At 73.5% G+C, this 204,456-nt stretch carries 182 protein-coding genes, 4 pseudogenes and 1 riboswitch (1 of these 187 cut by a window edge); of the genes and pseudogenes, 81 read left to right on the top strand and 105 right to left on the bottom strand.

Features of this window, described 5'->3' with window-relative positions:
• Positions 1-553: 553 nt before the first annotated feature.
• Positions 554-1,195: a DNA-3-methyladenine glycosylase gene (locus tag AC02VZ_RS04240; protein WP_432053867.1), complete on the bottom strand. Its 642-nt coding sequence runs from the start codon at positions 1,193-1,195 to the stop codon at positions 554-556.
• A 193-nt stretch (positions 1,196-1,388) separates the two neighbouring features.
• Between AC02VZ_RS04240 and AC02VZ_RS04235 the strand changes: the two genes are divergently transcribed.
• The 3 genes from AC02VZ_RS04235 to AC02VZ_RS04225 all read left to right on the top strand — a co-directional run bounded on the left by AC02VZ_RS04235 (position 1,389) and on the right by AC02VZ_RS04225 (position 3,455).
• Positions 1,389-2,171 carry a sporulation protein gene (locus AC02VZ_RS04235; protein ID WP_432053868.1) on the top strand — a complete coding sequence of 261 codons (783 nt, stop codon included), beginning with the start codon at positions 1,389-1,391 and terminating at the stop codon, positions 2,169-2,171.
• A gap of 41 nt (positions 2,172-2,212) precedes the next feature.
• A complete protein-coding gene (locus tag AC02VZ_RS04230; protein ID WP_432053869.1) occupies positions 2,213-2,752 on the top strand; it encodes a YbhB/YbcL family Raf kinase inhibitor-like protein in 540 nt (179 codons plus the stop codon).
• A 196-nt stretch (positions 2,753-2,948) separates the two neighbouring features.
• The gene (locus AC02VZ_RS04225; protein ID WP_432053870.1) at positions 2,949-3,455 is read left to right on the top strand and encodes an HNH endonuclease; all 507 of its coding nucleotides are present in this window, start codon (positions 2,949-2,951) and stop codon (positions 3,453-3,455) included.
• A 122-nt stretch (positions 3,456-3,577) separates the two neighbouring features.
• Here the strand turns inward: AC02VZ_RS04225 and AC02VZ_RS04220 are convergent, their stop codons facing one another.
• The 3 genes from AC02VZ_RS04220 to AC02VZ_RS04210 all read right to left on the bottom strand — a co-directional run bounded on the left by AC02VZ_RS04220 (position 3,578) and on the right by AC02VZ_RS04210 (position 6,021).
• The gene (locus AC02VZ_RS04220) at positions 3,578-4,540 is read right to left on the bottom strand and encodes an SPFH domain-containing protein (protein ID WP_362088805.1); all 963 of its coding nucleotides are present in this window, start codon (positions 4,538-4,540) and stop codon (positions 3,578-3,580) included.
• A 143-nt stretch (positions 4,541-4,683) separates the two neighbouring features.
• Positions 4,684-5,118: an NfeD family protein gene (locus AC02VZ_RS04215; RefSeq protein ID WP_432053871.1), complete on the bottom strand. Its 435-nt coding sequence runs from the start codon at positions 5,116-5,118 to the stop codon at positions 4,684-4,686.
• A gap of 105 nt (positions 5,119-5,223) precedes the next feature.
• Positions 5,224-6,021, bottom strand: coding sequence for an ABC transporter ATP-binding protein (locus tag AC02VZ_RS04210; protein WP_362088807.1), 798 nt, complete (start codon positions 6,019-6,021; stop codon positions 5,224-5,226).
• A 194-nt stretch (positions 6,022-6,215) separates the two neighbouring features.
• Between AC02VZ_RS04210 and AC02VZ_RS04205 the strand changes: the two genes are divergently transcribed.
• Positions 6,216-7,004, top strand: a complete 789-nt coding sequence (locus tag AC02VZ_RS04205) for a hypothetical protein (RefSeq protein ID WP_432053872.1) — start codon at positions 6,216-6,218, stop codon at positions 7,002-7,004.
• A gap of 340 nt (positions 7,005-7,344) precedes the next feature.
• Here the strand turns inward: AC02VZ_RS04205 and AC02VZ_RS04200 are convergent, their stop codons facing one another.
• The 3 genes from AC02VZ_RS04200 to AC02VZ_RS04190 all read right to left on the bottom strand — a co-directional run bounded on the left by AC02VZ_RS04200 (position 7,345) and on the right by AC02VZ_RS04190 (position 9,525).
• Positions 7,345-7,590 (bottom strand): chaplin, encoded by a 246-nt coding sequence (locus AC02VZ_RS04200; RefSeq protein ID WP_476474522.1) that lies wholly within the window; start codon positions 7,588-7,590, stop codon positions 7,345-7,347.
• Positions 7,591-7,745: 155 nt separating this feature from the next.
• Positions 7,746-8,387, bottom strand: coding sequence for a response regulator (locus tag AC02VZ_RS04195; RefSeq protein ID WP_476474521.1), 642 nt, complete (start codon positions 8,385-8,387; stop codon positions 7,746-7,748).
• Positions 8,380-9,525: a GAF domain-containing sensor histidine kinase gene (locus tag AC02VZ_RS04190; protein ID WP_476474520.1), complete on the bottom strand. Its 1,146-nt coding sequence runs from the start codon at positions 9,523-9,525 to the stop codon at positions 8,380-8,382. The genes AC02VZ_RS04195 and AC02VZ_RS04190 overlap by 8 nt, the downstream gene beginning before the upstream one ends.
• Positions 9,526-9,776: 251 nt before the next feature.
• On the opposite strand from AC02VZ_RS04190, the gene AC02VZ_RS04185 reads away from it, so the two are divergent.
• The 3 genes from AC02VZ_RS04185 (at position 9,777) to AC02VZ_RS04175 (ending at position 12,632) form a co-directional block, all read left to right on the top strand.
• Positions 9,777-10,475, top strand: coding sequence for an SDR family NAD(P)-dependent oxidoreductase (locus tag AC02VZ_RS04185; protein ID WP_432053875.1), 699 nt, complete (start codon positions 9,777-9,779; stop codon positions 10,473-10,475).
• The gene (locus AC02VZ_RS04180; RefSeq protein WP_476474519.1) at positions 10,472-11,521 is read left to right on the top strand and encodes an S-adenosylmethionine:tRNA ribosyltransferase-isomerase; all 1,050 of its coding nucleotides are present in this window, start codon (positions 10,472-10,474) and stop codon (positions 11,519-11,521) included. Before AC02VZ_RS04185 ends, AC02VZ_RS04180 begins: the two co-directional genes overlap by 4 nt.
• 376 nt (positions 11,522-11,897) lie before the next feature.
• Complete coding sequence (locus AC02VZ_RS04175) at positions 11,898-12,632, top strand: transglycosylase SLT domain-containing protein (protein ID WP_432053877.1); 735 nt, start codon at positions 11,898-11,900, stop codon at positions 12,630-12,632.
• A gap of 138 nt (positions 12,633-12,770) precedes the next feature.
• Here AC02VZ_RS04175 and AC02VZ_RS04170 read toward each other — a convergent pair whose 3' ends face one another.
• Positions 12,771-15,314, bottom strand: a complete 2,544-nt coding sequence (locus tag AC02VZ_RS04170; protein ID WP_432053878.1) for an ABC transporter ATP-binding protein/permease — start codon at positions 15,312-15,314, stop codon at positions 12,771-12,773.
• Between the two features lie 241 nt (positions 15,315-15,555).
• Here AC02VZ_RS04170 and AC02VZ_RS04165 point away from each other — a divergent pair, with 241 nt between their 5' ends.
• Both AC02VZ_RS04165 and serB read left to right on the top strand, forming a co-directional pair.
• On the top strand, positions 15,556-18,315 hold the full coding sequence (locus AC02VZ_RS04165; RefSeq protein WP_432053879.1) for a streptophobe family protein: 2,760 nt from the start codon (positions 15,556-15,558) through the stop codon (positions 18,313-18,315).
• A 507-nt stretch (positions 18,316-18,822) separates the two neighbouring features.
• Positions 18,823-20,031, top strand: coding sequence for a phosphoserine phosphatase SerB (gene serB, locus AC02VZ_RS04160; RefSeq protein WP_432053880.1), 1,209 nt, complete (start codon positions 18,823-18,825; stop codon positions 20,029-20,031).
• Between the two features lie 192 nt (positions 20,032-20,223).
• Here the strand turns inward: serB and AC02VZ_RS04155 are convergent, their stop codons facing one another.
• From AC02VZ_RS04155 to AC02VZ_RS04140, 4 genes are all read right to left on the bottom strand, one after another.
• Positions 20,224-20,742: a SixA phosphatase family protein gene (locus tag AC02VZ_RS04155; protein ID WP_432053881.1), complete on the bottom strand. Its 519-nt coding sequence runs from the start codon at positions 20,740-20,742 to the stop codon at positions 20,224-20,226.
• A gap of 65 nt (positions 20,743-20,807) precedes the next feature.
• Positions 20,808-21,017 (bottom strand): hypothetical protein, encoded by a 210-nt coding sequence (locus AC02VZ_RS04150; RefSeq protein ID WP_432053882.1) that lies wholly within the window; start codon positions 21,015-21,017, stop codon positions 20,808-20,810.
• A 496-nt stretch (positions 21,018-21,513) separates the two neighbouring features.
• Positions 21,514-21,630, bottom strand: coding sequence for an SGM_5486 family transporter-associated protein (locus AC02VZ_RS04145; RefSeq protein WP_362088819.1), 117 nt, complete (start codon positions 21,628-21,630; stop codon positions 21,514-21,516).
• Positions 21,631-21,665: 35 nt separating this feature from the next.
• Positions 21,666-23,207 carry a CynX/NimT family MFS transporter gene (locus AC02VZ_RS04140; RefSeq protein ID WP_476474518.1) on the bottom strand — a complete coding sequence of 514 codons (1,542 nt, stop codon included), beginning with the start codon at positions 23,205-23,207 and terminating at the stop codon, positions 21,666-21,668.
• An 82-nt stretch (positions 23,208-23,289) separates the two neighbouring features.
• Here AC02VZ_RS04140 and AC02VZ_RS04135 point away from each other — a divergent pair, with 82 nt between their 5' ends.
• Positions 23,290-23,985, top strand: a complete 696-nt coding sequence (locus tag AC02VZ_RS04135; RefSeq protein ID WP_432053884.1) for a FadR/GntR family transcriptional regulator — start codon at positions 23,290-23,292, stop codon at positions 23,983-23,985.
• On the opposite strand, the gene AC02VZ_RS04130 is transcribed toward AC02VZ_RS04135, so the two are convergent.
• From AC02VZ_RS04130 to AC02VZ_RS04110, 5 genes are all read right to left on the bottom strand, one after another.
• The gene (locus AC02VZ_RS04130) at positions 23,960-24,325 is read right to left on the bottom strand and encodes a hypothetical protein (RefSeq protein WP_432053885.1); all 366 of its coding nucleotides are present in this window, start codon (positions 24,323-24,325) and stop codon (positions 23,960-23,962) included. The two genes, AC02VZ_RS04135 and AC02VZ_RS04130, sit on opposite strands and share 26 nt — an antisense overlap.
• A gap of 454 nt (positions 24,326-24,779) precedes the next feature.
• Positions 24,780-25,547 (bottom strand): enoyl-ACP reductase FabI, encoded by a 768-nt coding sequence (gene fabI / locus AC02VZ_RS04125; RefSeq protein WP_432053886.1) that lies wholly within the window; start codon positions 25,545-25,547, stop codon positions 24,780-24,782.
• Between the two features lie 5 nt (positions 25,548-25,552).
• A complete protein-coding gene (gene fabG, locus AC02VZ_RS04120; protein WP_362088824.1) occupies positions 25,553-26,257 on the bottom strand; it encodes a 3-oxoacyl-[acyl-carrier-protein] reductase in 705 nt (234 codons plus the stop codon).
• A 160-nt stretch (positions 26,258-26,417) separates the two neighbouring features.
• A complete protein-coding gene (locus AC02VZ_RS04115; protein WP_432054073.1) occupies positions 26,418-26,804 on the bottom strand; it encodes a type II toxin-antitoxin system VapC family toxin in 387 nt (128 codons plus the stop codon).
• 5 nt (positions 26,805-26,809) lie between these two features.
• Positions 26,810-27,094, bottom strand: a complete 285-nt coding sequence (locus tag AC02VZ_RS04110) for a type II toxin-antitoxin system Phd/YefM family antitoxin (protein WP_019522103.1) — start codon at positions 27,092-27,094, stop codon at positions 26,810-26,812.
• Positions 27,095-27,301: 207 nt separating this feature from the next.
• Here AC02VZ_RS04110 and AC02VZ_RS04105 point away from each other — a divergent pair, with 207 nt between their 5' ends.
• From AC02VZ_RS04105 to tyrS, 3 genes are all read left to right on the top strand, one after another.
• Complete coding sequence (locus AC02VZ_RS04105) at positions 27,302-28,831, top strand: TldD/PmbA family protein (protein WP_432053887.1); 1,530 nt, start codon at positions 27,302-27,304, stop codon at positions 28,829-28,831.
• Between the two features lie 82 nt (positions 28,832-28,913).
• The gene (locus tag AC02VZ_RS04100) at positions 28,914-30,308 is read left to right on the top strand and encodes a metallopeptidase TldD-related protein (protein ID WP_432053888.1); all 1,395 of its coding nucleotides are present in this window, start codon (positions 28,914-28,916) and stop codon (positions 30,306-30,308) included.
• 99 nt (positions 30,309-30,407) lie between these two features.
• Positions 30,408-31,676: a tyrosine--tRNA ligase gene (gene tyrS / locus AC02VZ_RS04095; protein WP_432053889.1), complete on the top strand. Its 1,269-nt coding sequence runs from the start codon at positions 30,408-30,410 to the stop codon at positions 31,674-31,676.
• A gap of 112 nt (positions 31,677-31,788) precedes the next feature.
• Here the strand turns inward: tyrS and AC02VZ_RS04090 are convergent, their stop codons facing one another.
• Positions 31,789-32,073, bottom strand: coding sequence for a GlsB/YeaQ/YmgE family stress response membrane protein (locus AC02VZ_RS04090; protein ID WP_432053890.1), 285 nt, complete (start codon positions 32,071-32,073; stop codon positions 31,789-31,791).
• 245 nt (positions 32,074-32,318) lie between these two features.
• Between AC02VZ_RS04090 and AC02VZ_RS04085 the strand changes: the two genes are divergently transcribed.
• Together AC02VZ_RS04085 and AC02VZ_RS04080 are read left to right on the top strand one after the other, a co-directional pair.
• Positions 32,319-32,708 (top strand): DUF3099 domain-containing protein, encoded by a 390-nt coding sequence (locus AC02VZ_RS04085; RefSeq protein ID WP_432053891.1) that lies wholly within the window; start codon positions 32,319-32,321, stop codon positions 32,706-32,708.
• Positions 32,709-32,967: 259 nt separating this feature from the next.
• The gene (locus AC02VZ_RS04080) at positions 32,968-33,189 is read left to right on the top strand and encodes a hypothetical protein (protein ID WP_432054074.1); all 222 of its coding nucleotides are present in this window, start codon (positions 32,968-32,970) and stop codon (positions 33,187-33,189) included.
• A 34-nt stretch (positions 33,190-33,223) separates the two neighbouring features.
• Here AC02VZ_RS04080 and moaA read toward each other — a convergent pair whose 3' ends face one another.
• The 3 genes from moaA to AC02VZ_RS04065 form a co-directional block, all read right to left on the bottom strand.
• Positions 33,224-34,213, bottom strand: coding sequence for a GTP 3',8-cyclase MoaA (gene moaA, locus AC02VZ_RS04075; RefSeq protein ID WP_432053892.1), 990 nt, complete (start codon positions 34,211-34,213; stop codon positions 33,224-33,226).
• Positions 34,214-34,370: 157 nt separating this feature from the next.
• The gene (locus AC02VZ_RS04070) at positions 34,371-35,999 is read right to left on the bottom strand and encodes a solute symporter family protein (protein WP_476474517.1); all 1,629 of its coding nucleotides are present in this window, start codon (positions 35,997-35,999) and stop codon (positions 34,371-34,373) included.
• Complete coding sequence (locus AC02VZ_RS04065) at positions 35,996-36,352, bottom strand: DUF485 domain-containing protein (protein WP_362088833.1); 357 nt, start codon at positions 36,350-36,352, stop codon at positions 35,996-35,998. The genes AC02VZ_RS04070 and AC02VZ_RS04065 overlap by 4 nt, the downstream gene beginning before the upstream one ends.
• A 490-nt stretch (positions 36,353-36,842) precedes the next feature.
• Here AC02VZ_RS04065 and AC02VZ_RS04060 point away from each other — a divergent pair, with 490 nt between their 5' ends.
• The 11 genes from AC02VZ_RS04060 (at position 36,843) to AC02VZ_RS04010 (ending at position 48,997) form a co-directional block, all read left to right on the top strand.
• Positions 36,843-38,375, top strand: coding sequence for a S8 family serine peptidase (locus AC02VZ_RS04060; protein ID WP_476474516.1), 1,533 nt, complete (start codon positions 36,843-36,845; stop codon positions 38,373-38,375).
• Between the two features lie 193 nt (positions 38,376-38,568).
• A complete protein-coding gene (locus AC02VZ_RS04055; protein WP_476474515.1) occupies positions 38,569-39,951 on the top strand; it encodes a CoA transferase in 1,383 nt (460 codons plus the stop codon).
• A gap of 282 nt (positions 39,952-40,233) precedes the next feature.
• Entirely contained in the window at positions 40,234-41,241 is a 1,008-nt protein-coding gene (locus tag AC02VZ_RS04050; protein ID WP_432053896.1) for a CopD family protein, read from the top strand.
• A 262-nt stretch (positions 41,242-41,503) separates the two neighbouring features.
• Complete coding sequence (locus tag AC02VZ_RS04045) at positions 41,504-42,484, top strand: DEDDh family exonuclease (RefSeq protein WP_476474514.1); 981 nt, start codon at positions 41,504-41,506, stop codon at positions 42,482-42,484.
• 102 nt (positions 42,485-42,586) lie between these two features.
• Complete coding sequence (locus AC02VZ_RS04040) at positions 42,587-42,820, top strand: hypothetical protein (RefSeq protein WP_109379926.1); 234 nt, start codon at positions 42,587-42,589, stop codon at positions 42,818-42,820.
• Between the two features lie 49 nt (positions 42,821-42,869).
• The gene (locus AC02VZ_RS04035; RefSeq protein WP_476474513.1) at positions 42,870-43,670 is read left to right on the top strand and encodes an SURF1 family cytochrome oxidase biogenesis protein; all 801 of its coding nucleotides are present in this window, start codon (positions 42,870-42,872) and stop codon (positions 43,668-43,670) included.
• Between the two features lie 204 nt (positions 43,671-43,874).
• A complete protein-coding gene (locus tag AC02VZ_RS04030; protein ID WP_476474512.1) occupies positions 43,875-45,437 on the top strand; it encodes a sodium:solute symporter family protein in 1,563 nt (520 codons plus the stop codon).
• A complete protein-coding gene (locus AC02VZ_RS04025; RefSeq protein ID WP_476474511.1) occupies positions 45,434-46,054 on the top strand; it encodes a sigma-70 family RNA polymerase sigma factor in 621 nt (206 codons plus the stop codon). Before AC02VZ_RS04030 ends, AC02VZ_RS04025 begins: the two co-directional genes overlap by 4 nt.
• Positions 46,051-46,413, top strand: a complete 363-nt coding sequence (locus AC02VZ_RS04020; protein ID WP_432053901.1) for a hypothetical protein — start codon at positions 46,051-46,053, stop codon at positions 46,411-46,413. The genes AC02VZ_RS04025 and AC02VZ_RS04020 overlap by 4 nt, the downstream gene beginning before the upstream one ends.
• 33 nt (positions 46,414-46,446) lie before the next feature.
• The gene (locus AC02VZ_RS04015) at positions 46,447-48,237 is read left to right on the top strand and encodes a glycoside hydrolase family 15 protein (RefSeq protein WP_476474510.1); all 1,791 of its coding nucleotides are present in this window, start codon (positions 46,447-46,449) and stop codon (positions 48,235-48,237) included.
• 4 nt (positions 48,238-48,241) lie between these two features.
• The gene (locus tag AC02VZ_RS04010) at positions 48,242-48,997 is read left to right on the top strand and encodes an SDR family oxidoreductase (RefSeq protein WP_476474509.1); all 756 of its coding nucleotides are present in this window, start codon (positions 48,242-48,244) and stop codon (positions 48,995-48,997) included.
• Between the two features lie 41 nt (positions 48,998-49,038).
• On the opposite strand, the gene amaP is transcribed toward AC02VZ_RS04010, so the two are convergent.
• The 5 genes from amaP to AC02VZ_RS03985 form a co-directional block, all read right to left on the bottom strand.
• Positions 49,039-49,626, bottom strand: a complete 588-nt coding sequence (gene amaP, locus AC02VZ_RS04005; protein WP_476474508.1) for an alkaline shock response membrane anchor protein AmaP — start codon at positions 49,624-49,626, stop codon at positions 49,039-49,041.
• Complete coding sequence (locus AC02VZ_RS04000) at positions 49,623-50,300, bottom strand: DUF6286 domain-containing protein (protein ID WP_476474507.1); 678 nt, start codon at positions 50,298-50,300, stop codon at positions 49,623-49,625. Before AC02VZ_RS04000 ends, amaP begins: the two co-directional genes overlap by 4 nt.
• Positions 50,297-50,680 (bottom strand): Asp23/Gls24 family envelope stress response protein, encoded by a 384-nt coding sequence (locus AC02VZ_RS03995; protein WP_432053906.1) that lies wholly within the window; start codon positions 50,678-50,680, stop codon positions 50,297-50,299. Before AC02VZ_RS03995 ends, AC02VZ_RS04000 begins: the two co-directional genes overlap by 4 nt.
• Positions 50,681-50,683: 3 nt before the next feature.
• The gene (locus tag AC02VZ_RS03990) at positions 50,684-50,869 is read right to left on the bottom strand and encodes a hypothetical protein (protein ID WP_432053907.1); all 186 of its coding nucleotides are present in this window, start codon (positions 50,867-50,869) and stop codon (positions 50,684-50,686) included.
• 321 nt (positions 50,870-51,190) lie between these two features.
• Positions 51,191-51,685, bottom strand: coding sequence for an Asp23/Gls24 family envelope stress response protein (locus tag AC02VZ_RS03985; protein WP_362088848.1), 495 nt, complete (start codon positions 51,683-51,685; stop codon positions 51,191-51,193).
• Between the two features lie 85 nt (positions 51,686-51,770).
• Here AC02VZ_RS03985 and AC02VZ_RS03980 point away from each other — a divergent pair, with 85 nt between their 5' ends.
• Complete coding sequence (locus AC02VZ_RS03980; protein ID WP_432053908.1) at positions 51,771-52,730, top strand: hypothetical protein; 960 nt, start codon at positions 51,771-51,773, stop codon at positions 52,728-52,730.
• 24 nt (positions 52,731-52,754) lie between these two features.
• Here AC02VZ_RS03980 and AC02VZ_RS03975 read toward each other — a convergent pair whose 3' ends face one another.
• The 3 genes from AC02VZ_RS03975 to AC02VZ_RS03965 all read right to left on the bottom strand — a co-directional run bounded on the left by AC02VZ_RS03975 (position 52,755) and on the right by AC02VZ_RS03965 (position 55,917).
• A complete protein-coding gene (locus AC02VZ_RS03975; RefSeq protein WP_432053909.1) occupies positions 52,755-53,558 on the bottom strand; it encodes an enoyl-CoA hydratase/isomerase family protein in 804 nt (267 codons plus the stop codon).
• A gap of 155 nt (positions 53,559-53,713) precedes the next feature.
• Positions 53,714-53,935: a helix-turn-helix domain-containing protein gene (locus AC02VZ_RS03970; RefSeq protein ID WP_030404458.1), complete on the bottom strand. Its 222-nt coding sequence runs from the start codon at positions 53,933-53,935 to the stop codon at positions 53,714-53,716.
• A 383-nt stretch (positions 53,936-54,318) separates the two neighbouring features.
• Positions 54,319-55,917 (bottom strand): ABC-F family ATP-binding cassette domain-containing protein, encoded by a 1,599-nt coding sequence (locus AC02VZ_RS03965; RefSeq protein WP_432053910.1) that lies wholly within the window; start codon positions 55,915-55,917, stop codon positions 54,319-54,321.
• Between the two features lie 277 nt (positions 55,918-56,194).
• On the opposite strand from AC02VZ_RS03965, the gene AC02VZ_RS03960 reads away from it, so the two are divergent.
• Entirely contained in the window at positions 56,195-56,608 is a 414-nt protein-coding gene (locus AC02VZ_RS03960; protein ID WP_432053911.1) for a VOC family protein, read from the top strand.
• Between the two features lie 88 nt (positions 56,609-56,696).
• Here the strand turns inward: AC02VZ_RS03960 and AC02VZ_RS03955 are convergent, their stop codons facing one another.
• From AC02VZ_RS03955 to AC02VZ_RS03945, 3 genes are all read right to left on the bottom strand, one after another.
• Positions 56,697-58,145: a hypothetical protein gene (locus tag AC02VZ_RS03955; protein ID WP_432053912.1), complete on the bottom strand. Its 1,449-nt coding sequence runs from the start codon at positions 58,143-58,145 to the stop codon at positions 56,697-56,699.
• A gap of 202 nt (positions 58,146-58,347) precedes the next feature.
• Positions 58,348-59,487 (bottom strand): alpha/beta hydrolase, encoded by a 1,140-nt coding sequence (locus AC02VZ_RS03950; protein ID WP_476474506.1) that lies wholly within the window; start codon positions 59,485-59,487, stop codon positions 58,348-58,350.
• 204 nt (positions 59,488-59,691) lie between these two features.
• The gene (locus AC02VZ_RS03945; RefSeq protein WP_432053914.1) at positions 59,692-60,408 is read right to left on the bottom strand and encodes a class II aldolase/adducin family protein; all 717 of its coding nucleotides are present in this window, start codon (positions 60,406-60,408) and stop codon (positions 59,692-59,694) included.
• A gap of 223 nt (positions 60,409-60,631) precedes the next feature.
• Between AC02VZ_RS03945 and AC02VZ_RS03940 the strand changes: the two genes are divergently transcribed.
• The 7 genes from AC02VZ_RS03940 to AC02VZ_RS03910 all read left to right on the top strand — a co-directional run bounded on the left by AC02VZ_RS03940 (position 60,632) and on the right by AC02VZ_RS03910 (position 69,294).
• Positions 60,632-61,909, top strand: a complete 1,278-nt coding sequence (locus tag AC02VZ_RS03940; RefSeq protein WP_432053915.1) for an inorganic phosphate transporter — start codon at positions 60,632-60,634, stop codon at positions 61,907-61,909.
• Positions 61,910-61,940: 31 nt separating this feature from the next.
• Positions 61,941-62,162, top strand: a complete 222-nt coding sequence (locus AC02VZ_RS03935) for a hypothetical protein (RefSeq protein WP_432053916.1) — start codon at positions 61,941-61,943, stop codon at positions 62,160-62,162.
• 206 nt (positions 62,163-62,368) lie between these two features.
• Positions 62,369-62,441, top strand: a riboswitch (cobalamin riboswitch).
• Between the two features lie 141 nt (positions 62,442-62,582).
• A complete protein-coding gene (locus AC02VZ_RS03930; RefSeq protein WP_476474505.1) occupies positions 62,583-63,524 on the top strand; it encodes a cobalamin biosynthesis protein in 942 nt (313 codons plus the stop codon).
• A complete protein-coding gene (locus AC02VZ_RS03925; RefSeq protein ID WP_432053918.1) occupies positions 63,521-65,038 on the top strand; it encodes a cobyric acid synthase in 1,518 nt (505 codons plus the stop codon). Before AC02VZ_RS03930 ends, AC02VZ_RS03925 begins: the two co-directional genes overlap by 4 nt.
• 166 nt (positions 65,039-65,204) lie before the next feature.
• The gene (locus AC02VZ_RS03920; RefSeq protein ID WP_476474504.1) at positions 65,205-67,265 is read left to right on the top strand and encodes a putative cobaltochelatase; all 2,061 of its coding nucleotides are present in this window, start codon (positions 65,205-65,207) and stop codon (positions 67,263-67,265) included.
• Entirely contained in the window at positions 67,265-67,864 is a 600-nt protein-coding gene (gene cobO / locus AC02VZ_RS03915; protein ID WP_432053920.1) for a cob(I)yrinic acid a,c-diamide adenosyltransferase, read from the top strand. Before AC02VZ_RS03920 ends, cobO begins: the two co-directional genes overlap by 1 nt.
• Positions 67,858-69,294: a cobyrinate a,c-diamide synthase gene (locus AC02VZ_RS03910; protein WP_476474503.1), complete on the top strand. Its 1,437-nt coding sequence runs from the start codon at positions 67,858-67,860 to the stop codon at positions 69,292-69,294. The genes cobO and AC02VZ_RS03910 overlap by 7 nt, the downstream gene beginning before the upstream one ends.
• Positions 69,295-69,475: 181 nt before the next feature.
• On the opposite strand, the gene AC02VZ_RS03905 is transcribed toward AC02VZ_RS03910, so the two are convergent.
• Positions 69,476-70,204: a ZIP family metal transporter gene (locus AC02VZ_RS03905; protein ID WP_476474502.1), complete on the bottom strand. Its 729-nt coding sequence runs from the start codon at positions 70,202-70,204 to the stop codon at positions 69,476-69,478.
• 93 nt (positions 70,205-70,297) lie between these two features.
• On the opposite strand from AC02VZ_RS03905, the gene cobC reads away from it, so the two are divergent.
• Entirely contained in the window at positions 70,298-71,941 is a 1,644-nt protein-coding gene (cobC, locus tag AC02VZ_RS03900; RefSeq protein WP_476474501.1) for an Rv2231c family pyridoxal phosphate-dependent protein CobC, read from the top strand.
• 452 nt (positions 71,942-72,393) lie between these two features.
• Here cobC and AC02VZ_RS03895 read toward each other — a convergent pair whose 3' ends face one another.
• Positions 72,394-73,374: an SCO1860 family LAETG-anchored protein gene (locus AC02VZ_RS03895; protein WP_432053924.1), complete on the bottom strand. Its 981-nt coding sequence runs from the start codon at positions 73,372-73,374 to the stop codon at positions 72,394-72,396.
• A gap of 349 nt (positions 73,375-73,723) precedes the next feature.
• A complete protein-coding gene (locus AC02VZ_RS03890) occupies positions 73,724-74,821 on the bottom strand; it encodes an amidohydrolase family protein (protein WP_476474500.1) in 1,098 nt (365 codons plus the stop codon).
• 149 nt (positions 74,822-74,970) lie between these two features.
• On the opposite strand from AC02VZ_RS03890, the gene AC02VZ_RS03885 reads away from it, so the two are divergent.
• The 5 genes from AC02VZ_RS03885 (at position 74,971) to thpD (ending at position 79,867) form a co-directional block, all read left to right on the top strand.
• The gene (locus tag AC02VZ_RS03885; RefSeq protein WP_432053926.1) at positions 74,971-76,089 is read left to right on the top strand and encodes a pyridoxal-phosphate-dependent aminotransferase family protein; all 1,119 of its coding nucleotides are present in this window, start codon (positions 74,971-74,973) and stop codon (positions 76,087-76,089) included.
• 427 nt (positions 76,090-76,516) lie between these two features.
• Positions 76,517-77,023, top strand: coding sequence for a diaminobutyrate acetyltransferase (gene ectA, locus AC02VZ_RS03880; RefSeq protein WP_432053927.1), 507 nt, complete (start codon positions 76,517-76,519; stop codon positions 77,021-77,023).
• Between the two features lie 220 nt (positions 77,024-77,243).
• Complete coding sequence (gene ectB / locus AC02VZ_RS03875; RefSeq protein ID WP_432053928.1) at positions 77,244-78,515, top strand: diaminobutyrate--2-oxoglutarate transaminase; 1,272 nt, start codon at positions 77,244-77,246, stop codon at positions 78,513-78,515.
• 37 nt (positions 78,516-78,552) lie between these two features.
• On the top strand, positions 78,553-78,951 hold the full coding sequence (locus AC02VZ_RS03870) for an ectoine synthase (RefSeq protein WP_432053929.1): 399 nt from the start codon (positions 78,553-78,555) through the stop codon (positions 78,949-78,951).
• A gap of 7 nt (positions 78,952-78,958) precedes the next feature.
• The gene (thpD, locus tag AC02VZ_RS03865; protein WP_432053930.1) at positions 78,959-79,867 is read left to right on the top strand and encodes an ectoine hydroxylase; all 909 of its coding nucleotides are present in this window, start codon (positions 78,959-78,961) and stop codon (positions 79,865-79,867) included.
• Between the two features lie 101 nt (positions 79,868-79,968).
• On the opposite strand, the gene AC02VZ_RS03860 is transcribed toward thpD, so the two are convergent.
• The 4 genes and pseudogenes from AC02VZ_RS03860 to AC02VZ_RS03845 form a co-directional block, all read right to left on the bottom strand.
• Positions 79,969-81,021, bottom strand: a complete 1,053-nt coding sequence (locus AC02VZ_RS03860; protein WP_476474499.1) for an aminotransferase class V-fold PLP-dependent enzyme — start codon at positions 81,019-81,021, stop codon at positions 79,969-79,971.
• Positions 81,022-81,307: 286 nt separating this feature from the next.
• A complete protein-coding gene (locus AC02VZ_RS03855) occupies positions 81,308-82,030 on the bottom strand; it encodes a DsbA family oxidoreductase (RefSeq protein ID WP_476474498.1) in 723 nt (240 codons plus the stop codon).
• Positions 82,031-82,210: 180 nt separating this feature from the next.
• A pseudogene (locus AC02VZ_RS03850) lies at positions 82,211-82,711 on the bottom strand (N-acetyltransferase family protein); the annotation flags it as partial.
• Between the two features lie 67 nt (positions 82,712-82,778).
• Entirely contained in the window at positions 82,779-84,308 is a 1,530-nt protein-coding gene (locus AC02VZ_RS03845) for an aldehyde dehydrogenase (NADP(+)) (RefSeq protein WP_476474497.1), read from the bottom strand.
• A 238-nt stretch (positions 84,309-84,546) separates the two neighbouring features.
• Here AC02VZ_RS03845 and AC02VZ_RS03840 point away from each other — a divergent pair, with 238 nt between their 5' ends.
• Positions 84,547-85,020: a GNAT family N-acetyltransferase gene (locus AC02VZ_RS03840; RefSeq protein WP_476474496.1), complete on the top strand. Its 474-nt coding sequence runs from the start codon at positions 84,547-84,549 to the stop codon at positions 85,018-85,020.
• A gap of 564 nt (positions 85,021-85,584) precedes the next feature.
• On the opposite strand, the gene AC02VZ_RS03835 is transcribed toward AC02VZ_RS03840, so the two are convergent.
• Positions 85,585-86,202 (bottom strand): TIGR03086 family metal-binding protein, encoded by a 618-nt coding sequence (locus AC02VZ_RS03835; RefSeq protein ID WP_476474495.1) that lies wholly within the window; start codon positions 86,200-86,202, stop codon positions 85,585-85,587.
• A 418-nt stretch (positions 86,203-86,620) separates the two neighbouring features.
• On the opposite strand from AC02VZ_RS03835, the gene AC02VZ_RS03830 reads away from it, so the two are divergent.
• From AC02VZ_RS03830 to AC02VZ_RS03800, 7 genes and pseudogenes are all read left to right on the top strand, one after another.
• Positions 86,621-87,391, top strand: a complete 771-nt coding sequence (locus AC02VZ_RS03830) for a DeoR/GlpR family DNA-binding transcription regulator (RefSeq protein ID WP_432053936.1) — start codon at positions 86,621-86,623, stop codon at positions 87,389-87,391.
• Positions 87,392-87,522: 131 nt separating this feature from the next.
• Positions 87,523-88,894, top strand: a pseudogene (locus AC02VZ_RS03825) (ABC transporter substrate-binding protein).
• A complete protein-coding gene (locus AC02VZ_RS03820; RefSeq protein WP_432053938.1) occupies positions 88,891-89,838 on the top strand; it encodes a carbohydrate ABC transporter permease in 948 nt (315 codons plus the stop codon). Before AC02VZ_RS03825 ends, AC02VZ_RS03820 begins: the two are co-directional and overlap by 4 nt.
• Complete coding sequence (locus AC02VZ_RS03815) at positions 89,838-90,704, top strand: carbohydrate ABC transporter permease (RefSeq protein ID WP_432053939.1); 867 nt, start codon at positions 89,838-89,840, stop codon at positions 90,702-90,704. The genes AC02VZ_RS03820 and AC02VZ_RS03815 overlap by 1 nt, the downstream gene beginning before the upstream one ends.
• Positions 90,701-91,690, top strand: coding sequence for a zinc-dependent alcohol dehydrogenase family protein (locus AC02VZ_RS03810; RefSeq protein ID WP_476474494.1), 990 nt, complete (start codon positions 90,701-90,703; stop codon positions 91,688-91,690). Before AC02VZ_RS03815 ends, AC02VZ_RS03810 begins: the two co-directional genes overlap by 4 nt.
• Positions 91,691-91,948: 258 nt before the next feature.
• Positions 91,949-92,173: a hypothetical protein gene (locus AC02VZ_RS03805; RefSeq protein WP_432053941.1), complete on the top strand. Its 225-nt coding sequence runs from the start codon at positions 91,949-91,951 to the stop codon at positions 92,171-92,173.
• 84 nt (positions 92,174-92,257) lie between these two features.
• Positions 92,258-93,463 carry a TerD family protein gene (locus AC02VZ_RS03800; protein WP_432054075.1) on the top strand — a complete coding sequence of 402 codons (1,206 nt, stop codon included), beginning with the start codon at positions 92,258-92,260 and terminating at the stop codon, positions 93,461-93,463.
• Positions 93,464-93,598: 135 nt separating this feature from the next.
• On the opposite strand, the gene AC02VZ_RS03795 is transcribed toward AC02VZ_RS03800, so the two are convergent.
• From AC02VZ_RS03795 to AC02VZ_RS03780, 4 genes are all read right to left on the bottom strand, one after another.
• Complete coding sequence (locus AC02VZ_RS03795) at positions 93,599-94,159, bottom strand: TetR/AcrR family transcriptional regulator (RefSeq protein WP_432053942.1); 561 nt, start codon at positions 94,157-94,159, stop codon at positions 93,599-93,601.
• A gap of 82 nt (positions 94,160-94,241) precedes the next feature.
• Positions 94,242-95,258 (bottom strand): 1-aminocyclopropane-1-carboxylate deaminase, encoded by a 1,017-nt coding sequence (locus tag AC02VZ_RS03790; RefSeq protein ID WP_432053943.1) that lies wholly within the window; start codon positions 95,256-95,258, stop codon positions 94,242-94,244.
• 44 nt (positions 95,259-95,302) lie between these two features.
• Entirely contained in the window at positions 95,303-95,953 is a 651-nt protein-coding gene (locus AC02VZ_RS03785; protein ID WP_432053944.1) for a GntR family transcriptional regulator, read from the bottom strand.
• Between the two features lie 771 nt (positions 95,954-96,724).
• Positions 96,725-98,164, bottom strand: a complete 1,440-nt coding sequence (locus AC02VZ_RS03780) for a hypothetical protein (RefSeq protein WP_432053945.1) — start codon at positions 98,162-98,164, stop codon at positions 96,725-96,727.
• 339 nt (positions 98,165-98,503) lie between these two features.
• On the opposite strand from AC02VZ_RS03780, the gene AC02VZ_RS03775 reads away from it, so the two are divergent.
• Positions 98,504-100,333, top strand: a complete 1,830-nt coding sequence (locus tag AC02VZ_RS03775; RefSeq protein WP_432053946.1) for an endonuclease/exonuclease/phosphatase family protein — start codon at positions 98,504-98,506, stop codon at positions 100,331-100,333.
• A 260-nt stretch (positions 100,334-100,593) separates the two neighbouring features.
• On the opposite strand, the gene AC02VZ_RS03770 is transcribed toward AC02VZ_RS03775, so the two are convergent.
• Positions 100,594-100,956, bottom strand: coding sequence for a DUF3618 domain-containing protein (locus AC02VZ_RS03770; protein ID WP_362088890.1), 363 nt, complete (start codon positions 100,954-100,956; stop codon positions 100,594-100,596).
• Positions 100,953-101,369, bottom strand: a complete 417-nt coding sequence (locus AC02VZ_RS03765; protein ID WP_362088891.1) for a phage holin family protein — start codon at positions 101,367-101,369, stop codon at positions 100,953-100,955. Before AC02VZ_RS03765 ends, AC02VZ_RS03770 begins: the two co-directional genes overlap by 4 nt.
• Positions 101,370-101,526: 157 nt before the next feature.
• Here AC02VZ_RS03765 and dapA point away from each other — a divergent pair, with 157 nt between their 5' ends.
• Positions 101,527-102,480 carry a 4-hydroxy-tetrahydrodipicolinate synthase gene (gene dapA, locus AC02VZ_RS03760; protein WP_476474493.1) on the top strand — a complete coding sequence of 318 codons (954 nt, stop codon included), beginning with the start codon at positions 101,527-101,529 and terminating at the stop codon, positions 102,478-102,480.
• A 386-nt stretch (positions 102,481-102,866) separates the two neighbouring features.
• Here dapA and dapD read toward each other — a convergent pair whose 3' ends face one another.
• From dapD to AC02VZ_RS03705, 11 genes are all read right to left on the bottom strand, one after another.
• A complete protein-coding gene (gene dapD / locus AC02VZ_RS03755) occupies positions 102,867-103,862 on the bottom strand; it encodes a 2,3,4,5-tetrahydropyridine-2,6-dicarboxylate N-succinyltransferase (protein ID WP_468109846.1) in 996 nt (331 codons plus the stop codon).
• 73 nt (positions 103,863-103,935) lie between these two features.
• On the bottom strand, positions 103,936-104,508 hold the full coding sequence (locus AC02VZ_RS03750) for a TetR/AcrR family transcriptional regulator (protein ID WP_476474492.1): 573 nt from the start codon (positions 104,506-104,508) through the stop codon (positions 103,936-103,938).
• Complete coding sequence (locus tag AC02VZ_RS03745) at positions 104,508-104,828, bottom strand: DMT family transporter (protein WP_432053950.1); 321 nt, start codon at positions 104,826-104,828, stop codon at positions 104,508-104,510. The genes AC02VZ_RS03750 and AC02VZ_RS03745 overlap by 1 nt, the downstream gene beginning before the upstream one ends.
• Positions 104,829-105,067: 239 nt before the next feature.
• Entirely contained in the window at positions 105,068-105,400 is a 333-nt protein-coding gene (locus tag AC02VZ_RS03740; protein WP_432053951.1) for a metal-sulfur cluster assembly factor, read from the bottom strand.
• Positions 105,397-105,861, bottom strand: coding sequence for a Fe-S cluster assembly sulfur transfer protein SufU (gene sufU / locus AC02VZ_RS03735; RefSeq protein WP_164337499.1), 465 nt, complete (start codon positions 105,859-105,861; stop codon positions 105,397-105,399). Before sufU ends, AC02VZ_RS03740 begins: the two co-directional genes overlap by 4 nt.
• Positions 105,862-105,875: 14 nt before the next feature.
• Positions 105,876-107,132: a cysteine desulfurase gene (locus AC02VZ_RS03730; RefSeq protein ID WP_476474491.1), complete on the bottom strand. Its 1,257-nt coding sequence runs from the start codon at positions 107,130-107,132 to the stop codon at positions 105,876-105,878.
• Entirely contained in the window at positions 107,129-107,893 is a 765-nt protein-coding gene (sufC, locus tag AC02VZ_RS03725) for a Fe-S cluster assembly ATPase SufC (protein ID WP_164347659.1), read from the bottom strand. The genes AC02VZ_RS03730 and sufC overlap by 4 nt, the downstream gene beginning before the upstream one ends.
• 7 nt (positions 107,894-107,900) lie before the next feature.
• Complete coding sequence (locus AC02VZ_RS03720) at positions 107,901-108,218, bottom strand: non-heme iron oxygenase ferredoxin subunit (protein WP_164337496.1); 318 nt, start codon at positions 108,216-108,218, stop codon at positions 107,901-107,903.
• Entirely contained in the window at positions 108,215-109,396 is a 1,182-nt protein-coding gene (sufD, locus tag AC02VZ_RS03715) for a Fe-S cluster assembly protein SufD (protein WP_164337495.1), read from the bottom strand. The genes AC02VZ_RS03720 and sufD overlap by 4 nt, the downstream gene beginning before the upstream one ends.
• A gap of 59 nt (positions 109,397-109,455) precedes the next feature.
• Positions 109,456-110,877, bottom strand: a complete 1,422-nt coding sequence (sufB, locus tag AC02VZ_RS03710; RefSeq protein WP_432053955.1) for a Fe-S cluster assembly protein SufB — start codon at positions 110,875-110,877, stop codon at positions 109,456-109,458.
• Entirely contained in the window at positions 110,874-111,587 is a 714-nt protein-coding gene (locus AC02VZ_RS03705) for a helix-turn-helix transcriptional regulator (protein ID WP_432053956.1), read from the bottom strand. Before AC02VZ_RS03705 ends, sufB begins: the two co-directional genes overlap by 4 nt.
• Positions 111,588-111,882: 295 nt before the next feature.
• Between AC02VZ_RS03705 and AC02VZ_RS03700 the strand changes: the two genes are divergently transcribed.
• From AC02VZ_RS03700 to AC02VZ_RS03690, 3 genes are all read left to right on the top strand, one after another.
• Positions 111,883-112,806 carry an ABC transporter ATP-binding protein gene (locus AC02VZ_RS03700; RefSeq protein ID WP_432053957.1) on the top strand — a complete coding sequence of 308 codons (924 nt, stop codon included), beginning with the start codon at positions 111,883-111,885 and terminating at the stop codon, positions 112,804-112,806.
• A gap of 88 nt (positions 112,807-112,894) precedes the next feature.
• The gene (locus AC02VZ_RS03695; protein ID WP_432053958.1) at positions 112,895-113,665 is read left to right on the top strand and encodes an ABC transporter permease; all 771 of its coding nucleotides are present in this window, start codon (positions 112,895-112,897) and stop codon (positions 113,663-113,665) included.
• Positions 113,666-113,795: 130 nt separating this feature from the next.
• Positions 113,796-114,791, top strand: coding sequence for a COX15/CtaA family protein (locus AC02VZ_RS03690; protein ID WP_432054076.1), 996 nt, complete (start codon positions 113,796-113,798; stop codon positions 114,789-114,791).
• A 162-nt stretch (positions 114,792-114,953) separates the two neighbouring features.
• Here the strand turns inward: AC02VZ_RS03690 and AC02VZ_RS03685 are convergent, their stop codons facing one another.
• From AC02VZ_RS03685 to AC02VZ_RS03675, 3 genes are all read right to left on the bottom strand, one after another.
• Positions 114,954-116,060, bottom strand: a complete 1,107-nt coding sequence (locus tag AC02VZ_RS03685) for an amidohydrolase family protein (protein WP_476474490.1) — start codon at positions 116,058-116,060, stop codon at positions 114,954-114,956.
• An 86-nt stretch (positions 116,061-116,146) separates the two neighbouring features.
• A complete protein-coding gene (locus tag AC02VZ_RS03680; RefSeq protein ID WP_432053959.1) occupies positions 116,147-116,491 on the bottom strand; it encodes a hypothetical protein in 345 nt (114 codons plus the stop codon).
• Positions 116,492-116,588: 97 nt separating this feature from the next.
• Positions 116,589-117,542, bottom strand: coding sequence for a heme o synthase (locus AC02VZ_RS03675; RefSeq protein ID WP_432053960.1), 954 nt, complete (start codon positions 117,540-117,542; stop codon positions 116,589-116,591).
• Positions 117,543-118,012: 470 nt separating this feature from the next.
• Here AC02VZ_RS03675 and tkt point away from each other — a divergent pair, with 470 nt between their 5' ends.
• Genes tkt through pgl form a run of 5 tightly spaced genes read left to right on the top strand, consistent with a single transcriptional unit; the run spans position 118,013 to position 124,635 of the window.
• Positions 118,013-120,100 carry a transketolase gene (gene tkt / locus AC02VZ_RS03670; RefSeq protein WP_476474489.1) on the top strand — a complete coding sequence of 696 codons (2,088 nt, stop codon included), beginning with the start codon at positions 118,013-118,015 and terminating at the stop codon, positions 120,098-120,100.
• Positions 120,101-120,134: 34 nt separating this feature from the next.
• Positions 120,135-121,253 carry a transaldolase gene (tal, locus tag AC02VZ_RS03665; RefSeq protein WP_476474488.1) on the top strand — a complete coding sequence of 373 codons (1,119 nt, stop codon included), beginning with the start codon at positions 120,135-120,137 and terminating at the stop codon, positions 121,251-121,253.
• A 4-nt stretch (positions 121,254-121,257) separates the two neighbouring features.
• Positions 121,258-122,781, top strand: a complete 1,524-nt coding sequence (gene zwf, locus AC02VZ_RS03660; RefSeq protein WP_432053963.1) for a glucose-6-phosphate dehydrogenase — start codon at positions 121,258-121,260, stop codon at positions 122,779-122,781.
• Entirely contained in the window at positions 122,778-123,842 is a 1,065-nt protein-coding gene (gene opcA / locus AC02VZ_RS03655; protein WP_476474487.1) for a glucose-6-phosphate dehydrogenase assembly protein OpcA, read from the top strand. The genes zwf and opcA overlap by 4 nt, the downstream gene beginning before the upstream one ends.
• 7 nt (positions 123,843-123,849) lie before the next feature.
• Entirely contained in the window at positions 123,850-124,635 is a 786-nt protein-coding gene (gene pgl / locus AC02VZ_RS03650) for a 6-phosphogluconolactonase (RefSeq protein WP_476474486.1), read from the top strand.
• 72 nt (positions 124,636-124,707) lie between these two features.
• On the opposite strand, the gene AC02VZ_RS03645 is transcribed toward pgl, so the two are convergent.
• The 5 genes from AC02VZ_RS03645 to AC02VZ_RS03625 all read right to left on the bottom strand — a co-directional run bounded on the left by AC02VZ_RS03645 (position 124,708) and on the right by AC02VZ_RS03625 (position 131,400).
• Positions 124,708-125,547 (bottom strand): carbohydrate ABC transporter permease, encoded by an 840-nt coding sequence (locus AC02VZ_RS03645; protein WP_432053966.1) that lies wholly within the window; start codon positions 125,545-125,547, stop codon positions 124,708-124,710.
• Positions 125,544-126,908, bottom strand: a complete 1,365-nt coding sequence (locus AC02VZ_RS03640; RefSeq protein WP_476474485.1) for an ABC transporter permease — start codon at positions 126,906-126,908, stop codon at positions 125,544-125,546. Before AC02VZ_RS03640 ends, AC02VZ_RS03645 begins: the two co-directional genes overlap by 4 nt.
• A 5-nt stretch (positions 126,909-126,913) precedes the next feature.
• Positions 126,914-128,242, bottom strand: a complete 1,329-nt coding sequence (locus AC02VZ_RS03635) for an ABC transporter substrate-binding protein (RefSeq protein ID WP_476474484.1) — start codon at positions 128,240-128,242, stop codon at positions 126,914-126,916.
• A gap of 63 nt (positions 128,243-128,305) precedes the next feature.
• Positions 128,306-129,928, bottom strand: coding sequence for a glycoside hydrolase family 13 protein (locus AC02VZ_RS03630; protein ID WP_476474483.1), 1,623 nt, complete (start codon positions 129,926-129,928; stop codon positions 128,306-128,308).
• 206 nt (positions 129,929-130,134) lie between these two features.
• On the bottom strand, positions 130,135-131,400 hold the full coding sequence (locus AC02VZ_RS03625; protein ID WP_476474482.1) for an ABC transporter substrate-binding protein: 1,266 nt from the start codon (positions 131,398-131,400) through the stop codon (positions 130,135-130,137).
• Positions 131,401-131,524: 124 nt separating this feature from the next.
• Here AC02VZ_RS03625 and AC02VZ_RS03620 point away from each other — a divergent pair, with 124 nt between their 5' ends.
• Genes AC02VZ_RS03620 through AC02VZ_RS03610 form a run of 3 tightly spaced genes read left to right on the top strand, consistent with a single transcriptional unit; the run spans position 131,525 to position 135,111 of the window.
• Positions 131,525-132,040, top strand: a complete 516-nt coding sequence (locus tag AC02VZ_RS03620) for a PadR family transcriptional regulator (RefSeq protein ID WP_362088918.1) — start codon at positions 131,525-131,527, stop codon at positions 132,038-132,040.
• Positions 132,037-132,786 carry an ABC transporter ATP-binding protein gene (locus AC02VZ_RS03615; protein WP_362088919.1) on the top strand — a complete coding sequence of 250 codons (750 nt, stop codon included), beginning with the start codon at positions 132,037-132,039 and terminating at the stop codon, positions 132,784-132,786. The genes AC02VZ_RS03620 and AC02VZ_RS03615 overlap by 4 nt, the downstream gene beginning before the upstream one ends.
• Before the next feature lie 42 nt (positions 132,787-132,828).
• Positions 132,829-135,111, top strand: a complete 2,283-nt coding sequence (locus tag AC02VZ_RS03610; protein WP_476474481.1) for an FtsX-like permease family protein — start codon at positions 132,829-132,831, stop codon at positions 135,109-135,111.
• A gap of 97 nt (positions 135,112-135,208) precedes the next feature.
• On the opposite strand, the gene pgi is transcribed toward AC02VZ_RS03610, so the two are convergent.
• From pgi to uvrC, 12 genes are all read right to left on the bottom strand, one after another.
• Complete coding sequence (gene pgi / locus AC02VZ_RS03605) at positions 135,209-136,864, bottom strand: glucose-6-phosphate isomerase (RefSeq protein WP_164335267.1); 1,656 nt, start codon at positions 136,862-136,864, stop codon at positions 135,209-135,211.
• Between the two features lie 68 nt (positions 136,865-136,932).
• Complete coding sequence (locus AC02VZ_RS03600) at positions 136,933-138,201, bottom strand: MFS transporter (protein WP_476474480.1); 1,269 nt, start codon at positions 138,199-138,201, stop codon at positions 136,933-136,935.
• Positions 138,202-138,357: 156 nt separating this feature from the next.
• The gene (locus tag AC02VZ_RS03595) at positions 138,358-138,693 is read right to left on the bottom strand and encodes an RNA polymerase-binding protein RbpA (protein WP_078066843.1); all 336 of its coding nucleotides are present in this window, start codon (positions 138,691-138,693) and stop codon (positions 138,358-138,360) included.
• 234 nt (positions 138,694-138,927) lie between these two features.
• Positions 138,928-139,158 carry a preprotein translocase subunit SecG gene (secG, locus tag AC02VZ_RS03590; RefSeq protein ID WP_203609785.1) on the bottom strand — a complete coding sequence of 77 codons (231 nt, stop codon included), beginning with the start codon at positions 139,156-139,158 and terminating at the stop codon, positions 138,928-138,930.
• Between the two features lie 125 nt (positions 139,159-139,283).
• Positions 139,284-140,060, bottom strand: a complete 777-nt coding sequence (tpiA, locus tag AC02VZ_RS03585) for a triose-phosphate isomerase (protein ID WP_476474479.1) — start codon at positions 140,058-140,060, stop codon at positions 139,284-139,286.
• Positions 140,061-140,066: 6 nt separating this feature from the next.
• Complete coding sequence (locus AC02VZ_RS03580; RefSeq protein WP_432053977.1) at positions 140,067-141,278, bottom strand: phosphoglycerate kinase; 1,212 nt, start codon at positions 141,276-141,278, stop codon at positions 140,067-140,069.
• 145 nt (positions 141,279-141,423) lie between these two features.
• Entirely contained in the window at positions 141,424-142,431 is a 1,008-nt protein-coding gene (gap, locus tag AC02VZ_RS03575) for a type I glyceraldehyde-3-phosphate dehydrogenase (protein WP_362088925.1), read from the bottom strand.
• A 222-nt stretch (positions 142,432-142,653) separates the two neighbouring features.
• On the bottom strand, positions 142,654-145,608 hold the full coding sequence (locus AC02VZ_RS03570; RefSeq protein WP_476474478.1) for a M14 family metallopeptidase: 2,955 nt from the start codon (positions 145,606-145,608) through the stop codon (positions 142,654-142,656).
• A 276-nt stretch (positions 145,609-145,884) separates the two neighbouring features.
• Positions 145,885-146,874: a DNA-binding protein WhiA gene (whiA, locus tag AC02VZ_RS03565; protein ID WP_432053979.1), complete on the bottom strand. Its 990-nt coding sequence runs from the start codon at positions 146,872-146,874 to the stop codon at positions 145,885-145,887.
• A complete protein-coding gene (locus tag AC02VZ_RS03560; protein WP_432053980.1) occupies positions 146,865-147,929 on the bottom strand; it encodes a gluconeogenesis factor YvcK family protein in 1,065 nt (354 codons plus the stop codon). The genes whiA and AC02VZ_RS03560 overlap by 10 nt, the downstream gene beginning before the upstream one ends.
• Entirely contained in the window at positions 147,926-149,065 is a 1,140-nt protein-coding gene (gene rapZ, locus AC02VZ_RS03555; RefSeq protein ID WP_476474477.1) for an RNase adapter RapZ, read from the bottom strand. Before rapZ ends, AC02VZ_RS03560 begins: the two co-directional genes overlap by 4 nt.
• A complete protein-coding gene (gene uvrC, locus AC02VZ_RS03550; RefSeq protein ID WP_476474476.1) occupies positions 149,062-151,248 on the bottom strand; it encodes an excinuclease ABC subunit UvrC in 2,187 nt (728 codons plus the stop codon). The genes rapZ and uvrC overlap by 4 nt, the downstream gene beginning before the upstream one ends.
• A gap of 273 nt (positions 151,249-151,521) precedes the next feature.
• On the opposite strand from uvrC, the gene AC02VZ_RS03545 reads away from it, so the two are divergent.
• Together AC02VZ_RS03545 and AC02VZ_RS03540 are read left to right on the top strand one after the other, a co-directional pair.
• Entirely contained in the window at positions 151,522-151,674 is a 153-nt protein-coding gene (locus AC02VZ_RS03545) for a hypothetical protein (protein ID WP_432053983.1), read from the top strand.
• Positions 151,675-152,250: 576 nt separating this feature from the next.
• Complete coding sequence (locus tag AC02VZ_RS03540) at positions 152,251-153,210, top strand: hypothetical protein (RefSeq protein WP_432053984.1); 960 nt, start codon at positions 152,251-152,253, stop codon at positions 153,208-153,210.
• Between the two features lie 158 nt (positions 153,211-153,368).
• Here the strand turns inward: AC02VZ_RS03540 and AC02VZ_RS03535 are convergent, their stop codons facing one another.
• Positions 153,369-153,788: a Rieske (2Fe-2S) protein gene (locus AC02VZ_RS03535; protein WP_432053985.1), complete on the bottom strand. Its 420-nt coding sequence runs from the start codon at positions 153,786-153,788 to the stop codon at positions 153,369-153,371.
• Positions 153,789-154,434: 646 nt separating this feature from the next.
• Here AC02VZ_RS03535 and AC02VZ_RS03530 point away from each other — a divergent pair.
• Both AC02VZ_RS03530 and AC02VZ_RS03525 read left to right on the top strand, forming a co-directional pair.
• Entirely contained in the window at positions 154,435-155,868 is a 1,434-nt protein-coding gene (locus AC02VZ_RS03530; RefSeq protein WP_432053986.1) for a LacI family DNA-binding transcriptional regulator, read from the top strand.
• Complete coding sequence (locus tag AC02VZ_RS03525) at positions 155,865-156,773, top strand: carbohydrate kinase family protein (RefSeq protein WP_432053987.1); 909 nt, start codon at positions 155,865-155,867, stop codon at positions 156,771-156,773. Before AC02VZ_RS03530 ends, AC02VZ_RS03525 begins: the two co-directional genes overlap by 4 nt.
• A 141-nt stretch (positions 156,774-156,914) precedes the next feature.
• Here AC02VZ_RS03525 and uvrA read toward each other — a convergent pair whose 3' ends face one another.
• Complete coding sequence (uvrA, locus tag AC02VZ_RS03520; protein ID WP_432053988.1) at positions 156,915-160,016, bottom strand: excinuclease ABC subunit UvrA; 3,102 nt, start codon at positions 160,014-160,016, stop codon at positions 156,915-156,917.
• Positions 160,017-160,237: 221 nt separating this feature from the next.
• Between uvrA and AC02VZ_RS03515 the strand changes: the two genes are divergently transcribed.
• Entirely contained in the window at positions 160,238-160,924 is a 687-nt protein-coding gene (locus AC02VZ_RS03515; protein ID WP_432053989.1) for a maleylpyruvate isomerase family mycothiol-dependent enzyme, read from the top strand.
• 114 nt (positions 160,925-161,038) lie between these two features.
• Positions 161,039-161,695 carry an MBL fold metallo-hydrolase gene (locus tag AC02VZ_RS03510; RefSeq protein ID WP_432053990.1) on the top strand — a complete coding sequence of 219 codons (657 nt, stop codon included), beginning with the start codon at positions 161,039-161,041 and terminating at the stop codon, positions 161,693-161,695.
• Between the two features lie 418 nt (positions 161,696-162,113).
• Here the strand turns inward: AC02VZ_RS03510 and aroQ are convergent, their stop codons facing one another.
• The 7 genes from aroQ to AC02VZ_RS03475 all read right to left on the bottom strand — a co-directional run bounded on the left by aroQ (position 162,114) and on the right by AC02VZ_RS03475 (position 171,515).
• On the bottom strand, positions 162,114-162,587 hold the full coding sequence (gene aroQ / locus AC02VZ_RS03505) for a type II 3-dehydroquinate dehydratase (protein ID WP_432053991.1): 474 nt from the start codon (positions 162,585-162,587) through the stop codon (positions 162,114-162,116).
• Between the two features lie 281 nt (positions 162,588-162,868).
• The gene (locus AC02VZ_RS03500) at positions 162,869-163,969 is read right to left on the bottom strand and encodes a calcium:cation antiporter (RefSeq protein ID WP_432053992.1); all 1,101 of its coding nucleotides are present in this window, start codon (positions 163,967-163,969) and stop codon (positions 162,869-162,871) included.
• A 279-nt stretch (positions 163,970-164,248) separates the two neighbouring features.
• The gene (locus AC02VZ_RS03495) at positions 164,249-165,259 is read right to left on the bottom strand and encodes a TerC family protein (RefSeq protein ID WP_432053993.1); all 1,011 of its coding nucleotides are present in this window, start codon (positions 165,257-165,259) and stop codon (positions 164,249-164,251) included.
• 298 nt (positions 165,260-165,557) lie between these two features.
• A complete protein-coding gene (locus AC02VZ_RS03490; RefSeq protein WP_432053994.1) occupies positions 165,558-167,558 on the bottom strand; it encodes a TerD family protein in 2,001 nt (666 codons plus the stop codon).
• 68 nt (positions 167,559-167,626) lie between these two features.
• A complete protein-coding gene (locus AC02VZ_RS03485; protein ID WP_362088943.1) occupies positions 167,627-168,205 on the bottom strand; it encodes a TerD family protein in 579 nt (192 codons plus the stop codon).
• Between the two features lie 224 nt (positions 168,206-168,429).
• Positions 168,430-170,571: an excinuclease ABC subunit UvrB gene (uvrB, locus tag AC02VZ_RS03480; protein ID WP_432053995.1), complete on the bottom strand. Its 2,142-nt coding sequence runs from the start codon at positions 170,569-170,571 to the stop codon at positions 168,430-168,432.
• A gap of 83 nt (positions 170,572-170,654) precedes the next feature.
• Positions 170,655-171,515 carry an MHYT domain-containing protein gene (locus tag AC02VZ_RS03475; protein ID WP_432053996.1) on the bottom strand — a complete coding sequence of 287 codons (861 nt, stop codon included), beginning with the start codon at positions 171,513-171,515 and terminating at the stop codon, positions 170,655-170,657.
• Positions 171,516-171,803: 288 nt separating this feature from the next.
• On the opposite strand from AC02VZ_RS03475, the gene AC02VZ_RS03470 reads away from it, so the two are divergent.
• The gene (locus AC02VZ_RS03470) at positions 171,804-172,673 is read left to right on the top strand and encodes a glycerophosphodiester phosphodiesterase (protein ID WP_432053997.1); all 870 of its coding nucleotides are present in this window, start codon (positions 171,804-171,806) and stop codon (positions 172,671-172,673) included.
• Between the two features lie 207 nt (positions 172,674-172,880).
• Positions 172,881-173,444 (top strand): methylated-DNA--[protein]-cysteine S-methyltransferase, encoded by a 564-nt coding sequence (locus AC02VZ_RS03465; RefSeq protein ID WP_432053998.1) that lies wholly within the window; start codon positions 172,881-172,883, stop codon positions 173,442-173,444.
• A gap of 139 nt (positions 173,445-173,583) precedes the next feature.
• Here AC02VZ_RS03465 and AC02VZ_RS03460 read toward each other — a convergent pair whose 3' ends face one another.
• On the bottom strand, positions 173,584-174,012 hold the full coding sequence (locus tag AC02VZ_RS03460) for a VOC family protein (protein WP_432053999.1): 429 nt from the start codon (positions 174,010-174,012) through the stop codon (positions 173,584-173,586).
• Between the two features lie 101 nt (positions 174,013-174,113).
• Between AC02VZ_RS03460 and AC02VZ_RS03455 the strand changes: the two genes are divergently transcribed.
• Together AC02VZ_RS03455 and AC02VZ_RS03450 are read left to right on the top strand one after the other, a co-directional pair.
• Positions 174,114-175,022, top strand: a complete 909-nt coding sequence (locus tag AC02VZ_RS03455) for a pseudouridine-5'-phosphate glycosidase (RefSeq protein WP_476474475.1) — start codon at positions 174,114-174,116, stop codon at positions 175,020-175,022.
• Positions 175,019-176,020: a carbohydrate kinase family protein gene (locus AC02VZ_RS03450; RefSeq protein WP_476474474.1), complete on the top strand. Its 1,002-nt coding sequence runs from the start codon at positions 175,019-175,021 to the stop codon at positions 176,018-176,020. Before AC02VZ_RS03455 ends, AC02VZ_RS03450 begins: the two co-directional genes overlap by 4 nt.
• Before the next feature lie 184 nt (positions 176,021-176,204).
• On the opposite strand, the gene AC02VZ_RS03445 is transcribed toward AC02VZ_RS03450, so the two are convergent.
• The 3 genes from AC02VZ_RS03445 to AC02VZ_RS03435 form a co-directional block, all read right to left on the bottom strand.
• Positions 176,205-177,002: a methyltransferase domain-containing protein gene (locus tag AC02VZ_RS03445; RefSeq protein WP_432054001.1), complete on the bottom strand. Its 798-nt coding sequence runs from the start codon at positions 177,000-177,002 to the stop codon at positions 176,205-176,207.
• 318 nt (positions 177,003-177,320) lie between these two features.
• The gene (locus tag AC02VZ_RS03440) at positions 177,321-177,740 is read right to left on the bottom strand and encodes a CBS domain-containing protein (protein ID WP_362088951.1); all 420 of its coding nucleotides are present in this window, start codon (positions 177,738-177,740) and stop codon (positions 177,321-177,323) included.
• 235 nt (positions 177,741-177,975) lie between these two features.
• A complete protein-coding gene (locus AC02VZ_RS03435) occupies positions 177,976-178,608 on the bottom strand; it encodes a nucleoside/nucleotide kinase family protein (RefSeq protein WP_476474473.1) in 633 nt (210 codons plus the stop codon).
• A gap of 458 nt (positions 178,609-179,066) precedes the next feature.
• On the opposite strand from AC02VZ_RS03435, the gene AC02VZ_RS03430 reads away from it, so the two are divergent.
• Complete coding sequence (locus tag AC02VZ_RS03430; protein WP_476474472.1) at positions 179,067-179,546, top strand: anthrone oxygenase family protein; 480 nt, start codon at positions 179,067-179,069, stop codon at positions 179,544-179,546.
• 218 nt (positions 179,547-179,764) lie between these two features.
• A complete protein-coding gene (locus tag AC02VZ_RS03425) occupies positions 179,765-181,255 on the top strand; it encodes a glutamate synthase subunit beta (RefSeq protein ID WP_476474471.1) in 1,491 nt (496 codons plus the stop codon).
• A gap of 291 nt (positions 181,256-181,546) precedes the next feature.
• Here AC02VZ_RS03425 and AC02VZ_RS03420 read toward each other — a convergent pair whose 3' ends face one another.
• The 3 genes from AC02VZ_RS03420 to AC02VZ_RS03410 all read right to left on the bottom strand — a co-directional run bounded on the left by AC02VZ_RS03420 (position 181,547) and on the right by AC02VZ_RS03410 (position 183,787).
• Positions 181,547-182,350: an SAM-dependent methyltransferase gene (locus AC02VZ_RS03420; protein WP_476474470.1), complete on the bottom strand. Its 804-nt coding sequence runs from the start codon at positions 182,348-182,350 to the stop codon at positions 181,547-181,549.
• Positions 182,351-182,650: 300 nt separating this feature from the next.
• On the bottom strand, positions 182,651-182,926 hold the full coding sequence (locus AC02VZ_RS03415; RefSeq protein WP_362088956.1) for a DUF397 domain-containing protein: 276 nt from the start codon (positions 182,924-182,926) through the stop codon (positions 182,651-182,653).
• Positions 182,927-183,787 carry a helix-turn-helix domain-containing protein gene (locus AC02VZ_RS03410; protein WP_432054006.1) on the bottom strand — a complete coding sequence of 287 codons (861 nt, stop codon included), beginning with the start codon at positions 183,785-183,787 and terminating at the stop codon, positions 182,927-182,929.
• Positions 183,788-183,990: 203 nt separating this feature from the next.
• Here AC02VZ_RS03410 and AC02VZ_RS03405 point away from each other — a divergent pair.
• The 3 genes and pseudogenes from AC02VZ_RS03405 to AC02VZ_RS03395 all read left to right on the top strand — a co-directional run.
• Positions 183,991-184,638, top strand: a pseudogene (locus AC02VZ_RS03405) (ATP-binding protein); the annotation flags it as partial.
• 182 nt (positions 184,639-184,820) lie between these two features.
• Positions 184,821-185,249 carry a hypothetical protein gene (locus AC02VZ_RS03400; RefSeq protein WP_437030807.1) on the top strand — a complete coding sequence of 143 codons (429 nt, stop codon included), beginning with the start codon at positions 184,821-184,823 and terminating at the stop codon, positions 185,247-185,249.
• 812 nt (positions 185,250-186,061) lie between these two features.
• Positions 186,062-188,224, top strand: a complete 2,163-nt coding sequence (locus tag AC02VZ_RS03395) for an ABC transporter ATP-binding protein (RefSeq protein WP_476474541.1) — start codon at positions 186,062-186,064, stop codon at positions 188,222-188,224.
• Positions 188,225-188,429: 205 nt separating this feature from the next.
• Here AC02VZ_RS03395 and AC02VZ_RS03390 read toward each other — a convergent pair whose 3' ends face one another.
• The 7 genes and pseudogenes from AC02VZ_RS03390 to AC02VZ_RS03360 all read right to left on the bottom strand — a co-directional run.
• A complete protein-coding gene (locus tag AC02VZ_RS03390; protein WP_432054008.1) occupies positions 188,430-188,615 on the bottom strand; it encodes a hypothetical protein in 186 nt (61 codons plus the stop codon).
• A gap of 156 nt (positions 188,616-188,771) precedes the next feature.
• Positions 188,772-189,473 (bottom strand): DUF899 domain-containing protein, encoded by a 702-nt coding sequence (locus AC02VZ_RS03385; RefSeq protein ID WP_476474469.1) that lies wholly within the window; start codon positions 189,471-189,473, stop codon positions 188,772-188,774.
• A gap of 184 nt (positions 189,474-189,657) precedes the next feature.
• Positions 189,658-190,428: a nucleotidyltransferase domain-containing protein gene (locus AC02VZ_RS03380; RefSeq protein ID WP_476474468.1), complete on the bottom strand. Its 771-nt coding sequence runs from the start codon at positions 190,426-190,428 to the stop codon at positions 189,658-189,660.
• Positions 190,429-190,476: 48 nt separating this feature from the next.
• Positions 190,477-191,511 (bottom strand): alpha/beta fold hydrolase, encoded by a 1,035-nt coding sequence (locus AC02VZ_RS03375; RefSeq protein WP_476474467.1) that lies wholly within the window; start codon positions 191,509-191,511, stop codon positions 190,477-190,479.
• Between the two features lie 77 nt (positions 191,512-191,588).
• Positions 191,589-192,275 carry a uracil-DNA glycosylase gene (locus AC02VZ_RS03370; RefSeq protein WP_476474540.1) on the bottom strand — a complete coding sequence of 229 codons (687 nt, stop codon included), beginning with the start codon at positions 192,273-192,275 and terminating at the stop codon, positions 191,589-191,591.
• Between the two features lie 257 nt (positions 192,276-192,532).
• A complete protein-coding gene (locus AC02VZ_RS03365) occupies positions 192,533-194,008 on the bottom strand; it encodes an MFS transporter (RefSeq protein WP_476474466.1) in 1,476 nt (491 codons plus the stop codon).
• A 176-nt stretch (positions 194,009-194,184) separates the two neighbouring features.
• Positions 194,185-194,817: pseudogene (locus AC02VZ_RS03360) on the bottom strand (helix-turn-helix domain-containing protein); the annotation flags it as partial.
• A 144-nt stretch (positions 194,818-194,961) separates the two neighbouring features.
• Between AC02VZ_RS03360 and AC02VZ_RS03355 the strand changes: the two are divergent.
• Entirely contained in the window at positions 194,962-195,708 is a 747-nt protein-coding gene (locus AC02VZ_RS03355; protein WP_476474465.1) for an RNA-binding S4 domain-containing protein, read from the top strand.
• Positions 195,709-195,951: 243 nt separating this feature from the next.
• Here the strand turns inward: AC02VZ_RS03355 and AC02VZ_RS03350 are convergent, their stop codons facing one another.
• Positions 195,952-196,443 carry a DoxX family protein gene (locus AC02VZ_RS03350; protein ID WP_476474464.1) on the bottom strand — a complete coding sequence of 164 codons (492 nt, stop codon included), beginning with the start codon at positions 196,441-196,443 and terminating at the stop codon, positions 195,952-195,954.
• Between the two features lie 584 nt (positions 196,444-197,027).
• Between AC02VZ_RS03350 and AC02VZ_RS03345 the strand changes: the two genes are divergently transcribed.
• The gene (locus AC02VZ_RS03345) at positions 197,028-197,291 is read left to right on the top strand and encodes a DUF6343 family protein (RefSeq protein ID WP_432054015.1); all 264 of its coding nucleotides are present in this window, start codon (positions 197,028-197,030) and stop codon (positions 197,289-197,291) included.
• Positions 197,292-197,383: 92 nt separating this feature from the next.
• Here AC02VZ_RS03345 and AC02VZ_RS03340 read toward each other — a convergent pair whose 3' ends face one another.
• From AC02VZ_RS03340 to rpsA, 4 genes are all read right to left on the bottom strand, one after another.
• The gene (locus tag AC02VZ_RS03340) at positions 197,384-197,764 is read right to left on the bottom strand and encodes a tetratricopeptide repeat protein (protein WP_432054016.1); all 381 of its coding nucleotides are present in this window, start codon (positions 197,762-197,764) and stop codon (positions 197,384-197,386) included.
• A gap of 399 nt (positions 197,765-198,163) precedes the next feature.
• Positions 198,164-198,787 carry a dephospho-CoA kinase gene (coaE, locus tag AC02VZ_RS03335; protein ID WP_476474463.1) on the bottom strand — a complete coding sequence of 208 codons (624 nt, stop codon included), beginning with the start codon at positions 198,785-198,787 and terminating at the stop codon, positions 198,164-198,166.
• 88 nt (positions 198,788-198,875) lie between these two features.
• The gene (locus tag AC02VZ_RS03330) at positions 198,876-199,814 is read right to left on the bottom strand and encodes a PAC2 family protein (protein WP_476474462.1); all 939 of its coding nucleotides are present in this window, start codon (positions 199,812-199,814) and stop codon (positions 198,876-198,878) included.
• Between the two features lie 435 nt (positions 199,815-200,249).
• Positions 200,250-201,743 carry a 30S ribosomal protein S1 gene (gene rpsA, locus AC02VZ_RS03325; RefSeq protein ID WP_362088970.1) on the bottom strand — a complete coding sequence of 498 codons (1,494 nt, stop codon included), beginning with the start codon at positions 201,741-201,743 and terminating at the stop codon, positions 200,250-200,252.
• A gap of 333 nt (positions 201,744-202,076) precedes the next feature.
• On the opposite strand from rpsA, the gene AC02VZ_RS03320 reads away from it, so the two are divergent.
• Together AC02VZ_RS03320 and hrpB are read left to right on the top strand one after the other, a co-directional pair.
• On the top strand, positions 202,077-202,949 hold the full coding sequence (locus AC02VZ_RS03320; protein ID WP_476474461.1) for a class I SAM-dependent methyltransferase: 873 nt from the start codon (positions 202,077-202,079) through the stop codon (positions 202,947-202,949).
• Between the two features lie 183 nt (positions 202,950-203,132).
• A protein-coding gene (gene hrpB, locus AC02VZ_RS03315; protein WP_476474460.1) for an ATP-dependent helicase HrpB crosses the window boundary here: on the top strand, positions 203,133-204,456 show its 5' portion. 1,229 nt of this gene lie beyond the right edge of the window; 1,324 of the gene's 2,553 nt are visible here — the first part of the coding sequence; its start codon is at positions 203,133-203,135; its stop codon lies off the right edge, out of view.

Genomic DNA, 204,456 nt, shown 5'->3' with positions numbered 1-204,456 from the left:
GAGCCAGGATCAAACTCTCCGTGAATGTGTACCCGTGATCGGGTCGACACCACGAGAGCGGAACCACCGGAGGAATAATCCGATGGTTCACAGCGTCCTCGCTGTGTTTTTTCAAAGGAACCTCGACCATCCGAAACAAATGTCCCGGCTGGACGGGGCATCAACATATCTGGCGTTGACTTTTGGCACGCTGTTGAGTTCTCAAGGAACGGACGCTTCCTTCGTACTCACCCTCTCGGGCTTTCCTCCGGGCGCTTCCCTTCGGTGTTTCCGACTCTATCAGATCCTTTTCTCGACCTGACCCCCAGTCAGCGGGGTTGCCGTCAGCCGGTGGGCTTTCGCCCGTCGGCCTTTCGACGATCACTACGTTAACCGATATCCCGGCCCGATTCATAATCGGGTCCCGCGGATTCGAATTCGGGCATGGGAACATGACGAATTCGACCCCGCCGAGGGGTGATCGTAGGTAGTGGGGTGGCCGCTTCCGGCTGCAGGCGATCGCCGTACCCGGTTCAAGCGGCCCGGAGTACATTACGCGTCCGGCAGGGCCGAGTCAACTCCGGCGGCGCCTCGGCACGTGGGCGCGGTACGGACTCACGGTCGGGTCGTCCGCGATCCAGTAGCGCCACGGATGCACCGCCCCCTCGCCGGCCACTCCGGTGCGGGGGCCGTTGCGCACCTGGTGGGCCGGGACGGGCTGCCCGCCGAGCACCCTCAGCGGGGTGTCGTGCGGGGCGCAGGCGTCCGTGCCGTCGAAGGAGCGGTCGACCCCGAGTGCCGTGGCGAGACGGGCGGGGCCCTTGGCCAGTTCCTTGTCGTTGCGGGCCGAGAGGCGCCGTGTCCGGGCGAGTTCCGCGCCCTCGACGATCTCCCCCGCGCGCAGCAGGACCCCGCCGGCACGGTCCTCGGGGCCGCAGACCAGGTTCATGCAGAACCACATGCCGTACGTGAAGTAGACGTAGACGTGGCCGGGCGGGCCGAACATCACGGCGTTGCGCGCGGTGCGGCCTCGGTAGGCGTGCGAGCCGGGGTCGTTCTCGCCGTCGTACGCCTCAACCTCGGTCAGGCGCAGGGCGATCGGACCGTCCGGGGTGCTGCGTACGAGGATCCGGCCGAGGAGGTCGGGGGCCACGTCGAGGACGGGGCGGTCGAAGAACTCTCGGGGCAGGGGCGTACGGTCGGGGGTCGCGATCATGCCGTCCGAGGGTACTGGAGGCGGCTCGTGCCGCGGGGTGGTCAGGGGACGCCGTTCTTGTCAGGGTGACGTCCACGGAACCGGTCACGGCCCGATCGCGTTGTTATGGAGCGACGGTCCGCGACGCACGACGGTCCGCGGGACACGGAAGAGCCACGGGCCACACAGGCCGTAGGGCGACAAGGGGAGACACATGGCGTTCAAGAAGCTGCTCGCGAGCCTGGGGGCCGGGGGCGCATCGGTCGAGACGGTGCTGCACGAGGTCAACGTCGTGCCGGGCGGTGTCGTCCAGGGCGAGGTGCGGATCCAGGGCGGCTCGGTGAACCAACAGATCGAGGCGCTGTCGGTCGGGCTGCAGGCCAAGGTCGAGGTGGAGAGCGGCGACCAGGAGTACAAGCAGGACATCGAGTTCACCAAGTCGCGGCTCGGGGGCGCGTTCGAGCTGCAGGCGGGGGCGGTGCACGCGGTGCCGTTCGGTCTGGAGATCCCGTGGGAGACGCCGGTCACGATGATCGACGGTCAGGCCCTGCGCGGGATGAACATCGGAGTGAGCACCGAGCTGGAGATCGCGCGTGCGGTCGACTCCGGTGACCTGGACCCGATCAACGTGCACCCGCTGCCGGCGCAGAAGGCGATCCTGGACGCGTTCATCCAGCTGGGCTTCCGCTTCAAGAGCGCCGACATGGAGCGCGGCCACATCCGCGGGACGCGGCAGAAGCTGCCGTTCTACCAGGAGATCGAGTTCTTCCCGCCGCAGCAGTACCGCGGGCTGAACCAGGTCGAGCTGAGCTTCGTGGCCGACGAGCAGGCCATGGACGTCGTGCTGGAGATGGACAAGAAGCCCGGGCTGTTCAGTGAGGGCAGCGACACCTTCCGTTCCTTCACCGTGGGCCTGAACGACTACCAGGGCACCGATTGGGCCGGGTACCTGAACCAGTGGCTGTCGGAGGTCGGCAGCAAGCGCAACTGGTTCTAGGCTCGGTGGTGACCGAAGGCTGACGATTCAGGAGGTACCGAGTGACCGAGCTCGAGCGGCGGCCGCTGCCCCACGACTTCCATCCGCCCGTGCCGTCCTTCACGGTGACGAGTGAGGACGTCGAGCACGGCGCGACACTGAAGAACGCCCAGGTCCACGCCGCGGGGAACACCTCGCCGCATCTGCGGTGGGAGGGTTTCCCGGAGGGGACCCGGAGCTTCGCGGTGACGTGCTTCGACCCGGACGCGCCGACCGGCAGCGGGTTCTGGCACTGGGTGGTGTTCGACATCCCGGCCTCGGTGACCGAGTTGCCGACGGGGGCGGGCAGCGGGAAGTTCGAGGGTCTGCCCCAGGGCGCGGTCCACGTGCGCAACGACTACGGCAGCCGTGACTTCGGCGGTGCCGCGCCGCCGCCCGGTGACGGCCCGCACCGGTACGTGTTCACGGTGTACGCCGTGGACCAGGAGAAGCTGGGCCCGGACGCGGACGCCACTCCTGCCGCCGTGGGGTTCAACCTGCGTTTCCACACGCTCGCGCGGGCGCACCTGATCGCCGAGTACGAGGTGCCCGCCGGATCCTGACCGGATCTCCGCGTTCACCGAACGTTTGCCCGCCCCTGGTCTTGGAATTGACCAGGGGCGGGCATTTTTCGTCTCGGGAGGTGCCGGATGCCTCCCGCGGAGCAGCGGATATTGCGTTGTCCATCTCGGCGTGCCCGGCCAGAGTTGACCCCAGCCCGCCAGGGGGTGGGCCGGTGCGCACAGGAGGTGGGCTGGTATGCGGGACACGCTGGTGCTGAACGCGAGCTTCGAGCCGCTGTCGACGGTGACGCTGAACCGAGCCGTCGTTCTGGTGCTCCAGGACAAGGCCGTCGTCGAGCAGGCCCACCCCGAACTGCGCATGCGGGGAGCCGCGGTCGACATACCGGCGCCCCGGGTGATCAGGCTCTGCCACTACGTGCGGGTGCCGTTCCGAAGACGGGCGCCCTGGTCCCGGCGGGGCGTGCTGGTGCGGGACCGTCACCGGTGCGCGTACTGCGGGCGGCGGGCGACGACCGTGGACCACGTGGTGCCGCGGTCCCACGGGGGTCAGGACACCTGGCTGAACACGGTGGCGTCGTGCGCGGAGGACAACCACCGCAAGGCGAACCGGACGCCGGAGCAGGCGGGGATGCCGCTGCTGCGTGAGCCGTTCGAGCCGACGCCCGCCGACGCGATGCTGCTGGCGCTGGGGGCCGCCGAGTTCGAGGCGCTCCCGGAGTGGCTGACGCTGGACGCGGCGTAGGCGGGGGCGCGCGACGCCGGGCGGAGGCCGGCGCCCCGGGCCCCCTCCACACACGGGCTCCCCGCACCCTGACCGGTGCGGGGAGCGTCAGGACGGTGGTGCCGGCCGTGGGGGCGGGCGGGTCAGTCGATGGAGGGCTTCTCGCGGCGCTCTTGGGCCGGGACGCTCCCGGTGGAGCCGCCGCCGTTGCCGCTCGTCCCGCCGCCGCCCATGGCGCCGAAGTTGCCGACGGCGCCGGAGAGGCCCTTGAGGGCGTCGCCGATCTCGCTGGGCACGATCCAGAGCTTGTTGGCGTCGCCCTCGGCGATCTTCGGGAGCATCTGGAGGTACTGGTAGGACAGCAGCTTCTGGTCCGGGTCTCCGGCGTGGATGGCCTCGAAGACGGTGCGCACGGCCTGGGCCTCGCCCTCGGCGCGCAGGGCGGCGGCCTTGGCCTCACCCTCGGCGCGCAGGATCTGGGACTGCTTCTCGCCCTCGGCGCGCAGGATCTCGGACTGGCGGACACCCTCAGCCTGGAGGATCGCGGCGCGCTTGTCGCGGTCGGCGCGCATCTGCTTCTCCATCGAGTCCTGGATGGAGGTGGGCGGTTCGATGGCCTTGAGTTCGACGCGGTTGACGCGGATGCCCCACTTGCCGGTGGCCTCGTCGAGGACGCCGCGCAGGGCGGCGTTGATCTCCTCGCGGGAGGTCAGGGTCCGCTCCAGGTCCATGCCGCCGATGATGTTGCGCAGGGTGGTGACGGTGAGCTGCTCGATGGCCTGGATGTAGCTGGCCACCTCGTAGGTCGCGGCCCGCGCGTCGGTCACCTGGTAGTAGATGACGGTGTCGATGTTGACGACCAGGTTGTCCTGGGTGATGACGGGCTGGGGCGGGAAGGGGACGACCTGTTCGCGCAGGTCGATGCGGTTGCGGATGGTGTCGATGAACGGGACGACGATGTTCAGGCCCGCGTTCAGGGTCCGCGTGTAGCGGCCGAAGCGCTCGACGATGGCGGCGCTGGCCTGCGGGATGACCTGGATGGTCTTGATCAGGGCGATGAAGACCAACACCACCAGGATGATCAGGACGATGATGATCGGTTCCATCGACGGTTCCCCGTACCCTTCTTCGCCTCGGCGTCTTCGGCAGGTCGTGTGCCTGGAAAGATCTTGCTGGTCGAGTCTGTCAGACCGCGGAGCAACTCGGGACCGTATCGGGTCAGTTGCGTCGTGTGAGGTCGCGTGACCGGTCACATGACGATGGCCGTGGCTCCCTCGATGTCGACGACGTCCACTTCCTGGCCGACCTCGTAGGCGCGGTCGGCCTCCAGCGCGCGGGCGGACCAGACCTCGCCGGCGAGCTTGATGCGTCCGCCGGAGCGGTCGACGCGTTCCAGGACGACGGCCTGTCTGCCCTTCAGGGCGTCGACGCCCGTGGAGAGCTGGGGCGGGCGTCCGGCACGGTGCCGGTTCGCGATGGGGCGCACCACGGCGATGAGGGCCGTCGAGACGACGGTGAAGACGACGACCTGGGCGACCGCGCCGCCGCCGAAGACGCCGGAGGTCACCGCCGCGGCCACGGCTCCGACCGCGAGCATGCCGAGTTCGGGCATCGCGGTGATCACCAGGGCGATGCCGAGTCCTGCCGCGCCGATCAGCCACCACAACCATGCGTCGATGTCCACATGGTCATGGTAGGACCGCACACCCGTCGCCGACAGGGCGCCGGTTGCCCGAAGTCGGCCGAAAACCGTTCAGGGGCAGAGGTCTTGGCGGACCGGGGGTGCGGTTCAGCCCATCGGGAGGCCCTGGGCGGTCCAGCGGTCGCCGACCTGCTCGACCACGAGGGGGAGCCCGAAGCAGAGGGAGAGGTTGCGGGAGGTGAGTTCGAGCTCCAGGGGGCCGGCGGCGAGCACCTTGCCCTGACGGATCATCAGGACGTGGGTGAAGCCGGGGGCGATCTCCTCGACGTGGTGGGTCACCATGATCATGGACGGGGCGATCGGGTCGCGGGCGAGGCGGCCGAGCCGGCGGACGAGGTCCTCACGGCCGCCGAGGTCGAGGCCGGCGGCGGGTTCGTCGAGGAGCAGCAGCTCGGGGTCGGTCATGAGGGCGCGGGCGATGAGGGTGCGCTTGCGCTCGCCCTCGGAGAGGGTGCCGAACCTGCGGTCGAGGTATTCGGACATGCCGAGGCGGTCGAGGAAGGCGCGGGCGCGCTGCTCGTCGATGTCCTCGTACTCCTCCTGCCAGCCGGCGGTCATGCCGTAGGCGGCGGTGAGCACGGTCTGCAGGACCGTCTGCTTCTTGGGGAGCTTGTCGGCCATGGCGAGGCCGGCCATGCCGATGCGGGGGCGCAGCTCGAAGACGTCCGTGCCGGGCCTGCCGAGGGTCTCGCCGAGGATGGTGGCGGTGCCCTTGCTGGGGTAGAGGTAACTGGACGCGATATTGAGGAGGGTGGTCTTGCCGGCTCCGTTGGGGCCGAGGATGACCCAGCGCTCGCCCTCCTTGACCGACCAGGAGACCTGGTCCACCAGAGCCCGGCCCTCACGGACCACGGATACGTCCTGAAGCTCCAGAACATCGCTCATGAGCGCGTTGTCTCCCCTTGCAGTGTGGCCGGTCTCGGCAGTCGCTTACGCCAGTGGCTCGGTCCGCCGCGCCGATCGGGCGCAGCCCTCCCTGAAATCTACGCCACCGGCCGGGCGGGGCGGTCCCTCGGTCCGGTACTTGGGCCGCGCACGGGCCTGCCGCGGTGGGCCGGGGGCGCGCCTAAGGTGGGGGGATGCTGTCGGAACCACGCTCGGGACGCCTCGCCGCATGGGGAAATGCCCTTCTCGCCGGACTTGTCCCGCCGGATGACGCCGTAGGGGAGATCGTCGGCGAGGACGCCGTGCACCGGGTGGCGGGGCTGCCGGGTGAGTCGGCCCCGGTGGGGCTGACGCTGGCGCTGGGGCGGCTGCGGTCGCTGGGGGCGACCGGCCTGCGGGTCGCGCTGCCGGCGGCGGGGCATCCCCTGGGGCTGAGCGGGCCGCCGGAGTTCAACGCGCGGGCGCTGGAGGCCGGGGAGGCGGTGGTCTGCCACGGGGCCGCGCTGGGTCTGGTGCCGGAGGTCGCCGAGGCGGGGCCGGAGGGTGATGTGCACGTGGAGGTCGTCTGGCACTGTCTCGCGGTGCGGGAGGCGCCGCCCGCCGACGTGCCGTCGCTGGGTGAGGCGGAGCGGGAGCTGGCGGAGGCGTTGCGGGAGGCGACGGAGGTCCTGACGCGGCTGGACGTGGCCGGGTCGGGGCCGGTGGCCGAGGCGGCGATCGACGCGTACCGGGCGCGGGCGGAGCGCGGGCGGGAGGTGCTGGCGCCGGGGTATCCGCCGCGCGCGGTGCGGGTGCTGGAGCTGGCGCAGCGGGTCGGGGCGCTGGTGGCGCTGGCGGGGACCCACGGGCACGGGGGCGCGGTGAGCGCGGCGGAGATGGCGGCGCGCGGTTCGGCGTTGCGGCCGGTGGAGCGGACGGCGCGACGGGCGCAGGTCGCGGCGTACAACGCGGCGGTGGAGGAGCGCGAGCGCGGCGTGCGCTGAGCGGGGCCGGGCCTCGGCCGCCCGCGCGGGGCGTGGAGCGGGAGGTGCGGGCCGCGGCCGGGGGCGCGCGAGCCGTCCGGCAGGGCGCGCGGACCGCGGGCGGGGCGCACGGGTCCCGGGGCCTGCCGGTCGGTGGGCCGCCTCCGGGGCGTGAACCGGTACGCGCCGCACGGCGCGGGCGCGCGCCAGGACGACGGCGCGGGCGCGGGAGCAGCGGCGACGGACGGGGGCACCGGCGCAAGGGCGCCGACGCGCGGGTGTGGGCGGCGTCGGTACGACGGCGGCCGGCCTCCCGGGTGGGGCCGGGAGGCCGGGGGTCACCTCGTCGGTGCGCGGCGCGTCAGTGGTTGACGGCCAGGTTGCCGAAGGCCGGGTTCAGCAGGCCGATGACGTTGACGGTGTTGCCGGAGACGTTGACCGGGACGTCGACCGGGACCTGGATGACGTTGCCCGAGACGACGCCCGGGGAGCCCGCCACGATGCCGTCGGCGTGGGCGCCGTCCGTGGCGGAGGCCATGCCCGTGCCGGCGGCAAGCAGACCGCCGGCGATCATCGTGACGGCCGCTGCCTTCTTCAGGTTCTTCACTTTCCAACCCCTCCTTGCGAGGCCGCGGCAGGCGCCGCAGCACGCACTGAGCAACGCCGGGGGCCGAAGAAGGATGCGCCATCCGGGGGACATTCCCACGACGGTATGAATCTCTCACCGGAAGGGAACCATCCGCCCGGCCGGGGCGTAGCGGGTCAGCCGCTCACTCCGTGCCGCACCGCCCACAGGGCGGCCTGGGTGCGGTCCGCCAGGTCCAGCTTCATGAGGATGTTGGAGACGTGCGTCTTCACCGTCTTCTCGGAGAGCACCAGGGCGCGGGCGATCTCGCGGTTGGAGCGGCCGTCCGCGATCAGCCCCAGCACCTCACGCTCCCGCTCGGTGAGCGAACCCGCCCGTCCGTGTCCCGGCCCGGTGTCCTCCTGCGACAGGAGCGCGCCGGCCACCTCCGCCTGGAGCAGCACGTGCCCGGCGTGCACGGAGCGGATGGCCCCGGCCAGGGCGTCGGGGTCGACGTCCTTGTAGACGTATCCGGCGGCGCCCGCGCGCAGGGCCGGGACCACCGTGCGCTGCTCGGTGAAGCTGGTGACGACCAGCACCCGGGCGGGGTGGTCCAGCTCGCGCAGCCGGCGCAGCGCCTCCACGCCGTCCATGCCGGGCATCTTCACGTCCATGAGGATGACGTCCGGCCGCAGCTCCCCGGCGAGGGCGACCCCCTCGGCGCCGTCCGCCGCCTCCCCGACGACCTCGATGTCGTCCTGCACCTCCAGGAAGGTGCGCAGTCCCCGGCGGACCACCTGGTGGTCGTCGACCAGGAGCACCCTGATTGCGTCAGCCACCGGGGACCTCCATCTCGATCGTGGTGCCCTTGCCGGGCTCGGACGTCACGCCGAGGCTGCCGCCGACGCCGCTCGCCCGGTCCCGCATGGAGACCAGTCCGAGGTGGCGTCCGGCACGGCGGACCAGGCGCGGGTCGAAGCCGCCGCCGTCGTCGGTGACCCGCAGGACGGCGCCGGCGCCCCGCCGCTCCAGGGTGACGTCGACCCGGTCGGCGTCCGCGTGCCGCAGGGCGTTGTGCAGGGCTTCCTGGGCCACCCGCAGCACCGCCTCCTCCTGGGCGGCGGGCAGGGCCCGCACGCCGTGGACGGTGAAGGTGACCCGGGCGGTGTGGGCGCGGTCGAGGACCTGGACCTGGGTGCGGAGGGTGGCGACGAGTCCGTCCTCGTCCAGGGCCGCCGGGCGCAGCTCGACGACGGCGGCGCGCAGTTCGTCGGCGGCCTCGGCGGCGAGGACGGCCACCTGCTGGAGCTCGCCCTTGGCCCGGGAGGGGTCGCGGTCGACGAGGCGGGCGGCGGCCTGGGCGGTCAGGCGCAGGGAGAACAGCTTCTGGCTGACGGCGTCGTGCAGTTCGTGGGCCAGCCGGGAGCGTTCCTCGGCGATGGTCAGCTCGCGGCTGCGTTCGTAGAGGCGGGCGTTGGTGAGGGCGATCGCCGCGTGCTGGGCGAGGATGCCGAGCAGTTCCTCGTCGTCCTCGGTGAAGCCGCAGGTGCCCTCGGGTTTGGGGCAGTTCTTGTTGGCCAGGAAGAGGGCGCCGATGACCTCGTCGCCGTCGCGGACGGGCAGGCCGAGGAAGTCGACCAGGTCGGGGTGGGCGCTGGGCCAGCCCTCGAAGCGGGGGTCCCGGCGCACGTCGGCGAGGCGCTGGGGGGTGGCCTCGCGCAGCATCGCGGCGAGGATGCCGTGCTGGCGCGGGAGGGGGCCGATGGCCTTCCACTGGGCGTCGCTGACGCCGTCGACGACGAACTGGGAGAAGCCGCCGTGGTCGTCGGGCACGCCGAGCGCGGCGTACTGCGCGTCGAGCAGTTCGCGGGCCGAGGCGACGATCGTCTTGAGGACGTCGCGCACCTCCAGGTGCCTGCTCATGGCCAGCAGCGCGGAACTGACCGCGGCGAGGCCGGACCGGGGGCGGTGGCTCATGTCCTCACGGTACCGGCGGGTGCGGGCGCCGCGGATCGGCCCGGTGGCCCCTCCCGCGGGGCCCGGGACCTAGGTCCCGGGGCGGACCCGGGTCCCGTCGCCGGACGGGGCGTAGGGCCGGGGTCCCGGGGTGCGCGGTGCAGGGCGAACGGACCCGGTGGAGTGCGTCCCGCGTCCGAGGCGGGGCGGGCGGCGCCGTCCCTACGTTGTGATCACGCCGTCCGAGCGGCGCACGACGAGAGGGGCACGGCATGCCGGTGGCGATCATCACGGGGGCGTCCAGGGGGCTGGGGCACGCGCTGGCGGGGGCGCTGGCGGAGCGCGGCTGGGACCTGGTGCTCGATGCGCGGGCTCCGGTGCGGCTGGCGGAGGCGGCCCGGCGGGTGTCCGCGCACGGGACGCGGGTGACGGCTCTGCCGGGCGACGTGGCGGACGCGGCCCACCGCGCGGAGCTGGTGGCGGCGGCCCGGCGGCTGGGCGGGCCGGACCTGCTGGTGCACAACGCGAGCGCGCTGGGGGCCGAGCCGCTGGTGACGTTGGAGCGGTTGCCGCTGGGCGGGCTGCGGCGGGCGCTGGAGGTGAACCTGGTGGCGGCGCTGGGGCTGGTGCAGGAGGCGCTGCCGCTGCTGCGGGCGTCCCGGGAGGGCGCGGTGATCACGGTGAGTTCGGACGCCGCCGTCGAGGCGTACCCGGAGTGGGGCGGGTACGGGGCGTCCAAGGCGGGGCTGGACCACCTGGCGGCGGTGCTGGGGGTGGAGGAGCCGGGGCTGCGGGTGTGGGCGGTGGACCCGGGGGACATGGCGACGGACCTGTACGCGGCGGCCGTGCCGGGCGACGACGCGCCGCGGCCGGAGCCGTCCGGGGTGGTGCCCGCCTTCCTGCGGCTGCTGGACGAGCGGCCGGTGAGCGGGCGGTACGCGGCGGCGACGCTCGCGGGGGTCCGGCCGTGACCGTGGCGGTGCGGGTGCCCGAGGAGCTGTCGGCCCGGGTGCCGGCGGAGCAGCGGGGGCCGGGGCTCGGCCGGGACGCCGTGCGGCTGCTGGTGTCCCGGGGCACGCGGGTGACGCACCACGCGTTCGGGGAGCTGGGGCGGCTGCTGCGGGCCGGGGACCTGCTGGTGGTGAACACCTCGCCGACGCTGGCGGCGGCCGTCGACGGGCGGACCGGCGGCGAGCGGGTGGTGGTGCACTTTTCCACGTGCGGTGACGACGGCCGCTGGGCGGTGGAGTTGCGGGAGCCGGACGGGCGGGGCACCACCCGCCCGCGTGGAGCGCGGCGCGCGGGGGCGGGGGTGCGGCTGCCGGGCGGGGCGCGGCTGGTCCTGGAGGCGCCGCTGAGTGCCCGGGGCGACCGGCTGTGGTGGGCGCGGGTGAGCCGGGACGTCCTCGGGCTGCTGCGGGAGTACGGGCGGCCGATCCGGTACGCGTACACGGAGCGGGACCAGCCGCTGTCGGCGTACCGGACGGTGTTCGCGCTGCCGCCGTCGGACGGGGCGGGCAGTGCGGAGATGCCGAGTGCGGGGCGCCCGTTCACGGGGCGGCTGGTGGCGGAGCTGGTGAGCAGGGGGATCAGGTTCGCGCCGGTCACGCTGCACACCGGGGTGGCCTCGGCGGAGGTGCACGAGCCGCCGTACCCGGAGCGGTTCGCGGTGCCGGAGACGTCGGCGTGGCTGGTCAACGCGGTGCGGGCGCGCGGCGGGCGGGTGGTCGCGGTGGGGACGACGGCGGTGCGGGCGCTGGAGTCGGCGGCCGGGGCGGACGGTGTGGTGCGGGCCCGGGCGGGCTGGACGGACCTGGTGGTGACGCCGGCCCGCGGGGTGCGGGTGGTGGACGGGCTGCTGACCGGTCTGCACGAGCCGGAGGCGTCGCACCTGCTGATGCTGGAGGCGGTCGCCGGGCGGGAGGCGGTGGCGCGGGGTTACGAGGAGGCCTTGCGGGCGCGGTACCTGTGGCACGAGTTCGGGGACGTGCACCTGCTGCTGCCGCCGACGCCGTAGTGGAGCGGCGCGGGCACGTCGTGGGGGACGCCCGCGCCAGGCCTCACCCAGTGCATTGCGCCAGCAACTGCGCGTGAGGCGGGAGCGGGTGGGGTGTGAGGCCGGGCATAGGGCGCACATCACGTACGAACAGGAGTAGGAGATACATACCGCCCACGTGAGCGGCCCGTTCAGTCCAGCTTGTACCGATTTACCCCTCCCGGGTCCACTACCCGGCTTCGTACGTCACATCTTTGCCACCCCATTTTGCTGCCGCTAAGAATGGCTGCCGTCGCTCAGCGCCGTGGGTCCTCCCCGCGGCGTTCGTGCCGGAAGCACCACTGTCCCCACCGGACGCCGAGCGACCTCCGCGCTATTCGAAGAGGTCCGACCCCCCATGCCGAAGAACATCCTCACCCGTGGTCACAGTCGCGCCCTGAGCCGCCATCACAAGATCGCCGCCGCCGGTGTCGCCGCCCTCGGCGCCGCCGCGATCGGGATCTCGGCCGTGCCGAGCGACGCGTCGACGACCGTTTCGAGCGAGGCAGCTGCTCCGGCGGCCAAGGTGGCCTACAGCACCGAGCAGATCACCGACGTCAAGGCCAGCGTCACCGACCAGCTCGCGGGCGCCAGCGTGAAGGCCGAGCAGATCGCGGCGAAGAAGAAGGCCGAGGCCCACGCGAAGGCCCAGGCCGCCGCGAAGAAGAAGGCCGCCGCGGCGAAGAAGGCGGAGCAGGCCCGCCAGGCCCAGGAGAGCGCCAGCCGCGCCGCCGAGCGCACGCAGGTGAAGAAGGCCGCCAAGAAGACCTACGCGAACAACCTCGACGGCTGGATCCGCGAGTCCCTCGACATCATGAAGAAGCACGGCATCCCCGGCTCCTACGAGGGCATCCACCGCAACATCATCCGCGAGTCCTCCGGCAACCCGAAGGCGATCAACCTCTGGGACATCAACGCCAAGAACGGCATCCCGTCCAAGGGTCTGCTGCAGGTGATCCCGCCGACGTTTGAGGCCTACCACGTCCCGGGCACCTCGAAGAACATCTACGACCCGGTCGCCAACATCACGGCCGCCTGCAACTACGCGGCGGACCGCTACGGCACCATGGACAACGTCGACAGCGCGTACTGAGGTCGGCGCGGACCTCTGTATCCCGCGTCCGACGCGCACGCACACGCCGAAGGGCGGCACCCTCCTGACCGGGTGCCGCCCTTCGGGCGTCGGGGAGCCGGACCGCGGCGGCTAGGGAAAGCAGCCGGGCCGCGGCGGCTACTTCCGCATGACCTCCGGCTCGTGGCGGCGCAGGAAGCGGGCCACGAAGAACCCGCAGATCACGCCGAGCACGATGAGCGCGCCCATGTCCATCGCCCACGCGCCGACCGTGTGCTCCCACAGCGGGTCGGTGTCGCCGGGCGTCTCCGGCGGGCTGATCCGGTTGAAGTCCAGCGTGGCGCCCGCCGCGGCGACCGCCCAACGGGACGGCATCAGGAACGAGAACTGGTTGACGCCGATCGAGCCGTGCAGCGCGAACAGACAGCCCGTGAACACCACCTGGACGATCGCGAACATCACCAGCAGCGGCATGGTCTTCTCGGCGGTCTTCACCAGCGAGGAGATGATCAGGCCGAACATCATCGAGGTGAAGCCGAGCGCCATGATCGGCAGGGAGAGCTCCAGCAGCGTGAAGCCCCCGAGGACCAGGCCCTCCTCCGGGAGCTCCCGGCTGGAGAAGCCGATCACGCCGACCAGCAGTCCCTGGAACACCGTGATCATGCCGAGGACGAACACCTTGGACATCAGGTACGCCGAGCGGGACAGGCCGGTGGCGCGCTCCCGCTCGTAGATCACCCGTTCCTTGATCAGCTCGCGCACGGAGTTCGCCGCGCCCGCGAAGCAGGCGCCGACCGCCAGGATCAGCAGCACCGTCGTCGCCGTACCGTTCGGGACGATCCGGCCGGTCTGCGGGTTGGGCGGGTTCGGCAGCAGGCCCTTGTCCGCGTCGATGAGCAGGCTGACCGCGCCGAGCACCGCCGGCAGGATCACCATCAGGGCGAGGAAGCCCTTGTCGGAGGCGATCACCGAGACGTAGCGGCGCACCAGGGTGGCGAACTGCGACATCCAGCCCTGCGGCTTCGGCGGCTTCATCGCCTGCATCGCCGGGACCTGTACGGACTGCGGGGCGACCGCGTCGATGTCCGCGGCGTACATCTGGTAGTGCTGCGAACCCTTCCAGCGGCCCGCCCAGTCGTAGTCGCGGTAGTTCTCGAAGGCGGAGAAGACGTCGGCCCAGGTGTCGTAGCCGAAGAAGTTCAGCGCCTCCTCGGGCGGGCCGAAGTAGGCCACCGAGCCGCCCGGCGCCATCACCAGCAGCTTGTCGCAGATCGCCAGCTCGGCCACCGAGTGGGTGACGACCAGCACGGTGCGGCCGTCGTCGGCGAGGCCGCGCAGCAGCTGCATGACGTCGCGGTCCATGCCCGGGTCGAGACCGGACGTCGGCTCGTCCAGGAAGATCAGCGAGGGCTTGGTCAGCAGCTCCAGCGCCACCGACACACGCTTGCGCTGGCCGCCGGACAGGGAGGTGACCTTCTTGTCCTTGTGGATGTCCAGCTTCAGCTCGCGCAGCACCTCGTCGATGCGGGACGCCCGCTCGGCGGCCGTGGTGTCGGCCGGGAAGCGCAGCTTCGCCGCGTACGTGAGGGCCTTCTTGACGCTCAGTTCCTTGTGCAGGATGTCGTCCTGCGGGACCAGACCGATGCGCTGGCGCAGCTCGGCGAACTGCTTGTAGAGGTCGCGGTTGTCGTAGAGGACCTCGCCCTGGTTCGCGGGGCGGTAGCCGGTGAGCGCCTTGAGCAGGGTCGACTTGCCCGAGCCGGAGGGGCCGATGACCGCGATCAGTGACTTCTCCGGCACGCCGAAGGAGACGTCCTTGAGGATCTGCTTGCCGCCGTCGACCGTGACGGTCAGGTGACGGGCGGAGAAGGACACCTCACCGGTGTCGACGAACTCCTCCAGCCGGTCCCCGACGATCCGGAACGTCGAGTGGCCCACGCCGACGATGTCGGTCGGGCCGAGCAGCTGCGAGCCACCCTTGGGGATCGGCACACCGTTGACGTACGTGCCGTTGTGCGAGCCGAGGTCACGGATCTCCATGCGCCCGTCGGGCGTCGCGTGGAACTCGGCGTGGTTGCGGGAGACCTGGAGGTCGGAGACGACGAGGTCGTTCTCCAGGGCGCGGCCGATGCGCATCACGCGGCCGAGGGAGAACTGGTGGAACGTGGTCGGGCTGCGGTCGCCGTAGACCGGTGCGCCCGGTCCGCCGCCGGGGCTCTGCTGCTGCGGGACCCGCGGCGCGGGCTGCTGCGGCGCGCCCTGCTGCGGCTGCGGGTGGCCGGCGTGCGCGGGCGGCTGCTGCGGCGGGGCCTGCTGCTGCCAGCCCGGATGGGCACCCGGAGCCCCCTGGGCCGCGTACGGCTGCTGCTGGGGCTGCGCCTGCTGCGGCGGCGCCTGGTGCGGCGCGGCTGCGACACCGGTCAGCGTCACGCGCGGGCCGTCGGTGGCGTTGCCCAGGTTCAGTGCCGTGTCGGAGCCGACCTCCAGATGGTGGATGCGTTGCCCCTGCACGAACGTGCCGTTGGTGCTGCCGTGGTCCACGATGACCCAACGGTGGCCGTTGAAGCTGATCGTGGCGTGCCGCCAGGAGACCCTGGCGTCGTCGAGCACGACATCGCCCTGCGGATCGCGTCCCAGGGCGTAGGTCCTGGACGGATCGAGCGTCCAGGTACGTCCGTTTGATTCCAGTACGAGTTCCGGCACTCCATGCCCCACTGAGTTGTCCCCCGATTTTCCCCCGTCGCAGGGAGTCTAGGGATGTCGAACATCGGGGGGCACTATTCCAGGGTCGCCCCCCTGACCGAAAGTCGGGCCTTGTCACGAGCCCGCACCAACGTTTTTCGACCCATCACGCCGACGGGGTTGAAATCGGCCCGGAGCGTGGTAATCCAGGCGAGGGGGACATGCGCGGCAACCGTGCCGCGCCGGGGACGGGGGGTTCGCCATGGGGGCTGCCACGCGTGCGGGCACCGCGGGACGGGACGGCGGGCGGGTGCCCTGGATGGACGTCGTGATCTGCGCGGTCACGGCGGTCGGCTGGGCGCTGATCGGGATGGCCGGCACGGCGGCGCTGGGCCTGCACCTGCTGGACGCGGACGCGGCGGGCGCCCTCGGACCCATGACGGCGGCGGTGGTGGCGCTGGGGGCCGGCGGTTCGGTCACGCCGTCCGCCGACGTGTCCGTGTCCGGGCCGACCGACGTGTTCGGATCGGCCGAGTCGTTCGGGCCGGCCGACGTGCTCGGACCGGCCGAGTCGTTCGGGCCGGCCGACGTGTCGGCGTTCGGGCCGGCCGATGTGTCCGCGTTCGGGCTGTCGGGCGCGGAGGCGACCACCGCGGTCGCGATCACGCCACTGGGCGTGAGCCTGGTCGGCGCGCTGCTGCTGGCCCTCGTCCTCCTGCGGTCGCTGCGGTCGGCGGGGAGGGGAGGGACGGTCCCGGTGGCCGAACTGGCCGCCCGGACCGGGGCGGTGGTCGTGCTGTGCGCGGCGATGGCGGGCGGGCTGGTCTGGGCGGGCGACGACGTCATCGTCGTGGACGGCGGCTCGCTGGGGCTCGGCGGTCTGCCCGGCTGGGACGGGGGTGGCGGGATCGACCTGCCGGGCCTGGGCGATCTCGGGGAGGCCGGCGTGCCGGTGCCGGACGGGGCCGGTGACCTCGTCGGGGCGGAGGCCGCGATGGGATACCGCGTCGACGCGGTGCCGACGGTGCTCGGCGCCGCGCTGTGGGCCCTCGGGGTGTCGGCCGTCGCCCTGGCGGCCTCGCGCCGTACGCCCCTGCCGCGCGGGTGGGAAGCGGTGCACCGGACGGTGCGCCCGGCGGTGTCCGCCCTCGTCACCGTGCTGCTGGTGGCGGTGGCGGCGGGGTGCGCGGCGGCCGGCTACGCGGCCGTGGGCGACGACCGGCCGCAGCGGATCGTGGGGGCTGCGCTGCTGGGGGCGCCGAACGGGGTGTGGCTCGGTCTGCCGGTGGGCCTGGGCGTGCCCTGGGACGGGCGGGCTTCGGGAGCGCTGCTCGGGGCGCTGCCGCATCCGCTGGACGAGCTGCTGCGGGACGGGGCCGGGGGGTCCGTCACCCTGGGGAGGCTGGCCGAGCTCGACGAGCGGGTGTGGCTGCTGGGCGTCGCGTCCGCCGTGGCGATGCTGCTGGCGGGCGTGCTGACGGCGGCGCGCACGCCGGCCATGGGAACACCGGCCGCCTTCGCCGGGCACTGCGCCCTGCGCCTGGGCGCGGCCACCGCCGTCGCGCTCCCGGTGCTGGTGCGGCTGACGCGGGCGTCGGTCGACGCCTCGCTGACCGTCCTCGGCTTCGACGCCTTCGACGCCGGGCTGCGGTTGCACGGCGACACGGGCACGGCCCTGCTGCTGGGCGCCGCGTGGGGCGCGGGCGCGGGGGGCGCGGGCGCGCTGCTGGCTCGTGCGGCGGGCACCCGGGCGGCGGCCTCGGCGGCAGGGGGCGGCTTCGGTGGCGCGGGGGGCGGCGCCGGTGCGGGGGCGGGGGCAACGGCGGTGGGTTCCGGGGGCGCGGGCGGTGCGGGAGGTGTGGGAGGCGTGGGCAGTGTGGGAGGCGCGGGAGGCGCGGTCGTCGCCGGGGGGTCGGGGCAGGCGGGGTGGAGGTGGTCCGGGTCGTCCGGACCGGTCGCGTCGTCCGGGTGGCCCCGGGGGTCCGGGGAGTCCGGGAGGTCCGCGGACGGTGCGGGGTATGACGGCGGCTGTGAGGCCGGGGCGGCGGGCGGTGCGTCGGCGGGCCCCGGGGAACAGGGCGGGGCAGTCGGGGGCGGGGCGGGGCTCAGCGGGAAGCGTCGGGAGGGGGCCGGCGGGGAGGGCGGGGGCCGGGCGGGCAGCGGTCGAACCGGCGAGGGCCGGGTGACGTCCGACCGGGCGGGCGAAGACCAGGTGAGTTTCGGCCAAGCCGGCGATGGTCGAGTGCGCTTCGGGCGGGCGGGCGACGGCCGGACGGGCACCGATCGGGGGGATGCGGGACGGGAGGGTCGGGACCGGGAGGTCGGGGTGCGGCGCGGGCCGTACACGCCGGGAACGCCGTACCGACCGCCGAACCCGGACACGAACCCGTATCTGCGGATGCCCGGGGCGGAGGAGCCCGGCGGGCCGAGGGACGCGCGTCCGTCCGACGGGTGGCCCGCACCGGCGGACGGCCGAGCCGAGGCGCAAGGCCGACCGGAGGCCCACCGCTCCGACGTTCCGTCCGGGACGGATGTACATGGGCCCGGAGCCCCGTCCTGGCCGAACGCACACGGCGCCGGGGACCCGACCCGACGGGAGACGCACAGCCCCGAAGCCCCTTTCCTGCCGGATGCACACGGCACCGGGGACCCGACCCGACGGGCTCGGCCGCGGGGTGACGGGGACGCCGGGGCCGAGGGGTTCCGGCCGCCGTCGTGGGTGGCCCGGCCACCGTCCGGGAACCCCCGGCCGCCCGGTGCGGACCCGGCTCCGCCGGAACCCACGGAGCCCGCCCCTCCCGGCGACTCCGGCAATGCCGACGGCTCCGGCGGCTCCGGCGGCTCCGGTGAGGCCGACGTCCACGGGGCGCCCACCGTGATCCGGCCCGTCGAGCCGCCCCGGCGCGGACAGCAGGGCAGCGGCGCCGCACGGAGGCGCTCCCCGCGGCGACCGGACGACGGACCACCCCCTCCGCCACCGCCCCCTCCCCCGGCACCGCGCGCGCCGGGCGGCGGAGGCTGACCCGGGAGCCGAAGCTTGAAGCTGCCCGCTTCCCGGGGGCCTCCGCCCCAGGGTTCTTGCCCGCAGGGCCTCCTGTGGCCGGGTTTCTGCTGCACGGACCCCCGGCGTCCTGGGGGCTTCCGCTCTCCTCATCCCCGACCCGGGAGCCGCCCCTCCCGGCTCCCCGGCCCCCCGCCCCGCGTCCCTCCCCGCCCGCGGACACTGCTGCCGGACGAGCCAGCCGCTCCCCCGTCACCGGCGGCCCGGACGACGGTCCCGGACGGTGGCCTCCACGGCGGTCACGGCCACGGTCCGGCGCTCGGGCCATGCCGCTCCCGTCCTCGTACCGACGGGGTCCTCCCCCGGGCCCCCGGCTCCCCCGAGGCCCCGCCCGCGTCGTCGTTCCGACGTTCGCGCCCGGCTGCCCTTCGGCTGCCCGACGGCCGCCCGTCCCGCCGGTCGTCGGCCTGTCCGTCAGGCGGACCGAGGCGGCGGGGGGCACGGGGTGCCGGATACGGTAAGACCACCATGAGCGCATCGCAGACCACCGACGTACCCACTCTCCTTGTCAAGATCTTCGGCAAGGACAGGCCGGGCATCACGGCCGGCCTCTTCGACACCCTCGCCGCCTACTCGGTCGACGTCGTCGACATCGAGCAGGTCGTCACCCGTGGCCGTATCGTGCTGTGCGCGCTCGTGACCGAGCCGCCCCGGGGCCTGGAGGGACATCTGCGGGCCACCGTGCACAGCTGGGCGGAGTCGATGAAGCTGCAGGCGGAGATCATCTCCGGCATCGGCGACAACCGTCCGCGCGGGCTGGGCCGTTCCCTGGTCACCGTGCTGGGCCATCCCCTCACCTCCGAGGCGGCGGCGTCGATCGCCGCCCGCATCACCGACGCTGGCGGCAACATCGACCGGATCTTCCGCCTCGCCAAGTACCCGGTCACCGCCGTGGAGTTCGCGGTGTCGGGGGTGGAGACCGAGCCGCTGCGCACCGCGCTGGTGACCGAGTCCGCACGGCTCGGGGTCGACGTGGCGGTCGTCGCGGCCGGGCTGCACCGGCGGGCGCAGCGCCTGGTCGTCATGGACGTGGACTCCACGCTCATCCAGGACGAGGTGATCGAGCTGTTCGCCGCCCACGCGGGCTGCGAGGACAAAGTGGCCGACGTGACGTCCGCCGCCATGCGCGGCGAGTTGGACTTCGAGCAGTCCCTGCACGCCCGGGTGGCGCTGCTGGAGGGGCTGGACGCGTCCGTGGTGGACAAGGTGCGCAGCGAGGTCCGGCTGACGCCCGGTGCGCGCACCCTGATCCGCACGCTCAAGCGGCTGGGCTACCAAGTCGGCGTGGTGTCCGGCGGGTTCACCCAGGTCACGGACGACCTCAAGGAACGGCTGGGGCTGGACTTCGCCCATGCGAACACCCTGGAGATCGTCGACGGGAAGCTGACGGGCCGGGTCACCGGGGAGATCGTCGACCGGCCGGGCAAGGCACGGCTGCTGCGTCGGTTCGCGGCGGAAGCGGGGGTGCCGCTCTCCCAGACGGTGGCGATCGGCGACGGCGCCAACGACCTGGACATGCTGAACGCGGCCGGTCTCGGGGTGGCCTTCAACGCCAAGCCGGTGGTGCGCGAGGCGGCCCACACGGCGGTCAACGTGCCCTTCCTGGACACGGTGCTGTATCTGCTGGGCATCACGCGCGAGGAGGTCGAGGCGGCGGACACCATCGACCTCGCCTGAGCGGACCGCCGCCCTCCCCGCGGCACACGGGACAGCCCACCGAGCAGCCCACACGGGACACGGCACGGCCCGGACCCGCGCGCTACGCCGCGTGTCCGGGCCGTGCACCGTGTGTGAGAGGTCCGGCATCGCTTCTCACCGGGTGCGGCACCGCTTCCCGCCGGGCACCGGACGCCCGTCAGGCGGGGGACGTCACTCGCTGGGCGCCCAGTAGTCGACCAGCGTGGCGACGCCCGGCTCCAGGGACTTCCAGGAACCGGTGAAGGACAGCACGGCGAAGGCCGCGGCGGGGTAGCCCCGGCGGTTCATGCGCTCGCGGGCGTCCGCCTCGTCCGAGCCGGCCAGGATGTCGGCGAGGCCCTGGATGCCGGGGTTGTGGCCGACCAGCAGGACGTTCTGCGCGTCGTCGGAGGTCTCGTTCAGCAGGGCGATCAGCTCGCCGGGCGACGCCTCGTAGATCCGCTCCTCGTAGACGGTTTTCGGTCGCTGCGGGAATTCCTGGACCGCCAGCTTCCAGGTTTCCCGGGTGCGGGTCGCGGTGGAGCACAGGGCCAGGTCGAAGGCGATGTCGGAGTCGGCCAGCTTGCGACCGGCGACTGCCGCGTCCATGCGGCCCCGCTCGGCGAGCGGGCGCTCATGGTCGTTGACCGGGGGCCAGTCGGCCTTCGCATGCCGGAAGAGGACAATCCTGCGGGGTTCTGCGACGCTCATGTCACCCAGCTTCGCATGAAACAGGCCACGAGGCGCAGGGAGTTGAAGGCCCTCCCCCGAGGGGCTCACCGGCCCATGAGCTGCTGCGCGCGTTCGACGAGGTGCGCTATCGCGGGTTCGCCGCCCGCCGCGTGGGCCTCGGCGGGGTTCAGGACGAGGGTCAGCAGCGTCACGAAGGCGAGCGCGGGCAGGGCCAGGGCCCACCAGGGCAGCCGGGCGCCGGCGCCGCCGCCCTGCGGGGCGGGACGGGGCCGGGGATGGGTGCGCGCCGTCATGAGGGCCTCCGCTCCGCGAGGAATCCGTTCCGAGGACCGCGTCCCGCGGCCACATCTCGAAGGTACGGACCCGGCGGGCACCAACCCATCAGGTGATCCACCCACTTGACCCTGAGCCTGTCCCCCTAGGGGATACGGGGGCGAGCCCCACCACGCACCGGACGGCCCGGGCCCCCGGGGCGGACGGCACGGCCGAGACGCCGGGGCGAAGGGAGCACCGGGCGGGCAGAAGGGCAGGGGCGGTGGATGTCCTCCCCGGGGCGGCAGAGGCGGTGGACGCCCTCCCCCCGCGGCGGCAGGGCACCCGGGAGGGGCACCCGCGACGACCGGACCGCCTCGGCCTCGGTTCGTCGGGAACGGCCGGGGCGACCGCGCAGGACAGCCCGGCCGACCGCGCGGGACCGGCGGGGCGACCGCCCAGGACAGCTCGAACGTCCGCGCGGGATGGGCCGGCCGACCGCGCGGGCCAGCGGGCCACCGCGCGGGTAGCCGTGCGTCAGGGGGCGAGCAAGCTGGCGACGACGCCGATGACGATGAAGATGGCGAAGAACGAGCCGAAGACCAGGAGGAGCTTCTTCTGGCCGTTCTGCGGGTTCGGGTCGAGGACTGGCATGGGGCCAGTCTCGCATCCCCGGCGCGGGGGCTCGCTCAGCGCGCCGTCTCCTCCTCCACCGTGCGGGGACGGCCGGCCAGGTAGCCGAACACGGTCTGCGGCACCAGCAGGGCGGCCATCAGCCCGATCGGGAGCCCCCAGCCGCCGCTGTGCTGGTAGAGCACGCCGACCAGCAACGGTCCCGGGATGGAGATCAGGTAGCCGGTGCTCTGCGCGAAGGCGGACAGCTGGGCGACGCCGGCGCCGGTCCGGGCGCGCATGCCGACCAGGGTCAGCGCGAGCGGGAAGGCGCAGCCGGCGATGCCCAGCAGCAGCGCCCAGGCCCACGCGCCGGCGGCCGGGGCGAAGTGGAGACCGGCGTACCCGGCGAGACCGCTGGCGCCGAGCACGAGGACGATCGGTCCCTGGTGGGGCAGCCGGGTGGCCAGCCGGGGTATCACGAAGGCCAGCGGCACGCCCATCACCATGGTGACGGCGAGCAGCAGCCCGGCCGTGCCGGCGGGGACACCGGCGTCCCGGAAGATCTGCGGCATCCACCCCATGGTGATGTAGGCGGCGGTGGCCTGGAGCCCGAAGAAGACGGCCAGGGCCCAGGCGGTGGGGCTCCGGGAGATGCGGGGCGGAGCCGCCTCCGCGCGCGGACCGGGCACAGACGCGGGCGCCCCGGGACCGGGCACGGAGGCGGGCGCCTGTCCGGCAGGCGTCTCCCCGGCGGACACCGCCCCGGTAGCCCCGGCCCCCGCCGAAACCGCCCCGCCGGGAGCGGCCCCCGACTCCGCCGCCACCCCGGCAGCTCCCGCCTCCCCCGGCGCGCCCCCGACCGCCCGGCCCCCACCGCGCCCGCCAGAGGTGTCCGCGCCCCCGACCCCCCGGCCCCGGCCGCGCCCGCCGTCGGTGTCCGCGTCGCCGCCCCGCACGAACGCCAGCCAGGGCAGGACGGCCACGGCGGCGAGGGCGGACCAGAGGACGAGCCCCGACCGCCAGTGGCCGCCGAGCAGCTCGGTCGCCGGCACCGTGACGGCGGCGGCGGTCGAGGTGCCGAGGGCGAGGGCCATGGAGTACAGGCCCGTCATGGAGCCGATCCGGTCCGGGAACCAGCGCTTGACGATGACGGGCATCAGGACGTTGCTGACGGCGATGCCCATCAGGGCCAGCGCGGTGCCCGCGAGGAACCCGGCCGTGCCGCCCGCGAAGGGGCGGACGAGCAGACCGGCGGCGATGGCGGCCATGCCGCCGCACACCACCGCACCGGGGCCGAAACGGCGGGCGAGGCGCGGGGCGGTGACGCCGAAGACGGCGAAGCACAGCGGGGGCACGGAGGTCAGCAGTCCGGCCACGCTGCCGCTCATGCCGAGCGCGACGCGGACCTCCTCCAGCAGGGCGCCGAGGCTGGTGATGGCGGGCCGCAGGTTGAGGGCGGCGAGGACGACGGCCACGACCAGCAGGCGGGCGGTCCACCCGTGCGGTCGGGGGGAGGGAGCCGGACCGCGTGTCCGGGATGGCGGTACGGGCCGGGATCCGGCCGGGGTGTCTCCGGTCGTCGTGGACGCGAGCGCCCGGGTCTCTTCGCCAGCCATGGGGCCCATCATAGAATCATGGGATGATTGCCTGTCCACTGTCCGGCCGCCGCCCGGCCGCCCCCGTGTGCGAAGGTGAGCCATGCCCCTGAGCCATCCGCGTCGCGCGGCCCTGTCCGAGCAGGTCATCGCCGCACTGCGCGCGCAGATCACCACGGGTGAGTGGCCGGTCGGCTCCCGCATCCCGACCGAGCCGGAGCTGGTCGAGCAGCTCGGCGTGGCCCGGAACACGGTCCGCGAGGCGGTCCGTGCCCTCGCGCACAACGGTCTGCTGGACATCCGCCAGGGATCGGGCACGTACGTGGCGGCGACGAGCGAACTGGCGGGCGTCATGCACCGCCGCTTCGCCGACGCCGACCCCCGGCACGCGGCCGAACTGCGCTCCGCGCTGGAGTCGGCGGCGGCACGGCTGGCCGCACAGCGGCGGACGGAGAAGGACCTCAAACAGCTGGACGCCCTGCTGCTGCGCCGCGAGGAGGCGTGGGAGTCGGGCGAGGCCGAGGCGTTCGTGGCGGCGGACGCCACCTTCCACCTGGCGGTGGTGGCGGCCTCCCACAACGACGTGCTGACGGCGATGTACGCGGACCTGGGCGAGGTGCTGCGGGACTGGCTGCGCGACGACGTGGGCGCGGAGCTGTCCCCGGAGACACACATGGAGCACGGGCGCCTGGTGGACGCGATCCGCGCCGGTGACGCGGCGGCGGCGGCCGAGGTGGCCGCCGCCTATCCGCTGGCGTGCCGTCCGGGCCGGGTCACGGCTCCGCCTTCCGGTGGCTGACCCAGGCGGCGCCGACCTCCTTCCAGCAGCGACCGGTCAGGCGCACCGTCTGCGCCGGCCCGGCGGCCACCGGGGTGCTGTCGGCGTCGAGGTCCCACCAGCGGACGCACTCGACGTGCAGACTCACGCGGTCGATGACGGGATAGGGGTTGTGGCAGTACGCGGTCACGCTGGATCCGTCGACCCGGATCCGGCAGGCGGCGCCGAACGGATCGTCCGCGGCCGGCTTCCGGGGTGCGGTCTGCGCGGACCGCCCGGCCGTGTGCGGGAACGCCTGATACGGCAGGGCCAGGACGAGGGCGGCGGCAAGGGTCGCTGAGGCCAGACGGTGGACGCGCACGACGGGACCTCCTCGGCGTGGCTGGGGAGGGCAAAAAGCGCGACGGACGTGTCCTCCACGGTGCCTGGTCCCGGGCCCCTCCCGCCCGGATTGCTGCGCCGTTCGGGTGAACGGGCGGAGGGCGCAGGCAGCACCACAAGCGGCCCCCGGGAAGGGGGAGAACCGCGCCGCACAAGGCTTCGGCAACGGCGGGACAGCGCCTCGCGGCCGTCCGGGGACCCGGCCCCCCGGGCGGTACGGACAGGCTCCGGGCAGCACGCACAGGCCCCCGGACGGTACGGACAGGCCCCCGGGCAACGCACGGAACCCCGGGCGGTACGGACAGGCCCCGGCGGTACGGACGGACTCCCGCCGCGCGGCACGCCGCGGGCCCGCACCCACCGTGAGAACCCGAGGTGGGTGCGGGCCCGCGTGCCGTGTTCGGCCGGAACGGACCGGGTGCGGTCCGGGCGGATCAGGCTCCGACGGCGTGCAGACCGCCGTCGACGTGGACGATCTCGCCGGTGGTCTTCGGGAACCAGTCGCTCAGCAGGGCGACGACACCGCGGCCGGCCGGCTCCGGGTCCTTCAGGTCCCACTCCAGCGGGGCGCGGGTGTCCCACACGGAGGCCAGCTCGGCGAAGCCCGGGATGGACTTGGCCGCCATGGAGCCGATCGGGCCCGCGGAGATGAGGTTGCAGCGGATCTTCTGCTTGCCCAGGTCGCGCGCCATGTACCGGTTGGTGGCCTCCAGCGCGGCCTTGGCCGGGCCCATCCAGTCGTACTGCGGCCAGGCGTACTGCGCGTCGAAGGTGAGGCCCACGACGGAGCCGCCGTTCTGCATCAGCGGCAGGCAGGCCATGGTCAGGGACTTCAGGGAGAAGGCCGAGACGTGCATGGCGGTGGAGACCGACTCGAACGGCGTGTTCAGGAAGTTGCCGCCGAGCGCGTCCTGCGGCGCGAAGCCGATGGAGTGCACCACGCCGTCGAGCCCGCCGAGTTCCTCGCCCACGACGTCCGCGAGACGGCCCAGGTGCTCGTCGTTGGTCACGTCGAGCTCGATGACCTTGGTGGGCTTGGGCAGCTTCTTGGCGATGCGCTCGGTCAGGGTGGGCCGCGGGAACGCGGTCAGGATGATCTCGGCGCCCTGCTCCTGGGCGAGCTTGGCGGTGTGGAACGCGATGGAGGACTCCATCAGCACACCGGTGATCAGGACGCGCTTGCCCTCGAGAATTCCGCTCATGTCGTTCAGTGACCCATTCCCAGTCCGCCGTCAACGGGAATGACGGCTCCAGTGATGTACGAGGCGTCGTCGGAGGCGAGGAACCGCACCGTCGCGGCGACCTCCTCCGGCTGCGCGTACCGGCCGAGCGGTACCTGCGACACGATCTTCGTGCGCTGCTCCTCCGTGAGCACCTTGGTCATGTCGGTGTCGACGAAGCCGGGCGCCACGACGTTGAAGGTGATGTTGCGGGACCCCAGCTCACGGGCGAGGGAGCGCGCGAAGCCGACCAGGGCGGCCTTGGAGGCGGCGTAGTTCGCCTGCCCCGCGGAGCCCGCCAGACCGACCACCGAGGAGATCAGCACCACGCGGCCCTTCTTGGCGCGCAGCATGCCCCGGTTGGCGCGCTTCACGATGCGGAAGGTGCCGGTGAGGTTGGTGTCGACGACGGAGGTGAAGTCCTCCTCGGACATGCGCATCAGGAGCTGGTCCTTGGTGACGCCCGCGTTGGCGACGAGCACCTCGACCGGGCCGTGCTGGGCCTCGATCTCCTTGTAGGCCTGCTCCACCTGCTCGGGGTCGGTGATGTCGCAGCGGACCGCGAGGAAGCCGGCCGGCGGCTCACCCGAGCGGTACGTGATGGCGACCTGGTCGCCGGCGTCGGCGAATGCACGGGCGATGGCGAGGCCGATGCCCCGGTTGCCTCCGGTGACGAGAACCGAGCGGCTCAACGGATCACCCTTTCGATAGCGGTCGGAATCCCCCGCCCGAACACCTGGATGACAGGCGGCTTCCCCGAAAACCTATCGGTCGGGAGGCGCCCCGGGACATTCGGGCACCGACAGTGGCGCCCATGGGCTCCTGTCGGGTTCCTACAGTCGGGCGCCGCTGTCAGTCCGGCATACCCGGTGCATGAGCCGCCAGCCCCTCGGCGCGAGCGGTCTCGAGCATCCTGCGGTCGTAGGTCACCAGGGCGGTCAGGTCGTCCCGCAGGGAAAGTGCGCTGGCGACGTGAATCGCGTCCAGCGTCTTCAGACGCCCGACCAGCAGAGCCGCCGCATCGCGCACCTCCCGGGTCAGGAGAATCTCGGTGATCCGTGCGTCCAGGTCCTCCATGGCCTTGGGGAAGTGCCCCATGAGGTCCAGAGTCCGTACGGTCTCCACGAAACCGAGCGTGCTGGTGGCCAACGGCTCCGTGGCCCGCTCCTGGAGGAAGGTGTCCAGCACGCCCCAGTGGCTGCGGCGGGTCATCCAGGTGACCAGCGCGGACGTGTCCATGTAGATCAACGGTCGTCCTCTTCGCGCTCGGCCAGCAGGAGCGCCACGGGATCGACGTCTTCCGGCACCTCGTAGTGCGGCATGCTGTGCCGCTCTGCGGCGGTGACCGGCTTCAACTTGATCTTCCCCTGCGCCACCAGGTGCGCGTACCGCTCCATCGGACTGCCGGCCGGTGACAGTATCGCGATCACGTTGCCGTGCCGGGTCACCTCGATCGCCTCGCCCTTCTCGACGCGGGCGAAGACCGCGCTCGGGTTGTACGAGAACTCGCGGACGGAAATGGTACTCATGACGACCCCTCGGTTGTGCCTACATAGCATTCACTGTAACCACAAAAGAGGGGTCCGCGTCACGGCTGGATGATCCCGTACCCGTGTTCGGCGCTGCGGCTCCGAGCCACGCGCCCGCCCTCCCGTCACCGCCGCATTGGCACGCCGGCGCCCTGGGACCGTGGTTCACTCACCCGGACCACGCCATGAACGAAGGGGAAGCCCTACATGGACCATGAGATGGATCAGTCATTCCTCGCCCTGCCGCTGCGCCCCCTCGCCGACGCCGCGCTGGCCCGCGCGCGGTCGCTGGGGGCGGCACACGCCGACTTCCGGCTGGAGCGGGTGCGCAGCGCGTCCTGGAGCCTGCGGGACGCCCGGCCCGCCGGGACGTCGGACACCACCGACCTCGGCTACGCGGTGCGGGTGGTGCACGGCGGGGCCTGGGGGTTCGCCTCCGGGGTGGACCTGACGCCGGACGCCGCCGCCAAGGTCGCCTCGCAGGCGGTGGCGATGGCGCAGCTGTCCGCGCGGGTGGTCCGGGCGGCGGGGGCGGGGCCCGGCGGTCCGGTGGAGCTGGCCGACGAGCCGGTGCACGCGGAGAAGACCTGGGTGTCGTCGTACGAGGTCGATCCGTTCTCGGTGCCGGACGAGGAGAAGGCCGGGCTGCTCGCCGAGTGGAGCGCCCGGCTGCTGGCGGCGCGCGGGGTCGACCACGTCGACGCGTCGCTGCTCACCGTGCACGAGAACAAGTTCTACGCCGACACCGCCGGGACCGTGACCACGCAGCAGCGGGTCCGGCTGCACCCGTCGTTCACGGCGGTGTCCGTGGACGACTCCAGCGGGGAGTTCGACTCCATGCGCACCCTGGCGCCGCCCGTGGGGCGCGGCTGGGAGTACCTGACCGGCACCGGCTGGGACTGGGACGAGGAGCTGGAGCGGCTGCCGGAGCTGCTCGCGGAGAAGATGCGGGCGCCGAGCGTGGAGCCGGGGCTGTACGACCTGGTCGTCGACCCGTCCAACCTGTGGCTGACCATCCACGAGTCGATCGGGCACGCCACGGAGCTGGACCGGGCGCTCGGCTACGAGGCGGCGTACGCGGGGACGTCGTTCGCCACCTTCGACCAGCTGGGGAAGCTGCGGTACGGCTCGGAGCTGATGAACGTCACCGGTGACCGCACCGCCGAGCACGGGCTGGCGACCATCGGCTACGACGACGAGGGCGTCGAGGCGCAGTCCTGGGACCTGGTGAAGAACGGCACGCTGGTCGGTTACCAGCTGGACCGGCGGATCGCGCGGCTCACCGGCTTCGAGCGGTCCAACGGGTGCGCGTTCGCGGACTCCCCGGAGCACGTGCCGGTGCAGCGGATGGCGAACGTGTCGTTGCGGCCCGATCCGGCCGGGATGTCCACGGAGGACCTGATCGGCGGCGTGGAGCGGGGCATCTACGTGGTCGGGGACCGGTCGTGGAGCATCGACATGCAGCGCTACAACTTCCAGTTCACCGGCCAGCGGTTCCACCGCATCGAGAACGGGCGGCTGGTGGGGCAGCTGCGGGACGTGGCCTACCAGGCGACGACGACCGACTTCTGGGGCTCCATGGCGGCGGTCGGCGGCCCGCAGACGTATGTGCTGGGCGGGGCGTTCAACTGCGGCAAGGCCCAGCCGGGGCAGGTCGCGGCGGTCTCGCACGGCTGCCCCTCGGCCCTGTTCCGGGGTGTCAACATCCTCAACACGACTCAGGAGGCGGGTCGATGAGCGGCGGGACGGGGACCGGCCGGGGGTCCGGGGGTCGTCCCCCGGGACAGCACAGTCTCAACACGACTCAGGAGGCCGGTCGATGAGCGGGCGCACCAGCAAGCCGCACGAGATCGTGGAGCGCGCGCTCGCGCTGTCCCGGGCCGACGGGTGCGTGGTGATCGCCGACGAGCGGTCGACCGCCAATCTGCGCTGGGCGGGCAACGCGCTCACCACCAACGGGGTCACGCGCGGACGCACCCTGACCGTGGTGGCCACGGTGGACGGACGGGACGGCACCGCCTCCGGGGTCGTGTCGCGGTCGGCCGTGACCGCCGAGGAGCTGGAGCCGCTGGTGCGGGCCGCCGAGGCGGCGGCGCGCGGGGCCGGGCCCGCGGAGGACGCCCGGCCGCTGGTGACCGGGGTGCCCGCGGCCCCGGACTTCACGGAGGCGCCGGCCGTGACCTCGTCGACGGTGTTCACGGAGTTCGCCCCGGCGCTCGGGGAGTCGTTCGCCCGGGCCCGGGCGGGCGGGCGCGAGCTGTACGGGTTCGCCCACCACGAGATGGTGTCCAGCTACCTCGGCACGTCGACGGGGCTGCGGCTGCGGCACGACCAGCCGAACGGGACGCTGGAGCTGAACGCCAAGTCGCCGGACCGTACCCGGTCGGCGTGGGCGGGGCGCTCCACCCGGGACTTCACGGACGTGGACCCCCGGACGATGGACGCCGAGCTGGCGGTGCGGCTCGGCTGGGCCGAGCGGCGCCTGGAGCTGCCCGCGGGCCGGTACGAGACGCTGCTGCCGCCGACGGCGGTGGCGGACCTGCTGATCTACCAGCTGTGGTCGGCCTCCGGACGGGACGCGGCCGAGGGCCGCACGGTGTTCTCCGCGCCCGGCGGCGGCACCCGGATCGGCGAGCGGCTCACCGGGCTGCCGCTGACGCTGCGCAGCGACCCGCACGAGCCGGGCCTTCAGTCGGCGCCGTTCGTGCTGGCGCACTCCTCCGGGGGCGACCGCTCGGTGTTCGACAACGGGCTGCCGCTGGCGGCCACGGAGTGGATCCGTGAGGGCGAGCTGAGGCACCTGACCACCAGCCGGCACAGCGCGGAGCTGACCGGGCTGCCGGTGACGCCGGGGATCGACAACCTGATCCTGGAGGGCGGCCGGAACCGCTCGTTGGAGGAGATGGTCGCGGACACCGGGCGCGGGCTGCTGCTGACCTGCCTGTGGTACATCCGCGAGGTGGATCCGGCGACGCTGCTGCTGACCGGTCTGACCAGGGACGGCGTCTACCTGGTGGAGAACGGCGAGGTGACCGGGGAGGTCAACAACTTCCGGTTCAACGAGTCGCCGGTGGACCTGCTGGGGCGGGCGGCGGAGGCGGGGCGGACGGAGAAGACGCTGCCCAGGGAGTGGAGCGACTGGTTCACCCGGGCCGCGATGCCCGCGCTGCGCATCCCCGATTTCAATATGAGCTCGGTCAGCCGGGGCGTATAACCTCGTAGGCGTCCGCGTCCGGCCGCCGGCCGGCCGGACGCGCGGAGCCGAGCACCCTCGGCCCCTTTCTTCCGGCATCACCTAGGAGACACGAGAACCGTGACGGACATCGTCGACGAGCTGCAGTGGCGCGGGCTGTTCGCCCAGTCCACCGACGAGGACGCATTGCGCAAGGCGCTCGCGGACGGTCCCGTCACCTTCTATTGCGGCTTCGACCCGACCGCGCCGTCCCTGCACGTGGGGCATCTGGTGCAGGTGCTCACCCTGCGCCGGCTCCAGCAGGCCGGGCACCGGCCGCTGGCCCTCGTCGGCGGGGCGACGGGCCAGATCGGTGACCCGCGGCCGACCGCGGAGCGCACGCTGAACTCGCCGGAGACGGTGGCCGGCTGGGTGGAGCGGCTGCGCCGCCAGATCGAGCCGTTCCTGTCCTTCGAGGGCGAGAACGCGGCCGAGATGGTCAACAACCTGGACTGGACGCAGAACCTGTCGGCCATCGAGTTCCTGCGGGACGTCGGCAAGCACTTCCGCGTCAACAAGATGCTGACGAAGGACTCGGTCGCCCGGCGGCTGGAGTCCTCCGAGGGCATCAGCTACACCGAGTTCAGCTACCAGCTGCTGCAGGCCATGGACTTCCTCCAGCTCTACCGGAGGTACGGCTGCACGCTCCAGCAGGGCGGCAGCGACCAGTGGGGCAACCTCACGGCGGGCCTGGACCTGATCCACCGGCTGGAGCCGGAGGCCACGGTGCACGCGTACGCGACCCCGCTGATGACGAAGGCGGACGGCACCAAGTTCGGCAAGACCGCGAGCGGCGCGGTCTGGCTGGACCCGGAGATGACGACGCCGTACGCGTTCTACCAGTTCTGGCTGAACGTGGACGACCGGGACATCTCGGGCTACATGCGCATCCTGTCCTTCCGGTCCCGTGAGGAGCTGGAGGAGCTGGAGCGGCAGACCGCGGAGCGCCCGCAGGCCCGTGCCGCGCAGCGGGCGCTGGCGGAGGAGCTGACCACGCTGGTGCACGGCGCGGACCAGACGGCCGCCGTGATCGCCGCCTCGAAGGCGCTGTTCGGCCAGGGCGAGCTGGCGGATCTGGACGAGCGCACGCTGGCCGCGGCGCTCTCCGAGGTGCCGCACGTGCGGGTCGCGGAGCCGGCCCCGGTGGTGGACCTCTTCGCGGAGGTCGGCCTGGTGGCCAGCAAGTCGGCCGCGCGGCGCACGGTGAAGGAGGGCGGCGCCTACGTGAACAACGCGAAGGTCACCGCCGAGGACGCCGTCCCGGCGCGCGAGGACCTGCTGCACGGGCGCTGGCTGGTGCTGCGCCGGGGCAAGAAGAACCTGGCGGCCGTGGAGGTCACGGCCGGCTGAGCCACAGGGATGGGCGAGGGGGCGGTTCCCGAGGGCGGGAGCCGCCCCCTCGCCGTCACCCTCGCCCTCCTGGCCGCCCCCTCGCCGTCCCGCTCGCCCTTTCCGTGCCGGGTCAGGTCGGCCGGCGTTCGTGCTTCCGGCGCTGCATCGCGTTGTAGATCATCTCCACGAAGAGCACGACGACGATGGCCGCGCCCAGCTGGAAGATGTGCCGCCCCCAGTCGATGCCACGGGTCTCCTCGATCCCGAAGCCCCGCGCGATGGCGTTGCCGACGACAGCGCCGACCATGCCGCAGAGGGTGGCCAGCCACAGCGGGATGTGCTGCTTGCCGGGGATCACCGCCTTGGCGAGCAGGCCGAGCACGAATCCCACGATGATCGCCCACAACCAGCCCATGACTGCCTCCTCGTACGGCTTGACGCGTGCATCACGGCCAGTGTCGGCCCCGGCCCGGCCTGCCGCATGCCGGGCGGTGCCGTACGCGCGACACAGCGGCCGGGCGCGGGGGTGAAGGGGTCGCCCCGGTAGTGGCCCGGCGGCCGGGCGGGCGTAACGTGGTGGATGTCCGGGCCCGGTGTCCCCGATCGGTCGCGGAGCGGTCAGGGACGGGGAAGTCCGATACGGGCGGGTGGTGGATTGTGATGCCGAAGCAGCATGGCGCCCAGGTGTTCCGGATCACCGGTGCCCGGGCGGGTCTCCAGGACGACGTGCGGGCGCGGCAGCGCCGGTACGTGATCTCGATGACCGTCCGTACGATCTCGGTCATCCTCGCCGCGGTGCTGTGGAACGTGGAGAAGCACGTCGCGATCGTGGCCCTGGTCCTCGGCGCGGTGCTGCCGTACATCGCGGTGGTGATCGCCAACGCGGGCCGGGAGAACGCTCCTTCCCTGCCGTCGACCTTCGTGACCACGCCGATGCGGCCCATGATCACGCCGCCGCCCGGGGAGGACGGCGCCCCGGCGGACGACCCGCGGGACGCCAGGCCGCGGACCGCCGCGGAAGCGGGTGCGGAGCGTTCCGAAGGGCCGTGACCGCCGGGTACGGACAGGTGGACGGCGGGAGCGGAAGCAGGTTCTGCGCCAAGCTCAGGAAAAGCTCAGATCAATCATGGTGTTCCGGTGCCGGTGCCGGGGTGACCCGTGACATACTTCGTACGCGCTCCGCATCCCCCGTCGGAGCGACGGACCGACGCCGGGCAGCTCCCCCCGTGGCTGCTCGGCGTCGCCTTGTGTGCGGGGCCGTCGCCCCGCCGGGGACGGGTGAGGGGGCCGGGTTAGGGTCGGCGGTGTGATGGTCCCCGATCCCGAGACGCCGATCTGTTCCGCCAAGGGCTGCCGCACTGCCGCCGCCTGGGTGCTGGCCTGGAACAACCCGAAGGTGCACACGCCCGAGCGGCGCAAGACCTGGCTCGCCTGCGAGGAGCACCGGGAGCACCTGTCGCAGTTCCTGGACGTGCGGGGGTTTCTGAAGGACGTCGTCCCCTTCGCCGAGTGGCAGGCCCGGGAGACCTGAGACTGAGCGGGCCCGGAGCCCGTTCTGCGGGTGCTCAGCCGCCGATGGCGGACATCGGCCGGTCCGGCTGGACGAAGGACGGGTCGTCGAGGCCCGCGCCGGCCTTCTTGCCCCACATCGCCTGCCGCCAGACGCGGGCGATCTCCTCGTCCGGGGCGCCGGAGCGCAGGGCGGCGCGCAGGTCGGTCTCCTCGGTGGCGAACAGGCAGGTGCGGACCTGCCCGTCGGCGGTGAGGCGGGTCCGGTCGCAGGCCGCGCAGAACGGGCGGGTGACGGAGGCGATGACGCCCACCCGGTGCGGGCCGCCGTCGACGAGCCAGCGCTCGGCGGGTGCCGAGCCGCGGGCCTCGGAGCCCTCGGGGGTCAGCTCGAAGCGGGTGCGCAGAGAGGCCAGGATGTCCCCGGCCGTGACCATGCCCTCGCGCTTCCAGCCGTGCTGGGCGTCCAGTGGCATCTGCTCGATGAAGCGCAGCTCGTAGTCGTGCTCCACGGCCCAGGCGAGCAGGTCGGGCGCCTCGTCGTCGTTGAGGCCCGGCATGAGGACGGCGTTGACCTTCACGGGGGTCAGACCGGCCTCGCGGGCCGCGTGCAGGCCGTCGGTGACGTCGTGGTGGCGGTCGCGGCGGGTGAGGCGCTTGAAGACGTCCGGGCGGAGCGTGTCCAGGGAGACGTTCACCCGGTCCAGGCCCGCCCGCTTCAGGGCGTCGGCGGTGCGGCGCAGGCCGATGCCGTTGGTGGTGAGGGAGATCTGCGGGCGGGGCTCCAGGGCGGCGACCCGTTCAACGATGCCCACCAGGCCGGGCCGCAGCAGGGGCTCCCCGCCGGTGAAGCGGACCTCCTCGATGCCGAGGGAGGTGACGGCGACGCCGACCAGGCGGACGATCTCGTCGTCGGTGAGCAGGTCGGGCTTGGCGAGCCACTGCAGGCCCTCCTCGGGCATGCAGTAGGTGCAGCGCAGGTTGCACCGGTCGGTGAGCGAGACCCTCAGATCGGTGGCCACTCGGCCGTAGGTGTCGATGAGCACGTGGGCCCCCTCCCTCGACGCGGATCGCTGACATCCCGTACCTGCGAGCGTACGTGACGGCACCGACGGCCACAGCCGCCCGATGCGACGAGAACGACGACGGCCGCGTCGTGGGGACCTGGAGGTTCCTACGACGCGGCCGTCGGGCCGGGGTGGCTCAGTGGGCGCCGGCGCCGGTGAGGGACCGGACCTCCAGCTCCGCGAACTTCTCGGTGTCCGGCTCCTCCTTGGACAGGACGGTGCCGAGCCAGCCGAGCAGGAAGCCGGCCGGGATGGAGATCAGGCCCGGGTTCTTCAGCGGGAACCACGCGAAGTCGACGTCGGGGAACATCGACGTGGGGTCGCCGGAGACGACGGGCGAGAACAGCACCAGGCCGACGGCGATGATCAGACCGCCGTAGATGGACCACAGCGCGCCCTGGGTGGTGAACCGCTTCCAGAACAGGCTGTAGAGGATGGTCGGCAGGTTGGCCGAGGCGGCGACCGCGAAGGCGAGCGCGACCAGGCCGGCCACGTTCAGGTCACGGGCGAGGGCGCCCAGGGCGATGGACACGACGCCGATGAGGACCGTGGCCAGGCGGGCCGCCCGCATCTCCTCCTTCTCGGTGGCCCGCCCCTTGCGGATGACGTTGGCGTAGATGTCGTGCGCGAAGGAGGACGAGGAGGCGAGGGTGAGGCCCGCGACCACGGCCAGGATGGTCGCGAAGGCGACCGCCGAGATGGTGGCGAGCAGGATCGCGCCCCAGGTGGAGTCGACGCCGCCGAGGTGCAGGGCGAGCAGTGGGGCGGCCGTGTTGCCGGACGGGTTGGACTCGATGATCTCGGTGCGCGAGATGAGGGCCGCGGCGCCGAAGCCGAGGGCGATGGTCATCAGGTAGAAGCCGCCGATGATGCCGATGGCCCAGTTCACGGACTTCCGGGCGGCCTTGGCGTTGGGCACCGTGTAGAAGCGGATCAGGATGTGCGGCAGGCCGGCGGTGCCGAGCACCAGGGCGATACCGAGGGAGATGAAGTCCAGCTTGGTGGTGCCGCTGGCGCCGTACTGCAGGCCGGGCTCCAGGAAGGCGGCGCCCGCGCCGCTGTTCTCGGCGGCCTTGCCGAGCAGGTCGGAGATGTTGAAGTTGAACTTCAGCAGGACCAGGAAGGTGATCAGGATGGTGCCGCCGATGAGCAGCACGGCCTTGATCATCTGCACCCAGGTGGTGCCCTTCATGCCGCCGATGGAGACGTAGACGATCATCAGGACGCCGACCAGGGCGACGATGAGGATCTTGCCCGCGTCGGAGGTGATGCCGAGCAGCAGCGAGACCAGGACGCCCGCGCCGGCCATCTGGGCGAGCAGGTAGAAGATCGACACGACGATGGTCGAGGTGCCGGCGGCGGTGCGCACCGGGCGCTGGCGCATCCGGTAGGCGAGGACGTCGCCCATGGTGTAGCGGCCGGAGTTGCGCAGCGGCTCGGCGACCAGCAGCAGCGCGACCAGCCAGGCGACCAGGAAGCCGATGGAGTAGAGGAAGCCGTCGTAGCCGAAGAGGGCGATGGCGCCGGCGATGCCGAGGAAGGACGCGGCGGACATGTAGTCGCCGGAGACGGCGAGCCCGTTCTGGAAGGCGCTGAACTGGCGGCCGCCGGCGTAGAAGTCGGCGGCGTCCTTGGTCTGGCGCCCGGCCCAGACGGTGATGCCGAGGGTGGCGACGACGAACAGCGCGAACAGGGTGATGATCAGGCCGCGGTGCTCGCTGGCCTCGTTCGCGGCGAGGGTGACGTGGGCGATCGAGGGGCTCATGCGCCGCCCTCCATACGGGTCTTGATGGCTTCGGCCTTCGGGTCGAACTTGGCGGCGGCGTGGCGGGAGTACCACCAGGCGATGGCGAACGTGGTGACGAACTGCAGGACGCCGAAGACGAAGGCGACGTTGATGTTGCCGAACAGCTCGGTGCCCATGAAGCCGCCCGCGTAGTTGGACAGCAGGACGTACAGCAGGTACCAGGCGATGAAGGCGACGGTCAGCGGGAACGCGAAGGAGCGGTGCGTGCGGCGCAGTTCGGCGAACTCCGCGCTCTGCTGAACCTCGGTGAACTCCTCCGGCGTCGGGAGTTTGGTCTCTGCTGTCGAGGGGGGCGGTGCTTCGGCGGCCACGGAGTCTCCTCGCGATCGTGCGGTCCGACAGGGACGGAGGCGAGTGTCCTCGCGCTCCCTGCCCAAGGGCACGGCGCCCGGCCGGGGGTGGTTCAAACGGGTTCTGCTTCTTTCCGGCCGGCCGGACGCGTCGGCCGGGGGCGTCGGACCGGGGGCCGGAGGGGAGGCGGGGGCGGCGGCGGGTGGGAGGCGGGTGCGGGGGCGGGCGCGACCGGGCCCCGGGGCGGCGGGACCGCGCGGGTGCCTCGACCGGGTGCGCCGGGGGCGGGGCAGGCGGCGAGGCGGGGGCGGCCGGGGGGCGGGGAGGGCCGTCCGGGGGACCGCACGGGACCCTCCGGGACATTCGGGCGCGGACTGTGAAGACCTTGGGGGAAAACGTTGCTGGCCCGAGACCTCGCGGGATAGCTTCACCCTGCACAACCCGTCATGTACCTGCCCGAGCACCACCTGTGTCTCGGGCAGCTTCCGTTCCGGATGATGTGGAGACCCCATGGCTCATCTGCGTTCCAGACGCCGGCTCGCCCTCGCCGTGCCCGTCGCGCTGTCGCTGACCGCCTCCCTCGGCTTCCTGCCGGCGGTGGCCTCGGCAGCCGAGCGGCCCGCGTCGACGGCGGAGCAGGCGACGGACGCGCCCGCCTTGGCGTACGTCGTGAACACCAAGGTGGACCGCCGCACGATCGCGTCGGTGGAGAAGGCGATCGCCAAGGCCGGCGGAACGGTCGTGGTCACCCACGACAGGATCGGTGTCATCGTCGTCCACTCGGCGAACCCGGACTTCGGCACGGAGATACGCAAGGTCCGGGGCGTGCAGTCGGCGGGCGCCACCCGCACCGCGCCCCTGACCCCGGCCGGCACCACGGACGTCGGCTCGGCCGACTACGTGAGCGCGGCGCAGGCCGAACGCATCGAGGCCGCCTCGGCGAAGACGCCGGGCAGCGAGCCGCTCGAGGCCGACCAGTGGGACCTGCGGGCCATCGGCGCCGACAAGGCCGCGAAGATCAACCCGGGCAGCAGCAAGGTGACCGTCGCCGTCATCGACACCGGCGTGGACGACACCCACCCGGACCTCGCCCCGAACTTCTCCGCCTCCCAGTCCGCCAACTGCGTCGGCGGCGTGGCCGACACCAGCGAGGGCGCCTGGCGCCCGTACACGGACGAGGACTACCACGGCACCCATGTGGCCGGTGAGATCGCCGCCGCCCGCAACGGCATCGGCGTCGCCGGTGTCGCGCCCGGCGTGAAGGTGGCCGGCATCAAGGTGAGCGACCCGGACAACGGCCTCTTCTACCCGGAGAACGTCGTCTGCGCCTTCGTGTTCGCCGCCGACCACGGCGTGGAGATCACGAACAACAGCTACTACGTCGACCCGTGGCTGTACAACTGCAAGGACGACCCGGACCAGAAGGCCATCCTGGACGCGGTCAACCGGGCCCAGCTGTACGCCCAGCGCAAGGGCACCCTGCACGTGGCGTCGGCCGGCAACTCCAACCACGACCTGGCCTCGGACGCGATCGACGACGCCTCCAGCCCCAACGACACCACTCCGGTCGAGCGCACCATCGACCCGAGCGAGTGCCTGGACCTGCCGACCCAGCTGCCGGGCGTGGTCACGGTCAGCGCGACGGGCGTGCAGAACCTCAAGTCGTACTACTCGACCTACGGCCACCGGGTCGTGGACGTGGCCGCGCCGGGCGGTGACCGCCGCTACCAGCTGCCGGACACCCCGTCGAAGGACGGCCGCATCCTGTCCACCATGCCGAACGGGCAGTACGCCTTCCTCCAGGGCACCTCGATGGCCTCGCCGCACGCCGCCGGCGTCGCCGCGCTGCTGAAGTCCAAGCACCCGTGGGCCCCGCCCGCCGTGATCCAGGCGCTGCTGAAGGCCCAGGCGGACAACCCGGGCTGCCCGGACTCCTACGACCAGGACGGCGACGGCACGCAGGACGCCACCTGCGAGGGCGGTCAGCGCGTCAACGGCTTCTACGGCTACGGCATCGTCAACGCGCTGCGCGCCGTGAAGTAGGGCCACCACCGGGGGCACCCCGCTCCCGGGCGGTCGCGGCACCCGTCGCGGCACACGGAGGGCCGGGCGGTTCGCCCGGCCCTCCCGCCGTGCGGCAGGCTGCCTGAGCGAGACGGCTCCCGCCGCCGACGTATCGGCGGGGGCCCAGGTCCCTCCCCCGGGCCGGACGGCCGGGGGCGCACGGAGGAGCACGATGACCGATACGGCCGACGCCTGGTCCGCGCTCGGCGGCGATCCCGGCCTGCTCACGCGGGTCACGGCCGTGGAGCGGCCGGAGGCGCTGCCGGCCCGGCTCCCGGTGCGGCGGACGGCGCGGGCGTGCGTGGCCGCGTGCGCGCTGGCCGCCGCCGAACTGGCGGCCCGCCGGGCGGGGCTCACCGAGGTGCCCGCCGTCCGGGTGGACGACGGCGCGGTGGCGACGGCGTTCGTCAGTGAGCGGCACCTGCGGGTGGACGGGCGGGCCCCGGTCTCCTTCGCTCCGCTGTCGCGGTTCTGGCGGACGGCGGACGGCTGGGTGCGCACCCACGCCAACTACCCGCACCACCGGGAGCGGTTGCTCGCCGCACTGGGCGTGCCCGGCGACCCGGACGCGGTGGCGGCGGCGCTGGCCGGACGCTCCGCGCGGGAGGTGGAGGAGACGGTGAGCGCGGCCGGGGGGCTCGCGGTCGCGCTGCGCACGCCGGCGCAGTGGGCGACGCATCCGCAGGGCGCGGCGGTGGCGCGCCGGCCCCTGGTGGAGGGCGTCCGGCTGGACTCGGCGCCCGGCCCGGACCTGCCGCGGGTGGCCGGAGGTCCCCTGCTGCCGGCCGCCGGGGTGCGGGTGCTGGACCTCACCCGGGTCATCGCCGGGCCGGTCGCCACCCGCGTGCTCGGGCTGCTCGGCGCGGACGTGCTGCGGGTGGATCCGCCGGGCCTGCCGGAGATCGCCGACCAGCACGCCGACACCGGTTTCGGGAAGCGGTCCGCCCTGCTCGACCTGGCCTCCGGCCGGGACGCCTTCGAGGAGCTGCTCGCCGGTGCGGACGTCGTCGTCACCGGTTACCGCCCGGGCGCGCTGGACCGGTTCGGGCTGGACCCGCGGGCGCTGGCCGAGCGGCGGCCGGGGGTGGTGGTGGCCCAGTTGTCGGCGTGGGGCGTCGACGGCCCGTGGGGCGGCCGGCGGGGCTTCGACAGCCTGGTCCAGGTGGCGACGGGCATCGCGGCGACCGAGGGCGGGGGCGGGCGTCCGGGCGCGCTGCCGGCCCAGGCGCTCGACCACGGCAGCGGGTACCTCCTCGCGGCGGCCGTGCTGCGGGCCCTGACGGACCGTGCGGAGGCGGGCGGCAGCCGGCTGGTCCGGGTGACGCTGGCCCGCACGGCGCGGTGGCTGCTGGAGTCCGCACCCGCCGGGGCGGCGCCCGAGGACGCTCCGGCCGCCGGGACACCGGGCCCGGAACCCGGCCCCTGGCTCGCCGGGACCGACAGCCCGCTCGGCCGGCTGCGGTACGCCCTGCCCCCGGTGACGTTCGCCGGCGGACCCCGCGACTGGACCCGTCCGCCCGGCCCGTGGGGGGCGGACCCGGCCCGCTGGGAGTGACGGCGGCGAGCGGGACGGAGCGGGCGGAGACGGCGGCGCCACGGGGGCGAAGCGGGCGGAGACGGCGGTACCACGGGGACGAAGCGGACGAAAGGTGCATTCAGTGCACGCCGTCGACCGGTGGACGGGGCCGCACGGCACCCGGCGGCAGGGCGTTCCGCCGCGGGGAATGTAACGGCCCTGGTACGGAACCGTCCCGGTATATGCATGACGCACGGAATGTCCGGGCCCACTTCGACCCCGGGCTTGCCCGGCTCCGCGGGCGCTTGTGAAGATCCTGGGGTGACTCTGACCAACCCCCGGTCCAGGACGACCGGTGCCCACAGGGGCGAGCGGCGGTCCGGCGTCGGCCCGGCCGTCGCCGTCCTCGTCCTGGTGACGCTGGGCGCGCTCATACCCCTGCTCGGTCCGGCTCCCGCCCTGGACGGCACCGGGGAGGACCCGGCTCCCGGCACGGGCGGCATAGCCCTGCTGCGGACGGTGCTGTTCGCGGCGCTGGCCGTGCCCGTCGGCGAACTGTTCGTGCGGCGGCTGGCCCGTTCCGTGCCGGGCGCGCCCCCCGTCCTGCCCCGCAGCTGGTCCACGGTCGCCAACTCGGTCGGGTTCGTGGCCGCCCTGGGACTGGCCTCCGTCGTGGCCACCGGCAACCTCGTCCCCGGCGACATCGCCGACATCGACGTGGGCGGCCTCTACGGCACCCGGGACGGCAAACTCGCCCTCCTGGAGGTCAACGGCTTCCTCGCCGCCGCCCTGTGCGCCGCCTCGGCCCGGCCCGGCACGCAGGTGTGGCCGCTGGCCGCCGTCGTGGTGGCGGAGGCGCTGCGCGCGCACCCCACCACGGAGTACTCGCCCCTGCTGGGCTCCGGGCTGACGCTGGTGCACCTGACCTGCGCCTCGATGTGGGTGGGCGGCCTGGTGTACACCCTGCGCACGCTGCGGCGGTGGCGGGTCACGGAGGCGGGCAGCGCCCTGCTGGGCCTCTACGCCCGGGTGGCCGCCGTCCTGCTGGCCGCCCTCACCGCGACCGGCATCGGCAGTTCGCTGCGCAGGATGCCCCCCGAGACGATCATGGAGCAGTTGACCGACACCGCTTACGGCCGGGTCCTGCTCGCCAAGGTGCTGCTGATGGCGGGGGTCGCCGCCCTCGCCCTGTGGGCCCGGATCCGGCTGGGGCGGGCGGCCGATCCGCTGTCCGCCTGCTCCCCCGCGCGGGCGGAGGTGTTCGTCCTGGGCCTGGTGGTGGCGGTGTCGGGACTGCTCACGGCCCTCCCGGTCCCGATCCGCTGGTGAGCGCGGAGCACAACGCACCGGCGGCACAAGCGACCTGACGACCCGTCGGCACAGGGGAGCCACCCCACCGCACACCGCCCCGCGCACCGAGGCCCCTGACCCCTGACCCCCCGGCCGCCGCCCCCGTCCACCGCCCGCCGGCGGAACACGGCCGCCCGGCACACATCGAGCACCCGCGGACATTCCCGGCACCCGAACGTCCGCGCGAGGCAGGGGACCTGACGGGCCGCAGTGTCGGCCGCGCCCCGTATCCTCAGTGACCATGCTCGAAGACCTGACGACCGCAGCCCCCTCCCCCGGCGTGTGGCCGGCGGCGTATCCCCGGGGTTACGCGGTCGTTGACGTGGAGACGACGGGGCTGGCCCGGGACGACCGCATCATCTCGGCGGCCGTGTACCGACTGGACGCGCGCGGTGAGGTCGAGGACCACTGGTACACGGTGGTCAACCCCGAGCGGGACCCCGGCCCGGTGTGGATCCACGGCCTGACGAGCGAGGCGCTGGAGGGCGCGCCGCTGTTCGGGGACATCGCGGCGGAGTTCGCGACCCGGCTGGAGGGCCGGGTGCTGGTGGCGCACAACGCGGTCTTCGACTGGCAGATGATCGCCCGGGAGTACGCCCGGGCGCGCGCCGAGGCACCGGTGCGGCAGCGGCTGTGCACCATCGCCCTCGCCAAGGAGCTGCGGCTGCCGCTGCCCAACCACAAGCTGGAGTCGCTGGCCGCGCACTTCGGCGTGGTGCAGCAGCGGGCGCACCACGCGCTGGACGACGCGCGGGTGCTGGCCGAGGCGTTCCGGCCCAGCCTGCGGGCCGCCGCGGCGGCGAACGTCCGGCTGCCGCTGCACGAGTGCCGGCCGCTGACGGAGTGGACGGACCGGCCGCGGATCGGGCAGCAGGCCGCCTACGGCGGGCGCCCGGCCACCTGGCGCCCCTCGCGCAGGCGGCCCGCCTGCCCGTACCCCAACCCGGGCCGGTACGAGCCGGGCAAGCCGCTCAGACAGGGCATGCGGGTGGCGTTCTCCGGCGACACCTCCGTCGACCGGGAGCTGCTGGAGGACCGGGCGACGGAGGCGGGACTGCACGTGGCGACCAGCCTGTCCCGGCTGACCAGCCTGCTGGTCACCAACGACCCGGACTCGGGGACGTCCAAGGTGGTCAAGGCCCGCCAGTTCGGCACCCCGGTCGTGGACGAGGCGGCGTTCGGACAGCTGCTCGGCAACGTCGAACCGGCGTCCGAGGGCTGATCCGGCCCCGGCCGGCGGGCGACCGTACGGACGGGTGATTGCCCGGCGACTCGCCTGCCGCCCGCTCGCCCCCACGGGAGGGGACGGCACACCCTGTGGCCCATGGCGACCTGCGAAGTATGCGGCAACAGTTACGGAATGACCTTCGAGGTGCACGCCCAGGGGGCCGTGCACGTGTTCGACTGCTTCTCCTGTGCGATCCACCGCATGGCCCCGATCTGCGAGCACTGCCGGGTGCAGATCATCGGCCAGGGCGTGGAGGCCGAGGGCCACTGGTACTGCGGCGCCCACTGCGCCCGGGCGGAGGGAAGGACGGGCATCGTGGACCGGGTATGAGGGTGTACCCGCCGCCGTGCGCCCCGCGACCGAGTTGTACGGTCGTGGGGTGTACCGCTTCCTGTTGTCCCGCCAGTGGGTGACCATCACCCTGGTCGCCCTGCTGCTCATCCCCACGATGATCTGGCTGGGCTTCTGGCAGATGGAACGCTACGAGCAGCGCTCCGCCCGCAACCGGCTCGTCGCCGAGGCACTGGACGCCGAGCCGGTGCCCGTGCAGCGGCTCGCCTCCCCCGGCCACGCCGTGACCCGCGAGGAGCGGTACCGCACGGTGACCGCCACGGGCCGCTTCGACACCGACGCCGAGGTCGTGGTGCGCCGCCGCACCAACTCCGACGACGAGGTCGGCTACCACGTCCTCACCCCGCTGGTCCTGCGGGACGGCAGGGTCCTGCTGGTCAACCGCGGCTGGATCCCCTCGGACGGGCCCAGCCAGACGGCGTTCCCGGACGTCCCCCCGCCGCCCTCCGGCGAGGTCACGATCACCGGCCGGCTGATGCCCGACGAGACGACCGAGGCCAGCGGCATCAAGAACCTCGAGGGCCTGCCCGACCGGCAGATCATGCTGATCAACAGTGAGCTGGAGGCCCGGCGCCTGGGCACCGAGGTGCTCGGCGGCCACGTCGTGCAGACGGCGCCCGAGCCGCGGGACGGCAGCCCGCAGCTGCTCGGCGGCCCGGGCGAGGAGAACGCCGCCCTGAACTACGCGTACGCCCTGCAGTGGTGGCTGTTCGCCGCGGCCGTGCCGGTCGGCTGGGTGGTGCTGGTGCGCCGCGAGACCCGGGAGCGGGCGGCCCGCTCGGCGGACGGCCCGGCGGACGCCCCGGAGTCGGAGCCGGCCCCCGTCTGACCGGGACCCCGGCCCGAGCGCCCGGCGCGCGGGCCGCGGCCCGTTCACCCCTCCCGGCCCGCCCGTCCCATGTGCGAGAGTGTGCGGGCCCGCGGACCCGGCCGCCGTGGACGCCTGGACGGGCAGCCGTACCGTCCCTGTCCCCCGGACCGGCCTGTGGCGCAACTCTCCACCGGGTACAGGGCACACCAAGGACGGTGACGCGTGGCCGACGGCGCCATGACCGCGACGTTCCTCGCCGTGATCGGCGGGGCGTCGCTGCTCGCCGTCACCGCGCGCCGGCTCCGGCCCGGCGACCGGCTGCCGTCCCTGGAGGGCTGGGCGCTGGCCGACCGCTCCCTCGGCGCCGGCTGGATCTGGCTGCTGCTCGGCGGCACCGTCTACACCGCGTACACCTTCACCGCCGTCCCAGGGCTCGCGTACGGCAACGGGGCGCCGGCGTTCTTCGCGGTGCCGTACACGGTGATCGTCTGCCCGCTGGCCTTCGTCCTGCTGGGCCGGCTGTGGAGTGTGGCCCGGCGGCACGGCTACGTCACCGCGGCCGACTTCGTGCGCGGCCGGTACGGGTCGCCGCCGCTGGCCCTGGTGGTGGCGCTGACCGGGATCCTCGCGACGATGCCCTACCTGGCGCTGCAACTGCTCGGGATCCGCGCGGTGCTCACCGCCGGCGGGCTGTACCCGCACGGGGCGACCGGTGACCTGGTGATGGTGGCGGTCTTCGCCGGTCTCGCGGTGGCGACCTACCGGCACGGGCTGCGGGCGCCCACCGTGATCGCGGCCCTCAAGGCGGTCGCGGTGTTCGTCTCGCTCACCGCGGTGTGCTGGCTGGTGCTGCGGCGCTTCGGCGGGCCCGGCGCCGTCTTCGACGGGGCGGCCCGCGCGCTGGGCGGCACGGACACGGCCCACTCGCCGCTGCTGCTCACCCCCGGGCAGCAGCCCGCGTACGCCACCCTCGCGCTCGGCTCCGCGCTGGCCCTGCTGATGTACCCGCACGTGCTCACCGCCGGTTTCGCGGCCGACGGGCCGCGCACCCTGCGCAAGGTGTCGGTGGGCCTGCCCGCCTGGACGGCGCTGCTGGCGCTGTTCGGGTTCCTGGGCATCGCCGCCCTCGCGGCCGGGGTGCGCGCCCCCGAGGGCGGCGCGGAGGCGGCCGTGCCGATGCTGGTCGACCGGCTCATGCCGGGCCCGCTCGCCGGGCTGGTGTTCGGCGCGATCGTGGTGGGCGCGCTGGTCCCGGCGGCGGTCATGTCGATCGCCGCGGCGACCAGCTTCGTGCGCAACGTGTACGTGGAGTACGTGCATCCGACGGCCACCCCCAAGCGCCAGGTGCGCATCGCCAAGGCGGTGTCCCTCACCGCCAAGCTGGGCGCCGTGGGCTTCGTCTTCGGGCTGCGCGACCAGGACGCCATCAATCTGCAGCTGCTCGGCGGGGTGTGGATGCTCCAGGTGTTCCCGGCGGTGGCCGTGGGCCTGTACACCCGGTGGCTGCACCCGCGGGCGCTGCTCGCCGGGTGGGCCGTCGGCATGGCCGCCGGGACGTGGCTGGTGGTCCGCGAGGGGTTCTCCTCGATCGTGCCCCTCGGCCCCGCCGGCGGTCCGGTGGAGATCTACGCCGGGGTCGCCGCCCTGCTGCTCAACCTGACCGTCGCGGTCGCCGCCACGCCGGCCCTGGACCGCATCGGCGTCCCGCGCGGTGCGGACGCCACCGACCTGCCGTCCCGCCCGCCGGCCGGGCGGCGCCCGGAGACGGGAGCGAACACCACGTGAGACGCCGACAGCACGCCCCGGGCACCCTGCCGCCCGTCACGGCGGTTCCGCCGCCGGCGGCGCCCCCGACGGCGCCCCCGACCGTGGTCCGCGCGGAGCCGCCGGCCGCCGCCGATCCGGCCGACCGGGAGCGCGAGGCCGGCGTCGCCCGCCTCTTCGAGGCCCACTACTCCGCCATGCTGAGGCTCGCCGTCCTGCTCGGCGCGGACGACCCGGAGAACGTGGTGGCCGAGGCGTACTACCAGGTCTACCGCAGGTGGCGGCGGCTGAAGGACGTGGGCGCGGCGGAGGCGTATCTGCGCTCCACCGTCTGCAACCTGACCCGGATGCGGATACGGCACCTCCAGGTGGTGCGCCGCGTCGTGCCGCAGAGCCCGCCGGACGACACCGTGGCGTCCGCCGAGAACACCGCGCTGCTCCGCGACGACCAGCGGGTGCTGATCGACGCGCTCCGGCAGCTGCCCACCCGGCAGCGCGAGGCGCTGGTGCTGCGGCACTGGCTCGGGCTGAAGGAGCGCGAGATCGCCGCCGCGATGGGCATCACCCGCGGCTCCGTGAAGACGCACACCTCGCGCGGCATCGCCGCGCTGACCCAGGCGATGGAGGCCCGGCGATGACGCACCGAGAGGCGACTCCGGGGCCCGGCACCGGCGCGGACCCCGTCCACCCCGACCGGCCCGTGCCCCGCCCGCCGGGCGCCGACCGCACCGAACGGGAGCTGCGCGACGCCCTCTCCGCGCTGGCCGGCGGTGTGCTGCCCGACCCGGACGCCTACCGCGCGGCACGCGGGACCTGGCTGCGCCGGGAACGCCGGCGCCGGCTCGTCCTCGCGGTGCTGGTCGCCGTCGTCTTCGCGCTGGCCGTCCTGATCGGCCTGTGGGTGCTCAACCAGGCGCCCGCCGAGCCCGGGGTGATCTTCTCCGGCACCGGGTCCCCGTCCGCCGACGGTCCGTCACTCCCCCGGCTCCCGGCCTGATTGCGGGCCCGGGCGGCCGGGAACCCGCACCTCGTGCACCGTATCGAGGACTACGCGCTCATCGGCGACGAGCAGACCGCTGCCCTGGTGGGCATGGACGGCTCCATCGACTGGCTCTGCCTGCCCCGCTTCGACTCCGCCGCGTGCTTCGCCCGGCTCCTCGGCGACGAGGACAACGGGCACTGGCGCATCGCCCCCGCCGGGGCGGAGCGCTGCACGCGCCGCGCCTACCGGCGGGACACCCTGGTCCTGGACACCGAGTGGGAGACCGACGGCGGGACCGTCCGGGTCACCGACCTGATGCCCCAGCGCCACCGGGCCCCGGACGTGGTGCGGATCGTGCAGGGCGTCAGCGGGGAGGTCACCGTGCGCAGCACGCTCAAGCTGCGCTTCGACTACGGCTCGGTCGTGCCCTGGGTGCGCCGGGCCGACGGGCACCGGATCGCGGTCGCCGGGCCCGACTCGGTGTGGCTGCGCAGCGAGCCGGAGGTGCGCACCTGGGGCGAGGACCTGAGCACCGTCTCGGAGTTCACGGTGCAGGAGGGCGAGCGGGTCGCGTTCGTGCTGACCTGGCACCCCTCGCACGAACCGCGCCCGCCGCTCGTCGACCCGTACACCTCGCTGCGGCACAGCGTGGCGGACTGGCGGGCGTGGGCGTCGCACTGCCGCTACGACGGCCCGCACCGGGACATGGTGGTCCGGTCGCTGATCACGCTGAAGGCGCTGACCTACGCCCCCACCGGCGGCATCGTCGCCGCGGCCACCACCTCGCTGCCGGAGGACCCGGGCGGGGTGCGCAACTGGGACTACCGGTTCTGCTGGCTGCGGGACTCCACCCTGACCCTGAACGTGCTGCTGGCGGCCGGGTACCAGCAGGAGGCGGAGGCCTGGCGGAACTGGCTGCTGCGGGCGGTCGCGGGCGACCCGGCCGACCTGCAGATCATGTACGGCCTGGCGGGCGAGCGGCGGCTGCCGGAGTTCGAACTGCCGTGGCTGTCCGGCTTCGGCGGAGCCACACCGGTCCGGGTGGGCAACGAGGCGGTCGACCAGCTCCAGCTCGACGTGTACGGCGAGGTGATGGACTCCCTGGACCTGGCCCGCCGTTCGGGCCTGTCGGCGCAGCCCGACGTGTGGGCGCTGCAGACCGTGCTGATGGACTTCCTGCGCACGGTGTGGCGGCAGCCGGACGAGGGGCTGTGGGAAGTACGCGGCGGGCGACGGCACTTCGTGCACTCCAAGGTCATGGTGTGGGTCGCCGCGGACCGCGCGGTGCGCGCCCTGGAGGAGGACCCGGAGCTCGACGGCGACCTCGACGGCTGGCGCGAGCTGCGCGACGAGGTGCACCGGGAGGTGTGCGAGAAGGGCTTCGACCCCGAGCGGAACACCTTCACCCAGTCCTACGGCTCCCGCGAACTGGACGCGGCACTGCTGCTCATCCCGCGGGTGGGTTTCCTGCCGCCCGACGATCCGCGGGTGCTCGGCACCATCGAGGCGGTCCGGACGGAACTCGGACGGGACGGGCTGCTGCGCCGGTACACGCCCGCCGCGACGACCGCGGTGGACGGGCTGCCGGGCGACGAGGCCACCTTCCTGGTGTGCTCCTTCTGGCTGGCGGACGCCCTGCACATGACCGGCAGGACCCGGGAGGCGCGCGAGCTGTTCGAGCGGCTGCTCGGGCTCGCCAACGACGTGGGCCTGCTGTCCGAGGAGTACGACACGGTGGGCCGGCGGCAGCTGGGCAACGTGCCGCAGGCGTTCAGTCACATCGGTCTGGTGAACACCGCTCTCGCCCTGTTCGGCGAAGAGGGCGACGAGGCAGGATAGGGCCATGGATCTTGGACTGAAGGACCGGGTGTACGTCGTCACCGGGGCGACCCGCGGGCTGGGCCACGCCACCGCGCGCCAGCTGGTCGCCGACGGCGCCAAGGTGGTCGTCACCGGGCGGGAGGAGAAGAACGTCGCCGAGGCGGCCGCGGCCCTGGGGCCGAACGCGGTCGGCGTGGCCGTCGACAACGCCGACCCCACGGCGCCGGAGCGGCTGGTGGCGACGGCACGCGAGCGCTTCCACCGCCTGGACGGCATCCTCGTCAGCGTGGGCGGACCGCCGCCGGGGTTCGTCGCCGACACCACCGACGAGCAGTGGCGGGCGGCCTTCGAGTCGGTGTTCCTGGGCGCGGTGCGGATGGCCCGCACGGCCGCCGCGGAACTGGGCGAGGGCGGTGTCATCGGCTTCGTGCTGTCGGGCTCGGTGCACGAGCCGATCCCGGGGCTGACCATCTCCAACGGACTGCGTCCGGGGCTCGCCGGATTCGCCAAGTCCCTCGCCGACGAGCTGGGTCCGCGCGGCATCCGCGTGGTCGGCCTGCTGCCCGGCCGGATCGACACCGACCGCGTGCGTGAGCTGGACGCCCTGTCCGCCGACCCCGAGGCCACCCGCCGGGCCACCGAGTCGCGCATCCCGCTGCGCCGCTACGGCACCCCGGAGGAGTTCGGCCGCACGGCGGCGTTCGTGCTGTCCCCGGCCGCCTCGTACCTGTCGGGCGTGATGCTGCCGGTGGACGGCGGCGTCCGGCACGGGTTCTGAACCCGCCGCGGCCCCCTCCCCGTTCCCCTGCGGCGGGCCGGTCAACTCACCCGTTCCGCACCGTGCTTGACGGCGCGCAGGCGGACCTCGGAGGGGAGCGCGGCCGTGCCCGCCGACGCGCGGGCGTGGGTGAGGGCGCCGGAGGTGAGGGTCTCCAGGGCGGTGCCGGGGTCGACGTCCGGTTCCAGCTGGAGCCGTACCCGGGCCGCCGGCGCGTCGGCCCGGCCGGTCAGCCGCACCCGCGCCCGGTGGACGCCGTCCACCTGCCCGGCGTCCCGGACCAGGGCGTCCTCCAGGGCGTGCCCGCGCAGCGTCGCGCCCTCGCCGTCGCCGGTGTCGAGGTACACCTCGCCCAGCCGCCGCCGGCGCAGCGTCGCGACCAGCCACCACAGGGCGAGCAGGACCAGCACCGCGAGCGCGGCGATGACGGTCGGCCACCACCAGTCCTCCGCCCGCCACCGGGTCCGCTCGGACGCGTCCAGCAGCACGTCGTGCCGTCCGTGGTGGATCCACCAGGAGGGCGCCGGCGCTCCGAAGCCCACCGCGAGCACGGAGCCGCCGAGGGCGACCAGCACGAGTCCCGCGATGCCCAGCAGCACCCGGTTGACGGTCGTGAGCACCGCTCTCACCCCTTCCGTCCGGGCCGGCGCACCCGCAGGGACAGCGCGGGCGGCCGGGCCAGCCCCAGCCCCCGGACCGCCTCGGCGAGCACCAGGTCCAGGTCGTGTCGGACGTCGTCCAGGTCACGGAAGTGCGACACCGCGCGCACGTCGGCGCGGCGCCGCCGGACGTGGACCCGCACCGCCTGCACCCCGGCCACCTCCATGGCGCGGTCCCGCAGGACCATCGCCGCCGCGTCCCGGTGCAGCGCGGCCCGCACGTCGGGGTGGGTGCGTCGCATCGGGAGCAGGGCCCGCAGGCCGGGGGTGAGGGCGAGCAGCAGCAGCCAGAGGCCGAGGGCCGCGGCGACCCCGGCGCCGATCCGCACCCAGAGGTCGTCGAGAGGCCGTTCCGCGAGCTGCCGGGCCAGTTCGCGGCGCCAGGCCGACGCGGGACGGCCGGCCCGGACCGCGGCGACGTCGTAGAGGAACGCGCCCGCGACCACCAGCAGCACCAGGGCCAGCAGGGCGGCGGGCACCCGGCGGGTGGACCAGAAGCGGCGGTGCCCGCCCGGCAGGTCCCGGTCCGCGGGCGCGGGTTCCGCTCCGGGGCCGGGGTGGCCGGGGGCGGGCGGTGCGGTGCCGGTGCCCGTCCCGGCGTCCGGGGCCGGGCCGGTCGCGTGCTGCTCCGGGGCCCCGCTCATCGGGTCCTCCCCCGGGGCGCGCCGAGGGCCGCGGTCAGGTGCAGCCGCTCCACCTCGACCGCGACCTCGGTGACGTGCAGGTCCACCAGGTCCGTCACGCGTTCGGTCACCCGGCGGCGCACCCGGGCGCAGCGCTCGCCGAGGTCGCCCGGGTAGTCGAGTTCGACGTGCACCCGGAAGCGGGCGGTGTCGTGGTGGACGACGACCGTGGCGTGCGGCGGGGCGGCGTCCGGCGGCAGCGGTCCCAGCGCCTCGCGCGCCGCCCGGGAGGCGATCTTGGCGATCACCCGGTCGGCGATCCGGGTGGCGCCCCGGTCGGCCGGGGCCACGACGCCGGGGCCCCGGCCGAGTTCACCGGCGACGGTGTGCGCCGGGGTCACCGGTCACCGCCGCCGTTCGTCACGGGGACGGAAGAAGTCGCCCGGTTCCAGGTCCCCCTGGAGGAACCTCCCGACGACGAACCCCACCGCGCCCAGGGCCGCCACCAGCAGGAATGCTCCGAACCCGCCGAAGTATCCGGCGAAGCCCAGCGCCATGCCGGCGATCATGCCGACCACGGCCATGTTCATGGTGCGCTCCTCAGCTCCTCAGCCGTACCCGCCCGTACCCGCCCGTGCCCGTCTGTACCCGTCTCCACCCGTCGCCGCTGCTCCCGTGTGCGCGGCCGTGCGTCCGCGCGGTGTGCGCGCTGCCGCGGGGCCGTCCCGTCGAGGGGCGCGCGCCTCCGTGGCCCCGTGCCTCCGTGCCCGCGCAACGCTGTGCCCGCGCAACGCTGTGGCCCCGCACCGCCCTCGTGCGCGACCGTCCCGGCCGGCCGCGTGGTGCGGCCCGTCGCCGGGCCGGGCGGACGGCGCCGTCGTCCGTCCTCGCGTCCCGGCCCGGTCACGGGCTCACTGGAGCCGGGACTCCGGCTCCTCGTCGTCCTCCTCGTCGGGCAGCTTGACGTCGCTCACCGCGATGTTGACCTCGACGACCTCCAGACCGGTCATCCGCTCCACGGCGGCCACGACGTTCTCCCGGACGTCCCGGGCCACGTCCTTGATGGACACCCCGTAGTCGACGACGATCTCCAGGTCGAGCGCGGTCTGCACCTCGCCGACCTCGGCCTTCACGCCCCGGGTCACCGCCTTCGACCCGCCGGGCACCCGGTCCCGCACGGCCCCGAAGGTGCGGGACAGCCCGCTGCCCATGGCGTGCACGCCGAGTACGTCCCGGGCGGCCATGCCCGCGATCTTCTCGACGACGCCGTCCGCGATGGTGGTGCGGCCCCGGCCGGCCGGGTCACCGCCGCCACGCCGGGTGGGCTGTCCCTTCCGGGAGGTCTCGCCCGACGTCTTCTCCAGCTCGGCGGTCCTCGTGGAGCCGCCCTCGGTCATGTCGGTCATGCCGCGCGTCCTTCCGGTCGTGGTCCTACGACCACCGTATGCGCGGTTGCGTGGTCGCGCGCCAGGGATGCGGCAGGCTGGAGGAATGACGGCAGAGCGGTGGACGCGAGCGGTGCGGGAGCAGGTGGGGCTGGGCCGGTTCCTGCCCCTGGGCGGGCCCCTCGACGGGGCGTGGATCGCCGAGCGGGCCGCGGCGGCGGTCCTGCGGTCGGCGGTACGGGACGTGGACGGCGTACGCCTGGGCGACCTGCGGATCGGACTCGCCGCGCCCGGGTCGGCCGGTGAGCCGGTCGTACCGGGGCCGCCGAGTGCCCTGCCGCCGGGCCCGCTGCGGGTGACGGCCCAGTGCGCGGCGACGGCGGCGGAACCGCTGCCCGTGGCGGCGGAGCGACTGCGGACGGCACTGGTGCGGGCCTGCGCCGAACGGGTGGGTCTGGTGGTCGAGGAGGTGGACCTGCGGGTCACGGACCTCCTGGACGGCCCCGGTGACACCGCGCGACCGGACGCGGGAGACCGGCGGGAGGCGACGGCCGCGTCGGCCGCATCGGCCGCTTGGTCCGGGCCGTCCGGACCGTCGGTACCGTCCGGGCCGTCCCCGGCGGAGGCGGCGCGGGACGCGCCCGACGCCGGCGAGGCGGCGGGAGCGGCCCCGGCAGCCGGGACCGACGGCCGGCCGGCGGACGGGGACGACCCCCCGGCGGCCGGCTCGGAAGACGGTCCGCGGAACGGCCCGGAGGACGGCGACGGCGACGAGCGGCGGGTGGCCGAGGCGGCGCTGGCCGTGCCGGGCGTCGCCCGGCTGACCGGCTCGCCGGGCCGCGCGGTGCGGCTGACGTCGGTGCCGGGCGAGGCCGCGCTGCCGCACCGGCAGGTGCGGGTGGACCTCGCCGTGCGCACGGGGCACCGTGCCCTCGACGTGGCCCTGGCCGTCCGCGCGGCGGTGGGGGCGGCGCTGCCGGACCGTCCGGCGGTGGCCGTCCTGGTCACGGCCGCCGACCAGCCGGGCGGCGGCCGGGCGAGCGGTGGCCGGCCGGGGCAGCCGTGACCGGGACGGCCGGCCGGGGCGGCGTCAGTCGCCGAGGCCGGCCAGGTCGCGCAGCCGGCGGCCCTGGGCCGCGCGTTCGGCGACGCGCTGTTCCTCGTACGTGCGCTCCTGGGCGCCGCGCAGCAGCGCCTTGGTCTCGATGACGGCGTCGCGCGGCGCGGCCAGCAGCGCCGCCGCCAGGTCCTGCACGGCGGCGTCGAGTTCACCGCCGGGCACCGCCAGATTCGCCAGGCCGGTGTTCACGGCCTCCTCGGCCAGGACGAAGCGGCCCGTCGCACAGATCTCCAGCGCGCGGGCGTAGCCGACGAGGCCGACCAGCGGGTGGGTGCCGGTCAGGTCGGGGACCAGGCCGAGGCTGGTCTCGCGCATGGCGAACTGCACGTCGTCGGCGACGACGCGCAGGTCACAGGCGAGCGCCAGCTGGAACCCGGCGCCGATGGCGTGGCCCTGGACGGCGGCGATGGAGACCAGGTCGCTGCGCCGCCACCAGGTGAACGCCTCCTGGTATTCGGCGATGATCGCGTCGAGCGTGGCCTCGTCGCCGCGCGCCATGTCGACGAACGACGGTTCGCCCTGGATGCCCTCGGGCGAGAGCATCTGCCGGTCGAGTCCCGCGGAGAAGGACTTGCCCTCCCCGCGCAGCACCACGACCCGGACGGAGCCCGGCAGCAGCCGGCCCGCCTCGGTCAGCGCCCGCCACAGGGCCGGGCTCTGCGCGTTGCGCTTGGCGGGGTTGGTCAGCGTCACCGTGGCGATCGCGTCGTCCACGGTCAGCCGTACGCCGTCCTTGTCGAGTACCGGACCGAGGTCCTGGGCGGGCGAAGCCATGGGGCGCCTCCGATGGGTGCGGTCGTCGTGCGTGCCGTGGGGCGGCAGGATCGCGGGGGACCCCGAACCCTGGCACACCTAAGTGACTGCACAGTAACCACCCGGCCGGTCAGTCGCCCGACCGGGTGGTCACCCTCGGAACCGTGGCGCCGGGATCAGGCCGACGAGGCCTTCTTGCCCCGGGTCGCCCCGCCACGCCCTCGGAGCGTGACGCCCGACTCGCTGAGCATGCGGTGCACGAAGCCATACGAGCGGCCGGTCTCCTCGGCCAACGCCCGGATGCTTGCACCGGCGTCGTACTTCTTCTTCAGGTCTGCCGCGAGCTTGTCGCGCGCGGCGCCGGTCACCCGGCTGCCCTTCTTCAGAGTCTCGGCCACCCGTGCCTCCTCATGGGAAGTGCGCTCTGGTCCTCTCATGATCACCCCTACCGGGCCCGATGGCCACCCATTCGGCAAGGTCGATGGGACAAGGTCGTGACGACAGGAGCACACCCCCACAACCGGAGGAAGTGATTCCGCGCGGTGCCCACGGCACCGCCGAACGGGTTCCTCCGCAAAATTCCTGGTCAGGGGGTCGCGTCCGCCGGACCCCGGCCCATGCCGGACGTGGCCGGGAAATCCGTGTAGGACACACCTCGGGATGAGGAGATCTCACACAGATGGTGGATCACCGATGGGCCGAATGATCCATCCCGAGTGGATCACGACCGACGGCCGGCCCCGCACCCGCGGTGCGTGACCGGCCGTTCACCGGGAGTCGCTCAGGCGAGGGCGACGAGATCCGCGTAGTCGGCGCCCCACAGGTCCTCGATGCCGTCCGGGAGCAGGATGATCCGCTCCGGCTGGAGCGCCTCGACGGCACCCTCGTCGTGGGTGACCAGGACGACCGCGCCCTGGTACGTGCGCAGCGCGCCGAGGATCTCCTCACGGCTGGCCGGGTCGAGGTTGTTGGTCGGCTCGTCGAGGAGGAGCACGTTCGCCGCCGACACCACCAGGGTGGCGAGCGCCAGGCGGGTCTTCTCACCGCCGGAGAGCACCCGGGCCGGCTTGTCGACGTCGTCGCCGGAGAACAGGAACGAGCCGAGCACCTTGCGGACCTCGACCAGGTCCATGTCGGGGGCGGCCGAGCGCATGTTCTCCAGCACCGTGCGGTCCTGGTCGAGGGTCTCGTGCTCCTGCGCGTAGTAGCCGAGCTTGAGCCCGTGACCGGGGACGACGGCGCCGGTGTCGGGCTGCTCGACGCCCGCGAGCAGGCGCAGCAGGGTCGTCTTGCCGGCGCCGTTGAGGCCCAGGATGACGACCCGGGAGCCCTTGTCGATGGCCAGGTCGACGTCGGTGAAGATCTCCAGCGAGCCGTACGACTTCGACAGCCCCTCGGCCATCAGCGGGGTCTTGCCGCAGGGGGCGGGCTCGGGGAAGCGCAGCTTGGCCACCTTGTCGGACTGGCGGACGTCCTCCAGGCCGGACAGCAGCCGCTCGGCGCGGCGGGCCATGTTCTGCGCGGCGACCGTCTTGGTGGCCTTGGCGCGCATCTTGTCCGCCTGGGCGTTCAGCGCGGCGGCCTTCTTCTCGGCGTTGGCCCGCTCGCGCTTGCGGCGCTTCTCGTCGGCCTCGCGCTGCTGCTGGTAGAGCTTCCAGCCCATGTTGTAGATGTCGATGGCCGCGCGGTTGGCGTCGAGGTAGAAGACCTTGTTGACGACAGTCTCGACCAGGTCGACGTCGTGGGAGATCACGATGAAGCCGCCGCGGTAGGTCTTGAGGTAGTCGCGCAGCCAGATGATCGAGTCGGCGTCGAGGTGGTTCGTCGGCTCGTCGAGCAGCAGGGTGTCGGCGTCCGAGAAGAGGATGCGGGCCAGCTCGATACGGCGGCGCTGACCGCCGGAGAGCGTGTGCAGCGGCTGGCCGAGCACCCGGTCGGGGAGGTTCAGGGCGGCGGCGATGGTGGCGGCCTCGGCCTCGGCGGCGTACCCGCCCTTGGTGAGGAACTCGGTCTCCTGGCGCTCGTACTGGCGCAGCGCCTTCTCCCGGGTGGCGCCCTGGCCGTTCGCGATGCGCTGCTCGTTCTCCCGCATCTTGCGGATCAGCACGTCCAGGCCGCGCGCGGACAGGATGCGGTCGCGCGCGAGGACGTCGAGGTCGCCGGTGCGGGGGTCCTGGGGCAGGTAGCCGACCTCGCCGGAGCGGGTGACGGTGCCGGCGGCGGGGATGCCCTGGCCGGCGAGGACCTTGGTGAGGGTGGTCTTGCCGGCCCCGTTGCGGCCGACCAGGCCGATGCGGTCGCCCTTGGCGACCCGGAAGGTGGCGCTCTCGATGAGGACGCGGGCACCGGCGCGCAGCTCGATGCCGGAGGCGGAGATCACGGTCAGACTCCTGGGCGTTGGGGTCCCGGCTCGGTGGAATGTCGCGAACGGGGAGGGTGGCGGTGGGCGGCTGAGGACGGTCCCGCCGTCTAATGCGCGAGGAGAATGGCCATGCGGGCCATTCTAACGGGGCGTGGCAACCGCTTTTTCTGCGTCCGGGTGTTCCGGGAGGGGGCGTCCGGCGGGCTGCGGGGCGTTGTCAGTGGCCGGTGTCACACTGGGCGGCGGATCGGAAGAATCGGCACATCCCGCCGCGAGACACGAGGAAGTGATCGCCATGGCAGACACGGACGGAGCGCGTCCCACCATCGTCCCGACGCTGCTGTACGCGGACGCGAAAGCGGCCGTGCGGCAGCTCACGGAGGCCTTCGGGTTCCGCACGCTGGCGCTGTACGAGGACGGGGACGGCGCGGTGACGCACGCCGAACTGGCCCAGGGCAACGGCGTGGTGATGCTCGGCTCCAAGGGGCGGGGCGGCGCCTTCGACACCGCGATGAAGGACGCCGGCCCGGCCGCGGCGTACATCGTGGTGGAGGACGCGGACGCGCACCACGCCCGTGCGGTGGAGCAGGGCGCGGAGATCCTCATGCCCCCGACCGACCAGGACTACGGATCGAGGGACTACATGGCCCGCGACCTGGAGGGGAACATCTGGAGCTTCGGCACGTACGCGCCCCGGGTCCCGGACTGACGCCCACCCGGCGCACACCCGACGCTCCGGCGCGCACCGCCGGCTCCTCGGGACCCCGGGAGGCCGGCGGGCGTTTCCGCGGGTGCCGTCAGCCCCCGGTGTGCACCTGGAAGGCGGCCCGGCGGACGGCCTTGGCCAGCGCCGGGTCGGGGTGCGCGGCGGCGAGCGCGACCAGGACCTGCACGGTGCGCGGGTGTCCGACTGCCCGGACCTCCTTGAGCAGCGCGGGCACGGTCGGCTGCACGGCGGACTCCAGGTGCCGCACCAGCAGCGGCGCCTCACCGTGGTCGGCGACGGCGGCGGCGGTGTCCACCCACAGCCACGTCGCCTCCTCGCGGGTGAGGACCTCGTGGGCGTCCTCCGGGTCGGCGCCGTCGTGCTCGGCGAGCCACAGCAGCGCGTAGGGGCGCAGCGTCGGGTCGTCGAGGACGGCGCGCACCTCGGGCTCGGCGGGCGCCCCGACCACGCGCAGCGCCTCGAAGGCGAGGCCGCGCAGCAGGGCGTCCTCGCCGCGGGCGGCGCCGATCAGTTCGGTGACGGCGCTGCCGACGGGGCGGGCGGCCAGCCAGGCGCGGTACTCGGCGCGGGCGGCGTTGGGGCGCAGCTGGGCGCAGCCGCGGAGCATGTCCTCGGCGCCCTGCTCGATGTTGCCGGCCGGACTCTGGGCGGCCACGCAGATCTGCTCCAGCTTGACCCAGACCGCCCAGCTGCCGAGGGCGGTGAGCGTGGCCTGTCCGGCCCCGTAGGTGAGGGCGCCCACGGAGGCGAGGGCGCGCAACGACCAGTCCAGGAGGGGCTCCAGCGCGGCGGGCGCGGCAGCGGGCGGTTCGGGGGCGGCGGGGGCGAGGCGGAGGCCGTGGGCGCCGGCGGCGCCGGGCTCGTCCGGTTCGCCGCGGTCGGCGTAGTCGATCTCGCAGCGTGCGGTGCGCAGTTCGGTCACCCGCTGCTGGAGCAGGTCGAGCAGCTGGGACACCGGGACGGGGCCGGCGGAGAGCTGGAGGAAGGAGAGCACCTGCGGCATGGCCGAGACGACCTCGGCGACGGCCGCGGGCTCCTGGTCCGCGGGCTCCGGGACGGCGAGCGACCAGGCGTCGAACAGCGCCACCCAGCCGCGCAGCACGGCACTGTCGTCCCGGTTCCAGGCGCGCAGCCGCCAGCCGGGGCGGGCGCTGCCGCCGTGCACCTCGACGAGGCCGGCGAGGCGGGCGGTGTCCCAGTCGGCACGGACCTGGGCCGGGGTCAGGCCGAGGTCGGCGGCGGCGCGTTCGGCGCTCGCGTCGGAGAGGGTGGCCTTGCCGTCGTCCGTGGGGCCGGCCCGGCCGGGGCCGAGGGCGGTGTCCGCCCAGCGGGCGATGCGGGCCGCGCCGGCCAGACCGGAGCGCGCCATTCCGGCCAGCTCGGAACGGGCGGGCGTGCCCTGCGGGGGGCGCGGCGCGGGACGGCGCGGGCGCCGTTGGTCGATCACTGCGGGGGCGGCGGCCAGGGGACGTGGGCCAACGAGTCGAAGCCTGGAGTCGCGCGGGATACGGGACGTCACGGATGCAGTCTTGCGGGTGACGGTCCGAAATCCCAAACGGAGGGCCGCGAGCGGTGCCGCGGGAGGCCGACACGCGGGCGCGCACGGGCGGTCGAGGGGCGATATCAGGCCAGTCGTACGGCTTTGAACGGTGCGGTGCGCACCGGCCGGGACGGGTCGCCCGGTCGGTTTGTCCGGCCGGGCGGCCGGAGTCCCGCGCGCGTCACGCGAACGGGGTCATGAAGGGGGTGAGGAAGCGGCGCAGGTGCTCCTCGTAGGCGGCGGGGCCGGCGTTCCACATCGCGCCGTGGGGCGCGTCCGGGACGGTCCGCAGGGTGACCGTGTTCGGCTGCGCGGACGCGAGCCGGCGGGAGAGCGACCAGGGGGCCACGGTGTCGCCGGGCCCGTGGAAGATCACGGTGGGGACCGCGACCCGGTCCAGCCGGACCGCCGCGGCGCGGCGGTCGCCGTAGAGGCCGGTGCGGCCCTGGGCGGCGCGCACCGCCAGCGGCAGCAGGGCACCGGGGGTGTGCCGGGCGGTGGCGAGGGAGCGCAGGGTCGTCTCCCAGCTGAGCACCGGCGAGTCCAGGACCAGCCCGGCCACCCGTTCCCGCAGGCCGGAGCGGGCGCCCGCGCGCAGCGCCATGGTCGCGCCGGTGGACCAGCCGTGCAGGACCACCTGCCGGGCGCCGCGGTCCACGGCGTACCGGATCGCGGCGTCCAGGTCCCGCCACTCGGTCTCGCCGAGGTGGTTCAGGCCGTCCGGCGGGCGCGGGGCCCCGTGGTCGCCGCGGTAGGCGGGCACGAGCACGGGGAAGCCGAGGCGGTGCAGGAAGTCCAGCACGTTCAGCGCGTGCTCCCGGCCGGCCCCGAGGCCGTGCACGGCGATCACCCAGGTGTCGCGGGGGGCGGGCACGAACCAGGCGGGCAGCGGTCCGAGTTCGCCCGCGAGCGAGACGTCGGTGTGGTCCAGGCCGAGCGCGGACCCGGGGTCGCCGACGTGGAGGTGGGGCACGAGGCGCACCCGGTTGCCGGGTTCCAGGGAGCCGCGGGTGACGCTCTCCAGCCGCCGCACGACGGTGTCGGCGGTGTCCGACGCCCCGTCGAGCACCGGGCCGACGACGGCGTGGACGCCGTCACCGGACAGGCCGTACCGGCCGGGCCGCAGCGCGGCGAGGTGCCGGGTGAGGGTGACGCGGCCCGCGGCCGTGCCGTGCACGGTGAGCCGGGGTTCGGTGGGCAGGGGTCTGCCCGCGGGAGTCCGGAGGGCTGCATCGCTGGCGAGTCGGCCGGCGGCCACCGCGGCGGCGCCGACCCCGATCACGGCGGTGACGGCAGCGGCCGTCGCTCTGACAGTGCGCACCCGTCCAGTGTCCTGGTCGACCGTGCCCCGGGCCAGTGGGCGGGGGCGTCCGGGGGTGACGCGTCAGGAGGGACGGTCACCGCGGGCCCGCCGTACCGCGCCCCGCGCCTGGGCGGGGGCCACGGGCCCGCGGGACCACCCCCGGCGGTTGCCGCGCCCCCGGCCCGCCCGGCCGTGACCCCCCGGCCGTCCGGCGCCGGGCCCTCACCCCGGCTGTCCGTAGCCCCGCAGCCGCTCCCCCACCTCCGCCACCTGCTCCCGGGTCAGCAGCGACGGGGTCAGGTGGGGGACGGACGAGGCGGTGAGCCACAGGCGGCACATCCACTCCAGCTGGGCGGTGCGGTCGTACGCCTGGTCGAGGGTGGCGCCGTGGGTGAGGGTGCCGTGGTTGCGCAGGAGGCAGCCGGAGCGGTCCCGCAGGGCCCGCAGCGCGTGGGCGGCCAGCTCGTCGGAGCCGTAGGGGGCGTACGGGGCGACGCGGACGACGCCCCCGAGGGCGGCGGCCATGTAGTGGATCGGCGGGAGCTCGTCGACGAGCGTGGAGACGGCCGTCGCGTGCACGGCGTGGGTGTGGACCACGGCGCGGGCGCCGCTCGCCCGGTACACCGCCAGGTGCAGGGGCAGTTCGCTGGTCGGGACGAGCGAGCCGCGCACCTGGCGCCCGTCCAGGTCGACGCCGGTCAGGTCCTCGGGGGTCAGCCGGTCGTACGGAACGCCCGAGGGGGTGACGAGGACGATGTCGCCGACCCGCACCGAGACGTTGCCGGAGGTGCCGACGACGAGTCCGTCGGCGGCCGTTCGGCGGGCGGTCGCGACGAGTTCGGCCCACGCACGGGCCTCGATGTGACGCAAGTCACTCTCTCGCTCGCCGCCCGTCCTGTCCGATGTGTTCCGTGTGTCACGCACCTTTTCCTCAGCCATGGCGCGATCCTGTCAGGCCCGCTCCGGCACCTCGGCCCAGGCGGGGCAACGGTCGACGAACGGCGTGCGGACAGAGGGCTTTCGCGGGGTCACGCAGTGCGTCCGGACGGCGGAGCGGCACCCCCCTCTTCCGGTCACCGTGGCGCCCGTCCCAGTTCATCTTCCGTTCACCCGGGTTACTTACGTTCGACGCGCCAATGACCTCGAACGATTGCCTGGGTAAATGGAAAGCTTCTCGCTGATCCTCGCGATTGTGGTGGTAACCGCACTCGCGTTCGATTTCACGAACGGTTTCCACGACACCGCGAACGCGATGGCAACGACCATTTCGACCGGTGCGATGCGACCCAAGGTCGCGGTGGCCATGTCCGCCGTGCTGAACCTTGTCGGTGCTTTTCTCTCGGTGGAGGTCGCCAACACGATCTCCAAGGGCCTCGTCGACGAGGCCGGCATCCGTCCTGAGGTCATCTTCGCCGCTCTGGTGGGCGCGATCCTCTGGAACCTCCTCACCTGGCTGGTCGGCCTGCCGTCCAGCTCCTCGCACGCCCTCATGGGCGGCCTGATCGGTGCCACCGTCGCCTCGGCCGGCCTGGGCGCGGTGCACGGTGACGTGCTGGTCACCAAGGTCCTGATCCCCGCGATCGCCGCCCCGATCGTCGCCGGTGTCGCCGCGATGTACGCGACCAAGCTGACCTATCGCATGGGCAAGAAGGCCAACGGCAAGGCGGCCGAGAAGGGCTACCGCGCCGGACAGATCGCCTCCGCCGGCCTGGTCTCCCTGGCCCACGGCACCAACGACGCCCAGAAGACGATGGGCATCATCACCCTGGCCCTGGTCTCCGGCGGCGTGCTCGTCCCGGACTCCGACCCGCCCATGTGGGTCATCGTCTCCGCGGGCGTGGCCATCGCGCTCGGCACCTACCTCGGCGGCTGGCGCATCATCCGCACCATGGGCAAGGGCCTCACCGACCTCCAGCCGCAGCAGGGCTTCGCCGCCCAGACCAGCGCCGCGACGGTCATCCTGGCCTCCTCGCACCTCGGCTTCTCCCTCTCCACCACGCACTCCGTCTCCGGTGCCGTGATGGGCGCGGGCCTCGGCCGCAAGGGCGGTGTCGTCCGCTGGTCGACCGCCACCCGGATGTTCGTCGCCTGGGGCCTGACGCTGCCCGCGGCGGCCATCGTCGCGGCGATCGCCGAGTGGGTCTGCGGCTTCGGCGCCTGGGGCACCGGCCTGGTGGCCGCCTTCCTGGTCATCTCCAGCGCGGCGATCTGGAAGATCTCCCGGCGCGAGGTCGTGGACCACACCAACGTCAACGACACCGACGACCCCGGCACCGGCGCCACGGCCGACGAGCCGGCCGGTGTGGTGACCACGGCCATGGCCGCGGTGACCCCGCCCCCGGCGGGCGCCCTCGCCGAGGACCTCTCGGCCACCATCCCGGCCCCCGCGACCGCCTCCGCCGCCGACCCGGCGGCCCCCGCGGCCCCGACCACCGTCTGACCGCGACCCGGTACGAAGGAAGAAGAGCACCATGGACATCGACTGGGCAGCCCTCGGCTCCGTCTTCGGCGTCAGTCTCGTGGTCACCGTCGCCCTGGTGGGCCTGTTCACCCTCGGCATCGCGGGCCTGTCCCGCCGGGACCAGGCCGCCGAGCAGGGCCAGTCCGCCGCCCTGGCGGTCACCGGCGCCTACGCCTGCTTCGCCGCCTGTGCGGCGGCGGTCGGGTTCGGCATCTACCTGATCATGGCGTGACCAGCGCCTGATCACACCGTTCCGCCCGGCGGGCGGTCGCGGGGCCCCGACTCCGCGACCGCCCGCCGTCGTGTGCCGCCGTGTCCCCCGGCGCCGGCGGAGCGTCCCGCTGTGTGCCTCGGCACACTTCAGTCCCGCAGGTCAGCGGCAGGTTGACGGGTGTTCGGGGCCCGTGGTGGACTGCCGGGGCCAACACGGCGGCAGGAGAGGAAGCCGGTGCGACTCCGGCGCGGTCCCGCCACTGTCACCGGGGGTGCGGCCCCCGGGAGCCAGGAACTCTCGCCGCCGGTCTCGTCGAGCCAGGGCGCGGACACCCTGAGTGAGGACATATCGCCATGCGCGGCTGCCTGTCGAGGTCGACCCTCCCCTCCCCGCCCCGCTCCGGGGCCGCCCCCGCCGGAACCGTCACCGGCTGACCCCGTGCGTGCCGATCGCATCTTCGCGTACGGCGCCGCCGCCGGCCTCCTCGGCGACCTGCTGCTCGGCGATCCCCGCCGTGGGCACCCGGTCGCCGCGTTCGGCCGGGCCGCGGGCGCCGTGGAACGAGTGCTGTGGCGGGACCACCGGGGCGCGGGCGCCCTGCACACCGCCGTCTGCGTGGGCGGGGCCGTGGCGCTCGGCGGCATCGCGGCCCGCTGGGTGCGCCCCTCCCCCGCCGCCTCCGTCGCCCTGACCGCCGCCGCCACCTGGGCGGTCGTCGGCGGGACCTCGCTGGCCCGGGAGGCGCGCGCGATCGGGCGGGCGCTGGAGGCCGGGGACGTCGAGGCCGCCCGCGCGCGGCTGCCGCACCTGTGCGGACGGGACCCCGAGGCCCTGGACGCCGACGGCATCGCCCGCGCGGTGGTGGAGTCCGTCGCCGAGAACACCTCCGACGCCGTGGTGGGCGCCCTGGTGTGGGGCGCCGTGGCGGGGGTGCCCGGACTGCTCGGCTTCCGGGCCGTCAACACCCTGGACGCGATGGTCGGACACAGGTCCCCCCGTCACCTGCGGTTCGGCTGGGCGTCCGCCCGGCTCGACGATGTGGCGGGCTGGCCCGGCGCGCGGCTGACCGCCGTCCTCGCCGCGGTCGCCGGCCCCGACCCGCGCGGTGCCGTGCGGGCGTGGCGGGACGACGCCGGACGGCACCCGAGCCCCAACGCGGGCCCGGTGGAGGCGTCCTTCGCGGGCGCCCTCGGCGTCCGGCTCGGCGGGACGCTCTCCTACGGCGGACGGGTCGAGCACCGGCCCGTCCTCAACGGCGGCGGCCGGCCGGTGGTCGTTGAGGACATCGACCGGGCGGTGCGGCTGTCCCGGCGGGTGGGCGGGCTGGCGCTCGGCGTCGGCACCGTCGCACGGCTGCTGATGAGGGGACGCAGGTCATGAGGGCGCGCGGGGGCGGTCTGCTGGTCGCCGGGACCACGTCGGACGCGGGCAAGAGCGTGGTGACAGCGGGCATCTGCCGGTGGCTGGTCCGGCAGGGGGTGAAGGTGGCGCCGTTCAAGGCGCAGAACATGTCGCTGAACTCCTTCGTCACCCGCGAGGGGGCGGAGATCGGCCGGGCGCAGGCCATGCAGGCGCAGGCGTGCCGGATCGAGCCGACCGCGCTGATGAACCCCGTGCTGCTCAAGCCCGGCGGGGAGCAGAGCAGCCAGGTGGTGCTGCTCGGCAGACCGGTCGGCGAGCTGAGCGCCCGCGGCTACCACGCCGGGCGCCAGGAGCGGCTGCTCGGCACGGTGCTGGACTGCCTGGAGCAGTTGCGGAGCACGTACGACGCGGTGATCTGCGAGGGGGCCGGCAGCCCGGCCGAGATCAACCTGCGCCGCACCGACATCGTCAACATGGGCGTCGCGCGGGGCGCGCGGCTGCCGGTGCTGGTGGTCGGCGACATCGACCGGGGCGGGGTGTTCGCCTCCTTCTTCGGCACGCTGGCCCTGCTGTCCCGCGAGGACCAGGACCTGGTCGCCGGGTTCCTGGTGAACAAGTTCCGGGGCGACGTGTCGCTGCTGGAGCCCGGGCTGGACATGCTGCACGGCCTGACCGGCCGGCGGACGTACGGTGTGCTGCCGTTCCGGCACGGGCTCGGCATCGACGAGGAGGACGGCCTGCGGGTGTCGCTGCGCGGCACCGTGCGGGAGTCGGCGGTGACCCCGCCGGTCGGCGAGGACGTGCTGCGGGTCGCGGTGTGCGCGGTGCCGCTGATGTCGAACTTCACGGACGTCGACGCGCTGGCCGCCGAACCGGGCGTGGTGGTGCGGTTCGTGGACCGGCCGGAGGAACTGGCCGACGCCGACCTCGTCGTGGTGCCGGGCACGCGCGGCACGGTGCGGGCGCTGCGCTGGCTGCACGAGCGGGGTCTGGCCGGGGCACTGCGGCGGCGGGCCGCCGAGGGGCGCCCGGTGCTGGGCATCTGCGGCGGCTTCCAGATCCTCGGCGAGCGGATCGAGGACGACGTGGAGAGCCGCGCCGGGCGGGTCGACGCGCTCGGACTGCTGCCGGTGCGGGTGCGGTTCGCGCGGGAGAAGACCCTGGCCAGGCCGTCCGGCGAGGCTCTGGGCGAGCCGGTGGAGGGGTACGAGATCCACCACGGGGTCGCCGAGGTCACCGGCGGCACGCCCTTCCTCGACGGCTGCCGCTCCGGGCAGACCTGGGGCACGCACTGGCACGGTTCGCTGGAGTCCGACGGCTTCCGGCGGGCCTTCCTGCGCGAGGTGGCCGCCGCCGCGGGCCGCCGCTTCGTGCCGGCCCCCGGCACGTCGTTCGCCGCGCTGCGCGAGGAACAGCTCGACCGGCTCGGTGACCTGATCGAACAGCACGCGGACACGGACGCCCTGTGGCGGCTCGTCGAGTCGGGTCCACCGGCCGGGTCGCCCTTCGTCCCGCCCGGAGCACCCGCGTGAGCACGGCACCGGGCGGCGGGCCCCGGCACCCGTACCGGCATCGCCGCCCGCGCCCGTACACGCACACGCGACGGCACGAACGACGGCACGAGCGGCAACAGCGACAACTCCCGTACGAACACGGACCCGACGGCGTACGCGTCGGCGACTCGGAGGGCGAGGACACGTGAGCATTCCCTTTCCGTTCACCGCGGTGGTGGGGCAGGACGACCTGCGGCTGGCCCTGCTGCTGAACGCCGTCTCCCCGGCGGTCGGCGGTGTGCTGGTGCGCGGGGAGAAGGGCACCGCCAAGTCCACTGCGGTGCGCGCCCTGTCGGCGCTGCTGCCCCCCGTGGCGGTGGTACCGGGCTGCCGCTTCTCCTGCGACCCGGTGGCGCCCGCCCCCGACTGCCCGGACGGCCCCCACGAGACCGGCGGCGGCTCACAGCGGGCCGCGCGCATGGTGGAACTCCCCGTCGGCGCCTCCGAGGACCGGCTGGTGGGCGCCCTGGACATCGAGCGGGCGCTCGCGGAGGGCGTGAAGGCGTTCGAGCCGGGCCTGCTCGCCGACGCGCACCGCGGGATCCTGTACGTGGACGAGGTCAACCTGCTCCACGACCACCTGGTCGACCTGCTGCTGGACGCCGCCGCGATGGGCGCCTCGTACGTCGAGCGGGAGGGCGTCTCCGTGCGGCACGCGGCGCGGTTCCTGCTCGTCGGGACGATGAACCCCGAAGAGGGCGAGCTGCGGCCGCAGTTGCTGGACCGGTTCGGCCTGACGGTCGAGGTGGCCGCCTCCCGGGAACCCGACGAGCGGGTGGAGGTCGTCCGGCGGCGGCTGGCCCACGACGACGACCCGGCCGCCTTCGCCGCCCGCTGGGCCGAGGAGGAGACGGCCGTACGGGAACGGATCGTGGCGGCGCGGGAGTTGCTGCCGTCGGTGCGCCTCGGGGACGGGGCGCTGCGGCAGATCGCGGCGACCTGCGCGGCCTTCGAGGTGGACGGCATGCGGGCCGACATCGTGATGGCCCGTACGGCGACCGCGCTGGCGGCCTGGGCGGGGCGGACGGACGTGCTCGCCGAGGACGTGCGGCAGGCGGCCCTGCTGGCGCTGCCGCACCGGCGGCGGCGCAACCCGTTCGACGCGCCGGGGCTCGACGAGGACAAGCTCGACGAGACGCTGGAGGAGTTCGGCGACGACGAGCCCGATCCGGGACCGGACGGCCCGGACGGCCCGGACGGACCCGACGACGGGGGCGGCGGGGGCGGACGGCCGCCGGCCGGCGACGGCCCGCACGGCGGTGACGTCCCGGCGCCGGAGGGGGCCGGGGACGGCGAGGACGCGGCGGACCCCGCCGGGCCGCCGCCGGGCGGACCGGGGGCCGGTGAGCAGGCCCCGGCGAAGGCGTCGGAGCCGTTCCGCACGAAGGTGCTGAGCGTGCCGGGCATCGGTGAGGGCGCCGCTGGGCGGCGGTCGCGGGCGCGCACGGAGCACGGGCGCACGACCGGGGCGCGACGGCCCCGGGGCGCGCTGACGAAGCTGCACCTGGCGGCGACCGTGCAGGCCGCGGCCCCGCACCAGCGGGCGCGGGGCCGGTCCGGGCCGGGGCTGGTGGTGCGCCGGGACGACCTGCGGCAGGCGGCGCGCGAGGGCCGGGAGGGCAACCTCGTGCTGTTCGTGGTGGACGCCTCGGGGTCGATGGCGGCCCGGCAGCGGATGGGCGCGGTCAAGGGCGCCGTGCTGTCGCTGCTGCTGGACGCCTACCAGCGGCGGGACAAGGTGGGCCTGGTGACCTTCCGCGGCTCCGGGGCGGACGTGGCTTTGCCGCCGACCTCGTCGGTGGACGCGGCGGCGGCCCGGCTGGAGTCGCTGCCGACCGGCGGCCGCACGCCGCTGGCGGCCGGACTGCTCAAGGCGCACGACGTGCTGCGGGTGGAGCGGTTGCGCGACCCCGCGCGCCGGCCGCTGATGGTCGTGGTGACCGACGGGCGGGCGACCGGCGGACCCGAGCCGGTCGCGCTGGCCGGGCGGGCGGCGCGGCTGTTCGCGGCCGAGGGCGTGGCGTCGGTGGTCGTGGACTGCGAGACGGGACCGGTGCGGCTGGGCCTGGCGGGGCAGCTCGCCGGGGACCTCGGGGGCAGCGCCGTGACGCTGGACGACCTGCGGGCGGACGCGATCGCCGGGCTGGTCAGGGATGTGCGTGAGGTACGGGATGCCCGTGGGAACGGGACGAGGAGGGCAGCGTAGTGCCGCAGGGACAGCCGAGTGTCGTGCCGGACGACGGACTGACGACCCGTCAGCGTCGCAACCGGCCGCTGGTGATGGTGCACACCGGGGTCGGGAAGGGGAAGTCGACGGCCGCCTTCGGGCTCGCGCTGCGGGCCTGGAACCAGGGCTGGCCGGTCGGGGTGTTCCAGTTCGTCAAGTCGGCGAAGTGGAAGGTCGGCGAGGAGCGGGCGCTGCGGGTGCTGGGCGCCTCCGGTGAGGGCGGCAGCGTCGACTGGCACAAGATGGGCGAGGGCTGGTCCTGGGTGCAGCGGGACGCGCAGCTGGACAACGAGGAGAAGGCCCGGGAGGGCTGGGAGCAGGTCAAGCGGGACCTGGCGGCCGAGCGCTACCGGCTGTACGTGCTGGACGAGTTCGCGTACCCGCTGCACTGGGGCTGGGTCGACACCGACGAGGTGGTGGAGGTGCTGCGCGGGCGCCCGGGGACCCAGCACGTCGTGATCACCGGCCGGAACGCGCCCGGGCGGCTGCTGGACTTCGCCGACCTGGTCACCGACATGTCGAAGGTCAAGCACCCGATGGACGCCGGGCAGAAGGGGCAGAGGGGCATCGAGTGGTGAACCCGTCCCCGTCGGTGCCCCGGCTGGTCGTCGCCGCGCCCGCCTCCGGCAGCGGCAAGACGACCGTCGCCACCGGGCTGATGGCCGCGCTGGCGGGACGGGGGCTCGCCGTGTCCCCGCACAAGGTGGGGCCGGACTACATCGACCCCGGCTACCACGCGCTCGCCACCGGCCGGGCGGGCCGCAACCTGGACGCCTACCTGTGCGGACCGGAGCGGATCGCCCCGCTGTTCGCGCACGGGGCGCGCGGGTGCGACATCGCCGTGGTCGAGGGCGTGATGGGCCTGTACGACGGGGTGTCCGGGCAGGGCGAACTGGCGTCCACCGCGCACGTGGCGAAGCTGCTGCGGGCGCCGGTGGTGCTGGTCGTCGACGCCTCGTCGCAGTCCCGGTCGGTGGCGGCGCTGGTGCACGGCTTCGTGAGCTGGGACCCCGGGGTGCGGGTCGGCGGCGTCATCCTGAACAAGGTGGCCTCCGACCGGCACGAGACGCTGCTGCGGGACGCCCTGGAGGCGGTCGGCGTGCCGGTCCTGGGGGTGCTGCGGCGGGCCGCGCAGGTGGAGACCCCGTCGCGCCACCTGGGGCTGGTGCCGGTCGCCGAGCGGGGGGCCGCGGCCCTGGACGCGGTCGCCGCGATGGCGGCCCAGGTGGCGGCCGGGTGCGACCTGGAAGGGCTCCTGGCCCTCGCCCGGAGCGCGGGGGCGCTTCCCGACGTGCCTTGGGACCCCCGGCGGGCGCTGGACGCCACCGCCCCGGCCGCCGGGCCCGTCGCGTCCGGGGACGCGGGACCCGCCGGGCCCGGACGGGGGGACCGTCCGGTGCGCGTGGCCGTGGCCGGCGGCCGGGCGTTCACCTTCACCTACGCCGAGCACGCCGAACTGCTCACCGCGGCCGGGGCGGAGGTCGTCCCGTTCGATCCGCTGCGCGACGAGCGGCTGCCCGACGGGGTGGACGGCCTGGTGATCGGGGGCGGGTTCCCCGAGGTGCACGCGGCGGAGCTGTCGGCCAACGAGCAGCTGCGCAAGGCGGTGGCCGCACTGGCCCTCGGCGGCGCGCCGGTGGCGGCCGAGTGCGGGGGGCTGCTGTACCTGTGCCGGGAACTCGACGGCCTGCCGATGTGCGGGGTGCTGGACGCCTCCGCGCGGATGACGGGGCGGCTGACGCTCGGTTACCGCGACGCCGTGGCCCTGACCGACAGTGCGCTGGCCGCGGCGGGGACCCGGCTGCGGGGGCACGAGTTCCACCGCACGGTCGTGGAGCCGGGCGCCGGGCCCGCGCCCGCCTGGGGCATGCGGACGCCGGAGCGGCGCGTCGAGGGGTTCGTGCGGGACGGCGTGCACGCCAGCTACCTGCACACCCACTGGGCGGCGGAGCCCGGGGTCGCCCGGCGGTTCGTCGAGCGGTGCGGGGCGGCGGGAGCGGGGGCGTGAGCCGGGGCGTGGGCGGACGCGTGGCGAGCGGGCGCGCGCCGAGCCGGCCCGTGGTGGGCGGCGCGTCGTGAGCGGACGCGGGAGGACGCGGCCGGGCGGCCACGGGACGGGGGGCGACCACGGGACAGGGGCGGGACCGCGGGCCGGATCGTGCGCGCCCGGTGCCGGTGGGCGTCGGCGGTCAGTGGGCGGTGCCCGCCACCAGCCAGATGAACAGCACGCCCAGGACCGTGCAGAGCAGCGTCGAGCGGGCCGGGTGGGTGTGATGGGCCTCGGGCAGGATCTCGGCCGCCGCCAGGTACAGCAGCGCGCCGGCGAACAGCCCGAGGTAGCCGCCGAGGACGGGTCCGGGGAGCGTGAAGAACAGGGTGGAGGCGGCGCCCAGCACGGGTGCGGCGGCGTCCGCGACGAGCATGCCGAGCGCGCGGCGGCGGGCGTTGCCGTACACCCGGGTGAGCGTGTACGTGTTGAAGCCGTCCGCGAAGTCGTGCGCGATGACCGCCACCGCGACGGCGGCCCCCATGCCCCCGCCGACCTGGAAGGCGGCGCCGATCGCCACCCCGTCCATGGCGCTGTGCCCGACCATCGCGGCGGCCGCCGTGAGCCCCACCTGCGGGGTGCGTCCGTCGTGCTCCTCCGCGCCGTGGGCCGCCTGCCGGTGCGCGAGCAGCCGTTCCACCAGGTGGGCCAGGAGGAAGCCGGCCACGAACAGCAGCAGGCCGGCGGGCACCCCGTACACCTCCCTCCCGGCGGCCTCCAGGGCCTCCGGGAGCAGTTCCAGGCCGACGACGCCGAGCATCAGGCCGCCGGCCAGGCCCAGCACGAGGTGGCGGCGGTCGGTGACGCGGTCCGCCGTCCAGCCGCCGGCCAGCGTCATCAGGAACGCGCCGAGCGCGACGAGTACGGCCATGCGCCCTTCGTAGCGGATCGGATGTGCGGGGCGCACGCGTGACGGCCGTATGTCGCCCGGCGCCGTGACCGTGAGCAGGAGAGGACGACCCCCATGGCCGAGACCGGCACGGTGAGCGGGCCGCCCGCCGACGTCGTCGTGGGCGTGGGCGCGTCCACGGGTGTGGACGCCGAGGAGGTGCTCGCCCTGGTCGAGGAGTGCCTGCGGGAGGCGGGGCTGCCGGTGACGTGCGTCGCCGAACTCGCCACCGTCGACGCCAGGGCCGCCGAGCCCGGTGTGGTGGCGGCGGCACGGCGGCTTCGGGTGCCGCTGGTGGCCCACGCGGCCGGGGACCTGGCCCGGGTGGCGGTGCCCCACCCGTCGGCCGCCGTGCTGGCCGCGGCCGGCACCCCGTCGGTGGCGGAGGCCGCCGCGCTGCTGGGCGGGGGCGTGCTGCTGGTGCCCAAGCGGGTGTCGGCGCCGGCGGACGGGTGGCCCGCCCGGGCCACGTGCGCCGTCGCCCGACGACCGGCGGGACCGGCCGCGTCCCGGACCGGGGCGGGCACCCCGGTGACGGGCCGGGACGGCGCCCCCGGCACCATCACCGGCATGGACACGCACACACCGCCGCGCGCCGCCCCGCCGGCCACCCCGCCCGTCGCTCCGTCCGCCGCCGCGCCCGCCGCCGTGGCCGCGCACGACCTGCGGCACCACGGTGACGCCGAGGTCCGCGACGGCGGGGCCGCCCTGGTCGACCTGGCCGTGAACGTCCGCGCGGACACCCCTCCGGCGTGGCTGCGCGAGCGCGTCGCCGCCTCCCTGACCGGGCTCGCCGCCTACCCCGACGGGCGGGCGGCGCGGGCGGCGGTGGCCGCGCGGCACGGGCTGCCGGTGGAACGGGTGCTGCTGACGGCGGGGGCGGCGGAGGCGTTCGTCCTGCTGGCGCGGGCGCTGCGGACCCGTCGGCCGGTGGTGGTGCACCCGCAGTTCACGGAGCCGGAGGCGGCCCTGCGGGACGCCGGGCACACCGTGCGGCGGGTGCTGCTGCGGGAGACGGACGGTTTCCGCCTGGACCCGTCCGCCGTCCCCGAGGACGCGGACCTGGTGGTCGTCGGCAACCCGACCAACCCCACGTCGGTGCTGCACCCGGCCGGGGTCCTCGCCGGGCTCGCCCGTCCCGGCCGGACGCTGGTGGTGGACGAGGCGTTCATGGACGCCGTGCCGGGCGAACGGGAGGCGCTGGCCGGACGGACGGACGTGCCGGGACTGGTGGTCCTGCGCAGCCTCACCAAGACCTGGGGACTGGCCGGACTGCGGATCGGCTACGTGCTCGCCGCACCGGAGACGGTGGCGGCCCTGGAGAGGGCACAGCCGCTGTGGCCGGTGTCCACGCCCGCCCTGGTGGCGGCCGAGGCGTGCGTGGGCGCCGACGCCCTGGCGGAGGCGGAGCGCGCCGCCCTGCGGGTGGCGGCGGACCGGGCCCACCTGGTCGCGGGACTCGGGCGGTTGGCCCCCCACGGGGTGCGGGTGGTGCCGGGCGCCGAGGGCCCCTTCGTCCTGGTCCGGCTGCCGGACGCGACGGCGGTACGGGCACGGCTGCGGGACCGGGGCTACGCGGTGCGCCGCGGGGACACCTTCCCCGGGCTGGACGGGGAGTGGCTGCGGCTCGCGGTGCGGGACCGGGAGACGGTGGACGGCTTCCTGTCGGCCCTGGAGCGGTCGTTGACGGGAGCCGGCGGGGCGCCGGCGGGGCGCTGACGACCCCTCCGGCTGAGCCCGGGGCCGGACGGCCTGACGCCCGCGGGCGCGAGGCTCTCCCGTGGGGCCCTCCGCAGGCCCGAGCCCGGCGGAGTGGGGCCACGGGGAGGGCGCGGGGCAGCGGACGTCCGCCGCTCCCCCGCGCCCTCCCGTCCGACGCGGGGCAGCGGACCGGACCGCGTGCCCGGCACCCCCGAGCCGGTCGGCCGACGCCGGACGGGCCCGCCCCGGGGACGGGGGCGGGCCCGTGAACGGTGGCCGGACGACAGCCGGAAGCCGACCGGAACACAGCCGGGAGGGGACGACGGGCGACAGCCCGGCCGGGGACGGCCGGCGCGGCCAGGCCCCCCGGAGCGGCCAGGGCCCGCACGGCGGTGTCGGTGGATTCCGCCCGCGCCGCCCGGCCGTCCCGGTACCCCCGGACCCCCCCCAGTGCCCCGGGTGCCGGCGCGTCAGGTGCGGCGGCCCCGGCGGGAGAGCGCGACCGCCGCGCCGCCCGCCGCGAGGAGCGCGACCGCTCCGCCCGCGATGTACGGGGTGGTGGAGTCACCGCCGGTCTCGGCCAGGTTGGCCCCGTCCTTGCCCTCGTCGGAGGCGGCCTCCTTCGCGCGGGCCCCCTGCGGCCGCACCTCCTCGGCCTCCTGCTGGCCGGGGGCGGCCTTCTCCCCGGTGTCCGGCGCCGCCGCCTCCTGCTCCGCGGGGGCCCCGGCGGTCCCCGGGGCTGCGCACTTGGCCTCGGCGAGCGTGACCGTGCCGTCGACCTCGGCGACGTTGAGCTTCGCCGGGTTGACGGCCACCTGGAGCCGCAGCGCGGTGGCGGCGGCGGTGCGGGAGGTGGTCTCGGTCTTCGACAGCTCCAGCCGGACCTCTCCGACGCCCGGCACCCGGACCTCGGTGGTGCCGTCGGAGGTCAGCGTGACGCGCTTGCCCAGGACCGTCACCGAGCCGGGCAGGGTCGCCGAGGCGAGCGGGGTCTTCCCGGCCTCGCAGACCGCCTTGGAGGTGACCTTCTCCAGTTCGATCAGCGACAGCAGGGGCAGACCGGGCACGTGGACGCGGGCCTTGGCGAGCGTGGTGGACGCCTCCGCCCGCGCCCCCTCCACCGTCGCCTGCGCGTCGGCCACTTCGGCGCGCAGCACGCTGAAGGGCTTGCCGCGGTCGACTCCGTCCAGGGTGGCGGTCAGGGCCGTCTTCCGCGCGCTCTCCGGCGCCTCGACGGCGTTCAGGGAGACGGCGAGCGGAGCCTGCACGCTCTTGTTGAGCAGGGCCACGTCGAGCCCGGTGCGCAGCACGGCGGCGCTCGCGGAGCCCTCGTCACCGGTGGCGTGCGCGGAGCCCGCTCCGGCCAGCGCCGCGGGACCTGCGGCGAGGACGGTGGCCGCGGCCACGACGGCCCAACGGCGTGCGGGCATACGGAAATTGATGCTGTTCAAGGTGGTGGGACCCCCATGAGACTCGGGTGGGACCCCGAAAGAATCTCCACACCGGCCCCGGGCCGTCAGCAAACCTCGGACACTTCACCCCTTCGGGGATGTTTAGCGGATTCATTCGATTACGGGAGTACGACTGTTCCCCGGCCGGGCCCCGCATACGCCCGTGCGGGCGAGCGCGAGGTGGTGAACGGTGGTGCGTCGCCGGGGCGGAACGGAGCAGGACGGAACAGGACAGGCAGAGGGCCGAGCAGGACGGAGCAGCAGCACGGAAGCCCCGGCGACCTCGGGGACAGAGGCCCCGGCGCCCTCGGGGGACGGAGCCCCGGACGGGTGACCGGTTCCGCCCCCGCTAGGCGACCACGTTCCCGTTGAGCACCACCCGGAGCGGGTCCGTGAGGGTGCGGACGTCCTGGCGCGGGTCGGAGGCGTAGACGACCAGGTCCGCCGGGGCGCCCTCGTCGAGGCCGGGGCGTCCGAGCCAGTCACGGGCGGCCCAGGTGCCGGCCGCCACGGCGTCGGCGGGCGGGATGCCCGCGCGGACCAGCTCGCCGACCTCCTCCGCGGCCAGGCCGTGCGGGAGGGTGCCGCCCGCGTCCGTGCCGACGAAGACCGGGATGCCGGCGTCGTAGGCCGAGCGCACGGTCTCGTAGCGGCGCTCGTGGAGCCGGCGCATGTGGGCCGACCAGCGGGGGAACTTGGACTCGCCGCCGTCCGCGAGGTCGGGGAAGGTGGCGATGTTGACCAGGGTGGGGACGATCGCCACGCCCCGTTCGGCGAACAGCGGGATGGTCTCGTCGGTCAGGCCCGTGGCGTGCTCGACGCAGTCGATGCCCGCCTCGACGAGGTCCCGCAGGGAGTCCTCGGCGAAGCAGTGGGCGGTGACCCGGGCGCCCAGGCGGTGCGCCTCGGCGATGGCGGCCTCGACGGCGCCGCGGGGCCAGCAGGCCGACAGGTCGCCCAGGTCGCGGTCGATCCAGTCGCCGACCAGCTTCACCCAGCCGTCCCCGCGCCGGGCCTCCTGGGCGACGTACGCCACCAGGTCCTCGGGCTCGACCTCCCAGGCGTAGCCGCGGATGTAGCGGCGGGTGCGGGCGATGTGCCGGCCGGCGCGGATGATCTTCGGGAGGTCGTCGCGGTCGTCGGCCCAGCGGGTGTCGGAGGGCGAACCGGCGTCGCGCAGCAGCAGGGCGCCGGCGTCGCGGTCGGTGAGCGCCTGCTTCTCGGCGACCTCGTCGGGGACGGCGCCGTGCCGGTCGAGGCCGACGTGGCAGTGCGCGTCGACGAGTCCGGGCAGCGCCCACCCCTCGACGGTGCGGACGTCGCGGGCGCCGGCGGGACGGTCGTAGGTGATGCGCCCGTCGACCACCCACAGCTCGTCGTGGACCCGGTCCTCGTCCGGTCCGGCGAGGATCCGCCCCTTCACGTGCAGCACCGCGCGTTCGCTCATGCCCCGCACCCTAATCAGGGCCGCCGGGCGCGAGAAACCCCCGGCGGGGCGGGCCGTGGACTGCGGTTACAGTCGAGGACACCCGTCGTGCGCCGTACCGCGTCCCCGTGCCGTCGGCGTGCCGTCCGCGAAGTGAAGAGAGCATCCCCGTGACCCATCCCCTCCTCGGCCTGGCCCCGCTGAGCGCCGCGCGTTTCGCCTCGATCGAGGAGCGGGTGGCGCGGCTGCTGGGCACCCGGCAGGACGTCGTGATCATGCAGGGCGAGGCGCTGCTGCCGCTGGAGGCCGCGATCCGCGGGACCGCGGGGCCCTCGACGACCGCCCTGAACGTCATCACCGGGCCCTACGGGCAGACCTTCGGCGACTGGCTGCGGGACTGCGGTGCCACGGTGATCGACCTGTCGGTGCCCTTCCACACGGCGGTGACGGCCGGGCAGATCCGCGAGGCCCTGGCGCGGAACCCGGAGATCGACTTCGTGTCCCTGGTGCACGCCGAGGCGGCGACCGGGAACACCAACCCGGTCGCGGAGATCGGCCCGGTGGTCCGGGAGCACGGCGCGCTGTTCTACCTGGACGCGGTGGCGTCGGTGGGGGCGGAGCCGCTGCTGGTGGACGCGTGGGGCGTGGACCTGTGCGTGATCGGCGCGCAGAAGGCGATGGGCGGCCCGGCCGGGGTGTCGGCGGTGTCGGTGAGCGAGCGGGCCTGGGCGCGGATGGCGGCCCACCCGGGTGCGCCGCGCCGCTCCTACCTGTCGCTGCTGGACTGGAAGGAACGCTGGATCGACGCCGGCCGCCGGGCGCTGCCGCACGCCCCCGCGCAGTTGGAGATGCTGGCGCTGGAGGCGTGCCTGGCGGAGATCGAGGCGGCCGGGCTCGACGCGGTGACGGCCCGGCACGCGGCGGTGGCCGCGGCCACCCGAGCGGGGGCGCTCGCGCTGGGCGGCGGTCTGGAGCCGTACGTGCGCGACGCGGCCGAGGCGGCTCCCGTGGCGACGACCCTGCGGGCGCCGTCCGGCACGGTGGCCTCGGAGCTGGTGGCCCGTGCGCTGGCCGCCGACCCGGCGGTGCCGTTGAGCGCGGGCGGCGGTGCGTCGGCCGGGGAGATGATCCGCGTCAACCACTACGGCCCGGACGCGACGCCGGGCGTGGTCCGTGCCGCGCTGACGGCGCTGGCCACCGCGCTCACGGAGCGGGGGGTCCCGGTGCGCCTGGGCGAGGCGCTGCGGGCGGCCGAGGAGGCGGGCCGGTCCGGGCCCGCGAAGGCATGAGCGGGGGCGGGTGGCGGGCCGGTTCCGCCGGCCGCCGTCCTTCCGGAGCGTGTCCGCGCGGTGACCGGAACGTGAATCGGAGGGATAATAGGAAATGCTGAACACGTAATCTCCAGCATATTCTCCCGCTTATATCGCGATTACATTCCAGAGCAGCTTCCCATCTTCTTCTGCCCGCTTTTCCCGGGCCTAAACGCAACGATTCCAAGAACGGAAAACGACGTAATCCGGACACCGGTCACGGGAGTTACATACTTGTGACCGGCTTCACAGGATGCCCGATGTGCGGCTTATTTCCGGGCGAAACCAGGGCAGAACGGGCGCCGCTCGCGCGTCCCCACGTGCCCGCGTGATAACACAGATCAAGCCCGTACGTAACCCCATCGGGCGATGCAATTTTGAATTTCCCTCGGTAAATTCAATTCGCATGACTGCCGCACAAGCAGACCTGCAAATCGACCGCCCGACCGTGGCGGACGGAGCCGTGCTGTGGCGGATAGCCAGGGACTCGAAGGTCCTCGACCTGAACTCGTCGTACAGCTATCTGCTGTGGTGCCGGGACTTCGCCGCCACCTCGGCCGTGGCGCGCGACGGTGACGGCGAGCCGATCGGCTTCATCACCGGATACGTCCGCCCGGACAGCCCGCACACCCTGCTCGTCTGGCAGGTGGCGGTCGACCGGGCGCACCGCGGCCGCGGCCTGGCCGCGGCCCTGCTCGACGGCCTGGCCTCCCGGGTCGTGGCCGAGCGCGGGGTGACGACCGTGGAGACCACCATCACGCCGGGCAACACCGCCTCCGAGCGCCTGTTCACCGCGTTCGCCGAGCGTCACGGCGCTCCGCTGGAGCGCGAGGTGCTGTTCGAGGCCGGACAGTTCCCCGACGGACCGCACGACCCCGAGGTGCTGTACCGCATCGGACCTCTCGCGGACTGACCGGCCGACCGGTCCGGCCGGCCCACCGCCGCGCCGGCCGGTCCGGCCGCGCACGATCCGAACCGACCGAAACCCACCGGACCGGTCCCTCCGACCTGTCGATCCGGCGCCGCCCAGTCGGCCCGGTCGACGCGGCGGGCCGCCCCGGCCCCACGGGCCGAGCGGCCGGCCGACCGCCCGACTCCCTCTGACCTCCCACGCCACCGAGGAGCGATTCGTCGTGACCATCACCCAGCCCGACCTGAGCGTCTTCGAGACCCTTGAGTCCGAGGTGCGCAGCTACTGCCGCGGCTGGCCCACCGTCTTCGACCGTGCGCACGGCAGCCGCATGTACGACGAGGACGGCCACGAGTACCTCGACTTCTTCGCCGGAGCCGGCTCACTCAACTACGGCCACAACAACGCCGTCCTGAAACGCGCCCTGATCGACTACCTGGAGCGGGACGGCGTCACGCACGGCCTGGACATGTCGACCACGGCCAAGCGGGCCTTCCTGGAGTCCTTCCAGAACTGGATCCTGCGCCCCCGCGACCTGCCCTACAAGGTCATGTTCCCGGGCCCCACGGGCACCAACGCCGTGGAGTCCGCGCTGAAGCTGGCCCGGAAGGTCAAGGGCCGCGAGGCGATCGTGTCCTTCACCAACGCCTTCCACGGCATGTCGCTGGGCTCGCTCGCCGTGACCGGCAACGCCTTCAAGCGGGCCGGCGCGGGCATCCCGCTGGTGCACGGCACCCCCATGCCGTTCGACAACTACTTCGACGGCCGGGTCCCGGACTTCCTGTGGTTCGAGCGCCTCCTGGAGGACCAGGGCTCCGGCCTCAACAAGCCCGCCGCGGTGATCGTCGAGACCGTGCAGGGCGAGGGCGGCATCAACGTCGCCCGGCCCGAGTGGCTGCGTGCCCTGGCCGAGCTGTGCGAGCGCCAGGACATGCTGCTGATCGTCGACGACATCCAGATGGGCTGCGGCCGCACCGGTGCCTTCTTCTCCTTCGAGGAGGCGGGCATCACGCCGGACATCGTCACCGTGTCCAAGTCGATCAGCGGCTACGGCCTGCCCATGGCGCTGACCCTGTTCAAGCCCGAGCTGGACGTCTGGGAGCCGGGCGAGCACAACGGCACCTTCCGCGGCAACAACCCCGCCTTCGTGACGGCCACCGCGGCCCTGGAGGCGTACTGGGCCGACGGGTCCGCGATGGAGAAGCAGACCCGTTCGCGCGGCGAGCAGGTCGAGCAGGCGCTGATCTCCATCACCGAGGAGAACCTCGCCGACGTCAAGGAGTACCGCGGCCGCGGGCTGGTCTGGGGCCTGGAGTTCCACGACAAGGAGCGCGCCGGGAAGGTCGCCCAGCGGGCGTTCGAGCTCGGGCTGCTGGTCGAGACGTCCGGCCCGGAGAGCGAGGTGGCCAAGCTGCTGCCGGCCCTGACCATCACCCCGGACGAGCTGGACGAGGGTCTGACGACGCTCGCCCGCGCCGTCCGCGAAACCGCCTGACCCCCGCACACCACAGCCTAGGAGGCATCGCAGAACCGTGATCGTCCGTTCGTTCAAGGAGATCGAAGGCACCGACCGGCACGTGAAATCGGCGTCGGGCACGTGGGAGAGCAAGCGCATCGTCCTCGCCAAGGAGAAGGTCGGCTTCTCCCTGCACGAGACGATCCTGTACGCGGGTACGGAGACCGACATGTGGTACGCGAACCACATCGAGGCCGTCGTCTGCACCCGGGGCGAAGCCGAGCTGACCGACCGGGAGACCGGGAAGACGTACACCATCACGCCCGGCACCATGTACCTCCTGGACGGCCATGAGCGGCACACGCTCAAGGTCAAGGAGGACTTCCACTGCATCTGTGTCTTCAACCCGCCCGTCACCGGACGGGAGGACCACGACGAGAACGGCGTCTATCCGCTGCTCACCGAGGAGGTGTGAGGTTCACATGACCACCGCGACCACTCCCGACACCAAGGTCCCCGACCTCTACCCGACGCGCGGGGCCACCGAGGTGCTCACCCCGCGCCAGGACCCGGTCGTCTGGGGCGCCCCCGACGCGCCCGGGCCGCTCGCCCCGGCCGAGCTGGGGTCGTTCGAGCGGGACGGCTTCCTCGCCATCGACGAACTGATCGGTGCCGACGAGGTGGCCGTCTACCGTGACGAGCTGAACCGGCTGGTGACCGACCCGGACATCCGGGCCGACGAGCGGTCGATCGTGGAGCCGAAGTCCAAGGAGATCCGCTCGGTCTTCGAGGTCCACAAGATCAGCGAGGTGTTCGCGCGCCTGGTGCGCGACGAGCGCGTCGTCGGCCGGGCCCGCCAGATCCTCGGCTCGGACGTCTACGTCCACCAGTCCCGGATCAACGTCAAGCCGGGCTTCGGGGCCAGTGGCTTCTACTGGCACTCGGACTTCGAGACCTGGCACGCCGAGGACGGTCTGCCCCGGATGCGGACGGTGTCCGTGTCCATCGCGCTGACCGAGAACTTCGACACCAACGGCGGCCTGATGATCATGCCGGGGTCGCACAGGACGTTCCTCGGCTGCGCCGGCGAGACCCCGAAGGACAACTACAAGAAGTCGCTGCAGATGCAGGACGCGGGCACCCCGTCGGACGAGGCGCTCACGGCGATGGCGTCGGAGCACGGCATCAAGCTGTTCACCGGCAAGGCCGGCTCGGCGACCTGGTTCGACTGCAACGCCATGCACGGCTCGGGGGACAACATCACGCCGTTCCCGCGCAGCAACGTGTTCATCGTGTTCAACAGCGTCGAGAACACGGCGGTGGAGCCCTTCGCGGCTCCCGTGCGGCGTCCCGAGTTCATCGGGGCGCGTGACTTCACCCCGGTGAAGTAGGCGGCACGCCGGTCCGCGACGCGGCCGGCACCCGGGATCGCGGGCCGGGCCTCCTGGTGTGGGACCGGGAGGCACCGGCCCGCTGCCGTGCGGTCGGCCGGTCAGCCGGTCAGCGCGTCCAGCAGCCGGTCCACGTCGGCGGCCGTGTTGTAGAGGTGGAACGACGCCCGCAGGTGGCCGGCGCGGTCCGACACCTGGATGCCCGACTTCGCCAACTCGGCCTGCCGGTGGCCGAGTCCGGGCACCGACACGATCGGCGAGCCGGGCGCGGGCACCGGCGGGTGCCCGGCCTCGGCGAGTCCCGCGCGGAACCGCTCGGCCAGGGCCAGGTCGTGGGCGCGCACGGTGTCCACGTCCAGTGCCGCGAGGAGTTCGAGGGAGGGGCGCAGCCCGGCGAACGTGAACAGGGCGGGGCTCGCGTCGAACCGCCGCGCGGAGCGGGCCGGTTCGGTGACCGGGCCGTAGCAGCTCTCCCAGGGCACCTCCGCCCCCACCCAGCTCGTCTGCACCGGGCGCAGGTCGCCGAAGTCCTCCGGCACCACGAGGAACGCGGCGCCGTGCGGGCCCAGCAGCCACTTGTAGGTGATCGAGACGCTGTAGTCGTACGCACCGGCGTCCATGTCGAGCCAGCCGGCGCCCTGGGAGAAGTCGACGTAGGTGCGCGCCCCGTGGGTGCGGGCCGCCTCGCGCAGCGCGGGCAGGTCGGCGATCCGGCCGTCGGCGGACTGCACGGCGCTGACCGCGACCAGGGCGGTGTCCGGCCGGACCGAGTCGGCGAGCCGTTCCAGGGGCACGGCGCGCACCTTGAGGTCGCCGCGGACGTGGAAGGCGTTGACGACGGACGCGAAGTCGTCCTCGGCGGTCAGCACGTCGGCGCCCGGCGGCAGCGAGGCCGCGACCAGCGCGGTGTACAGGGCGGCCGTGCAGCCCGTGGCGACCCGCTCGACGGGGACGCCGGCCAGCACGGCGTAGGCCGACCGGGACGCCTCGACGTCCTCGTACAGCGAGGTGAGGGACCGGCCCCCGGCCCGCATCCGGGCGGCCTCGGCGAGCGCGGCCACGGTGCGGGCCGGCAGGAGGGCGTTGCTCGCGGTGTTGAGGTAGGTGTGCTCCGGGGTGAACTCGGCGCGGACGAGGCTCTCGAAGGTCTCCATCCGTCCACTGTGCGGCGTCCGGACCTCCCCGTCCATCGCCGGTTTCCGCACGGTACCGCCAAGGGCGCCTTATGCGTGCGCCCTGACCTGCGCGGTCCGGCACCCACGGCGGGTGCGGGTGCCGGACGCTGCGTGGGAGCCCGGCCGGGGAGGGTGCCGGACGCTGCGGGCGTGCGCGGCCGGGGAGGAGGGCGCGCCGGACGGTCCGGGCGTGCCCGGCCGGGGAAGGGTGGCCGGACCGTGCGGGCCTACCCGGCCGGGGAGCGGTGGCCGGACGGGGCCCGGTTCAGCGCTGCGGGACCTCGCACCCGTCCGGGCCGCAGACGGCGCCGTCCGCGTCGTCCTGGCCGGCGACGCTCCGCAGGGGGCTGCGGTCGCCCCAGGCCTGGGTCAGCGCGCGGGTGAAGACCTCGACCGGCTGGGCCCCGGAGACGCCGACGGCGCGGTCCAGGACGAAGAACGGCACCCCGCGGGCGCCGAGCTGCGCGGCCTCCCGCTCGTCCTCACGGACCTCGGCCGCGTAGGCCTCCGGGTCGGCGAGGACCCGGCGGGCGCCGTCCGCGTCGAGCCCGGCGGCGACGGCGAGTTCGACGAGGCGCTCGTCATCGTCGAAGACGGACCGCTCCTCGGCGAAGTTGGCCCGGTACAGCACGTCGAGCAGTTCGGACTGGCGGCCCCGGGCGCGGGCGTGGTGCAGCAGGCGGTGCATGTCGAAGGTGCCGCCGTGGTCGCGGCCGCGGGTGCGGTAGGGCAGGCCCTCGGCGGCGGCCTGGACCGCCAGGTTGTCCTCGCCGGCCTGCGCCTGTGCCTCGCTCATGCCGTACTTGCGGGTGAGCAGGGTCAGCACCGGCTCGATGTCGTCCTTGGCGCGGCCCGGGTCCAGTTCGAAGGAACGGTGCACGACCTCGACGTGGTCCCGGTGCGGGAAGGCGGCCAGCGCCTTCTCGAAGCGGGCCTTGCCGACGTAGCACCAGGGGCAGGCGATATCGGACCAGATCTCGACACGCATCGGGCAGACACTCTCCACGTCGCACGGGGGACGGAGACTCCCTCCGCCTGACCGCGTGAACGTTCAACCAGTCGGGTTCATTCCCGGCCCCGCCGGGCCGCCGTCCGCTCCCGCCGCGCCGCCGTCCGGGCCGTTCGGGCCGTTCGGGCCGCCCGCGCCGCCGCCGTCCCGGCCCGGTGCCGGCAGGGAGAGGCACAGGTGGAGGTGGTGGTCGTCGGCGGCGGACGGGTGACCGGGGTCGGGGGTCCAGCCGTGGCGGGCGTAGAAGCGGCGGGCGCGGTGGTTGTCGGCGTACACGTCCAGCACGGCGGTCCGGCGGCCGTCGGCGTGCCACTGTTCCGCGCAGGCACGGTGCAGGGCGGTGCCGATGCCGCTGCCCCAACGGTCCGGCTCGACGTGGAACTGGAACAGCTTCACCGTGTCCGCGGGGCCGCCCTCCGGGACGCGGAAGGAGGCGATCCCCACCAGGTGCCCGTCCCGCACCGCGCACAGCACGGTTCCGTCCGGCCGGCCGATCGCCTCCCGCCAGCGGGCCGGCCAGTCGGTGCCGTCCTGCGGGAGGCCGTCGGGGTAGTACGTCGACCGGGCGCGGTGGTGCAGCGCGGCCACGTCGCCGGCCTCGGCGGGCAGAGCCGTTCTGACGAGGAGCGGGAGTGCGGCGGTCCGGCGCGGTTCGATCATGAAGGGGAGGACGCTCCGGGGCACGGGGTGGTTGCCCCGGGACGGTCGCCCGGGGCCGGACCGGAGGTCAGCGTTCCAGCGTCCCGTTGAAGCGGCGGGGCAGCCCGAGCGGGTTGTCGTCGCGCAGTTCCGGCGGCAGCAGGGCCTCGGGGGTGTTCTGGTACACCACCGGCCTGAGCCAGCGCTCGATGGCGGTGCCGCCGACGGACGTGGAGGTGGACGTGGTCGCCGGGTAGGGGCCGCCGTGGTGCTGGGCGGGGGCGACCGCGACTCCGGTGGGCCAGCCGTTGACCAGCACCCTTCCGGCCAGCGGGGTCAGTTCCGCCAGCAGTTCGGCGCCGCGCCCCTCGCCGCGGGCCTCCTCCTCGGACAGCTGGACGGTCGCGGTGAGGTTGCCGGGCAGCCGGCCGAGCACGGACCGCACCTCGGTCTCGTCCTCGTACCGGGCGACCACGGTGACCGGGCCGAAGCACTCCTCCAGGAGCAGGTCGTGCGGGCCGTCGGCGGCGAGCCGGCCCGCCGGGACGGTGAGGAAGCCCGCGCTGACGGTGTGCTCGCCGCCGGCGCCCGGGGTCACCGGGGTCTGCACGTCGGGCAGTTGGGCCCGCTCGGTGACGCCGGCGAGGAAGGCGTCCCGCATGCGGTGGTCGAGCAGGACGCCGGCCTCGGTGGCGCTGACGGCGTCGGTCAGGGACTTCACGAGCCGGTCGCCCGCCCCGCTCGCCGGCACCAGCACGAGGCCGGGCTTGACGCAGAACTGGCCGACGCCCAGGGTCATGGACCCGGCGAGACCCGCGCCGATGGCCTCGGCCCGCTCGGCGGCGGCGGCCTCGGTGACGACGACCGGGTTGAGGGAGCCGAGTTCGCCGTGGAAGGGGATCGGCACGGGGCGGGCGGCCGCCGCGTCGAAGAGGGCGCGTCCGCCGCGGACCGACCCGGTGAAGCCCGCCGCCGTGACCAGCGGGTGCCGGACCAGCTCGACGCCGGCGTCGAAGCCGTGCACCAGTCCGACGACGCCCGCGGGGACGCCGTGCCGGGCGGCGGCCCGGCGCAGCACCGCGGCGACCAGTTCGGACAGCGCCGGGTGGTCGGGGTGGGCCTTGACGACGACGGGGCAGCCCGCCGCGAGGGCGCTCGCCGTGTCGCCGCCCGGGACGGAGAAGGCGAAGGGGAAGTTGGAGGCGGAGTAGACGGCGACGACGCCCAGCGGCACCTTGTAGCGGCGCAGGTCGGGGACGGGCGGCGTGGCGGTGTCGTCGGGGTGGTCGACGACCACGTCGAGGAAGGCGCCCTCGTCGACGATGCCAGCGAAGGCCCGCAACTGGTAGCAGGTACGGGCGAGTTCACCGGCGAGACGGACGGGGCCGAGTGCCGTCTCGGCGTCCGCGGTCTCCACCAGCGCGTCCCGGGCCGCCTCCAGCTCCTCGGCGGCGGCGCGCAGGAAGGCCGCGCGGACGGTGCGGTCGGTCAGCGCGCCGCGTGCCGCATGCGCGGCGCGGACGGTGGCGTCCACTTCCTGGGGCGTCGCCTCCACCGCAACCTGCTCCCGCTGCTTACCGGTTCGGGGGTCGACACTCCACACTGGTGCTGCTGCCACCGCGGATCCCTCCACTCGACTGCCGCTCGCACTGCCGCAGTAGGTACGACGTCATCGGGTCAGTGTTGTTCGATATACTGAACGCCGTTCAGAATGATGAACTGTTGTCGGAGACTATAACTTCAGCCTCCCCGCGGCGAAGGGGTCGAGGCCCCGGCCGCCGTCGGGCTGCGCCGCCCCCGGGCGGCCGTCCCGTACCGCACACCCGCACCCTGGCCTCCCGGAGGTTCCGCACACCATGGACGTGTCCCTGCGCCCGGTCCACGACAGCGACCTGCCGGTCTTCTTCCGGCAGTCGAACGACCCGGAGGCGCTGCACCGGGCGGCCTTCACCCCCGAGAACCCGGCCGACCGGGACGCGTTCGAGGCGCACTGGGCGCGCATCCGCGCCTCCGAACAGGTCGTCGTGCGCACCGTGCTGGGCGACGGTGACGTGCTGGGCAGCGCCTCGGTGTACGGCGAGCCGGGCGAGCGCGAGGTGACGTACTGGATCGACCGCGCGTACTGGGGCAAGGGCGTCGCCACCGCCGCGTTGCGCGCCCTGCTCGCCGAGGTGGACGAACGCCCGCTGTTCGCACGCGTGGCCGCGGACAACGCGGCCTCGCTGCGGGTGCTGGAGAAGTGCGGCTTCGAGGTGTCCGCCCGGGCCACCGGCTACGCGCCGGCGCGCGGAGCGGAGATCGAGGAACTGGTCCTCACTCTCGGCCCGTGAGGTCCCCCCGCCCTCCGGCCGGGGGCAGTAGGGGTCCGCGAGTGAACCTTCGCGGCCTCGGCGCCGTCTGTAGGGACGGACGGGCCGCCCCCCTCCCCCCGGGGGGCGGCCCGCTCCGTGCCCTCCCGGCAGGCCCATGACGACGGTCCTCACGGCGGCCACCGGCGCGGTGTCCGTGGTGAGTTGGACGGTGGCGAGCCGATGGCCGGACTGGTCCGGGGCGCTGCCGGGGATCAGCGGGTCGAGGACGTTGATGCGGGCCCTCGTGAAGTGGGCGGTGAAGCCGCCGCGTATCTCCCGGCCGCGAAGAAGCCCACCGAGGAGTGCGGGGGTTCTTCGTGTGACGGCATCCGCGAGCGGCCGTTCCGGAACCGTCCGGACCGTCCGGCCCGCCGCGTCGGCTCACCGCACCGGGACGAACCGGGCGGGCACGGGGCCGCACGGCGACAGCGCTCCGGCCGGGGCGGGGAGGCCCTCCCCGGCCGGGAGGGGGACGCCGGGCTGAGGTCTCTCCTTCCCATCGGTCCGGACCCCGCGAGCCCGGCATGACCACGGCGAAAGGCCCTAAGGACGCCCCGACGGCGTGCCGTCGGGCCGTGTCCAGCCCGGATCGCGGCCGCTCAGGGCCACCGTCCGGTCCAGCAGCGGGGCGTCGGCCGGTACGGGTACGACCGGGCCGAAGATGCCGTTGCCCGCGCCGCCGGACTCCTCGGCGGCGGCCCGCAGGAAGGCGTGCGACGCCGCCAGGGCGGCCGGGTCCGGCGCGTAGTCGCGGCCGGTGGCGCGGGCCAGGTCCCAGCCGTGGACGAGCAGTTCGTCGACGGCGACCGCGCCGGCGACCTCGCCCGGCAGGTCCACCCCGCCCGCCCGGGTGGTGCCGGTCCACGCCCCCGGGTCCCGCCACGCCTCGGCGAGGTCGTGCAGCGCCTCGGTCAGGTCCCGCCGCCAGTCCGGCCCGATGCCGGGCAGGGTGCTGCCCGGGTCGGTGTCGGTGGTCCCGCCCAGGTCCTTGCGGGCCGCGTCCCGGAAGGCGACGGCCAGTCCGGTCAGGTGGCCGAGCAGATGGCTCACCCGGTAGTCGGGGCACGGGGTGCGGTCCGTCAGCTGGTCCTCGGTGACGGCCTCGGCCAGGCAGGCCACGGTCCGTGCCTGCGGTCCGAGGTCGAGGGGAGTGCCGGTCATGGGGTTCTCCTGATGTCGACAGGTGTCCGGGCGGGCGGGTGCGGACGCCGCCCTCGGGTGGATGACCGGTTCCGGCACCCGGACTCATCGCTCGCGCCACCACGACGCCACCGCGCCATGCGTCGGGATCGGGCCACCCGGGCCCGTCCGGCGGCGGAAAAGGGTCGCCGACGGAGGGGCGCGGGCACCGAACGGGCCTGCCCGCCGTCCATTCGGGCACGCACGCCGCCCGTTCTCACGTTCCGCGCCGCCCCCGTGCAGGTCCGAGCCGGGCACAGGCCGAACCGAACGGGCACAAGCGGGCAGGAACGAAGCGATAACAAGCCTGGTCAGAACCCTGGAGCGGCTGTACAACATCCTGCAAGGCCCGAACCGGGGCCCGAACGGGCAGCGAGATCAGGAAGCAGGTGGTCGGTCCATGGGGCAGTGGACGGCCGAGGAGCGCCAGCGCGAGATCGTGCGGCTGGCGCGCGCCACCGGCTCGGTCGACGTCACCACGCTCGCCGCCGACCTGGGCGTGGCGAAGGAGACCGTGCGGCGGGACCTGCGCTCGCTGGAGGACCACGGGCTGGTGCGCCGTACCCACGGCGGCGCCTACCCCGTCGAGAGCGCCGGCTTCGAGACGACCCTCGCCTTCCGCGCCACCAGCCACGTCCCCGAGAAGCGCCGGGTGGCGGCGGCCGCCGCGGAACTCCTCGGGGACGCCGAGACGGTCTTCATCGACGAGGGCTTCACCCCCCAGCTCATCGCCGAGGCCCTGCCCACCGACCGGCCGCTCACCGTGGTCACCGCCTCCCTGCCGGTCGCGGGCGCGCTCGCCGAGACCGGCACCGTCTCCGTCCTGCTGCTCGGCGGGCGGGTCCGCTCCGGCACCCTCGCCACCGTGGACCACTGGACGACGAAGATGCTCTCCGGCTTCGTCATCGACCTGGCGTTCATCGGCGCCAACGGGATCTCCCGCGAGCACGGACTGACCACGCCCGACCCGGCGGTCGGCGACGTCAAGGCGCAGGCCGTCCGGTCCGCACGGCGTGTGGTGTTCGCGGGCGTCCACACCAAGTTCGGGGCGGTCAGCTTCTGCCGGTTCGCCGAGGTCGGCGCACTGGAGGCGATCGTCACCAGCACCCTGCTCCCGGCGTCCGAGGCGCACCGTTACGCGCTGCTCGGCCCCCAGGTCGTCCGCGTCTGACGGCCGCACCGCACGCACCCCTTCACGACGACAACTCCCCACACCGTCCCCGCAGTACGCCCGCCCCACCTCCCACGGGCACCCCTGTCCCCCACAGACCTCCGCACATCCCGACATTTCCTGGAGTACCCATGCGCACCCGTAGCCGACGCTCGCCGCGGAATCTCCTCGCCGCGGTGGCGACAGTGACGCTGATCGCTCCGCTCGCCGCCTGCTCGGGCGCCGGCGGTTCCCAGGGGTCGTCCGGCGGCGACTCCCTCAACGTCCTGATGGTGAACAACCCGCAGATGGTGGAGCTGCAGAAGCTGACCGCCGCCCACTTCACCAAGGACACCGGTATCAAGGTGAACTTCACCGTGCTGCCGGAGAACGACGTCCGCGACAAGATCAGCCAGGACTTCGCCAACCAGGCCGGGCAGTACGACGTCGCCACGCTCAGCAACTACGAGATCCCGATCTACGCCGAGAACGGCTGGCTGCACCCCCTGGACGAGCACGTCGAGAAGGACACCGGCTTCGACCAGGACGACATCCTGCCCCCCGATGACCAAGGCCCTCACCGCGGAGGACGGCAAGCTCTACGGCGAGCCCTTCTACGGCGAGTCGTCCTTCCTGATGTACCGCAAGGACGTCCTGGAGAAGGAGGGCCTGACCATGCCGGACAAGCCCACCTGGAAGCAGGTCGCCGACATCGCCGCGAAGGTCGACGGCTCCAGCGCCGGCATGAAGGGCATCTGCCTGCGCGGGCTGCCGGGCTGGGGCGAGGTCATGGCCCCGCTGACCACGGTCGTCAACACCTTCGGCGGCACCTGGTTCGACGAGGACTGGACGGCCCGCCTGGACTCCAAGGAGTTCAAGGAGGCCACGCGGTTCTACGTCGACCTGGTCCGCGAGCACGGTCAGGCCGGCGCCGCCCAGTCCGGGTACGCGGAGTGCCTCAACAACATGACCCAGGGCAAGACGGCCATGTGGTACGACGCCACCGCCGGGGCCGGCTCCCTGGAGGCCGACGGCTCCCCGGTCAAGGGCAAGATCGGTTACGTCCCGGCGCCGGTGGAGAAGACCGACAGCTCGGGCTGGCTCTACACCTGGGCCTGGGGCATCCAGAAGGCGTCCGCGAACGCCGACAACGCCTGGAAGTTCATCTCCTGGGCTTCGGGCAAGGAGTACGAGAAGCTGGTCGGCGAGAAGATCGGCTGGTCCAACGTGCCGGCCGGCAAGCGTGCCTCCACGTACGACATCCCGCAGTACCGCGAGGAGGCCGCCGCCTTCGCGGACGTCACCCGGGACGCCATCGCGGGCGCCAGGCCCGAGGACCCGGGCGTGCAGCCCCGGCCCGCGCCCGGCATCCAGTTCGTCGGCATCCCCGAGTTCACCGACCTGGGCACCAAGGTCTCCCAGGAGATCAGTTCGGCCATCGCCGGACGGCAGTCCGTGGACAGCGCGCTGAAGAAGTCGCAGAAGCTGGCCGAGGCCGTCGCCGAGCAGTACGAGGCGTCATGACCGTGACGTCCCCGGAGCGGGCCGCCGCGACCGTCCCCGGACGGCCGGCGGCCCCCCGCCCGAACCCGATGCGCGCCTGGGCCACCCGGGCGCCCCTGATGCCGGCGCTCGTCTTCCTGATCGTCGTCACCCAACTGCCCTTCGTGGCCACCCTGGTGATCTCGTTCTTCGACTGGAACGCGCTCTACCCGGACCAGCGCAGCTTCGCCGGCTTCGCCAACTACGGCGAGGTGCTGACCGATCCGGACCTGCGGGGGTCGGTGTGGACGACGATCCTGCTCACCGTCACCGTGGTGCTGGTCAGCCTGCTGCTCGGCCTGCTCCTGGCGCTGCTGCTGAACCGGCGCTTCCCCGGCCGGGGCGCCGTGCGGACGATGCTGATCGCCCCGTTCCTGCTGGTGCCGATCGCCGCCGCGCTGATGTGGAAGCACCTGCTGTTCAACCCGGAGTACGGGCTGTTCAACGGCATCCTGAACGCCGTCTTCGGGGACGGGGCGCCGCAGCCGGACTGGATCTCCGAGATGCCGCTGATGGCGGTGGAGGCCGCGCTGATCTGGCAGTGGACCCCGTTCATGATGCTGATCCTGCTCGCGGGGCTGCAGAGCCGTGACCCCCAGCTGGTGGAGGCGGCCCGGATGGACGGCGCGAGCGACTGGCAGGTGTTCGTCCACATCACGCTGCCCCACCTGCGCCGCTACCTCGAACTCGGGGTGCTGCTCGGCTCGATCTACATCGTGCAGAACTTCGACGCCGTGTTCACCCTCACCTCCGGCGGCCTGGGCACGGCCAACCTGCCGTACACGATCTACCAGACCTTCTACCAGGCGCACGAGAACGGGCTCGCCTCCGCGGCCGGAGTCGTCGTCGTCCTCGGCTCGCTCGTCCTGGCGACCTTCGCGCTGCGCGTGGTGTCGTCGCTGTTCCGTGAGGAGGTGTCCCGCTGATGGCCACCGTCGCCCCCACCGCCCCGCGGCAGCGCCGGGCGCCCGGCAGGGTCCGGGGGGCCGCCGCGGGCGTCGCCGCCTGGCTGGCCGGCATCGTCTTCGTGCTGCCCATCCTGTGGATGGTGCTGACGTCCCTGCACTCCGAGGCGGACGCCGCGACCAACCCGCCGTCCGTGGCGGCCTCCCTGACCCTGGACGGCTACCGCGAGTTCTTCGGTCTCACCGGCGGCGCCAGCCCCTGGCCGTCGCTGATCAACTCCATGACCGCCTCGCTGGTCTCCACCCTGCTGACCCTGCTGCTCGCCCTGCCCGCCGCCTACGCGCTGTCCATCCGGCCGGTGAAGAAGTGGACCGACGTCCTGTTCTTCTTCCTGTCCACCAAGATGCTGCCGCTGGTGGCCGCGCTGCTGCCGATCTACCTGTTCGCCAAGAACACCGGCATGCTCGACAACATCTGGACGCTGGTCGTCCTCTACACCGCGATGAACCTGCCGATCGCGGTCTGGATGATGCAGTCGTTCCTGTCCGAGGTCCCGGTGGCGATCATCGAGGCCGCCCAGATCGACGGCGCCAGGCTGCCGACGGTGCTGGGCCGCGTGGTCGCGCCGATCGCCCTGCCCGGCATCGCGGCGACCGCCCTGATCTGCTTCATCTTCAGCTGGAACGAGCTGATGTTCGCGCGGGTGCTCACCGGCGTGGTCGCCGAGACCGCCCCGGTCTTCCTCACCACCTTCATCACCAGCCAGGGCCTGTTCCTGGCCAAGGTGTGCGCCGCGTCGCTCGTCATCTCCCTGCCGGTGCTCGCCGCGGGGTTCGCCGCCCAGGACAAACTCGTCCAGGGCCTGTCGTTGGGAGCCGTGAAATGAAGGCCGCCGTCATCGAGTCCGTGGGCCGGGCCGTCGTCGCCGAGGTCCCGGACCCGACGCCCGGGCCGCGCGACGTCGTCGTGGAGGTCGCGGCCTGCGGGGTGTGCGGCACCGATCTGCACATCCTCCAGGGCGAGTTCGCCCCGAAGCTGCCGATCGTGCCGGGGCACGAGTTCGCGGGCGAGGTGGTCGGTGTCGGCTCGGCGGTCACCGAGGTGGCGGTCGGCGACCGGGTCGCCGTCGACCCGTCCCTGTACTGCCACGAGTGCCGCTACTGCCGCATCGGCCACAACAACATGTGCGAACGCTGGGGGGCGATCGGCGTCACCACGGCCGGCGGCGCGGCGCAGTACGCGGTGGCCCCCGTGGCGAACTGCGTGAAGCTCCCCGAGCACGTGCGCACCGCCGACGCGGTCCTGATCGAACCGCTGTCCTGCGCGGTGCGCGGCTACGACGTCCTGCAGTCCCGCCTCGGCGCCCACGTGCTGATCTACGGGTCGGGCACCATGGGCCTGATGATGCTGGAGCTGGCCAAGCGCACCGGCGCGGCGAGCGTCGACGTGGTGGACGTGAACCCGGCCCGGCTGGAGACGGCGGTCCGGCTGGGCGTGTCCGGCTCAGCCGCGAACCCCGACGAGCTGGACCGCCCGCAGGGGTGGGACCTGGTCATCGACGCGACCGGCAACGCCGGGGCGATCCAGGACGGCCTGGAGCGGGTGGCGAAGGCCGGAACGTTCCTGCAGTTCGGTGTCGCCGACTACGCGACGCGCGTGACCATCGACCCGTACCGGATCTACAACCAGGAGATCACCATCACCGGCTCGATGGCGGTCCTGCACAGCTACGAGCGGGCGGCCGAGCTGTTCGCCAACGGGGTGCTGGACCCGGACGTCTTCATCAGCGACCGGATCCCCCTGGACCGCTACCCGCAGGCCCTGGAACAGTTCGCGGCGGGCGTGGGCCGGAAGATCGTCGTCGTTCCGTAGGACGGCGAGGCGGGCCGGGGCGGGAGCGCCGGCCGGGGCGGGCGCGCCGTCCCGGCCGGGAGCGTTTTCTGGGGCGAGCGCGCCGGTCGGGTCCGAGCACCGGGGCCGCCGGCCGGGCCGGGAGCGTCGACCGGCCCCGGACGGGACGACGGCGCCGGCGACGGCGCAGGTCGCAGGCGGCCGGGGTCGCGGTGGGGGCCGGTCCGGCGGGGCGAAAACCGCTGGGGCCGCCCCGCCCCGGCCCACTACCCTGCGGGCATGCCCCGACCCCACGGCTTCGCCTACACCGACCACGCGAACGGCAGCGTGGACATCACCCACCACCACCGCCACGCCACCACCCTCAACGGCGACCGGGCCGCCCGTTTCCTCACCGAGGTGACCACCTCCCCCGACCCCCAGCTGGTCATGGCCCGCTGGACCGGGAACTACAAGCACGGCAACGAGCGGACCGCCCGCAACCACCCCCGCAACCGCCGCTGAGACCGGCCGGAAGCCGACTGCTCCATTCGGCCACGAGTAAGGGAACGGCAAAACCGTCCCGCTCGTTCATCCGGCATGACAGCTATGACCCCCGGCTCGAACATCCCCCTCCCCACCGCCCGCGTCACGGTGGACGTCGCCGCTCCGGTGCGGCTCGACGTATCGGGCCTGCTGCTCACCGCCGACGGCAAGGTGCGCTCCGACGACGACTTCATCTTCTACAACCAGCCCTCGGGCCCCGGTGTGACCTACCGCTCCGGCGGCGGCACCGCCCCCGACGCGATCACGGTCGACACCACCGCCCTCCCGCCCGGTATCGAGAAGATCGTCATCACCGCCAGCCCCGACGCCGCGGGCCAGACCTTCCAGGGCATCGAACCGACGGCCACCCTCCGGGGCGCCGACGACCAGTCCGTCCTGGCCACCTTCACCCCGCCGCGCCTGGGCGACGAGACCGCCCTGGTGGTCGTCGAGATCTATCTGCGCAACGGCGCCTGGAAGGCCCGGGCCGTCGGCCAGGGCTACGCCAACGGGCTGGCCGGCATCGCCACCGACTTCGGCGTCTCCGTCGAGGAGCCCGCCGCCCCCGCCCAGCCCGTCACCCCGCCGCCCGCCGCCGTCCAGCCGCCGCCCGCCCCGCCGGTGACCGCGCCGCAGGCTCCGCCCGCGCCCGCCGCTCCCCCGGCACCGGCCGCCCCGGCCGCCGGCGCGGGGAAGATCAACCTGGACAAGGGCCGCGTCAGCCTCCAGAAGAACCAGACGGTCTCCCTGATGAAGGGCGGCCGGCCGCTGCTCTCCCAGGTGCGGATGGGCCTCGGCTGGGAGCCCGCGTACCGCGGCAAGGACATCGACCTGGACGCCTCGGTCATCGCCTACGGGCCGCAGCGCAACCACATCGACAGCTGCTACTTCGGCAAGCTGCAGATCCTGCACGGCGCGATCCAGCACTCCGGTGACAACCTCACCGGCGAGGGGGCAGGGGACGACGAGGTGATCAGCGTCGACCTCGGCCGGCTCCCGCAGGAGGTCTCCGGCCTGGTCTTCACCGTCAACTCCTTCTCCGGGCAGAAGTTCACCGAGGTCGCCAAGGCCTACTGCCGTCTGCTGGACGGCACCACCGGTGAGGAACTGGTCCGCTTCGACCTCACCTCGGCCGAGCCGCAGACCGGCGTGATGATGGCGAAGCTGATCCGCCAGTTCTCCGGCGAGTGGGAGATGACGGCCATGGGCGACTTCGTGAAGTCGCGCACCGTACGCGGCATGGTCAAGCCCGCCGCGCAGGCCCTGTAGCCGCCGGGGCCGCGCGGCCACCGACGCCGACGCGCCCGCAGACGTCCCCGCCCCGCGCTCCCCTCCTGGGGCGGGGACCCCTGTGACGCCCCGGCCGGCCGCGTCGCTCCTCACGGCACGGTTCCCTTACAGGGGTCAGGGCCGCAGACCCTCCACCAGGAGCCCCACGTACCGGCGGACGTGGTCGCCCTCGCCGTCCGCGAGTTCCGAGGCCGTCGCCACCCCGTGCACGAGCCGCAGCACGTCGACGGGCTCGACGTCCCGGCGCAGCGTCCCCGCCTCCTGGGCCGCCCCGACCAGCAGCCGGGCCGCGCCCAGCAGCGGCTCGCAGCAGCCCGGACCGCCGTCCCCGCCGCCGACGGCCGGACCCAGCAGGGCCTTCAGTCCGCGCACCCGGATCATCCCGGCGCCCAGTTCGTCGAGCCACGCGCGTAGCGCCGGGCCGGGCGGCAACCGGTCGGCCAGGTCGCCGCCGCGGGCCGCGAGCGCCGCGATCCGGTCGGCGTACACGGCCTCCAGCAGTGCGCGGCGGGTGGGGAAGTGCCGGTAGAGGGTGCCCGATCCGACGCCGGCCCGCCGGGCGATGTCGTCGAGGCTGGCTCCCTCGCCCTGTTCGGCGAACGCCTCGGCCGCGACCTGCAGCAGCCGTTCACGGTTCCGCCGGGCGTCGGCCCGCATGGGCCTGACCTGTGCCATCGGCCCCTCCTCGTCCGCCCGCCGGTCCCGTCCGTCCACCCTATCCAGGGGTGGGGAGGGGTCCGGCGGGCGGACGGGCGGCTCAGAACAGGGCGCTGTAGGCATTCAGCGCGGGCTGGCCGCCGAGGTGGGCGTAGAGGACGGTCGCCTCGCGGCCGATCTCACCCCGGGAGACCAGATCGATCATCCCGGCCATGGACTTGCCCTCGTAGACCGGGTCGGTGACCATCCCCTCGGTCCGGGCGGCGAGCCGCATGGCGTCCAGGGTCGCCTCGTCCGGTATCCCGTAGGTGCCGGCGTGGTACCGCTCGTCCAGCTCCACGTCGTCCACGGTCAGCTCCGCCTCGACGCCGATGAGCCGCCCGGTCCGGTCCGCGATCCGGGCGATCTGCTCCCGCGTCCGGCCCGGGTCCGCCGAGGCGTCGATGCCGATCACCCGCCGGGGCCGGCCGCCCGCCTCCTCCAGCGCCCGGAACCCGGCGACCATGCCCGCCTGGGTCGAGCCGGTGACCGAGCACACGACCACGGTGTCGAAGAAGACGCCCGCCTCCCGCTCCTGCTCCGCCACCTCGTAGGCCCAGCCGGCGAACCCCAGCCCGCCGAGCGGGTGGTCGGAGGCGCCGGCGGGGATGGCGTACGGCCTGCCACCGGACTCCTCGACCTCCCGCAGGGCCTGCTCCCAGCTCTCCTTGAACCCGATGCCGAACCCGGCCCGCACCAGCCGAACGTCGGCGCCGGCGAGCCGGCTGATCAGGATGTTGCCGACCTTGTCGTACACGGCGTCCGGCCAGTCCACCCAACTCTCCTGCACCAGCACGCACGAGAGTCCGGCGCGGGCGGCGACGGCGGCCACCTGGCGGGTGTGGTTGGACTGCACGCCGCCGATGGAGACGAGGGTGTCGCAGCCCTGGGCGAGGGCGTCGGCGACCAGGTACTCCAGCTTGCGGGTCTTGTTGCCGCCGTAGGCCACGCCGGAGTTGCAGTCCTCGCGCTTGGCCCAGAGGGCGGCACCGCCGAGGTGGGCGGTGAGCCGTTCCAACGGGTGCACGGGCGAGGGTCCGAACAGCAGCGGGTACCGCGCGTGGGAGGCGAGGGACATGGGGGTTCCTTCCGCTCGGGCCGCGCCGGTGCGGCCGGGCCGGGTCAGGGCGTGTCGGCGAGCTCCTCCAGGCCCCGCCAGATCTCGGCGGTGATCCGCACCGCTTCGTCCGTGTCGCCGTCGGCGCAGGCGTCGATCAGCCGGTCGTGCAGCCCGGCCGAGCGGCAGGCGCCGCCCTCGCCGAAGCGGCGCCGCTCCAGCCGCCGGATGAGCGGGGTGTACCGGGCGACGGTCGCGGCGGCCGCCCGGTTGCCGCTCACCCGTACGAGGACGTCGTGCAGGGCGTCGTCCGCGCGCAGGGCCGCGTCCACGTCCCCGGCGCGCACGGCCGCCGCGAACCGCTCGTTGGCGGCGCGCATCGCGTCCGTGTCCGCCTCCCGCAGGCGGGGCACCGCGACCCGGGTGACCAGTTCGTGCAGGGCGCCGACGACGGCCGCGGCGTCCCGCACGTCGGCGGCCACCAGCGGGGTCACCCGGGTGTAGCTCTGCGGCTTGCTCTCCAGCAGGCCCTCGTCGACCAGCCGCGAGAACGCCTCCCGCACCGGCGCCCGGGACAGCCCCAGCCGCTCGGCGAGGTCGGCGTCCCGCACGACGGTCCCGGGCTCGATCTCGCCCGCCACGATGGCGTCCCGGATCGCCGCGTGGGCGCGGTCCCTCAGGAGGGTGCGGGAGACGGGACGCAGGGCGGCGTTCATGACTGAAATGTTAGATGTCAGAGCGGAGGGCGCACAAGACCGCGGAGGGCGCACAAGACCGTGCCCCCGCCCGGTCTTGTGCGGGGGCACGCGGGTGGAGCACCGACGGGGGCGGGAAACGCTCGACGGGAGAGGTCACCGAGTGGGCGACCCGGACCGGGCGGGAGCCGGCACCTCAGCCCGGGTCAGGCCGGCCAACCCGGGTCAGGCGGGAGCCGGCACCACCACCCGGGAGGGCGGGAGCGGGCAGCCCAGCCGACTCAAGAGGGACCGGGCAGGACGCCCGGTCGTGCAGAAACGGGCAACACGCCCAGGTCAGGAGGGCACGTGCAGCCGGCCCGGCCAGACGGCATCGGGCAGCACGCCTCGGTCGAACGGGAACGGACAGCACGGCCGGGCCGGGCAGGAACGCGCAGCACGCATCGCCGGACGAGAACCGGCAGCACGGCCGGGCCGGCCGGGCGCGGGCGCTGCACCCCCGGGCCGCGCGGAGGCGGGCGCCGGCAACACGGGACGGGCACGGCGACGAGCACCACCGCCATCGCGGTCGCCCCCGCTCCCGGCTTCCGGGAGGCCCTGGCGGACGCAGGCACTACCCCCCGGGCCAGGCGGCAGCGTCCGGCACCGCCCGGGACGGGCGGCAGCGACCACCCCGACCCGAGACGGCCGGGCGCGGCCACCCCGCCCCGCGACAGGCAACCGAACGGTCCCCCACCCGCGACAGACCTGAGCAGTCAACGCCGGCGGGGCCGACCGACCGCGGTGCCCGCGTCAACCGCCGTGCTGCGAGCGCGCCTTGAACGCCGCCTTCCGGGCCTCCTTGGCGATCTTCTTGTCCGGGTGCAGCCGCCCCATCGCCTCCAGGACGTCGGCCGTGGCCGGGTGGTCCACGCGCCAGACGGTGGCGAAGAAGCCGCTGTGCTGGGCCGCCAGGCCCTCGACCAGGCCGCGCAGCTCCTCGGAGTTGCCCTCGGCCGCGAGCTGGGCGGCCACGGTGTCGATGGTCAGCCAGAAGATCATGGCCTCGGAGGGCGGGGGCACGTCCGCCGCCCCGTGTTCGGTCAGCCAGACGCGGGCCAGGCCGCCGAGTTCGGCGTCGTCCAGCACCTCCCGCAGGGCGGGCTCCGCGGTCGGCCCGACCAGCGACAACGCCTGCTGGCAGCGCAGCCGCCGCAGCGGCGCGCCCTCGTCCGCGCCCCGCGCCGCCGCGAGCAACTCGCGGGCCGCCGTGAGGGGTTCACGCCGGGTCAGCCACTGCTCGGTCTCCGCGTGGGCCGCCGCCGGGGGGAAGACGGCGGTGCCGTCGAGCAGCGCGTCCGCCCCCTTGTCCGCCAGGTCCCCGACCGCCGGGGCGTCGAACCCGGCCTCCAGCAGCCGGGCGCGCAGCCCGTACAGCCCGAGCGGCGTGAGGCGCACCATGCCGTAGCGGGAGACCTCGACGTCGTCCACGGGAGCGGCCGGCTCCTCGTCGGCGTCGGCCATCAGCGCCTCGTCCACCGGCTGGTACTCCACGAGTCCGGCCGGCTCCAGCATCCGGAACTGGTCGTCCAGGCGCATCATCGCCTCGGACACCTGCTCCAGGACGTCGTCGGTGGGCTCGCCCATGTCGTCCGGCAGGATGACGGACGCGGCGAGCGCGGGCAGCGGCACCGGGGCCGGCTCGAGGCCCTCGTCGCCGACCGTCAGCAGGTACAGGTTGCCGAGGACGCCGTCGAGGAACTCCGCGTCGGCGTCGGGGTCCCAGTCGAGGGAGGAGAGGTCCAGCTCGCCGGAGCCCTCGTCGGCGGCGATGGCGTCGACGAGTCCGCCGAGGTCCGGGACGCTCGCGTCGGCGAGCACGGTCTCCAGGGCGGCGAGCCACACGTCCAGCACCTCGTGCGGCGAGCCGTCCCCGGTGACCAGGCCGAGGTCGGCACCGGCGGCGACCGTGCCCTCGTCCTCGTCGGTCACCTCGACGAGCCCGGCATCCACGGCGGCGCGCCAGGCCTCCGCGGCCTCGGCCGCCGCGTCCTCGCCGGTCAGCCCCAGTTCCTCGGCGGCGGCCGCCACCTGGTCCTCGACGAGTCCGCCACCCGCGTCGACCCGGGTGGCGGCACCGGCCCAGCGGGCGAGCCGGACGGCCCGGGAGAGCAACGGGGTGGACAGCGCGTCGCGCGCCAGCTCCGCTTCGGGGCGCAGCCGCGCGGGCGGCAGGGTGGAGCTGTCTGACATCGGCTGGATCTCCTAGCACGCCTGGTGAGGACTCAATCGCTCAGCCTAGACGGATGTGAACCCATGCCGCCCGCTTCCTCCCCCCTCCGCCGGACGTACATGGCCGAAACCTTGACAAGTGGCGTGGCCAGGCTGGAGATTGACGCGCGTAGAAATCGGCGGACAGGTGTTCACCGGAACCGCGGGGGCCCGTCGCACCCGTCGGACCCCCCGCACGCCGGGCCGTCCCCTCACGGGTGCGGTCCGCACCGTTCCCGCCGGCCCCGCTGTCCCCGTGCTCGCGTTGTCCACGTTCCACCCTCGTCCCGGCGCTCCACACGTCCCCGGAGGGAAATTCCGTTGCCGCTCACACCGTCCGCGCGTCTCGCCGCGCTCACCGTCGCCGCCGTCTGCTCGGCGGCGTCGACCGTCGTCCTCAGCTCACCGGCGCACGCCGACTCCGTGCGCATCCACGACATCCAGGGCGACACCCGGATATCGCCGTACGCCGGCCGCCAGGTCGCCGATGTGGCCGGAATCGTCACCGGCGTGCGCACCTACGGCTCGTCCCGCGGCTTCTGGATCCAGGATCCGCAGCCGGACGCCGACCCGGCGACCAGTGAGGGCGTGTTCGTCTACACCGGATCGACCCCCCAGGGCGTCGCCGTGGGCGACGCCGTCAGCGTCTCCGGCACGGTGACCGAATACGTTCCCGGCGGCCTCGCCTCCGGCAACCAGTCGCTGACGCAGATCAGCCGCCCCACGGTCACGGTGACCTCCGGCGGCAACCCCGTCCCGGCCCCCTTCACCCTGGACGCCCGGTCCGTGCCGGCCGCCTACACCCCGGACGGGGACCCCGCCGCGGACGGCTCCGTCAACGCCCTCCCGCTACGCCCGGACCGCTACGCCCTGGACCGGTACGAGTCCCTGGAGGGCATGAACGTCCGGGTCGCCGACACCCGGGTGGTCGGGGCCACCGACCCGTACACCGAACTGTGGGTCACGGTGAAGCCGTGGGAGAACCGGAACGCCCGGGGCGGCACGGTGTACGGCTCCTACGACGCCCAGAACACCGGCCGCCTGCAGATCCAGTCGCTGGGCAGCGCCGCGGACTTCCCCGACGCGAACGTCGGCGACCGGCTCGCCGGCACCACCTCGGGTCCGCTGGACTACAACCAGTTCGGCGGCTACACCCTGGTCGCCAACGAGCTCGGCACCCTCCGGGAGGGGGGCCTGCGGCGCGAGAGCACCCGCAAGCAGCGGGCGGGCGAACTCGCCGTCGCCACCTACAACGTGGAGAACCTCGACCCCTCCGACGACACCTTCGCCGCGCACGCCGCCGCGATCGTGGACCACCTGCGCTCGCCGGACATCGTGGCCCTGGAGGAGATCCAGGACAACAGCGGTGCCACCGACGACGGCACGGTTGCCGCGGACCTGACCCTGACGAAGCTGATCGAGGCCGTCGAGGCGGCCGGCGGACCGCGCTACGCCTGGCGTTCGGTGGACCCGGCCGACAAGGCGGACGGCGGCCAGCCCGGCGGCAACATCCGCCAGGCGTTCCTCTACAACCCGGAGCGGGTCTCCTTCACCGACCGGCCGGGCGGCGACGCCACCACCCCCGTCGGCGTCACCAAGGTGCGCGGCAAGGCGGCGCTGACGCACTCCCCCGGCCGCGTCGACCCGGCCTCGGCGGCCTTCGAGGACAGCCGCAAGCCCCTGGCCGGCGAGTTCGTCTTCCGGGGCCGGACGGTCATCGTGATCGCCAACCACTTCGCCTCCAAGGGCGGCGACCAGAGCCTGACCTCGCAGTACCAGCCGCCGGCCCGCGGTTCGGAGACCCAGCGCCACCTCCAGGCGCAGGCGGTGCACGACTTCACCGCCGAGGTCCTGAAGACCGAGAAGAACGCGCGCGTCGTCGCCCTGGGCGACATCAACGACTTCGAGTTCTCCCGGACGACGCAGATCCTCCAGGGCGACGGAGTGCTCTGGCCGGCGATCAAGTCCCTGCCGAGGAGCGAGCGTTACTCGTACGTCTACCAGGGCAACAGCCAGGTGCTGGACCAGATCCTGATCAGCCCCGCGATCCGCCGGAGCTGCGCGTTCAGCTACGACAGCGTGCACATCAACGCCGAGTTCCACGACCAGATCAGCGACCACGACCCGCAGGTCCTGCGCTTCCGGCCGTGAGGGGGACGCCGTGGTGAGCGCCTGAGGGAGGCCACGGTGCGCGGCGGGCCCCCGCGGTCCGCAGCCGTGGCGGAAGGGCTCGGCGCGTGCCTGCGGCCGTCAACGGCGCGGTCGGCGCCCGCGAGGGTCGCCCGCGACGGCCCGACGTGTGGCAGCCGCGGTGCGCGGCCGTCATACGTCGGGCCGGCCGGACGGAAGGAACCGTCCGGCCGGCCCGAGGCGCACCCCGCGTCCTGCGTCCCCCGCGGGACGCGTCCCGCTCAGCGGTGACTGCTCTGGCGGCGCAGGACGACCCCGGCGGCCACCACCGCTCCCGCCGCCGCCCCCGCGATCAGCACCGGGCGCGGGTGCCGGCGCCCGTCCCGGCCGACCTGCGTGGCACTGCTGCGCAACTGCACGGACATCGCCCCGGCCTTGTCCCGCAGGTCCTCCGCCCTGGCCCGGGCCCGCCCCTTGACGTCCATCTTCCCGGCCAGCTCCTCGACGGTGTCGCCCAGTTCGTGGCGGGTCCGCTCGATCTGCCGACGCAGTTCGTCCGGCCCCTTGGCGCCCCGCGCGGCGGCCTCACCCCCCGCGGTGGAGCCGGAGCCGGCCCCGCCCGTGCCCGTCACGTCCTGTGTCATCGGTGTGCCCTTCCCTTGATCTCCTCCACGTCGGCCTTCACGCTCCCCAGCGCCTCCTCGGGCGTGGCGGGTGTGGCCCGGCGCAACTGCGCGCGTCCGGCCACGGCCAGCACACCCGCGATCGCGAACAGCACGGCCGTGACGATCAGTGCCGCCAGCCAGACGGGCAGCACCAGCGCCAGCGCCGCCGCACCGGTACCGGCGAGCGCCAGCAGACCGGCGTAGGCGAAGGCTCCAGCGGCTCCGAGCATGCCGCCGCCCCGCCCGGCGCGTTTGCCCTTGGCGGCCAGCTCCTCCTTGGCCAGGGCCACTTCCTGCCGGGCGAGCCGGGAAAGCTGTTCGGTGGCCTGTCCGACGAGCTCACCCACGCTGTGCTCGTCGCGAACCGGCCGGTGGTTGATGGTTCCGGTCACAGTGGTCCGCCTCCTCTCGGTAGGAAGGCACCCGAGTACCCGCCCCGCGCCACGCCTACGCCTGGACACGGCTCACCCCGACTGCGCAGCACTGCTTACACATACCGGCAAGAAAAAGTAAGTGGAGCTTCACGGTCGCCGCGTCGAGACTGATCCCATGACTCCTCCGGCTCCCCCGCAACCCCCGGCACCCCCGACGACCTCCGCTACCGCTCCGCCGCCCGCACCGCCCTTCGGCCGTGCCCTGTGCGCGATGGTCACGCCGTTCACCCCCGACGGCGCCCTGGACCTCGACGGCGCCCAGCGCCTCGCCGACCACCTGGTGACCCGGGGCTGCGAGGGCCTCGTCCTGTCGGGCACCACGGGCGAGTCGCCCACCACCACGGACGCGGAGAAGTCCGCCCTGATCACGGCGGTGCGCGAGGCCGTCGGCGACCGTGCCCGGATCGTCGCGGGGGTCGGCACGCCCGACACCGCGCACACCGCCGGCCTGGCCCGGCAGGCCGAGTGGGCGGGCGCCGACGGCCTGCTGCTGGTCGCCCCGTACTACAGCAGGCCCCCGCAGGACGCGATCGAGGCCCACTTCCGGGAGATCGCCGACAGCACGGGCCTCCCGGTGGCCCTCTACGACATCCCGGCCCGCACGGGCACCCGCATCGAACCGGACACCCTGCTCCGGCTCGCCGGGCACCCCCGGATCGTGGCGGTCAAGGACTGCTCGTACGACTTCCTCGCCGCCCAGAAGGTCATCGCCGCCACCGGCCTCGCCTACTACGCGGGCTGCGAGGAGCACCACCTGGCCCTCTACGCGGTCGGCGGCGCCGGTTACGTCAGCACGGTCGCCAACGTCGCCCCGGGCCACCTGCGCGCCGTGCTCGACGCCTTCGACGCGGGCGACACGGCCCTCGCGGCCCGCCTCCAGCACGCGGCGATCCCGCTCATCGAGGCCGTCATGGCGAGCGGCCTCCCCGGCACCGTCACCACCAAGGCCCTGCTCACCGCCCTGGGCCTCCCGGCGGGCCCACCCCGCCCACCGCTCCGCCCCGCCGACCACGCGACGACGGACCGCCTCAGGGCACTCCACGAGGACCTGCTGATGCCCTCGGCCTGACCGCGCACGGAGCGGAGCGGTCACCGGTCCCCGACCGCGATCCGCCGAAGAACGACACGGCAGGCGCTCGCCGTTCCGTCGCTGCCCGATGCAAGCACCGGCGGGAGGACGCCCCGGTTCCCGGCCCGCCCGGTCAGCCCGAGGAAGCCGCTCCGCTGCCACCCGCTCGGGGCCACAGAAACCTGATCCCCCAGCCGCCCCCAGCCACCTCCCCACAGGCGGCTCGACAGCCGGGGACCCGCCCCGCCCTCAGCACGCGCGAGCGCCCTCCCGGGCGTCGCGGGGACGCGGAAGGGCGCTCGGCGATGACCGACACCACCAGCCGCCGGGGACCCGACAGCGGGTCGAAGGGCGTCGATCGGCGGGCGGCCGACGGCCGCCCGCCGTCAGTTGTGGCTGTGCAGGACCTCGTTCAGCCCGCCCCAGTTGGCGTGGTTGGGACGGGCCTCGACGGTGCCGCTGACGGAGTTGCGGCGGAAGAGGATGTTGGAGGCGCCGGACAGGACGCGGGCCTTGACGATCTCGCCGTCGGGCATGGTGATGCGGGTGCCCGCCGTGACGTACAGGCCGGCCTCGACCACGCACTCGTCGCCGAGGGCGATGCCGACGCCCGCCTCGGCACCGATCAGGCAGCGCTCGCCGATGGAGATGATGACGTCGCCGCCGCCGGACAGCGTGCCCATGGTGGAGGCGCCGCCGCCGATGTCGGAGCCGTCGCCGATGACCACGCCGGCCGAGACGCGGCCCTCGATCATCGAGGTGCCGAGGGTGCCGGCGTTGAAGTTGACGAAGCCCTCGTGCATGACCGTGGTGCCGGCGGCCAGGTGGGCGCCCAGGCGGACCCGGTCGGCGTCGGCGATGCGGACGCCCTTGGGGGCCACGTAGTCCGTCATGCGCGGGAACTTGTCGATGGAGGTGACGGTCAGGTGCAGGCCCTCGGCGCGTGCGTTGAGGCGCACCTTCTCGACGTCGTCCACGGCGACCGGGCCGAGCGAGGTCCAGGCGACGTTGGCGAGGCAGCCGAAGATGCCGTCCAGGTTCTGGCCGTGCGGGCGGACCAGGCGGTGGGAGAGCAGGTGCAGGCGCAGGTAGGCGTCGTGCGCGTCGACCGGCTTCTCGTCGAGGGAGGAGATGACCGTGCGGACCGCGACCACCTCGACGCCCCGGCGGGCGTCCGGGCCGACCGCCGCGGTCGCTCCCCCGCCGAGGAGTTCGGCGGCGCGCTCGGCGGACAGCCGCTCGGTGCCGGACGGGCCCTCCGCGGACGCTGCGGTCAGTTCGGGCGCGGGGTACCAGGTGTCGAGGACGGTGCCGTCGGCGGCGATGGTGGCGAGGCCGGCGGCCACTGCGCCGGAGGGGCTCTGAGCAGTCGTGTCGGTCATGAGGGCAACCTAACCGGCCGGGGCCCGGCGAGGCGAACCGGTGGGCCCGCCGTCTCGGGTGGCGGTCCGCCGGTCAGCCGCGGACGTCCTGGCCGGGGTGCGGTGGGCCCGGCGGGATGACCCGGGCGAGGGCCTCGCGCGCGAACCCCTCGTCGTAGGGCGTGTCCGTGAGCAGGACCTGGAGGCAGATGCCGTCCAGGAGGGCGACCACGGCGCGGGCGGTGACGGGGTCGACGCGGTGGGCGAGTTCGGCGGTGACGCCCTCGCTCCACTCGGCGGCGACCGGGCGCAGGGCGGGGCGGCGCAGGGCGGCGAGGTAGAGCTCGTACTCCAGCTCGACGCCGGTGCGTTCGCCGGCCAGCCACTCCCCCATCACGGAGGCGAGTTCGGCCGCCAGGTCGGTGCGGGGGTCGCGCAGGCCGGGGTGGGCGGCGACCACCTTGGCGAAGCCCTCGTTGGCCTGGCGCAGGGCGGCGACGAGCAGTTCGTCGAGGGTGCGGAAGTGGTAGGTGGTGGAGCCGAGCGGGACGTCGGCCTCCGCGGCCACGGTGCGGTGGGTCAGCCCGGCGATGCCCTTGCGGCCCACCACGCGGATGGCCGCGCCGATGATCCGCTGCCGGCGTTCGGGGTCGTAGCGCCGGGCCATCAGTGCGCACCCCCCATGTTGAGCACCACCACTCCGACGATGATCAGACCGATGCCGACGGCCTTGACCGCGGTCAGGCCCTCCCCCATGAAGGCCACGCCGATGGTGGCGATGGCGGCGGTGCCCACCCCGGACCAGATGGCGTAGGCGGTGCCGATGGAGAGGGTGCGCAGGGTCTGCGCGAGGAGGCTGAAGGAGATCACGTAGCCGATCAGGGTGAGCAGCGACGGCCAGAGCCGGCTGAAGCCGTCGCTGTACTTCATGGCGGTGGTGGCACCGACTTCGGCGACGATGGCCCCGGCCAGCAGCAGATATCCCATGTGTACAAGCGTACCCAACGATGTGGACGGTCGTACACACCGCCGCCGTGGGCGCGCCGGTCCGGCGCGCCCACCGCTCCCTCCGGCCGCTCTGGGCCCTCTTCAGCCGCCTCCGGACGCCTCCGGCCCCCTCCGGACGCCGAGGCGGCGGACACGACGACGGCCCCCGGCGGGATCGCCGGGGGCCGTCGTGCGGTCGGTGCGCCGTACGCGAGTACGCGGTGCGCGGTATGCGGGTCTCAGACGTTGAAGCCGAGTGCCCGCAGCTGCTCACGGCCGTCGTCCGTGATCTTGTCGGGGCCCCACGGCGGCATCCAGACCCAGTTGATGCGCAGCTCGTTGACCAGCCCGTCCGTGGCGGACTTGGCCTGGTCCTCGATGACGTCCGTCAGCGGGCAGGCCGCCGACGTCAGGGTCATGTCGATGGTCGCCACGTTGGACTCGTCGACGTGGACGCCGTAGATCAGGCCGAGGTTGACGACGTCGATGCCCAGTTCGGGGTCGACGACGTCCATCAGGGCCTCGCGGACCTCTTCCTCCGAGGCCGGTTTCATCTGCACGGTCTCGCTCATGCCGTTGTCCTTTCGGCGTCGGAGCCCAGAGCCTGGGCCGTCGCGTCCTTCCACGCCATCCAGCTGAGGAGGGCGCACTTCACCCGGGCCGGGTACTTGGAGACCCCGGCGAACGCGACCGCGTCCTCCAGGATCTCCTCCATCGCGTCGTCCGGCTCGATCTTCCCCTTGGACTGCATCAGCTCCAGGAAGGTCTCCTGGACCCGCTGTGCGTCGGTCAGATCTTTGCCGACCAGCAGTTCGTTCAGCACGGAGGCGCTCGCCTGGCTGATCGAGCAGCCCTGCCCCTCGTAGCTGACGTCCCGGACGGTCGTGCCGTCGTACTTGACCCGCAGGGTGATCTCGTCACCGCACGTCGGGTTGACGTGGTGCACCTCGGCGTCGCCATCCCGCAAGCCCCGCCCGTGCGGGTTCTTGTAGTGGTCCAGGATGACTTCCTGGTACATCGAATCCAGCTTCACGCCCAGCCAGCCCCTCAGCCGAAGAAGTTCCGTACGTGCTCCAGTCCGTCGACCAGAGCATCGATCTCGGCCGGCGTGGAGTACAGATAGAACGACGCTCGCGTGGTCGCAGGAATTCCGTACCGGAGGCAGACCGGGCGGGCGCAGTGGTGGCCGACCCGGACCGCGAGGCCCTGTTCGTCGAGGACCTGGCCCACGTCGTGCGGGTGGATGTCCCCGAGGGTGAAGGAGATCGCCGCCGCGCGGTCCTCGGCCGTGGCGGGGCCGATGATGCGCAGGTCGGGGACCTCTCCCAGCCGCTTGACGGCGTACTCGGTGAGCGCGTGCTCGTGGGCGAGGATCTTGTCCATGCCGATGGCCTGGAGGTAGTCGATCGCCGCGCCGAGGCCGACCGCCTGCGCGATCGGCGGGGTGCCCGCCTCGAACTTGTGCGGGGCGGGCGCGTAGGTCGACGAGTGCATCGACACGGTCTCGATCATCTCGCCGCCGCCGAGGAACGGAGGCAGGTCCTCCAGCAGTTCCTGGCGGCCCCACAGGACGCCGATGCCGGTCGGACCGCACATCTTGTGGCCGGTGAAGGCCACGAAGTCGGCCTGCAGCGCCTGCACGTCGACCGGCATGTGCGGGGCGGCCTGGGAGGCGTCGATGCAGACGAGCGCGCCGACCTCCTGGGCGCGGCGGACGATCGCCTCGACCGGGTTGAGGGTGCCCAGGATGTTGGAGACCAGCACGAAGGAGACGATCTTCGTCTTCTCGGTGATGACCTCGTCGATGTTGGACAGGTCGAGCCGGCCGTCGTCGGTCAGGCCGAACCACTTCAGCTTCGCTCCGGTGCGCTGCGCGAGCAGCTGCCACGGCACGATGTTGGAGTGGTGCTCCATCTCCGTGATGACGATCTCGGTCTCGTGGTCCACGCGGTAGGGCTCGTCGGCCCAGCCGAGCATGTTCGCCACGAGGTTGAGCGACTCGGAGGCGTTCTTGGTGAAGATCACCTCGTCGCGGCTGGGCGCGTTGATGAACGCGGCGACCTTGTCGCGCGCGCCCTCGTACAGCGCCGTGGCCTCCTCGGCGAGCACATGCACACCGCGGTGGACGTTGGCGTTGTGGCGCTCGTAGTACTCACTGAGTGCGTCCAGCACCGGGCGCGGCTTCTGCGAGGTCGCCGCGTTGTCCAGGTACACGAGCTTCCGGCCGTCGTGGACCTGACGGTCCAGGACGGGGAAGTCCTTGCGGATCGCCTCGGTGTCGAGGAGGCCCGGCAGCAATGTCACGCGGATGCGCCACCCTTCGTGTATGCCTCGTAGCCCTCGGCCTCCAGCTTGTCGGCCAGTTCGGCCCCGCCGGACTCGACGATGCGGCCGTCGGCGAACACGTGGACGTGGTCGGGCTTGATGTAGCGCAGGATGCGCGTGTAGTGCGTGATGAGCAGGGTGCCCACGTCACCGGACTCGCGGACCCGGTTGACGCCCTCGGACACGATGCGCAGGGCGTCGACGTCCAGGCCGGAGTCGGTCTCGTCGAGGACGGCGACCTTCGGCTTGAGCAGCTCCAGCTGGAGGATCTCGTGGCGCTTCTTCTCACCGCCGGAGAAGCCCTCGTTGACGTTGCGCTCGGCGAAGGCCGGGTCGATGTTGAGGCGCTCCATGGCCTCCTTGACCTCCTTCACCCAGGTGCGCAGCTTGGGGGCCTCGCCGCGGATCGCGGTGGCGGAGGTGCGCAGGAAGTTGGAGACCGAGACACCGGGGACCTCGACCGGGTACTGCATGGCGAGGAACACGCCGGCGCGGGCGCGCTCGTCGACGGACATCTCCAGGACGTCCTCGCCGTCGAGGGTGACGGAGCCGCTGGAGACGGTGTACTTGGGGTGACCGGCGAGCGCGTAGGCGAGCGTCGACTTGCCCGAGCCGTTGGGGCCCATGATGGCGTGCGTCTCGCCCTGCTTCACGGTGAGGTCGACGCCCTTGAGGATTTCCTTCGTGGCGTTGTCGGCCTCGACGGTGACGTGCAGGTCTCGGATTTCAAGCGTTGCCATGGGTGCCTCAGGACTCCTGGGTGACGGAGACGAGCACGTCGTCCCCTTCGATCTTTACGGGGTATACGGGAACGGGGCGGGTCGCCGGGAGGGCGTCGGGCTTGCCGGAGCGGAGGTCGAAACGCGAACCGTGCAGCCAGCACTCGATGTGGCAGTCGTCCACCTCGCCCTCCGACAGGGACACGTTCGCGTGCGAGCAGATGTCGTTGATCGCGAACACCTCCCCGCAGGTCTGCACGATGGAGACCGGCGTGCCGTCGAGTTCCACCCGCTTGGGGGTGTCCTCCTCCAGCTCGCTCAGCCCGCAGGCGCGTACGAAGCTCATCCGACCGCCGCCTCCAGCTCCTCCTCGATCTTGGCGATCAGGCGCTCCTCGAGGTCGGCGACGCCGATCTGCTGGACCAGCTCGGCGAAGAAGCCGCGCACCACCAGGCGGCGGGCGTCCTTCTCCGGGATGCCGCGGGCCATCAGGTAGAACAGCTGCTCGTCGTCGAAGCGGCCGGTCGCGGAGGCGTGGCCGGCGCCGACGATCTCACCGGTCTCGATCTCCAGGTTGGGCACGGAGTCGACCCGGGCGCCGTCGGTGAGCACCAGGTTGCGGTTCATCTCGTAGGTGTCGGTGCCCTCGGCCGCGGCCTCGATGAGGACGTCGCCGATCCACACGGCGTGCGCGTCGTCGCCCTGGAGCGCGCCCTTGTAGACGACGTTCGACTTGCAGTGCGGGACGTTGTGGTCGACCAGGAGGCGGTGCTCCTGGTGCTGGCCGGCGTCGGTGAAGTACAGGCCGAACAGCTCGGCCTCACCGCCGGGACCGGCGTAGGCGACCCGCGGGTGCAGCCGGACGACGTCGCCGCCGAAGGTGACGACGACCGACTTGAAGGTGGCGTCGCGGCCGACCAGCGCGTTGTGCTGGGCGGCGTGCACGGCCTTGTCGTCCCAGTCCTGGACCGAGACGACGGTCAGCTTGGCGCCGTCGCCGAGCACGAACTCGACGTTGGCGGCGAGCACCGCGTCGCCGGTGTGGTCGATGACCACGACGGCCTCGGCGAAGGCGCCGAGCTCGATGACCTGGTGGGCGTAGGCGGTGCCGCCCTCGCCGTGCACCGCGATGCGGATCGGCTCGGTGAGGACGGCCTCCTTGGGCACGGTCACGACCGAGGCCTGCTCGAAGGCGGAGTACGCCTGGGCGGCGACGCGGTCCACCGGGGTGCCGGCGCGGCCGAGCCGCGCGTCGTCCCGGCCGACCGTCTCGACGACGACGCCCTCCGGCGCCTGGACGGCGACCTTGATGCCGCCGTCGGCGGTGGCGGTGCCGTCGTGCAGCCCGCGCAGCCGCTCCAGCGGGGTGAACCGCCACTCCTCCTCGCGGCCGTGGGGGACGGGGAAGTCCGCCACGTCGAAGGACGGGGGAGCGCTCATGCGGGTGGCGACGGTCGACTCGGCGGCCACCGCGATCGAACCAGCGGTCGCGGAACCGACCGGGATGTTAGGAGCCTCAGCCATGGCTGTCGTAGTGCTCGCTTTCCTTTGCGTAAGGGGGCTTGACGGAACGGCGCCGGTGGCTAGCCGACCGCGCCTTCCATCTGGAGCTCGATCAGCCGGTTGAGCTCGAGGGCGTACTCCATCGGCAGCTCCTTGGCGATCGGCTCGACGAAGCCGCGCACGATCATGGCCATCGCCTCGTCCTCGCTCAGACCGCGGCTCATCAGGTAGAAGAGCTGGTCCTCGGAGACCTTGGAGACGGTCGCCTCGTGGCCCATGGACACGTCGTCCTCGCGGACGTCCACGTAGGGGTAGGTGTCCGAGCGGGAGATCGTGTCGACCAGCAGCGCGTCGCAGAGCACGTTGGACTTGGAGCCCGGGGCGCCCTCGCCGATCTCGATCAGACCGCGGTAGGAGGTGCGGCCGCCACCGCGCGCCACCGACTTGGAGACGATGTTGGACGAGGTGTTCGGGGCCATGTGGACCATCTTGGCGCCCGCGTCCTGGTGCTGGCCCTCGCCGGCGAAGGCGATGGACAGGGTCTCGCCCTTGGCGTGCTCGCCCATCAGGTAGACGGCCGGGTACTTCATGGTCACCTTGGAGCCGATGTTGCCGTCGACCCACTCCATGGTCGCGCCCTCGTAGGCCACGGCGCGCTTGGTGACCAGGTTGTAGACGTTGTTCGACCAGTTCTGGATGGTCGTGTAGCGGCAGCGGGCGTTCTTCTTGACGATGATCTCGACGACCGCGGAGTGCAGCGAGTCCGACTTGTAGATCGGCGCGGTGCAGCCCTCGACGTAGTGCACGTAGGCACCCTCGTCGACGATGATCAGGGTCCGCTCGAACTGGCCCATGTTCTCGGTGTTGATCCGGAAGTAGGCCTGCAGCGGGATCTCCACGTGCACGCCCGGCGGCACGTAGATGAAGGAACCGCCGGACCACACGGCCGTGTTCAGCGCCGCGAACTTGTTGTCACCGGCCGGGATGACCGTGCCGAAGTACTCCTTGAAGAGCTCGGGGTGCTCCTTCAGGGCGGTGTCGGTGTCCAGGAAGATGACGCCCTGCTCCTCCAGGTCCTCGCGGATCTGGTGGTAGACGACCTCCGACTCGTACTGCGCGGCGACACCGGCGACCAGGCGCTGCTTCTCCGCCTCCGGGATGCCCAGCTTGTCGTAGGTGTTCTTGATGTCCTCGGGCAGATCCTCCCAGGACTGCGCCTGCTTCTCCGTGGAGCGCACGAAGTACTTGATGTTGTCGAAGTCGATGCCCGACAGGTCCGAGCCCCAGTTCGGCATGGGCTTCTTCTCGAACAGGCGCAGGCCCTTGAGGCGGAGCTTGGTCATCCACTCCGCCTCGTCCTTCTTCGACGAGATGTCCTTGACGACGTCCTCGTTGAGACCACGCCTGGCAGCGGCGCCGGCCTCGTCGGAGTCGGCCCAGCCGTATTCGTACGTGCCCAGCCCTTCGAGCTCGGGGTGGGCAGTCTCCGTGGGGAGAGTCATGCGGGGTTCCTCCCGGACGTGCTTGCAGGTGCGTGGTGGGAAATCTTCGGGATGTACGTCGTGCAGACGCCGTCGCCGTGCGCGATGGTCGCCAGCCGCTGCACATGCGTACCGAGAAGTTCGGCGAAAAATTCCGTCTCGGCCTCGCAGAGCTGCGGGAACTGTTCGGCGACGTGCGCGATGGGGCAATGGTGCTGGCAGAGCTGCTCACCGACCGGTGCGCTGCGCGCCGTAGCAGCGTACCCGTCCGCGCTCAGCGCCCTGGCCAGCGCCTCGGTCCGCTCCTCGGGGGGAGCGGCCTCGACCGCGGCCCGGTACGCCTCCGCCTGGGCCGCGATGCGGGCCCGGGCGAACGCGGCGACCGCGTCACCGCCGCCGAGCTGTTCGCCGATCCAGCGCAGGGCGTCGGCGGCCAGTTCGTCGTAGGACTGGTCGAACGCGTCCCGGCCCTCGTCGGTGAGCGCGAACACCTTGGCCGGGCGCCCGCGCGTGCGTGCGCCGTAGACCCGTCGTTCGCGTGCCGCCACGACGTTGTCCGTGACCAGGGCGTCCAGGTGGCGGCGCACGGCCGCCTGGGTGAGCCCGAGGCGCTCGGCCAGCTCGGCGACGGTCGACGGGCCGTGGTCCAGGATGGACCGGGCGACGCGGTTGCGGGTGGACCGCTCACCGGTTGCCAGTTCCTCGTGGGAAGCCTCGCCAACGTTTTTCACAACACCATTGTTGCGTAATTCATCGGGCCCGGGCAAGCCGCGTCCGGATCATGCGATCGTGCGCTGCATCACTTAGGCAAACCTAAGCCGACCTGCGGAAACGATCTTTGATCGATCAGCGGCGGGGGTCCGCACCCCGCCGGCCCGGGCCGCCCCGTGATCCTCCCGGCGGCCCTTCGGTGATCCTCCCGGCGGCCCTCCGGTGATCCTTCCGGCGGCCCTCCGGTGATCCTTCCGCACCGGTTCCCGCACCCCCGGACCGGGGCGCCCGGCACTCTCCCTAGACTCGTGACCCATGCGAAGCGAGCCCGTGGTCCAGGTCCAGGCCCTGGTGAAGCGGTACGGCCCGAAGACCGCGGTGGACGGCCTCGACCTGGTGGCCCGGCCGGGCGTGACCGCCGTGCTCGGACCCAACGGGGCGGGCAAGACGACCACCGTCGAGACCTGCGAGGGCTACCGGCGGCCGGACTCCGGCACCGTGCGCGTCCTGGGCCTCGACCCGGTGCGGCAGTCCGCCGAACTGCGGCCCCGGATCGGGGTCATGCTGCAGTCCGGCGGCGTCTACTCGGGCGCCCGCGCCGAGGAGATGCTGCGGCACGTGGCGAAGCTGCACGCGCACCCGCTGGACGTGGACGCCCTGATCGAACGGCTCGGGCTCGGCTCCTGCGGCCGGACCCCCTACCGGCGGCTCTCCGGCGGCCAGCAGCAGCGGCTCGCGCTCGCCATGGCGGTGGTCGGACGCCCCGAGCTGGTGTTCCTCGACGAGCCGACCGCCGGCCTCGACCCCCAGGCCCGCCGCGCCACCTGGGACCTCGTGCGCGACCTGCGCGACGACGGGGTCTCCGTCATCCTCACCACGCACCACATGGACGAGGCCGAACAGCTCGCCGACGACGTGGCGATCATCGACGCGGGCCGGGTCGTCGTCCAGGGCTCCCCCGAGGAACTGTGCCGGGGCGGCGCCGAGAACACCCTCCGCTTCGGCGGACGGCCCGGCCTGGACCTGGCCTCGCTGCTCAAGGCCCTGCCCCCGGACACCACGGCCGACGAACCGGCGCCCGGGTCCTACCGGGTGCTCGGCACGGTCGACCCGCAGCTGCTGGCCACCGTCACGTCCTGGTGCGCGCAGAACGGGGTCATGCCGGAGCGGATCTCCGTGGAGCGGCACACCCTCGAGGACGTCTTCCTGGAGCTGACCGGCAAGGAGTTGCGTTCATGACGGCGACCGGCACACCGACCGGCCGGGGGTCCGGGGGTCGCCCCCCGGGACAGCACAGCCTGGAGCCGACCGGCAAGGAGTCGCGTTCATGACGGCCACCGGCACGTACGCGCCCCGGCCCGGCGCCGCCCCACTGCCCCGCATGATCGCGGCGCAGGCGGTGCTGGAGACGAAGATGCTGCTGCGCAACGGTGAGCAGCTGCTGCTCACCGTGGTGATCCCGACGCTGCTGCTGGTGCTGTTCTCCACGGTGGACATCGTCGACACCGGTGAGGGGCGGGCCGTGGACTTCCTCGCCCCCGGCATCCTGGCGCTCGCCGTGATGTCGACGGCGTTCACCGGGCAGGCCATCGCCACCGGCTTCGAGCGGCGGTACGGGGTCCTGAAGCGGCTCGCCGCCTCCCCGCTGCCCCGCTGGGGCCTGATGACCGCCAAGTCGCTGTCCGTCCTGGTCACCGAGATCCTCCAGGTGCTCCTGGTGACCGTGATCGCCCTCGCCCTGGGCTGGTCGCCGCGGGGCAACCCGGTCTCGGTGTTCCTGCTGCTGGTGCTCGGCACCGCCGCCTTCTCCGGGCTCGGCCTGCTCATGGCCGGCACCCTCAAGGCGGAGGCGACGCTCGCGGCGGCGAACCTGGTGTTCCTGCTGCTGCTGATCGGCGGCGGGGTCGTGGTCCCGCTGGACACGTTCCCGGACGCGGCCCAGGGCGTCCTCGGTCTGCTGCCGATCTCCGCGCTGTCGGAGGGCCTGCGGGACGTCCTGCAGCACGGGGCCGGTGTGCCCTGGGGCAGCCTGGCCGTGCTCGCCGGGTGGGCGGTCGCCGGGCTGGCCGCCGCGGGGAAGTTCTTCCGGTGGGAGTGAGGGCCGGAGCCTCCGGCGGGAGTGAGGGCGGGACGAGGGCGCCCGCGCCGGGCGGACCGGGCCCCTCCGGTACCCCGGACCCTCGTGAAAGCGTGCACAAGCCGCCGCCTACGATGGACCCGTGCCAAACGTGACCCGCGCCGACGCCCCGAGCGCCCTGCGCAACCCGCTCGCCTTCATCGCCGCGCGCTGGACCCCGGATCCCCGGACGGTCCGGCGGGCGGCCCTCGCCGCGCTCGTCATGTCGGTGGTCATCGTGGTCACCGGCGGCGCCGTGCGGCTGACGGGCTCCGGCCTCGGCTGCCCGACCTGGCCCAAGTGCACCGAGGACTCCATCGCCGCCACCCGCGAGATGGGCGTGCACGGCGTCATCGAGTTCGGCAACCGGCTGCTGACCTACGTGCTCTGCGCGGCCGTCGGCTGGGCGATCGTCGCCGCGCGCTCCGCGAAGCCGTACCGGCGGGGTGTGGTCCGGCTCGGCTGGGCCCAGTTCTGGATCGTCATGGGCAACGCGATCCTCGGCGGGATCGTGGTCCTGGTCGGCCTGAACCCGTACACGGTCGCGGCGCACTTCATGCTGTCGTCGGCGCTGATCGCGGTGGCCACGGTGATGTGGCAGCGGGTCCGCGAGGGTGACGGGGAGCCCCGGCCGCTGGTCGGCAAGGCCGTGCAGCAGCTGGTGTGGTTCCTGGTGGCCGCCGCGGTGCTGCTGATCGCGGTCGGCACGGTGGTGACCGGTGCGGGGCCGCACGCGGGCGACTCCAGCGAGGTCGAGCGCATGCCGCTGGACTGGGAGATGGTCAGCAAGCTGCACGCCGTCCTGGCGTGGATCGTGGTCACGCTGACGTTCGCGCTCTGGTTCGTGCTCAAGGCCGTGGACGCGCCGAAGGGGCCGCTGCACCGCACGCGGGAGCTGTTCGTGATCCTGCTGGCGCAGGGGGCCATCGGTTACGTCCAGTACTTCACCGACCTGCCGGAGATCCTGGTCGGCCTGCACATGTTCGGCTCCTGCGTGATGTGGATCTGGGTCGTGCGGCTGCTGCTGTCCCTGCGGGAGCGCCCGGAGGAGGCGGTGACCGGTGGTCTGCCGGGCCCGTCCGCCGAGGCCGCGCTGACGAAGGCCTGACCGGCCCGCACCGCCCACCACCCTCCCCCGGCGGGCCGGCCCCGTACCGGACGGCCGGATGAGGCCGGACGGCTGGATGAGGCCGGACGGCTGGATGAGGCCGGACGGCTGGATGAGGCCGGACGGCCGGATGAGGCCGGACGGCTGGATGAGGCCGGACGGTCAGGCGAGGCCGTAGACCCGCTGCGCGTTGCCCTCGGCCAGCAGGCCCGCCACCCGTTCCGCGTCCGCCGGCGCCCACGCGCCCTCGGCGACCCAGGCGCCGAGCACCCGCCCGAGCGCCTCCCGGAACAGCCGGGCGCCCACGACGTGTAGTTCGGGCAGTCCGCGGGCGCCGCTGGAGAAGAGGATCTTGCCGAACGGGGCCAGCTCCAGGATTTCCGCGAGCACGGTCGCCGCCCGGGCCCCGGTCCGCACCAGGGCGGCCCCGGAGTCGGCGTAGACGTGCGGGAACACCCCGGCCAGGTGGGCGGCGTGCCGGTGGTAGGGGTAGCCGTGCAGCAGCACCAGGTCGGTGCCCAGCCCGGCGGTGGCCCGGACGAAGTCGCCCAGCAGCACCGGGTCGGCGCGGTCGACGGGGGCGCCGGGCGCGCCCAGTCCGGCGTGCAGTTGCAGCGGCCGGCCGGAGGCCACGGCGATCCACAGCAGGTGCCGCAGCAGCACCGGGTCGTCCAGCTCGTCGCCCACGCGGCGGGCGGCCAGCCAGCGGCCCGCCGCGCCCCGCACCTCCCCCGGGCCGGGCGGCTCGGGCGCCAGGGCCGTCCCGTGCCGCAGACCGGCGACGGAGGTGAAGGCGACCGCGTGCGCCGCCGCGCCGTGCACGGACTCCGCGAGGTTGGCGAGGAAGGACGCCACGGTGCCGGAGGTGTCGGCGACCTGTTCGGCGAGCTGTTCCAGGCGCACGATCTCGTGGGCGGCGGCGTTCCCGGCGGTGGCCAGTTCGGCGGGGCCGGTGAGGTCGCCGGGCAGCCCGGTGTCGACCAGGTAGGTGGTGATGCCGCTGCCCCGCAGCAGGCGGCGCCCGGCCTCGGCGACGCCCAGTTCCCGGCGCCGGGCCAGGTACCGGGCGGGCGGGCAGTGGGGCTCCAGGCCGAGCAGCGGCGGGCACCAGCGGCGTACCGCGAAACCGGTCTGGGTGTCGAAGAGGGTGGTGCCCGGGGCGGGCGGACCCTCGGTGCGCGACAGCTGGGCCTCGAAGGTGCCGAGGCCCAGCTCCGTGCGCAGCACGCCGTGGGAGTACTGGTCCACCAGGGACGGCGTGTCGATCATCCGGGCTCCCCGTGACGGACCGTGCGCGGGCCACCGACCCGTCGCCGGGCCCCGCGCTCCTACCGTCCTAACGGGTGAGGGCGCCCTCAGGTGTTGCTCGGGCCGCCCACCTGGATGCCCGCCATGCGGGACCACTCGTACGGGCCGGTCCGCACCCGGGAGGCGAACTCGCCGTCGAACTCCTCGTGGACGGTGATGCCCGCCTTCTCGACGGCCTGCCGGGCGATGTCGGTGGAGGGGGCCACCAGGTCGCCCCAGTCGCCGTTCTCGGCGACCAGGACGATGCGGGCGCCGCGTTCGCCCAGGTACGCGACGTGCCCCTCGGTCGTGCCGTGGCGCTTGGCGAAGCTGGTGATCTGCTGGGCGATCCGGTCCGCCTTGCGTGCGGCCTTCTGCGCGGCCTTCGGGTCCGCCTGCTGCGTGTCTGCCATGGTCAGGATGCTACCGACGGGTAGATCGAACGGCGACGGGCGGGGTCCGTGGCCTTGGCCACTGACCCCGCCCGCCGGGTGTCCGGGGCGCCGGCCGCTACCGCAGGAACGGGTCCACGGCGATGGCGACGAACAGCAGGGAGACGTAGGTGATGGACCAGTGGAACAGCCGCATCTCCTTGAGCTTGGCGCCCGTCACCTCGGCCTTGGCCCGGTTCAGCAGCGCGTGCGCCTCCCACAGCCACCAGCCGCCGGCCGCCAGGGCGACCGCGGTGTAGAACCAGCCGGTGTAGCCGAGCGGGGTCAGCAGCAGGGAGACGCCCACCATGACCCAGCTGTAGAGGACGATCTGCTTGGCGACGGCCTTGTTGCCGGCGATGACCGGCAGCATCGGCACGCCCACCCGCGCGTAGTCCTCCTTCACCTTCATCGACAGCGGCCAGTAGTGCGGCGGCGTCCAGAAGAAGATGACGAGGAAGAGGACGACCGGCGCCCAGGACAGCGAGTTGGTGACCGCGGACCAGCCGATCAGCACCGGCATGCAGCCGGCGATGCCGCCCCACACGATGTTCTGCGCGGTGCGCCGCTTCAGGATCATCGTGTAGACCACGACGTAGAAGAGGAGCGCGCCGAGGGAGAGCCAGGCCGACAGCCAGTTGACGGTGAGGCCGAACAGCAGGGTGGAGACGACCGCCAGGGTGATGCCGAAGGCCAGGCACTCGCGCGGGCTGACCATGCCGGTCACCAGCGGCCGCTGCGCGGTGCGGTCCATCAGGGCGTCGATGTCGCGGTCGATGTACATGTTGAGCGCGTTGGCGCCGCCCGCGGAGAGGTAACCGCCCACACAGGTGAGCAGCACCAGCGTCAGGTCGGGCACGCCCTGCTGCGCCAGGAACATCACCGGGACGGTGGTGATCAGGAGCAGCTCGATGATCCGCGGCTTGGTGAGAGCCACGAACGCCATCACGCGGGCCCCGAACGGCCGACGGGCCGGGCTCTGGCTGGCCCCCAGTACTCCCGGTGGACGGGATTCAACGGCCGTCACGCACACCCCTACAGAGACATCCCAGCGAGCCTCGGCGTGTGAAGCCACGGTAAAGGCCCGCGCGTACCACGCCACTGTAGACGTTGCCCAGACCCCGGCCTTCGCGGGGGTGGGCTCGTGTTGGCAGGTGCCGCCGGAAGGGGTGGCGCACGACGCTCCGACAGCCCGCCGGAGAGGGCCGGCGGGCGACTCCCCGAGGTGCCGCCGGAAGGAGTGGCGCGCGACTCCCGGAGGTGCCGCCGGAAGGGCCGCCGCAGGACTCCCGGAGGTGCGGATCCCAGCTCGATTGAGCACCCGGATGAGCGGCTCCGTATTCATCTGCCGAATGCCGGTGTTGCCCGGTCGGGAGGCGGATCCCGGGGAGGCCCGGCAGTCTGGAATGGCTCGGAAAATCGCACGTACTACGGGGGTAGGCTCGACCACGCCGGTGGGAAATCACCGGCATCCGATCATGTGGAGAGGAGCCCTGACTCAGGGTGAGCACCAAGCCGACCACCACAGACCTCGAGTGGACCGAACTGGACCAGCGGGCCGTGGACACCGCCCGCGTCCTGGCCGCCGATGCCGTACAGAAGGTTGGCAACGGCCATCCGGGTACGGCGATGAGCCTCGCGCCCGCTGCCTACACCCTCTTCCAGAAGGTGATGCGCCACGACCCGGCCGACGCGAACTGGGTCGGACGCGACCGTTTCGTGCTGTCCGCCGGCCACTCGTCCCTGACCCTCTACACCCAGCTGTACCTGGCCGGCTTCGGCCTGGAGCTGGACGACCTGAAGTCCTTCCGCACCTGGGGCTCGAAGACCCCGGGCCACCCGGAGTACGGACACACCACGGGCGTGGAGACGACGACCGGCCCGCTGGGCCAGGGTGTCGCCAACGCGGTCGGCATGGCGATGGCCGCCCGGTACGAGCGCGGCCTGTTCGACCCCGAGGCGCCGCAGGGCGAGTCGCCCTTCGACCACTACGTCTACTGCATCGCCGGTGACGGCTGCCTCCAGGAGGGCATCTCCGCCGAGGCGTCCTCGATGGCCGGGCACCAGAAGCTGGGCAACCTGGTGCTGCTGTGGGACGACAACCACATCTCCATCGAGGGCGACACCGAGACGGCCGTCTCGGAGGACACCTGCAAGCGGTACGAGGCGTACGGCTGGCACGTGCAGCGGGTGGCCCCGAAGCCGGACGGCGACCTGGACCCGCACGCGCTGTACGACGCGATCGAGGCGGCGAAGCAGGTCACCGACCGGCCGTCCTTCATCGCGATGCGCTCGATCATCGCCTGGCCCGCGCCGAACGCGCAGAACACCGAGGCCGCGCACGGCTCGGCGCTCGGCGAGGAGGAGGTCGCGGCCACCAAGCGGGTGCTGGGCTTCGACCCGGAGCGGACCTTCGAGGTCTCCGACGAGGTCATCGCGCACACCCGCAAGGCGCTGGAGCGCGGCAGCCGCGCGAAGGCCGAGTGGGAGAAGTCCTTCCAGGAGTGGCGTTCGGCCAACCCGGAGCGCGCCGCCGAGTTCGACCGCGTCGCCGCCGGTGAGCTGCCCAAGGGCTGGGAGGACGTCATCCCGGTCTTCGAGCCGGGCAAGGGCGTCGCCACCCGCGCCGCCTCCGGCAAGGTGCTGCAGGCGCTCGGCGGGGTGATCCCGGAGCTGTGGGGCGGCTCGGCCGACCTGGCGGGCTCCAACAACACCACCATCGACAAGACGTCGTCCTTCCTCCCGGCGGACAACCCGCTGCCCGAGGCGGACCCGTACGGCCGGACGATCCACTTCGGCATCCGCGAGCACGCCATGGCCGCGCAGATGAACGGCATCGCGCTGCACGGCAACACCCGCGTCTACGGCGGCACCTTCCTGGTGTTCTCCGACTACATGCGCAACGCGGTCCGGCTGTCCGCCCTGATGCACCTGCCGGTGACGTACGTGTGGACGCACGACTCCATCGGTCTGGGCGAGGACGGCCCGACCCACCAGCCGGTCGAGCACCTGGCCTCGCTGCGCGCCATCCCGGGCCTGAACGTGGTGCGTCCGGCGGACGCCAACGAGACCGCGATCGCCTGGCGGGAGATCCTCCGGCGCTGGACCAAGGAGTTCGGCGTGGGCGCCCCGCACGGCCTGGCGCTGACCCGGCAGGGCGTGCCGACGTACGAGCCAAACGAGGACGCGGCCAAGGGCGGCTACGTGATGTTCGAGGCCGACGGCGGCGAGCCGCAGGTCGTCCTGATCGCCACCGGTTCCGAGGTGCACGTGGCCGTGGCGGCGCGCGAGCAGCTCCAGGCCGACGGCGTGCCGACGCGGGTGGTGTCGATGCCGTCCGTGGAGTGGTTCGAGGAGCAGGACCAGGGGTACCGGGACAGCGTCCTTCCGCCGTCCGTGCGGGCGCGCGTCGCGGTCGAGGCCGGCATCGGTCTCACCTGGCACAAGTACGTCGGGGACGCCGGGCGCATCGTGTCCCTGGAGCACTTCGGCGCGTCGGCCGACGGCAAGGTGCTGTTCGAGGAGTTCGGCTTCACGGCCGGCAACGTCGCCGCCGCCGCCCGGGAATCGCTCACCGCTGCTCAGCGCTGACGCTCATACACGACACGTAGGAGATGGAAATTCCATGACCGACGCACTCAAGCGCCTCTCCGAGGAAGGCGTCGCGATCTGGCTGGACGACCTGTCGCGCAAGCGCATCACGTCCGGCAACCTCGCCGAGCTGATGGACCAGCAGCACGTCGTGGGCGTCACCACCAACCCGACGATCTTCCAGAAGGCGATCAGCGAGGGCGACGGCTACGACACGCAGCTCACCGACCTCGCCGCCCGCCGGGTCACCGTCGAAGAGGCCATCCGCATGATCACCACGGCGGACGTCCGGGACGCCGCCGACATCCTGCGCCCGGTGTTCGACTCCACCGACGGCCGCGACGGCCGGGTGTCGATCGAGGTCGACCCGCGCCTGGCGCACGACACCCGGGCGACGGTCGCCGAGGCCAAGCAGCTGGCGTGGCTGGTGGACCGCCCCAACACCCTGATCAAGATCCCGGCGACCGAGGCCGGCATCCCGGCGATCGCCGAGACCATCGGCCTGGGCATCAGCGTCAACGTCACGCTGATCTTCTCCCTGGAGCGCTACCGCAAGGTGATGGACGCGTTCCTGACCGGTCTGGAGAAGGCCAAGGAGCGCGGCCTGGACCTGTCGAAGATCCACTCCGTGGCCTCGTTCTTCGTGTCCCGCGTGGACACCGAGATCGACAAGCGGATCGACGCCCTGGGCACCGACGAGGCCAAGGCGCTGCGCGGCAAGGCCGCGATCGCCAACGCGCGCCTCGCCTACCAGGCGTACGAGGAGGTCTTCGCCTCCGACCGCTGGAACGCGCTGGAGCGGGCGGGCGCCAACAAGCAGCGTCCGCTGTGGGCGTCCACCGGGGTGAAGGACGAGGCGTACCAGGACACCATGTACGTCACCGAGCTGGTCGCGCCGAACACGGTCAACACCATGCCCGAGGCCACCCTGTTCGCCCTCGAGGACCACGGCGAGATCACCGGCGACACCGTCTCCGGCACCTACGAGCAGGCCCGCGCCGACCTCGACGCGGTGGAGCGGCTGGGGATCTCCTACGACGAGGTCGTCCAGCTCCTGGAGGAGGAGGGCGTCGAGAAGTTCGAGGCGTCCTGGAACGACCTGCTGAAGTCGACCGAGGCGGAGCTGTCGCGCCTCGCCCCCTCGGAGGGCTGACACGTTGTCGAGCAGCAACCCGCTGCGTGACCCGGCGGACCGGCGGCTCCCGCGCATCGCGGGGCCGTCGGGCCTGGTCATCTTCGGCGTCACGGGTGACCTGTCGCGCAAGAAGCTCATGCCCGCGGTCTACGACCTGGCCAACCGGGGCCTGCTGCCGCCGGGCTTCTCGCTGGTCGGCTTCGCCCGCCGGGAGTGGGCCCACGAGGACTTCGCGCAGGAGGTCCACGACGCGGTCAAGGAACACGCCCGCACCCCCTTCCGGGAGGAGGTCTGGCAGCAGCTGATCCAGGGCATGCGCTTCGTCCAGGGCACCTTCGACGACGACGACGCCTTCGAGCGGCTGCGCGCCACCATCGAGGAGCTGGACAAGGCGCAGGGCACGGGCGGCAACTTCGCCTTCTACCTGTCGGTGCCGCCGCGTTCCTTCCCGGTGGTCATCCAGCAGCTGAAGAAGCACGGCCTGGCCGACCAGAACGGCGGGTCCTGGCGTCGGGCGGTCATCGAGAAGCCGTTCGGGCACGACCTGAGGTCGGCCGAGGAACTGAACGCGATCGTCCACGAGGTGTTCGCCCCGGACCAGGTCTTCCGGATCGACCACTACCTGGGCAAGGAGACGGTCCAGAACATCCTGGCGCTGCGCTTCGCCAACACCATGTTCGAACCGATCTGGAACCGGTCGTTCGTCGACCACGTGCAGATCACCATGGCCGAGGACATCGGCATCGGCGGCCGGGCCGGCTATTACGACGGCATCGGCGCCGCCCGCGACGTCATCCAGAACCACCTGCTGCAACTGCTGGCGCTGACCGCGATGGAGGAGCCCGCCTCCTTCGGCGCGGACGCGCTGGCGGCGGAGAAGACCAAGGTCCTGGGTGCCGTGCGGCTGCCGAAGGACCTGGGCCGGGACACGGTGCGCGGGCAGTACGCGGCCGGCTGGCAGGGCGGCGCCAAGGCGGTCGGCTACCTGGAGGAGGACGGCATCGACGCCTCCTCCACGACCGACACCTACGCGGCGATCAAGCTGGGCATCGACAACCGCCGCTGGGCGGGCGTGCCCTTCTACCTGCGCACCGGCAAGCGGCTGGGCCGCCGGGTCACCGAGATCGCGGTGGTCTTCCAGCGCGCCCCGCACTCCCCGTTCGACACGACGGCCACCGAGGAGCTGGGCTCCAACGCGATCGTCATCCGCGTCCAGCCCGACGAGGGCGTCACGGTCCGGTTCGGCTCCAAGGTGCCGGGCACGTCGATGGAGATCCGGGACGTGTCGATGGACTTCGCCTACGGCGAGTCCTTCACCGAGTCCAGCCCCGAGGCGTACGAACGGCTCATCCTCGACGTCCTGCTCGGCGACTCCAACCTCTTCCCGCGCACGGAGGAGGTCGAGCTGTCGTGGAAGATCCTCGACCCGATCGAGGAGTTCTGGGACGCCAACGGCAGGCCGGCGCAGTACCCGGCCGGCACGTGGGGGCCCGTCGAGGCGGACGAAATGCTCGAGCGAGACGGACGGAGCTGGCGCCGGCCATGAAGATAGACCTCACGGACACCACGGCCAGCAAGATCAACAAGGCGCTGGTGCAGGGCCGCCGGGCGATCGGCACCCCGGCCGTCGGCATGGTCCTCACCCTGGTCATCGTGACGGACGAGGAGAACGCCTACGACGCGCTGAAGGCGGCGGGCGACGCCTCGCACGAGCACCCCTCGCGGATGCTGGTCGTCATCCGGCGCGTCTCCCGCTCGCCCCGCGACCGCACGCAGTCCCGGCTGGACGCCGAGGTGCGGGTGGGCGCGGACGCCGGCACCGGCGAGACGGTGGTGCTCCGGCTGTACGGCGAGGTCGTGGACCACGCCCAGTCGGTGGTGCTGCCGCTGCTGCTGCCGGACGCCCCGGTGGTGGTGTGGTGGCCGGTCAACGCCCCGCTCGACCCGGCCGGTGACCCGCTGGGCGCGCTGGCCCAGCGCCGGGTCACCGACACCTACGCCTGCGAGCACCCGGTGCGGGAGCTCACCGCCCGCGCCGACGCCTACACCCCGGGCGACACGGACCTGTCGTGGACGCGCATCACGCCGTGGCGTTCGATGCTGGCCGCGGCGCTGGACCAGGTCGACTGCCGGGTGCAGCACGTGGAGGTGGAGGGCGAGGAGTTCAACCCGAGCTGCGAGCTGCTGGCGATGTGGCTCGCGGACCGGCTGGACGTGCCGGTGAAGCGTTCGGTGTCGAGCGGGCCGGGCCTCACCGCGGTCCGCATGGACACCGACTGCGGGCCGGTGGTGCTGGACCGGGCGGACGGCTCGCTGGCGACGCTGTCCATCCAGGGCCAGCCCAAGCGCGCGGTGGCGCTCAAGCGCCGGGACACCGCGGAGCTGATCGCGGAGGAGCTGCGCCGGCTGGACCCGGACGACACCTACGCGTCGGCGCTGCGGTACGGCATCGAGCGGCTGGGCGCGGGCGCCCGGGGACCGGGCGGTGACGGGCCCCCCAAAGGGGACGGCGGCGGAGCGGTCCCCGCTCCCGTCGAGTCGGCTGCGAAAGCACCCGCGGCCGAGGCGACGCAGGAAGCACCGGTGAAGAAGGCGGCGGCGAAATGAGTTCGGCATGAGTACGGCACCCCGGCTGGTCGTGCACCGTGACAAGGAACTGATGGCGCGGGCCGCGGCGGCCCGGCTGATCACCGCGGTCGTGGACGCGCAGTCCGCGCGGGGCTCGGCGTCCGTCGTGCTGACCGGGGGCCGCAACGGCAACGGTCTGCTGGCCGCGCTGGCGGCGGCCCCCGCGCGGGACGCCGTGGACTGGAAGCGGGTCGACCTGTGGTGGGGGGACGAGCGGTTCCTGCCCGAGGGCGACCCGGAGCGCAATGTCACCCAGGCCCGTGAGGCGCTGCTCGACGCGGTGCCGCTGGACCCGGAGCGGGTGCACGCCATGCCCGCCTCGGACGGACCGCACGGCGACGACGTGGACGCGGCGGCCGCCGCGTACGCGCAGGAGCTGGCGCGGGCCGCGGGTCCCGGGGGGCACGGCGCGGTCCCGGAGTTCGACGTCCTGATGCTGGGCGTGGGCCCGGACACGCACGTGGCGTCCCTGTTCCCGGAGCTGCCCGCGGTGCGGGAGACCGAGCGGACCGTGGTGGGGGTGCGCGACGCGCCCAAGCCCCCGCCGACCCGGGTGTCGCTGACCCTGCCCGCGATCCGGGCGGCCCGCGAGGTGTGGCTGCTGGCCGCCGGGGAGGACAAGGCGGAGGCCGCGGCCGTCGCCCTGTCGGGCGCGGGCGAGATCCAGGCGCCGGCGGCGGGCGCCCGGGGACGGGAGCGCACCGTGTGGCTGCTGGACGCGGCGGCGGCGTCCCGGGTGCCGCCGTCGCTGCTGCCGGCGGTGTCGCCGTAGGCGGCCCGCCGGGTGTACGGAACGGCGAAGGGGCGGTGAGGGTGTCTTCCTCACCGCCCCTTCGCCGTCCGGCTACTTCACGGACCCCGCCATGACGCCCTGCACGAAGTGCCGCTGGAAGGCGAAGAACACGACCACCGGCACGATCAGCGACAGGAACGCGCCCGGCGCCAGCACGTCGATGTTGCTGCCGAACTGGCGGATCTGCGACTGCAGTTCCACCGTCAGGGGCTGCGAGGAGCTGTCCGCGAACAGCAGCGCCACCAGCATGTCGTTCCACACCCACAGGAACTGGAAGATGGCCAGGCTGGCGATGGCCGGGCGGCCCACCGGCAGCACCAGGCGGGTGAAGATCCGCCACTCGGTGCCGCCGTCCATCCGGGCGGCCTCCAGCATCTCCTTCGGCATCTCCGCGAAGTAGTTGCGCAGCAGGAACACGGCGAACGGCAGCCCGTACGCCACGTGGAACAGCACGACGCCGGGGATGGTGCCGAACAGCCCCAGCTGGCCGAAGAGTTTGGCGACCGGCAGCAGACCGATCTGCACCGGGACCACCAACAGGGCCACGACCAGCAGGAAGACGGGCTCGCGGCCGGGGAAGTCCAGCCAGGCGAAGGCGTATCCGGCGAGCGCGGCGACGACCACGACGAGCACGGTGGTCGGCACCGAGATCAGCACGGTGTTCCAGAACGCCTGGGTCATGCCCGAGTTCTTCAGCAGCGCCGTGTAGTTGTCGAAGGACAGCTGCCCGGGGCTGGTGAAGACGGTCCACCAGCCGCCCTTGGCGGTGTCCTCGGCGGACCGCATCGAGGACAGGAACAGCCCGGCCAGCGGGGTCATCCACACCAGGCCGATGACGACCAGGAAGGCCTGCACCACGGCGCTGCTCAGCCCGCGCCGGATCGCGTTCATCGCTGGCTCCTTCGGAAGCGTCGGACGTTGAAGACCATGGCGGGGATGACGAGCAGCAGCAGGAGCACGCCGAGGGCGCTGCCCAGCCCCTGGTCGTTGCCGCCGCCGAAGGAGACCAGCCACATCTGGGTGGCCAGCACGGTCGCGTCCTCCTGCACCGGCCCCGGCGCGATGATGTAGACGAGGTCGAAGACCTTCATCACGTTGATCACCAGGGTGACGAAGACGACGGTGAGCACGGGCGCGAGGAGCGGGACGGTGATCCTGCGGAAGATCTGCCACTCGTTGGCGCCGTCCATCCGGGCCGCCTCCAGGGCGTCCCGGGGCAGGGCGGCGAGGCCCGCGCCGATCAGCACCATGGCGAAGCCGGTCCAGATCCACAGGTAGGCGCCGATGATGGCGGGGGTGACGAGGGTGGGGCCCAGCCAGGAGATGCCCTCGTAGGGCGGCGCGAAGTTGTCGGCGGGCAGCTTCAGGGTGTAGCCGCCGCCTTCGAGGCCGGTGAAGCGGAAGGATCCGTCGGCGGCGGTGGTCGTGCTCGCGACGGTCTTCCCGTCGCGGACCGCCTCGACCTTCATCCCGGGCAGTCCGCTCTCCCGGTCGTCGACCACGCCGGGCTCGCCTCCCCCGCCGGGGGTGAAGTCCAGGTAGACGACCCCGCTCACCTCGTCGGCGCCGGCCGTGCGGGCCGCCGCCTCGCGGGCGGGTTCGGCGTCGCCGGGCAGGTCCTTGGGGGCGATGCCGACCAGGCCGAGAGCCGCCGTGCCGCCGGGCGAGACGTCCGCGCCGGTGGCGTACGAGCCGTCCGGCTGCCGGGTCAGGCCCTCGTCGTCGCGGGGGCGGGCGTCCGGGTAGGACGAGGTGCCCCGGAAGGCGTCGTGGACGCCGACGACGGCCGCGTTGAGGACGCCCTTGTCGGGGTCCTCGTCGTAGGCGAGCCGGAAGATGATGCCGGCCGCCAGGAAGGACACCGCCATCGGCATGAACAGCAGCAGCTTGAAGGCGGTGGCCCAGCGGATCTTCTCCACCAGCACGGCCAGGATCAGGCCCAGGCCGGTGAGCAGGGTGGGGGCGACGACCACCCAGATCGCCGTGTTCCGTACGGCGGTGAGGGTGGTCGGGTCGCGGAACATCTCGGTGTAGTTGTCGACCCCCACGAACTGCGAGCCGGACGCGTCGAACAGGCTGCGGCCGACGGAGAACAGCACGGGGTACACGACGAGCGCGCCCAGCAGGAGCAGTGCGGGCAGGACGAACAGCAGGGCGACGACCCGCCCCCGGCGGCGCGCGCGCCGGCCGCGCGCGCCGTCGGGATGCACGGGTGCCGGAGGCTTCGCCTCTTTCACCACGGTGGCGGTCACGGCGGTCAGTTCCCGTAGGCCTTGGCAGCGGCGGCCTCGAGCTCGGCGGCGGTCTTCGCCGGGTCGGCCGGGTCGCGCAGGAAGTCCTGCAGGATCTTCCACTCGCCGGCGCCCTTGGTGCCGCCGAAGGCGGCGGGGGCCTGGTCGGACATGTCGAAGCGGACCGAGTCGCCGGCGTTGATCAAGGATTCGGCGGTGGCGCGGGTGACGTCGTCGCCGTAGGAGGCGAGGTCCAGCTTCTTGTTCGGGGAGAGGAAGCCACCGGCCTCGGCCCACACGGCCGCGGCCTCGGGGGTGGCGAGGTACTCCATGAGGGCCATGCCGGCCTCGGCGTTCTTGCCGTCCTTGAGCACGACGGCCGCGTCGCCGCCGCTGACCACGGGCGCCTTGCCGTCACCGACCGGCGGGAAGGGGAAGAAGTCGGCGTCGGTGCCGATGGTCCGGCCGAACTGGTCCTTGGCCACACCGGCGACGAAGTCGCCCTCGTAGACCATGGCGGCCTCGGCCTTCGGGCCGAAGACCTTCTCCACGGAGCCGGGGAAGTCGGTGTTCAGGGCGCCCTTCTGGCCGCCGGCGATGAGCTGCTTGTCCTTGAACAGCGTGCCGAGGGTGGTGAGCGCGTCGACCACGGTGGGGTCGGTCCACTTGATCTCGTGGGCGGCGAGGGCGTCGTACTTCTCTGGCCCGGCCTGGGAGAGGTAGACGTTCTCGAACCAGTCGGTGAGCGTCCAGCCGTCCTGACCGGCGACGGAGAACGCGGCGAGACCGGAGTCGGAGATCGTCCTGCCGTTCTCCAGCATCTCGTCGAAGGTCTTGGGCTCCTTCACCCCGGCCTGTTCGAGGGCCTCCGGGCTGTACCAGACGGTGGACTTGTGGGCGGCCTTGAAGTAGAGGCCGTACAGGGTGTCGTCGACGGTGCCGTAGTCGCGCCACACCTGGGCGAAGTTGTCCTCCACCGTCGCCTGGACGTCCTTGTCCAGCGGCTTGAGCCAGCCCTTCTCGGCGAACTGCTGGAGCACGCCGACCTGGGGGACCAACACGACGTCGGGGGCGTTGCCGCCCTCGATCTTGCTGCCGACGACGGTGGAGACGTTGTCGCCGGTGGACACGAACTGTGTCGTGGCGCCGGTCTTCTCGGTGAAGGCGTCCAGCACCTTCTGGAAGTTCTTCTGCTCGCTGCCGGACCAGACACCGGCGACGGTGACGGTCTGCCCGTCGAGCGACTTGTCGCCGCCGCCGGCCGAGACCGGGTCGCCGCCGCCGCATGCGGTGGCGCCGAGGGCGAGGACGAGGGCGGTGCATCCGGTGATCAGGGTGGTGCGTCGTCGCATCATCGGTGATGTCCCTTCGGGATCCGTGGAGAGGGAGGAAGAGGGGGGAACGGCAGGCGTGGGGGTTCAGGTGCCGGTGATCCACCAGGCGGCGGTGGAGCCGGGCAGCACCCCGGGCGGGCAGGGGCCGCTGGCGAGCAGCGGGACGCCGTCGACCGGGGCGGGTACGGGGGCGGTGCCGAAGTTGACGGCGCAGACCAGGTCGTCGCCGCGGACGAAGGCGAGGACGCCGGGCTGGGAGTCCAGCCAGCGCAGCAGGCCGTCGCCGAGCTGGTCGAGGGCGGCGCGCAGCTGGAGGCCGTCGCGGTAGAGGTGCCAGAAGGACCGGGTGTCGGCGAGGGCGCGGTCGGTGGCGTACTCGGCGAACCAGTCCGGCTGCGGCAGCCAGGGCCGGGCGGCCTCGGTGCCGGAGGTGAAGCCGAACGGGGACGCCTGGCCCGACCAGGGCAGCGGCACCCGGCAGCCGTCGCGGATCCGGGCGCGGCTGCCGGTGCGGCGGAAGATCGGGTCGGTGAGCACGTCGTCGGGCAGGTCGACGACCTCGGGCAGGCCCAGTTCCTCGCCCTGGTAGATGTAGGCGGCGCCGGGCAGCGCCAGCATCAGCAGGGCGGCGGCCCGGGCACGGGCGGGGCCGAGGCCGCTGCTCTCGGGGGTGTGTTCGCCGTAGCGGGTGACGGTGCGGACCTGGTCGTGGTTGTTGAGGACCCAGGTGACGGTCGAGCCGGTGCCGGCGATGTCCTGCATGGCTTCGGAGATGACCTTGCGGAAGGCGTCGGCGTCCCAGGGGGCGCCCAGCAGGTCGAAGAAGAACGCCTGGTGCAGTTCGTCGGGGCGGACGTACTGGGCGTGCTCGCGGGCGGACGGCACGGAGACCTCGCCGACCAGGAGGCGTTCGCGGCCGTCGCGGGCGGTGTACTCCTCGCACACCGCGCGCCAGTGCCGCCACACGTCGTGGACCTCGGGCTGGTTCCAGGCGAGCGGGTTGACCGAGTCGCGGGTGCGGGCGTCGGCCTCCGGGTCCGGGGAGTCGGGCAGCTCGGGGTGCTTGAAGAGGCCCGCGGCGACGTCGATGCGGAAGCCGTCGACGCCCCGGTCGAGCCAGAACCGCAGGGTGCGGTCGAACTCCTCGGCGACCTCGGGGTCGCGCCAGTTCCAGTCCGGCTGCTCGGGCGTGAACATGTGCAGGTACCACTGGCCGGGCCGGCCGTCGGGTTCGGTGACGCGGGTCCAGGCCGGGCCGCCGAACATGGCGTGCCAGTTGTTGGGCGGCTCGGAGCCGTCGGGGCCGCGGCCGTCGGCGAAGTGGAAGCGGGCGCGCTCCGGGCTGCCGGGGGCCGCGGCGAGGGCCTCGCGGAACCACGGGTGCTCGCTGGAGCAGTGGTTCGGGACGATGTCCAGCAGCACCTTGATGCCCAGCCGCCGGGCGGTGCCGATCAGCCGGTCGAACTCGTCGAGGTCGCCGAAGACGGGGTCGACGTCGCAGTAGTCGGCGACGTCGTAGCCGTGGTCGTGCTGCGGTGAGGGGTAGAACGGGCTGAGCCAGATCCCGTCCACGCCGAGCTTCTTCAGGTACGGCAGTCCCGCCCTGACGCCGGCGAGATCGCCGATGCCGTCACCGGTGCTGTCCAGGAAGCTGCGGACGTACACCTGATAGATCACCGCGTCACGCCACCAGTGGTGCCTGTTCACCCCATTGACCTGTCTGTGAGAAGCGCTGTTCGTTATGCATGCATGTTAGGTAGGCGTCTCCGTGGGGTGTCAATGAAAGGGACGGAAGCTACCGGCTGGTCGACCTGCACAAACAGGCATGAGTCAGGACACCTCGGGCACAGTCGAGACGTCCGCGTTACCTAACAAGTAACTAGGGGGCGGCGGCGGAGGGCCGGGGGAAGGGGCTAGCGCGAGGAGACGGCGGCCAGCTCGGCCGCCAGCCGGCGCACGGCGGCCTCGGGCGTCTGCCGCCCGGTCATCGCGTCGTGCACGACCGCCTGCACGACCAGGCTCACCTGGTCGTAGTGCGGGCTCTTGGGGCGCGGCGCGGCGGCGAGCACGCTCTCGCGCAGGGTCGGCAGGTAGGGGAACCGCCGGATCAGCTCCGGGTCGTCGTACAGGTCCGCCCGCACCGGGGGCAGCGCGCCCCGGGTGAGGACCTGGCGCTGCACGGACTCGCTGGTGAGGTAGGCGATCAGGCGCGCGGCGGACTCCGGGTGCGGTGACGCGCTGCTGACGGCCAGGTTGGAGCCGCCGAGCACACTGGTCCCCGGTCCGTCCGCGCCGGGCAGCGGCACGGCGCCGACCTTCCCGGCCACCTCGGACTCCGGGGCGGAGGCGGCGACGTAGGCGTAGGGCCAGTTCCGCAGGAACAGCAGCCGCCCGTCCTGGAACGCCTGCTTGGACTCCTCCTCCTTGTAGGCCAGCGCCTCCTCGGGGATCCAGCCCTCGCGGACCCCGCGGGCGAGGAAGCCGATGCCCTCGCGGGCCGCGCGGGAGTCGACCGTGACCCGCTCGCCCTCGTCGCCGAGGATGGTGCCGCCCGCCGAGTAGACGGCCTCGGCCGCGTTGACGGTCAGGCCCTCGTACGGCAGGAACTGGCCCGCGTAGCCGTCCAGTCCGTGCTTCGGCGCGAGCGTCCGCGCGGCCCGTTCCAGTTCGGCCCAGGTGCGCGGCGGCGGGACGCCCTCGGCGGCGAGGACGTCCTTGCGGTAGAGCAGCAGTCCCGCGTTGGTGACGTAGGGCACCGCGTGGAGCCGGTCGTCGTAGGTCGCGGTGTCGACGACCCGGGGCAGGAAGGTGTCCAGCGGGAAGCTCTCCCGCGGCAGCGGACGGATCCAGCCCGCCGCGGCGAACTCGGAGGTCCAGCTGACGTCGATGTTGAGCACGTCGAACCGCCCGCGGGACCGCAGGTCGGTGATCATCTGGGCGCGCGTCTCGTCGGCCGAGTCGGGCAGTTCGACGAGGGTGACCCGCTCGTCGGGATGGCCTCGGTTCCAGCCCTCCAGGAGGGGGCCGAGATAGCCGGTGAGGTCCCCCGCGGTGGCCAGCGTGAGCGGGCCGCGGCCGTCCCCCGGGCCCTCGTCCGCCCGTGCCCCGGAGGCCACGTAGCCGGTCAGCACGACGACGAGGACGAGAAGGCCCCTACCCGCGGCATGGATCCACCGCATAGGTTCCTCCCTGTACACCGGCACCCGGTCACCTTCGTCCGGGAGTCAGAGGCCATGTATACCGGTTAGGTATGGGCGATACTAGGGCCTGCGGCACATTACCCACAGGAGGAGGAGAGCACGAGTGCGGCTGCCCCTCCTGGCGCTGCTCGCGCGCGGCCCGGCGCACGGCTACGAGCTCAAGCAGGACCTTGAGCAACTGCTGGGCTCCGCGTACCCTCAGCCGAACGTCGGCCAGATCTACGTGACCCTCGGCCGCCTGGAGAAGTCGGGGCTGATCGAGGGCGAGAGCGTCGAGCAGTCGAGCCGGCCCAACAAGAAGGTCTACCACCTCACCGACGCCGGGCGGGAGGCACTGGACGCCTGGTTCGAGGAGACCGCCGACGAGCCGCGGGTGCGGGACGAGTTCTTCATGAAGCTGGCGCTCGCGCCCCGGTCCGGTGGCGTGGACCAGGTCACCCTGATCAACAAGCAGCGGCGGCAGTACCTCAACACCATGCGGGAGCTGTCGAGGCTGGCCGCCGCGGAAGACCGGGACAACCGCATCGCCCACCTCCTGATCGAGGGAGCGATGCTGCACCTGCAGGCCGACCTCGACTGGCTCGAACGGTGCCAGGAAGAGCTGGAGGAGCTGGAGTGAGCGAGAGCACCGCTCCCGTGCTGCGCGCCGAACGCCTGGTCAAGACCCACCACGGCGAGGGCGCCCCGGCGCACGCCGTACGGGGCGTGGACCTGTCCGTGGACCGCGGTGAGTTCGTGGCGATCACCGGCCCCTCCGGCGCGGGCAAGTCGACGCTGCTGCACCTGCTCGGCGGGCTCCAGCGGCCGGACGAGGGCACCCTCTGGCTGGACGGCGAGTGCACCGACGGCTACGGCGAGGCCCGCTGGGCGGTGGAGCGCCGCAAACGCATCGGGATCGTCTTCCAGTTCTTCAACCTCGTCTCCGACCTGTCCGTGTCCGACAACGTGGAGCTGCCCGCCCTGCTCGCCGGGGTGCCGCCCCGCAAGGCGCGCGAGGAGCGCGAGGCGCTGCTCGCGGAGCTGGGCCTGACCGGCAAGGAGCGCAGCATGCCGGGCGAGCTGTCCGGCGGCGAGCAGCAGCGGGTCGCGCTCGCCCGGGCCCTGGTCAACCACCCGCCGCTGCTGCTCGCCGACGAGCCCGCGGGCAGCCTGGACAGCAAGGGCACCCGCGAGGTGATGCGGCTGCTGTCCCGCTTCCACCAGCGCGGCCAGACGATCGTGATGGTCACCCACGACGCGCGGCTGGCGAGTGCCGCGGACCGGGTGATCAGCTTCTTCGACGGCCGGATCGCCGACGACGCCCGCCTCGACGGCCCGGCGCCGCGCGGCAAGGGCATCTCCGGCGTGCTGGAGCTCAAGGACTGACATGCCGGTGTCCGACCGTCGCGCGCCGAGGGAGTGAGACCCGTGCGAGCCACCCTGCGCTGGGCGCAGTCCGACCTGCGCACGCACCGCGGCGAGGCGCTGTTCCTCGTGCTCGCCACCGCGGGCATCGTGGCGTCCCTGCTGCTGGCCACCGCGCTGTTCGGCTACGCCACCAACCCGTGGCAGCGGGTCTTCGCCCAGGCCCGCGGCGCGCACGTCACCCTGCACACCGCCGCCGGGGCCGACGCCGGCGGACTGGCCGCCCTGGACGGCGTGGACTCCGTCGCCGGCCCCTACCCGACCGAGCCCGTGACGCTCGCCTCGCGCGGCAGCCGGGCCTCCGTGGAGCTGCGCGGCACCACCGAACGGCCCGGCACCGGCCGCCCGCTGATCGTCTCCGGCCACTGGCTGGACCCGGCCGTGCCGGACGGCGTGGTCCTGGAGAGCCGTCTCGCCCGGGCCCTGCTCACCGCGCCCGGGGACACCCTGACGGTGCCCGGCACGAGCCGCACGCTGACCGTGGTGGGCGTCGCCGACAGCGCCGAGCCCCGCTACCGGCCGGGTGAGCAGCGGGGCGTGGTCTGGGCCCCGCCGACCGCCCTGGCCGACCCGGACGGGCAGGTGATCGGGCTGCGCCTGACCGACCCCGGCGACACCGGCTACGCGGTGCAGCGGGCGGTGACCGTGCTGGGCGCCGGGGCCATCGGCGAGGTGTCGACCTGGCAGCAGGCGCGGGCCGAGGCGCAGGGCGACAACCGGCTGCTGGGGCAGGTGCTCGGCCTGTTCGGGCTGGGCGCGCTGGTGGCCGCCGGGTTCGCCGTGCACGGCGCCATCACCACCCGGATCCGGGGTCACCTGCGGGACATCTCCGTGCTGAAGGCCATCGGCTTCACACCGGGCCAGGTGGTGCGGGTGTTCCTCGTCCAGCACCTGCTCTACGCCCTGCTGGGCGCCGTCGCCGCCGCCGTCCTCATCGAGGCGCTGGGCGGGGCCGTGCCGGGGCGCCTCGGGGACGCGCTGGCCGTGTGGCAGGGGCTGCCCGGCCACACGGCGGCCCTGGTCGCCGTGCCGGCGGGGGCGGTGCTGTTCATCGGCGCGACCACCGGGCTGGCCGCCTGGCGGGCCGGACGGGTGCCCCCCGTACCGGTGCCCCGGCCGGCCGCCCCGCCCGCCGGACGGCTGACCGGGGCCGCGCGGGGGGCGCTGGGCCTGCGGGTGCCGCCGGCGCTGGTGCTGGGCTGGCACAAGGCGTTCTCGCGCCGTCCGCGCTCCCTGGGCACGGTCGCGCGGCTGACGCTGCCGCTGCTGCTGATCGTGGTCGCGATGAGCGCGTGGACCACCATCGACCGCTTCCACAGCAGCCCCGAGCGGATGGGACTGCCCGCGGCGCTCAGCGCCCGCGCCGACGCCACCCTCGACGACGCTCGGGCGCGCGCCCTGCTGGAGCGCGATCCGCAGGTCGTGGCCGCCCACCCGGGGGTGGAGGTGGCCGCCCTGGTGCCCGGGCAGACCGCCACCATCGCGCTGCGCGGTCTGGGCACGCACCAGGAGCCGTACCCGTTCACGCTGGCCGAGGGCAGGGCGGCCCGCGGTCCGGACGAGGCGGTGGCCGGCCAGGGACTGCTCGACCTGCTGCACGTGCGGGTCGGCGACTGGGTGCGGGTCACCGTCGGCGACCGGCCGCAGATCCTGCACATCGTGGGCCGCAGCATCGAACCGGAGAACGCCGGCCGGGTGATCTCGACCCCCCTCGACACGCTCCGCGCGAACGACCCGGATCTGCGGCCCACCCTGCACCAGCTCGAACTGACCCCCGGCGCCGATCCGCAGGCAGTGGCCGACCGGCTGACCGCGGCGGGCGACGGCCACCTCGACGTGCACGCGGTGGCCAACCCGGCGGACGGGCTGTCCCCGCTGCGGGCGGTGGTGCTCGGGCTCGTCGTCGTGCTCGCCCTCATCGGGCTGATCGAACTGCTCACCGCGATCGGCGGCACGGTGCGCGAGGGGGAGCGGGACCTGCTGGCCCTGAAGGCGATCGGCCTCTCCCCCCGGCAGATCACCGCGATCACCGTCACCGCCACGGCGGGCACGGCCCTGGCGGCGGTGGTCGTCGCCGTCGCCCTGGGGCTGCCCCTGGCGCACTGGCTGATCGACGCCCAGGGCCGGTCGAGCGGCATCGGCGCGGGCATCGCCCAGGGGCCCTCCGCCCTCTTCCTGCTGGCCCTCGGGTCGGCGGCCGTGCTGGGCGCCGCCGCGCTGGCGACGGTCCCCGCCGCCCGGGCCGCCCGCCGCCGCCTCGCGGACACCCTGAGCGCCGTGGCCTGAGCGCTGTGACCGAGCGCTGTGACCCGAGCCGCGCGGACCGGCCGGGAGCGGTGCGGGAGGCGGACGGCGCCCGGCCGTCCGCCTCCCGCACCGCGTCTCACCGCCGTCCGCGCAGCTCCCGGTACCTGGCGACCAGGGCCTGGGTGGAGGCGTCCAGGCCGGGCACCTCGGCGCCCTCGGTAAGCGCCGGCTCCACCCGCTTGGCGAGGACCTTGCCCAGCTCCACGCCCCACTGGTCGAAGGAGTCGATGTTCCAGACCGCGCCCTGCACGAACACCTTGTGCTCGTAGAGCGCGACGAGCTGGCCGAGCACCGACGGCGTCAGCTCCCGCGCGAGGATGGTCGTCGTGGGGTGGTTGCCGGGGAAGGTCTTGTGCGGCACCAGCTCCTCGGGCACCCCCTCACCGCGCACCTCGTCCGGCGTCTTGCCGAAGGCCAGGGCCTGCGTCTGGGCGAAGAAGTTGGCCATCAGCAGGTCGTGCTGGGCCTTGAGTTCGTCGCTCAGCTCGGCGACCGGCTCGGCGAAGCCGATGAAGTCCGCCGGGATCAGCTTGGTGCCCTGGTGGAGCAACTGGTAGTAGGCGTGCTGCCCGTTGGTGCCCGGGGTGCCCCAGACGACAGGGCCGGTCTGCCAGTCCACCTCGCGTCCGTCCCGGTCGACGTACTTGCCGTTGGACTCCATGTCGAGCTGCTGGAGGTAGGCCGTGAACTTCGACAGGTAGTGCGAGTACGGCAGCACGGCGTGCGACTGGGCACCGTGGAAGTTGTTGTACCAGATGCCCAACAGGCCCAGCAGCAGCGGGACGTTGGACTCGGGGGGCGCGGTGCGGAAGTGCTCGTCGACGATCCGGAACCCGTCGAGCATCTCCCGGAAGCGGTCCGGGCCGATGGCGATCATCAGGGACAGCCCGATCGCGGAGTCGTAGGAGTACCGGCCGCCGACCCAGTCCCAGAACTCGAACATGTTGGCCGTGTCGATGCCGAACTCGGCGACCTTCTCCGCGTTGGTGGACAGCGCCACGAAGTGCTTGGCCACCGCGGCCTCGTCGCCGCCCAGCGCGTCGAGCAGCCAGGTGCGGGCCGAGGTGGCGTTGGTGACGGTCTCGATGGTGGTGAAGGTCTTGGACGCGATGACGAACAGCGTCTCGGCCGGGTCCAGGTCGCGGGTGGCCTCGTGCAGGTCGGCGCCGTCCACGTTGGACACGAAGCGCACGGTGAGGTCGCGGTCGGTGTAGGCGCGCAGCACCTCGTACGCCATGGCGGGGCCGAGGTCGGAGCCGCCGATGCCGACGTTGACCACGTTGCGGATCCGCTTGCCGGTGTGGCCGGTCCACTCGCCGGAACGGATGCGGTCGGCGAAGGAGCTCATCCGGTCGAGGACGGCGTGCACGGCCGGCACGACGTTCTCCCCGTCGACCTCGATCACCGCGTCGCGGGGGGCCCGCAGGGCGGTGTGCAGGACCGCGCGGTCCTCGGTGGTGTTGATCCGCTCGCCGCGGAACATGGCGTCGCGCAGACCGAACACGTCGGTGGCGGCGGCCAGCTCCCGCAACAGCCGCAGGGTGTCGTCGGTGACCAGGTGCTTGGAGTAGTCGACGTACAGGTCGCCGACGCCCAGGGTGTACCCGGTGCCGCGGCCGGGGTCGGCGGCGAACAGCTCCCGCAGCCCCACCTCGGCGAGCTCCTCGCGGTGCTTGGCCAGTGCGGTCCACTCCGGCGTCTGGTTGAGCCTGGTACGGCCGTCTGCGTTCATCTCGGACTTCAGCCTTCTTCCTTGCTGCCTGTGCGTACCTGCCCCGCTGCCCTTACCAACCTAATTGATCAGCGGTGGACGTGAGCTGTCGTGACGCCGTCGTCCGGCGCAACAAGGGGTACGTCCGTACGGCTTCCGGGTATCAGCGCGGCGACGGACAGGACGAAGAAGGCGGCGGCGAGCAGCGGCGGGGTGCGGGTGCCCCAGGCGGCGGCGACGGCACCGCCGAGCAGCGCGCCCACGGGCGCCCCGGCGACCGCGAGGGTGCGGTGGGCGGAGCTGATCCGGCCGAGCATGGCGGCGGGGCTGCGTTCCTGCATCAGGGTCGTGGTGTTGACGTTCCACACCATGCCCATGAAGCCGAAGACGGCCAGCGCGGCGGTGAGGGCGCCGAGGTGGCGGACGGCGCCCATGGCGACGAGGGCGGCGCACTGCACGGTGCCGGCCAGGAGCACGGCCCGGGTCCGGCCGAGGCGGTCGGCCAGGCGCCCGTTGACCGCTCCCCCGGCCAGGCTGCCGGCCGCGTACGCCGTGAGGGCGACCGCGTAGCCGGTGTTCCCGGCGCCGAGCCAGTCGGTCACCAGGACGACGAGGGTCGCGATGAGGGCGCCCATGCCGACGTTGCACAGGGCGGTGGCGGTGCACAGTCCGCGCAGCGCCCGGTCCCGGACGAGGGTGCGCAGGCCGTCGGCGATCTCCCGGCGCAGGGTGCTGCCCGCCGGCCGGGGGGCGCGGTCGGGCGCGGGGGTGCGCAGGGTGGCGACGAGGGCGGCGGCCAGCAGGTAGGTGGCCGCGTCGACGGCGAACGGCGCGGCGGCGCCCGCGGTCAGCAGCAGCGGCACGACGGGTCCGCCCAGCAGGCCGCCGGCCAGGCGCTGGCCGGTCATCAGGCGGGCGTTGGCGCTGCCCAGGGCCTCCCGGACGACGAGGGCGGGCAGCAGGGCGGTGGCGGCGTTGTCGAAGAGGGTCTGGAGCGTGGTGAGGGTGAAGGCGAGCGCGACGAGCAGGGCGATCGAGGCGTGTCCTGATGCCACGGCCACGGCGAAGGCGGCCACCAGCAGGCCGCGCAGGGCGTCGACCGTCCACATGGCGCGCTGCTGGTCGACGCGGTCGGCGACGGCGCCGCCCAGGAGTCCGAAGACGATCCACGGCAGGTAGCCGCAGGCGGTGACGGAGGCGATGAGCAGCGGATCGTCGGTGAGGGTCACGGCCAGCAGGGGAAGTGCTGCCGTGCGCAGCGCGTCTCCGAAGCTGGACAGCACCGCGGCGCTCCACAGCCGTCCGAACCCTCCGCGCCACGTGGGCGCACACCGGTCCGCGGACTCCACCGTCGTCACTGCCGCTCCTCAGGTCCCAGCGGTGCACGCGCACCGTTGCGGAAACCGTAGGGGGCACCACTGACAACCGGTGCCGGGCCGGCCCGCGGGAGGGCGGGCGGGGGTGAGGCGGCGGGCGGGTCAGGCCCGGCGCGGTGCCTGGCCGGCCGTCAACGCCTAGATCTCGCCGCGGAGTTTGGCGAGCGCCTCGGCGAGGATCGCCTCACCGTCGGCGTCGCTGCGCCGCTCGCGCACATAGGCGAGGTGCGTCTTGTAGGGCTCGGTGCGCGGCGGGTCCGGGGGATTGTCGCGGTCCTGCCCGGCCGGAAAGCCACAGCGGGGGCAGTCCCAGGTGTCGGGCACCTGCGCGTCGCTCGCGAAGCTGGGCTGGGTCTCGTGTCCGTTGGAGCACCAGAAGGAGACGCGCAGCCGCGGCGCGGACTCGCCGCGCTCGGCCTCGCCCATCGGCCCCGCCCCGACCCGGCTTCCCCGGATCGCGTTGCCACTTGCCACGGTCGTAACTCCCTGCGTGATGGTGCCGCGAAGCGAGTCGGCGTTCCGCTTCACTGCGAGCGCCTCAGTTTACGTAAGGCCCAACGCGCGTCCAGTGGTGGGAGTTACCGCCCCCGCATTCCAGACGCGAGCCCCATGATAGGCCGCGCGTGGCCGCGCGTACCGAACATGGGGCCTTACGTACCGAATGGGTACGGGGGGAGTCCGGATCCGTGTCCGGACGGTGCGCGTCGCTCAGTTGTTCATCTTCATCATGATGCCGAGGGTGACGATGCACGCGAACCACAGCAGACCGACCACGACGGTGATCCGGTCGAGGTTGCGCTCGGCGACCGAGGAGCCGCCGACGGAGGACTGCATGCCGCCACCGAACATGTCGGAGAGGCCGCCGCCCTTCCCCTTGTGCATCAGCACCAGCAGCATCAGCAGCAGGCTGAAGACGATCAGGGCGATCGAGAACCCCATGACCACGACTGGACCAACTTCCTCGGATTCGGATGGACGACGCGGGGCCCGGCACGATGCCGGACCCCGCAAGGGTACGACGGATCGCCGTCAGCGCATACTCGCTGCTCCGCCCGCCGGTCCGCTCACTGGTCGCGGAAGCGGACGATCTTCACGAACTCGTCGGAGTCCAGCGAGGCGCCGCCGACCAGCGCGCCGTCGATGTCGGGCTGCGCCATGATCTCGCCGACGTTCCCGGACTTGACGGAGCCGCCGTACTGGATGCGGATCCTGTCGGCCACGTCCTGGCTGTACAGCTCGGCCAGCTTGCCGCGGATCGCGCCGCAGACCTCCTGGGCGTCCTCCGCGCCGCAGACCTTGCCGGTGCCGATGGCCCAGACGGGCTCGTAGGCGACCACCACGGTCTCGGCCTGCTCGGCCGGGACGTCCTTCAGACCGCCCTCGACCTGCGCGAGGGTGTGGGCGACGTGGTTGCCCGCCTCGCGGACCTCCAGCTCCTCGCCGACGCACAGGATGGGCGTGAGGCCGTGCTTGTAGGCGGCCTTGACCTTGGCGTTGACGATCTCGTCGGTCTCGGCGTGGTACTGGCGGCGCTCGGAGTGGCCGACCGCGACGAAGGTGCACTTCAGCTTGGCCAGCATCGGGCCGGAGATCTCGCCGGTGTAGGCACCGCCGTCGTGGGCGGAGATGTCCTGGGCGCCGTACTTGATCTTGAGCTGGTCGCCCTCGACCAGGGTCTGCACGGAGCGCAGGTCGGTGAAGGGCGGCAGGACGGCGACCTCGACGGCCTCGTAGTCCTTGTCGGCCAGGGCGAAGGCCAGCTTCTGGACGTGGGCGATGGCCTCGAGGTGGTTGAGGTTCATCTTCCAGTTGCCCGCCATCAGCGGCGTACGGGTGGTCATTGAGGGTCAGTCCTCCAGTGCGGCGAGGCCGGGGAGCGTCTTGCCCTCGAGGTATTCGAGGGAGGCGCCGCCTCCGGTCGAGATGTGGCCGAATGCCTGCTCGTCGAAGCCCAGGGTACGGACCGCCGCGGCGGAGTCGCCGCCGCCGACCACGGTGAAGCCCGGGGAGTCGATGAGGGCCTGGGCGACCGCGCGGGTGCCCTCGGCGTAGTCGGGGTGCTCGAAGACGCCCATCGGGCCGTTCCAGAAGACGGTGGCGGCGTCGGCCAGCTTCGAGGCGTACAGCTTGCGGGTCTCCGGGCCGATGTCCAGGCCCATCCGGTCGGCCGGGACGGCGTCCGCGGCGACGGTGTCGGGGTGGGTCGGGGCCTTGGCCTTCATGTCCGGGAAGGAGCCCGTGACCAGGGTGTCGACCGGCAGGACCAGCTCGACGCCGGTCTTCTCGGCGCGCTCCAGGTACTCGCGGACGACGGGGATCTGGTCCTCCTGCAGCAGGGAGGCGCCCACCTCGTGGCCCTGGGCCTTGAGGAAGGTGTACGCCATGCCGCCGCCGATGAGGATGCGGTCGGCCTTGCCGAGCAGCTGGTCGATGACGGCGAGCTTGTCGGAGACCTTGGCCCCGCCGAGGGCGACCACGTAGGGCCGCGCGACGTCCTCGGTGAGCTTCCTCAGCACGCCGACCTCGGTGGCGATGAGGTACCCGGCGGCGTGCGGCAGGCGGGCCGGGAGGTCGTAGACGGAGGCGTGCTTGCGGTGGACGGCGCCGAAGCCGTCGCCGACGTAGAGGTCGGCGAGTGCGGCCAGGCGGTCGGCGAAGGCGGCGCGTTCGGCGTCGTCCTTGCTGGTCTCGCCGGCGTTGAAGCGCAGGTTCTCCAGGACGGCGACCTGCCCGTCGGCCAGGCCGGCGACGGTGGAGGCGGCGGACTCGCCGACGGTGTCGGTCGCGAACGCGACCTCGGTGCCGCGCAGTTCACCGAGACGGGCGGCGGCGGGCGCGAGGGAGAAGGCCGGGTCCGGGGCGCCCTTGGGGCGGCCCAGGTGCGAGGCCACGATCACGCGGGCGCCCGCCTCGGCGAGCGCGTTGACGGTGGGCAGCACGGCGCGGATGCGTCCGTCGTCGGTGATGGTCGTGCCGTCCAGCGGCACGTTGAGGTCGGCGCGGACGAAGACCCGCCGGCCCGCGACTCCTTCGGAGAGGAGTTCGTCGATCGTCTTCATGAGGGCTCCCTGTAGAGCTTTGTGTTCGCTCGTGATCGCTCGTGATCGAAAGAGCGCGGCTGCTCCGATACGTGCGTCAGGGCCCGGTCGACGCGTCGGTGCGCCGGCCGAGCCCTGCACTCATATCAGGTTGCCTGCTCCACGCTCAGAGCTGGTTGCCCACGAAGACGGTCAGGTCGACGAGGCGGTTGGCGTAGCCCCACTCGTTGTCGTACCAGCCGATGACCTTCACGTTCTTGCCGTCCTGGACCATGGTCAGGGACGAGTCGAAGGTGCAGGAGGCCGGGGAGTTGACGATGTCGGAGGAGACGATCGGGTCCTCCGTGTACTCCAGCAGGCCCTTGAGCTCGCCCTCGCCGGCCTTCTGGAAGGCGGCGTTGACCTCTTCCTTGGTGACCTCGCGGCCCAGCTCGACGACCAGGTCGGTGACCGAGCCGGTCGGGACCGGCACGCGCATCGCGATGCCGTCCAGCTTGCCCTTGAGCTGCGGCAGCACCAGCGCGGTGGCCTTGGCGGCACCGGTGGTGGTCGGGATGATGTTCTCCGCGGCGGCCCGCGCACGACGCAGGTCCTTGTGCGGGAAGTCCAGGATCCGCTGGTCGTTGGTGTACGCGTGCACCGTCGTCATCAGGCCCTTGACGATGCCGAAGTTCTCGTCGAGCACCTTCGCCAGCGGCGCCACGCAGTTGGTGGTGCAGGAGGCGTTGGAGATGACGTGGTGGTTCGCCGGGTCGTACTGGTCCTGGTTGACGCCCATCACGATGGTGACGTCCTCGTTCTTCGCCGGAGCGGAGATGATGACCTTCTTGGCGCCACCGGTGATGTGCTTCTCGGCGTCTTCCTTCTTGGTGAAGATGCCGGTCGACTCGATGACGACGTCGACGCCGAGCTCGCCCCACGGGATGTCGGCGGGGTTGCGCTCGGAGAGGACCTTGACCGTCTTGTCCCCGACGGTGATGGAGTCCTCGGTGTGGGTGACCTCCTGCTTGATGCGCCCCAGGATGGTGTCGTACTTCAGCAGGTGTGCGGTGGTCGCGGTGTCACCCAGGTCATTGACAGCCACGATCTCGATGTCGGCGCCCTGTTCCAGCAGTGCGCGGAAGTAGTTGCGCCCGATGCGGCCAAACCCGTTGATGCCTACGCGGATCGTCACGAACCGATCTCCTCGTTGGTGCGCCGGCTGTGATGCCGGCGAGCTGTATTTGGGATGTCCCCGACCACTGTCGACCCTACCTCTCCGGGGCCCCGGCCGTGACATCGAGTCGCCCCATACCCGGCAGTGCGGTCCGTACCCGCCAGTAGGGTACGGACCGCCCGGCCGGGGGGCTTTTCGCGCCGTTTCGCCGGTGCGGCGGGGACCTGTTCCGGGTGCCCGTCAGGCGTCCAGGGCAACCAGCGCCTTTCGCATCAGGGCCGCCCGGTCCGCCGTGTTCGTCAGGTGCTCCAGGCCGAAGCCCAGCAGCACGGTGTCCTCGGTGGTCACCGCCGCGTAGGTGCGGAACAGGGTCCCGGTGCGCGTCCAGTCCCTCGGCACGGCCGGGCTGCCCGCGGGCGGGCCGGAGACGGCCCAGGGACCCAGCGACGTCTCGAAGCCCTCGGTCCCGGTCGCCGTGCCGCCGACCACCACGGCGGTCTCGTCGGCGAGGACGCCCCGGCCGCCGCTGCCCGGATCGGTGACGTAGGCGATCGCGACCTGCACCTGCTTCCCGGCGTAGGCGGAGAGGTCGAACTCCACCTGCTGCCAACCGCCCGACGAGCCGGTCAGGCTGTTCCAGGTGCCGGTGCTGCCGGCCGGGGCGCAGCCGTCGTCGGCGACGGTCAGGTAGTGCTCCAGCCAGGGGTGCCCGGCGGCGTAGAACCCGGCCTCGCACTCGGAGGGCACGGCGGTGGACGTGGCGCCGCCCGCCTCGGGCAGGGTCGTCCAGTCGTCGCCGCCCGCGGTGCGCGCCTCGACGAGGACGTGGTCGTACCCCTTCTCGGTGTCCCACAGCAGCTGCGCCCGCAGGGCCGGCCGCTCGGCCGCGGTGACACCGGTCAGGTCGACGGTCCGGGTGAGGCGCTGGTAGCCGTCGTCGGTGTGCACCGCGGCCGCCATGAACGACCCGGCGTACGGACCGTAGGGGTTCACGGCGCCGGGGAAGGTCCCCGCGCCCGCGCTCGCGAACTGCGGGAACCGCTCCGGCGGCAGCTCGTCGGAGGTGAGGCCGTAGGTGCCCGCCCGGTCGAGCGGGTTCCCGGGGGCGTCGGCGAGCGGGCCGGTGACGCCGCGCAGCGCCCCGCTGCCGGTGAACCCGGTCGCGTCCGGGGCCGACGTGCGGGTGTAGGCGCCCAGGTAGTACTGGCTGAAGTCGTCGGACGGGGTGCCGTCCCCGAGGTCGACGCTGCCTCCGGCCCGCTGCCCCGCCTCGATCAGCTTGCCGCCCTCGTTGAGGAAGGCCCGCAGCTGGAGCTGGGTGGCGACGCCGGGGACGTTCGCCCCCGTGTAGTGGACGACGGTGCGGAAGTGGCTCAGCACCCCCAGCGCGTCGGGCGCGCCGCGCTCGGCGACGTCCCAGACGGCCGCCCGGCGCCCGTTCGCCCGCAGCGCGTCGGCGTACGTCCGCGCGTGGACCGCGCCGGCCCCCTCCTCGGCGACCACCAGCACGTCCGCGCGGGGCCGCTCGGCCACCGTGTACGTGAAGCGCTCGCTGGAGACGTCCCGGCCGCGGCGGTCCTCCCCGGTGAACCACACCTCCACCCGGTCGCCCGGGCGTCCGTGGCGGACCCGGGCGCGGTACTCGTCGAAGTGGAGGTCGTCCTCGCCGCCGAACCGTTCGCCGCCCCGCCAGGCGCGCAGGTCCGCCTCGTGCGTCCGGCCGCCGTTGACGCGGTACTTCAGCTCCTTGTCGCGCACCGCCCGGCGCACGACCACGGAGACCTCCTGGTCGCCGCTGCGGGCGTACGAGGTGTCGAAGACGGCCGGGGTGAAGTCGGCGGCCTCCAGTCCGACCGCGGAGGACGGCCGGTCGGGGTGGGCGGCGCTCTCGGCGACGGACAGCGCGAACGGGACGTTCTTGGCGAACTCCTGCTGGATCAGCTTCTCGTCGTCCGGGAAGGTGAAGATCGACCGGCAGTCGCCGGGCTCCCAGGCGTCGTCCGGGTCGGCCTGGGACGCCGTCTGGCAGGTCGACATCTCGGGGGTGAACATCGCCATGCCGTTGACGTTGGACGCGTGCCCGTCCGCCTCGCCGTTGGTGGTGTACAGCTCCGAGGAGAGCTGCGGGTGGTAGCCGGGGACCGCCGAGTTGCCGGGCGTGCCGGCCAGCGCCTCGTAGAGGACGTCGTCGGGGGTCGGGGTGGCCACCTGCCAGCCGACGCCGTAGAGCAGGAGTTCGGCGGCGGAGTGGTAGTTGATGCCGTAGGCGAAGCCGATCCGCTTCTGCAGCGCGTCGATGGCCTTCGTCTCCGGTTCGGAACCGGGGGCGGCGCCGCGGTAGGTCTGGCTGGTGGGGTTGGGGGACGAGCCCTCGTCGTCGTAGCCCCACTTGTAGGGGAAGTTGCGGTTGAGGTCGACGCCGTCACCGGTGCCGATCACGCCGTCGCCGTTGACGTCGCGCAGGTTCTTGCGCCACAGGCGGCGGGCGTCGGAGGTGAAGGTGTGGTCGTAGCCGTCGGGGTTGGCCGACAGCACGAACCACAGTTCGGTGGAGTCCACGATGTTCCTCACGCGGCGGTCGGTGCGGTAGGAGTCGAGGTAGTGGTGCATCAGCCGCCGGGTCATCTCCGGGGTGATCCACTCCCGCGCGTGCTGGTTGGACATGTAGAGGACGGCGGGCCGGGATCCGTCCCGGGTCCTCTTCGCCCGCTTGGTGAGCTTCAGCGCGAGGATGTCCTCGCCGCGGACGGTCCGGCCGATGGGGACGACCTTGGTGAGGTCCGGGTGCTCCCGCGCGGTGCGCAGGATCTCCTCCTTGAGGCCGCCCTTGCCGCCGTACGGGCGGAAGACGCCCTCGGCGGCCTTCCGGACGCGCTTCTCGGCGGTGCTGGACAGGGTGTGCTCGGTGAGGTCGACACCCTGCCGCTCCAGCGCCTCGGCCTGCGGTTCGGTGAGCTGGACCTCGACGGTGGCGGTGCCCCGGTCGGGGATCTGCCCGCCGAGTTCGTGGCCGTCCTGTCCGGCGGCGAGCAGCAGGGGTACCTGCCGCCCGGTGATCTCGGCGCGGAAGACCTTGACCTCGTCAGCGTCAGGTGTCGCCGTGGTGCCGGGTTGTGCCTGTGCCACGGGCGCGAGGCCCGCACCGCCGATCAGGAGCGCGGCGACGGCGAGGATCGGTCTCGCTCGGTGTCTCATGAAGCCCCCTGGCGTGTGTCCGCCCCAGCAGCGAACGGATGCCAGGCTCATGACAGTCGATGATCGAGTCAAGGGCGCGAGATCGACACGCGAACGCCGGTGCCGGTCACCCGGGTGGGCGGCGACACCGGCGTTCTGACGGTGTGTCGGACGCTGGGGAGAAGCCCGGAGGAAGGGGGGCGGTGGCCCCTCTCGCGTGTCGGCCGGGCCCGTCGGTCCTCCGCCGTGGCGCACGGGGCGACGCCGGACCGGCGCGCCGTCCGGCGGCCGGGCGGATCAGCCGACCAGGTTGTCGGCCAGCTCCTCGCTGAGGTTGGCCTCCGTGCCCGGGATGCCCAGGTCGGCGGCGCGCTTGTCCGCCATGGCGAGCAGCCGGCGGATGCGGCCGGCGACGGCGTCCTTGGTCAGCGGGGGGTCGGCGAGGGCGCCCAGTTCCTCCAGGGACGCCTGCTTGTGCTCCATGCGCAGCCGGCCGGCCGCGGCGAGGTGCTCGGGGACGTCGTCGGCGAGGATCTCCAGGGCGCGCTGCACCCGGGCACCGGCGGCGACGGCCGCGCGGGCGGAACGGCGCAGGTTGGCGTCGTCGAAGTTGGCCAGCCGGTTCGCCGTGGCCCGCACCTCGCGGCGCATCCGGCGCTCCTCCCAGGCCAGCACCGACTCGTGCGCGCCGAGCCGGGTGAGCAGCGCCCCGATGGCGTCCCCGTCGCGGACCACGACCCGGTCCACGCCGCGCACCTCGCGCGCCTTGGCGCCGATCGACAGGCGGCGGGCGGCGCCGACCAGGGCCAGCGCGGCCTCGGGTCCGGGGCAGGTCACCTCCAGGGAGGAGGAGCGGCCGGGCTCGGTGAGCGAGCCGTGCGCGAGGAAGGCCCCCCGCCAGGCCGCCTCCGCGTCGCAGGTGGCCCCCGAGACCACCTGCGGGGGCAGACCGCGGATCGGGCGGCCCCGGCCGTCCACCAGGCCCGTCTGGCGGGCCAGCTGGTCACCGCCCGCGACCACCCGGACGACGTAACGCGAGCCCCGGCGCAGTCCCCCGGGGGCCATCACGATCAGTTCCGAACCGTGGCCGAAAATCTCCAGCACGTCCCGCTTGAGGCGTCGGGCCGCCATCGCGGTGTCCAGCTCCGCCTCGATCACGATGCGCCCGCTCACCAGGTGAAGGCCGCCGGCGAACCGCAGCAGGGCGGAGACCTCCGCCTTTCTGCAGCAGGTCCGGGTGACGGGAAGCCGGGAGATCTCGTCCTTCACCGCTGCCGTCATCGCCATGGGCCGATCCTTCCATGCATCCGAAAAATACGGTCGTACGCGGCGGCCAGCAGTTCCGGGTCGTGCCGGGGACTGCCGTCGAGGCGGGCCACCGGCGCCAGTTCGACCGCCGCACCGAGCCCCTTGGCGGCGTCGGTCAGCGCGTCGCGGTCGGGTACGGCGGCCTCGTCGGCGAGCACCACGTCCAGGGCGAGTTTAGGGGCGTGTCGTCCCAAAACCTCCACATGACGCTGCGGGGAGAAGCCCTCGGTTTCTCCGGGCTGCGGGGCGAGGTTCAACGACAGCACCCGGCGGGCCTTGGTGCGGACGAGGGCGTCGAGCAGATCGGGCACGAGGAGGTGCGGGATCACCGACGAGAACCACGAGCCGGGGCCGAGCACCACCCAGTCCGCGTCGAGCACCGCCTCGACCGCCTCGGGCACCGCGGGCGGGTCCTTCGGCACCAGGTGCACGGACTGCACCTCGCCGGGGGTGAGGGCCACGGTCGCCTGGCCGCGGACGGTGTCCACGTCGTCCGGCCGCTCGGGGTCGTGGCCCCTGACCAGGGCCTGGAGCTCCAGCGGCACCGCGGACATGGGCAGCACCCGCCCGTGCGCGCCGAGCAGCCGGCCCACCAGGTCCAGGGCCTGCACATGGTCGCCGAGCTGCTCCCACAGGGCGACGATCAGCAGGTTGCCGACCGCGTGCTCGTGCAGGTCGCCGTGGGACTGGAAGCGGTGCTGGATGACCCGGGCCCAGGTCTGGCCCCAGTCGTCGTCACCGCACAGCGCGGCCAGCGCCTTGCGCAGGTCGCCGGGGGGCAGCACGCCCAGCTCGTCGCGCAGGCGCCCGCTGGAGCCGCCGTCGTCGGCCACCGTGACGACGGCGGTGAGGTCGCCGGTGATCCGGCGCAGCGCGGCCAGCGAGGCCGACAGGCCCATGCCGCCGCCGAGGGCCACGACCTTGGGCTGGGTGCCCCGGCGCCGCGGTCTGCCGCCCCGGGCGTCGGCCGGCCGTCCGGAGCGCCCCTCGGGCACCCGGCGCAGCCGGCTCAGCCGCGGTGAACGTCCGGTCATTCCCGTCCCATGTCCCGGTGGACGACCACCGTCTCCACGCCCTCGGCGACGAGCCGCGCGGCGAGCTTCTCCGACATGGCGACCGAGCGGTGCTTGCCGCCGGTGCAGCCGACGGCGATGGTGACGTAGCGCTTGCCCTCGCGGCGGTAGCCCGCGGCGACGAGGCGCAGCAGCTCGGTGTACCGGTCGAGGAACTCCTTGGCGCCGGGACGCTCGAAGATGTACGACGCGACCTCCTCGTTGAGGCCGGTGTACGGGCGCAGCTCCGGGACCCAGTGCGGGTTGGGCAGGAAGCGCATGTCGACGACCAGGTCGGCGTCGACGGGCAGCCCGTACTTGAAGCCGAAGGACATCACGGTGGCCCGCAGCTCGGGCTCCTCCTCGCCGGCGAACTGGGCGTCCATCTTGGCGCGCAGTTCGTGCACGTTGAGGCTGGAGGTGTCGATCACCAGGTCGGCGTCGCCGCGCAGTTCGCGCAGCAGTTCCCGCTCGGCGGCGATGCCGTCCACGATGCGGCCGTCGCCCTGGAGCGGGTGCGGCCGGCGCACGCCCTCGAAGCGGCGGACCAGGGTGTCGTCGGAGGACTCCAGGAAGACGATCCGCCGGGTGACGCCGCGGGCGTCCAGGTCGGCGAGGGACTCGCGCAGGTTGTCGAAGAAGCGCCGGCCGCGCACGTCGACGACGACCGCGATGCGGGCCACGTTGCCCTGGGAGCGCGCGCCGAGCTCCACCATGGTGGGGATCAGCGCGGGCGGCAGGTTGTCGACGACGAACCAGCCGAGGTCCTCCAGACACTTGGCCGCCGTGGAGCGGCCGGCTCCGGACATGCCGGAGATGATCACCAGCTCGGGGATGGCCGCCTCGGGCGCCCCGGCCTTTTCGTTGCCCGTACTCACCTGTGCTCCGTTGTCCTGGGCCGGGCCGCTGTCGCCGCCGGTGCCCCTGTCGTCGCCGCTGCCGGCGCCGTCCCTGCCGCCGTCGTGGCCGGTGCCGCTGCCGCGGCCGGTCCGGTCGCCGACGGCCCGCTGTTCCGCGAGCTCCTGGTGCGGGCGGTCCTGGGGTGCGGCGTCCCGGTGCGCGTGCTCGTGCTCCGCGCGGTCCTGCCGCGTGCCGGGCCGTTCCTCGTGCTCGGTCATCTCTCCTGCCCCCGTCGGTCGTCCGGGGCGCCCGCGGACACGGGCTCCCCGGGAGAACCCGTCGCCTGCCCGGGTTCTTCCTCGTCATCCATGATCTCTCCCGTGGCCGTGTTCACGGCCGGGGCCGGGGGTGCCGCGCGGGCGAAGGCCGCGGCGATCACCTCGGCGGTCTTGCGGCCTATGCCCGGAACCTGACAGATCTGTTCGATGGTCGCCGAGCGCAGCTTCCTCACCGAACCGAAGTGCTTGATCAGGGCCCGCTTGCGGGCCTCGCCCAGGCCGGGCACCTCGTCCAGCGGGCCCGCCCGGAAGCGCTTGGCCCGCCGGGTCCGCTGGTAGGTGATCGCGAAGCGGTGCGCCTCGTCGCGCACCCGCTGGAGCAGGTAGAGGCCCTCGCTGGTGCGGGGCATCACCACCGGGTCGTCCTCGCCGGGCAGCCAGACCTCCTCCAGGCGCTTGGCGAGGCCGCACACGGCGATGTCGTCGATGCCCAGCTCGTCCAGCGCCCGCCGGGCCGCCGCGACCTGCGGCGCGCCGCCGTCGACCACGACGAGCTGGGGCGGGTACGCGAAGCGCTTGGGGCGCCCGTCGTCCTCGGTGAGGGTGTCGGCCGGCGGTTCGGCGAGACCAGCGGGGGCCGCGCCCTCCACACCGTCCGCGGGCCCAGCGGTTGCCGCGTCCGCGCCGTCCGCGGGCCCGGCGGTTGCCGCGTCCGCGCCCTCCGCGGGCCCGGCGGGTGCCGCGGCCCCGGCGGGACCGGAGTCGGTCCACTCCCCCGTCCGCTCCTTCTCGGCGAGGTAGCGCCGGAAGCGCCGGGTGATCACCTCGTGCATGGAGCGGACGTCGTCCTGCCCGGCGAAGCTCTTGATCTGGAAGCGGCGGTACTCGCTCTTGCGCGCCAGCCCGTCCTCGAAGACGACCATCGAGGCCACCACGTCGTCGCCCTGGAGGTGGGAGATGTCGTAGCACTCGATCCGCAGGGGGGCGCTGTCCAGGTCCAGGGCCTCGGCGATCTCCTCCAGCGCGCGCGAGCGCGTGGTCAGGTCCGACGCCCGCTTGGTCTTGTGCAGCACGAGCGCCTGCTGGGCGTTGCGCTGCACCGTCTCCATCAGCGCCTTCTTGTCGCCGCGCTGCGGCACGCGCAGCGAGACGTTCGCCCCGCGCCGCCCGGTGAGCCACTCCTGGACCGGTTCGACGGGGTCCGGCAGGGCGGGGACCAGGACCTCTCGGGGGACCGCGTCGCCGGTCTCCTCGCCGTAGAGCTGCTGCAGGGCGTGTTCCACCAGGGCGCCGGTGGTGATCTCCTCGACCTTGTCGGTGACCCAGCCGCGCTGGCCGCGCACGCGCCCGCCGCGCACGTGGAAGATCTGGACGGCCGCCTCCAGCTCGTCCTCGGCCACCGCGATCAGGTCGGCGTCGGTCGCGTCGGCGAGCACGACCGCGTTCTTCTCCATGGCCTTCTTCAGGGCACCGATGTCGTCCCGCAGCCGGGCGGCCCGCTCGTACTCCATGTCCTCCGCGGCCTGCGCCATCCGCTGCTCCAGGCGGCGCAGGTAGGTGCCGGTGCGGCCGGCCATGAAGTCGCAGAACTCCTCGGCCAGCTCCCGGTGGTCCTCGGCGGAGATCCGGTCCACGCAGGGCGCCGAGCACTTGTCGATGTAGCCGAGCAGGCAGGGGCGGCCGGTGCGGGCGGCGTTCTTGAAGACCCCGGCCGAGCAGGTCCGCACCGGGAAGACCCGCAGCAGCAGGTCCACGGTGTCGCGGATCGCCCACGCGTGCGCGTACGGGCCGAAGTAGCGCACGCCCTTCTTCTTGTGCCCGCGCATCACCTGGACGCGCGGGAACTGCTCGTTCATCGTGACCGCGAGGTACGGGTAGCTCTTGTCGTCGCGGTACTTGACGTTGAACCGGGGGTCGTACTCCTTGATCCAGGAGTACTCCAGCTGGAGCGCCTCGACCTCCGTGGACACCACCGTCCACTCCACGGACGCGGCCGTGGTGACCATGGAGCGGGTGCGCGGGTGGAGACCGGCCAGGTCCTGGAAGTAGTTCGCCAGGCGCTGGCGCAGGCTCTTCGCCTTCCCGACGTAGATCACCCGGCGGTGCTCGTCGCGGAACCGGTAGACCCCCGGCGAGTCGGGGATCTCGCCCGGTTTGGGGCGGTAGCTGGAGGGGTCGGCCATGCCTCACACCCTACTGGCGGGGACCGACACCCCGGCGGGCCCACGGGGGTGACGCGGGCACGGGCACGGCGGGGCCGCCGGGCCCGGAGGGGTTAGCGGCCGTGGGAGCGGGAAGGTGGGGGGTCCACGCCTCGGGGCGGAGACGGACGACCGTGAGCCGGACGGCGGCGGGCCGGCCACGAGCCGGACGGCTGCGGAACGGCGGTGGGACGGGCGACCGGGACGCCGCGGGACGGACGGTCACGAGTGCGGAGGGCTGGTCGAATGCGACGGATGCGGATCGAGAAACCCCGACGGCCTGCCCGGACCCGCCGGTACGCGGACGAGGCACCGCCCTTCACCGGCTCCCTGGACCCCCGGGACCCCGACATCGTGCGGGCCAAGAGACTCCGGGCACGGGAGCTGGACACCCCCGGCCGGAGCTGAGGAGCGGGAGGGTCGGGTCGCGAGCGGGCGACCCGAGCCGCCCGGGTGGGCGGATCCGGGGCCGGGTGGGTCGGCGGCCCCGCGGCGGCCGCGTAAGCGCTCCAGGTCGATCGCGGGGGCGGTCACGGTCGATCGCGGAGCGGGATGAGGCGCGCCTGCCTCGCGCGGGCCCGGGGTGCTGGTGGTCCGGCAGCCGGGCGGGCGGACGGTCCGGCGGTCGGGCAGCCGGGCGGGCAGACGGTCGGGGGGCGTTTTCAGGACGGCCCTCAGGTGGACGGACGTCCCGGGCGACCTGTCATCCACGGGCACCGACACGACAAAGAGTGCATCACGGGACGGTCGGGAGGGCCGTACCGGCCCCATGGCCGGTACGGCCCTCTCCCGTGTGCGGCGAGTGCCCCGACTGTGCGACCGAGGTGTTGTCGGGACCTGGTCAACACGCTTCAATGCGGGGGAACTCCGGGCTCCGGGCGGCGGCCTCCGGGTGTGAGACCCCCGCCGCACCGGCGGAGCGGCCCGGACGCGGGCGCGAACGGTCCGACCGCCGTTGTGGACATTTCACAGAAAGGCCCCTGCATGCCGCACGCCACACCGCACGCGGACGTCGCCACCGCGGACCTGGACGCGGTTCTGCGCGGCGGCCCCTTCCACGTCGCCCTGCGGGCCGCGATCGCCGCCCGCGGCCTCCCCCTGCAACGGGTGCAGCACCACCTGTCGCGCCACGGCGTGAAGGTCGGTGTCACCAGCCTGAGCTACTGGCAGCAGGGCGCCCGACGCCCGCAGCGCCCGGAGTCACTGCGGGCCGTCCGGGCCCTGGAGGAGATCCTTCAGCTGCCCGAGGAGTCACTCATCCGGCTGCTCGCCGATCCCGGGGAGGCGGCCGGTGAGCGCTCGACGGACCCACGGGCGGGCGGCCGGTCCTACCGCTCGCTGGTGGAGGCGTCCGGGGTGGTGGAGCGGCTGCTCGCCGACTTCGGCGTCCCCCGGGACAGCGGGCTGCACACCCTGGGCGAGCACGAGCGGGTCCGCATCGGCGCGCGCCGTGAACTGGCCGGACGCGAGTCGCACCTCATCGTGCGCGCCCACCTGGACGGCGTGGACCGCTTCGTCGCCGTCCACCACGGCGATCCGGGGGCGGCGCCCGCGCGGATGACCGTGCACGCCCTGGAGAACTGCCGCGCGGGGCGCGTCCGCCGGCACCACGACTCGGGCGTCCTCGCCGTCGAGCTCCTCTTCGACACCCGGCTGCGGGCCGGGGACACCTATCTGTTCCGCTACGCCGTGGAGGACGGCACGGCGGGCATCTCCCGCGAGTACGTCCACCGGACGGACACGCCCGGGGGCCAGTACGCGCTCCAGGTCGGCTTCGACGCCGGGGCCATGCCCGTGCGCTGCCACCGCTTCACCCAGCACACCGCGGCGGCGCCGCGCGGCGGCCGTCAGTCCCTCCCGCTCAGCGGTCGACACCGCTCGGTGCACCTGGTGGAACCGCGCGTCCGGTCGGGATACGTGGGCATCGCCTGGGACTGGGCCTGACGGCCGGCGCGGGCGGGAGCGCCACAGGGCGGGCGACGGGCGGCCGGGGCCACGGCGCCGGCACGGGGCCGCGGTACGGGGGTCGTGGCATCGGCGTGCGCGCGGGGCCGGGCAGTGACGCGGGGCGGCTCCGCCGGTGACCGTCGCCGTCCCGGGGTTCAGGCTTCGGGAGCGGCGACGATGGTTCCGTCCTTCACCTCGACCGTCAGGCGGTCCAGGGGCGCGACAGCCGGTTCGCGCATCGCCTTGCCGGTGGTGACGTCGAACTCGCTGCCGTGGCAGGGACAGATCAGCCTGGTGCCGTCCAGCTTGTTGGCGGGGCACCGCGCGTGGGTGCAGATGGTGCTGTAGGCCGCGAGCGTGCCGTCCTCCGTCCGGCTGACGACGACGTTGTGGTCCGGGTAGAGCCGGGCGGCACCCGCGGCCACCTCCGTCTCGGCACCGAGCTCGACCGGCTCCGTCAGCCCGGTCGGCTTGTCCTCGGCACCGCCGCAGGCGGTGAGCCCCAGCCCGGCGACCGGCGCGAGGGCCACACCCCTCAGGACGGTACGGCGACTCGCGGCGGAACGGGCGGACATCACGGGCTCCTGCTGGTCGGAGGGTCACGGCACGGCGGCGACACACGGCGGCGGCGCGGTGCGGGGGTCGACAGGGACGATACCGGGGGTTCTGGTTCCGGATGACGGGTGGTCCCCGGTGATGGGTGGCCACGGTGATGGGTGGCCCCGGTGACGGCTGGTCCCGGTGACGGGGCGCGGGCGCGCTTCGGCCGCCGGGCGGATTCCTCCTGCGGCCGAACTGGCGAACTGGCCGAACTGGCCGAACGCTTTCGCCGGCGTGACGTCCGGTCGGCCGACCGGGGCCGGGCCGACGGCCTGGACACCGCTCCAGGCCACGTCGGCGTCGCGTCCGGGCACGGGGGTGGACACGGTGGCGGGGTGAGCGCGGTGACGTGGCGGTGGCGGTGGCGGTGGCGGTGGCGGTGGCGGTGGCGGTGGCGGTGGCGGTGGCGGTGGCGGTGACACGTAAGCGCTTGCGCAATCGTTCGCGCAAGCGTTTACGTCACCGCCCGGATGAGCTACCGTCCCGAGCGGGACGGAGAACCGGCGGCCGGCAGCCGTGGCCGCCCGATCGCCGTGCGCCCCCGGCCCCGCGGGGGAGCAGGAGCACGAGGAAGCAAGAGCGGAAGCAAGCAGGAGCCGGAGGAAGGGAACGAGGAGCGCGATGGCGACCATGGCCGACGTGGCGCGGCGGGCCGGTGTCTCCGTCGCGACCGTCTCGCACGTCCTGAACGGCACCCGTGCGGTCCTCCCCCACACCCGCCGGGCGGTCCAGGACGCCGTCGAGGCACTCGGCTACACCCGCAACACGCTGGCCCGCTCCCTGGTGACGTCCCGGACCCGGTCGATCGGGCTGGCCGTCTCGGCGATCAGCAACCCGTACTTCACCGAGATCCTGCAAGGAGTCGAGGCAGCCGCCCTGGAACACGGCTACAGCCTGCTGGTCGCCGACCCGCACGACGACCCGGCGCACGAACTCAGGGCCGCCCGGCTGCTGCACGAGCGCCGGGTGGACGGTGTGATCGTCGCGCCGTCACCGCGCCCGCACGCGCTGGTCGACCACCTCACGCGCCACGGCGTACCGGCGGTGTTCCTGGACCGGCTGGTAGCCCCGCCCAGCAAGCGGGCGCCCGACGACGCACCCCGCCACGACGGATCGCCCCGGACCGACCGGAGCCTCGACGGTGACGGAACGGGCCTCTCCCCGGACACTCCGGGCCTCCCCCAGGAAGAACCGGGGGTCCCCCAGGAAGGGCCGGCCCTCCCCCACGGAAGGGCGGCCGCCGCCCAGGACGGCCCGCGCCTCGACCCGGACGCGCCGGCGCCCGCCCAGGACGGGCAGCCGTTCGACCAGGACGGGCAGCGTCCCGACCGGGACGGGCCCCGCCCCGTCGCCCAGGACGGCCCGCCCTTCGACCAGGTGTGCGCCGAGAACACGGAGCCCACGGCCCGCCTGGTGACCCACCTCGCCGGCCTCGGCCACCGCCGCATCGCGATGGTGGCGGGCCTGCCGGGACTCAGCACCACCGACGAGCGCATCGCCGGTTACCGCCACGGACTCGCGGCGGCCGGACTTCCGTTCGACGAGCGCCTGCTGGTGCACGGCGACTCGGAGTCGGCGGGCGGCGAACGGGCCACCGCGCACCTGCTGGCGTCGGGCGTCTCCCCCACCGCGCTGGTCACCGCGAACAACGCCATGACCATCGGAGCCCTGCGCGCCCTGCGCACCCACGGCCTGACCGTGCCCGACGACCTCGCGCTGTGCTGCTTCGACGACTTCTCCTGGGCGGACCTGTTCTCCCCCCGGCTCACCGCGATCGCCCAGCCCAGCCGGGAGATGGGCATCCGCGCGGTCGAGGTGCTCCTGGACCGCCTCGCCGATCCGGACGCCCCCGCACGGACCGTGCGGCTGCCGTGCACCTTCGTGCACCGCTCGTCCTGCGGCTGCCCGGACGGTCCGGAGGAGCGCACCCCAGCCGGACGGCCCCGCTCGTCCCGCGCACCCGGCGGTCACGAAGGCGGTGCGTCCCGTGTCTCGCCTGGCCCGAGCACGTCCCGTGACACAGCCCGCGCTTCCCGGAAAGGAAACCCTTCGTGATCGTCGTAGCCGGTGAGGCACTGATCGACCTGGTACCGGGCGGAACGGGCGCCCTCGCGCCGTTGACCCCCGCGCTCGGCGGCGGCCCGTACAACACGGCCGTGGCGCTGGGGCGGCTCGGTTCCCCCACCGCCTTCTGCTCCCGTGTCTCGCGGGACGCCTTCGGGGAGGCGCTGCTCGGCCGGCTGCGGGACACGGGCGTCGACGTGTCCGCGGTGCAGCGGGGCGACGAGCCGACGACGCTCGCCCTCGCCACCCTCGGCGCGGACGGCTCGGCGGCGTACTCCTTCTACGTGGAGGGGACCGCGGACCGGCTGTTCACGGCTCCGCGGGCGCTGCCGGCCGGGACGCGGGCGGTGTCCTTCGGCACCTGCTCCCTGGTGCTGGAGCCGGGCGCCGGGGCCTACGAGGAGCTGATGCGCACGGCGTCGGCGCAGGGCGTGTTCACCGCCCTCGACCCCAACATCCGGCCGGGTCTGATCCCGGACGCCGACGCCTACCGGGCCCGGTTCCGCGGCTGGCTGCCGTCGGTGTCGCTGCTGAAGCTGTCCGAGGAGGACGCGCGGTGGCTCGGCGGGAGCCCTCGGGAGTGGCTGGCGGCCGGGCCGGCGGCGGTCGTGCTCACCCGGGGCGGCGACGGACTGGTCGCCTTCACCCGGGACGGCGGCGAGTACGCGGTGCCGGGTGAGCGGGTGCGGGTGGTGGACACGATCGGCGCGGGCGACACGGTGAACGCCGCCCTGCTGCACGGCCTCGCGGCCCGGGGCGCACTGAGCGACGCGGGGGTGGCCGCCCTCGGTGCCGACGGCTGGGCGGGACTGCTCGGCTTCGCCGCCCGGGCGGCGGCGGTCACCTGCTCCCGGGCGGGCGCTGAGCCGCCGTACGCCCACGAACTGGACGGCTGAACCGCGCACCCGGCCGAACGCGCGCCCACGCGCCCCCTCCCGAGGACACTCGGGACGGGACGCGCGGGTGCGCAACGCGGGGGCGCGGTGCCGGGACGAGCGGCAGCCCGCCGGAGCAGCCTTTCGGGGCGGGCCGCCGGGTCAGGCCTTGGCGGCCCGCGGCGCCCGCTTGGCGGCGGTCGTCCTCACCGGCTTCGCGGCCTCCGCCGGCACCGGAACCTCCCCGGCCTCGGCCGCCTCGGCCTTGACCTTGGCCGCCCGGGCCGGCTTCTTCGCCCGGGCAGTGGCCGTCCGGGCGCCCGCGGACGCGGCGACCGTCTTCCCCGCCGCCGTCTTCCTCGCGGCCGTCTTCCCCGCCGCTGTCCTGCGCCGGGCCGGGGCGGGGGTGGCGTCGCTGACCAGCTCCGCGCCGAGGACCTCCCGCAGGAACTTGCCGGTGTGGCTGGTCGGCACGGCGGCGACCTCCTCCGGGGTGCCCTCCGCGACGACCAGACCGCCGCCGGAACCGCCTTCGGGACCCATGTCGACGATCCAGTCGGCGGTCTTGATCACGTCGAGGTTGTGCTCGATGACGATGACCGTGTTGCCCTTGTCGACCAGCCCGGACAGCACCCTCAGGAGCTTGTTGATGTCCTCGAAGTGCAGGCCGGTGGTCGGCTCGTCCAGCACGTAGACCGTGCGGCCGGTGGAGCGCTTCTGCAGCTCGCTGGCGAGCTTCACCCGCTGGGCCTCACCGCCGGACAGGGTCGTCGCCGCCTGGCCGAGCCGGACGTAGCCGAGGCCCACGTCGTTGAGCGTCTTCAGGTGGCGGGAGATCGCCGGGACGGCCTCGAAGAAGTGCATGGCCTCCTCGATCGGCATGTTCAGCACGTCGGCGATGGACTTGCCCTTGTAGTGGACCTCCAGCGTCTCCCGGTTGTACCGGGCGCCGTGGCAGACCTCGCACGGGACGTAGACGTCCGGGAGGAAGTTCATCTCGATCTTGATCGTGCCGTCGCCCGCGCAGTTCTCGCAGCGGCCGCCCTTGACGTTGAAGGAGAAGCGGCCGGGCATGTAGCCGCGCACCTTCGCCTCGGTGGTCTCGGCGAACAGCTTGCGGACGTGGTCGAAGACACCGGTGTACGTGGCCGGGTTGGACCGGGGTGTGCGGCCGATCGGCGACTGGTCGACGTGCACGACCTTGTCGACGAGGTCGTCGCCGTCCACGCGGGTGTGCCGTCCGGGCACGCTGCGGGCGCCGTTCAGCTCGCGGGCCAGATGGGTGTAGAGGATGTCGTTGACCAGCGTCGACTTGCCCGAGCCGGAGACGCCGGTGACCGCGGTGAACACGCCCAGCGGGAAGGACACGTCGATGTCCTGGAGGTTGTTCTCGCGGGCCCCGTGCACGGTGAGCATGCGGGACGGGTCCAGCGGCCGTCGGACGTCGGGCAGCGGGATGGCCTTGCGGCCCGACAGGTACTGGCCGGTCTGCGACTCCTCGGTGGCGAGGAGTTCCTTGAGGGAGCCGCTGTGCACGACCCTGCCGCCGTGCTCGCCGGCGCCGGGACCGATGTCGACGATCCAGTCGGCCATCTTGATCGTGTCCTCGTCGTGCTCGACGACGATGAGCGTGTTGCCCATGTCGCGCAGCCGGACCAGGGTCTCGATCAGCCGGTGGTTGTCGCGCTGGTGGAGTCCGATGGAGGGCTCGTCCAGGACGTAGAGCACGCCGACGAGTCCGGAGCCGATCTGCGTGGCCAGGCGGATGCGCTGGGCCTCACCGCCGGACAGGGTGCCCGCGGCACGGTTGAGGGAGAGGTAGTCCAGGCCGACGTCGACCAGGAAGCGCAGCCGCTCGTTGACCTCCTTCAGCACGCGCTCGGCGATCTTCTTGTCGCGGTCGGTGAGCTTCAGCTCGCCCAGGAAGTCCGCGCAGTCGCTGATGGACATGGCGGAGACCTCGGCGATGGACCTGCCCATGACCGTGACCGCCAGGACGACCGGCTTGAGGCGGGTGCCCTCGCAGGCGGGGCACGGGACCTCGCGCATGTAGCCCTCGAAGCGCTCGCGGCTGGAGTCGCTCTCGGCCTCGCTGTGCCGACGCTTCACGAAGGGGATGGCGCCCTCGAACGCCGTGGTGTAGCGGCGCTCCCTGCCGTAGCGGTTGCGGTAGCGGACCTCGACCTGCGTCTTGTGGCCGTACAGCAGGGCCTTCTTCGCGCGCTGCGGGAGGCCCGCGAAGGGGATGTCGGTGCGGAAGCCGAGCGCGTCGGCCAGGGCTCCGACCAGGCGGTCGAAGTAGTCCTTGGTGTGGCCGTGCGACCAGGGGTGGATGGCGCCCTCGTCGAGGCTCTTGTCCTCGTCGGGCACGATCAGTTCCGGGTCGACCTCCATGCGGGTGCCGATGCCGGTGCACTCCGGGCAGGCGCCGAAGGGCGAGTTGAAGGAGAAGGAACGGGGCTCCAGCTCCTCGAAGGAGAGGTCGTCGTACGGGCAGTACAGGTGCTCCGAGAACATCCGCTCGCGCTCGGGGTCGTCCTCGGGGAGGTCGACGAAGTCGAGCACGACCATGCCGCCGGACAGCCCGAGGGCGGTCTCGACGGAGTCGGTGAGGCGGCGCTTGGCGCTGTCCTTCACGGTGAGGCGGTCGACGACCACCTCGATGGTGTGCTTCTCCTGCTTCTTCAGGGTGGGCGGGTCGGACAGCTGGATGGTCGCGCCGTCCACCCGGGCGCGGGAGTAGCCCTTGGTCTGCAGGTCGGAGAAGAGGTCGACGAACTCGCCCTTGCGCTCCCGCACCAGCGGCGACAGCACCTGGAAGCGGCTGCCCTCCGGGAGCTCCAGCACCCGGTCCACGATGGCCTGCGGCGACTGGCGGGAGATCGGGCGTCCGCACTCGGGGCAGTGCGGCTTGCCGATGCGCGCGAAGAGCAGACGGAGGTAGTCGTAGACCTCGGTGATGGTGCCGACGGTCGAGCGCGGGTTGCGCGAGGTCGACTTCTGGTCGATGGAGACGGCCGGGGAGAGGCCCTCGATGAAGTCGACGTCGGGCTTGTCCATCTGGCCGAGGAACTGCCGGGCGTACGAGGAGAGCGACTCCACGTAACGCCGCTGCCCCTCGGCGAAGATGGTGTCGAAGGCCAGCGAGGACTTGCCCGACCCCGACAGGCCCGTGAAGACGATGAGCGAGTCGCGCGGGAGGTCGAGCGAGACGTTCTTGAGGTTGTGCTCGCGCGCTCCACGGACGATGAGACGGTCGGCCACGCCGGTCCGCACCTTTCTTGAGAGAAGTGACAGGGGCGGGGCCCCCGTCTTCCTCAGACTAGGGGGAGCCACTGACAACGCCGGTCGGATTCACGGTGGACAACAATCCCCGGCCTTCCAGCATGCCCGACGCCACGTCCGACCTTATAGCACGTGCATTCGAATCATGGCCGGTTGTCGCCACCTTCACCCGAAGGTGTGGCGCGACTAATGTCAGCACCATGAATGATCACGCCGATGACCTGGCCTCTGTACGAGCCGCCACCGAACGGCTGCTCACCGCCGTCGCCGCGCTGGACGACACGGCTGTGACCCAGTCGTCGCGCCTGCCGGGCTGGACCCGCGGCCACGTGCTGGCCCATCTCGCGCGCAACGCGGACGCCCTGGTGAACGTCATGGAGGGCCGCCCCATGTACGTCTCCGCCGAGGCGCGGGAGGCCGACATCGAACGGGACGCCCCGCGTCCGCTCGCCGACCAGCTCGCCGACCTGCGCGAGAGCGCGGCCAGCTTCGACGCGGTGTGCGCCGCCGAGTCGGACTGGACGCGCACGGTGGAGCTGCGCAACGGCGTCACCGACCGGGCCGGCCGGGTGCCGTTCCGGCGCTGGGCCGAGGTCGCGCTGCACCACGTGGACCTCGGGATCGGCCACGAGCTGGAGGACCTGCCCGCGGAGTTCGCGGAGCGGGAGATCGACTTCCTGGCGGAGCGGTTCACCGGGCACCGCGACGTGCCCGCCACCCGGATCGGCACCGCGGACGGCCGCTCCTGGACGACCGGCGGGGCGGGGGACGTCCCGGTCGTCGTGCAGGGGAGCCCCGCCGACCTGCTGGGCTGGCTCGCGGGCCGCCGCGACGGCTCCGGCCTGACCGTGAAGAACGGCGCGCTGCCGGCCCTGCCCCCGCTGTGACCGGAGCATGATCGGGCCTGCGCCCCCGCACGGGGAGAACCGCGCCGGTCGCCCCCGCGCGGGGCTGCCCGCGCGGGGGCGACCGGGCGGGCCGTCCGCTATAGGCTGACGGCCATGACGTACAGCGGTCGGGTGACGGTCGGCGGTCCGGCCGACGTGCACGAACTCAAGGACCTGATGATCACCAAGGTCGCGGTCGGTCCCCTGGAGAACAACGCGTACCTGCTGCGGTGCCGGGCCACCGACGAACAGCTGCTGATCGACGCGGCGGACGACGCGCGGACCCTGCTCGGCACCATCGGCGACGACGGCATCGCCGCGGTCGTCACCACCCACCGGCACGGGGACCACTGGCAGGCGCTCGCCGAGGTCGTGGCCGCCACCGGCGCCCGCACCCTGGCCGGCCGGTACGACGCCGAGGGCATCCCGGTGCCCACCGACGTGCTGCTCGACGACGGCGACACGGTCCGGGTCGGGCAGGTGGAACTCACCGCCCGGCACCTCGTCGGCCACACGCCGGGCTCCGTCGCCCTCGTCTACGACGACCCGCACGGGCACCCGCACGTGTTCACCGGGGACTGCCTGTTCCCGGGCGGGGTCGGCAACACCCACCAGGACCCGGAGGCGTTCGCCTCCCTGATCCACGACGTCGAGACCAAGATCTTCGACGTGCTCCCGGACGAGACCTGGGTCTACCCCGGCCACGGGAACGACACCACCCTGGGCGCCGAGCGCCCGCACCTGCCGGAGTGGCGCGCGCGGGGCTGGTGACCCCCGCGGGGCTGGTGACCCCCGTCCTGGACGGGCAGCCCATCGCTGCCCCCGCGCGTCGAGGCACGGCCGGAGCGTCGGCCACCGAGGCGCGGCGCACACCTGGTGTGAACCGTTCGCACGATGTCACGCCCCGCGCACGCTCCCGGCGCGTGGCATAGCGCAGTCAACTGGTGACGTTCCGCTCGGGAGGCCGGCTTCCCGGCGGTCGGGCCGCCGGTCCTCATCCCCGCCCTCGGCCGGCGGCTCCGGGCGGGATCACCGGACGGTCCACCGCCGGGAAGCATGCCGGGCGGCCGGGACGCGGGGCCGCGTTGCGGACGTGAGGCGTCCGCGCCTCCCGGCCTTCGAGCCTGAGGGATACGAGTTCGGTGGCCGAGCCCCTCCTCCGCACACGGCCCCTCGTCCACCGCATCGGTCACGTCTCGGCGCGTGCCGGGCCGGCCAGGGCGGCGATCCGCTCGACGGCGAACACGTACCCCTGCGTCCCGCACCCGACGATGACCCCGTCGGCCCGCAGCGAGACGTAGGAGTGGTGCCGGAACGACTCGCGCTGGTGGATGTTGGAGATGTGGACCTCCACCACCGGCAGGCCGTCACAGGCGTTGAGGGCGTCCAGGATCGCGACCGAGGTGTGCGAGTAGGCGCCGGGGTTGATGACGATCCCGCAGTGGTTCAGCCGGGCCTCCTGAATCCAGTCCACCAGCGCGCCCTCGTGGTTGGACTGCCGCAGGTCCACGGTGCCGCCGTGCGCGGCCGCCGCCTCGGCGCACCGGGCCTCGACGTCGGCGAGCGTGTCGGACCCGTAGATCTCCGGCTGCCGCTGCCCGAGCAGGTTCAGGGTGGGGCCGTTGAGAATCATGATCGGGGCGTTGGCGAGGGTGCGGGGCACGGTTCCTCCGGTCCGTTCGGCGTACGGGCGGGCGGACCCGCCGGGGCCGCCGCTGGGACCCGGTCTATCACGGTGCGCGGCGGACCGGACCGGTCCGGCGCTCACCCCCGATCGACGCCGGGTACCCGCCGGAACCCGCGCCGGGCGACCGTGTCCCGTGCTGTCGCCCTCCTCGGGCCTCGCCGGGGTGTTCCCGCTCCGGTTCGAACTGGGCCTGCGGTGGCTGCGCGCACCGTCTGCGCCGGCCCAGCGGCCACCGGGGTGCTGCGAGGCGACGGGCGCTACGGGTTGAGCGCCAGCTCCATGTAGGCGGCGAACAGCACCAGGTGGACGCCGCCCTGCAGGGGGGTGGCCCGCCCCGGGACCACGGTGAGCGCGCTCACCACGACGGTCAGGGCGAGGAGCACCATGTGCGTGCTGCCGAGTCCGAGGACCAGCGGCCCGGAGAGCCACAGCGAGGCGAGGGCGACTGCCGGGATGGTCAGGCCGATGCTCGCCATGGCCGAGCCGAGCGCCAGGTTCATGCTGGTCTGCACGCGGTCGCGACGCGCGGCGCGGACCGCGGCGATGGTCTCGGGCAGCAGCACCAGCAGGGCGATGATCACACCGACGACGGCGTGATGGAGCCCGGCGGCCTCCACCCCGGACTCGATGGTCGGTGACACTCCTTTGGCGAGGCCGACCACTCCGACCAGGGCGAGTGCCAGCATGCCGAGGCTGATCAGGGCCGTGCGGTTCGACGGGGCCTCGGCGTGCTCCTCGCCCGAGATGACCTCGCCCTGCCGGGTGAGGGGCAGGAAGTAGTCCCGGTGTCTGATGGTCTGGGTGGCGACGAACAGGCCGTAGAGGACCAGTGAGGAGATGGCGGCGAAGGTCAGCTGGACCGGGGAGAACTCGGGGCCGGGCTGGCTCGTGGTGAACGTCGGCAGCACCAGGCTGAGGGTCGCCAGGGTGGCGACCGTGGCGAGGGCGGCTCCGGTGCCCTCCGAGTTGAACACCGCCGTGCCGTGGCGCAGCGAACCCACCAGGAGACTGAGTCCCATGATGCCGTTGCAGGTGATCATCACGGCGGCGAAGACGGTGTCCCGGGCGAGCGTGGCGCTCTTGTCGCCGCCGTCGAGCATCAGGGTGACGATCAGGGCCACCTCGATGACGGTGACGGCGACGGCCAGGACCAGGGAGCCGAACGGTTCGCCGACCCGGTGGGCGACGACCTCCGCGTGGTGCACCGCCGCCAGGACGGAGCCCGCGAGGACGGCGGTCGCCACGCCCACGACGAAACCGGGCAGGTCGCGTCCCCAGGTGAGGACGAGCAGGACGGCCGCCAGCGCCGGTACCAGGATCGTCCACCGTGACGCGAGCGACCTGATCCGAGCGCTCATGCGGCGATCGTCGCAGACCTCCGGACCCGTCGCACTCCGGTCACCGGCGCCCGGAGCACCCGTCCGTTCCACCGTCCTGGTCGCCTCGGGGTCCGTCATGAGTGCGCATGGCCTCCTGTACATGTCGGGGTCGGTCGGTTCCGGGGCGCCGCCCGGGGCGGGGCGGCGCCGGTGATGCGCGGTGGGTCGGCCGTGGGGGCCGGGCCGGTGGACGGCTCGACGCCGGGAGCGGTGGCCGGCGCGTCGCGGCCCGCCGCTCCCGGCGTGGTGCCCGTGCGGTCAGGCGCCGACGCTGTCCTTGTCGCCGCTGCCGGTGTCGCCGCTACCGTCCTTCGCCGCTCCGGCTTCCGCCAGCTTGCGGGAGGCCCGGAGGCTGGTGATCGTCGTGATCACCAGGACGGAGCAGATGACGCCCAGGGAGACCGGGATGCTGATCTCCGGCACGTGGACCCCGGACTCGTGCAGCGCGTGCAGCACCAGCTTCACACCGATGAAGCCGAGGATGACGGACAGGCCGTACGAGAGGTGGACCAGCTTCTTCAGCAGGCCGCCGATCAGGAAGTACAGCTGGCGCAGACCCATGAGGGCGAACGCGTTCGCCGTGAACACGATGTACGGGTCCTGGGTGAGGCCGAAGATCGCGGGGATCGAGTCGAGCGCGAACAGCACGTCCGTGGTGCCGATGGCGAGCATGACGACCAGCATCGGCGTCATGATCCGCTTGCCGTTCTGCTCGATCCACAGCTTGGTGCCGTGGTAGCGGTCGGCGACTCCGAAGCGCCGCTCGGCCGCCTTGAGCAGCTTGTTCTCCTCGAACTCCTCGTCCTCCTGGTCGGCGCGGGCCTCCTGGATGAGCTTCCAGGCCGTCCAGATGAGGAAGGCACCGAAGATGTAGAAGACCCAGGAGAAGCTGGCCAGGATCGCCGCGCCGGCGGCGATGAAGATCGCCCGCAGGACCAGGGCGATGAGGACGCCGACGAGGAGCACCCGCTGCTGGTACTGCGAGGGCACCGCGAACTTCGCCATGATCAGGACGAAGACGAAGAGGTTGTCGACGCTCAGCGACTTCTCGGTGATGAAGCCGGCGAAGAACTCGCCGGCGGGCTGTCCGCCGCCGAAGATCAGCAGGCCGATGCCGAAGAGCACGGCCAGGACGATCCAGACGACCGTCCAGATACCGGCTTCCTTGATGGACACGTCGTGCGGTTTGCGGCCGATGAAGAAGTCGACCGAGATCAGGGCCGCCAGGCCCACGATCGTCAGGACCCACAGGGTCAGGGAAACATCCACTGCGCCTCCGGCAGATACGGTCACGGCAAAAGTCAGCGTCGTCGCTGCCGGAGGTCTCTTCCACCCAGGACTCCGGCGCTTCCCACAGCGCTTGATGAGTCCCGGGCCGACGCCCCGGGATCTGGCCTGATCCGTACTGACGGGGTCACCGCACAGATGGGGAGTACTCCCCTCCGTGCGGTGAACAGTACCCGCATCACCAAGGATTGGTAAAGAGCTGGGTAAAAGGAAAACCAAAGGGGCAGGTCAGGACTTATGTGGCGCTGGTCACAGCCGCTTCGTGGGGCTCACCGGTCGCTCACCGGTTCCAGGCGCGCCGGGCCTCGGACACGCGGGTGAGCACCTGATCGAGCACCGCGCTGCCGGGCGGCACCACCGGCGGCTCGTAGGTCCAGGCGTGCCCGACCCACGGGTCGGCGAGGTGGTCGTCGGCCACCGGCGTCAGCCGCAGCAGCCCGCGCCACAGCGGGTCGAGCAGCGGTCCGTACGCGGCGGCGTCCTCCCGGTCGGCCACCATCATCAGGTGGACGCCCACGGCGGGGCCCTCGTCGGCGAGGTACCGCAGCTGGTTGACGGCCCGGTCGTCGAAGCCGTGCGGGAAGTCGTTGACGATCAGCAGGTGCTGGGAGGTGTCGAAGTCGGGCGGCAGCGCGTCGGGGGCGCCCGCGCGCAGCGCCATCTGCACCAGGTCGACCCGCTGGGTGAGCCTGCCCAGCACGTCCGTCACACCGGCGGCGCCCCGCGCCGGCGGAGCGGCGAGCGCACCGGACCGGGTGAGAGGGGCGAGGGCCTGCGCGCCGGAACCGGCCGGGTCGACGACGTGCACCGTGAACTCGCCCGCCGGATACACGGCGAGCAGCCGGGCCGCGTGCGCCACGGCCGTCTCCAGGGCGAGGCGCCGCAGGTCGTACGCGTCGGTGAAGGACTCGTCGAGCCGGCCGGCGCGTCCGCTGTCGATCCACAGGCCGCGTTCCAGGGGCAGCCGGAGCAGCATCGGGATGCGCACCCGGTCGGCCTCCGGGAGGTGGAGGTCGCCCAGGCGCAGGGCCATGGGGATCTCCATCGGCACCCGGTAGGCGTGCCAGACGGGACTGTCCCAGCGCGCGAAGGCCGGCGGCAGCGCCGGTTCGACGACCTCGGCCTCGGCGATCAGCTGGGCGAGGTCCCGGTCGAGGACCTCACGGGCCTGGTCGACGAGCTGGTCCCGGCGGGCCTGGGCCGCCTCGCGGGCGGCGTCGGCCTGGCCGCCGATCCGGCTGCGCGGGTCGGACAGGACCTGTTCCAGCTCCTTGTCCCTGCGCGACTCGGCGAAGTCGACCGCGCTGCGGTAGGCGGCGGTGGTGCGGGCCAGGTCCTCGAACATGCCCCAGACCTGGTTGTAGAGCCGCTCGTCCAGGGACCAGCCGGTCGCGTCGCCGGCCACCGGAGGGGCCGGCTCGCCGGGCCGGGACGGCGGGGCGGCGGGAGGCGGCGGGGGCGGGGCGGTGTGCTGCCGGCGCGGGTGGCGGTAGTCGACGGGCCCGCCCGCCGGGGACGGGTCGGCCGGGTCGGCCGCGCTCCCGTGGGCGGGCCGCGGCTCGGGCCGGCCCGGCTGCGGCCGGTCCCCGTGGGACGGCCCGGCCGGGCCGGGGGCGCCCGGGGAGGCCGAACCGCTCTGGTCGGCACCGAGGGCCGGGGCGGTGGCCTGGCGGGAACGGTCGCCCTCCGGAGTGCGGGGCGGCGGGGCCTGCACGGAGCGGGCGAGCCCCTGGGCGATGGCCCCGTGCACCTCGGACGCCAGGCGCTGCGCCTCGGCCAGGTCCTGGTCGGCGAGGAGTTCGGCGAGTCCGCCGGCGTATCCCTGGCCGATGGCGCGCACCTTCCAGGCGCCCTGCCGCCGGTAGAGCTCCAGGGCGATGACGGCGGACTCGCTGTCCAGGCCGGTGACGGTGTAGCTGGCGAGCTCGGTGCCGTCCAGGCCCGTGACGGCGACGAAGGGGGCCGCCACGGTGCCGAACCGGGCCGGGCCCGGTCCGCCGCCCGCGGCCGGCAGGGAGAGCAGCACGCTGACGCGGTGCACGGCGTCCGGCAGGGCGTCCAGGTCGACCGCCAGACGGTGGTCGGCGGCGGCCTGCCGGGACACTTCGAGGCCGGGCCGGGTGGGCGCGCCCGGGTGGGCGACCCAGTCCGCGCCGTGGATGCGTCCGTTCTCGTCGCCCAGCGCGGCCGCGGCCACGACCGGTGTGCCGGCCGAGATCCGGACCTCCAGACGGGACCGGGACAGCGGATGGTTCTGTCCCCGCACCAGCTCGGCCGTCATCGCCCTCGTCCCCCTGTGTCGCGTGTGTGGTGTGGTCCCGCCCCCGGATTTCCGGAGCCTGGAGGGCCCTACAGGACCGGCAGGATCGCCGGCATCAGGTCCTGGAAGGTGCGGCCGTTGGCCGGGTTGCCGAGGGCCGTCATCGTCCAGCCGCTGCCCGAGCGGTGCACCTTGGCCATGATCTGGGCGGTGTAGGCGCCGCCACCGGCCAGCGTGTAGCGGGCCAGCTCCTGGCCGTTGGTCTCGTCGACCAGGCGGCAGAAGGCGTTCTGCACCTCCTGGAAGGTCTGGCCGGTGAAGGAGTTCACCGTGAAGACGATCTGGTCGATGTGGACCGGGACCCGGGACAGGTCGACGAGGATGGCCTCGTCGTCGCCGCCCTGGCCGACGCCGCCGACGAGGTTGTCGCCGGTGTGGCGCACCGAGCCGTCGTCGCTGACGAGGTGGCGGAAGAAGACGACGTCGACGGGCTGCTTGTCCGCGAACAGGACGGCGGAGGCGTCCAGGTCGATCTCCCGGGTGCGGGAGCCGAAGAGGCCCCGACGGGGAGCCGCCTGCCACCCGAGACCCATGCGCACCGCGCTCAGGCTGCCGCCGTCGTCCTTCTGCAGACTGATGGCCTGACCCTTGGTCATGTTGACGGTCACGCGCTGATTCCCCTCTCGGATGTCCCCTGTTGCCGCGAGCACCGCGGTTGACGAGAACCCTACGCAGGGGCACTGACAGCGACGCACCCTGGCCCGCACTTTGTGTCGGTCTTGCAACACAGCCCGTCCCCGCCCCCGGGCGGGCGGCACGGCGCGGGGCGCCGGCCGCGCGCCCGGGGGCGGGCCGACGCCGTCAGGGGGCCGTCACGGGCCTCAGCGGGCCGTCAGGACAGGCCCACCTCGCGCATCTGGCGCAGTTCCTTCTTCATCTCGGAGACCTCGTCGCGCAGCCGGGCCGCGATCTCGAACTGGAGTTCCGCGGCGGCGGCGCGCATCCGCGTGGTGAGCTCCTCGATCTGCTCCGCGAGCTCGGCGGCGGGACGGTCCGTCGGCACGCTCGCCCCGGCCTTGCCCCGGGCCGTCCTCGCACCGTTGGCCGCCGCGCCGCCGAGGGCGGGTACGGGGGCCTTGGTGCCGCCGCCGTCCTTGCGCTGCTTGCGGTACCCGGTGCCGAGCAGCTGCTCGGTGTCGACGTCCTCGCGGGCGATCTGGGCGACGATGTCGTTGATCTTCTTGCGGAGCGGCTGGGGGTCGATGCCGTTCTCCTGGTTGTACGCGATCTGCTTTTCCCGGCGGCGGTTGGTCTCGTCGATGGCCTTCTCCATCGCCGGGGTGATCTTGTCGGCGTACATGTGGACCTGTCCGGAGACGTTGCGCGCGGCCCGGCCGATGGTCTGGATCAGGGACGTGCCGGAGCGCAGGAAGCCCTCCTTGTCGGCGTCCAGGATCGCCACCAGGGACACCTCGGGCAGGTCGAGGCCCTCACGGAGCAGGTTGATGCCGACGAGCACGTCGTACTCGCCGCTGCGCAGCTCCCGCAGCAGTTCCACGCGGCGCAGGGTGTCGACGTCACTGTGCAGGTAGCGGACCTGGATGCCGAGCTCCAGGAAGTAGTCGGTGAGGTCCTCGGCCATCTTCTTGGTGAGCGTGGTGACCAGGACGCGTTCGTCCTTCTCGACGCGGGTGCGGATCTCGTGCACCAGGTCGTCGATCTGGCCCTCGGTGGACTTGACGACGACTTCCGGGTCGACGAGGCCGGTGGGACGGATGATCTGTTCGACGACGCCGTCCGAGCGGGACAGCTCGTACTGCCCGGGGGTGGCCGACAGGTAGACGGTCTGGCCGATGCGCTCCTGGAACTCCTCCCACTTCAGAGGCCGGTTGTCCAGGGCGGAGGGCAGCCGGAAACCGTGGTCGACGAGGGTCCGCTTACGGGAGGCGTCGCCCTCGTACATGGCGCCGATCTGCGGGACCGTGACGTGCGACTCGTCGATGACCAGCAGGAAGTCGTCCGGGAAGTAGTCCAGCAGGGTGTTGGGCGGGGAGCCGGGCAGGCGGCCGTCGAAGTGCATCGAGTAGTTCTCGACGCCGGAGCAGGTGCCGATCTGGCGGAGCATCTCCAGGTCGTAGGTGGTGCGCATGCGCAGCCGCTGCGCCTCCAGCAGTTTGCCCTGGCGCTCCAGCTCGGTGAGGCGCTCGGCCAGCTCCTTCTCGATGTCGTTGACCGCGCGCTCCATGCGCTCCGGGCCCGCGACGTAGTGGGAGGCCGGGAAGACGTACAGCTGCTGGTCGTCGCTGACGATCTCGCCGGTGACGGGATGCAGGGTGGACAGCGCCTCGATCTCGTCGCCGAACATCTCGATGCGGACGGCGAGCTCCTCGTACACCGGGAAGATCTCGATGGTGTCGCCGCGGACGCGGAAGGTGCCGCGGCTGAAGGCCATGTCGTTGCGCGTGTACTGGATGTCGACGAAGCGGCGCAGCAGCTGGTCCCGGTCGATCTCCTCGCCGACCCGCAGCGGGACCATGCGGTCCACGTACTCCTGGGGCGTGCCCAGGCCGTAGATGCAGGACACGGAGGCGACCACGACCACGTCACGGCGGGTGAGCAGGGAGTTGGTCGCGGAGTGCCGCAGCCGCTCCACCTCCTCGTTGATCGAGGAGTCCTTCTCGATGTAGGTGTCCGACTGCGGGACGTACGCCTCGGGCTGGTAGTAGTCGTAGTACGAGACGAAGTACTCGACCGCGTTGTTCGGCAGGAGCTCGCGGAACTCGTTGGCCAGCTGGGCGGCCAGCGTCTTGTTCGGCGCCATCACCAGGGTGGGACGCTGGAGCTTCTCGATCATCCACGCGGTGGTGGCGGACTTGCCGGTGCCGGTCGCGCCCAGCAGGACGACATCCTTCTCGCCGCCTTGGATGCGCCGGGCGAGGTCGGCGATGGCCGCAGGCTGGTCGCCGTTCGGCTGGTAGGGGCTGACGACCTCGAAGGGCGCCACCGTGCGTTCGATGTGGGAAACGGGCCGCATGCCATCAACGGTACGACCCGTCACTGACAACGGGTCCCGGCAACGGTCCCGGCCGGCGTTCCCACGCGGTCGCCCGCCGCCGGTCAGCGCTTCTGCGGGGTGCGGTGCCGGTGCTCGACGGGCCCGCGGGCGCGCGGCCGGGGGCGCGCCGGGGAGTGGCGCAGGTCCGGGTGGGCCGGGATGCCGGGCCGGCGCTCGCGCACCGGGGCGGGGCCGCCGGTGATCACCAGCGGATCGAAGATCACCAGCAGGCCGAGCAGGACCAGGAACGCCAGCGGCCCGATCAGCATGGGGCCCAGCAGGGTGGCCGCGGTCTCGCCGGTGGCGGGGGCGGTGGCGCCGTGGACGTGGACCTCCAGGGCGGCCATGCCGGTGTAGTGCATCCCGGTGACGGCGAGGCCCATCACGAGGGAGGCGCCGACGCTCCACCGCAGACCCTTGACCTGTCCGGCCGCCCAGAGGGCGGCGGTGGCGGCGGCCATGGCGATGACCACGGACACGGCGACGAGGAGGGTGTCGTACTCCAGCGCCCCGTCGAGGTGCATGCTCGCCATGCCCAGGTAGTGCATGGAGGCGATGCCCAGCCCGGTGATGGTGCCGCCGGTGAACAGGGCGGTGCCGGCCGCTCCCCGGTAGCCGACGATGAAGGTGCCGATGCCGACCATGACGACGGCGACGGCGAGGCTCGCGAAGGTCGTCGGCACGTCGTAGCGGATCGGGGTGCCCTCGATGGTGAAGCCCATCATGGCGATGAAGTGCATGGTCCAGATGCCCGAACCGATGGCCGCCGAGCCGAGCGCCAGCCAGGCCGCGCGCCGGGACCGGGACGCGGTCAGGGACCGGGTCGTGCAGCGCAGTCCCAGGGCGCCGCCGAGGCAGGCCATGAGGTAGGCCACGAGCGGTGTGACCAGGCCGTAGCTGAAACCGTCGACGGTGCCTTGCATGCGCGGTGCCCTTCCCGCCGTTGTTTCGCCCTGGAACTCCCGATACGACCCCCGTCCCAGGACCGCACCGGCGGCCAGGGTAGACGCAGAGAGTATGACCGCCACCGGAATGGTCGAACGACTTTCCGGCAAAGAAACACGCCCTCACCCCAGTTGTGAGCCAGTGGTGTGCGGAGTTGGGGAAGTCGCGTTCATTCTGTGGCCATCCTGCGCCCCTTTCACGTTGACCGACCGATGTCACAGTTGAACGGTCCGTGATGTCCGGATTACCGCACGTGAGGAGTACGCATGCACGCGCGTTCCGTCACCGCATCGATCACCGCACTCCTGGGGGCCGCCGCCCTCCTGTTCCCCATGTCCCCGGCCGGTGCCGCCGACACGGGCGGCACACCGCTGGTCGTCGCCCATCGGGGCGGCTCCGGTTACGCGCCGGAGAACACGCTGGCGGCCGTCGACCGGGCGGCGGCGCTGGGCTTCGAGTGGGTGGAGAACGACGTACAGCGCACCAAGGACGGCACGCTGGTGGTCGTCCACGACGACAACCTGCGGCGCACCACCGATGCCGAGGAGGTCTTCCCGGGCCGGTCGCCGTGGAAGGTGAAGGACTTCACCGCCGCGGAGATCGCCCGACTGGACGCGGGCAGCTGGTTCTCGCCGTCCTTCCGGGGCACGCGCGTTCCGACGCTGGAGCAGTTCGTTCGCCGGGTGGAGCGGCACGGCCAGAAGCTGCTGCTGGAGATCAAGAACCCCGAGCTGTACCCCGGCATCGAGCGGGACACCCTGAAGGTCCTCGCCAACGAGGGCTGGCTGGACCGCCGGCACGTCGGGGACCGGCTGGTCGTGCAGAGCTTCAGCGCGGCCAGCGTGCGCACCGTCCACGAGCTGAAGCCCGCGGTCCGGACGGGACTGCTCGGGAAGCCCCCGGTGGGCGACCTGCCCGGCTACGCGGCCTTCGCCGACCAGATCAACCCGTCGTACACGTCCCTGACGAGCGGCTACGTCGCCGCCGTGCAGTCCTTCCGGGGACCGCACGGCTCGCCGCTCGAGGTGCAGACCTGGACCGTGAACGACGCCGCCGCCGCACGGCGGGTGGCCGGCTACGGCGTCGACGGCATCATCAGCAACGTCCCGGACGTGGTGCGGGACGCGGTGGGCTGACCCGGACGCGGTGGGCTGACCCGGACGTGGTGGGCTGACCCGGACGTGGTGGGCTGACCCGGACGCGGTCCCGGCCGGGCACCCTCGCGGCCGTGGCCGCCGCCCGGGGGTGCCCGGCGGGTCCCCGGCGGGTCCCCTGCGGGCCGGGGGTGCCCGGCGGGTCCCCTGCGCCACCGGGTTGTCGGTGGCGGGCCGTACCGTGGGCGCATGAGCAGTCACGGGCAGGACGGGCAGCGCGACGGCGCACCGGTGTGGGCCGTCGTGGAGACGGACATCGGCCCGCTGATGCTGGCCGCCACCGGGGCGGGCCTGGTCAACGTCGTGTTCCACGCCACGGCCGCGGTGCGCGACCGCGCGCTGGAGCGGCTGACCGAACGGCTCGGCGCCGCCCCGGTCGAGGATCCCGCCGCTCCCCTGCTCGCCGAGGCGATACGCCAGGTCCAGGCGTATCTGGCGGGTGAGCGGCACACCTTCGACGTGCCGCTTGACTGGTCGCTGATATCGGGCTTCAACCGGGCGGTCCTGCGCGAGCTCGCCACCGGGGTGCCCTTCGGCGAGGTGGTCGGCTACGGCGACCTGGCACGGCGGGTCGGCCGGCCCGGCGGTGCCCAGGCCGTGGGCATGGCGATGGGGGCCAATCCGCTGCCGGTCGTCGTGCCCTGCCACCGCGTGGTGGAGAGCGACGGCGGGATCGGCGGCTTCGGGGGCGGGCTGGAGACCAAGCGGCGGCTGCTCGCCCTGGAGGGTGTCCTGCCCGAGCCGTTGTTCTGACCGGGACCGCCTCGGCGGGCGGGGCTGGCCGGAGGCGACCGGGGTCGGGCGTGGGCAGCCGGGAACGGAGCGGGGTCGGGCCCGTTCAGGAGGCCGGACCCGTTCAGGCGAGGCCAGCCCCGTTCAGGCGGGTTCCGGTTCAGTCGTAGTGGCGTGCTTCGAACACGTTGCCGTCGGGGTCGCGGAAGTAGAAGCTGCGCTTGGCCGGGCCGCGCGCCCCGAAGGAGTCATGGGAGAAGTCCGTCAGCGGCACCGAGCGTTCCACGAGCCGGTCCCGGAGCGCGTCGAAGTCCGTGGCGGGCAGCGACAGGCAGACGTGGTTGACGGGGTGCCCCGAACTGTCGGCGGCCCCGGGCAGCATGGTCATGCGCCGGGCCGTCTCCGTCGGCATCAGGTCGATGATCGTGTCGTCGTTGACCCGGACCGACGGGAAGGGGGCCGCTCCCGCGGAGAACTCGGCGAGCCGGACCGGTTCGAGACCGACCGCCTCGGCGTAGAAGTGTGCGGCGGCGACGGGATCGCGCACCCAGAGGACGACGTGGTCGAGGCGTGCCGTGTGATCCGTCATGTGTCCCAGGCTGCGGGACCACCGCGCCGACGTGCAAGGGGTTTGCCCGGGCGCGCGGGTCGCCAGGGATGAGGAAGGAGCGGCTGACGGGAGGCGGACACGTGGTGCTGAGGGTGTCGGAAGAGGTGCGGGAGGCGCTCGCCGCTGACCGGCCCGTGGTGGCGCTGGAGTCCACGATCATCGCGCACGGGCTGCCACGGCCCCGGAACCTCCGGGTGGCCCTGGAGCTGGAAGCGGTCGTGCGGGAGGAGGGCGCCGTGCCCGCGACGATCGCGGTGCTGGACGGCGTGCCCCGGGTCGGCCTGGACGAGGAGCAGCTGGAACGGGTCGCCAACGAGGACGGGATACGCAAGCTGGGCCACCGCGACCTGCCGCTCGCGGTCGCGACGGGGACGAGCGGTGCCACCACCGTCTCGGCCACCGCCCTGCTGGCGGAACGGGCGGGCGTCCGGGTGTTCGCGACGGGCGGCCTGGGCGGGGTGCACCGGGAGTGGACGGTGACCCAGGACGAGTCGGCCGACCTGGGGCTGCTGGCCCGGACGCGGATCACGGTGGTCTGCGCGGGCGTCAAGTCGATCCTCGACGTGCCGGCGACGTTGCAGCGCCTGGAGACCCTGGGCGTGGCGGTGGCCGGGTACGGCACGGACCGGTTCCCCGGCTTCTACCTGTCCGACTCGGGTCACCCCGTGGACTGGCGGCTGGACTCCCCCGGGCAGGTGGCCGACGTCATGCGGGCCCAGGACGCGCTCGGCGGCCCCCCGTCGGCGCTGATCGTGGCCAACCCCGTGCCCGAGGACCAGCAGCTGGACCCCGCGGTGCACGCGCGGGTGCTCGACGAGGCGCTGCGCGCGTGCGCGGAGGCGGGCGTCACCGGCCAGGGCGTCACGCCGTTCCTGCTGGACCATCTCGTCCGGCACACCGACGGCGCCTCCCTGGCCGCCAACCTGGCGGCGGTGCGGGGCAACGTGCGGCTGGCGGCCCGCGTCGCGGCGGCGCGGGCCGGGGCGTGAGCGGGGCTCCCGGGCGTAGGGAGGAGCGCACGGAAGGGCGTACGGAAGGGCGGCCCGCGGGTGGGGGCGGGCTGCTGGTCGTCGGTGACGTCGTCACGGACGTGGTCGCCCGGCACCGTGGACCCCTCGCCTCCGGGACGGACACGGTGGCGGCGATCCGCCGGCTGCCCGGCGGCGCCGGGGCCAACGTGGCGTGCTGGGCCGCCCGGGCGGGCGGTGTGACGGTGCGGCTGCTCGGACGGGTGGGCGCCGACTCGGCGGACTGGCACGCGCGGGAACTCGCCGTGCACGGGGTGAGCCCGCTGCTGGTCGTCGACGACACGGCCCCCACCGGGACGGTGATCTGTCTCGTCGACGGGGAGGCCGGAGGCGAGCGGACCTTCCTGACGGACAGCGGGGCGTCCCTGCGGCTGGGGCCCGGCGACTGGTCCGAGGCGCTGCTGGACGGCGTGGCCCGGCTGCACCTGTCGGGCTACCTGCTGTTCTCCGACCCGGGCCGGGCCTTCGTTGCGGCGGCTCTCGCGTCAGCCCGGGCGCGTGGTGTGCCGGTGAGCGTGGACCCGGCGTCGGCGGGCTTCCTCGCCGACCTGGGCGCGGAACGGTTCCTGTCCCTCGTCGCCGGGGTGGACGTGCTGCTGCCCAGCCGGGACGAGGCCTGCCTGCTCACCGGCCTGCCGGACGCGGCCGACGCGGCGGCGGCACTGAGCCGGGACGTCCCGCTGGTCGTGCTGAAGCAGGGTGCGCACGGAGCACTGCTGGCCCGTTCCGGCGAGGTGTGCGCCCGGGTCCCCGCCGTCGCGGCCCCCGCACGGGACACCACGGGCGCGGGTGACGCCTTCACCGGTGCCTTCCTCGCGGCCCTGCTCAGGGGGGCCGACGTTTTGGACGGCGTCCGGCAGGGGTGCCGCGCGGGAGCGCACGCGGTGCAGGTGGTGGGCGGCCGCCCACCCCGGCCCCCGGAGGGCGGGACACCGCCGGCTCCCGGTACGCGCGCGTGACCCGAGCCCTGGTGCGTCCGCGTGGCCGACGGTTTCGGGGCGTCCGCGTGACCGATGGTTGGTTGTGGGTCCGCGTGACCGAGGGCTGGTTGTGCGTCGCCTTGAGATGGGGCGGGGCGAGGCGGGGTCTCGGGGGTGGCAGCAACGTCGGGAACGTTGGGTGATCCGTCCGGACCCGGCGCGGTCAGCCCTTGCGGCCCCAGGCCGTGATCAGCGGGGCGGTGGACAGGTCCAGGGTCCCCTCGGCCACGTTCGCCAGGTGGCGGTCGATGTCCTGGGCGGTGGCGATGCCGGCTCCGACGAGGCCGTCGCGCGCCAGTCGCATGGTCGCCGACTCCAGTGCGGCACAGGCCGGTTCGGCGAGCGGGAAGTAGGCGTCGGCCCGTACTCCGCCGAGGCCCGCCTCCCGCAGCAGCCGCGGGAGCCTGCGACCGTGGGCGAGGTCCGACCCCCGGTCGGCGAGGAGGCGGCGCAGGCCCTGGCGCAACCGGTTGGCGAGCTGCTGCTCGGGGCCGTGCTCGTCCGGGCACAGCAGGGGTTGCAGGGCGGGGTCGGTGTCCTCGACGATCAGACGCCCACCGGGTCGCAGCACGCGGACCATGAGACGGAGAATGCGGCCCTGGTCCGCCGCGCCGATGAACGGGAGCCGGGCGTGCACCAGGTCGAAGCCGCCCTCCACCGGAGGTTCCTCGGTACCGATGTCGTGGGCCCGCACCTCCACCGGCGGCCGGGCGGCCGAGGCCAGACGGGCCGGTTGGGTGGTCGTGGCGAGCACCCGGCCGGTGGGGCCCACCCGCCTGGCCAGCCACGACACCACGGATCCACCGGACGGGCCGACCTCCCAGCAGCGCCAGCCGGGGCCGACACCGACCGCCTCGAAGTGGCGGAAGGTGGTGGGGTCGAAGAGTGCGGCGAAGGCGTCGAGGTGTTCGGCCGCCTCGTCCGGCCGGTGGTCGAGCAGGTTCCCGTCGGATCGCATCATGCCGCGATCATCCCATTTGCGCGGCATGTTCCCGGTAGTGGACGCGGCGCACGCCCAGCGGACACCCGGTGGCCGGAGGGCCGCTCCGGTGCGGCGAGCCGACGGAACGGTGCGGCGAGCCCGACGGAGCGGTGCGGCGAGCCGACGGAACGGTGCGGTGGAGCCGGGGAAACGGTCCGGTGCGGCGAGCTGACAGCGACGGCCCGGTGCGCGGAGCCGACCGACGGAACGCCGAGCGGAGGGCAGGCCGGGGGGGGTCCGCGGCCGAGGGGCCCCGGCACTCCGTCGGGCCCGGCCCCGGTCTCCCGGGGGCTTCGTTCAGCGGCGGGCGTAGACCTGCTCGGCCCAGGTGGCGATCTGGTCGTCGGTCAGGTGCTGGGCGAGGTCGGCCTCGCTGATCATGCCGACCAAGCGCTTGTCCCGGATGACGGGCAGCCGGCGGATCCGGTGCTCCTGCATCTCCTGGAGGACCTCGCCTACATCGGCGTCCGCGTCGATCCAGCGGGGTGTGCCCTTGGCCATCTCCCCCGCGGTCACCCGGGACGGATCACGGCCCATGGCGACGCAGCCGACGACGATGTCGCGGTCGGTGAGGATGCCGCACAGCCGTTCGTTCTCGTCGCTGATCGGCAGTGCCCCGACGTTCAGTTCGCGCATCAACTGGGCCGCGCGGTCGAGGGTTTCGTGGGCGGGGATCCACTGGGCGCCGCGGTGCATGATGTCTCCGGCGGTGGTCATGAAGTACCTCCCGGTGCCGGACGGCCGGCGCGGCGCGGGGGCGCGCCGCGAGTCCCGACGCCCTTCATTCTGGTCGCGCGCTGCCCCGCCCGCATGCGGAGGCACCGGTCCGACGGGACGCCGTGCGGAGCTGCGGCTGGGCGCCTCGTGCCGGGTGCCGTGCGGCAGACCGGGCGTTCCGGCTCGGCCGCGACACGCCGGGTGCAGGGCGGTGCCGTGACGCGGACCGTAGGGCTCAGCCGCGCCAGGCCGGGCGGCGCGGGTCGTCGGCCCGGACCAGGACGTCGGCGGTGCCGGCGGGGTCGGTCTCCCGGGCGTAGCGCTCGAAGGCGGGGAGGGTCCAGTGTTCGGCCTCGGGGGTGCGACGGCGCAGGGCGCCCGGGGACAACTGGAGGTGGACGCCGAGGTCGAAGGGGAACCAGTGGCGCAGCAGGAAGGGCCCGTGCAGCAGGAGGATGCCGCCGGGCGGGAGGGACACGGCGGGGCTGCGGGTGGCCCGGTCGGTGACCGGGTCCCGCAGGTCGGGCAGGACCCGCCCGCTGCCGCCCGGATCGAGCGGGCCGAAGACCTCGCGCCACAGGGCCCCGGTGTCGTACCAGCCGTCGTAGTAGGTGTCGACGTCCTGATGGCCGTGCTCCAGCCGGACCGAGGCGGGACGCAGGAAACCCTCGGTCCCCACGACGAGCGAGGGGCGCCCTCGCAGCCGCAGGGCGTCAGCGATGTCCGCGGCGAGTTCTCCGGGGCGGGCGGCCGGGGCGCCGTCCAGGGCCACCCGCGGCCAGGGGCTGTCGTCGGCCGTCCGCAGATCCAGCAGACGGTCGGCGAGGCGGTCGCGGAGCCGGTCCCAGGTGATCGCTTCCAGTCGCACTCGGCCATGATGCGTCAGCGTTCGGGAGGGGCACGAATCCTGCCGAGCGCCCTCGACCGCACCCTCCTTCGCCCTGTCCTCGCCTTCACCCGCCCCTGTCCTGCCCGCACCGGCCCTCTCCCTGTCCTCGCCCCCGCCGGCCCTCTCCGGCCCTCTCCGGCCTGCGATCCGAGGCTCGGACGGCCGCGGACCCGCCGGGCGCCGTCACCGTGCCGGCCGTCGGCGCGGTCCCCTGCCGCAGGTCGCCCCCCGGGGAACCGCACGCCGCTGCCTCCGTCGCCCCGGAGAACCGCACGCCGCGTCCGCCTGCGCCGACCTTGGGCGGGCGGTCGGCGTGGACGATCGCGCATGCGCCTGCGCCGTCCGGCCATGGGCGGCGCCCGGGCGGGCCGGTTCACTGGAGGTGACGGCAGGCCGGGAGGGCGGCGCGCCCCCGCCGACGAGAAGGAGACGACGACGTGATCGAGGGACCGTACTTCGTGCTGACGGTGCTGGGGGCGCTGGGCACCGCCCTGGTGGCCGGGGTCTTCTTCGCCTTCTCGGCCTTCGTGATGAAAGGACTGACCGCCCTGCCGGCTGCGCAGGGGGTGGCCGCGATGCGGGCGGTCAACGTGGCCGCGGTGACGAAGGCGTTCATGCTGCTGTTCCTCGGCTCGGCGGTGCTGTCTGCGGTGATCGCCGTCGCGACGGTGGTGGTGTGGCCGCGGGACGGCGCCACGGAACTGCTGGTGGGCAGCGTGCTGCACCTCGGCGGCTCGTTCGGGGTGACGGCGGCGGCGAACGTGCCGCGCAACGAGGCGTTGGCCCGGCTCGACCCGGGGACCCCCGAGGCGGCCGCGTACTGGCCCGCCTACGTGCGGGAGTGGACCCGGTGGAACCACGTCCGCACGGCCGCCTCCGCCGGGGCCGCCCTGGCGTACGTACTGGCCCTCGCCTGAGGCGCCGACCGGTCGGGAGCGAGGATTCAAGGAACCGAGGAATCGAGGAACCGAACAGTCGAGGAGTCGAGGAGTCGAGGAAGGAGGAAAGGTGGCCCCCGGCGCAGGTCGGGTGGGTCCGGCGGCGCCCTGCGGTGGGACGAACCGGGACGTATCGTGGCCGGAAGAGTGCCGCCCGACGCCGTACGGCCTGCCCCGCCCACGCAAGGAACACGGCCATGGCCGATCCCAAGGGTTTCCTCACCACTCCCCGCCGGGAATGGCCGCGCAGGCCTGTCGAGGAGCGCGTCCACGACTGGGACGAGGTCCACGTACCCGGCTCGCTGCTGCCGTTGATCGCACCGCAGGCCGACCGTTGCATGGACTGCGGCGTTCCGTTCTGTCACGAGGCATGCCCGTTGGGCAACCTGATCCCCGAGTGGAACGACCTGGTCTCCCGCGAGGACTGGCGGGCGGCGGCGGACCGGCTGCACGCGACCAACAACTTCCCCGAGTTCACCGGCCGGTTGTGCCCGGCGCCCTGCGAGGCGGGATGCGTGCTCGCCATCAACCAGCCGGCGGTCACGATCAAGAACGTCGAGTGCGCCGTCGCCGACCGGGCCTTCGAGGAGGGGTTCGCCCCGCCCGCTCCTCCGGACCGTCTGTCGGGACGGACGGTGGCGGTGATCGGCTCGGGCCCCACCGGACTGGCGGCCGCCCAGCAGCTGACCCGGGCCGGGCACACGGTCGCCGTGTACGAGCGGGACGACCGGATCGGTGGGCTCATGCGCTACGGCATCCCCGCGTTCAAGATGGAGAAGCGGCACCTGGAACGGCGCATCGCGCAGATGCGTTCCGAGGGGACGAAGTTCCGCACCGGCACAGCGGTCGGCCGCGACCTGGACGCCGCCGCACTGCGGAGCCGCTACGACGCCGTGGTGATCGCCACCGGGGCGACGGCCTGGCGGGAACTGTCCGTCCCCGGACGCGAACTGACGGGCATTCACCAGGCGATGGAGTACCTGCCGTTGGCGAACCGGGTGTGCGAGGGCGACCTGGAGGTGTCCCCGCTGTCGGCTGCCGGGCGCCACGTCGTCATCGTCGGCGGCGGGGACACCGGCGCGGACTGCCTGGGCACCGCGTTGCGGGAGGGAGCGGCGTCGGTGACCCAGCTGGACATCTACGGCCGGCCCGGTGAGGAGCGGGACGAGGCCACCGAGCCCTGGCCCACCTACCCGAAGGTCTACCGGCTGTCCGCGGCCCACGAGGAGGCCCGCGACCTGGGGAGTGCTCCCGTGGCGGACGCCGACGCGCGGTTGTTCGCGGCGTCCACCCTGCGCTTCTCCGGTGACGCGGACGGGCGGGTGCGGTGGGCGCACCTGGTCGGCGTGGACGCGGTTCGTCGCCCCGTGGCCGGTACCGACCGGGCTCTCCCCGCCGACCTGGTCCTGCTCGCCCTGGGGTTCTCCGGGCCGGACCGGAGCGACGGTCTGCTCGCCCGGCTCGGTGTGGACGTGGAGCCGCGGGGCACGATCGCCCGGGACGCGGACTTCGCGACCAACGTGCCCGGGGTGTTCGCGGCCGGGGACGCCGCGCGCGGGCAGTCGCTGATCGTGTGGGCGATCGCGGAGGGCCGGGCGGTCGCGGCGGCCGTCGACCGCCACCTCACCGGGGGCACCTCCCGCCTCCCGGCGCCGATCGGGCCGTACGACCGGCCGATGACGGCGTGAGGGCGTGAGAACGTGAGGCCCCCGGCCCCGGTGACCGGGCGCGCCGCGCCCCGGACGTGCCGCGCCCCGAACCTGCCGTGACCCGCACGCGCCTCGCCCCGGACGCGCCGTGACCCGGACGTGCCGCGGCCCGCGCGAGCATGTGACCCGCGTGCACGCCGCTCGGACGTGCCACCGGGCGTGCCGCTCGGCGGGCCGCTCGGGCGTGCGGCTGATCGGATCGCCCGTGGGCCCGCGCGGAGCACGTGCGCCCGCACCGCGTCCCCGCGGGCCACGCGTGCCCGGACGGGGTCAGGGCTTGCGCCCCACCGCCCCGTAGCCGGGGATGACACCGTCGTCCTGGCCGGCCACCGGCTCCCCCAGTTCGGGGTGCCACTCGTGGGGGACCCGGACGCCGGGTTCCACCAGTTCGAGTCCGTCGAAGAAGCGGGTGAACTCCTCCCGGGAGCGCAGGGCCAGGGTGACGCCCGCGGCCTTGAGCTGGTCGGTGGCGGCCTTCGACTCCTCGGGGGTGAAGTCCGCCGTCGCGTGGGAGACGACCAGGTGGCTGCCGGAGGGCAGTTCGGCCACCAGCCGGGCGACCAGGTCGTGCGCGCCGTCCTCGTCGGGGACGAAGTGCAGCAGCGCGATCAGCGACAGGGCGACAGGTTCGGTGAAGTCGAGGATCTTGCGGGCGGCCTCCAGGATCGCCTCGGGTTCGCGCACGTCCGCCTGGAGGTACTCCGTCACGCCCTCGTCCGTCCCCCTCAGCAGCGCCTCGGCGTGCGCCAGCACGATGGGGTCGTTGTCGCAGTACACGACCCGCGCGTCGGGGGCGACGCGCTGGGCGATCTGATGGAGGTTCGGCTCGGTGGGGATGCCGGTGCCGACGTCGAGGAACTGGCGTATGCCCCTGTCGGCCAGCCACCGGGTGGCCCGGTGCATGAAGGCGCGGTTGACCCGCGCCATCACCGGCACCCTCGGGTCGAGGGCGAGCATCTGCCGGCCCATGGCCTCGTCGACGGGGTAGTTGTCCTTCCCGCCCAGGTACCAGTCGTACATGCGGGCCGGGTGCGGCTTGCTGGTGTCGATGCCGACGGGGGGTCGTCCGGTCATGAGGCACTCCGTAAAGGGCTGCGGGGGTCGGTGATCAATGCGGTCGGCTCAGTCAACTCAGTCGCCTCCGGTGCCGGCGTGGGGCCGGCCGTGCGGGAAGGGGACGGTCCACCGGAGGCGACGCATCGGCGTCCGGTGGAGCGTGGCGGTTCGGTTCGGGACGGACGAAGTCGGGGACAGGTCGGGCCGGGTCGGGCCGGATCGGAGGCCGGTGCGGAACGAGCGGGTGCGGGAACGGTGCGGCGCAATAGAAGGCACGGACGCGCGGGAACGGTGCGGCGGGCTGGACCCATGTCGGTCTCAGGCCACCAGGAAGTCCGCCTCTCCCGCCTTCGCGCCCTCGATGAAGGCCGTCATCTCGGCGGTGGTGTAGATGAGGGCGGGTCCGTCCGGGTCGGTGGACTGCCGGACGGCGATCCGGCCGTCGTCGAGCTTCATGGCCTCCAGGCAGTTGCCCCCGTTGCCTCCGCTCCACGGCTTGTGCCAGCCCTCGCTGCCGAGTTCCCGGGCGGGCATGCCGTTGTAGATGTGCCGGCCCGCGACGCGCGGCTGGGGCAGGGTTTTGACGGAATTCATTCAGAGCTCCTTGCGGAGATCCCTGAGGATCTCCTTCGTGCGATGTGCGCCGGCGGCCTGTGCCGCCATGCGGTCCATGACCTCGAGGTGAGTCGCCACCTCGCTGCGGGCGTCCAGGTAGACGGCGCCGGTCAGGTACTCGCTGTAGACCATGTCCGGAAGTTCGGGCATGGCGAACCGGAAGATGACGAAGGGCCCGTACGTGCCCGGGTGCGGGCCGCCCGCGAACGGGGCGACCTGCAGGGTCACGTGGGGCAGGTGGGCGACGTCGAGCAGCCGGTCGATCTGGGCCCGCATCACCTCGGCCCCGCCGACCGGGCGGAGGAGGGCGGTCTCGTCCATGACGAACCAGAGCCGGGGGGCGTCCTCACGGGTGAGCAGGTCCTGCCGCTGCATGCGCAGGTCGACGTGGCGTTCGATGTCCTCGGGCCGGGTCTGGCCGATGGCGCCCGAGCGCAGGACGCCGCGGGCGTAGCCCTCCGTCTGCAGCAGCCCGGGGACGAAGTGGGGCTCGTAGCCACGGATGAGGGAGGCGGCCCCCTCCAGGCTGACGTACATCGAGAACCAGCCGGGCAGGATGTCGTGGAAGCGCTGCCACCAGCCGGGGCGGTTGGCGTCCTCGGCGAGACGCACGAAGGCGTCGGCCTCCTCGTCGGAGACGCCGTACGCCTTGAGCAGGAGCTGGAGGTACGGGATCTTGAGGGCGACCTCGGCCGTCTCCATGCGGCGGACGGTGGCCGGGGCGACGCGGAGGATGCGGGCCGCCTCCTCGCGCTTGAGCCCCGCGCGCTCCCGCAGGTCCAGCAGACGCCTGCCGAGAACGACCTGCCCGACCGTCGGCGCGGACCGCGGTTCGCTCACGCTCCACCTCCACGACAAAGGATTCCTGACAGCCCGGCGGCGCCATGCGAAGACGCGTTCGAACGGCATATTCGTTCGAAACTCCGTTCGAACGAATTGCGCCGTCGACGGTCCCAACTGGCGCCGCGCGAGGTGCTGTTGCGAGCAGTGTGCCACGCCCGTCCAGACCGTCACACAGCACTCTGCAATTTTCAGAGTGACACTTGCCAAGTGTTCCCGGCGGGGCGATAGTGGCAAGCGTGATTCCGTCCGTGCCCTTAGGAGCAGACGCCGCCGCGGGCCCCGTCGCTCTCGGTGCCGCGCCGGAAGCCACCCCTCCGGGGGTCGCTGCCGAGCGCCGGTTCCGCTTCGAGTTGGCCGCCCACCCTGGTTCCCCCGCCCAGGCCAGACGCCTGACGAGGGCCCGGCTGGACGGCTGGTCGGTGTGCGAGGACACCTGCGACACCGCGGCCCTGGTCGTCTCCGAACTGGTCACCAATGCCATCGTGCACACCGCGAGCAGCCGTGTCGTCTGCGAGCTGCACGACGGTGACGACCTGCTGCGCATCGCCGTGCAGGACGAGGGCTGCGCCCCGGGCAAACCCCGGGCCGCCACCCGGCAGGGGTCGGACGAGGAACACGGGCGGGGCCTGCTGCTCGTCGAGGCTCTCTGCCGCTCCTGGGGCGCCCACGAGCACGGGCTCGGGCTGCTCGTGTGGGCCGATCTGCCCCGCGGGTCCCGCGCGCCGCGCGACTCCGGCGAACCCCGCGGCGACCTCGGCTGGGGCGCGCGCCCCAAGCCGGCGCCGACCGAGGGACCGGACGACGCCGGAACGGAGTCCGGATCCGAGTCCGGAACCGAGGGCGGAACCGAGGGCGAGGACGACGGCACCCGTACGGGTCACACGGACGCCACCGGCGCCCGCTCGGCGAACCGCGCGGAGCACCGCTCGGAGGCCGACGGCCCCCGTGCGGCGAGCCGCGCGCACTCCTCCGGGCCCCTGGCCCACCAGGGCGTGCCGCACAGTCGGCGACACCGGGGAGGCGAACCGGCGTGACGGGTGCTCCGGTCCTGACCCTGGACTCGCTGGTCCGCCTGCGACGTGCCCTGCCGACGGCCCCCGGGACCCCCCGGCGGCTGCCCGTACCGGACGGGATGACGGCCCCGATGGGCTGCGACGCGGTCGCGGTACCGGCCCGTTTCGGGCCGATGGTGATGCCCCGGCTGCCCCGGGTGGGGTGCGTCTACGCCGATGAGACGCACTGGTGGTGGCTGGTCCCGTCCGACTCGGACTACGCGCTGGAGTGGCCGGCCCCCGCCCGCTACGCCACCGGCGCGCTCCTCCCCGGCGCCCCGGACCTGCCCGGACTGATCCACCGCCCGGACGGCACCCTCCCGTACACCCCGCCGATACCCCTCTACCTGGCGGTGTGCCGCCTGACCGGCACGACGCCCACCTGGTCCCGGCCGATCAGCGCCTGAGGCCCCTCCCGCCGGACCCGGATCCCACCGGGCCGGGGCAGGGGCCTGTGCCGCCCACCCCGGGCGTACGCGGGACACTGCCGGCGGCTCCGGGGGTTCCGGGGGTTCCCGGCCGTTCCCGCCGGTTTCCTGCCGTTCCCGCCGGTTTCCTGCCGCTCCCGCCGGTTTCCTGCTGCGCCTGGCCGCCTCGGTGTGCGGCCACGGCAGCGCGCCGTACGCGTCGCGCCCCTTCCCGTACGCGTCGCGCCCCTCCCGCGACCACGACACCCGCCCGCACCCGCTGCACCCCACGGCATCCCCGTGCCCACCCGTGCCCACCCGCAGCCTGCCCCGCGCATGCCACCCGGTCTGCACTCCGTGCGCCCGTGACGCCCGGCCCGCTCCCCCTGCACCCGTGACGCTCGGCCCGCAGCCGTGACACGCGTCCACGCGCCCCCGCCCCTGTGGCGGCGTGCGGGCCGGTGCTGCGCGCCAGGTCCACCTCCGTTCGCCTCCGCAGCCCCGTCCCGTGCGGTCGCGCGCCCGCGCGCATCGTCCGCCCTGGTCCACGCCCTGCCCCCGCGGTTCCCGCACCGGAAGAGTGGCCGTTCGTCCGGAAGGGGCGTCGGGAGCGAGGGAGGTCGTCGGTGGGAACCGCAGGGGAGCCGGGGGGCGTGGGAGAGCCCGGCCGCACGGGCCGGCCGAGGCCGGCCGCGGGCCAGCGGCAGCGGAAGGGCCGAGGAGCCGGGGCGCGCACCGGCCCGCCCGGACCCGACTCCGCTCCCCTGTCCGACTCGGAGCGGCTGCTCTTCGGCGGCCCCCTGCGGTACGACATGGGCTGGAACCAGCATCGCGGTGCCTTCCTCCAGCTGTCCTTCCGCGCCATGATCACCCGGCTGCCCGCGCTGCTCGCGTCCAGCTTCCGCCTGGCCGTGCAGGCGGACCGGCGGGCCGCCCGCACCGTGCTGGCCGCCGAGGTGGCCCGGGGGCTGGCCCAAGCGGTGAGCCTGCTCGCGGTCAACAGCGCGCTGGGCCGGCTGCTGGGCGACGGACCGATCGAGGACCGGCTGCGGTCCGCCGCACCGGCCCTGGTCACGGTCGCCGCCGTCATGCTGGTCGCGGCGCTGCTGCGGGCGGCGAGCACCTACGCCACCGGACGCCTGGAGCCGAAGGTCGAGCGGGTGGCGACCGAGCTGTACCTGGAGCGGGCGGCGGCGGTGGAGCTGGCGGCGATCGAGGACCACGCCTTTCACAAACTGCTGGACACCGCCCAGTACGGGGCCAGTTCCGCCCGGCGGATGATCATGTACGGGGCCCGGGTCGTCAACGCGGGGATCTCGCTGACCGCGGCGGCCGGTGTGCTCACGGTGCTGCATCCCGCGCTGCTCCCGCTGCTCGTGACGATGACCGTGCCGAGCGCCTGGAGCGCGCTGACGAACGCGCGCCGCCGCTACACCTCCTTCCACACCTGGGTGCAGCACGCCCGGGCCGGCCACCTGATCAGCGAACTGCTGACGGAGCCGCAGGCCGCGCCGGAGATCCGGGTGCACGGAGTGGGACCGTTCCTGCTGCGCCACTTCCGCACCATGTCGGAGACCGCGGAGGCGGAGCAGGCCCGGCTGGCCCGGCTGGCGGCCCGTACGGGCCTGATCGCCGCGGGCTGGACCGGCCTGGCGACGGTCGCGACGTACGCCACCCTCGGCGGGCTGCTGCTGGCCGGCGCGATGGCCCTGTCGGTGGCGGGTACCGCGGTGATCGCCATCCGGACCGGCTCCGCCAGCCTGGACACCCTGGTCCTGGAGGTGAACCAGCTGCACGAGGAGGCCCTGTTCGTCGGCGACCTCCAGCGCCTCTACGTCGAGGCGGCCGAGCGGGCGATCCCCGTGGGCGGCCTCCCGCTGCCGGACCAGCCCCGCGAGGTCCGGTTCGAGAACGTCACCTTCCGCTATCCCGGCGACGCCACCCGTCCCGCGCTGGAGGACCTGTCGCTGACCCTCCCGCTGGGAAAGATCGTGGCCCTGGTCGGGGAGAACGGCTCCGGCAAGACGACCCTGGTCAAGCTGCTCGCCGGGCTGTACACGCCGGAACGCGGACGGATCATGTGGGACGACGTGGACGCGGCGGACGTGGACCGGCGCCGACTCGCCGAGCAGGTGGCGATGCTGGCGCAGGACTTCGAGCGCTGGCCCTTCACCGCCCGTGTCAACATCGCCATCGGCCGCCCCTCCGCGCCCCTGACCGACGACCGGCTGGCCGCCGCGGTCGCGGAGGCCGGGGCAGAGGAGGTGGTCGGGGACCTGCCGCGCGGCCTCGACACGCTGCTGGCCCGCCACTTCAGCGGCGGGCACGAGCTGTCCGGCGGGCAGTGGCAACGGCTCGGGATCGCCCGGGCGGCGTACCGGCGCGGGAGCATCCTGATCGTGGACGAACCGACGGCCGCTCTGGACGCCCGGGCCGAACTGGAGGTCTTCGACCGGATACGCGCCCTGGCCGGCCGGGGCCAGACGGTCGTCCTGATCACCCACCGACTGGCTTCCGTGCGCCACGCGGACCTGGTGCACGTCCTGGACCGCGGCCGACTGGTGGAATCCGGCCCGCCCGACGAGCTGCTGGCGGCGGGCGGACTGTACGCACAGCTCTACGCCCTCCAGGCGGAGCAGTTCGCCGGGACGCCCACACCGTCCGAGCCTCCGGGCACGCCGTCGGGCGCCCCGGGGTCGCCGTCCGGTCCTCCGAGCTCACCGTCCGGAGGTCCGGGTTCGCCGTCCGGCACCCCGGGCTCGGCTGCTGACGCCTCGCACCAGGACACTGCCACGGCCACCGCCACCCCTCCGGCGGGGCCGACCGCCCCGCCCGACCCCTCGCCGCCCCCGGCCACCTCACCTGCCGCGACCGTCTCAGCGACCTCTGCCGACGCCGCTCCCACCGCCGCCCCTGCCCCGGTCGCCCCGGTGCTGGGGCCACGGCGGGCCGGGGGGACGGACACGGGGGCGTGAGAGGCGCCGGCGGGGACAGGACCTGACAGTGCCGACAGCGCCGGCGGCGACAGGAACCGACTGGGAAACGGACTGTGAAACCGGAGCAGCCAGGAGTGCGGGCCTGTCCGGAGGCTCCCTGTCCGGAGGCTCAAGGTGTCGGCGTGTGCGCGTGCCCCGAAGGACACGGAGCGGGGTGGGGTGAGGTGGGGCGAGCGGAGCGGGCTCACGCCGCGGCATCACCACTGCCGCCGCCGCTCCGCACGATCACCAGGAACATGTCGGTAGCGAGGTCCATGACAACTTCGGCGGGCAGTCCCTCAAGGCGTCGCGCCTGCGCGAACTCCTCCGCGGGCCATGACCCCCGCGGCCCACCTGCGGGAAAGCGTTCGAGCACTGTTCGCCCGTTCACCCTGCCACCTCCATGTCGCGCTGTACTCGTAGAGTTAAACGCCAACCATGGGGCGGATGCCTCGTCCGGTGACGGTACTGAGACGTAGTTGACACCCGTTCACCGCCACGTGTGAGCCCGGTCTCAGCTTTTCGGAGTATCGGGTCACCTTCCGTATCAGTCGTCGTACTCGTCGTGATAACGGACCGCCTCACTTCCCGCAGGCGCACCGTAGGCCGACGCACGCCCCTTCGGCTCCTCCCACGGTTCCTGCCGGCCGAGCGCGGTGAGGTCCAGCAGGCTGGTGGTCGATCCGAGGCCGTCCAGGCCGCGCTCGTAGGTCGAGTAGGTGTGGAAGATGCGGTCGCCGTCCCGCAGGAAACAGCTCAGTCCCGGCCGGTCGACGCGTTCGCCGTGGTGCTCGCGGGTCGCCTCGAAGTCCTCGTTGAAGTCCGGGCCGCCCGGGGAGGACAGGGCCGAGTACCAGGGCACCGTCCAGCCCATCCGGGCCTTGAACGGCAGGATCCTGGTGAACGGGGCGCGGGAGACGGCGACGAAGGTGGTGTCGCGGGCCTTCAGGTGGGCGGTGTGACCGATCTGGTCGAGGAACGCGGAGCAGCTGCGGCACCCGGCTTCCCACTCCGGGGCGAACATGAAGTGCTGGACGATGAGCTGGCGTCGGCCCTCGAAGAGGTCGAGCAGCACGGCCTTCCCGTCGCCGCCCTCGAAGAGGTACTCCGCGTCGATCTCGACCATGGGCAGCCGGCGCCGCTCGGCGCTGAGCGCGTCCCTGGCGCGGGTGAGGGCCTTCTCCTCGACGAACAGTTCCTCACGCGCCGCGCACCAGGCGGCACGCGAGACGATCTCCGGAAGCGACATGGTTCCTCCTGTGCGACGGTCCCGTTGCGGAAGGTGACCGCCGGAACCGCGACAACTCATCGCTCGGACCCGAAGATTTTCCGCCGCTCCGCCGCTCCGTCGATCCGTTGCTCCGTTGCTCTGCTGCTCCGTTGCTCTGCGGCTCCGCTGCCCCACCCGGGAGGAGCCGCGCGGGACCTCCGTGTCAGCGCGGTGCGGACGCGAACAACGCCTCGGCCGCCGCGACGGCGGCGACGAGCGACTCGGGCCGGCTGCGCATTCCGGCCAGGATGCCGTCCACCTCCCTCAGTCCGGCACGGTCGAGCAGCCGCTTCTCGTTGGTCACCCACTCCCCGCGCTCGGCCAGGACCGCGTGCCCGGTCTGCACGGCCGCGGTCGCCACGGCCCCGGCGACCTCCGTCAGCCGGCCCCGGGGTGCGTGGTGTGCGGCGGCGTGGGCGAGCGTCGCGGCGCCCGTACCGCGCCAGTGCTCGGGAGCGGTACGGCGCAAGGCCGCCGGGTAGCCGGAGGGACGGGGCAGTGTGCCGCGGAGTGTCACGTTGAGCGCGAGTTCGGCGACCAGCAGGTAGGTCGGGATCCCGGCCAGGTGGAACATCAGCGGCTCGACGCGGAAGCGGCCCTCCCGCGCCTCCGCCCACGCGTGCTCGACGACGTCGAGGTCGCGGTAGTGGACGTCGACCCGGCGGCCCGCGACGGTCAGCCACGCACCGCCGTTGAAGACGCCGCCGCCCCAGCCGCCGATCCCGGACACCTCGCCCTCCCAGCCGACGGCCCGCAGGTCGTCCGGGTCGAAGGCGCCCCGGTAGTACACCGCCAGGTCCCAGTCGCTGTCCGGCCGTTCGGTGCCCTGCGCACGGGAACCGCCCAGGGCGACGGCGGTGACGCCGGGCAGCGCGGCGAGCCGGTCGGCGATGTGGTCGAGGAACTCCCGGTCCGGGAGGGGGGACGGCGGCACGGCAGGGCTCCTCAGGGTCGGCAGGCGTCAGTCGGCGGACGGCAGGCGTCAGTGGTCGGCGTAGGCGTCCGTCGCGGCGACCAGGGCCTTGTCCCCGGCCGGTCCGGCATCGTGGCCGCCCTCGTCCACGATCACCAGGTCGCTGTCGGGCCAGGCGTGGTGCAGCCGCCACACGATGCCGAGCAGGTTGCCGAAGTCGAGACTTCCCTGGACGACGGTCCCAGGGATGCCCCTCAGCAGGTGCGCGTCCCGCAGGACGACGCCCTCACCGGCGCCCCTGCGGGGGCCCTCGTCGCGGCGCGCGTCGGGGCGGTCGCCGGGGCCGGCGTCGGGGCGGTCGTCGGCGCCTTCGTCACCGAGGAAGTGGTCGTTGGCCCAGTAGTGGGTGACGGTGCGGGCGAAGCCCTGACGGAAGTCCGGGTCCTCGAACCGCTCGACCGAGCGCGGCGGCGCCGGGATCGTCGCCGTCTCCCAGTCGGTCCAGGCCCGCGCGGCCCGGTGCCGCACCTGTGGATCCGGCGACTCCAGCAGCCTGTTGTAGGCGGCGGCCAGGTTGCCGTCCTGCTCGTCGGCGGGCAGACCGGCGAGGAACCGTTCGAAGGCGTCCGGGAAGAACCTGCCCAACCCCCGGGTCAGCAGGTCCACTTCGGCGCGGGAGCCCGTGGCGACCGCGGTCAGCACCAGTTCCGACACGACCCCCGGGTGGGTCTGGGCGTACCGCAGACCGAGCACGGATCCCCACGAGGCCCCCCACACCAGCCATCGTTCGATCCCCAGGTGGGTGCGCAGGCGCTCCAGGTCGGCCAACAGATGGGCCGTCGTGTTCACGCTCATGTCGGTGGCCGGATCGCTCGCCGGGGGCGTGGACCGTCCGGCGCCGCGCTGGTCCAGCAGCACGATGCGGTACCGCGCGGGATCGAAGTAGCGCCGCGCCCGTGGACCGGTGCCGCTGCCCGGCCCTCCGTGCAGGACCACCGCGGGCTTGCCCCGGGGGTTGCCGCAGGTCGCCCAGTGGACGCGGTTGCCGTCACCGACGTCGAGCATGCCGTGGTCGTACGGTTCGATCTCCGGGTAAAGGATCACCGCGACACCGTAGCGGGTGGTGAGGGGCGGGTTCAGCCCCTTTTCGAGTGGGCTCGGCGCGCTTCCGGCCGGTGGGGTCAACTCCCTTCCAGGTACGGGAGTCCGGCCACCCGTGCCGCGTCGCGCAGGACCTCGCGGAGCATGGCGGGGGTGAGCCGGCCGGTGAAGGTGTTGCGCTGACTGACATGGAAGCAGCCGAAGACATCGAGGTCGTCGCCGTTCGGCGCGGTCAGTGTGACGCGGGTGCCGTGGCCGAAGGCCGGGCGGGGACGTGGAACGCTCCAGCCCGCCTCGGCGAACGCGGGGAACGCGGCCTGCCAGCCGAAGGCGCCGAGGACGACCGCGGCACGGACGGTCGGCCGCAGCAGCCGCAACTCGCGCACCAGCCAGGGGCGGCAGGTGTCGCGTTCCCGGGGGGTGGGTTTGTTGGCGGGCGGTGCGCAGTGCACGGGGGAGGTGACGCGCACGCCGTGCAGGGCGAGGCCGTCGTCCGCGTGCACGGCGGTCGGCTGCGAGGCGAGGCCCACGTCGTACAGCGCGCGGTACAGCACGTCTCCGGAACGGTCCCCGGTGAACATCCGCCCCGTACGGTTCCCGCCGTGTGCGGCGGGGGCGAGGCCGAGGATCACCAGACGGGCGTCCGGCGGCCCGAAGCCGGGTACCGGCCTCCCCCAGTACGTCTGGTCGGCGAAGGCGGCGCGCTTGGTGCGGGCCACCTCCTCCCGCCAGTCGACCAGCCGCGGGCAGGCACGGCAGCCGGCGATCCGCCGGTCGAGACGGGCGAGAGCAGCGGCGTCCTCCGAACCCGACGGTTCGGAGGGATCGGAGGGATCGGAGGGATGGGAAAGATCGGACGGTCCGGAAAGGCTGGAAGGTCCGGATTCGCCGGACCGTCCGGAGGAGCCCGACGGTTCGGAGGAACTGGTCGGGCCGGAGGAACTGGTCGGGCCAGAGGTGCGGGGAGGTCCTGAAGCGCCGGACCGCTCCGAGGGATCGGACGGGCCGGAGGGGCCGCTGGGGGTCATGCCTCCACGGTAGGGGCCGTGGAGGTCGCGGGCGCCGTGGAGGTCGCGGGCGCCGTGGAGGTCGCGGTCGTCGGCTCGGGCTCCTGCCGTTCCCGGGGGTCGGCCGGCCCGGCGGGCCGGTCGCGTGCTTCGTCGGCCGGCGGTCCGTCACCGCGGCGGGTCCACAGCAGCGCCCCGGCGAGCAGGACGGCCGCGGTCAGCAGCCAGGGCAGGGGCCCGGGGGTGAGAGCGCCGACCACCACGCCGGTGACGGCCCCGACCGACTGCTGGGCGAGCGACTGCACGGACAGGGCGGTGGCCCGGGCGTCGCCGGGCACCCGCCGGTGCAGCAGCTCGTTCTCGTTCGGTCCCGCCACGCCGAGTCCCAGGTAGACCAGGCCGAACCCGGCGACGACGAGTCCGGTGGAGACCGGATGCGACCAGGCGGCCGTCGCAGCGAGCAGCAGCAGACCGGCCGTGGCGGTGCCCAGTCCGGCCAGCACCGCGCGCCCGCCGCTGCCGGTCAGCCGGGCTGCCGACGGCGCCAGGTGGCTGCCGAGACCGGCGCAGACGAAGCCGCCGCAGGCCAGCGCGGCGAAGAGCAGGGCACCCGACTCGGGCGCTCCGGTCAGCGACACGGCGCGGCCCGGCATGAGCAGTTCGATGGCGGCCAGGGCACTGCCGGCGGCGGCCGCACTGAGCAGGATCCTGCGCACCATCGCGTCCCGCCCGCCCAGCCGCACACCGCTCAGTACGGCGCCCGGGACGCCGCGCAGCACGGAGCGGAGGGTGGCGGGCGGCCGTGGCGGCTCCCGCAGTGCGGCGAGCACGTAGCAGAGGAAGAGGACCTCGACGACGGCTCCCAGCAGCACCGGGACGGACAACGGCAACACCAGGCCCGACGTCGCCCGCGTCAGGCGTGGGCCGAGGTCCGCGGTCCGGTCGAGGAGCCAGGGCACGGATCCGCCGAGCATCAGGCCGATCGCGAGGGCCGCCGAGGTGGCGGAACTGCCGCGGGCCAGGCCGGTGCGCAGATCGGCGTCGGGTCCGGCGGTCGCCTGGACGGTGTCCACGTACCAGGCCTCCGCCGGGCCGCTGGCGAGTGCCCGTGCGGTTCCCATCAGCACCATGCCGAGGACGAGCACCCACGCGGTCCCGGCCAGGCCGACGATGAGCAGGGCGATCGCGTTGAGGGCTCCCGCCGCGGCGAGCACCGGCCGGCGTCCGAGCACGTCGGAGAGGCCACCGGTGGGCAGTTCCACCGCCGCGACGGTGAGGGAATGCGCCGCGAAGAATCCCGCGATGGCGGCGAGCGCCATGCCCCGCTCGGTGAACAACAGCACCAACGGCGCCATGGCGAGTCCCGGGGGCAGCCAGAACAGGGCGCAGACGACGACGTACCGGCGGCAGGCGGCCTTCAGGACCGCCTCGGTCTCCTGGCCCGCCCTCTCCGGGGCCGTGCGGTCCGCACCCGGCCGCGGGGTGCCGGTCATGACGTCCCTCCGGTACCGGCTTCCCCGCTGCCGCCGGGAGCGCCTGCGTCACCGGTGACTCGATCGACGCGGCCGTCCCGGCCGGCGCCGTCATCGCCGTGGTCACCGCCACCGTCGTCATCGCCGCCGTCGCCGTCACCGTCGTGGTGGCTGTCGTCACCGTCGCTGTTGTCGTGGGGGCCGTCGTCGTTGCCTTGACGGTCGGCGCCGTCGCCGTCGCTGGCGGGTGGGGCGGCGAGGGCCAGGCCCGCGGCGACGAACGCCACGCGGCGGGCGCGTGGATCGTGCTCGTCGCGTGCGGTCAGTTCGTCCAGCGTGCGTCCCAGCACCTCCCACAGTTCGCTGAGCGACTCCGGGGTCAGCAGGGGCAGGTAGTCGTTGATCCCGGAGGGCTCGACCCATTCCCGGCCCAGCCGCCCTGCGGCCAGGTCCTCCTCGTGCCGGGTGAGCGACGCGTCCAGGTGGTCGATCTGGCGCCGACGGGCCAGGCCGACGTAGGCGCGGCCGACCGTCGAGGACTCCATCGCCTCGTTGCTCCAGGACGTCACGGTGTGCACGGCCTTCCACCGGCGCTCCCGCCCGTCACGGTGGTCCGCCTCGGTGATGAAGGCGTGCTTCGCCAGCACCCGCAGGTGGTAGCTGGTCGACGCCGACGACTCCCCCGTCCGGTCGGCCAGTTCACTGGCGGTGGCCGGCCCGTCCTGGCGCAACAGCCCCAGCAGCCGGATGCGCAGGGGGTGCGTGAGCGCCTTCAGCGCGGCGGTGTCGCGCTCGGGATCGAGGACACGCCTGTGCTCGTCATTGACCATGCGGTGAGCGTAGAGGGCTGGACCCATTCAGCAAAAGATATTTTGCAAAAAGATTTTGGGAGACTCGGGGCCCGCCCTGGCAGGGAGACGGAGAGACGACCCGTCAGCAGAATGGGCGGGAACGGGGGAGATAAGGTCGAAGGCATGGCTTCTGAGGGTGCGGAGGACGACGACCGGACGCGGGGAACGGGCGGAGCCGGTGACGCGCCGGCGGCTCGGGGCGCGCAGGCCGGTCCGGAGTCGACCGCGACCGCCGACCCGAAGGTCGCCGCTGCCGTGGCGGCCGCCGCGGCGGCCGGGCCCCCGGAAGGTGGCAGCGTCCGGATCGACAGCTGGATCTGGTCCGTGCGCCTGGTCAAGACGCGTTCCCTCGGCGCCTCGGCCTGCCGTGGGGGGCATGTGCGCGTGAACGGCGAGCGGGTGAAGCCCGCCCACGCGGTACGCGTCGGCGACGAGGTACGGCTGCGGCACGAGGGCCGCGAGCGGGTCGTCGTCGTGAAGCGGCTGATCCGCAAGCGGGTCGGCGCCCCTGTGGCCGCCCAGTGCTACGTCGACAACTCGCCGCCGCCCCCGCCCCGTGAGGCCGTCGCTCCGGCCGGTGTCCGCGACCGTGGCGCGGGCCGGCCCACGAAACGCGACCGGCGCGAACTGGAGCGGCTGCGCGGGCTCGGGGGGATGGGCGGCATGGTCGGACGGGGCGCCCTGCCGGACGGCTCCGGTGCCGTCGGAAGCAGCGGCGGAGCGAGCCGCCCCGAACCGCTCGGTGACTTTCACGACCCCGATGGCTCCGGTGATGCGGGCGCCCCGACCGGCCGTCCCCGTGAGCGGGGCGGTAGGCGCGGGGGCGGGGACAGGGGCCGGGATCGCCGGACCCGCGGAGGCAAGCGGTAAGGCCCGGACCCGCGGAAACAAGCGCTGAGGCACCGGGCCCCGCCTGCGGTCGGGCACCGTTTCACCGTTCGGGCAGCCGGTCACGCACCGTTCGACGCCCGGGCGGCGCGCGACCGACAACGCCCGAGTGGCGCGCGACCGACCGGACCGGTTGAGCCGGTCCGGGCACCGCACCGTCCGGACCGGCCCGGTGCCCTGTCTCCTCTCCTCATGCCCTGTCTCCTCGCCTCGTGCCCTGTCGGGCTATGCCTGCGCCACCGTGCCCCGCTTCCCGCGCAGGAGGCCCAGAAGGTCGGCGTTGTGGTCGCGTCGTGCCCAGGCGATCAGGACGAGCGGCACCATCAGGATGAGCGGCGTCGCGGCGAAGGCGCCGTCGAAGACGGCGACCTGGACCACGAACGCGCCCACCATCAGCGCGCTCAGCCCGGTCGCCGCGGCCGACTGCAGCACCGGGACCAGCAGGCCGACCGCCCCGGCGAGTTCCAGCGCCCCGATGGTGTACATCCCCGCGCTTCCCCAGCCCATCGTCTCGAAGGACTCGGCAGCCGAGGAATGGGCGATCAGCTTGGGCAGTGCGCTGGCGCCCGCGAAGAACAGGGCAAGCAGCACCTGCACGACACGGAGTGCGACGCGGCCCAGCCGGCCCCGCCCAGGCACGGAAGCGCCCGCGACGGGCCCCGTTCCCACAGCGGAGGCGGAAGTGGAGGTGGCAGTGGCGGGTGCGGTGCTGGTCATCGGATCTCCTGTGGTGAGCGTGTTCGCTGGTGTCGCCGTCACAGGTAGGACCCGTCCGCGTCCGCGAACTCATCGGTCGCCGGGCGGAATTGTTCGGTGATAATGCCGATGCCCCTGCCCCCTCGGTCACGCGCCCCGCGCCGCCCCACTCCCCGCAACCGCCCCCCGGCGGCACCCCGGCGGCACCCCGGAAGCGATCACGCGCGGCTCGCCCACCGCGGGCAGTCGCGCTGGGCGCTCCACCGCACAGCCGCCCGGTGTGATCACCCCCGGCCCCGCCCTCGCGTGCCTCTCGCGCATGAGCCCCGCCCTCGCTCGTCCCGCACACATGAGCCCCGTCCTCGCGTGCCTCTCGCGCATGAGCCCCGCCCTCGCTCGTCCCGCACACATGAGCCCCGTCCTTGCTCGTCCCTCACACATGATTGTCTCCATGTCCGTTCCAACGGGCAGGATCCGCACGTCCGTTCCGGAACCGAACGGATTCACTCGACCGAGTGAGAGCGAGCGGAGTGAGACAGTGAAGGGAACGGGCTCCCGGTCCGGGGACCCGCGCAGCTCGGGGTCAGGACGGGACGGTGATCGTGATGCGTACCGGCAGTGAACCGGTGACCGCGCGCAGTGCCCTGCGGCTGCGGTTCTGGCTGAGTGTGTGGGGCGTGGCCTGGACGGTCTTCGGCACCGCCGCCTTCGCGCTCACGGACCGCCCGGGCTGGGCCCTGGCCTGCGGGCTGCTGTGGCTCGTCATGACGGTCGATCTGATCATCGTGGTTCGCCACATCCGTCGCGGCCCGCACTATCAGCCGGGCCGCGACGTGCCTCCGTACGCGCCGCCCAAAGACCCGCCGTGACGCGGTCCGGGCAGTGATCCGCCGTGACGCGGTCCGGGCAGGCCGGAGCACCGTCGGCAGGTGCGGACCCGCAGGCGCGGACCCGTGGGCGCCTACGCGTCGAAGCGCGCGGCCTGGAGGTACTCCGGATTGGGGTCCAGGGCGGCCGCCAGGCGGAAGTGGCGCCTGGCCGGGTGGGCGCGGCCCTGCCGTTCGTAGGTGCGGGCCAGGGCGAAGTGGGCGAAGGCGTTGTCCGGCTCGCGCTCCAGGACGAGGGAGAACTCCAGCTCGGCGGAGCGCAGCTGGGCCGCCGCGAAGAAGGCCCGCGCCCGCAGCAGACGGGCCGCGGTGTTCTCCGGATGCATGTCGATGACGCCGTCCAGCAGCTTCACCGCACCTCGCGGGTCCCGGGCGGCGAGCAACTGCTCGGCGGCACGGAAGTCGATGACGTGCGTCTCCGGCGTACGTCCGGTCGAACCGCTGGTCTCGGGCACTGCGGCGTCCTTCCCTGGTCGCACCGTAAACGTCCTTCAACGCATCCGGCCCGGCCCGCTATTCCCGCCCGCACTCCCGTCGGCCGAGCACACGCCCCCACCGAGCCGGCGCACGCCTCGTGGCCCACCTCCCGCCCGCCGAGCGCACGCCCCCCACCGGGCCGAGCGCGCCCCCGACGGCCTGCCTCGCGCCCGCCGAGCGCGCACCCCGACGGCCTCGCGCCCGCCTGACCGCTGCCCCCGCGTCCCGCCGCCCGCGCTGTCCCCCGTCGTCCCGGCCGGTGACCGGGCGAACACCCCCGCAGGGCACGGGTCGCCGGGCAGCCGGCGTCGTTCCACGTGGCCCGACCGGCCGAGCGGGCACGGTCCGCCTGCCCGACCCCGGCCGGCGGGGGCGGGCTACTCGGCCCCCGCCTGCGGGGACGACTCCTTCGCCCGGCGGGCGAGGTCGGCCCAGACGGCGTCCACCTGCTGCTTCAGCTCGTCGAGCGGCACGTCGTTGTCGATGACGACGTCCGCGACGGCCCGGCGCTGCTCGCGGCTGGCCTGGGCGGCCATCCGCGCGCGGGCGTCCTCCTCGGTCATGCCGCGCAGCCGGACGAGCCGGTCGAGCTGGGTCCGCGGGCTCGCCTCCACGACGATCACGAGATCGTAGAGAGGGGCGAGGCCGTTCTCCGTGAGCAGCGGCACGTCGTGCACGACCACCGCGTCCTCGGGCGCGGCCTCGGACAGTTCCTCGGAGCGGGCGCCCACCAACGGGTGGACGATGGAGTTGAGCGTCGCGAGCTTCTCGGGGTCGGAGAAGACGATCGAGCCGAGCCGGGGCCGGTCCAGGCTGCCGTCCGCGGCGAGCACGTCCTCGCCGAACGCCTCCACGACCGCCGCCAGACCGGGCGTTCCGGGTTCGACGACCTCCCGCGCGATGCGGTCCGCGTCGATCACCACGGCACCGCGCTCGGCGAGCAGCCGCGACACCTCACTCTTGCCGGCGCCGATGCCGCCGGTCAGACCCACGGACAGCACGACCGCGCCTCCACCTCTGCCTGCCCCGCCGGGGCGGGGACTCCGGGACCCGGTGAGCAGCCGACCGGGCGAAGGGCAGCGTAGCCGATCAGCCCTCGCCCTCCCGTTCGGCGAGGAACCGTTCGAACTCCCGGCCGATCTCGTCCGCCGACGGGATGTCGACCGGCTCGGCGAGCATGTTGCCCCGGGTCTCGGCGCCGGCGGCGGCGTCGTACTGGTGCTCCAGGCCCTGGATGAGGGCGGTGAGTTCGTCGTCGCCCTCCTGGACCTGCCGGTCGATCTCGGTCTGGGTGCGCTGGGCGGCGGTGCGCAGCGTGTGGGCGATGCCGGGCAGGACCAGGCCGGTGGCGGCGGTGACGGCCTCCAGGACGGTGAGGGCCGCGTCCGGGTACGGGGAGCGGGCGATGTAGTGGGGGACGTGGGCGGCGACGCCCAGGACGTCGTGTACCGCCTGCATCAGCCGGTACTCGACGAGCCCCTCGGCGCTGCCGGGCACCTGGGCCTCGTCGAAGGGGCCGGTGTGGCCCGGGACGAGGTCGGTGCGGTTGCCGTGCGGGGTGAGCCCGACCGGTCGGGTGTGCGGGACGCCCATCGGGATGCCGTGGAAGTTGACGACGAGGCGCACGCCGAGCCGCTCGACGATCTGGCGGACGGCCGCGGCGAACCGCTCCCACTCCACGTCCGGCTCGGGCCCGGAGAGCAGCAGGAAGGGGGCTCCGGTGGCGTCCTGGACGAGGCGGACCTCCAGCGCGGGGTCGTCGTACTCGGTCCAGCGGTCGCGGGTGAAGGTCAGCAGCGGACGGCGGGCGCGGTAGTCGATCAGCCGGTCGTGGTCGAAGCGCGCGACGACCTGGTGCGGCAGTGAGCCGAGCATCCGGTCGACGATCTGGTCGCCGGTCTCCCCCGCGTCGATGTAGCCGTCGAAGTGGTAGAGCATGACCAGGCCGGCCGACTCCTGGGCGAGCGCCATGTCGACGACGGCCAGCCCCTTCGGCTCCCATGAGTACAAACCCTGCGGATCAAGCACAGTGACCGCTCCTCCTCGTGTCCGTACGGGACAACGTGCCATGCGGCGCCGACATTCCCAGGAGGGGCGGCTCCTCCGGTGCCGCCGGGAGAGCCGGCGAGGCGCGGGGTGGTGGGAGCCGGCGAGGCCCGGCGTGGTGCGAGCCGACGGGGCACGGCGTGGTGCGAGCCGACGGGTGGGCCCCGGCCCGCAGAGGCGGCCGGGCGGTTCGGCACACGGCGCCCGTACGCACCCGACGCCGGCACCGACGCCGCAGTCCCCGAAACCGACTCCGCCCCGCTCGGCACACGGCCGTACCGCCTCCTGCGCCGGCACCGATGCCGCAGCCCGGGGACAGCACCGGACGGCTCCGGGCAGCACCGAGGGCCCGCACCCCGGAAGGTGCGGGCCCTCGGTCAGAGGTCGGCCCTCAGTGGCCTGCCCAGTGGGCTGCGGTCAGCTCTGGCCGCCGGCCAGCTTCTCGCGCAGCGCGGCCAGCGCCTCGTCCGAGGCCAGCGCGCCGGAGTTGTCCGGGCCCTCGGAGGAGTACGAACCGCCACCGGACGCGACCGGAGCAGCGGTCTCGGTGCCCTCGGCGGCAGCCTTCTCGTCCGCCTCGCGGGACTTGATGACCTGCGCCTGGTGCTGCTCGAAGCGGCTCTGCGCCTCGGCGTACTGGCGCTCCCACTCCTCGCGCTGCTTCTCGTAGCCCTCGAGCCAGTCGTTGGTCTCGGGGTCGAAGCCCTCGGGGTAGATGTAGTTGCCCTGGTCGTCGTAGGACGCGGCCATGCCGTACAGGGTCGGGTCGAACTCGACCGCCGACGGGTCGGCACCGAAGGACTCGTTGGCCTGCTTCAGCGAGAGGCTGATGCGACGACGCTCGAGGTCGATGTCGATGACCTTGACGAAGATCTCGTCGTTGACCTGGACGACCTGCTCCGGGATCTCCACGTGGCGCTCGGCCAGCTCGGAGATGTGGACCAGGCCCTCGATGCCCTCGTCCACGCGGACGAACGCACCGAACGGAACCAGCTTCGTGACCTTGCCGGGCACGACCTGGCCGATCTGGTGGGTGCGGGCGAACTGCTGCCACGGGTCTTCCTGGGTCGCCTTCAGCGACAGGGAGACGCGCTCGCGGTCCATGTCGACGTCCAGGACCTCGACCGTGACCTCCTGGCCGACCTCGACGACCTCGGAGGGGTGGTCGATGTGCTTCCAGGACAGCTCGGAGACGTGGACCAGACCGTCGACGCCACCCAGGTCCACGAAGGCACCGAAGTTGACGATCGAGGAGACGACGCCGGAACGCACCTGACCCTTCTGGAGGGTGGTGAGGAACGTCTGGCGGACCTCGGACTGGGTCTGCTCCAGCCAGGCACGGCGGGACAGGACCACGTTGTTGCGGTTCTTGTCCAGCTCGATGATCTTCGCCTCGAGCTCCTTGCCCACGTAGGGCTGGAGGTCGCGGACACGGCGCATCTCGACCAGGGAGGCCGGGAGGAAGCCGCGGAGGCCGATGTCGAGGATGAGACCACCCTTGACGACCTCGATGACGGTACCGGTGACGATGCCGTCCTCTTCCTTGATCTTCTCGATGGTGCCCCAGGCACGCTCGTACTGCGCGCGCTTCTTCGAGAGGATCAGGCGGCCTTCCTTGTCCTCCTTCTGGAGGACCAGGGCCTCGATCTCGTCGCCGACGGCGACGACCTCGTTCGGGTCGACGTCGTGCTTGATCGAGAGCTCGCGGCTCGGGATGACACCTTCGGTCTTGTAACCGATGTCGAGCAGGACCTCGTCCCGGTCGACCTTCACGATGACGCCGTCGACGATGTCGCCGTCGTTGAAGTACTTGATCGTCTCGTCGATCGCTGCGAGGAATGCTTCCTCGTTACCGATGTCGTTGACCGCTACCTGCGGGGTGGTGGCGGTGGTCTCGGTGCTGCTCGTCATGTGGGAAAGGGCTCCGGTACGGACATTGAAGTCGTAGGTACTGCTACGCCGGAGCCCGTTTCGCTCTGTAGAAGCCGGACAGCCAAGGAAGCGCCCCACCAGCAAACTGGTGATGACGCCTCGAGAACCGAGGGGACATACAACAGACGCGAGCGCAGCCTGCTACGTCTGAGGCACGCAGGCTCGCAGCGCAACTTGTAGCATACGGGGGCAGCCGGGCAGGGTCAATGCACGAAGCCGCCCACCCGGGGCGGATCGCCGCATAACCGGCACAATTCGCCCGCACGGCGGAAGACGCACGTCAGACACGGCTACCGGACCACGCGGGATCCGGTGACGCGTCCGGCGGCCGGCCGGGGTCCGGCTGGACGGAAGAGTACGACGAGGGAGCCGATCATCCAAGAGCCCGAAGCGCCCGAACCGGAGGCGACCCGGCGGGAGGCCGGCGTCACCGAGAGCGCCCGAGCCAATCGGGGCTGGTGGGACCGCAACGCCGACGAGTACCAGGTCGAACACGGGACGTTCCTCGGCGACGACCGCTTCGTGTGGGGACCCGAGGGACTGGACGAGGTGGAGGCCGAACTGCTCGGCCCGCCCGAGGACCTCAAGGGCCGCGACGTGCTGGAGCTGGGCGCGGGAGCGGCCCAGTGCTCGCGCTGGCTGGCCGCGCAGGGGGCCCGCCCGGTGGCGCTGGACATCTCGCACCGGCAGTTGCAGCACGCGCTGCGCATCGGCGGGGCGTTCCCCCTGGTGTGCGCCGACGCGTCCGCGCTGCCGTTCCCGGACGGCTCGTTCGACCTGGCCTGCTCGGCGTACGGGGCGCTGCCCTTCGTCGCCGACCCGCGGCTGGTGCTCCGGGAGGTGCACCGGGTGCTGCGTCCCGGCGGGCGGCTGGTCTTCTCGGTCACGCACCCGATCCGCTGGGCCTTCCCGGACGAGCCCGGCCCGGAGGGCCTGAGCGTGTCCGGGTCCTACTTCGACCGCACGCCTTATGTGGAGCAGGACGAGCGCGGTCAGGCCGTCTACGTGGAGCACCACCGCACGCTGGGCGACCGGGTGCGGGACGTCGTCGGCTCCGGTTTCCGGCTGGTGGACCTGGTGGAGCCGGAGTGGCCCGCCTGGAACACCTCCGAGTGGGGCGGCTGGTCGCCACTGCGCGGGAACCTGATCCCGGGCACGGCGATCTTCGTGTGCGCACGGGACTGAGCGGAAGCCGGGACCGGGCAGGGATGGGACCGGGCGGGGGCAGTACCGAACGGGAGCCGGGACCGAGCAGGGGACGGGACGGACTCAGTGGGTGACGGGGCCGAGCGGCCGGGGATCGATCGGGCGGGGGCCGGTCGGGCAGGGACCGGCCGGGCAGGGACAGGGCGGGCAGGGACAGCGCGCGTGATCCGTCACGACGCCCTGGCCGCCCTCCCGGTCCGGTCCGCGCTGCCCGCGCTGAGGGACGCGCTGGACGGCCGGGGCACCGCGGTGCTGGTGGCGCCGCCCGGCACCGGCAAGACGACGCTGGTGCCGCTGGAGCTGGCCGGGCTGGTGGGTGACGGACCCGCGCGGCGGGTCCTGGTGGCCGAGCCGCGCCGGATCGCCGCGCGGGCGGCGGCCCGCCGCATGGCGTGGCTGCTGGGCGAGCGGGTGGGCGGATCCGTCGGTTTCACGGTCCGGGGCGCGCGGGCCGTCGGGCCGGACACGCGCGTGGAGGTGGTGACCACCGGGGTGCTCCTCCAGCGGTTGCAACGCGACCAGGAGCTGTCCGGGGTGGACGTGGTGGTGCTCGACGAGTGCCACGAGCGGCACCTGGACGCGGACACGGCCGCCGCGTTCCTGTGGGACGTGCGCGAGACCTTGCGGCCGGAGCTGCGGCTGGTGGCCGCGTCGGCGACGACCGACGCCCAGGGCTGGGCCCGGCTGCTGGGCGACGCGCCGGTGGTCGAGGCGGCCGGCACGGCGTTCGGGGTGGACGTGGTGTGGGCGCCGCCCGCGCGGCCGGTGCGGCCCCCGCACGGCATGCGGGTGGACCCGGCGTTCCTCGCCCATGTGGTGTCGGTGGTGCGGCGGGCGCTGGCCGAGCGGGACGGGGACGTGCTGGTGTTCCTGCCCGGGGTGGGCGAGATCGTCCGCGTGGCGGGGCTGCTGGGGGACGCCGGGGGCGCGGAGGTGCTCCAGGTGCACGGGAGGGCTCCCGCGGCCGTGCAGGACGCGGTGCTCGCCCCCGGGCAGCGGCGCCGGGTGGTGCTGGCGACCTCGGTGGCGGAGTCGTCGCTGACGGTTCCGGGCGTGCGGGTCGTGGTGGACTCGGGCCTCGCGCGCGAGCCGCGGGTGGACCACGCACGCGGGCTGAGCGCGCTGACCACCGTCCGGGCCTCTCGGGCGGCCGGGCGGCAGCGTGCCGGGCGGGCCGGCCGGGAGGCGCCCGGCACGGTCTACCGCTGTTGGGCGGAGGCGGAGGACGCCCGGCTGCCCCGGTTCCCCTCGCCCGAGATCGCGGTGGCCGACCTGACGGCGTTCGCCCTGCAGGCGGCCTGCTGGGGTGATCCGGACGCCACCGGGCTGGCGCTGCTCGACCCGCCGCCCGCCGGGGCCATGGCGGCCGCCCGGAGCGTGCTGACGGCGATCGGCGCGGTCGGTCCCGACGGGCGCGCCACCGGGCGCGGTGCGCGGCTCTCCCGGCTGGGGCTGCACCCGCGGCTGGGGCGTGCCCTGCTGGACG

This window comes from Streptomyces sp. 3-6 (assembly GCF_056323165.1).
This window is presented reverse-complemented; position numbering and strand designations above follow the sequence as displayed.

Bases quoted from the DNA above. Each gene is read 5' to 3' on its own strand.
- tpiA (WP_476474479.1), bottom strand. From the start codon at position 140,060: ATGACCACCCGTACGCCGCTGATGGCGGGCAACTGGAAGATGAACCTC.
- AC02VZ_RS04225 (WP_432053870.1), top strand. From the start codon at position 2,949: ATGCGGGACACGCTGGTGCTGAACGCGAGCTTCGAGCCGCTGTCGACG.
- AC02VZ_RS04185 (WP_432053875.1), top strand. From the start codon at position 9,777: ATGCCGGTGGCGATCATCACGGGGGCGTCCAGGGGGCTGGGGCACGCG.
- AC02VZ_RS03645 (WP_432053966.1), bottom strand. From the start codon at position 125,547: ATGAACGCGATCCGGCGCGGGCTGAGCAGCGCCGTGGTGCAGGCCTTC.
- cobC (WP_476474501.1), top strand. From the start codon at position 70,298: ATGGCCGAGACCGGCACGGTGAGCGGGCCGCCCGCCGACGTCGTCGTG.
- AC02VZ_RS03790 (WP_432053943.1), bottom strand. From the start codon at position 95,258: ATGTCCCTCGCCTCCCACGCGCGGTACCCGCTGCTGTTCGGACCCTCG.
- AC02VZ_RS03985 (WP_362088848.1), bottom strand. From the start codon at position 51,685: ATGACCGACATGACCGAGGGCGGCTCCACGAGGACCGCCGAGCTGGAG.
- AC02VZ_RS04070 (WP_476474517.1), bottom strand. From the start codon at position 35,999: ATGAGCCCCTCGATCGCCCACGTCACCCTCGCCGCGAACGAGGCCAGC.
- AC02VZ_RS03800 (WP_432054075.1), top strand. From the start codon at position 92,258: ATGACCCCCGGCTCGAACATCCCCCTCCCCACCGCCCGCGTCACGGTG.
- AC02VZ_RS04240 (WP_432053867.1), bottom strand. From the start codon at position 1,195: ATGATCGCGACCCCCGACCGTACGCCCCTGCCCCGAGAGTTCTTCGAC.
- AC02VZ_RS04165 (WP_432053879.1), top strand. From the start codon at position 15,556: ATGGGGGCTGCCACGCGTGCGGGCACCGCGGGACGGGACGGCGGGCGG.
- AC02VZ_RS04145 (WP_362088819.1), bottom strand. From the start codon at position 21,630: ATGCCAGTCCTCGACCCGAACCCGCAGAACGGCCAGAAGAAGCTCCTC.
- AC02VZ_RS03940 (WP_432053915.1), top strand. From the start codon at position 60,632: ATGGAAAGCTTCTCGCTGATCCTCGCGATTGTGGTGGTAACCGCACTC.
- whiA (WP_432053979.1), bottom strand. From the start codon at position 146,874: ATGGCGATGACGGCAGCGGTGAAGGACGAGATCTCCCGGCTTCCCGTC.
- AC02VZ_RS04205 (WP_432053872.1), top strand. From the start codon at position 6,216: ATGCTGTCGGAACCACGCTCGGGACGCCTCGCCGCATGGGGAAATGCC.
- uvrC (WP_476474476.1), bottom strand. From the start codon at position 151,248: ATGGCCGACCCCTCCAGCTACCGCCCCAAACCGGGCGAGATCCCCGAC.
- secG (WP_203609785.1), bottom strand. From the start codon at position 139,158: ATGGGGTTCTCGATCGCCCTGATCGTCTTCAGCCTGCTGCTGATGCTG.
- AC02VZ_RS03820 (WP_432053938.1), top strand. From the start codon at position 88,891: ATGACCGTGACGTCCCCGGAGCGGGCCGCCGCGACCGTCCCCGGACGG.
- fabI (WP_432053886.1), bottom strand. From the start codon at position 25,547: ATGAGCGGAATTCTCGAGGGCAAGCGCGTCCTGATCACCGGTGTGCTG.
- AC02VZ_RS03810 (WP_476474494.1), top strand. From the start codon at position 90,701: ATGAAGGCCGCCGTCATCGAGTCCGTGGGCCGGGCCGTCGTCGCCGAG.
- AC02VZ_RS03905 (WP_476474502.1), bottom strand. From the start codon at position 70,204: ATGGCCGTACTCGTCGCGCTCGGCGCGTTCCTGATGACGCTGGCCGGC.
- pgi (WP_164335267.1), bottom strand. From the start codon at position 136,864: ATGAACGCAGACGGCCGTACCAGGCTCAACCAGACGCCGGAGTGGACC.
- uvrB (WP_432053995.1), bottom strand. From the start codon at position 170,571: ATGCGGCCCGTTTCCCACATCGAACGCACGGTGGCGCCCTTCGAGGTC.
- sufB (WP_432053955.1), bottom strand. From the start codon at position 110,877: ATGACTCTCCCCACGGAGACTGCCCACCCCGAGCTCGAAGGGCTGGGC.
- AC02VZ_RS03475 (WP_432053996.1), bottom strand. From the start codon at position 171,515: ATGCAAGGCACCGTCGACGGTTTCAGCTACGGCCTGGTCACACCGCTC.
- AC02VZ_RS03700 (WP_432053957.1), top strand. From the start codon at position 111,883: ATGCGAAGCGAGCCCGTGGTCCAGGTCCAGGCCCTGGTGAAGCGGTAC.
- rpsA (WP_362088970.1), bottom strand. From the start codon at position 201,743: ATGACGAGCAGCACCGAGACCACCGCCACCACCCCGCAGGTAGCGGTC.
- AC02VZ_RS04175 (WP_432053877.1), top strand. From the start codon at position 11,898: ATGCCGAAGAACATCCTCACCCGTGGTCACAGTCGCGCCCTGAGCCGC.
- AC02VZ_RS03815 (WP_432053939.1), top strand. From the start codon at position 89,838: ATGGCCACCGTCGCCCCCACCGCCCCGCGGCAGCGCCGGGCGCCCGGC.
- AC02VZ_RS04045 (WP_476474514.1), top strand. From the start codon at position 41,504: ATGCTCGAAGACCTGACGACCGCAGCCCCCTCCCCCGGCGTGTGGCCG.
- AC02VZ_RS03990 (WP_432053907.1), bottom strand. From the start codon at position 50,869: ATGAACATGGCCGTGGTCGGCATGATCGCCGGCATGGCGCTGGGCTTC.
- serB (WP_432053880.1), top strand. From the start codon at position 18,823: ATGAGCGCATCGCAGACCACCGACGTACCCACTCTCCTTGTCAAGATC.
- AC02VZ_RS04020 (WP_432053901.1), top strand. From the start codon at position 46,051: ATGACGCACCGAGAGGCGACTCCGGGGCCCGGCACCGGCGCGGACCCC.
- AC02VZ_RS03840 (WP_476474496.1), top strand. From the start codon at position 84,547: ATGGACGTGTCCCTGCGCCCGGTCCACGACAGCGACCTGCCGGTCTTC.
- AC02VZ_RS04000 (WP_476474507.1), bottom strand. From the start codon at position 50,300: ATGAGCGGGGCCCCGGAGCAGCACGCGACCGGCCCGGCCCCGGACGCC.
- dapD (WP_468109846.1), bottom strand. From the start codon at position 103,862: ATGACCGACACGACTGCTCAGAGCCCCTCCGGCGCAGTGGCCGCCGGC.
- AC02VZ_RS03385 (WP_476474469.1), bottom strand. From the start codon at position 189,473: ATGTCGCTTCCGGAGATCGTCTCGCGTGCCGCCTGGTGCGCGGCGCGT.
- AC02VZ_RS03740 (WP_432053951.1), bottom strand. From the start codon at position 105,400: ATGAGCGAGACCGTGCAGATGAAACCGGCCTCGGAGGAAGAGGTCCGC.
- AC02VZ_RS04100 (WP_432053888.1), top strand. From the start codon at position 28,914: ATGAGCGGGCGCACCAGCAAGCCGCACGAGATCGTGGAGCGCGCGCTC.
- AC02VZ_RS03745 (WP_432053950.1), bottom strand. From the start codon at position 104,828: ATGGGATATCTGCTGCTGGCCGGGGCCATCGTCGCCGAAGTCGGTGCC.
- AC02VZ_RS03795 (WP_432053942.1), bottom strand. From the start codon at position 94,159: ATGGCACAGGTCAGGCCCATGCGGGCCGACGCCCGGCGGAACCGTGAA.
- AC02VZ_RS04150 (WP_432053882.1), bottom strand. From the start codon at position 21,017: ATGACGGCGCGCACCCATCCCCGGCCCCGTCCCGCCCCGCAGGGCGGC.
- sufC (WP_164347659.1), bottom strand. From the start codon at position 107,893: ATGGCAACGCTTGAAATCCGAGACCTGCACGTCACCGTCGAGGCCGAC.
- AC02VZ_RS04010 (WP_476474509.1), top strand. From the start codon at position 48,242: ATGGATCTTGGACTGAAGGACCGGGTGTACGTCGTCACCGGGGCGACC.
- AC02VZ_RS04105 (WP_432053887.1), top strand. From the start codon at position 27,302: ATGGACCATGAGATGGATCAGTCATTCCTCGCCCTGCCGCTGCGCCCC.
- dapA (WP_476474493.1), top strand. From the start codon at position 101,527: ATGACTCCTCCGGCTCCCCCGCAACCCCCGGCACCCCCGACGACCTCC.
- tal (WP_476474488.1), top strand. From the start codon at position 120,135: ATGACCGACGCACTCAAGCGCCTCTCCGAGGAAGGCGTCGCGATCTGG.
- AC02VZ_RS04135 (WP_432053884.1), top strand. From the start codon at position 23,290: ATGCCCCTGAGCCATCCGCGTCGCGCGGCCCTGTCCGAGCAGGTCATC.
- AC02VZ_RS04235 (WP_432053868.1), top strand. From the start codon at position 1,389: ATGGCGTTCAAGAAGCTGCTCGCGAGCCTGGGGGCCGGGGGCGCATCG.
- AC02VZ_RS03835 (WP_476474495.1), bottom strand. From the start codon at position 86,202: ATGACCGGCACTCCCCTCGACCTCGGACCGCAGGCACGGACCGTGGCC.
- AC02VZ_RS03890 (WP_476474500.1), bottom strand. From the start codon at position 74,821: ATGAGCGAACGCGCGGTGCTGCACGTGAAGGGGCGGATCCTCGCCGGA.
- AC02VZ_RS03535 (WP_432053985.1), bottom strand. From the start codon at position 153,788: ATGTCCGCCCGTTCCGCCGCGAGTCGCCGTACCGTCCTGAGGGGTGTG.
- AC02VZ_RS03925 (WP_432053918.1), top strand. From the start codon at position 63,521: ATGAGGGCGCGCGGGGGCGGTCTGCTGGTCGCCGGGACCACGTCGGAC.
- AC02VZ_RS03695 (WP_432053958.1), top strand. From the start codon at position 112,895: ATGACGGCCACCGGCACGTACGCGCCCCGGCCCGGCGCCGCCCCACTG.
- AC02VZ_RS04055 (WP_476474515.1), top strand. From the start codon at position 38,569: ATGACCGATACGGCCGACGCCTGGTCCGCGCTCGGCGGCGATCCCGGC.
- sufD (WP_164337495.1), bottom strand. From the start codon at position 109,396: ATGGCTGAGGCTCCTAACATCCCGGTCGGTTCCGCGACCGCTGGTTCG.
- AC02VZ_RS03570 (WP_476474478.1), bottom strand. From the start codon at position 145,608: ATGAGACACCGAGCGAGACCGATCCTCGCCGTCGCCGCGCTCCTGATC.
- rapZ (WP_476474477.1), bottom strand. From the start codon at position 149,065: ATGACCGAGCACGAGGAACGGCCCGGCACGCGGCAGGACCGCGCGGAG.
- AC02VZ_RS03720 (WP_164337496.1), bottom strand. From the start codon at position 108,218: ATGAGCTTCGTACGCGCCTGCGGGCTGAGCGAGCTGGAGGAGGACACC.
- AC02VZ_RS04090 (WP_432053890.1), bottom strand. From the start codon at position 32,073: ATGGGCTGGTTGTGGGCGATCATCGTGGGATTCGTGCTCGGCCTGCTC.
- AC02VZ_RS03365 (WP_476474466.1), bottom strand. From the start codon at position 194,008: ATGACCGGCACCCCGCGGCCGGGTGCGGACCGCACGGCCCCGGAGAGG.
- AC02VZ_RS04190 (WP_476474520.1), bottom strand. From the start codon at position 9,525: ATGAGCCACCGCCCCCGGTCCGGCCTCGCCGCGGTCAGTTCCGCGCTG.
- AC02VZ_RS03345 (WP_432054015.1), top strand. From the start codon at position 197,028: ATGCGTACCGGCAGTGAACCGGTGACCGCGCGCAGTGCCCTGCGGCTG.
- AC02VZ_RS03545 (WP_432053983.1), top strand. From the start codon at position 151,522: ATGCGGATCGAGAAACCCCGACGGCCTGCCCGGACCCGCCGGTACGCG.
- AC02VZ_RS03855 (WP_476474498.1), bottom strand. From the start codon at position 82,030: ATGCGTGTCGAGATCTGGTCCGATATCGCCTGCCCCTGGTGCTACGTC.
- AC02VZ_RS03515 (WP_432053989.1), top strand. From the start codon at position 160,238: ATGAATGATCACGCCGATGACCTGGCCTCTGTACGAGCCGCCACCGAA.
- AC02VZ_RS03500 (WP_432053992.1), bottom strand. From the start codon at position 163,969: ATGAGCGCTCGGATCAGGTCGCTCGCGTCACGGTGGACGATCCTGGTA.
- AC02VZ_RS03975 (WP_432053909.1), bottom strand. From the start codon at position 53,558: ATGGCTTCGCCCGCCCAGGACCTCGGTCCGGTACTCGACAAGGACGGC.
- AC02VZ_RS03490 (WP_432053994.1), bottom strand. From the start codon at position 167,558: ATGACGGCCGAGCTGGTGCGGGGACAGAACCATCCGCTGTCCCGGTCC.
- pgl (WP_476474486.1), top strand. From the start codon at position 123,850: ATGAGTACGGCACCCCGGCTGGTCGTGCACCGTGACAAGGAACTGATG.
- AC02VZ_RS03680 (WP_432053959.1), bottom strand. From the start codon at position 116,491: ATGGCAGACACGCAGCAGGCGGACCCGAAGGCCGCGCAGAAGGCCGCA.
- AC02VZ_RS04085 (WP_432053891.1), top strand. From the start codon at position 32,319: ATGCCGAAGCAGCATGGCGCCCAGGTGTTCCGGATCACCGGTGCCCGG.
- AC02VZ_RS03395 (WP_476474541.1), top strand. From the start codon at position 186,062: ATGGGCTGGAACCAGCATCGCGGTGCCTTCCTCCAGCTGTCCTTCCGC.
- AC02VZ_RS03805 (WP_432053941.1), top strand. From the start codon at position 91,949: ATGCCCCGACCCCACGGCTTCGCCTACACCGACCACGCGAACGGCAGC.
- AC02VZ_RS03830 (WP_432053936.1), top strand. From the start codon at position 86,621: ATGGGGCAGTGGACGGCCGAGGAGCGCCAGCGCGAGATCGTGCGGCTG.
- AC02VZ_RS04115 (WP_432054073.1), bottom strand. From the start codon at position 26,804: ATGGACACGTCCGCGCTGGTCACCTGGATGACCCGCCGCAGCCACTGG.
- AC02VZ_RS04220 (WP_362088805.1), bottom strand. From the start codon at position 4,540: ATGGAACCGATCATCATCGTCCTGATCATCCTGGTGGTGTTGGTCTTC.
- AC02VZ_RS03770 (WP_362088890.1), bottom strand. From the start codon at position 100,956: ATGACACAGGACGTGACGGGCACGGGCGGGGCCGGCTCCGGCTCCACC.
- AC02VZ_RS03560 (WP_432053980.1), bottom strand. From the start codon at position 147,929: ATGACCGGACGTTCACCGCGGCTGAGCCGGCTGCGCCGGGTGCCCGAG.
- AC02VZ_RS03750 (WP_476474492.1), bottom strand. From the start codon at position 104,508: ATGGCCCGGCGCTACGACCCCGAACGCCGGCAGCGGATCATCGGCGCG.
- thpD (WP_432053930.1), top strand. From the start codon at position 78,959: ATGACCACCGCGACCACTCCCGACACCAAGGTCCCCGACCTCTACCCG.
- opcA (WP_476474487.1), top strand. From the start codon at position 122,778: ATGAAGATAGACCTCACGGACACCACGGCCAGCAAGATCAACAAGGCG.
- AC02VZ_RS03785 (WP_432053944.1), bottom strand. From the start codon at position 95,953: ATGAACGCCGCCCTGCGTCCCGTCTCCCGCACCCTCCTGAGGGACCGC.
- AC02VZ_RS04155 (WP_432053881.1), bottom strand. From the start codon at position 20,742: ATGAGCGTCGCAGAACCCCGCAGGATTGTCCTCTTCCGGCATGCGAAG.
- AC02VZ_RS04210 (WP_362088807.1), bottom strand. From the start codon at position 6,021: ATGAGCGATGTTCTGGAGCTTCAGGACGTATCCGTGGTCCGTGAGGGC.
- AC02VZ_RS04110 (WP_019522103.1), bottom strand. From the start codon at position 27,094: ATGAGTACCATTTCCGTCCGCGAGTTCTCGTACAACCCGAGCGCGGTC.
- AC02VZ_RS03460 (WP_432053999.1), bottom strand. From the start codon at position 174,012: ATGACGGATCACACGGCACGCCTCGACCACGTCGTCCTCTGGGTGCGC.
- ectA (WP_432053927.1), top strand. From the start codon at position 76,517: ATGACTGCCGCACAAGCAGACCTGCAAATCGACCGCCCGACCGTGGCG.
- AC02VZ_RS03415 (WP_362088956.1), bottom strand. From the start codon at position 182,926: ATGAATTCCGTCAAAACCCTGCCCCAGCCGCGCGTCGCGGGCCGGCAC.
- AC02VZ_RS04060 (WP_476474516.1), top strand. From the start codon at position 36,843: ATGGCTCATCTGCGTTCCAGACGCCGGCTCGCCCTCGCCGTGCCCGTC.
- AC02VZ_RS03425 (WP_476474471.1), top strand. From the start codon at position 179,765: ATGGCCGATCCCAAGGGTTTCCTCACCACTCCCCGCCGGGAATGGCCG.
- AC02VZ_RS04040 (WP_109379926.1), top strand. From the start codon at position 42,587: ATGGCGACCTGCGAAGTATGCGGCAACAGTTACGGAATGACCTTCGAG.
- AC02VZ_RS03465 (WP_432053998.1), top strand. From the start codon at position 172,881: ATGAGCAGTCACGGGCAGGACGGGCAGCGCGACGGCGCACCGGTGTGG.
- AC02VZ_RS03580 (WP_432053977.1), bottom strand. From the start codon at position 141,278: ATGAAGACGATCGACGAACTCCTCTCCGAAGGAGTCGCGGGCCGGCGG.
- AC02VZ_RS03860 (WP_476474499.1), bottom strand. From the start codon at position 81,021: ATGGAGACCTTCGAGAGCCTCGTCCGCGCCGAGTTCACCCCGGAGCAC.
- AC02VZ_RS03625 (WP_476474482.1), bottom strand. From the start codon at position 131,400: ATGCGGTGGATCCATGCCGCGGGTAGGGGCCTTCTCGTCCTCGTCGTC.
- AC02VZ_RS03935 (WP_432053916.1), top strand. From the start codon at position 61,941: ATGGACATCGACTGGGCAGCCCTCGGCTCCGTCTTCGGCGTCAGTCTC.
- AC02VZ_RS04140 (WP_476474518.1), bottom strand. From the start codon at position 23,207: ATGGCTGGCGAAGAGACCCGGGCGCTCGCGTCCACGACGACCGGAGAC.
- AC02VZ_RS04080 (WP_432054074.1), top strand. From the start codon at position 32,968: ATGGTCCCCGATCCCGAGACGCCGATCTGTTCCGCCAAGGGCTGCCGC.
- AC02VZ_RS03960 (WP_432053911.1), top strand. From the start codon at position 56,195: ATGGCAGACACGGACGGAGCGCGTCCCACCATCGTCCCGACGCTGCTG.
- AC02VZ_RS03980 (WP_432053908.1), top strand. From the start codon at position 51,771: ATGACGGCAGAGCGGTGGACGCGAGCGGTGCGGGAGCAGGTGGGGCTG.
- AC02VZ_RS03445 (WP_432054001.1), bottom strand. From the start codon at position 177,002: ATGATGCGATCCGACGGGAACCTGCTCGACCACCGGCCGGACGAGGCG.
- AC02VZ_RS03440 (WP_362088951.1), bottom strand. From the start codon at position 177,740: ATGACCACCGCCGGAGACATCATGCACCGCGGCGCCCAGTGGATCCCC.
- AC02VZ_RS03635 (WP_476474484.1), bottom strand. From the start codon at position 128,242: ATGATGCGACGACGCACCACCCTGATCACCGGATGCACCGCCCTCGTC.
- AC02VZ_RS03540 (WP_432053984.1), top strand. From the start codon at position 152,251: ATGCCGCACGCCACACCGCACGCGGACGTCGCCACCGCGGACCTGGAC.
- AC02VZ_RS03350 (WP_476474464.1), bottom strand. From the start codon at position 196,443: ATGACCAGCACCGCACCCGCCACTGCCACCTCCACTTCCGCCTCCGCT.
- AC02VZ_RS03420 (WP_476474470.1), bottom strand. From the start codon at position 182,350: ATGACCGGACGACCCCCCGTCGGCATCGACACCAGCAAGCCGCACCCG.
- AC02VZ_RS03510 (WP_432053990.1), top strand. From the start codon at position 161,039: ATGACGTACAGCGGTCGGGTGACGGTCGGCGGTCCGGCCGACGTGCAC.
- AC02VZ_RS03355 (WP_476474465.1), top strand. From the start codon at position 194,962: ATGGCTTCTGAGGGTGCGGAGGACGACGACCGGACGCGGGGAACGGGC.
- AC02VZ_RS03780 (WP_432053945.1), bottom strand. From the start codon at position 98,164: ATGTCAGACAGCTCCACCCTGCCGCCCGCGCGGCTGCGCCCCGAAGCG.
- AC02VZ_RS03530 (WP_432053986.1), top strand. From the start codon at position 154,435: ATGGCGACCATGGCCGACGTGGCGCGGCGGGCCGGTGTCTCCGTCGCG.
- AC02VZ_RS03470 (WP_432053997.1), top strand. From the start codon at position 171,804: ATGCACGCGCGTTCCGTCACCGCATCGATCACCGCACTCCTGGGGGCC.
- AC02VZ_RS03685 (WP_476474490.1), bottom strand. From the start codon at position 116,060: ATGATCGACACGCCGTCCCTGGTGGACCAGTACTCCCACGGCGTGCTG.
- AC02VZ_RS03945 (WP_432053914.1), bottom strand. From the start codon at position 60,408: ATGGCTGAGGAAAAGGTGCGTGACACACGGAACACATCGGACAGGACG.